Source organism: Mucilaginibacter sp. (genome assembly GCF_041660805.1).
Taxonomy (GTDB): Bacteria; Bacteroidota; Bacteroidia; order Sphingobacteriales; family Sphingobacteriaceae; genus Mucilaginibacter.
In genome coordinates this window covers 230,686-457,241 of the sequence record NZ_JBAZVP010000003.1, presented here as the reverse complement: position 1 = coordinate 457,241, position 226,556 = coordinate 230,686, and the positions used below count along the sequence as shown (strand labels likewise).

Sequence of the window (226,556 nt, the reverse complement as noted above, 5' to 3'; positions counted from 1 at the left end):
TTTTTTAATTTCTTAAACACAGCGGTATGGTATTTGTTAACTATGTAACAAACATCTACTAAAAAGTAAAAAATTATGAAAGATCAAGCAAAAATTATAGCAGCACTTTTAGTGGGTGCTGCGGCAGGTGCCGCTTTGGGCTTATTATTAGCTCCTGAAAAAGGCGAAGACCTAAGAGGCGAAATAGCTGACTATGTAAATGACTTAATTGCAACAGCTAAAGAAAAAGCCCAAACAACAGCGAACAACGCGAAGGAATACGGCAGTAATGTTGTTGATTCTGTAAAATCGAAGTTTAATACCGCTGTTACTGATGCTGATATAGCTGCTGAAAATGCAAAATCAAAAGTAAAAGGTGCCGCCAGCGACTGGAATAATACTGTTCAGAACGCGTAAGGTATTTACATGATATAAAAAATCCACCGCCCAATCAGGCGGTGGATTTTTTGGTTACTTATGACATGGGGGTTATACTTATTTAGCTACCCAGGTATTATCAGCTTTATTAGCATCAACAAAAATTCCATTCTCTAACGTAACAGATTTAAGGCTCTTACCTATTACAGCTTTAAAGGTTACGTACGTTTGTTTTTGATTAGCTTCCCAAACAGCAGGGGTTTGGTGAATGGTTTTTGTAGTACCATCAGCAAAGGTTAATACTACATCAAACGGAATGGCAAAGCCCCCAATGTTGCTCACTGTTAAGGTATAGCCGTCTTTACCTTTTACCGCTTTTGATATAGCTATATCATTATAACCGTTGGTAAAGAACCAGTTTTTAAAATACCATTCTAAATTTCTGCCGCTTACATTACTCATAGAATTGAAAAAATCCCAGGGGATAGGGTGTTTGCCGTGCCATCTATCCATATAGCCATGTAGGGCTTTCTTAAATAACTCATCGCCCAGCATATCTTTTAAAGCCAAATAGCTTAATGATGGTTTGCCGTAAGCATTGTTACCATAACCGCCTGTTTGCTCGTTTGATGGCGTAATTATCGGCAGGTCTTCGGCTGTCGATTTATCATTTATCCAACTATTTACACGAAACTGTTTGTAAAAGGCAGCAGCCGCTTCCGGGCCTTTTTCATCAATCCCTATCAGGTACTCTAAAGTAGTTGCCCAGCCCTCGTCCATAAAGGCGTATTTGCTTTCGTTTATACCCATGTAAAAAGGGAACCAGGTGTGTGCTATCTCATGATCTTGCACTAATTGTGCAAAGCCTGCATTGCCTACCTGGCTATCGTTCACCATCATTGGGTATTCCATATCAGCAAAACCCTGGAAAGCCGTCATCTTTGGGAAGGGGTAAGGTACACCAGGCCAGTTGTTACTGAACCAGCCTAAAGCATTACGCCCGTTTTGAACAGATTTTGTAAAATCTGTTCCTTTTTCAGAATAGGCTGCCTGCATGCTTGATCGCCTGCCGGTTGTTTTATCAACCACAACACTGGCGGCATCCCATAAATAATGGTCACTTATACCAACAGCCATATCACTGATGTTGGTCGCTTTCCACGTCCAGGTGTTCATAGCATTTTGGGCCGTTATTTTTTTACCTGCAAGGTCTTCTAATGTAGCAATATGCATGGTGCTATCATTAGTCATTGATTTTTGCAGTTTATCGGCATACTCTTTTTGTAAAACCTGCGTAGGGTTTTGCAGGGTGCCGGTTGCCCAAACAATGTAATTTTTAGGAACGGTTACGTTCAGGGTGTAATCATTAAAGTCGTTATAAAACTCTTTTGAATCCACAAATTCTATGCGGTCCCAGCCGTTATAATCATCATAAACAGATATGCGGGGGTAAAAATAAGCCAGGTAATAAGTGGTTGAATCTATCATGCCTTCGCGCTCGCTTTGTTTGCTTACATCAAAATGCCAGGCAATATTAATTTTTACCGAATCATGCGGCATTAAAGCGTTAGGCAAGCTTACCGCCTGGTTGGTTGATGCCATGGTAGTATTGTTCCAGGCCTTTTTTTGTCCGCCTATCAGGAAGGTGTCTATCTGGATACCCTGGGTAAGGTAATCTGCACCTGCAGCCCTGTCCCTTGCAGCACCCGGGCGGTGAATGTTCAGGATCAGCTTCATGTTCAGCCTTTTTAAGGTATCAGGGCTGTTGTTGATATAGGTGATCTGTTCTGTGCCCTTTATTGTACGGCCCGGAGGGGTAGCAGTTATAGAGATATTATAACGGCCAAAGTTTTGCCAATATTTGCTGCCGGGTTTACCATCCGGCGAACGTGTACCTTTTGTATATGCCTGCTTAATTTCGCGCGGCATATACAAACTTTGCGCCTGCAGCTGCAAAAATATGCCACTGAAAAAAGCGGTTAGTAATATAGATTTTAATGTATTCATATTGTTTTTAAGCGATTGTTAAGGTTTGCTAAAAACAAAGTTAAAAAGATAGGCTGCATTATAAGGGTTACACGTATTTTATGTAAAATATTTTCAGTGTATTGCCCCTTCAATGGTTTAACCTATTATTAAGCTGTGGCATAATTCCCCTGCACGTACGTTCAAAAACGTTTTAGTAAACGAATTGTTACATTGCTTTAAGGTTAAAGCCTTGTGTGCGTTGATTTAATTTTTTTTATTTGTTTAAGTTATTTTAGTAGGGGTATTAAATAACTAACAGAGCCTGGCTTTATGCCGGGCTTTGTTTTTTACCAACTAATTATCAGGCCACTAACTCTGGTGGCTCTATTTTTTGCAATCAGCAAAAGCAGCCCGTTATCTGTAGATCCAAACAAAACTCACCTTTAATAAATGATGTTATAGTGTATTAATAAATACCTTTGTATCCTACTTAAAAAAAATGAAATATAAATTAGGTGATTTTGTGCGGTTTGTTGATGAGAAGCTGGAAGGCTATGTAACCCGCATTATAGATGAGCAAATGATAGGGGTAACCGTTGAGGATGACTTTGAGATACCGGTACTGGCCAGCAAAGTAACCTACGTTCACGGGCATGGCGCTGCAAGCCATGACGAAGAGTATGTTGCACCAACCAATATACCCGCAGGGGAGTTTAAAAGCAAAGGTGTACATATTGCTGTAATAACCGATGCCAAGGCAAACGCGCTGGTGCATTTATACCTGGTAAACGAAACATCTTATCAGCTGTTAACTGCAATTACTACCGAGCAGCAAAAAACCTTTAAAGGTGAATTTGCAGGTATTATCGAGCCTCAGTCATCAGCAAAAGTATATTCAGCAAAGCTGTCTGACCTGCAATTGTGGCCAAAATTTATTTTCCAGGTTTTGTTCTATACCAAACAAAACCAGCCTTTACCTGAGCCTTTAAATATAACAGAGCAATTTAAGGCTAAAGATTTTGCTGGTGCTAAAAAACTGGTGCCGCTTTTAAAGCAACAAGGATGGCTAATACAGCTTGACCAGCCCGAACTGATCATAGATGCCCAAAAACTAAAAGAAAGCTTTTTTAAACCGGCAGAAGAAAAACAGGAAGTACAAAAGCCGGCAACAGAACTTGACCTGCATATTGAAAAACTACGCGACGACCACCAATTTTTAAGCAGCAGCGAGATCCTGAATATCCAGACAGATCATTTTAAGAAAGCCCTGGACAGTGCCATTGTACACCAAATGCCCGATATTACATTCATCCACGGTACGGGTAATGGCATCCTGAAACACGAACTGCATAAACTATTAAGCAAGCACCCCAAAGTACAAACCTTTATGGATGCCCGTAAAGAGAAGTTTGGTTATGGGGCTACAAAGGTGATATTGAAGTAAATTAAAGCTTACGTTAACATAATTGCCATAAAAATGAACAATTGACCCATCTGGTGTACTTTTCTTAAGGCCTATATTTAGCGCTAAAATATTACCTGTCATTTATGTTTAAGTACACATCCGGATTTAAGGGTTTAGCATTGCTATGGCTCTGCACTATTTGTTTCAATAATTCAAACGCGGCCATCAAATCATTCACTAAAACAGCAAACAGCGTTGTTTTTAAGTTGGATAAAGGTTTGATGAAAATAAACATCTGCCGGGCAGATATTATTGAGGTAAAGTATACCATTCTTAATTCCCTTAACGATAAACCATCGTTGGTGGTAGATAACAAATGGACGCAGCCAACCGCTTACCAGGTAAAAGATAATGGCACGGATATCCTTATCACTACGGCTAAATTAAAGCTTAAAGTGAACAAGGCAACCAATGCCATCACCTATATGGATGTTAACGGTAAAGTGATAACAGCCGAGGATAGCAACAATAAAAGCATGTCGGCAGCCACTATTGCAGGCATTGATACCTACAATTGCACCACCTCCTTTACTTCGCCTGCCGATGAAGCGCTGTTTGGTTTGGGCTGCCATCCTTTGGATTCCTTATCTATCAATTACAAGGGCCGTAACCAGGATATGGCTATTAAATATCTTACAGGCGCTATACCGGTAATGCTCTCAACAAAAGGTTACGGATTGATGTGGGATAATTACTCAGCCTCAAATTTTTATGGTGCCGAAGAAGGCAACACCAAATTCAAATACGTATCTGAAAGTGGCAAACAGGTAGATTATTACTTTTTTTATGGTCCCGATTTTGACCGTATTATTGATCTGTACCGTACCGCTACCGGTAAGGCCCCCATGTTTGGTAAATGGGCCTACGGGTTGTTTCAATCGCAGGACAGATATTTGAGCGAAGCCGAGATACTAACCGTTAAGGATAATTACCGCAACAACCATATCCCGGTTGATGTGCTGGTGCAGGACTGGTACTACTGGGACCCATTGCCTATTGGCTCACACATCATGAAAGCCGAGCGTTACCCGCATCCAAAGCAATTAATTGACGAGTTGCACAAAGCCAACCTGCATGCCATGATCTCTATATGGCCTGTATTTGGTAAAGGCACGCCTAATTATGACGCGCTCGAAAAAATGGGTGGCCTAACCAGCATCACCTGGGATAATGTAGTTACACACACTTTTGATACCTATTATGATGCCCATAACCCTGCAGCCCGCGAGCTGTACTGGCAGCAAGCCCGGGACAGCCTGGTAAAACGTTATGGTTGGGATGCCTGGTGGATTGACCAGTGCGAACCAGACAATGGCGCATTGCTTGACGAACGCAGGAAAGCAAATTTTTACACCGGCAAGGGGATAGATTATTTTAATACTTACTCCTTACAACATACTAAAGGTGTTTACGAAGGCTGGCGCAGGGATATTCCCGGCAAGCGTGCATTCTTCCTAGTAAGGCAGTCATTTGCGGGTGAACAGCGTAACGCCTCTACATTGTGGTCATCAGATATTGAGTGTACTTTTGCTAATTTTAAGAACCAGGTACCGCAGGGGATAAACGCCTGTGCATCGGGTATACCGTATTGGACATCAGACATTGGCGGCTATCATTACGGCTGGAAAGCGCCTGATTGGTCGAAACCAGAGTTTCGTGAGTTGTTTACACGCTGGTTCCAGTTTGGGGCTTTTAGTCCGATATTTCGCATCCACGGAAAAGGGGAGCGGGCTTTATTCTCCAAAAACTGGGATGATAAAACCAAAAGCACCCTGTTAAACTTTGATAACCTGCGTTACCGCCTGCTGCCATACATTTACTCATTAGCAGGGCGAGTAACTACCGATAACTATACCATAATGCGTTCGCTTACATTTGATTTTAGGGATGATGCCAAGGTTTACGGCATCCCTGATCAATACATGTTTGGCCCGGCGTTTTTAGTGAACCCGGTAACGGCGCAGCTTTATACCGGTGCAGGTGCAGATAGTAAAGCTAAAACCCGTAATGTGTACCTGCCTAAAGCTGCTAAGTGGTACAACTTCTGGACCGGTGAGGTAAGTAACGGCGGACAAACATTAACGGTTGATGTACCTATGGATATGATGCCGCTGTATGTAAAGGCGGGTTCTATTATACCAATGGGCCCGGTTATGGAATACGCGACAGAAAAGCCTGCCGATAAAATTGAACTGCGCATTTATCCCGGTGCTAATGGCCAGTTTAACTTTTATGAGGATGAAAACGATAATTATAATTATGAAAAGGGAGCGAAGGCTACCTTTACTTTAAGCTATAACGATAAGCTGCGCCAGCTTACCATATCTGATACAAAAGGCACTTTCCCCGGTATGTTAAAGCAGCGTACGTTTAACATTGTAATGGTGAACGGCGCGCATGGCTCAAACACTGGTGTTGCCGACAAGTTTGATAAAAGCGTTACGTATGCCGGTAAACAAATGGTTGTAAAGTTGTAACAGTAATTGGGGCTTAGGTAAGTATGTTTGAATAGGAATGGATACATTACATCTAGCTATTATAAATGCGGCCCGGATTGGAGAAGTGCCGGTATTAAAAGAATTCTGTAGCAGGTTTATTGTTTGCCATATAATTTTACGCTTTAGGGTTTAGGCTTCTGTTGATGCCTGGTAATTGATATCGTTTTCAGCCACATCAGTTAGTAATTCGTCTGCGGCTTTTTCTTCTGTAAGCGTTTTATACAACAGATTTGCTATATCATCCAGTCCTAATGTTTTTGCCAGCTGAGTTAGGCCGCCATAAGTTGCTATCTCGTAATGCTCAACTTTTTGTGATGTGAGGATGATACCTACATCTCTTGTGGCTGTTCCTTCTTCAGTACTTTCAATAATTTCTTCGCCCTCTTTGGTTAAACCTTCCATTGCATCACATTTCTTTGCCAAAGGTTCCCGGCCTAATAATGCAAATACTTTTTCCAGCCGGCTAACATGGTTGTTGGTTAGTTCCAGGTGATCAGCAATGGTACTTTTTAGTTTACCGGAGGTAGCTGCCGCAATCATTTTCGGCAGGTTTTTTACAAGGTGGTTTTCGGCCCAGTAAATATCCATGATGCTGTCTTTAAATAATTCCAACAAAGCCGGTTCAGCCGTAGGTGTGGTTTTAGTGGAAAAATTTGGGTCTGTATTGGTTTCTTTTCTCATGATATAGCAGTTAATGAATTTGTGGAACTACTATATGATGAACAGTTAAAGGGAATCCTTTGTTTAATTAATAATAAAATATTTTATTATTTAAGTAATATTTAACAACTAAAATGATAATTTTTGAACAAGTTGTTTTTCATTAAGATCTTAAAGCCTCGCCATTATCTTAAAGTTCAATGGCTCTCAAAAATTGATCAACTGTTTATCAGATAGGGATAGGGCCATAGATCCGTATCTTAAAAAAAACTAAAACATTACCTATGGTTAATAGTTGTGTATATAAGTTAATTAGTATAAACCATTATATAAATAATACCATGAAAAAGATAAGTTTAACGATGGCAATTGCTATCTGCACATTGGGATATGTCACAGCCAAAACAACACATACAACAGATAAGGCAATATTAACAAGCGAGATAATTACTGTAAACCAGGATACAGTTCCTAAGAAAAAGCGTTCAAAAGCAACTAAGCCAACAACTAAAAAGCAAAAAACTGATTCATCGGCTTACCCAACAACGCCAACAAACCCAAATGTTCCTACAGACCCTACAAATCCGAGCATACCTCGTGACACAACCAGGCCATCTGTACCAACAACCCCAACCCCAACTACACCAACAATGCCTACTGTGCCGCCAAGCCCGACACCAACAACGCCGACTACACCAACACCAACTCCGACAACTCCACCGGCGACTACACCACAGGTAACACCTAATACTTTACCTACAACACCAACAACTGCACCATCAACAACCCCGGCTGTACCTCGTACAACAGTACCAAATAAATAATAGGGGTGTTTAATTATAATTATTAAAAAAGGCTGGAATTTATAAATTCCAGCCTTTTTTGCTTGTAAACAATAATATAGTTTGTTACTATTTCTCTACGTACTCCTTTAAACTGATGCCCAGGATATGGTTCCAGCCGGCAGAGAAGCTTGAAGCGGCAAAATCAGGATGATCCTGAGGGAAGGTATCCAGGCCGGTATGTGTAATACGTACCAGCGTTTTATCCCCTTCAGGAAAAAGCTCAAAGCTCACTTCCGAGTTTCCTGGAAAATTATCATACTTCCATGTATAGCTCAGTTTCTTTTCGGGTTCAACGGTAGTTATACGGCACAGATGTAAAAACTTTTCGCCTTTGCTTCCCTGTCCATAAAACTGAAATTCAAAACCCACACGCGGCTCAAAGTTTTCCAGTTTAAAATACCATTCCTTCATTTTACTGTTATCCGTAAGGGCCTGCCATATACGGCTTACAGGCGCGTTCAGCGTACGCTCAACAATCAGCGGTTTTGTTTCCATAATTTATTTTAGTTTTTGTTCGTTTGTTTCTTTGTCTAAAAAATCTTCCAATGCATCTAGTTTACCTGTCCAAAAGGCACGGTACTGATCGGCCCATGTAGCAACCTGTTCCAGTTTTTTGAGGTTGGCTTTGCAATACCGTTCGCGCCCATGCTGCGTTATCAGCACTAAACCGCACTCTGTTAATATTTTTATGTGTTTAGATACCGCAGGCCTGCTTATATCAAAATTATCAGCAACGGCATTCAAATTTAATTGCCGGCTGGCCAGCAAATTGATTATATCCCTGCGGGTAGGGTCGGCTATGGCCTGGAAAACATCTCTTCTCATATTCTGCTACTTGAAACCGTTCGGTTACAAATATATAAGTAACCATTTGGTTACGCAAATTTTAATGAAATATTATTTGCGTAAGCAAAAAGAGGTAGGGGGCTGTTTATATATGAAAATATCCTGCGCAGTATCCGTAGGTTCGTTATAAATAATTACCTTAGTTTTTGTATTAACTAAACTATCATAACCACATGTTTTTTTTTACATTCCTGGCAGCTTTTTTATTGACCGTCCGGATACGAAGATCGCTCAAATTTTCGCCAATATATCCTAAATGGCGTGCGGCCCTAACCGCATCAGGTTGGATAATTATAGGGTTATGGTTTCTTTTCAATTACTATTTTGATAGTGAGGTTAATGAAATTTTAGGTGCATTAGTGTTAGCAGGCATAGTGTCGTACCTCAAAAAAGAACCTGATTTTAAATCATTCGAGGTATTGCTCTTTGCCCACTATCCGTTAATTATAGCAGCGTTTATAAATGGTGTAGTAAGTTTAGCATTCCCTGATTTTTTTGATAAGTGGGATAATTTTTTCCTATGCGCCCAATTAGTCGCCTTCGGATGGATCTTCGCGCGCTTTGCCACATCAAAAAAACAGCAGGAGGAGATAAAACGTGTTAATGAACGTAAATCCGAATTAGAAGTTTTAGTGGCCCAACGTACTGCCGAGATCACCAAACAAAGGAACGAGCTGCAGGACGCCCTTAAAGAATTACAGGCTACACAGGCCCAGTTAATACAGCAGGAAAAGCTGGCATCGCTTGGCGAACTTACTGCAGGCATAGCGCATGAAATTCAAAACCCGCTCAATTTTGTGAACAATTTTTCTGAAGTGAGTATGGAACTGATTGACGAAATGGAGCAGGAGCTAAATAAAGGCGATAGGGAAGAAGCCATGGCGATAGCATCAGACATTAAACAAAACCTGGAAAAGATCCGCCACCATGGGTACCGTGCAGATGGTATTGTTAAGGGCATGTTACAGCACAGCCGGGCAAGCAGCAATGTAAGAGAACCTACTAATATTAATACTATTGCCGATGAATACTTCAGGCTGGCCTATCACGGGCTGCGGGCAAAAGATAAATCGTTTAATGCCGAACTTATAGCCAACCTTGACCCTAACCTGCCTGTCATAAACATTGTATCGCAGGATGTTGGCCGTGTGCTGCTCAATATGTTCACCAATGCGTTTTATGCCGTACACGATAAAAAGAAAACTGCCGGGCCTGATTATAAACCAAAGGTTGAGGTAAGCACCCATACCATACATACCATATCAGGCAGCCCGAATGGTATCGAAATAAGAGTAAAAGATAATGGCAGCGGCATCCCTGATGCTATAAAGGATAAGATCATGCAGCCTTTTTTTACTACCAAACCGGCGGGCGAGGGTACAGGCCTGGGCCTGTCACTTAGTTATGACATTATTGTTAAGGCCCACAAGGGAAAAATTGATATAAATAGTAAAGAAGGTGAGGGTACCGAGTTTGTAATTTTCCTTCCTGCATAAAATTGAATTATCTATCTTTAAGCGGTATATGAAAATATTAGTTGTAGACGACGAAGCAGATGTTCAACCCCTTTTTTTACAGCGTTTCCGCAAGGAGATCAAGAACCACGAGGTTGAATTCAGCTTTGCCCAGTCAGGCGAAGAAGCTCTAAAATATTTAGAAGAAAAGCATTCAGAAGTGGTACTGATCCTGTCTGATATTAACATGCCGGGAATGAGCGGTATAGAGCTGCTTGACCATATCAGGCATGATTTTAACATGCCGCCGCAACCGGTGGTAATGATGATAACCGCTTATGGCGATGCGGAGAATTACCGCCAGGCAATGGATAAAGGCGCGGACGACTTTTTAACCAAGCCGCTCGATTTTAATTTATTAAAAGAGAAACTAAAAACAATTAGCGAATAATGGCCAAAATACTGGTAGTGGATGATGAGGCTGATCTGGAGATTTTGGTGAAACAGAAGTTCCGCAAAAAGATCAGGGAGAACGTATACGAGTTTATTTTTGCGCAAAACGGTGAGGAAGCTTTAGAAAGGGTTAAAGACCACCCCGATCTGGATATTATCCTGTCTGACATTAATATGCCTGTAATGGATGGGCTTACACTGCTTAGCCGCCTGCCAGAGGCTAACCCCATGCTAAAAGCGGTAGTAGTATCTGCCTATGGCGATATGCAAAACATACGCACAGCCATGAACCGCGGCGCTTTTGATTTTATATGCAAGCCGGTTGATTTTGAGGACCTGGATGTTACCATGGAGAAGACCATTACCTATGTAAAGCAAATGCAGGAAACCCTGCGTGCCATCAAGGAGAACAACATCCTGAAAATGTATGTGGACGAGAATGTGCTCAACTTTATGTCGCATAAGGAATTTGAAGGCAGCCTGATGAAGAATGAGGTATTGCAGGCAACCGTAATGTTTATTGATGTTTGCGGTTTTACTTCAATAACAGAACATGTGCCGGCCAACACGGTAGTGAACCTGCTAAATGACTTGTTTGATAAAATTGTAAAAGAAATAATTGCCCAGGGCGGCCATGTAGATAAATTTATGGGCGATGCCGTTATGGCGGTTTTTAGAGGAGAGTTTCACCTGGATAGGGCTATTGACACGGCTTTGGCAGTAAAAGCACAGTTAGCTAATGAGCCGGAGATCTCTGCCGGTGATAAAGTTTTTAAACCCGAGATTTCCGTGGGTATCAACTCTGGCGAAATGGTATCCGGTAACATAGGTTCGGCATCATTGCGCAGGTTAGATTACACCGTTATTGGCGATGCCGTAAATCTGGCGCAGCGGTTACAATCTGTTGCTACAGCCGGGCAGATCATCATTACCGCAGATGTTTACGAGCAGGCAAAAGAATCTTTTAAATGCCGCCCAAATGGCGAGTTTGCCTTAAAAAATAAAGCAAAACCGGTTAATACTTACGAAGTGATAGAGTAAGAATAAAATTTCGGATTTGAATTTTTTTAGAATTTAGAGCTTAGCGCTTAGGATTTCAAAAATTTAGAATTTAGAGCTTAGCGTTTAGGATTTCAAAATTAGTGCCTTGCACGGCGTTTTAACACACCACCCGCGGCTTCTTTTATAATACTGGTAAATATAAAGGCCTTAGGGTCAATTTCATGCACCATGTTTCTTAAACGGCGCAGTTCTAAACGGGTTACTACGGTAAAAACAATATCAACCGGGTGGCTCTCATCAAAGCTGTCTTTCAGGAAACCGCGTTCGCCTTTATAAACGGTTATGCCGCGCCCTAACTGCATAACCAGCATCTCTTTTATCTGTTGGTTATTACCAGATATAATGGTTACCCCGGTATATTCCTCTAATCCTTCAATTACAAAATTGATGGTTCGCGAGGCAGTATAATAGGTAAGTATAGAATATAAAGCGGTAGGCAGGCCAAGCTTAACAGCCGCTATTAAAAAGATAATAATATTAATACCGAGGATGATCTCGCTGATAGTAAAGCTGATGCGCTTGCCGGTGTATAAAGCCAAAACCTCAATCCCATCCAGTGCGCAGCCGCCGCGTATGGCTAACCCAATTCCTATGCCCATAAATACCCCGCCGAAGATAGATACCAGCAGCTTATCAGAAGTAATTTGCGGGTAATTGATAAAATGCAGGCACAACGCCAGCCCAATAATTGCTACAAATGTTTTAATGGCAAAGGATTTATCAACCTGAAAAGCCCCCATAATAATAAACGGGATGTTGGCAATGATAATTACATAGGCGATATTTACATGGTAAAGCTCATGTATCAGCAGGGAGATACCTGTAACCCCACCATCAAAAAACGCGTTGGGTACTAAAAAACTCTTTAAAGCAAAGCCGCAGAACAATATACCGGCAAGGATGTAAACAGTATCTAAAATAGTGATTTTTAAAGCTTTGCTGTTACTCATTTGTCGTGGGTAGATGTTTATTGAATATGTTTATCTATTAGATGCGCTAAGATATTAAATTGATGTAATAAACGGGATATGCAAGTATTAAATAAGTCCGCTACTGTTCTCCATCGCCTTGCTCTAGTCCCACACGTGTTTCTGCAGTCGCTCGGCTCCAGCCGAGTGTCAGTTATTATGCGGCGTCCCGCCGCCGTAATTAAGATGCGGCCAGAGGCCTTGTAATAGTTGTCACCCGGCTGGAGCCAAGCGACTGAATGCTTCTTATCTAAGTCAAATAATGAACCAATGCAGCTATTTGTAATATTTCCCTCTGTTTGTGAGCCCAAAGTCATATCTATAAACTTTGTTATTTATAGTATCTCTTTAGCATTAATTTTGGATGGATACCCTGCCAATAATTACCGGCAGGAAAGAAAATACTATGAGTTTAAAAAAATTATCCGATATAAAATATTCCGTATTAGACCTGGCAACAGTTACCGAAGGCAGTAACCCTGCTAATAGCTTTAAAAAAAGCATGGATGTTGCCCAACAGGCCGAAAAATTAGGTTACACCCGCTATTGGTTTGCAGAGCATCATAATATGATGAATGTGGCAAGTTCTGCAACATCGGTATTAATAGGCTACATAGCAGGCGGTACAAAAACCATCAGGGTAGGCTCGGGCGGTATTATGCTGCCCAATCACTCACCCTTAATTGTGGCCGAGCAGTTTGGTACCCTGGCATCGCTTTACCCCGGCAGGATAGATCTGGGTTTGGGCCGCGCCCCGGGTACTGATCAAACAACCGCGCTGGCCATCCGTGGCGAAAATTTTAACGCGGCGCATAACTTCCCGCGGGATATTGTTAAGCTGCAAACCTACTTTTCGGCAGATAATGCCAATGCCAAAGTGAGGGCCATTCCCGGCGAGGGGTTGGATATACCTATCTGGGTGTTAGGTTCAAGTACCGATAGTGCGAAAGTAGCCGCGGCCTTTGGTTTGCCTTATGCTTTTGCCAGCCACTTTGCACCAACATACTTTATGGAGGCCATAGAAATTTATCGTAATAACTTTAAACCGTCGGAATATCTGCAAAGCCCTTATGTATTATCATGCGTAAATGTGGTTGCTGCCGATACCGATGCCGAGGCGGACCGTTTGGCAACATCAGTAAAGCAATTTTTTATGGGCGTTGTTACCGGCAAAAGGCAATTATTGCCGCCACCTGTTAACAACATGGACAGTGTTTGGAACGTTTTTGAAGAAGAAGCCGTTATGCAAATGCTGGCTTATTCGTTTATAGGCGGCCCCGAAAAAATTAAAACCGAATTGAACGCCTTTATTGAGCAAACAGGTGTAGATGAAGTTATGGCTACCTCGCACATTTTTGAGCATTCATCAAGATTGTATTCTTACAAGATATTTGCCGAAGCATTTAAGAAAAATTAAAGCTTTTATTACACTATATATGATAGTATATCAAATATATGCCGCATAAAAAAAGCCGCTTTTGGCGGCTTTTTTTATTAAACCTGGCTGTTAGTGTTACATGTCTCAAGCTTGAAGCCTGTAGGACATGAAGGCTTATAATCATGCCAATAACACGCGCCCGTAATACTTGTGCTGGAACATCTGTAACCACCAGCTCCATTACCTGGCCCGCCTGGCCCTGGTCCAACTAATCCGCCCATTACATTTTTCATTTCGTCTCTGTTCAATTTTTTGAACTTTTCCATAATAATTAGATATAATTTGGTTAATAACAGCCGTAATTATGCCCCGGCTTTTAGGCTGACAACGAGCGTTGTATGGCGTAATATACCTTAATATTGAGTAATACTATCATTTGTAAATTCTTTTTTAACGCGGAGAAATATTTAATAAATAAGAAATATAATTAGGGCTGTTGCAAACCGTTTAGTTTAAAGCTACCCCTATTTTGAGCATTCATCAAGCTATATTCCTACAAGATATTTGCCGAAGCATTTAGAAATATTAAAGCTTTTATTATATTTATATAAATATAAGCCAGATGGAAGAGTCAGAAAAACTAAACCGGATAATTGAGGCCCGCATGAAGCTAAAGGCCCGTTTTGAAGAAAAAATGAAACTGACACCATCTGTTGCAGATGACGCTCCAAAAGGCTCGGGTATACCAAACCGGCACGGTATGCCCACTTTACCCATTGGGCAAACAGTTACCGTAAAATGGCCGGTGCTTGATCTGGGCTATCAGCCCAATATCCCGTTGGATCGCTGGAGACTTAAAATTGATGGTGCGGTTGAAAACCCGGTTAATTTAACCTGGAAAGAGTTTTTAGATCTGCCGCAAACAAAAGATTCTTCAGATTTTCATTGCGTAACCACCTGGTCAAAACTAAATATGCATTGGAAAGGCGTAAGCCTGCTTGACCTTGCTGCCCTGGTACATCCAAAAGAAAATGCGACCCATATAATGTGCTATGGTTATGACACCTACACTACCAATATTTCTTTAGAAGAAGCGCTTAAGCCCGACGTATTGTTGGTACATACTTATGACGGCCAGCCGCTCCCTGTTGAGCATGGCGGCCCGGTACGTATGATCACCCCGCAGCTATACGCCTGGAAGGGTTCCAAATGGATTAAACGGATAGAGTTTTTGACCGAAAATAAATTGGGTTTTTGGGAAGACCGGGGTTACTCTAACACCGCCTATCCCTGGCGAAATGACCGTTATAGCGATTAAAGCCATATCAATTAACATATTACAGCCCTTGATTTTAACATCAGGGGCTTTTTTATTGCTGAAACCTGCGTTGGTTAATAAAAAGATGTTAATTGTTTACAACAAAGTATACCCATAAAACGTAATTTAGTTTGTATAATGCCGATACAAGTATCTGCGGATAATAATTAACTATTAATGAGCAAAGTATTCACAATAACAGAAGGACTGGAAAACTTAGGGGCATTACGCACCGGCGGACAGGGTTCTGTATATAAAGGCAGGCGCATGGGGCCCATACTCACCGCGATAAAACTGCTGCCAACCCCAATTCATACCGAAAGCGAGGAGGACAAAAACTTCCGCAGCTTCCGTAATGAAGTAACCAAACTGCAAAAGGTTAATGAACAGCCTAATCCTAATGTGGTAAAAATATTAAGCTGGGGTATTACAGATAGCGGCTCATTCCCTTATATTGAAATGGAGTATATTGAGGGGCCTGATCTGGGCGAACTGCTGCATCCGCCGCATGATAAAGTATTTACGTTAAAAGAAGCCATCCGCGTTGCCGACCAACTGGCGGGCGCCTTAGCACATTGCCATAAGGTAGGGGTTAAGCATGGCGATATTAAAAGCAATAATGTAAAATACAACATCAATACGGGTAATTATGTATTGTTAGACTTCGGGCTGGCAATAATGACCGAAGAGCAGCGGCGTACCAGCATCCGCCATGCGGGGGCAATTGAATTTATGGCGCCAGAGCAGCACGAAGGCAAAATGTTGTTGCAAACAGATGTATATAGTTATGGGATAATTTTATATGAATTGCTTACCGGCGAAGTACCCTTCCCGTTAATAGGCGGCGGTGATGCCGGTCGTAATGCTGTAATGCTGGCTCATATTGAATCTGAGATCCCTGATCTGCTAACCGCCCGTAAAAAGGCTATCCCCAAAACATGGGATGCAGAAAGGCGCGCGCAGGAAATGCAAGTACCCCAATGGTTGCTGCGGATAATAAGTAAATGCCTGCAAAAAAAGCCCGAAGACCGTTACCCAAGTGGTAAGGAACTTGATGCGGCAATTATCAGCGGCAGTCTTTCGGCAGCAGATGGTAACAGCCAGCAAGCGGGTTTAAATGCCATTGCTTTACAAAGCGAGAACGAACGCTTGCAGAAAGAGTTATTGAAATTACGGCAGGCCCCACCTTTAAATGCAGAACCGGTTGAAGATGAATCGAAGGTAACATTGTCAAAACCGTTCTATTATTCGGTGATGACCTTGCTGGTATTATTTATGGGCTTCTCTGTTTACTCTACCTTTATAAAAAAGCAAGCTAACCCAACTTCGGTAAAGCAAGATAGCCTGCAAACAGAGGATGATACTGCAAAAAAAGCAAAACCAGTAGATTATGGCAATGCCGGGGTTGCTGATACACCTACCCGGCTTGATTTTGAAGCCTTGAGGCGGGACAGCATTAAGAATGCCCAGAAGAACGCCGAACCCAAACCTAATACAGACAGTAACGACAGTTTAGCAACAGACACAACTGTTAAACCCGATCAATAGATTTAAATTAAACTTTATAGCAGATAAAAACATCTGCAGCAATTTTATGTTCAGTAACACATATCACCTTCATACTTTCAAGTTCAATTAAATGGCATCAACCCCTAATTTTTGGCAGCGCATAGGCATACAAGACTGGTTTTTAACAAACGAGACCAGTGAAAGGGCTAAAGCGAAAGCGCTTACCCCCGATACCGTTTACAGCTATATAATCGAGAAATTTAAAGAATCAATAAAGGAGCTTTCCTTTGCCGATAGGGTGGTGTTTTATCACGAGTTCATTATCAGCTTTAATGCCGAGGACTATAAAGAATTTGTAGCCAATAAACAGGGCATCTTTGGCCTCATTGTTCATGAAACGGTAGAGCAATTTTATAAGATCCTGAAAGAACATCGTGCAGAAGGGAAAACCGTTAAGCCTTCGGGATCCAAATGGGTGTTCAGGCTGGTGTCGCATCCGGATTATGCGCGGGGCGATAAAGGCTTTATAGGAAAACTGTTGCCCGATAATAATAAAAAGGAAGAAAACCTGCGGGTAACGTTCATTCCGCGCCAAACAGGTATTGCCCAAACTTTTGATGTAGATCAGGATATATTAAAAGGTTTTACCTATTACAGCGAAGGGTATTTTGAAATTCCTTATGAGGAAGCACTTGAAACAGAAGCTCAAACTGCCGCCAAGCCGGGCCAAACCAATATTGCCCGTTTAGAAACCATCATTCCCGACCAGCAGTTTGCCGGTAAAAAGGTGGAGTATTTGATGAAAGAAGATGATCTCATCGTATCCGGAAGTGATGAAACACGCGAGGATTCAAATATTTTTACCATACCATCAGAGTGGGTTAACGCCCCGCACCTGCAAATAAAATATAACCATGCCGATGGCAAATTCTACATGGCCTCTTTCGGTGAAATAACTACCCTCAATGAGGTAACTGTGGAACGCAGCCACGTAAATTCGCCCAAGTGGGTGGAATTGCCTGTTAACTCCCGCATGTTACTTAACGGAATTATTGGCTTAAACCTGTTTAAAGCATAACATGTCACAAATCTTATCCATAGGCTTATTAGTAATTGGTGTTTGCCTTTTGGCCACCCATTTTATTGATATTAAAAACTCCGGTAAACGCAATGGCTGAAAATTATTTTGGATTAACCGATACCGGCAAAGTTCGGGATAACAATGAGGATACTTTTATTGCTCAGAATGTTATGAACAACGGCCTGATGCTGGCGGCTGTTATCGATGGGGTAGGTGGTTACAGCGGTGGTGAGGTGGCTGCGGCCATTGCCAAAGATGTAATTACCCAGCAATTAAACAATGTAGAGGGCGAATATATTCCTGCTATGATTGAGGCTTTAAAGCTTGCCAGCAGAAGTATCTTCGATAAAAAACAGCTTGATAAGGAACTGGAAGGTATGGCCTGCGTTGTTACAATAGCATTGGTTGATGTAGAGAACAACACGTTTTACTATGCCCATGTAGGCGATACCCGTTTGTATTTGCTGCGCGATGAATCGCTGGTTAAAATAACTAAAGACCATTCCTTTGTAGGCTTTTTAGAAGACTCGGGCAGGCTAACGGAAACAGCAGCCATGAACCACCCCAAGCGCAACGAGATTAATAAAGCACTTGGCTTTACTACCCTGATAGATACCGACGAAAGCTTTGTGGAGACGGGGCAATCGCCGTTTTTGCCGGGCGATATGCTTTTGCTTTGCAGTGACGGACTGACGGATCTGGTTGATAAAAGCGGTATTACAAATATCATCACTCAAAATACATCCTTACAGGAAAAGGCAACCCAGTTAATAGCTGCTGCCAATGAAAATGGCGGTAAGGATAACGTTACCGTGGTGTTGGTTCAAAACAATAAAACATCGCAAAAGCCCGCTGCTGTAAAACCTGCTGCCGTTTTAAAAAAAAACGTTAATGCCGCCGATGCGGAAATGATCCCTAACCGGAAAGATGCAGTAACCGAAACCCCACAATCAAACCCTAAACCTATGGCCGAAAAGAGAAGCAATGGTTTAACCATTTTACTTACCATTTTGTGCCTGGCATTCGCGGCATCAAGCGTGTGGCTTTATTTACAATGGCAAAAGGGGAATCAGCCGGTTACATCACCTGTTAAAACTGTTGCAGGGCAAGATGCCCCCATCCGTAATCCTGATGAGATCAAGCTGCAAAACTTGTTGAACAATCTAAAGACAGATACGCTAAACCTTTCAGATACTACCTTTAAACAAGCCATAGTTATAAGCGATACTTTGCATATTCTAAAAGATACCCTCTACATTAGGGGAAAGGGGAATATTGTTTTAAAGCGCGATAGCGCCTACCATGGCCCGGCAATGGATATTGCTGCGGAATGTAAGGTAATTGTGCTTGATAATATAAAATTTGAAGGCTTCGATACAGGGATTTCCTTGTTCAATACCGCCCTTTACTTAAGAGGCACACAGTTTACTAATTGCCGTTTAGCCATACAAAAACAATATTTTTTAGCCGATAGAAGATTTATAACTGCCGATTTCCCGGGTATAAAAATTCAAGCAGATACAGTAGCCAAAATCATTCAAAAACCTAATGGAGCCCGATAACCACCTAACCATAAGCAGATTAAAGGAGCGGTGGTTTATATTACTTATAGCCGTTCTGTTCCTGTTCTTATTCTTCAGGCTGTTCACGGTGCTGCAATTGCGCTTCGCGGATGTAGATAAACGCCTGCAGGATGGTACCATGGTAAATCTTACCAGTAGCGACCCTGCAAACAAAATTCATAATCTGCTTACTAAAGGTTATTATTTTGATGACAAGCGCGACATTGCACTTATTACCGCTACCGTTGGTAACAACATTCGCATTGGCGATAAAATTGACAACGTAGGGGAGCTTAACAAGCGCAAATATTACATAATTGCCGATGATGCCTTTGCCCAAGGCGGCGAATCTTTTAAAAGCCGGGTTACCGCTTCGCGCTCATTATTAGGTTATACCGGCGATGACTCGGTACGTTTTACGCAGGAAAGAAGGAACCCGCCAAATTTGCCATCGGTAAATGACCTGGCAATGGGCAGTTATAGTATCAGCGGGAGCATCGTTAATAAAAAAGAACCGGTACCGGGTGTGCTCATCCGCCTGGAAATGATCTTGCCGCAGGATAGTATTTATAATGACGAGCTAACCGAAGACGTAAAACTGATTACCGAAAATACTAACGATGTAAAAAAAGTTTACCTGCCTGATAGCGCGGGCAAGCGCCGTTTGCAGGAATTAACCGCTTACGCCCGCACCGATGCGCAGGGCAATTACAGCTTTAAAAACCTGCCAACAGGTAGAGCTTTTAAAGTGTTGCCATTACAGCCGGGCTACCAGTTTGGTACATCGCAGGGGGTAGCGAATTTGACTGAGGATGCAAGCTTTACCTTCAGCCAGTTGCCGCATACTATTAAGCTTTTTTCAACACGCGATTTTAATATCCTCAAAAAAGAAAAGTCATTTATTGTTCGCACCCCCGATGAATTTAATAAATGGTTCTGGATCATCGCTGCAAGTTTTGTAGGGGCATTTTTGTTTGTGCACCTTATTCTATCATGGAAGTTTAGCACCGCAGATCAGTTGATATTGCCGGTGGTAATGCTGCTCACGGGCATGTCGTTTTTAACGCTGCTAAGCTTGCAAGACCCATTGCGCGATCGCTTTTTTGCTGAGGGTACACTGGTTTATTTAGGCATAGGGCTGGCAGCTATGCTCTTAATGATGCAGTTTAAGCTGCGCCGCTTTACGCCCGATTCCTGGATCTACCGGATGCTTGTTTTTAAAAGCAGTAGTACCGCATCAAACGGATGGCCCTGGGTAGTTATGGCCGCCGGGCTATTGGCCATGACCATTGTATTTGGTACCGGGCCGGAGGGTAGCGGGGTTAAAGTAAACTTGTTCGGTTTTCAGCCAAGCGAGATCGTAAAATATCTGATCATTCTTTTCCTGGCGGGATTTTTTGCCGCTAACGAGAAACTCATCAGCGAGTACACCAGCTGGATAAAGCGCTGGTCGTTCTTTTCATTTGCATTAATAGCCATTCTGGTAACCCTGCTGCTGTTTTTAATATTGGGCGATCTGGGCCCGGCAATGGTGGTGTGTTTTACCTTTATAGCGTTGTTCTCCTTTTCGCGGGGCGATTTTATGTTTATGGCCGGCGCGGTGGTACTGTACGTTCTGGTATCATGGCTTGTCAAAAATGTGTGGCTATCGGCATTAATTACAGCCGGGATTGTTGGGTTGGTAATGATATTTAAGCGCAGGTCGCTTAGCGAATCGGCTATAATGGTATTGATCATTATGGCAGCGTTCCTAACTATTGACCAGATCCCGTACTTAGGTAAACTATTCCCTGGCCCGGTACAGCGTTTGGTAGACCGTAAGGCCATTTGGCAGGATGCCTGGAATAATGAAGTTTACGGTGGCGACCAGGTAGCCAACGGCCTTTGGGCAATGTCAAGCGGTGGCATATCCGGTCAGGGTGTAGGCGAGGGTTTCGCTAAAACCATTCCCGAAGCACATACCGATATGATACTCCCATCAATGGGCGAAGAATTTGGTTGGACGGGCATTGTTTGTATATTCCTGTTATTCCTGTTATATCTGCATCGCTCCATCATTATAGGGCGGCGAACGGGGACGCCATTTCTGTTCTATGTATGTGCCGGGATTGGGCTCTCAACCTTTGTGCAGTTCCTGCTAATTGCGGGTGGCTCCATAGGCGCATTGCCGCTATCGGGAGTGTCATTACCTTTCCAGAGTTATGGGGGCTCGTCATTAGTAGCCAACTTACTGGCATCGGGGTTTTTGCTCTCAGCATCCTTAGTGCGGGGTACGCCGGTACAAATGAATTATATATCAAAACAACAGGATAAAAATCTGGTGCCTGCATTAATTGCGGCTTGTACAGGAATTTTGCTGTTAACGGTAAGCATATCGCAATACTTGCTAAACAATAAAAAGTGGGTGGTACAGCCATCGTTAGTGGCCGATAAAGGCGGCGCCCGGATGTTTAGTTATAACCCACGTATTGCTATACTAATGAACCGCTTGCAGGCGGGTAACCTGTATGACCGCGATGGCGTATTGCTGGCCACCAGTAAGCCCGAACTGGTGCGGAAACAACGTGCTAAACTGGCCGTTGCAGGTGCACAGGGTTATAATATAGATTCTGCTGTGCACAAGCGGCTGGACAGGTATTATCCGTTTGAAGAAAAAATGTTTTTTTGGACGGGCGATGCCAATACAGGTGTTTTTAACGGCAGCAGCAACGGCTACTTTGCCGAGTATGAGCACGCGGCAGAATTGCGCGGCTTTAAACTGCCTACCACCAATTATAATGTTACCGCCAACCGTTACCGCGAAGACAGGTTCCTGGCGCGCGGTGTAAAGGAAATGACGGTAGTGAAGAAAGATTACAGCGCGCTATCGTCCCTGCTGCTGGCGGGTATAAACAGTAAGGAGGTAGAAGCGTTTAAGAACCGTAACCGGGATGTGAAGCTTACTATGGATGCAGAGTTGCAAACAAGCATTCAAAATTCCATTGCGGCAGATACCGCATTGCTGGATAACCGGGTATCGGTAGTGATAATGGAATCGGGCACAGGTGATGTGCTTGCATCGGCGGTATATCCGTTGCCGCCAATTCATGATTGGGAAAAACTTACCATGACCAATGCAGAGCAAAACCAATTGGCAGGATGGATGACCACTACCGACTTAGGTTTTACTTTAGCTACACAGCCGGGCTCAACCGCTAAACTGATCACTACCATGGCATCATTTAACAAGTTGGGTATAGCTGCTGCAAGCAAAAAATACAATGTAGCCTCATGGGAGCGTATCCGTACAAAAGGTATAGAGCCCGATGAAACAGGTGTGATAACACTGGAAAATGCCGTTGCTAAATCAAACAACGTGTACTTTATTAAACTGGCGAATGAACAGCATTTGCAGGAAGACATGGCTACGCTGTACCTCAAAACAGGCATGTTCCTGCATGGAGTAGGCGGTTACTACTACGGCAGGCAAAAAGAAAATACCGCGCAGGAAGAAAAATGGCGCGAGCTATGGCGTAAAACCGAATTTAATACCAAGCCAAGATACGATCCTAATAACATCCGCAGAACGCGCGCGAAGGGTATTTCGGGTATGGCATGGGGGCAGGGCGAACTGATAGCTACCCCGGCAGCTGTTGCAAGGCTGGCATCGGGTATAGCAAACAATGGTACTATGCCTAATAACAGATATGTGTTAAAAGTTAGTGATTCAACTGCGGTAATTAAGCCGGGTATCAAAATAGCTAACGATCCAAAGTATGCCGAATTAATACGTGGCTATATGATAAAGCAAAGCGCGGCTAAGGCTTATACGTTACACCTTGCCGTGGCGGGTAAAACGGGTACACCAGAACGTATCTGGAAAAAGCAGCAGATAAATGACGGCTGGTATGTGTTTTTCGCGCCAAAAGTGAAGGGGGCGGGCAATATGGTGGTTTGTATCCGTATCGAGTCTACAAAGGGTTCATCAGATGCGGTTAGGCTTGCCGGGCAACACGTAATACCGTATTTGCTTAAAAAAGGTTATATTAAAAGCATTGTTGCAAACAACTAAATAATGGTTTGGTTATGCAATATATCATAAGGTTTAAAGGTTCAATAATAGTTACGTAACAGCATAATGTTTAATTTATTTAAAAGCGATAAGGAAAATAAGCCGGCTGACGTAAAGGGCATTCGTTATGAATTGCTTCAGTTTGTTAAGCAGGAATTACAGAAAGCCGAAGGCGGCGAAGGTGGGAATATTAAAGGCTTAAACCTTTATATAGCCTGCCCTGCATCAGAATGCGCCGTGTATGAGGCCGCGATTTATGCGGATGAACCGGAAATTTTTAAGGACGAAGTTCAGCGGATTGCTGATGACTATGCCGTTGCTTTGCCAGAGAATTGGGTAATGGAGGTGGTTATGAACCAGGATTTTCCGCCAGAGGCTGTAAAGTCGAACAAGCTAAATGCCGGGTTCTTTATTAAAACGAGCAAGAACTTTATAAAGCAAACCGCATCTGCTTACGTGCGGGCTTTAAGTGGCGAAACAGATAAACCGGAGTATAACATTACATCCGGCGGGGATAAAATAAATATTGGCCGCGATAAAAAGGCCCAGGCTGATGACGGATTTTTCCGTACCAACCAAATCGCTTTCCCATCTGAAAGCAGCGACGGAAGCAATAAATTTGTGAGCCGCCAACATGCCCATATTGAGTGGAATAATGATGCCGGCAAGTTTATGATATTTGCTGATGAGGGCGGCGTTCCGCCACGTAATAAGATCAAAATACGAAGTGAGAAGAGTGAGGATGTTATAAAATTAAGTTCGACACATATAGGCCACCAGCTACAGGAAGGCGACCAGATCATCTTAGGCGAATCGGCCGTTTTAGAGTTTAGCTATCAACCTGCAACGAATGAGTAAAGTTTTTACGATAACAGAAGGATTAGAGAACCTGGGCGCACTACGCACCGGCGGACAAGGGTCGGTATATAAAGGCAGGCGCATGGGGCCAATACTTACCGCGGTAAAACTGCTGCCAACACCTATATATTCTGAAAGTGAAGAGGATAAGAACTTCCGTAATTTTAAGAACGAAGTAGCCAAGCTGCAAAAGGTTAACGAGATAGCTAACCCAAATGTGGTAAAGTTCCTGAGTTCGGGTATTACAGAAAGTGGGTCACTACCTTATATCGAAATGGAATACATTGAGGGGCCTGATCTGTGCGAACTGCTACAACCGCCTCACGAAAAGATATTCATGCTGCAGGAGGTGATCCGGGTGGCTTATCAGCTGTCAAATGCATTGGCGCACTGCCATCAGCTAGGCATTAAGCATGGCGATATTAAAAGCAATAACGTTAAATACAACATCAATACCGGTAATTATGTGCTGTTAGATTTCGGGATGGCAATATTGACCGAAGAACAGCGCCGTACAAGCATCCGCAATGCGGGAGCTGTAGAGTTTATGGCCCCTGAGCAGCAGGATGGCGATATGTTACAGCAAACAGATGTGTACAGCTTCGGAATAATAATGTATGAATTACTGACCGGGCAGGTGCCGTTTCCGCTTGAGGGCAATAGCGAAACCAACCGGAACCAGGTGATGATAGCGCATTTAGAAGCTCCGATACCCGACCTTTTAACTGCCCGCAAAGCCGCTATGCCCCAAAGCTGGACAGATGAAAAGCAGGCGCAGGAAATGCAGGTGCCGCAATGGCTGTTACAGGTAGTAAATAAATGCCTTGAAAAAAAGCCGGGTAACCGTTATACAAGTGCTGTAGAATTAAAAGAGGCCATAGTGAATGGCAGCCTATCATCAGACACTAAGAGCCAGCAGGGCATTTTATTGACCGAGAACGAACGCCTGCAGGCTGAACTTGACCAACAACGGGAGGCTGAAAAAGATAAAAACAAACTGTTAGCATCATTAGAATCTGTTGCCATAAGTGCAGGGGCAAAATATAATAAAGACGATGGCATTTATGAGCGCAGTAAGTCGCTTGTAGTATTATCAAAAGGTGCTTTTGCCGGTATAATTATCATAGCAATTGCGTTTATGGGCTTGTCTTTATATGCTTTTCTTACTAAAAAAGCCCCTGTTATTGACAGGAGGCCAATTTACACATCAGGCAAAGGTTATTTGCACCCGCCGTATGTTTTAGCCCCTTATGATGAAAAAGCCGCGATTGATGCCATAACCGCGGCGGAGATTAAACGGGTAGCTGCTAAAAAGAAAAAAGCTGCAGATGCTGCCGCGACACCAGCGGAAAAGCCAAAGAAAAGGAAGAAATTCCTGGGGTTATTTTAAAATTTAAAGATTTACACTATACCTTACAGATACCCGGAAGTAAGGATACTTTTGATCAACATCAGCATAGTCCTTATAATATCCGCGGAGGATAAGATATCCCGGTTCTGCCGCTATTGAAAACTTCTTATTCGGGAAAAACCTGAACTCGCTATTCACTGTGTGCAAAAAATAGTGTGATTTATTGCCGTTTATAGTTTGCAGCCATCCGCCACGGTAATCAATACTGGCAAAGATCTTTTCAGATATATTTAGGCCGCCACCGCCGTTAATACTTATACCAGAAGCGTAATTATAACTGCGGCCGAGGTATCTATATTTATCAGGTACAGCGGCCAGTAAAACCGGGCCAAGGCCAAATGTGGTATTTATGGTGAACATTTTGGTGATGTTATATTCAGATAACAGGTTGATCTTAACACTTTGCGCGCCATAAAAGAATGCCTCGTTCCTGATATAATCATAATTTGCTGACAGGACGGCCAGGTGTTGCAGCTTCTCATTAGATTTGATCTCCCAGCCGGCCAGTGAGCCGTATACGTTTACATTGTTTACCAGCGAACTGTCGTCGCTGCCAATTTCGGCAGAAATATAGATATTGCTGAATGGCGTTTCATAATCTTTATAACGGTTACCATAAAGCAACTTTACCCGGCCAAACCAACCAAATTTACCATATTTAATAAAGCTTTTATTGTTGGCATTAAAGCTGCGTGTACCCAGATCAAACTCGGCACTTATGCTTGATGAATCATGTTCGGCTTCCGTGTGATTTACCTTACCCCACTTGCCATCAATAATACGGTTTAGTCCGTTCATGGGGTTTATTAAAAAGCCTGCCACTTCGGTAAGCTGGCGTTTAAAGCCACGGGTGTGGTTATTTACCAACTTGTTTGAGAGCCGGTAACTCATTTCGCCCAGCACTATACCGCCAAAGCTGGTATTAATAAAATCGTTTGGTGAGGGCGCTTCGGTTTCGCCAAAGGTTTCCCATAAATAACTGCCGGCAAATGCCGCCGGTACAGATTGCCAAAAGTCATAGCCATTGGTACGAAAAGCGCTAAAATACAGGCTTCCCTGGTATGGGTGGCCAAATTGGTTAGTTTGAAATATATCTTTATCAAAAGCCCAGTGGGTAGGGCTAAGATTATATTTTATAGTTTCTCCTGTAATGCGTGCATAATCAACATTGGCAATAAAACGATTATAGCTCCATGGAACTACCTGTGCTATGCCTAATTGATAAGCTGCACGCCAAAATCTTTTTGGTTTTGGAGGCAGGGGCTTTAAGCTGATTTGAGGAGCTGTTTTAACAGTGCTGTCAACGAGTTTAGATACATCGCCCGCTGTTTGCGCGCGAGATGATAACGGCACATTAACTAAAATGCTGAATAGGGTGATTGCAAAGGATAGGTAAAGTAGTTTCAATAGCGTTTGGTATAAAAAGTGACAAAGTATCTTCAAATAATTAAATGCGACAGTATTAACACACTGTTAAAAAAATGAACAGTTATAAATGCGAAAAGTTTACAATTTCTTTTAATGCTAATATCAAATTGATTTAAATGGAAACAAGTATAACCGTCTGACCATCGTTAAGTTATGAACTACCAACTGCCAAAAATTCACGACAAACGGGTATTTAACCCAAAAACATGTCTAATCGGATTTAAAGGGCTATTGGTCTATAACTTTAGGGTGCTGGTCTATTGTGTTTTTTTGTTGTAAATGATTGTTGTTCATTTGTTTAAGAAAATCAAACAGAAAACAATATTTAAACAATAAAAAAATTAAAAATGAAAAAGTCAATCACACTATTAACGTTAATTTTAACATTAGGCACAGTTGCTTTCGCTAAAGCACCTGCTGCGGATTTTATTTCAATTACACCATCGCAAAAATCACTGAGCATTGGTGTTAGCGTACAAAAAGAAGATGCAGGCAAATCTGTTGTTACATTTTACAATGAAAGCACTAACACTGCAATGTTTAAAGATAAACTGGCCAGCAAAGGGACAGCAGCAAAAGCTTATTTATTAGATGAGTTGGAATATGGTAACTATACTATTGAAGTTACTACCGATGGACAGACTGTTAAAGAACGGATCTGCGTGTATGATGAAGATGGCAAGAAATCTTATTTTATTTTCCAATAATCAAACAAGCTATAAAAAAATGGCCAGGCTAATCAGCCTGGCCATTTTTTTTATTTTAACTTACCGTTCCAAACCCGTTTAATATACATTATTGTGCAAATAGCACAATTTTCTACCAACATTATACTATATCGGTTCAATAATATGTTTCATGAATACATAGTTTGTATTATTACAACAAACTTATTGAATTTTAAAAGCACTGCTTAAGAATAATATAATATGAAAAAACACCTGTTTGCTATAACTTGGAGTATGGTATTTGTAATGGTAATTACCTCATGTAAAAAAGAGGGAACAAATACCAATACATCTGTCAAAAACCTGGCAACATTAGGGCTATATCAATATTCATCGGGCACATCCAAACGTTTGTTTATCCCTATTACAAAGGTTGGTACACAAACAGTTAACTATTATACCGTTTTTGATACGGGCTCGTCTGGTTTAACTTTAGATGCTACCGGCATTATACCGGCATCTATGATCACATCTAACGGTATACAGGTAAACGGCGACTCGGTAAATGTTAACGGAATAACCATTACTTCAAAAGAATTAGTAATGAGTTTTGGCGATGCTACCAACCTTACTAAAGAGTATGGTAACCTGGCTTATGCTACCTTTACTATTGGCGATGCCAACGGAAACATCGGCACCAAGCGCATCCCTTTCTTTTTGTATTATAAAATCATGAATGAAGTTACCAATACCAAATTGCCTGCCCACTCGGCAGATGTAATGGGTGTAGGGCCGGGTACAAGTTATGCAAGCACGTTAATTGCCAGTCCCCTTAGCTATTTTGACGTGGGTGCAAACCTAACAAAGGGTTTCAGGCTGGCTACGCTTAACGCTTCCAGTTTTACTTCTGCCGGTAATTATGTTGCGGGGTTACTTTCCATTGGCCTAACACCTGTTGATAAGGCCACTTCAACGGGTTTTATAATGCATCCGCTCACGTACAGTACATCAGCCGGTTACTCGCCCAATATTCCGGCAACTATTACTTATAACGGTACCACTACTTCGGCACAGGTATTATTTGATACAGGTAACCCATCGCAAACTATTATTGAGAACACTAAAGAAACAAATGCTATAGGTAACCTGCCGCCAAACTCTACAGTAAAAGTTGTTACTAACATGGGCTTTACCTACACTTATACCACAACAAGTACATCCTATTTAACTACCATACAAAACCCCAACAATACTAATGATTACCGCACCATATTCAGTCTTGATTTTTTTATTGACAATGAGTATTTAACGGATTATACTAATCATGAAATAGGTTTAAAAAACGGTACGCCTTAACAGGAAGCGGAGCGAATTTGTTAACCAAATAATCACGAAGCGAGTTCAGTTTTAAATACAGCGTATATTAAATTATACGCTGTATGTTGACATAAAAAAAGCCCCTTTAAAAAAGAAGCTTATTTTCCATAGGTAGATGGTATATGATGATCAGGCAATAAAGCCCGGGAATTGCGGTTGATTTGCAGGATGATTACTTAAAAAACGCACATTAGCTTTCAAATTATTATATTCTACACGCAACATAGCCCTTATGGATGTTTCTATCTTTTTGATAGGCTGGTTAATATTGATATGTACTATTTTCATACTAGTATATAAACCAATATCGTGCCAAAGCAATCTTAATCGTCATATCTATGATCTTTGTTCCGTTCCGCTGAGAGCGGAACAGAGCTTTGTAGCTAATATTCTATGATTCGCCTTTTAGCATAGTCAGCGAATAAAATGTATCGCGCCAATAAATGCCGCCCTGCTTAAGTGTTAACCATGTGGCCCGCCCTATAATATATACAACAAGTGTAGCTGCAAATGGGATAGCTAATGCATGCCACCATTTACCCGGCAGGATAGGGTTGAGCATATATATAATTTGAAACAGTATTATCAAAGCAGCCATTAAACGAATTGTAAGCGTACCGAATATGAGCATTAATGGCAGCGGTAAGCTGAAAAGAACGAGCGTAAAGAGCCCGCCGAAAACGACCCTTGTAATACTGTAATTGCTGGCGGCAAAGGCATTTTTCATTAAACCGTTAATAAACTGGCTAATGTTTTTATACCATTCCAGGCAAATGTAATGTTCGCCGGACAGGGCATCTGAGCGTAAACCATGTTTTTTTACCGTGTATCCCAGTTTCAAGTCATCATCAGGCCGTAACCTGATCGATTCATGGGTGCCTATCTTTTCATAAGCAACACGATTAATTAAATTAAAGGCCCCTATACCTATAAACGCGCTTGATTTTGGGTTGCTAATATCCCAGGGCCTGAATTGCATCAACATCATTAAAGTGAAAGTGCCCAGCATACTATTTAATGCCTGCGAACGTGATACCACATGCGGTAACACACATAAGTGATCGAGCTTGTTTTTAACAGAATAATTTAATGCTTTGCTAACCGCATCCGGATGAAACTCCACATCAGCATCCGTGAATAATAGCCATTCTTCGGTGCTTGATAAATAGCCCTGGTACAAGGCGTTATTTTTGCCCAGCCATCCATCGGGCAGGGTAGTAACAGTTGTTATGGATAATTGAGGATATTGCAATGCCAAATTGTTCAAAATTTCGGCAGTGCGGTCTGTAGAGCGGTCATTTACTACAATAATGCGATAGTTTTGATAATTGATCTTACAAACACTTATCAGCGCTTTTTCCAGATCTTCTTCCTCGTTTCGTACGGCTATAATTATGGCTACTGAAGGCTCTTTATCAATTAGGGGCTGTTTGCTTAACGATTTTATCCGTCTGATATTTATCAGTAAGTAAATAATAAGCAGTACCCACCAGGTGGTCATGAATATACTGTAGCAAAAAAACGCCATAGCAGTTTAGGTTTCACCAAAGGTGAATAAAATTTATTAAATACGCTTGTTAATAACTGACTTTGCAACCATGCCTAAAAATTATAACCAATTGATAAATAGCTGATGGAGCCTTCTTTTGAATATCCTTTAGAGAACTGGATAGAAATAAGATCGGCCGGGATAAGATAAACCCCGAAACCATAACCATCATGCCATTGCGAGGATGATTCATTTGGCGACCATACCCGGCCCAGGTCATTAAAGCCCAATATACCCACAGAGCCGGGGAACAGGTAGGAGTTAAAGTCGAGCACTTTTAAGCGCAGCTCAAGGTCATTATAAGCCATTGTTTTGCCCGTAAAGCGCCAGGTATGATAACCGCGCAAGGTATGCAGCCCGCCCAGTTTTAATTGCTGGTAATAGGCGGCGTTGCCAATAGTAGTGCCTACACCGGTCCGGTTTGATATTGTGAATACAGAATCTCTCCCCGGGTTGAGGTAAAAATTAAATTCAGATACGATCTGCCCGAAGCGGTCGTCACCATTATTACCTAACTGCTGCAGGCCTTTTATAGTTGTATGCCAGTAAATCCCTTTGGTTGGCCTGTTCGGGTTATTACGTGTATCCAGATCTGTACCGGCAACCAGGCCTGCATAGTATTGGTGTGCGAAAACATTTTCCTGCGGATTGGCAGAATTATAGTCATTTAAAAACTTATGCTGATTTTTATCCAGCGCGCTGGTGTAGTATTGTGCCGCTAAACCGCCATTTACTTTAAAGGAGCCGTAGGTATGGGTCAGTTTTATATCGGCATTAATAAGATCATAACGGTTGCGGTAATACCCTATTTCTTTATTGCCTTTATCTACAAATTGGCTTTCGTTACCTATTCCAAAAAAGTTGTTTACACTGTTGGGCGCCCTTGAGGTAATGTTTATGCTAAGGTCATTATTGCCAATAGCCTTTATAAAATCGCCCTCATAGGTTATCAGGTAAGAACGGCGCTCTAAAGAATAATCTATCAGCAGTTTATGCCGGTAAGCATATGGCTCTTTTTGAAAACCATGTTTGGTATAAGAGAAGCCGCCTATTAATGAAATGCCATAGTCGTTGTTGTAATGGGCCAGGATAATGGGCTCAAACCTATCAAACCGGTAATTATCTTTAACGTAATTATTAACCGTTGTATCTTTTGATAAGCGCAACCTTGCAGCGGAGCTTTCCGGCAGGATGTTCTTTTTATCTGACCGGTCATATATATACAAGTTGCCTTTGTTTTTTACAGTAGGTGCTACAGCAAAGGTATCAACCCCGTTGCCGCCTATCATCCGCACTTTTATGGTTGATCTTCCATCGCCTGTTACCCTGAACACGTCCTTACCATCCAAACCATATAACCTGATCTCTTTGGTAACTGCCGGATCAAAACTGCGGGTATAAACCACCTGTGCTATGCTGTCTTCCTTAGTGATCTTATTTATAGTGACCTTTACCTGTCCGTTGGCTTCTTCCCTGATATCAAAGTTTTCCTTTTTATCAGACATCGGGATCTCTACTATTTGCGACAGAAACTTGTAATACTCAATTCCCTGACTGGTCATGTTATCCCTGCGGGCCTTAACAATACTAATAAGTTGCGGGGCAGATAGTTTGTAGATATCAGCAGGCAATCTTTTAAAAGCATCTTCTATTACCTCATCTGTAAGGTGGGTTTGCACATATGCAATTTGTTCCTTCCAATCGGCCTCATTTAACTGGTTTAAAAAATACCGGTCAAAGTATTGCCCGTTTAAATTCCACGCTTTAATATCCCTTATTTTAGCACTAAAAGGCTGGAATTTTGCCTTTAACCACTGGTGCGATACTATCCACGGAAAAACGCCCGAAGTTTTATAATACACCTGGTCGCGGTCACGCGGGATAGGGGTGTAGAGGGTGCTTTTTCCTTTCTTGTCTTTATTCCATCGCCACTGGTCATCGTGCCGGTCCCAATCGCCTATGATCATATCAAGCAGGCGTGCCCTTAACACCATTTTATCATCAACCCGCACATCGTTATCATCCTTAAGCTTTGCCTGTACCTTAGCGGTATTATCAGTTTTATCAGATTCAAGCGGCTCACGTGCTTCAAACAAGAAAACAGCATTTGCATAATCCTTACGGTATTTACCAAAAGCGGGGTCATCAGGGATGTAAACAATCTCGGGGTTTGAATGCAGTATATGCAAGGCCTCGGCCATTGGCGGAATGGTTAAGGCAGCGAAGGGGTTAGCGGTTGATATTTGATCCTGTAAAATGTCTTTAGCAACGGTTTTACGAAGGTTTGGAGGTAATTTTCTTTCCGGAAATTTTTGTACCGTTCGCAGCACCCATTCCTGCCCGGATGGATCACGCAGCCTCAAAGATTTGGTTTGCATACCACCGCCGGCCTGCAAAATAGTTAAACCGCCTTTTTCTTTTTGCAAATGAAATACCCTTATCTTAACAGGTACCGCCCAAAGCTTGCGGTAATTTTCGCCAAACAGTGCCCGGTGCAGTTTACCTACATGATCATACCCGGGCGCAATGGCTATAGTTATGCTATCGTTTTTAATACTTTGCGCATTCGTATAAAGGCTTGCAGACAGGAAAATAATACTAAAGAGGGTAAAAGTGTGCTTCATTAAATTGCGAGCGGTTAAGTATCGGGTTTAAAGCTGTTGCTTAAGAAGTATTATAATATTCGTATTTAATATCCGTTAAGCTACAATAAGTTACGGACAGATTGTTTTGTTTGGTCAATAATTAACCGTATTTGAGTTAATTATTTTTTCCTGTAAAAATAATTCTTTTAAGTTAATAGATTGTGTATATTTAGGTTGCATTTTTTTTAAATTGATGCATTCCTAAACCTTTACGCTACTGTTAATAAGTAAGTTTGTTTTATTTGTGTTTTACCCTGAATGAAATTTAGATTATTGATGGTGATACTGTTCTTCTCAGTATCACAAAGCCGCGCCCAAAATTGGGATACGCGTTTACTGGCCAAGATCAACCCAAATTCGGGCGTTAATAAAGGCTGGGAGTTTGTATCAAACAAGGCTATCCCTTTATCAGTAGCTACGCCATTTGCCATGTTAGCTGTAGGGATCATTGATAACAATGCGCAGTTAAAGCAAAACGCTATACACACCGGTGTTGCCCTGTTAGCTAACGGGTTATTTACAAGCGCCATTAAAAACAGCATACAGCGCCAGCGCCCGTTTCTTGCAAGGGCAGATATGATAACCCTGCAAGGCCATACAACAGGCTACTCGTTCCCGTCAGGCCATACATCAACTACTTTTTCTGTGGCTACATCGATTAGTCTTTCTTACCCTAAATGGTATGTAATTGCCCCGGCTTATACATTTGCCGCTGCTACAGCCTATTCAAGAATGTATCGTGGCGCGCATTATCCCAGTGACGTACTTGGCGGTGTAATTGTGGGTACAGGTACATCATACCTTACCTGGAAACTTCAAAAACTGTTTTACAAAAAGAATAAAAGTGACAGGGTATACCCCGACAATTAATTATCGTTGGCGCTTAATTTAAAACATCAGTATATTACATAAAGCTGTCCGCTTCGCGGTAGGCTTTAATCAGCGCCAGCTCGCCTTCTTTTCCTTTGCCTGCTACGCCGTGTTCCATACCCATTACGCCTTTGTATCCTTTATTGTAAATGTGCTTAAATATGTTTTTGTAGTTCATTTCGCCGGTGCCGGGTTCGTTACGGCCGGGGTTGTCACCTACCTGGTAGTAAGCAATCTCATCAATAACCAAATCAAGTGTAGGGATAATATTACCCTGGTTACGCTGTACATGGTACATATCATATAAGATCTTACATGATGGGCTGCCCACTGCCTTACAAATAGCATAGGCCTGGTCAGGGGTGCGCAGGAACAGGTCGGGGTTGTCACTCAATGGCTCCAATACCATAATAATACCATGCGGTTCAAGTATGGCAGTTCCCTTTTTTATAGCTTCAATAACGTTGCCAGTTTGAACGCCAATAGGCAGTTTACGCGCAAAATCACCCGGGACTACCGTTACCAGCTTACTGTTAATACGCTTGGCCACTTCAACGGCCTGTTTGCATGATGCTATGAACTTGTCTACCTGGTCGGCCTTGCCTAATGCAAGCATATTGCTATCATTACCCAGGCCCGGTTGTACAAATACACCCATAGCCATACCCAGTTTAGCCAGCGTATCACCTATTTTTTTTTGCTGATCTACGGGGCGACCAGACATGCCATTATCTTCAATAGCGCGGAAGCCCTGTTCATACGCGAATTTTATCTGCTCAACAAAATCATCACCGGCGTGGTTTTTAAACATGCCGTCATGAATCCCATAGTTCATGTTAAAGGGTTTACCCGCAACAGCCGTTACGCCTGCCGGTTCGGCACAGCCGGTAAGCGTAGATGCTTTTAAAACACCCGCTGTAAACAATGATGTGCCTGCAAGTACTGAGCTGTGAACAAAGTTTCTACGTTTCATAGGTTGGGTTTATTTTGGTGTAGCAATATAGGCTTAATGAAGGCATATTCAAAAGCAAAAGTTAAGGAATTGGCAATAGTGCAATTTACTGTTAAGGTATCATAAAAGTTATGATCAAATAAAAAGTCAGGCGGTTGTTTACCTTGTTTTTTTAGATAAAAAGAAGGAGGTGAATGTGCTGTATTTCAAAAATACTTTGAGCAATATTGGCAAAGTGATATTAAATATAAAAATTAATAATAAATTGCTATGTCATTCAGGCTGAGAAATAAGCAAGCTTATTACCAATTATTTGTTTGCATTGTTTAGCCGTTTTGTGAATTATAAACCAATTAAACCCTAAATACAATGAGTATTACTATTGAACGTAACAAACTTTTTTGGGCAAGCTGTTTAGCCTTGCTTGTAACTGCACTTTCTTTTGGCATCCGGGCGGGCATTATGAATAAGCTGGGTACCAACTTTAATTTAAGTACCCAGCAACTTGGCGTAATTACAGCTGCCGCATTCTGGGGTTTCCCCCTGGCTATAGTTGTGGGTGGCTTTATAGTTGACATTATCGGTATGAAAAAATTATTGGTAATGGCATTTGTGCTTCATCTGGCAGGGATCTTACTTACGGTTTTTGCAACCGGATACTGGACCTTGTTTATATCGACACTGTTAATTGGCATTGCCAACGGAACTGTTGAAGCAGCTTGTAACCCATTAGTAGCATCATTATTTACTGATAATAAGACCACCAAGCTAAACCATTTTCACTTGTGGTTTCCGGGCGGTATTGTTATAGGTACCCTGCTTGTTTTGCTGTTAAACTATGTTAATATAGGCTGGCAGGTGCAAGTAGCTGTAATGATAATACCTACGTTAATATATGGTTACCTGTTCTATACTTTAAAGTTCCCTGTTACTGAAAGGGTTGCTTCGGGCTATTCCACAAAAGATATGTATAAGGCCACGTTCCTGTCGCCATTGTTTATTTTTATGTTCATATGTATGTTTGGTACCGCGGTTACCGAGCTATTTACCGGCCAGTGGATAGATGTTTTATTAAAGAATGTAACCAGTAATGCCATTTTAATTTTAACACTTACAACAGGTGTTATGGTAATAGGCAGGGCATTTGCAGGCCCCATAGTGCACAGGTTTTCTCCGCAGGGCGTATTGTTAATGTCATCTGTTGTGGCTGCTATAGGCTTATACCTGTTAAGTACATTAACCGGAAACGCGGTGTTTTTTGCAGCGTTGGTTTTTGGAGTAGGGGTATGTTACTTTTGGCCAACCATGATTGGTTTTGTTGCCGAAAATATTCCAAAATCAGGGGCTTTAGGTTTAAACATGCTGGGTGGCGCAGGTATGTTTGCAGTATCTATATACAGTATTTTTATGGGTAAATATTATGATGACCTGGTTGTAAAGCATTTACCGGCAGGTTCTAATGCTACCGGCGAAGCACTTGAAACAGCCAAGAGTTTAGCCGGCCCCGAGGTGCTGAGGCTAACGCTTATTATACCAATAATATTAATTGTAGCTTTTACTTTATTAACTCTTTATATGCGGGGCCGGAAAAAAGAAGTTCCCGTAATGGCGGTTGAACCCAGTTTATAAGCCTGATTTAATTTCAGTTAAATAAATGGCTGCAGTTTGGCCGGTAGTGGTTAAACTGCAGCTATTTTTAGCATTTAATTACTGTCTTATGTACAATTATCAATATCTTAGTAAAACAGTTAACTATTCCCAGTAATTAACTGTTAACCAATTATAAGTTATGCGCCTTAAAATATGTATTTCAATTTTACTGTTATTTATTTTACAGCAAGGTTTATATGCACAAAAAAGTAGCTATCAGTTCTCTCATTTAGATATTACCAACGGTTTATCTGATAACCAGGTCAATTGTATTTTAAAGGACGACAAAGGCTTTATGTGGTTTGGCACAACATCGGGCCTTAACCGGTACGATGGTTTTAAGATAAAAGTATTTAAGCGCGATGCTAAAAATACCAATTCGCTGATAGAGAACCATGTGATGCATATTAACCAGGGCCCTGAGAAAAAGCTATGGATATTTACGCATAACAACATCAGCATATATGACCCCGCTACAGAAAAGATCTCTAATAAAGTAGCCGACGAAGCATTGCGCTACAACATTCCCACTAACCAAATAACAAAGGTAGAAAAGGATAAACAAGGAAACTTTTGGTTTACCACAAATAAGAGAGGATTGTATTGCTATAATCCCAAAACCAAATCTTCTGTTTTTTACAGCACATCGGCAAAATCGGCAGTAGTGCTTCATTCAAACCATATAATGGATATTGTTGCTACCCAGCAAAATAGCGTATGGTTAATATATAATGATGGTGTAATTGATAAGCTTGATACTAAAGCAAACAAAATTGTTCACAGATATGATGGTTTGACCAAATCAGTAAACAACAAGCCGAAGAATTATATCATGATGATGGATAATAAACAGAACTTGTGGGTATGCTCTGATGCGGCCCCAATTGGGGTTTATTGTTACAATACAACTGCTAAAACGCTGAAGCATTATAGTAAAGATACGCCCCAGGGTAAACTTAATTCAAATGTGGTAACCAGCATTGTACAGGCAGATGATAATAAGATCTGGATAGGATCTGACCACGGCGGCATTAACGTTATTGACCCTTTAACAGATAACGTTACTTATATATTAAGCAAGCCGGATGATGATAAATCATTAAGCGGCAACAGTGTTTACCTTTATAAAGATAATACGGGCATTATTTGGGCCGGTACATTTAAACAGGGAATTAACTACTACCACAGTGGTATAATGCAGTTTCCGCTTTACAGGCATTTTACTACAGATCCTAAAAGTTTGCCTTTTGAAGACATTAACTCTTTTGAGGAAGACGCGTACCAAAATTTATGGATAGGTACAAACGGCAACGGATTAGTGTATTTTAACAGGGCAGCAAACACTTATACGCAGTACAAGCATGACCCTTCAAACCCTAACAGTTTATCAAATGATATAATTGTAAGATTATATATTGACAGGCACCATAAACTATGGATAGGGACTTACTTTGGCGGCCTGGATTGTTTTGATGGTAAAACGTTTACTCACTATCGCCATAATGAAAAAGACCCGGGCAGTATCACAGATGATCGCATATATACTATAATTGAAGATGCCGCGGGCGAAATGTGGGTTGGTACCTTCTCCGGCGGATTTAATGTTTTTGATCCGAAAACTAATTCCTTCCGGCACCCAAAATATCCCATGACGTCTGAATATACCTCAGTGATATTTGAAGATAAGCAGCAAAATAAATGGATAGGAAGGGATAAGGGGGTAGATGTTATTCAAAAAGGGACAAATAAGATCAAGCATTATTCATTTGAGCCTAAAAACCTGAACAGCCTGGTGGGTAACGATGTAAATACAATTACGCAGGACAGGAGAGGGTTAATTTGGATAGGAACAAAAGACGGCTTAAGTATTTTAAACACGGCAACAAACAATTTCCTGAATATAGAAGAGGGGGTAAACTTACCGGCCAACAACGTATCAAATATTATTGAGGATAAGCAGGGCAGGATGTGGGTAAGTACAACAAACGGACTTGCAAGTATTAAACTGAGCGAGGTTGGTGGTAAGTATAAAGTTCAGATCAATAACTATAACGAATTGGATGGGCTGCAGGGCAGGGCTTTTAATTTGTATGCCGCCCTTAGGTTAAAAAGTGGCGAATTGGTTTTTGGAGGGATCCGTGGTTTTAATTTATTTGATCCGGAGGTTTTAAATACCTACAAACCAAAACCGAGCCTGGTATTTACCGATCTGCATTTATTTAATAAAACGGTTGCCGCCGGCGATACAATAAACGGCTCAGTAATACTCACAAAAGCTCTTTCCGAAACAAAGGAACTTACGCTAGAACATAATCAGAATGTTTTTGATATTGAATTTGCGGCATGCGATTATTTTAATCCCGATAAAATAAAGTTCGAATACAAACTTGAAGGCTTTGATAAAGGCTGGATAACGGTGGCAGGCAACAATCGTAAGGCAACCTATACCAACCTTGATGGCGGCGATTATGTATTTAAAGTGCGCACGCATAACGTAAACGCTACGGGTAAGGATGATACCATTTCGCTTAAAATAACGGTATTGCCACCTTTCTTTAAGTCGCCATTGGCATATGTAAGTTACTTTGTGTTATTGATAGGCGGGTTGTTTTTTATACGGCACCGTGGTATCCTGAAGTTAAAACGCCAGTTTGAAACGCAGCAGGCAGAGATAGAAGCAGAAAGGAAAATTGCACAGGAACGCGAAGAAGCTCGCCGTATGCATCAGCTTGATCTGATGAAGATCAAATTCTTCACCAATGTAAGTCACGAGTTTAGAACGCCTTTGTCATTGATCTTATCGCCAATTGATAACTTAATTAAAGCCTCAGATAAACCCAATGAACAAAACCAGCTGGCAACAATAAAAAGGAATGGAAAACGCCTGCTTAACCTGGTTAACCAGTTGCTTGATTTCCGGAAGATGGAATACAATGAGCTTAAGCTCTCCTTAAAAAAAGGAGACATTATACATTTTATTAAAGAGGTTTCCGCTTCGTTTAAAGATGTAGCCCATCAAAAGAAAATTCAGTTTCTTATTGAAAGTGAAATATCAGCATATGTTACCAATTTTGATCACGATAAAATAGAACGGATACTTTTTAACCTGCTTTCAAACGCGTTTAAGTTTACACCATCGGGCGGGCACATTAGCGTTATGCTAAGCCTGTCAGCAATAAATGATGATGTAGAAGGCCAATCTATGCTTGAGATAAAAGTAATAGATACGGGTATAGGTATCCCGAAAGAAAACCAGGAAAAGGTATTTGAGCGGTTTTTTCAGGATGATATGCCCGAGAATTTGTTAAATCAGGGCAGCGGGATAGGACTGTCTATTACCAAAGAGTTTGTTAAGATGCAGGGAGGAACTATACAGATTGAAAGTGAACCTGATTACGGCAGCTGCTTTACAATTAGCCTGCCGGTTGGGCAACAGTGCGATGAGCTGCCGGTTATTGATGCGATACAGGAGGAACCATTGGCGGTTATTTTAAAGAACCCGGAAACAGCACCGGGATCAGCCAGGAAACCTACCATATTGTTAGTTGAAGATAACGATGATCTTAGATTTTATCTAAAAGATAATTTAAAGAACAGCTTTCATATAATAGAAGCGGTAAACGGTAAAGACGGCTGGCAAAAAGCGCTTGCAATGCACCCTAAGCTAATTGTTAGCGATATAAGCATGCCCGAAATGAATGGCATAGAGTTATGTAAAAAAATAAAAGCGGACGCACGTACGGCGCAGATCCCGGTTATTTTATTAACAGCGCTATCTACAGAAGAAGACCAGTTAGCTGGTTTGGATAGCGGCGCCAATGATTATATTGTAAAACCTTTCAACTTTGAGATCCTGCTTTCAAAAATCCACAACTCATTACGAATGCAGCAAACATTTAAAAATACCTATCAAAAGCAGGTAGATATAAATGCCCAGGAAATAGATGTTGTATCTGAAGACCAAAAGTTTCTGAAAAATACACTGGCCTGCATAGAGGAAAATATTACCAATCATAATTTCTCTGTAGAAGAATTAAGCAGGCAAATGTCATTAAGCCGGGTTTCTTTGTATAAAAGATTATTAACCCTTACCGGCAAAACACCTGTTGATTGTATTCGCACCATTCGTTTAAAGCGTGCCGTACAATTATTGGAGAAAAGCCAGCTGAGTATAGCAAGTGTAGCGTATGAGGTTGGTTTTAATAATCCAACTTATTTTTCAAAAGTATTTAAAGAAGAATACGGCACGCTGCCATCAGAGTATGTGAATGAATATCGTAAAAGGGAAAAAGAACTTTTAGAAACTGTTCAATAGATTTTTACTCAATCAGTGTTATTGCACTGTTTCTTCACCCTATATATCCTAAGCTAATATTAGCTGTGCAACAGTCGAAAATCTGTACAATTCTCACCTTCAGCCACCCCGGTTTTGAAGCATTTTACTATGTTTTAATTGTATGGTACGCTCGTATGTACAAATAGCAAAATTTAAAAGTTTTTAAACAACTAAAAATTATTGCTTGTAACTGTCTGTTTATAAGTATTTTAAGCTGCGTTAACATTTGTTGTATAAACATTAACATTTGTGGTATAGTATAAAATTATACTCTCATACATTTATTGCGCTGTAATAAGCGAGTCCTGTATAGCAGGATTAACCAATAGAAACCAATTTAACTTAATATTAAAGTATGATGAGAAAACTACAATTTAAAAATGTTGTGGTATTTATGGGAATCTGTTTATCATTTCTGATGATAAGCATATCCGCCTATGCCCAAACCCGTGAAATCACAGGTAAGGTAACAGCAGCCACAGATGGTGCAACAATCCCGGGTGCCACCGTCAGATTAAAAGGTACTACTACTGGTACAGTAACTGACGTTAACGGCTCTTTCAAATTATCAGTTCCAGGTAATTCAACACTTGTTGTAAGTATTCTGGGATTTGAGCCGCAAGAACTTCAGGTAGGCGCAAGTAGTGTTTACAATGTAAGGCTTGCAGCTAATGTGAGTAAACTAAATGAAGTGGTTGTAGTAGCTACAGGTTATGGTACATCCAGAAAAAGAGATGTTACAGGCTCCATAAGTTCAGTTACTGCAGATCAGGTTTCAAAAGTTCCGGTTGTGGCTTTAGACCAGGCATTACAGGGCCGGGCATCAGGTGTACAGGTAACCAATAATGATGGTGCACCGGGCAACAGTGTTACTGTGCTCATAAGGGGCGTTGGTAGCCTTGGCAATAATGACCCTTTATATGTAGTTGATGGTTACCCAATAACCGGTGGCCTTAACAACATTAACCCTAATGATATCGCATCTATGGATATCTTAAAAGATGCATCAGCAACCGCAATTTACGGTGTGCGTGCATCAAACGGTGTTGTTATCATCACTACTAAAAAGGGCCGTAAAGATGGTGTGCAGGTATCTTTAGATGCATACACCTCCATACAATCCGAACCTAAGAAGTATAAAGTATTAAATGCCGAGCAGTGGGCTACACTTGCAAACGAAAATTCAAAAATAGAAAATGGTTTTACACCACTGCCTGAGTGGAGCAACCCATCAGCTTTACGGAATGTCGATTGGCAGGATGCGGTTTATCGCCAGGGCTTAAAGCAAAATTACAATATTGCTATCCGTGGTGGTAATGATAAGGTGCAGTCGGCGTTTTCAGCTGGTTATTATAATCAAAAGGGTATAGTACTGGGTTCATATTTTAAAAGATATAACCTGGGTATGAACATAGATTATACCGTTAACAGTTGGTTAAGATCATCATCAAGTGCTAAATATTCAAGACAGGATAACAATAACCCTTTCGGAACCGGATCTTTAGCCACTCTTACGGAATTAATACCAACCATTACAGGTAATAAACTTACAGATCAGGTAAAGGATGCTAACGGTAATTATGGGTTTTATAACCCAGTAAATACCTATACAAAAAGCTGGAATAACCCGGTTTATGGTATTGAAACACAAGATTCCAAAAACTTATCAAATTACTTCTTAGGTACAAGCTCATTAGAAGCTACCATTATAGAGGGCCTTAAAATTAAAACCAACTTAGGTATTAATTCAAGTGATTACTCCGGGTATTATTTTACCCCGTCAGATACCCGCGCCATTCAGCAATATGGTGTTGGTAACCAAAGCACTTTTAATACTTACTCTCAAAGTGCCAATAATTCTTTTGAATGGCTGTGGGAGAATACCATTTCATACAATAAATCTTTTGGAAAACACAGTATAGATTTTGTAGGTGGTGTATCTCAGCAGGAAAACACATTCAGGAATGTAGGTGGCAATGGTAACCAGTTACCAAGTGATTTTATCAGGGATTTGAGCCAGGTTAAAAATCTTGTTGCCTTTGGCGGCCAGCAAACTTATACACTTGCCTCGCAATTTGCCAGGTTGAACTACAAATTTGCCGACAAATATTTATTAACTGCTACGGTAAGGCGAGATGGTTCATCAAAGTTCTATGAAGGGCATCAATATGGTGTATTCCCATCTGGTTCAATAGCATGGCGAGCAAAAGAAGAAGACTTTTTAAAGAATGTTAACTTTCTGTCAGACCTGAAATTCAGAGGTAGCTATGGCGAAGTAGGAAACCAGTCAGGTATCCCGTTATTTCAATATTTAGGCCGCTATACATCAGGTGGCCCGGCCAGTTCTGGTACCAACGTAGGGTATCCTTTCAACAAAACTTATCAGGATGGATTAGCCTATGTGAATTTGGATAATACAAATTTGAGATGGGAAACATCAAGGCAAACAGATATAGGTATGGATATCGCCTTTTTAAATAATGATCTTACATTAACTGTTGATTATTACAGAAAAGATTCAAAAGATTTCTTGTTACCTATTCCAACGCCTACACAAACAGGCTTGGCATCATCATCTCAAAACGTGGGCAGTATCCGCAACCAGGGTTTTGAAATTGCTTTAAATTACAGGCATAGCATAAAAGATTTCAACTATGGTATAGGGGTAAACATTACAACTGTTGATAACAAACTTTTAAGCATTAACAGAAGCACCAATTTTATCTCGAATCTGGTTAATTTAACTACACCAGCCAACGGATGGCAAAACTTTAGCCGTACAAACATAGGCCAGCCTGTGGGAGAGTTTTTTGGATACCAATCTCTTGGTATCTTTCAAACCAAGGCCGAAATTGATGCCTTAAATGCTAAGTCACCTACGGGTTATTACCAGGTTGCATCTACACAGCCCGGCGACCGTAAATTCAAAGATATAAACGGTGATGGCCAGGTAACTGCAGATGACAGAACAAGCTTAGGAAGCCCGATCCCTAAATTTTATGGTGGCTTTAATTTAGATGCTTCTTATAAAGCGTTTGATTTTAACGCGTTCTTTTATGGCAGCTACGGAAACAAAATTTTCAATTACCAGGCAAGGAACCTGGAAAGTTTTCAGGCACCAGGTTTTGTTGGGATCCAGAATGTTAGTCAGGAATATTACCTGAACCGCTGGACAACCACCAACCCATCAAACCGTTACGCAAGGACTACTTACAATGATGACGTAACCGGTAATAATGTTGCATCAAGCGTGTATGTAGAAAATGGCAGTTACCTGCGTTTAAGGAACGTTACGTTAGGCTATACTTTACCTGCTGCGTTAAGTAAAAAGATATCGGTTACTAAAGTAAGATTATATGTAGCTGCGCAAAACTTGTTCACAATTACAAAGTACACCGGGCTTGATCCTGAAATTGGTCAGGCAACGGGTACCGATCCTAACAACAACAATAGTTCAGCCAGTGGCCCAACAGCATCGGGCGTAGATGTGGGTACTTACCCTACATCTAAATTTTTCACATTAGGTTTAAATGTAACTTTTTAATAACATTTAAAATAACAGACATAAATGAAGATTAATAAATACATATATATAATGTCAGTAGGACTGGCAGTATTATTTCCATTAAGCTGTAAAAAGGACTTCTTGAATCAAACCGATTCCAGGAATCCCACATCACAGGTTTTGTTTAACAAACCCGAAGACGGGATTGCCCTTGTAAACGCTATTTACGATACATACCAAAATGCCGATCTGTTAAAGAAATCGCTTTGGTACTATGCCAATTTTCAAACACATGATTTTTTTAACTGGGGAGCAGACAGGTTTTATAACACCTATGCAATTCCATCAACCTTTGGCGCAATCCAGGTTTTTTGGCAGCGCGCTTATGTGGGTATAGCCAGGGCAAATTCAGCCATCCCTATTATTGCCAAAATGAAGGCAGATGGTATTCTTGATGCAAGTTTAGCAGATCGCTTAACTGGTGAAGTTTACTATCTAAGAGGGATGACTTATTATTATCTGGCCGCCAGCTTTGGAGGCGTTCCATTAGAGTTAACAACAGGGGCAAATGCCGGTTTAACTCCAAGAAGCAGCCAGGACGAGGTATTTGCACAAGTAGAATCTGATTTAAAAACAGCAGCGGGATTGTTGCCCTGGAAAGAAAGTTTGCCAACCTCAGAGATAGGAAGGGCTACAAAAGGCGCAGCATTAGGTTATTTAGGATCTGCACAAATGTGGTTGAAAAAATATACTGAGGCTTTAGCATCTTATAACCAGCTTAACGGTAAGTATACTTTAATGCCAAAGTTTATTGATGTTCATGAATATATTAATCAAAACAATCAGGAATCACTTTTTGAAGTGCAGTTTATTGTAGCTGGTACACAAAGCTGGGGAAATGGTAATGAAGTAGCCTGGATAGGTTCTTTTGGTATGCCAGAAGAAGTAACAAATTTTGGGTACGATTATGCAAACGCCGGATTGTATACTTCTTTTCAGGATGGCGATCAGCGTAAGGCAGCTACAATTATTGGCCCCGGTGATGAAAACCCAAGTCCGGGTATTAAAGCTAACGGTGGTATCGCCGCTTATCCATTGGTTATTGCAGGCTTTGCCAGTACAGACCCGGCTGTTAAAGCAAAATATACAGGCGATGACGGCAAGATCATTAACACTTGCGGAACCAAGACACGCCCATGGGTTGGATCAGATAATTCACAACTGCGTACAGGATACTATAATGAGAAAATGTGGCGCGATCCATCAATTACCGGAAACTCAGGTAGCCAGGTAATTTTTGGGGCCCAAAACCAGGTATTGTTACGTTATTCCGAAGTATTACTGAGCAAGGCAGAGTGCCAGATCAGAACAGGTGACGTACCAGGAGGCTTGGCTACTTTGAAAATTGTTAGAGACCGCGCCTTTGGAGGTGCTGCACCTGTTATATTTATGAGCGAGGGAAAAGTTGTAACAGATCCTTTGCAGATGGTATACAGCGAATACAGGCATGAACTATCGGCTGAATATTCTACTTTTTATGATTTAAGAAGAGCTGGTGTAGCTACAGACTTTGTGAAACAAGTTTATGGAGTTACCATTCCTGCAGGCCGTGAATTATACCCTATCCCTCAGTATGAAATTGGGCTTAATCCAAACCTTACACAAAACCCCGGTTATTAATATATTGGGTTTAATGAAAAAACTTCTCTGAAAATGAGAGGCCTTTTTTAAATGCTTAGCTGTTGTTGCAGCTAAGCATTTAAGGTTAATAAGTAGTGCGGTAAATTATTAGTATTAGTATATGAAAGATGTTAATTTTAATAGTTCTATAGCGCGTGAGATATACTAATTTCAATCAATATTAATTAATGAAGAGAATTTGCTACTGCCTGGTTATTTTATTACTGTTTGGTATAGTTTCATGTAAAAAGCCAACGTTGTTTCAACAGGTTTCTTCTTCACATTCAGGTATTCATTTTAACAATGAAATTACCGAGTCAGACTCTATTAACCCTTTAGATCTGGTTAATATTTATAATGGCGGCGGCGTAGGCATTGGCGATTTTAACAACGATGGCTTACCCGATATTTATTTTACAGGCAATATGGTATCCAGCCGCTTGTATTTAAACAAAGGCGATTTTGAGTTTGATGATGTTACCGATAAGGCCGGTGTTACTGGTGCTGGGAGATGGGGCAGGGGTGTTGCTGTAGTTGATATTAACAATGATGGCCTGGCCGATATTTATGTTTGTAACACAATCAGTAAAGACTCGCTAAAAAGACAAAATATCCTGTACATCAACCAGGGTAAAGACAAGGATGGTTTGCCGCATTTTAAAGATATGGCTGTCGAGTACGGGTTGCAGGCAGGGTATCAATCAACAATGGCCAGTTTTTTTGATTATGATAATGATGGCGACCTGGATATGTACCTAACGGTTAACAGTGCCAGCGCTAGTTATAACCCCAACCTTTTTGGTCCGTCAAATTACAGCCAAAATCATAGTACAGGACAACTGTATCGTAATGACTGGGATGATAAACTGCACCATGCAGTTTTTAAAAATGTATCTGCACAAGCGGGGATAAATCTCGATGGATATGGGCATGGGGCAACAACGGTTGACTTTAATAACGACGGTTGGAAAGATATCTATGTATCAAATGATTTTGCATCAAACAATATTTTATATATCAATAACCACAACGGCACTTTTACTAACCGGGCCAAAGAATATTTTAAACATACATCCTACAACGCAATGGGGCAGGATGTTATTGACATTAATAATGACGGGCTTGCCGATGTAGTTGAGCTGGATATGAACCCCGAAGATAATTTCAGAAAGAAGATGATGCTTGGTGCCAATAGTTACCAAACGTTTCAAAACTTTGATTTTTATGGGTATCAGTATCAATATGTGCGTAATACCTTACAAATAAACCAGGGGCCAACCCTTGGGCAGCAGGGTACAATAGGCGCCCCTATTTTTAGCGAAGTAGGCTTTTTAAGTGGTATAGCACAAACCGACTGGAGCTGGACGCCCTTAGTTACCGATTTTAACAACGATGGCTACCGGGATATGATAGTAACCAACGGTTTCCCAAAAGATGTATCTGATCGTGATTTTATGACCTACAGGCAGGCCGCATATGCAGTAACTGCCAAAGATGTTGTACTTAAACAAATTCCCGAGATAAAGCTGCACAATTACGCGTTTCAAAATAACGGCGACCTTAAATTTCAGGATGTAAGTAACACATGGGGTTTAGCTTTACCAACTTTCTCTAACGGCGCGGTATATGCCGATCTGAACAACGATGGTGCAATGGATATGATCATCAACAATATAAATGATGAGGCACTTATCTACAAAAACACTTCCAGAGAAGATAAAGAAAATATTAACAATGTCCATTTTCTGCAGTTAAGCTTTACAGGTGCAAAGCAGAACATAAATGGCTTGGGTGCGCTGGTTGATATCTATTATGATCATAACAAACACCAGGTTTATGAGAATAACCCTTACCGCGGTTACCTTTCCACCGTTGAGGGTATTGCCCATTTCGGTTTGGGGAAAGTGAATAGGATTGATTCGGTTATCATAAAATGGCCTGACGGTAAAAAGCAAAAGTTGCTTAATGTAAAGGCAGATCAAAAATTAAAAATAAACATAGCTGATGCTAAAGACAATTACTTGTTAACCCAGCCTCAGGTAAATTATAAGGCGCTTTTTAAAGAAGTGACTGATTCACTGAATATCCATTATATAAGTAAGGATGCCAGTTTTATTGATTTTAATATTCAGAAACTGTTACCGCATAAACTATCTGACTACAGCCCGGCTTTAGCCGTTGGCGATGTTGATAATAACGGGTTAGATGATATGATAATTGGAGGTAACGCCTCTAACAAGGCACAGGTGTTTTTGCAACTGCCCGATGGTAAGTTTAAGCAGCGTGATCTTACAACTATAGCTACTGATCCCGCTAAAAGATTTAACGATGCAGGCTTGTTGCTGTTTGATGCAAATGGCGATGGTGCGCTGGATCTGTATGCAGCCAGCGGCGGTTATGAAGCCCCTGTAAATAGTCCCGAATACCGGGACAGGTTTTACCTAAATGACGGTAAAGGAAATTTTAAATTGGCTGATGATGCTATCCCGGCAAATTTTACAAGTAAACTATGTGTAAGGGCATGTGATTATAATAAGGACGGAAAGCTTGACCTGTTTATATCCGGAAGGGTAGAACCCTGGAGTTATCCAAAACCTGTTTCGAGTATTATTTTAAGGAACGATAGTCAAAACGGCCATGCCAAATTCACCGATGTTACTGCTGAAGTTGCCCCGGCATTAAAAAATATAGGTATGGTTTGCGATGCCTTGTTTACAGATTTTGATAACGATGGCTGGCCCGATATGATCCTTGCCGGAGAGTGGATGCCGGTAACTTTCCTCAAAAATAATAACGGGAAGTTTGTAAACATTACATCACTAACAGGCATAGCCGGTAAACTTGGCTGGTGGAACTCAATAATAGCCGGAGATTTCAGGCACACAGGCCGCATGGATTATATAGTAGGGAATGTGGGCCAAAATACGCTGTTGCAGGCCAGCGATAAGTATCCGGTTTATATAACTGCAAAAGATTTTGACAATAGCAGAACTTATAGCGCAATACCATCCTTTTTCCTTCCGGATAAAGATGGTGTTAAAAAAGAGTATCCTGTACAGGGGAGGGATGACCTGCTAAAACAGATGATCAGTTTGAAGAAGAAATTTACAAACTATAAATCTTTCGCTTCGGCAACAATGGATGATATTCTATCGCCCGAGCAGCGGAAAGGTGCGCTCAGGCTTAAAGCCAATACACTGCAGTCCTGCTTTTTAAGGAACGACGGCAACAATAAATTCACACTGATACCTTTACCTGTAGAAGCCCAGGTATCCGCTTTAAACGGAATGGAAACCGGAGACTTTGATAAGGACGGAAACCTTGATGTTGTTATAAACGGAAACGATTTTGGTACCGATGTATCTATCGGGCGTTATGACGCGCTTAATGGCTTAATGTTAAAAGGTGATGGTAAAGGATCGTTTAAAGCCCTTACCATTATGCAAAGCGGGATATACATCCCCGGAAATGGTAAGGCATTGGTAAAGCTTCGTGATAAAAAAGGTAACGTACTTTTGGCCGCGAGCCAGAACAAAGATTTTCTGAAAGTTTTTAAATTATCGGGATCATCAAATTCTATAACTGTACAACCCGCTGATGCTTATGCATTGATCAATTTAAAAAACGGAAAAACGACCAAACAGGAATTTTATTACGGATCATCTTTTCTATCTCAATCAGCAAGGTTTATTAGTATGAATGATCAAATAAAAAGCATAACAATTTTTGATAATAAAGGGAAGCAAAGAACAGTGCCATTACCCGGTTTATTAACTAATTAACTTATCTACCTTCACAAAACATATATAACTAACACATTACATCGCTGTATTCGCCCCGATACACTTAGCTAAATTTAACATGAATAAAAAACTCTACAACGCGTTTCTTATTGCTTTTTCAACTATGTGCATGTCCGGCTTAAATGCAGGCGCCCAAGTTGCAAAAAGCCAATCAAGCGTAACCCCATTAAACGACTTGTCCTCTTTTGCAGCACCACCCAAAAACTGGCAGATAGCAGCAAATGCACACGCAGATTTGGATAAGGCCAATGAGTTAACAACAATTAAGGGCGCCGGTGTGCTTGTTAACATGGTTAATGAAAAAAAACCCGGTCATGACTTGTTCTTTAACCTGCAGCATGGCGATTTGGATATAGAAATGGATTACCTGATGGCTAAGGATGCCAATTCGGGAATTTATTTACAGGGGCGATACGAGATTCAACTATTAGATAGCTGGGGAACCGTTAACCCTAAATCGAGCGATAATGGGGGCATTTATGAGCGTTGGGACGAGAGCAAGCCCGATGGACAAAAAGGTTATGAGGGCCATGCCCCAAGGCAAAATGCAAGCAGGGCACCCGGTTTATGGCAACATATCAGTATATCATTCCAGGCGCCACGCTTTGATGATAAAGGGACGAAAATTGAAAACGCGAAAATTTTGTCTGTAACGTTAAATGGTGTTTTAATACAAGAGAATGTAGAGCTTTCGGGGCCAACACGCGGCGCCTTCGATAAAAAGGAAAGTGGCTTAGGCCCGCTTCGCCTGCAGGGAGATCATGGAGCGGTGGCTTTTAAAAATATCAGCTATACCAATTTTGATAAACCACATCCTATCTTATCTAATTTAAAATACAGCGTTTATAAAGGAAATTACGCAACCGAGCCAGATTACAAGACCTTAAAGGCGGAAGCCCAGGGTACTCCCCAGGTGCTTACATCAAACGAAGTAAAAATCGAAAATGAATTTCTATTGCGTTACTCCGGTGTAATAAATATTACCGAAGCCGGCGAGTATACTTTTAAATTAAGTGTTCCGGGTGGTAAGGGTTCATTACGCATAAACGGTGCTACAGCGGTTCCGGTAATTCAAAACAGGGGATCTGGTAAAATACAGCTGCAGCCGGGCAAATTGCCTTTTGATCTTTTCTATTCAAAAAATGTTGACTGGGCCAAAAATGCGCTTGGGCTTACGGTATCAGGGCCGGGCATACGCGAGTATCTGCTTACTGATGCCAACGTAAGCTCAAATGACGCCATAGACCCAATCCTGATCAATGCAACCTCAAACACTATTCTGCGCAGCTTTACAGACCTGCCGGGAGGTTTTAGGGTAACGCATGGTGTAGGCGTAGGAAGCACCGAGCAAGTGCACTATACTTATGATTTAGATAAAGGAATGATAGTACAGGTATGGCGGGGCGGCTTTTTAGATGCTACACCAATGTGGCACGAAAGGGGCGATGGTTCTTCAAAGCCGGCGGGTTCTGTTCAATATTTGGGTAAATCGGTGCCTGCAATTGCCAAACTTGTAAATGCCGATGCTGCCTGGACAACCGATACTACCGGAACAGGCTACAAGCCTAAAGGCTATATTTTAGATGCTAATGACCGCCCTGCATTTCGCTATAACATTTATGGTTCATTGGTAAATGATGCAAGTACGGTAATGGCTAACGGGCAAGGGATCCATCGTGAAGTAACGGTTCAAAACCCGGCAGCCAATCTGTTTATGCGCCTGGCATCCGGCAATAAAATAGAAACCTTTAAAAATGGGTTATACATTATTGATGACAAATATTATATCCGGTTAGATGATAGCGGCTCTGCAAAGCCGGTGGTACGCAGCTCTGGCGGCATGCAGGAACTAATTGCGCCTATTCAAACTAAATTAACCTACTCTATCATTTTTTAAACCCGGTTATGAAAAATTTATTTAAGCAAATGATAAACAGGATATTACTGTTAACAAGTATAATAGCTACTGTATTATTAAGCAGTAACCACGTTTACGCTCAGGCAGAATCGCCTAAAGAGGATGATTTTTTTAAGATAATGAAGGTGCCCGCTCCTGAAGGTACCATATTAGAAGTTGGCGGTTTATGCACCTTGCCAAATGGCAGTTTAGCAGTAACCACCCGCCGCGGCGATATTTTTATAGTAGAGAACCCAACCAGTCAGCGGCCATTTTTTAGAAAATTTGCATCGGGCCTGCACGAGGTACTTGGGGCAGCTTATAAAGACGGCGCTTTATATGTTGTACAGCGTGGTGAACTAACCAAACTGGTAGATACCAATATGGATGGCAAAGCCGATGTTTTTGAAACTATTTATGCATGGCCATTATCCGGCAACTATCATGAATATAGCTTTGGGCCAAAACTAGCGCCCGCTGGGTCCTTTTTTGTTACCCTTAACTTAGGCTTTCCGCCGGACTGGTGGCACCCAAAAAGTTTTGTGCCATACAGGGGATGGGCTTTAAATATTGCCGAAAATGGTGTAGTTACGCCATGGGCGGCAGGTATGCGCTCACCATGTGGTATAAGCATGATTGATGGCGAACTTTGGTACAGCGATAATCAAGGCGACTGGGTAGGATCGGGCAGTATTATGCAGGTTAAAAAAGGAAGCTTTATGGGCCATCCGTCAAGCCTGGTTTGGAGCAATTTGCCTAACTCGCCTATAAAACTAACATCTGAACAATTCTTTGCTAAAAATAACCCACGTATTGAATTTGACAAGAACGGCCAGCCATTTAAGCCGCAAAATATAGTTAATGAAAAATTCAAGACCGAGTTTGAGGCTAAAAAGGAAATTCCCGAATTACAATTGCCCGCGGTATGGCTGCCACATGGTATCCTCGGTATCTCCAATTCAGAGATAGTGAAGATCCCTGAAGGTGCTTTTGGCCCGTTTGCGGGTCAGTTACTGGTATGCGACCAGGGGCAGAGTATGATAGACAGGATCTTTCTTGAAAAAGTGAACGGCGAATACCAGGGTGCGGCCTGGGCTTTCAGAAGCGGTTTCCAATCGGGTATTGTGCGTTTGGCCTGGCTCCCTGACGGGTCATTGGCAGCAGGCGAAACCAACCGTGGTTGGGGTTCTGCCGGTGAGGCCACAATGGGTTTACAGCGTTTAATATGGAACAACCATATACCTTTTGAAATGCGCGCTATACGTGCCATGCCAGATGGATTTGAAATTGAGTTTACCAAACCGGTTGATAAAAAGGTTGCGGAAGATATAGCCTCGTACTCTGTAGAAAGTTACATTTATAAATACCATGGCGTTTATGGCAGCCCGCCCGTTAATAATGAAAATTGTAAAATAACTGGTGTTAAGGTATCAGAGGATGGATTAAAAGCCAGGATTGTAGTAAATAACCTGCGCAGGTATTATATTCATACCATTACGCTAAACGGTGTGCGTGATAAGGAGAACTATTTTAACCTGGTGCATCCAATAGCATATTATACCTTAAACAATATCCCCGAAGGTAAAAAATTAGCGATGACAGAGGTCAGCACAAAAAACTCGTTTAAAGCCGCGCCGGTTACTAAAGCAGCTATTCAACCGAAGACCACAGCTAAAGCAGGTGCCCTGGCGGCAACCAAAGCACCGTCTTATGATGAGGTGAAACCCTTGTTGCAGAAAAATACCTGCTTATCTTGCCATAACCCCAATACAAAGCAAGTTGGGCCGGCCTTTAAGGATATAGCAAAAAGAAAGTACACTGTAAATCAGATCATCCAGCTTATTCATAACCCAAAGCCAGAGCATTGGCCTGATTATTCAACACCTATGCCGCCAATGCCACAGGTTTCCGCGCAGGATGCCAGAAAAATTGCATCGTGGATTAATTCATTAAATTAAACATCAACAAATACATACCGGAGATTGTACTAAAGAATTAGTGCAATCTCCGGTATGTTCATAAAAGCATATTGTTACTCAAAACTTATCATTGGTGGCTATAATTGTTGGGGACAAATAATCAGTTGTTCTATTTCCGTATTTGGTAAATAGCGGCTTCCGATAAAATTTCGTTTGCCCGTTTTAAAGCATTTTCAAAAGTGTCCCTGATATTACCTTTTCCTATTTGAAATAATAAGCGGGCTTTTTTTAATTCACCCATTACCTGTACACTGTTCACCTCGGCAAGAATGAGTTTAGTTCCTTTCTTTTTTATTTCTTTATGAACATCTTTCAATACTCTGATGCCGGTTGCATCAATAACAGGTACGTTCCCCATTCGGATGATCAATACCCGGGCGGGCTTCTCCACTACTTTCATGGCATCTTTAAATTTATAGGCTGCACCAAAAAATAAAGGGCCGTTTATCTCAAATACATCAACTCCTATGGGAATATTTTGTGGGTTAAGTTCTCTGTCAGGTAACTGATCTGCCTGAAAAATAGCTTGCTGTACAGAACTTGTTTGCATCATTTTGCGCATAAACAGAAAAGCAGCCAGGATCATTCCTATTTCAATAGCTACGGTCAAATCTACTAATACCGTTAGGCCAAAGGTGGTTATTAAAACCGCGGCATCGCTTTTTGAGCCTTTAAATACATCAATAAAGTTTTCCAGCTCACTCATGTTCCAGGCAACTACTATCAGTATTCCGGCGAGCGTTGCCATTGGGATAAGGGCTGCCCATTTGCCTGCAAAAAACATAATAATAAGCAGGGTTATAGCATGGATGATCCCTGCAATTGGGGTACGCCCGCCATTTTTAACATTAGTGGCAGTTCTTGCAATAGCTCCCGTTGCGGGGATACCCCCAAAGATGGAGGAGCAAATATTCGCGAGCCCTTGTGCAATAAGTTCAGTATTAGACCGATGGTTCCCGCCAATCATACCATCTGCTACAACTGCTGATAGTAAAGATTCAATACTGCCAAGCAATGCGATGGTAAAGGCAGGCCTGATCAATTGCTGAATGGTTGCCAGGCTAACACCAGGAATAACAGGTTGTGGCAAAGAAGAAGGGATTGCTCCAAAACGGCTGCCTATGGTTTCAACAGGAAGTTGAAAAAACCAAACAACCAATGTGGATATAACAATAGCGATCAATGATCCCGGAACTTTTTTTGTGACTTTGGGCCATAGCAAAACCACCAGTAGGGTAAAAAAGCCAATGAATACCGCATAAATATTAACAGAAGACAGATGCCGGCCATAAGCTATCCACTTGCTTATAAAATCAGCGGGGACGCTGCCCATTTTTAATCCTAAAAGATCTTTTACTTCTGATGAAAAAATGATGACAGCAATACCGGTAGTAAAACCAATAATAAGGGGATAAGGAATATATTTTATCGTATTGCCTAATTTTGCAATACCCATGATAATCAGGAGTACCCCGGCCATAAAAGTGGCAATAACTAACCCGTTAACACCAAATTGCTGAACTATGCCATAAACAACCACGATAAAAGCCCCGGTTGGCCCGCCAATCTGTACACGGCTGCCCCCTAATACAGATATGATGAAACCAGCAATAATTGCTGTAAAAATTCCTTTTTCGGGAGATACGCCCGAAGCAATAGCAAAGGCGATGGCTAATGGTAAAGCCACAATACCTACAATGCCTCCGGCTATCACATCTTTAAAAAACTGATCCCGGGAGTAGTTTTTTAAGGTGTCTGTCAACTTTGGCTTAAACAGGCTTATCATGGTGCTTATTTATTGAACCCTTTATGTAGCAGGGCGGTAATCTCACATATTATTCCTTTATCCACATTTTCAATACCCGGCTATAGGAGGAATTATTAACTAACCTGTAACTGGGAGGTACCTGTTTATCAGGGCCATGAAAGGTTACCAGCCTCGTGTCTGATGGCTTTTCATCAAGCATTTGGTAAATGAGCCTGCTGTAGTGGTCATATAGCCCAAATGAGGTTCTTATGGTATAGTCTATCCGGCTATCTGGTTCAATATTTTCGTAAAAAGGGTTGTAGAAATAAAAATGATCATAATCATCAAAACGTAGTTCGGTGAGGTTCCCGTGAATAAAAGCCACATTGGATAAATTAACTTCCTCTTTGGCTATTTCCGCAAAAGAGAATAATTCACCCCGTTGTTCTATTCCATAGAATGCCGTTTCCGGATGATAAAAACCTGCTGTAATACAGAATTTGCCTACACCGCTGCCAATGTCCAAAACCCGGGCATTAGGAACGGCCAAAAAATCACTCGCTTTTCTGGCGATATCAATGGGTGTCCAGTGCATTTGTGACAGTTCCCGGATATGTTCGGGATATAATTCATCAAAAGCAGCATCTTTACGAAAAAAGTCGGGGCTTACAGTATCATTGAGCATATTATTGGTTTTTCTACGAATTAGGAAATTTTGGAGTGAAGCATATAAAAATCTGATTATTTTCATTTTGTCATTCCTTTATCCACATTTTCAGCAAGGTATCACAAGAGGTATCCACCAGTTTATAGCTGGGTGGCACCTCGTTTTCTAAACTGTGAAAAGTAACCAGGCGGGTTCTTGATGGTTTTTCATTCAAAGCTGTATAAAGGTATTGGTTATAGTAATTATAAAGGCTTAGTGATAACTCTATAGTGCCATCTATTTGATTTACCGGGTCAATGTTCTCATAAAAGGAGTTATAAAAGTAAAAATGATCAAACTCCTTAAAATTGACCTGGGTAATATTGGCATATATAAAACTTACATTTGACAGCTGGGTATATCCTTTGGCTTCTTTTGCATAGTGGATTAATTCATGCCTTTGTTCCACACCATGAAAAAATGTCTCCGGAAAATAGTAACCTGCGGCAAGGCAAAACTTACCAATACCACTGCCTATATCGAGGACCCTGGCATTCGGCTCAGCTAAAAATTCAGCCGCTTTACGGGCAATAGACAGCGGGGTCCAGTGTTTTAACGAGATCGATTGAAAATGTTCCGGGTATAGCCAGTCAAACGTCGCATCATTACTAAACAGCGAGGCGTTCACATGATCTTTTTCTAATCTTACTACAGGCGCTCCGGTAGGTTTTTGGTTAGGGGGATGAGAAAACGGATAAATTTCCATATACCGGCAAATTTAGGCACTCCGGGAAGGCGATTTACCGTAAGAGATCAGCACAGAAGCTGATATTTATCAGTTTCTATAAAAGCGTACCTTTGTGTTATGAGTTTGTCCGGAATTTTCCCAATCGACCGGTGGAATTTTACCACGCAATCGATACTTAGTATTCTTTCTGAAGAAGATTATCAGCATTTAATAGCCAATCAAAGTGATGAGCGATATCAAAAAGGGGATATTATTTTCAGGGAAGGAGCGGTGCCTGCAGGTATTTTTTTAATCAGAAATGGCAAAGTTAAAAAATACAAGGTTGATCAGCTTGGCAAAGAACAGATCATTTATGTGGCTAATCAGGGAGAACTGATTGGTTATCACGCGGTTTTATCTGAAGAAAGATACCCCGATTCGGCAGCTGCCATTGAAGACAGCTTAATCAGTTTCATACCCAAAGAAGATTTTATGGACGTTTTACACCGCTCACCTGCTTTTACTCAAAGATTGTTAAAGGCCCTTAGCCATGAATTTACGGTGCTTGCCAACAGTATCTCTGTGATTGCTCAAAGAACGGCACCTGAAAGGCTGGCCATTGCCTTAATTGTGCTCCGGGAAAAATACAAAGACGAGAGATCAGGAGATGAGAAAATAGTTTTGAATGTTTCAAGGACTGACCTGGCTAACATAGCCGGAATTGCCCAGGAAAATGTGATCCGTTTACTAAAAGAGTTTAAAGAAGAAGGAATTTTGGAAACTGATGGCAGAAAGATATGGGTGAAAGATCTTAAGCTATTGGTTAAACGGGCAAATTACAGGTAAGTATAGATATTTCCTTATTTGGCCTATGATTAATTTGCGATCTGCAGCCTTACGCGGGGTTCAATAAATTTTTACAGTTTTATTATAACTATCTATTATATTATTATTTAGATTTGTCAACCATTTGGTTAAACCGTTTGTCAGTTTATGCCCGAAACAGTTAACGATACCGAAAAACAAATATTTGATGCTGCGATCAAGGTGTTTCAGCGCAAAGGAATGGCGGGTGCCCGGATGCAGGAAATAGCTGACGAGGCCGGCATTAACAAATCTATGCTTCATTATTACTTCCGGAGCAAGGAGAAACTTTTCAGACAGATATTTCTAATTTCATTAAAGAAGTTTATTGGCTCGGTTGTACCGTTACTTAATGAACAAAACACCTGGGAACAGAAGGTCCCTTTAATTATTGAGTATTACGCTAAGTTTCTTACTGAAAATCCAGATTTGCCGTTTTTTGTGTTAAGCGAGATCCGGAATAATGCGGAGGAATTTTTGAGTGAAGTAAAAATTGAGGATATTTTGATCAACTCGGTTTTTATGGAACAACTGAAAAATGACATGGGTAAAGAGAAGATCCGCCGTATTAATCCAGTACAGATCTTTCTTTCTATTATATCAGGAATCATATTTCCATTTATTGCAAAACCGATGGTAAAACATGTAGCTAAATTAGATGATAATTCATGGAATGAATTTATTAATGAACGAAAGGATATCGTATCAGGTATGGTTATCAATTACTTAAAACAATTCTAAAAAAATTTAATTATACATCAACCATCTGGTTGAATTTTTTGGTTGGTATTTGAAAATAGGGCAGACATAGTATCGAAAAATAAAAGCGATACGATCAGGAAAATATTAATAAGATGGAAATACTTGTAAAAACCGATAAAACGAAACATCCTTTTAAGGCAATAAAAAAATTTACAATGAAGTCAATCAAACGGTTTAATCATTTAATTGGGCTGAATGGTTATTTGCTACTATTAATATGCCCTTTCATCACTAATAGTAGTTACGGTCAGGCTGTTACCCTAAATACACTGTACCACGCATTAGAAGTGAATTACCCCCTTGCAAAAAATGATCCGATCCTTCGTTCACAAAGTTCCATTAATGACAATAAGCTGCTCAAAGGGTACCTGCCGCAACTACAGATCAACGGACAGGCATCCTATCAAAGTGAGATAACTACTATTGGTGGCCCTAATTCTATACCCGGAATACCCATTCCTAAGAAAGATCAGTATAAAATAGGCGTTGGCTTACAACAGAATATTTTTGACGGCGGAACCATTGAAGCGCAGCGTGAGGCAAATCGTTTATCGGGCTTAACAGACCTGCAGCAAAACACTGTAAACATATATCAGCTAAAAGAGCAATTAAGCAGCTTGTTTTTTCAGGTGCATCTTCTTGACGAAAATACGCGGATCAATGAATCTTCTTTACTGGAACTTCAAACCCGGTTAAAGGTCAGGCAGGGCGCATTAAGGTATGGCACAGCACAGCAGTCTGAAATTGATGCACTGCAGGCTGAAGTCATCCGTATGAAGCAACAGGTTGATGCCGCGAAATATGATCGCCGTACACTAATGCAAAACCTGAGCACACTTAGCGGCTTGCCGTTAACTGATAGTACCCGTTTGTTTATAAACGGGGAGGCAGAGCCGTTGGTTGACAGCACTACCACCCGGCCCGAATACGAATTGTTTAAAAGGCAAAAACAAGCTATAGCGGCACAATACCATATTACAAAGAGCAACACGCTGCCCAAAGTAAGCCTTTTTGGCGAAGAGAACTATGGCAGGCCGGGATACGATTTTCTGCGAAATACTTTTGGCCAGTATTGGATCATCGGCGCAAAGCTCAACTGGAGCATCAGCGGCTACTATACTTTAAAACACGAAAAAAAGATCACCGCTTTAAAGCAACAGCAAATTGATGTGCAGCGCGAAGTATTTAACATTAACCAGTCTCAACAGCTTACACAGCAACATAATTTGGTTGGCAAATTAAACGAGCAAATAGGGACAGACCAACAGGTTATTGCCCTGCGGCAAAAAGTCCTTGTAGCATCAGCAGCCAAGTTAGATAATGGTACACAAACAGTGGCCGATTACATTGCAGATCAGCAGGCCTTAAGCCAGGCAAGATATATGAAAGCATTGCACCAGGCACAACTGGCCCAGGCGCTGGAAGAAATTAACATAATTAACGGTAAAAATTCAGGCAAATGAAATACTTAAGATATCGCTCAGGAAAGAAATTGATTATCCAAAGGGCAGCGTGGTGTGGTTTAAACGCAATCCTAATCCTGTCTGCTTGTGGTAAAAAGGAAGACAAGCCAGATGCATATGGTAATTTTGAATCAGTTGAAACGGTAGTATCGGCACAGGCCGATGGCAGCCTGCTCCGCTTCAGGATACAGGAAGGGCAGGCCTTAAAAGCCGGTGAAGATGTTGGAATGGTAGATACGCTTCAAACATCGTTAAAAAAACTGCAGCTGGAATCAAACAAGCAGGGACTTGATCAAAAACTACCCAGCATAAAGCCGGAGCTGGATGTATTGCGCCAGCAAATTACTACCCAGCTGCATGAACGCGACCGCACAAAAAATTTGCTTGCTGTAGGTGCTGCAACGGGTAAGCAACTGGATGATATTAACGCGCAGATCAAGCTGCTGCAACAGCAACTACAGGCCCGCAGTGCCGAGCTTAAAACGCAAACCCGGTCTACATTGTCTGATAAAGCACCTATTAACGCGCAGATCAGCCAATTAAAAGATCAGATCAGTAAAAGCAATGTGATCAATCCGGTACCGGGTACCGTACTGGTTAAATATGCGGAACAGGGAGAAATTGTTCGTTACGGCACGCCGTTGTATAAGGTGGCGGCAATAGATACCATTATATTAAGGGCCTATGTAGCTGGTGGGGATCTGTCACGGACTAAAATTGGCCAGGAGGTAAAGGTAAGGATAGATAAGGATAAGGACGATTACCAGTACTTTAAGGGTAGGATTACGTGGATAAGTACACAGGCGGAATTCACGCCAAAGATCATCCAGACAAAAGACGAAAGGGTAAATATGGTGTATGCGGTAAAGGTGCTGGTAGCCAATAATGGTAACATTAAGATTGGCATGCCCGGCGAAGTTTTTCTGAACGCGAACGCTGTAACCAATTAATAAGTAACAATGGCTGCGATCAAAATTAATCAGATCCAAAAAACTTACGGCGATGTACAGGCGGTGCAGCCTGTGAGCTTTGATGTGGAGGAAGGTGAGCTTTTTGGACTGATTGGCCCCGATGGTGCAGGAAAAACAACCCTGATCAAAATTCTTGTTACGCTGCTTACTCCGGATAAAGGCAGCGCGTCAATACTTAACCTGGATGTGGTTAAGGATTACCTGAAGATCCGCGAGATTGTGGGGTATATGCCCGGTCGTTTTGCCCTTTATCAGGATTTGTCGATACAGGAGAATATGGAATTTTTCGCCCGGATATTTAAAGCGCGGATAGCTGATCAGATGGATCTGATTGGCGACATCTATAAACAAATAGAACCTTTTAAGAACCGGCTTGCCGGGCAGCTTTCTGGCGGGATGAAGCAAAAGCTTGCTTTATGCTGTGCATTAGTGCACCGGCCTAAAATATTGATTTTAGATGAACCTACTACCGGTGTGGATGCGGTTTCAAGAAAAGAATTTTGGGAAATGCTGCAAAAGATACAAACGCAGGGTATTAGTATACTGGTGAGCACCCCTTATATGGATGAGGCAGCCCGTTGTAACCGTGTGGCTTTGATGCAGGAAGGAAAAGTGATAGCGCTTGACAAGCCAAAGGCTATAACAGCAAACTTTAAGCACCCGATATATGCCGTAAAGGCTGATGATAATTACTTGCTGATTAATACTTTAAAACAGATATCGGGCCTGCGGTCAATTTATCCTTCGGGTGAATATGCGCATTTGGTGCTGAATGAGAGCGCGACCGGTGATCACATTAAAAAGTTTGCAGAGGCAAATGGGGCCACAAATGTAGATGTGAAAATAATTGAACCCGATATTGAAGATAGCTTTATTGAGACAATGCAGCATGGAAAATAAGGAACAATTAGCCGTTTGGGCAGAAGGCCTCACTAAAAAGTTTGGTGATTTTACAGCTACAGATAACTTGAACCTGGATGTTAAGAAGGGTGAGATATTTGGTTTCCTGGGTGCTAACGGTGCCGGGAAAACTACTGCCATCCGAATGCTGTGCGGGCTGCTTAGCCCTACTTCCGGAAAAGCTACGGTTGCAGGGTTTGATGTGTACAAACAAAGAGAAAAGATCAAGAGAAACATCGGTTATATGAGCCAGAAGTTTTCATTATATGAAGACCTGAAGGTGAAAGAAAACATAAGCCTTTATGGCGGTATCTATGGCTTATCCTTCAAAAGCATCAAAGAAAAGAGCAGGGAAATTATTGATTCCCTTAACCTGGGGTCGGTAGAAAATAAATTAGTATCAGAGATCCCGCTTGGCTGGAAACAAAAACTGGCCTTTGCCGTCGCGCAGATCCATGACCCGCAGATCATTTTCCTTGATGAACCAACAGGCGGGGTAGATCCTCTTACCCGCCGGCAATTCTGGGAAAGTATTTACCGGTCGGCCAATCGCGGGCTCACGGTTTTTATCACAACCCATTATATGGACGAAGCCGAATACTGTAACCGTGTATCCATTATGGTTGATGGGCAGGTAAAAGCCCTGAACACACCGGCGGCGTTAAAAAAAGAATACCAGGTTGGCAGCATGGATGAAGTATTTCAGCAACTGGCCAGGGGGACATCAACTAAATAAGCTATGTTAAAAGGTATCATTATTAAAGAATTCAGGCATATCCGGCGCGATCCGCGCACGTTACTGATCTTATTTGGAATGCCGCTGTTATTGCTGGTTTTGTTTGGCTATGCGCTCTCTACCGAAATTAAAGATGCCCCTATTGCTATTCTTGATCATGCACATGATGCCCACAGTTATACACTTCAAACAAAACTATTCTCCTCGGGCTATTTTAAACTGGAGAAGCGATTAGAAAACGAAAAACAGCTGGATGAAAGCTTTAAGGATGGAAAGATCAAACTCGCGGTGGTGATACCACCAAAATTTGGCGATAACCTGCAACATAACAAGAAGGTATATATTCAAATTATTATTGATGCAACAGACATTAATTTGGGCACAACGCTCAATAGTTATGTTACCAGCATTATTCAGGATTATCAACGGCAGCTAAACCCTGTACAGCAGCGCTTTATGCAGATAGACCTGAAAGTACGCATGCTTTTTAACCCCGAACTAAAATCCGTGTATGTTTTTATACCGGGCGTTTCGGCGCTTGTGCTTATCCTCATCTCGGCTATGCTTACCTCAGTTACCATCGCCCGCGAAAAAGAGCTTGGTACAATGGAAGTTATAAGCGTGTCGCCATTAAAAACGCATCATATTATTATAGGCAAAGTGATCCCTTACCTGATACTCTCGCTAATTAATGCTGTTATTATACTGGTTGTTGGTATAGTGCTTTTTAAAATGCCGCTTAATGGCAGCCCGTTGCTGCTACTGCTGGAATGTTTGTTATATGTACTGGTGGCCCTTGCGCTTGGTGTTCTTATTTCTGTAAAGGCAGATACACAGCAACAGGCATTGTTTACCTCGCTGCTGGCTTTAATGTTACCTACCATACTGCTTTCCGGCTTTATCTTTCCGGTTGAAAGTATGCCCTGGCTTTTGCAGCAAATATCAAAAGTAATACCTGCTACTTATTTTATAGAAGTTATTAAATCGATCATGATCAAAGGCGGAGGGCTGGAACTGGTTTGGAAACCCACCCTGGTACTCGCTTTTATGGCTATTGTATTGGCCCTGGTAAGCATTAAACAATTAAAAACGCGCTCTAAATAGGCATTATGAAAGTAATTTATCATTTGGTTATTAAAGAGTTCCTGCAGATCCTGCGGAGTAAATTCATGATCGGCGTTTTAACAGTAGCGCCTGTGGTGCAGCTTATTGTTTTTTCTTCTGCAGCGAATTATGATATTAAAAACCTAAATATCGCAATTATTGATCAGGATCTCAGCCCGGCGTCGAGGTTGCTTGCCAATCAGTTGCAGGGCTCTAAATTCTTTGTTTTCAGAGGTTACACCTTCTCTCAAAAGGAAGCCTTTGATGGCCTTAACCATGATAAGTTTGATGCTGTAATTGAGATACCTCATAACTTTGAGCGTAATCTGGTACGTGAGAACCATGCGGATATTCAGATACTGGTAAATGCGATCAATAATACCAAAGCGGGGCTCACCAATGCCTACCTAACTTCAATTGTGCAAACATTTAATCAGAACATCCGCACCCAATGGCGGGCAACAGATCAAAATCCGGCAAATCAGATTGAAACAATACCGGTAAACTGGTATAATCCTACGCTTGATTATCCAACCCTGATGGTTCCGGGGATACTTGCCGAACTGCTATCTCTCCTTACGATGATATTTACAGCGCTCAATATTGTTAAGGAAAAAGAAATGGGCACGCTTGAACAGATAAATGTTACCCCCGTTAGTAAGCTGCAATTCATCTCCGGCAAGCTGATCCCATTCTGGATCATAGGGCATATCATTTTCTGGACGGGGCTTAGTGTAGGGCGAATTGTTTTTCATATACCAATTGTTGGGTCATTGCTTTTAACTGAGTTCTTTATCATGATCTATCTTTTTGTTGTTTTGGGTATGGGTTTATTAATAAGCACCCTGGCCGAAACGCAGCAGCAGGCAATGTTTATCGCTTTTTTCTTCATTATGGCATTCATCCTGCTTTGCGGCCTGTTCACACCGATTGAAAATATGCCGCGATGGGCCCAAATCCTTAATTGGGCTAATCCGCTTGCTTATTTTGTAAAGATCAACCGCCTTATTCTGCTCAAGGGTGCGGGGATAGGAGTAGTGCTGCCCATTTGCGGCATTATGGCGGGTTATGCAATACTTATAAATAGCCTGGCTATCTGGCGCTATAAGAAAACCGCGTAGCAGGAGATCATACCAAATGACACTAAAATGATCCTGAAAATTTGTATATTTAAACCATATGGTATAATATTGTATTATAAAATAACCAAACGGTATATTTAAATTTGTAATACAATGAAAAAGGACAAAATAATTTATTGGACGGCTACCGGAATCCTCATCGCAATTTTCGTTTTCAGCCTGTATATGATGTATACGCCTGCATACCCGCACCTTGGCTTCCCCAATTATTTCAGGGTAGAACTTACTGTACTCAAAATCATAGGAATTGTTGTTATACTATTCCCGCAATTCCCTTTGTGGGTTAAAGAATGGGGCTATGCCGGTTTTACTATTGTACTTATCTCGGCTTGTGTCGCGCATTTTAACAGTGGCGACCCAATAATAAATGCATTGGAGCCATTGATTTGGCTTGCCATACTTTTTGTTTCATATACCTATATGCATAAGCTGAAAAGGGCCAAAGAAACCATTTTAAGTCCCCAATAATCACATCCCGCGCTATAAATCTCCCTGGCTACCAATTCAAACATTTGGTATAAAGCATTCTTACAGATGTTTATTAGATTTGCTTCCAAATGGTTTAAAAATGAATAAAACTGTAGAGCTGGTTAAATTGTGGGGCGATTTTGAAGAACAGTACCCAAACGCGTCCTTAGAAGATTTTTTCAGGCATAGATTGGCACTCCCCGCAGAGCTGGAGATACCACGTGGGGACGAAGGTGAGCTGATCCCCGACCTGAATGGCCGGCTGATGATCTTGCTCCGGCGGATAGGGAAGTTTCATATGGCTTACTCAAATAAAGCGTTAGAAGGAACTGAGTTAGATCAAATAGAAGAATTCGGAATACTGGTAACTATTTTTAACCAGGGCAACCCCATCAAATCAGAGGCTATTTATAATAATATCATTGAGCTATCAAGCGGGACCAATATGTTAATCCGGATGAAGAAAAAAGGGCTTGTTAGCGAATATGCGGATAAAGAAGATAAAAGGGTAAAAAGACTGAAAGTAACGCAAAAGGGAGAAGCAACCCTGCAGATAGCAAAAGAAAAGGTGTTAAAAGTTGCGCATATGATGGTTCATGATCTAAGCGATAATGATAAGCAGCTTTGTATCCAGTTACTTAAACCTGTTGATACACGGTTTTCGGGGATGTTTCAAAAACAAAAAAATAAACCGTTTGATGAGATCTACCGGGAGAATATGCAATGATGAATATTGTTTTTTCAGCTGATTAACCTTCACACTGCATCGTTTACCCCCGCTTCATCAAAGCTAAACTTGAGGTTTCCTTCCCGGCTGTAATTATTCTGCCTTGAATTGCGGGTGTTTTACAATTTGTGCGGCTATACTTAGCAGGTCCTGACCGGTAAAAGCACCCACTCCCTCAAAATCAAAGTGATGTTCACTGTGTACAGTAATGATACCCAGCAACCCATCCTCAGGTACATCTACCGACCGGGATTGTTCATGGTCGATCCAGTCTTCAGCCTTATCCGCAGCATATATCTTAAATGTATTCACTGCTTTCTGCGGTTCAAATTTTAGTAATCGCTGGCTTTGGCCAACAGGTATTTCAAAGGTTTTCATTTCAGGTAGTTTTTTAATTAAAGACACATTTTGCCTTGAAAAGTTTGCCAAAACAGTATTTCCACTCATGCGTTATCCAATCAAGTGCCACTCATGAAGCGTAAAACATTTTTATCATGGCTCGGCTTATTAGCCATAAATACACCAGAGCCGTTTAATACCGATCAACCTATGATACCGGAACAGTTGCTCTTTCAGGATGACGGAACGATCCCAAACAGCAAGTTCCCGTTATTGCTATATCGTAACGCTTTTACCGCCCGCGACGATGAAGGCGCTTCCTGGCTGGAACAGCATTTTGCTACCCACAACTGGACAAACTCCTGGCGCAACGGCGTTTATCCTTTTCATCATTACCATAGCACCTCCCATGAAGTTTTAGGGGTTTATAGCGGCTCGGCGCTGCTGCACCTCGGTGGTGAAAAAGGCCGTAAGGTAAAAGTGGAGGCCGGTGACATTATCGTTATTCCGGCAGGGGTAGGGCATAAAAACCTCGGCAGCGACAACCTCGGCATTGTAGGCGCTTATGAAGACGGCCGCAGCTGGGATATCAACAAAGGGCTGCCCGGCGAGCGGCCCAAGACTGATGAGAACATAGCCGCACTGCCCATACCCAAAACAGATCCGTTTACCGGGAAATCAGGCGGGTTAATAACTATCTGGAAAAGGTAACGGTTGCAAATGATCTTCAGGCTCCCAGGCAATTGATAGGGGGGCTTTTTACCGCCCAGTCACCAATTCTGTATATCCCTCAACTTACTTTTTGGCGGCCTTCCGCTAAGCTATTAGGCTACAATAATACCTCCCTCAGCAGCTATCAAGGCCATTAGTTAGTAATGGGAGAATGGAGCGCAATATGGGCATAAATATGTTTAATCGTTTAAACAGATAATTCACATTCTACGATTTAACCAAGCATTTTTTGGCTATTTTGGGTGATTAGTCAGTCAATTTTGAGAGTTTCGATACGGGAAGAGTATTCCAATTTTTAATAATAAATGCTATTACAGCTTATTTCAAATATTAACTGCAAAGATATTTTATGGATATATTTTCATTTTGTTCTTGTTTGTTTAAACGATTAAGCTTATTCTTGTAAAGAAGTAACTTACTTCACAAACCAATTACCAGTTTTTGAAGCCTTAATTACTTTATACCAGCTATAAAGTAATTAATTGATAAACCTAAAAGTCAAAACAATGAAAAAACTACTATTTACGCTTTCGGCCATCGCGCTGATGTTGAACTGTTACGGCCAGCAGCCGGGTAAATTTAACGGCCTGGATATGAACATGGGCACGCTGTCAAAACTGTCAGATGCCAAAACGCGGTCTATAAGCCCTGAAAATTTCACCGGTGGTAAGGGCAAAGGCGGCATGGCCGATCCTGTAGCAGATAAAGGCAAGCGCAACGTAGCCAACGCGGCCAACGCAGCGCGTGACCTTGGCCAGGGCTGGAAAGTGAACCCCTTTATTATTATTAACCCTGGAGAAACAATAACGATAGCAGAGATGGAAGGCCCGGGAGCCGTTCAGCATATCTGGATGACACCTACCGGTAACTGGCAGTATTCTATCCTCCGGGTTTATTGGGATGATGAAAAGGAGCCGTCTATAGAATCGCCTGTAGGCGCCTTCTTTGGAATGGGCTGGAACAGTTATGCGCCGTTAAACTCGCTGGCGGTAACGGTTAACCCTGGCAGTGCCTTTAACTGCTACTGGAAAATGCCTTTCAGAAAGAAATGTAAGATCACAATGGAAAACATTGATGAGAAAGCCATGAGCCTGTACTACCAGGTAGATTATACACTAACCGAAGTAGGAGAAGAAGAAGGTTACCTGCACGCGCAGTACCGGAGATCAAACCCGAACGTAACTTCTGTATACACAATACTTGACGGAATAAAAGGAAAAGGGCAGTATGTGGGTGTTTATATGGGCCTGGGCGCTACCAACAACGGCTGGTGGGGCGAAGGAGAGATCAAGTTCTATATGGACGGTGATTCTAAATTCCCTACTATAATAGGCACCGGAACGGAAGATTATTTCTGCGGTTCGTATGATTTTGATACCCGCAAGAAAAACGCAGCAGGAGTAGAAGAGGTGAACTATACCGAATACTCCACACCGTATGCGGGTTTGCACCAGGTGATCAGAGGGGATACGCATTACCAGGTGATGCAACGCTTCGGGATGTATCGCTGGCATATTCAGGACCCCATCCGCTTTGACAGCGATCTGAAGGTAACCATTCAGGACCTTGGCTGGCGTTCGGGCGGGCGGTACCTTGCCCAAAAGTCAGATATTATGTCGGTTGCATTCTGGTACCAGCGCGAGCCGCATGCCCGCTTCCCTAAGCTACCTGTAAAAGATGGATTGGAAATCAATTAAATAATATTTAGGCCGGTTTTGCTGCATCAGCAATGATAATTCGGCAACGCTATAGCAATTTGTAAATGTTTCCAATTTTAAAAGCAGTAAATCAAAAAAGATGAAAATTAAAAGTTTAGTGATCATTGTTATGGCTGTAATGCTCTTTGTTGCATGTAATCACAAAAAAGATAATAAAGAAAAGACGCAGAGTGAAATGGAAAAATATAATAAAGGGACTTTTGGTTACGATGCAGAATTTTTAAGTGGTAAAGGCAAAATTATCACTCTAAAAAATGAAGCGGGAAATGCACAATTAATAGTTTCGCCTAAATACCAGGGTAAGGTTTTTACTTCGACAGCGGAGGGAAATGAAGGGAAAAGTTTTGGATGGGTCAACTATAAAGCTTTTGATTCTACCGACCCTCACATGAATGGTTATGGCAGCGAAGACAGGCTTTGGCTTGGCCCCGAAGGTGGAAAATTTTCTATCTTTTTTAAGCCGGGTGCAAAAATGGAATTTGATAACTGGCATACCCCTCCGGCTTTTGATTCTGAAAGCTGGGAATTGGATTCAGCTACTAATAAAACTGTATCCATGTCAAAAGACATGTCTTTGCAGAACTATGCCGGAACGGTGTTAAAAATAAAAATAACCCGGAATGTGCAAATATTTGAAAATGCAGATATAGAAAAAGCACTAAATATAAAACTGGGCAGTAATGTAAAATCAGTAGGTTTCCAAACAGATAATACATTAATAAACGCAGGCGATATAGCCTGGACACAACAAACAGGTGCGCCTTGCCTTTGGAACCTTGATATGTTCCCGCCATCTCCTGAAACCGTTATAATAGTTCCTTATAATGAAAGTGTTTCCGGAAAAGTAGCTACAACAGATTATTTTGGACAAATACCGCCAGATAGGGTAACCTATAAAAATGGTATCCTGCTTTTTAAGGCAGATGGTAAATCCAGGGGTAAATTAGGTATCCCTCCGCATAGGGCAAAACCTGTAAATGGTAGTTATGATGCTAAAAACAATGTGCTTACCATTACCTCATTTGGTGTAGATAATAAGGGAACCTACCTTAACCAGGAATGGACACCGGATAAAGACCCCTTGACCGGCGATGCTGTAAATGCATACAATGATGGCCCGCTCCAAAATGGCAGCCAAATGGGGCCTTTCTATGAAATTGAAAGCGTTTCGCCTGCTGCTTTTTTAAAACCGAAAGAGAAGCTGAACCATAAGCATAGTGTTTTTCATTTTATTGGTAATAAGGAAGAACTTAACCTGATAGCCGAAAAAGTATTAGGCATTTCGTTGAGCCAAATAGAATCAGCATTTAATAACAAGAAAATATAAAATTGAATTTTATGAGTAATTACCCTAAAATAGGTATACGCCCTATAATTGACGGTCGTTTAGGCGGCGTACGCGAGTCGCTTGAGGAAACTACTATGAACATGGCAAAAGCTGTGTCAGAATTTTTTAAGAGCGAACTTAAGTACCCTGATGGAACGCCTGTTGAATGTGTAATAGCTGATACTTGTATTGGCGGAGTGAAGGAAGCGGCTAACTGCGCTAAGAAATTCGAATCAGAAAATGTAGGTGTTTCTCTTTCTGTAACCCCTTGCTGGTGTTACGGCACCGAAACGATGGATATGAACCCGCTAATTCCAAAAGCTATCTGGGGTTTTAATGGAACAGAGCGCCCCGGAGCTGTATACCTGGCCGCTACCCTTGCAGGGCATAATCAAAAAGGCTTGCCTGCCTTTGGTATATATGGAAAAGACGTACAAGAGATGGGCGATTCAACTATTCCTGCGGATGTGCAGGAGAAGCTGATCCGTTTTGCAAAGGCAGGTTTAGCCGTGGCCATTATGAGGGGTAAGTCTTATTTAGCTATAGGATCGGTTTCTATGGGGATTGCCGGATCTATGATTGATGCTGATTTCTTTCAAACTTATTTGGGCATGCGTAACGAATATGTTGATTCGTCTGAAGTGTTAAGAAGAATAGAGCTCAATATATTTGATAAGGAAGAATACGAAAAAGCACTTGCCTGGACAAAAGAGAATTGCCGCGAAGGCGAAGATTTTAATTTGCCCGAAAAGCAAAGGAAGCGTGATCAAAAGGATAAGGACTGGGAGTTTGTAGTTAAAATGACAATCATTATCCGGGACCTGATGATCGGGAACAAAAAATTAGAAGATATAGGTTTTGCAGAAGAAGCTCATGGCCATAACGCTATAGTATCAGGCTTTCAGGGCCAGCGCCAATGGACTGATTTTTTACCTAATGGTGATTTTGCCGAAGCAATTTTAAATTCATCATTTGACTGGAACGGCATACGTGCGCCTTTTATGGTTGCAACAGAAAATGACTCGCTAAATGGTGTTTCAATGTTGTTTAATTATCTGTTAACCAATACGGCACAAATATTTGCAGATGTAAGAACTTATTGGAGCCCGGAATCAGTAGAGGGTGTCTCTGGCTGGAAACCTGATGGAAAAGCACAAAACGGATTTATTCATTTGATCAACTCCGGTTCGGCCACGCTTGATGGTACCGGAAGGCAAACTGCTGACGGGCGGCCGGTGATGAAACCGTTTTGGGAAATATCAGATGAAGAAAAGCAAGCTTGTTTAGATGCTACAACCTGGTATCCGGCAAACACCGGATACTTCAGAGGCGGGGGATATTCGTCTAAATTTCTTACAAAGGGAGACATGCCCGTTACTATGTGCCGGTTAAACCTCATTAAAGGGATTGGCCCGGTACTGCAAATAGCAGAAGGCTGGACAATTGACATACCCGGAAACGTACACCAAATACTCGACGAGCGGACTGATAGGACCTGGCCTACAACCTGGTTTGTTCCGCGTTTAACAGGTGAGGGGGCTTTTAGAGATGTATATTCTGTAATGGCTAACTGGGGCGCAAACCATGGCGCTATAAGTTATGGCCATATAGGCGCCGATCTTATTACGCTTGCATCTATGTTACGTATCCCGGTTTGTATGCATAATGTTGACGATAAGCAATTTTTCAGGCCATCTGCCTGGAGTGCATTCGGAATGGATACTGAAGGTGCTGACTATAGGGCATGTAACGTTTACGGTTCTCTTTATAAATAGAATAGCATTAGTGATTGTGGCCGCTATTATAGAATTTAATCTAACTTTATAAACAAACTTATAACTCTTATACCCCGAATGAAGAAAAAAGTCTCTCTTAAAGATATAGCCCAGGCAGCCGGGGTATCTACAGCGCTGGTTTCTTATGTGTTAAATAATAAGGAAAAAGAAGCAAGGGTAGGAAAAGAGATAGCATCAGTTATAAGAGAAATAGCTAAGAAGCTCGACTATCAACCCAATTTGCTTGCTAAAAGTTTAAAAAGCGGCAAATCTCATACTATCGGACTTATTGTAGCGGATATTTCAAATCAATTTTTCGCGAACATTGCCCGTACCATAGAAGATGAAGCAAAAAAAAATAATTATACTGTAATTTTTGGAAGCTCTGATGAAAACCCGGAAAAATCATGGGACCTGATAAGTGTTTTAATAAACAGGCAGGTTGATGGATTTATTATAGCCCCTACAGAAAACTCGGAAAGGCAGATCGAGTACCTCAATTCGCAAAATATCCCATTTGTTTTAATAGACAGATATTTTCCGGGTATTCAATCCAGCTATGTGGCTACAGACAACTACCAGGCCTCTTATGAAGCCGTACTTCATTTAATAAAAACAGGGCATGATAAAATTGGGATGATAGCCTATAAAAACAATTTAGTCCATATTAAAGAAAGAAAACGGGGATATACACAAGCACTGGCAGATAATAATTTATTATCAGAAGTGTCTTTGATAAAAGAGGTAGATTTTAATAATATTACCGAGGATATTGAAATAAATATTAAGGAACTGCTATTTAATAAGCCCCCTGTTAACGCCATATTCTTTGCAACCAACACGCTTGCTTTACACGGGTTGAAGGTTATAAATAAACTTAATTATAAAATACCTGATGATTTGGCTGTTGTTTGTTTTGACGAAGGTGATGCATTTGATTTTTTTTATTCCCCATTAACATTTGTAGATCAGCCTATTGTAGAAGTAGGCAAAGAAGCCGTTCGTATTCTTATAGATCAGATCACTAATAAGAACATTAATCCAAGGCAGGTATCCATTAGTTCAAGATTGGTAATAAGGAAATCTTCAGGGGCTTAATTGTCAATATATAATATCATTAAATATGAATTTGAAGTTAAAAGATAAAGTAATTATTGTTACAGGTGGGGCAAGTGGAATTGGGGAAGCTGTCAGTAAAAAGCTATCGGAAGAAGGAGCTATACCCTGTATCATAGATAATAATGAAAAAAAGCTAACCATTATTGGAAAAGAATTAGAAGGACGCGGGGCAAACTTTTTTTATAGCGTAACAGAACTAACAGATGTTTCCTCCTGCAAAAAGGCTATTGACCAGATATTAGCGAAATATAAAAAAATTGATGGCTTAGTTAATAATGCCGGAGTTAATGATGGCGTAAGTTTAGAAGGGGGGAGTTATGCTGATTTTATAAATTCATTAGAAAGAAACGTAGGTCATTATTTTACACTTGCAAATCTTTCTTTACCGGCTTTAAAAGAATCAAAGGGTTCAATAGTAAATATTTGTTCCAAGACAGCACTTACAGGGCAGGGGGGAACATCCGGATATGCCGCAGCTAACGGAGAACGGCTTGCATTAACTAAAGAATGGGCTGCAGAATTGTTTCCCGCGGGTATAAGTGTAAACGCTGTGGTTGTGGCCGAATGCTGGACGCCTCAATATGCAACCTGGATTAATCAACAATTAAACCCACAGGAAAAGTTAAAAGAAATTACATCTAAAATCCCTTTTGAAAACAGGATGACCACTCCAAATGAAATTGCTGATACTGTATTATTCTTACTATCCGGGGTATCACCAATTAACGGGCAGTTTTTATATGTTGATGGAGGGTATTTACATTTAGACAGATCATTAACAGTGCTTGCCTAACGTATAAGTGCCTTGTAATTAATCTGCAAACCGTATACTAACCCGGCAAAATGCTGCGTTATCAATATACACCAATGCTATTTCTACCGCTGTTTCTACTGTTTATTCCTAAATAACGTTTATGGAAACGATCATGATACAAGAGCCGGATGCTGCCATTTTAAAACGGCTTACCGCTGCTTTAGAAATGGAAGGCTTCCGGGTTTACAGCCTAACCGATTATAAAGAAAATATCCTGGAAATGATCCGGCGGCATCGCCCAAAACTGGTTTTATTAGATCGCCGGTTCAGCAATTATTCAGGTAAACAAATTTCTCATTGGATCAAGGCGCATTTCCCGCGTTTGCCGTTGATCGCTTTCGGTTGTGATAACCCTATTGACCAGGAATACGACAGGTATGGCTTTGATGATTATGTTAAAAAGCCATTTGATTTGAACGCGTTTTATCAGGTGATCAAAAGATATTTGCCCAAACGAAGAAAAATGACGTGAGCCGGTTAGCCGGTTAATGTTTCTGTTTTTTATTTCCGCCGCTTGCTTACTGGTCGCTTTGTAGTTTAATTGTTTTTGATTTATTAACATCACTTAAATTGAAACCTATGAATGATACGTTGTTTGCACAGGAATTTGCAAAAGAATTAGAGGCCGAATCGCCGGCCAGTATTAAATGCCTGGAACGCATACCACCAGAACTGTTTAGCTGGAAACCGCATGAAAAATCTATGGAATTAGGTTATCTGGCCCTCCTCGTGGCCGAAATTCCGCTATGGGTCACCTATATCATCAGGCAATCAGAAATTGACTTTGCCACTTTCCAGCATCTGAAAGCGCAGACCACACAGGACCTGGTAGATCATTTTAAAAATAACGTGACCGAAGCTAAGGAAGCGCTGTTAAATGTGAAGGAAGGGGAACTGGCAGAAATGTTTTATCTCAAAGCCAACGGGCAGGAATTGTTCAAATCGCCTAAAAAAGAACAGGTGGAATCAACTATTAACCATCTGGTGCATCACCGCGGACAGCTAACGGTTTATATGCGGCTGAATGATATTGCGGTGCCATCTATTTACGGGCCTTCGGCGGATGATAAGAGTTTTACACCGACTAGTCATAGCTAACGGGATATTCCCATCTTGCAAAGGAGTGTAGCTATCAACAAACCAGGTTTGTAAAATATCAGTTCCTGAAGTTCTGGGTGATCATCAACCCGTAGATACCGCCATCTTCAATACCGATACCTAACCTGCCAAAGGTTGGATTGAGAATATTTGAGCGGTGCCCCGGTGAGTTCATTAAGCCTTTATGGGCGATAGCCAGCGTTTGGGCCAGCGCCAGATTTTCTCCGGCGGTTAAAAATTGGATGCCGTCTGCCCTCATTCTGCCGAACGGATTGATCCCTTCGGGCGTGTAATGAGAAAAATATCCTCTGGCAAACATATCCACGGAGTGTTTTCGTGCTACTATCGTCAGTTCAGGATCCGCTTTCAGCAATTTTAAGCCTCTTTGAACCCTTTCCCTGTTAACCAGCACCAGCATTGCTGCCTCTACATCAGGCCTTACTCTTGGGTTTTTAACGCTGAACGGCAGGTCTACAGGTTTTTCCTTACTTACCTCTACGCTGTTCGCCGGGATCACATGGCTCAATGCCTCACTAAAAACAGGCGACAACTTAGCATCCAGCCAGCTAACCTTATCCGAAAGCCGGTCTGCCAGTTTACTGCTCCTGGTTTGTTTTGATATGCTGTTATTGAATGGCATCAACAGCAATAACCCCGATAATAAAGCTGTCCAGATCAATCCGTTGATGATTCCGGGTATTATTCCAAAAACTTTGTTGATCACCAGTTTATGTGCATGACCGGGAGTTTTATATAAGATAACATTGATGATCAGATCAAAGAGTAATTTAGATATGATGACAGCCAGGATAAAGGAAAGCGGCGTTGCCCAGATGCCTGTTGCCGGAAAAAACCTTAGCATCAGCTTGCTGATAAAAGTATAGGTGTTAAACCCCATGATCAGGCTGCCTGTCCAGGATAGCAGGCCAAGAGCGGATAGTATAAACCCCTGGCTGTAATTTTCCCAGATGCATAGCAGCATAACCACGATCAAAAGCAGATCGATGTAATTCATATAAAGAGAATGCTAAAACCAAATTTACACTGTTCAATTTCAGATAACGAAAGAACATTTTTGTAAATATATCTTTTTCTCTTTTTTACAAAGTACAGTAGCGGTGCCTATATATGTTTATATGTAACCAACAACTTGCTTAATATATCATTATTGCTTATCAGTAAGCACACTTCACTTTAAGATAAGTTTTCTTACGGTAGACCTCGCGGCGTCCGTAAAATATATGGTCCTTTCATCTTTTGATAGCGCGAGTTTAAATGCCTGCACGTTAGCTTGCGAGCCTACGCCGTCCCCAGATCCGGAAAAGTCAATATTTGGCCCAACCAGAAATTGCTTTTTCCCGTTTGAAATAGCTTCTATTCTGCCGCGGTTAACAATGTAAATTGTTCGGCTGTCTTTTGTTGCAACCATGCTTGATACGCTATTTAGGTCAAGGTCACGATAAATGCGTGTAAATACACCACTTGGGGTAAGTTTAAAGATATACCGGTTTTGAACCACAAAGTATTTTACACCATTATACGCGCAATACATATTAGCAAAGGTAGAAGTTCCACGATTTTCCATTGCAAATGAATCAACCGGCGGAACATATCTGTTTGCGCCTATCACACCATTCCTTATTTCAAGATCTTCCATAAACGGCGTATACTGGCTTGAGTGTTGCACTACACGGCGCGCGCCACAAGTTTTAAGATAATTGCTGTATGGGTCAAAAGCAATACTAAGATATTTATAGTCCCAGTAGTTATCTGTTCTGGTGGCCGGAGTAATAACCTGTCCGTCGGGCTTAATTATCCAAAATGGATGTGGTGTTTTATCTAAATATTGCACTTCCTGCAATACGGTCATGGTTCCATCTTTTGCAATGAAAATTCCCTCTGGAAATTGAAGCGTTTCGCCATCGGTGTTGGGGGGAATGGTAACGGTAGATACTACATTACTTGTATTTATCTTACGAATACTATTATTGATCCTGTCGGTAACGTATAAGCTCCCGTCTTCTGCTATACTAATATCATGGGGCGAATAAAATCTGGCCTGGTTGCCAGGCCCGTCAACGTTAGCTTGTTGAAAGGCCTGGCCCGCTATAGTGATCACTGTTAACGGCTGGTAAGTAGTGGTTGCTAATGTCGTTTGGTCGGCGTTTAACTGACTGTTCATTACTGGTTGTTCAGTCTTTTTACAGGCGGCAACCGTTAGCATAGCGCATACAGTTACAAAGATGTAAAAGTGCTTTTTCATAAGAGGTAATTTTGGGTTTTCAAGCAAAATTACGAATGCATATAATCAGGCAGCTACACGTTTTTAGAACAATTGCAGCCTTGTTTGAGGGTTATGCCTGCGCCAATTCCTGATGCCAGTTTTCTAATGACCATTCGGGCCCTTGTATTGCCGGTTAAGATGTGTTAAGCTAAAATAAACTCGCCTGTTCGGTTGCCGGCCCTTGTAATTCCTGCAGGTAGGTGCGTATCATGGTAATAAGTTCAGGGCCGTACTGTGTCGCTTTATGCACCCCAACGCCTTTGATACTCCCCAATGCTTTAAGCGTCGGCGGCAATTTTTCTGCGATTGAGGCCAGCGTTTTCTCTGTGAAGATCATGTTGGGCATAACATTCTGTTTCAAGGAAGCCTGTTCGCGCCAGCTAATCATTTGCTCATATAGTTTTTCATTCGGCTTAGCATTCAATGCTTTCAGGTAAGATTGGTCATGAGCGCCTATTTTATTCTTTATCAGTTCTAAATAAGCAGTTGTAGTAAAAGGATGGAGTGCAAAATATTCCATCAGATGAATGCGGTTCATGAGCCAGATAATGAGCTGATCAGCTTTGGCGGCAGCGGTCTTTGATTGACCGATGATGCTGGGTAATTGCCTGTGCAAGTCTTCAACAGTTATGCGGAGCTTATCAAGGAAATAACCGGCCGCTTGCTGGCTACGCGCTGCTTTTAATTGCCGGGTGAATTTTTCAGCTACACTTATGATATTCTTTTCCAGATCGGGCAGGAGGGTTTCAAAGCCCTGGAGCCTGGTTTGCAGCGGCCCGAAATTGAATAACTCTCCCAGCAAGAATTGCCTGTATAGTTCTTTATCATGCTCCAGTCGTTCCCTATCTGGCTGCAATACCCTGGCCTGTTCATTAAAGCGGGTAACCGCCGGGTCGCCAATTATGTTATGCGCGGCTATCGGGTTACGCAAAACCATACCTGATAAGCTGCGGCAGCGGCTTAAGGCTACATAAGCCTGGCCATGAGCAAAGGATTCAGACACATCAATGATTGCTTTATCAAAACTTAATCCCTGGCTTTTATGTATGGTAATTGACCAGGCAAGTTTTAAAGGGATCTGTGCAAAACTGCCGGAATTGGTTTCATTAATGGCTTCACCTTCCAACTGGTATTTAATATTGGTCCACTCCAATGCTTCAACCGCGATTTCTTTATCGTCCCGGCCGCATCTTACAAAAACCGTATTTTCTGTAATGTGGCTTACGGTTCCTATCTTTCCATTGTAGTATAATTTTTCGGCCGAACTATCATTCTTAACAAACATTACCTGCGCGCCAATTTTAAGCTTTAGGCTGATATCTGTTGGATAAGCATCTTTCGGGAAATCGCCCCGAACACTGGCTGTAAATTCATAATCCTGTCCCGGCAATGCCTCCAGGTATTCGTTATTGATTTGCTGGGCTATACTATTATGGGTGGTCAGCGTGATATAGGGTTCTTCAACTGTGGGCCGGAAATCCGGCTGATACCTTGCATTTAACACCTCCAGACCGGCCGCGCTGATGGTTTGATTACGCACCTCATTCAGGATATCAACAAATGCCTGTTCTTTTTGGCGGAATACATGATCCAGCTCAATACGCACATAAGGCGCTTTTTGCATGACCTGGCTGCTGAAAAAATATGGCGTGGTATAATAAGGCCTGAGTATGCTCCATTCATCATCCCTAATAATTGGGCTTAATTGTGACAAGTCGCCGATTAACAATAGTTGGACACCGCCAAAAGGATATTGTGAGCCTTTTACATTCCGCAGAATGAGATCGATCTGATCCAACACATCCGGCCTCACCATACTTACTTCATCGATGACCAGCAGTTCCAGGTGGGCCAGCAAATTTTTTTTCTCGTCGCTGTAATGAATTTCTGGCCGGCCGGTGCCTGAAGGAATGACCGGTGCGAAAGAAAGCTGGAAAAAGGAGTGGATGGTCATGCCACCCGCATTTATTGCTGCTACACCTGTGGGTGCCACAACAGCCAGCCTTTTTTGAGAAACATGCCGCAGATTTTGCAAAAAAGTAGTTTTACCCGTACCCGCTTTGCCGGTAAGAAAAACCACAGTGTTCGTACTTTCTAAATAATCATAAGCCAGCTGCATCGCGGGGTTCATCTCTGCCATCTTATTTGCAATATTACGAGGATCATACAAAATTCCGGCTTTTGTGGAAAATCTCCTGGCTGTCAGAAATTGCGGTGGTGGTTTCGCCGCCCGAGCGAAAGGGGTGGTTTCAGTACTTAATCACAGCAGAATACCCATATTACCCGTGTTAGAGAAACAGGGACAATCGCCATGTTAGCGTCTGCTTTCTACAGTGTATACAAAACTATCTGCTTTATAGTAACCCAGGTTATATTCAATCGGGCGTTCGCCCTGGTCAAATACAAACCGCTTACGAAACAGTACCGGGCTGCCGTTTGCTATCCTTAATTTACTGGCAATAATACTATCAGCTGCATGGGCGCTTATCTCTTCTTTTGAAAGGGTAGCCACGGTAGAGTATTGCATTTCCAGCATTTCGTAAAGAGGATTTTTAAAATCCTCATCACCGGTAAGCCCAATACGGGGATGAAAATAGGAAATAAAGTAAACAAAAGGGTCGTCAGACGTGCCGCGCACCCTTTCCATCTTCAATACTTTTCTATCTTTTTTTATCTCGAAGAAATTAGCCAGGATCTCATCCGGATAAACCCAGGTAATATGCAGTTCAAAGTTTTTGATGGTAATACCCCGCAGTTTCATTTCCTGCGAAAAGCTAAGCCAGTTATTTGATTTGGAGCTTACTATTGCATGGTTAACTTTTGTGCCGGTGCGTTTTTTACGGATCAGTAAGCCTTCATACACCAATTTGTTTATTGCCTGGCGTAATGTAGTGCGTGATATGGCCAGCACTTTGGCCAATTCCACCTCATTTGGTAACAGCTTTCCGTTTTGATACTCCTCTTCGGCTATCATCTTTCTTAAAAGCTCTTCGGCTTGTATATGCAGCGGAACAGGACTTTTATGATCAATAGAATATTTCATGCAATGTAATATATACAATGATAATAAAATTTCATTCATAAGTACAACTGTACATACATATGATATTTGTAAAATAGGCTCTATGTATCAAATAGTGTGGTTTTTACACTAACAAATTTATTTTTTAATTTATTTGGCATTGTTAAATTTGTTCATATGTTTGTACATTATAATTATAAACCAATTATAAATCTTACTTCCAGAAAATCTAATAATGCCTCTTTGATGGCCTTTTTATTGGAAAATTAATATATACATACATTACTACATGAATATTGACACTAAAGATCACAAGCAAATAGAAAGTGTTGCCGCTGAAATGCGGAAAACCACACAATTTTTAATGCCGGCCAAGCTGGATGATACCTTTAATGCCAATGGCGGCTACAATGTTTATCCTGCATGTGCATTAGGTTCAGGAAAAATATTTAACGGCTTTAATTCGCTTGCCCAATACATTGTACAGCAAAAGACCGTCCTGATTGATGGGTATGACGGCTTATTTTGGAATAATATCCGGGCAGGGCTGCAGGATTATTTTACGGAAGCCGGACTGAAAGTGAACTGGATACGAACAGAAACATTTTTAAAGCCTGCTGATGAAATTGAAAAGCTGGTTGAGCCATTTTTAGGCAAATTCGAATCTGTTTGGGGCACTAAAACTACATTATCATTAAGTGACTTTTACGATGCAAGCCTTACTAAACAAACCGCTGACGACAGTGATATCAATATTATAATAGGTACCGGCGCGGTTTTATCAGGTTGGGATGTTCCGGTTATATATATCGATCTGCCGAAGAACGAATTGCAGTTTAGGATGCGTGCCGGCAGTATTACCAATTTAGGTGCTGCACAGGTGAACGAGCCCTTTCAGATGTACAAGCGTTTTTATTTTGTGGATTGGGTAATACTGAACAACCATAAGAAAGCGATCCTTGATCGTATAGCTGTTGTAGCAGACGGTCAATGGCCGGAAACTATTAACTGGATGCATAAAGCGGATCTGGCTGAGGGCCTTAATAAGATCAGTAAATCGGTTTTTCGTGTACGCCCCTGGTTTGAACCGGGTACATGGGGTGGGCAATGGATCAAAAAGCATATTAATAACATTAATAAGGATGTGGTTAATTACGCCTGGTCGTTTGAAATGATCGTTCCTGAGAATGGTTTAGTGTTTGAAAGCGATGGCAATTTGTTGGAGGTGTCATTCGATACCTTAATGTTCAGTAATAATAAAAACATATTGGGTAAACATGCCAAACGCTTTGGCGATGAGTTCCCTATCCGTTTCGATTTTCTGGATACATTCAATGGGGGCAATCTTTCTATCCAGTGCCATCCAACGGTTAAATACATACAGGAGAACTTTGGTGAGAACATAACCCAGGATGAAACCTATTACATTTTAGACTGCGAAGATAATGCCCGCGTTTACCTTGGCTTTCAGGAAAGCATAGACCCGTCCGAGTTCAAAAACGTGCTGGAGGATAGCCAGGAAACAAATGCCGAAATAGAGATAGAAAAATATGTGCAATCACACCCAGCCAAAAAACACGATCTGTTCCTTATCCCTAACGGTACTGTACACAGTGCCGGTGCGGGTAACATGGTACTGGAAATAAGCGCGACCCCTTACATTTTCACCTTTAAGCTATACGATTGGGTGCGCCTTGACCTTGACGGCAACCCCCGCCCTATAAATATAGACCACGCCTTTAATAATCTTGATTTTAACCGCAAAGGCAAACAGGTTTACCGTGAACTGATCTCAAAGCCTGCGGTAATTGAACAAACCGAAGGTTACCAGCTGATACACATGCCAACCCATGCAGAACATTTTTATGATGTGCACCGCATAGAGTTTGACAATAAAACCACAGTAGAAACCAACAACGTATGCCATGTAATGATGCTGGTTGAAGGGCAGGCTGTACTGCTGGAAACCGCCGATGGCACCAAACAAGAATTTGCCTATTCAGAAACGTTTGCAGTACCGGCAGCAGCGGGTTCATACACCTTAACCAATTTGGGTAAAGGCCGTGCAAAAGTGATTAAAGCATTTTTAAAATAATGGAAATGATAGATACAATAAATCCTATTGAAGTAAAGAAGAGCAGTACCTACCTGTACCTGGTGTGCCTGGTAGCTGCGCTTGGCGGTTTTTTATTCGGGTTTGATACAGCCGTGATCTCTGGTACGGTAAGCCTGGTGAAGAATGATTTTGGCCTGAGCGCGGTTAGCGAAGGCTGGTTTGTTAGCTGCGCCTTACTGGGCTGCATTATTGGCGTAGGCTTTTCAGGCAAGCTCAGTGATAAATATGGCCGTAAGATCGTACTGATACTTTCGGCAGTGTTGTTCCTGGCATCGGCGCTGGGCTGTATGCTTTCAAGCTCGTTTGCCGTATTAATTATTTTCCGTTTAATAGGCGGCCTGGGTATTGGCGTAGCGTCAATGGTATCGCCCTTATATATCTCCGAGTTTTCGCCATCGCGCTACCGCGGTATGATGGTATCACTTTATCAGTTGGCATTAACCATTGGAATTGTACTGGCTTATTTTTCAAACGCTTATTTGGCTAACCACGCCGGTAATAGTTATGGAAACGGAAGTATGCACACCATTTTCTCTGCCGAAGTTTGGCGGGCAATGCTGGGCCTTGGTGCTGTACCTGCCGTTATTTTTTTAGTGAGCTTGTTTTTAGTACCCGAATCGCCAAGATGGCTGCTATTAAAAGGGCGGGAACCACAAGCAGAAGCGATTCTGATAAAGATAGATGGCAGCGAAGCCGCTGCACAGGAAATTAAAGCTTTTAAGGCGCAGGATGACAAAGACGATACCTCTATTAAAGAATTATTTAAACCTGTTTACCGCAAAGCGTTATGGATAGGCTTGTTGTTACCCTTCCTATCTCAGGTATGCGGTATAAACGCGGTAATATATTATGGCCCCAGGATACTGGAACAGGCTGGCTTTACACTAAATAACGCCCTGGGCGGGCAGGTTACCATTGGTTTGGTAAACGTAGTGTTCACCTTTGTGGCCATCTTCACAATTGATAAATGGGGACGCAAGCCCCTGCTTTTTGCGGGTGTTGGCGGTGCGGTGGTATCGCTTATCATTATCGGCGCATTATTCGCGCTGGGTATTACATCGGGCCCGTGGATCCTGATTTTTATCCTTGCATTTATAGCCTGTTTCGCCTTTTCGTTCGGCCCGGTTTGTTGGGTGGTAGTTGGCGAAATATTCCCCAATGCCATAAGGGGGAAGGCTATGGCATTAGCAACACTTTCATTATGGATAGGCAACTTTTTGGTTGGCCAGTTAACACCTGTAATGCTGGAAGGGCTGGGGTCATCGTGGACATTCTGGCTGTTTGCCCTGTGCTGCTCGCCAGCTTTGTGGATCACCTGGAAACTTATTCCTGAAACTAAAGGCCGGTCACTTGAAAATATTGAAAATTACTGGAAAGAAAACTATAAAAGTAAAGCATAGAGAAGAGTGCAGCATCTGAAACAATAAACAAACCTAAAATAAAAGATAACTAATAAACCGAATGTTATGAGATTGAAATTATTACACAAATTAAAAAAACTAAAGCGGCTTTATAATAAGTCGCTGGTTGCCGGGTTGCTTGGCGCTGCTGCTCTAAATTGTAATATAGCTAATGCCACTGCCGTGGCTACAAGCCATACATACAATAAAAAGGCTGTTGAGATAGCCATTAGCGGCAGGGTTTTAGATGACACCAATCATCCCTTGCCAGGTGTAAGTGTTGGTATTACAGGTACCAATATTGGCACTGTTACCGATGTTAACGGCCGGTACTCTTTAAGAATACCAGATAACTATGCTAACAGAAAGCTTACTTTCTCATTTGTGGGTTTTGTTAAGCAAGACGTTGCAATTGCCGGTAATACAGAAATAAACGTTACGTTAAAAACGGATAGCAAATCACTTGACGAAGTAGTGGTTGTTGGTTATGGCACGCAAAAAAAGATCAATCTTACCGGTGCCGTAAGTACTATCAGTGCTAAAAACATAGAGAACAAGCCCGTATTGAATACCTTTCAGGCATTACAAGGCGAATCTCCCAACTTAATTATACAACAAAGTACTTTAGACCCCGGTAGTGATGTTACCGTGAACATAAGGGGAGTAGGTACATTGGGTGATAACACACCTTTGGTAGTTATTGATGGTATTGTTGGCGGTAACTTAAATACTTTAAACCCCAATGATATAGCCAGCGTATCCGTATTAAAAGATGCGGGTTCGGCAGCTATATACGGTTCGCGTGCTGCAAATGGTGTAATTTTAGTAACCACCAAAAGCGGTAAACTAAACTCAAAACCTACTATTAACTATAATGGCAGCTACGGTTTGCAGGATGCGCAGGTACTTGTGCATAAAGTAAATGCGTGGGATAACGCTTACTATAAAAATCAGTCGCTGGTTAACTCTGGTTTGCCGCCGGCCTACACACCAGACCAGATCCAGGCATTGAAAGACCAGGGTAATGGCACCTGGGATGTGGAGCACTTGCTAAAACAAGCGCCGCTGCAATCACATAACGTAAGCATGAGCGGTGGTAGCGAGAATAGCTCCTATTACATATCTGCCGGTTACCAAAACCAGGGCAGTAACTTAATTGGTAATGGCGGGTCGGGTGCAGATTTTGGCTATCAGAAATATAACCTTAGGTTAAACCAAACATCTGTTGTTGGCAAATTCAGGGCTAACATTATTCTTAACTATACCAAAACACGTAACAAGACCAATAGTGTTGGCGACAACAATATATTTGCAGATGCTAACCGTGTACCGCATAACTATAGCTGGCAGGATGCAGACGGTAATTATTTAACTAACCCGGTAGCTTCGCAATACAATGAGTACGGGGTACTTGAAAAAGGTGGGTTTAACCAGGCTGATAATGATGAGATCTTTGGCGCGTTTAATGGCCAGTTAAGCATCACAAAAGACCTGAAGTTAACCGGCCAGTTTGGTGGTACCGTTCAAAACAACGGCAGCTTTTACAGGAGGGTACAAGTTAACTACCTACCCGCAGGTGTATATGGTGATGACCGCGCTGTGTTAGACGGTAACAGCAAGTCTTTACTGTTAAATACACAGGTATATGCCGAATACAGTAAAAAAATATCAGACCATTCTTTTAAGGCACAATTAGGTGTATCAAGTGAAAACTATAGTCAACGGGGTTTTACACTGCAAAAAACTTTAACCGACCCTTTATTGGGTACGCCTACAACAGGTACTTTAATAGATGCTGTTAACTCTAATAATAGTATTGGTATTAATTCAAACAGTTTGCTTTCTGTTTTTGGCAGGGTAAATTACTCTTATAAAGACAAATATCTTTTGGAAGGTGTGTTTCGTAACGATGCTTCATCAAAATTTGCCAGGGGCAACAGGGCAAGTTTCTTCCCTTCGGTAAGTGCAGGCTGGATCGTATCTGAAGAATCGTTTATGCAGAATATTAAAAACACCGTAAATACGCTTAAGCTAAGGGCATCATACGGTATTGTTGGTAATCAGAACGTAAATAACTATCAGTATCAAACAACTTACTTTAATTATGCCAGTGCCTATGGGTTTGATAAAACCCCGGTTGGTGGTGCAGGTACTTTATTATCAAACCATGACCTGACCTGGGAAAGGGCAGCGAGCTTAAACATTGGTTTAGATGTAGGCTTATTTAATGACAAGTTAACCGCTACATTTGAGTACTTTAATAAAACAACCAGTAATATTTTACAGCCAAGGCAGGATATCCCGCTAATATTTGGCGCTGCATCTCCTGATTATAATGTGGCCAAAGTTAGGGCAAAAGGCTGGGAAGCTTCGTTAACCTATAATTTAAGAGGACAAAATGTTACGCAAAGCTTTAGTGTAAATATAGCCGATAACCAAAATACCTTATTGCAATTAACCGGCAATACAAAAGAACAGGTATACAACCAGGATGTATTTCAGTTAATAAGAAGGGTGGGTGAGCCGGTAACCCAATATTATGGTTATGAAACAAATGGGTTTTTCCAGAACCAGGCTGATATAGATAATTCTCCAAAAATGGCCGGTGCCAGTGTTCAGCCGGGCGATCTTAAATTTAAAGACCTGAATAACGATGGTATTATAGATGATAAAGATAAGGCCATATTAGGAAACCCTTTTCCACGCTATACTTTCGGCTTTACCTACAGGGTAGCCTACAAAGGTTTAGATCTGTCATTATTTATACAGGGTGTTGGCAAACGCGATGCATTCCTGAGAGGTGAACTAGTTGAGCCGTTCCACTATGGCTATGGCGCTACCGTTTACGATCATCAAACAGATATCTGGTCACCATCCAACCCTGATGCAAGGTATCCAATACTGGCCAATATCGGTTCTCCATCAAATACCTACAACTGGCGTACCGGTTCTGATCTTTATAAGTATAACGCTGCTTATGCCAGGTTAAAGAACGTAAATATAGGTTACACATTCCCATCCCATATCTCTAAAAAGATAGGCATGGAAAGATTAAGGCTATCCCTGATAGGCCAGAACCTGCTTACCCTAACCAAGTTGAAGTTTATTGATCCGGAAACATCTGAGTTTGGTAATAACCTAAGCCCAAGTTCAGCATCAAACAGCGCCAGGCAATACCCGCTGGCAGTTTTTTACGGAGCCGGAATTGATATAACATTCTAAACAGATCATATTTAAAACATATAAAAATGAAATTTTTAAAAAAGCTTTTGATCGTGTCTGTTGCGATAATAGCAGTATCAGGGTGTAAGAAACTTGATATTGCACCAACAGACAGATTCTCCGACCTTACCTTCTGGAAGGTTGACGCGAATGTATACAGTGCCTTATATAACAACTACGGTTTAACTTATAACAGCGCATTATATTTCAATGCAGAGGCAATATCTGATAATGCCTATTCGCCAAGTGGCGACCTTAACGTAATTGCAAGTGGTAATGCTACTTCACTTACAGCCAAGTTTCAGGGTGACTGGGGCTATTATTACTCAACCATAAAATCGTGTAATATATTCCTGAAAAACGTTGATCAGAATACTACCCTTCCTGCTGCTACAATTGCCAGGCTAAAGGCGGAGACCCGTTTTATACGTGCATTTGAGCATTTTAACTTAACAAAATGGTATGGCGATGTGCCCATTATGGATCATGATGGTACGCCGGAAGAAGCACAAGTTGTAGCGCGTTCACCAAAGGCAACGGTAGTTAAATTTGTACTTGATGAACTGGAAGCCGCTATTCCGGATCTTCCTTCAAAAGATGCGATCCCCGAATCTGAAAATGGAAGGGTTACAAAAGGCGCTGCATTAGCTTTAGAAGCCAGGGTATTGCTATATCAGGGCGACCGTATGGCAGAGGTAGTAGCTATCTGCGAAAAATTAATGAACGACCAGGGTGCTAACGGCGCTTATTCATTAGCCAGCAACTACAGCGCATTGTTTAGCGATCCGATAGTTAACAATAAAAACAACGAAAGCATATTTTCTTTGCAGTATGTGCCAACTATACGCACCTGGCAGGATTTCTGGGATTTTGCACCAAGAACAGTAGGCGGCAGGGTAAGCAGCATGGCGCCAACACAGGAACTGGTTAACGATTATATTATGCTGAATGGCAAAGGTATAAACGAATCAGGTTCGGGCTATACAGAAACCAACCCATATGCTAACCGTGACCCACGTTTAACCGCCACAGTTGTTTACGACAAATATACCTGGGTAAACGCCAACAATTCTACCAAAACTATCTACATAAAACCTGGTACTGATCCCGTTCAGCCTGGCCTTGACGAGTACAGCGCGGGTTCGCAGGCGGCATCACCAACCGGTTATTATTGGAGAAAATATTTTGACCCCAGCGCTCTGGCAAATTTCGTATCAGGCAATAACCTGCATTTGATCAGGTATGCCGAGATCCTACTGGATTATGCCGAAGCAAAACAAAGCCTTGGCCAGATGGATGCAACCGTTTGGAATAAAACCATTGGCGCATTACGTGCAAGGGCAGGCTTTACAGAAGCGGGTGCATTGACCTATCCGGGTGGTGCTGATATGACCAACATTATCAGGCGCGAAAGACGAGTTGAATTAGCAATGGAAGGTTTAAGGACTGACGATATCAGGAGATGGAAAACAGCCGAAACAGTTATGAATGGCTACGCGCATGGCGCCAAATTCTCATCAGACCCAAGCACCGATAATGGATACATAAGGACACAGTTAAGGAAGTTTAACCCTGCAAGGGATTACCTGTGGGCAATACCCGCACATGATGTTAGCCTGAATAGTAAACTTGGCCAAAACCCGGGATATACCAATTAATAACAAAAAAAATTAGAGAGATATGAAAAATCTGATCAGGCTGGGTAGTATAATGCTGCTGGCCATAATTTCAATAACATCCTGCAAAAAGGACGAAAGGCCGTTAGACCTTAACTTAACCGCTGTAGGTAATTTGGCTTCGCCGAATGATAATACAAACGTGGTGCTCGATCCTACAAGCGCATCATCGGTATTGTTTAAATGGGACGCGGCAACGGATGCGGACGGAGGTTTGGTATTGTATGAAATAGCATTTGATAAAGAAGGTGGCGACTTTAGTAAGCCGGTGTATAAAATAGTATCTGACAAGGGTGGGGTAGATACACAAATTACACTTAGCCACAAAGATCTGAACAAGATAGCCAGCATGGCAGGTATAGCGGCATCAAGCACTGGTAAGTTAAAATGGACAATTATTGCCTCAAAAGGTACGAATGCCAAAATTGCTTCGGTTTCAAGGACCATACAGTTAAACAGACCGGCCGGATTTGCCGAAAGCCCGGTTGATCTTTACCTAACCGGTTCTGCCACCGAAGGAGGCGCTGACCTGAGTAAGGCGGTTAAATTGAAAAAGAACGAAGAAGGTGTTTTTGAAATATATACTTCTTTAAAGGCCGGCGATTATATCCTTACTGATAAAAATACCAGTGGCGGCAAACAGTATTACATTGAGAACGGCATAATTAAAGAAGGTAATACACCAGTTACCGTTAGCGGTGCCCAAAAAGCATATCGTTTAAATTTCGATTTCACATCGGCTACTGCAAAATCTATCGAGATCCAATCGATAGGTTTATATATGTCTGCCTATGGTAAAGAGATAGGTACGCTAAATTACATTGGCGGCAGCACATGGGAAGCTGCGAACATTGCAGTAGAATTTTTCCAATTTGATTGGGGGCGTGATGAACGTTATAAATTTATTATTCACACCGCGGCCGGCCTTGAATATGTTGGAAGCAGCAGTGTCAATAACGATGCGCCCGCTGGCAAACCGGCTTCCTATTTTTATTTGTTGCCCGTAACTAATGATCAATGGAATAATACTTACAAATTTGACCCATCTGCCGATAAAAAACATGTTAAGGTTGATGTAATGTTAACACCGGAAGCATACACGCATAAGGTAACGGTCTTATAAACAACTGCCCATAATTTATGCACCTGCAGTTTTAAACTGCAGGTGCTTTATAAAAATATTATCATGAAAAAAGTACTATTTGGGTGGATGGCTGTTGTAATTATGCTGGCGGCATCATGCAGTAAGGACAAGAATGTAACACCAAACCCTCCGGGCGGCGGCGGTGGAACACCCCCTGATCCGCCGGAAACTACGTCATATCTTGACCTGGCAAAGCAAACGCGGAGTTTTGTTACCAGTAACTTCCTAACATCTAATTTTAGTTATCGTGCAAACACCACTACAAACGCCAATAACTGTTTTGAATGGTATAATGTAAGCCAGATCTATGCTGATGCTGCTTTGGTGGCTGCCGGTGATGCAACTGCCCTGCCGTACATGAACAAAACTTTTCAGTTTATGGAAGGCTTTTGGGATAAAGCAGATTTGCGTGGCGGTTACTTCGCATCGGTAAACCTGAATGGTACCGGTGCCGGCGGTGATAAATTTGTTGATGATAACGGCCTCACCGGCATGGTTTACCTGGAGGCTTATGATATAACCTCAGGTGCCGATAAACAAGCCTATTTAAACAAAGCCAAAGCATGTGCCGACTGGCTGATAAACAGCGGGCTTTGGGATAACACTTATGGCGGCGGCTTTTGGTGGAACACAGCAAAACCAAATAAGCCATCACAATCAAACGGTGTTGCCATGCAGCTTTTCGCGCGCCTGTACACTATAACCGGCAATACAGAATATCGCGACTGGGCAACAAAAGTTAATAACTGGTTGCGTAATAACATGCTCGATTCTACAACCGGTTTGTATATATGGATGATTGATGGCCCGGGTGCAGGAACCAAACACACCGAGAAATTTACTTATGATAATGCCATAATGATAGAAGCCGACATACTATATGGCAAGGCCATGAACGATGCCAGCTATCTTACAAAAGCACAGGCAATAGGTAATGCCATGAACACTGTTTTATGGAACCCGGCTTATAAGGGTTATATATTTAATACCGACCCAAGCCAAACACGTGTAAACCCTGCCTGGTGTGGTTGGGGAACGCAGGGTATGATAAGGTTATATGAACAGGATAAGGATGCTAAGTGGCTTGCTTTTGCGCAAAATAATATTGATGCGCTAAACAAAGCAGCACGAAATAAGGATACGCATGCTTACTATTTCTTCTCAGGTTTTGCGGGTGATAACCGTTCGCCGGAGATAGAAGGTGTTGACCAGGCCTGGATGCAAAGGATACAGGCAATGATGTCTAAATACAAATAAGAAGGTACATCGCGGTTAAGGCCGCTATTTTAAATATATCTACATGAAAAATAAGTTCAGTCCGGGTGTTGCTTTACTGGCCATATTGCTGGCATCGTGCAGTGTAAAGCGCGAAAGTGTTTCAAAATACGTCGACCCTAATATTGGCACGGCGCACAGCCGCTGGTTTTTTTATACACCCGCCGCGGTGCCTTATGGCATGGCAAAGCTGGCCCCGTCTACCAATGGGCATTACGGCAATGCATCGGGCTGGGAAGCGGTGGGTTATGATACCCGCCAAAACTCGATAGAAGGTTTTGTGCATTTTCATGAGTGGCAGGTAGGCGGTGTAAGCTATATGCCCACTACCGGCACGCTAAAAGTAAAGCCCGGTGATTTGGAAGGTACTAACACGGGTTATCGCTCAAAATTCGACCGCAAGAACCAGGTTGCCGAACCGGGTTACTATAAAGTTTTGCTGGATGATTATAACATCACGGCAGAGCTTACCGCAACCAAAAGGGTAGGCTTTCAGCGATATACTTTCCCTAAGAACGAGCTATCACACATTATACTGGATATTGGCAATAAGCAGGGCGAAAGCGGCGAAGTTACTAATGCAAGTATAAAAATGCTGGATGAGACACACTTTGAGGGGTATGTAAGCACCTATCCAAAATATGTAAAACTGTATGACCCGGAAGGTAAAGTTGATATGTTCTTTTATGGCGAGATCAGCAAGAAACCTGCAACTGTTTTTTCTTTTGCAGGTGATAGTGTAAACGAAAACAGTACAAGTGCTACCGGTAAAGGCGCTGGCCTTGTGCTAAATTATCAAACTACTGATAACGAAACGATAGAAGTTAAAACCGGCTTATCATATACTTCAATTGCTAACGCGAAGAACAATTTTACTACAGAATCTACCGGCTTATCATTTGACCAGGCCAAAGCGCAGGCACAGCAAACCTGGGAGCAGCAGTTAGGCAAAATTACTGTTGAAGGTACCGATGAGCAAAACAAAACCAAGTTTTATACCGGCCTGTTTCATGCTTTATTGGGCAGGGGTATAGCCAGCGATGTTAATGGCGCTTATCCAAAACATGGCGGCCAAACTGGCCAGCTACCCGCGCAAACAGATAAAAACCTTAAAGCCGAATTTATTAATACGGATGCTATTTGGGGCGGTTTCTGGAATATCACCCAGCTATGGTCGTTATCCTACCCGGAATGGTATGGCAGTTTTGTAAACACACAATTACAGCTTTATAAAGATAAAGGCTGGTTTGGCGATGGTATTGCCAACAGCGAATATGTATCGGGCGTGGGGACCAATTTTGTGGGCCTTGCAGTGGCAGGCGCTTATAATGTGGGTATCCGGAATTACGATGTTAACCTGGCTTACGAAGCGGTAAAAGGCAACGAATTTAATTATAAGAACCGTGCTGTTGGCTCGGGTAAAATGGATACCAAGGCATTTATTGATCATGGCTACGTGCCGTTTATAGATCAAACCGGCAGAGATTTTGTCACAGACTCTACCGGCTCTAATTTTTCGGGCTCGCATACCTTAGAGTATAGCTATAGCGCGTTCGCGGCGGCGCAAATGGCCAAAGCCATGGGTAAAACAGATGATTATGATAAGCTCATCAAATACTCGAACGGGTGGAGGGAGATCTTTAATCCGCAGAATAAACTGATGCAGCCAAAAAGGGCGAACGGCAGCTTTATTGAAAAGTTTGACCCATACCAGCCCTGGAGAGGTTTCCAGGAAGGTAACGCCGTGCAGTACACTTTTTATGTGCCGCAAAACCCGGCCGGGCTTATTGATGCTATTGGTAAAGATAATTTCAATAAAAGGTTAGACAGCATTTTTACCGTATCAGAAAAGCTGGGCTTTGGGGGTGGTAAAACCATTGACGCATTTGCCGGTATCAACTCTATTTACAACCATGGTAACCAGCCCAATCTGCATATCAGTTGGTTGTTCAATTTTTCGGGCAAGCCGTGGTTAACTCAAAAATGGACAAGGTTAATAGGCCAGGAGTTTTATGGTACGGAACCTATCCACGGTTACGGTTACGGGCAGGACGAAGACCAGGGCCAGTTGGGTTCATGGTATGTAATGAATGCTTTGGGTTTGTTTGATGTAAAAGGTTTTACAGATCTGAGGCCTATTATAGAACTAGGCAGCCCGTTGTTTGATAAGGCCACTATTGTATTAGGCAACCAAAAAACGCTGACCATCGAAACAAAAAATAATTCTAAGGATAACGTTTACATCCAATCGGCAGAATTTAACGGAACACCACTTGATAACTGCTGGCTGTACCGCGATGAGCTGATGAAAGGTGGCAAATTAATATTCACTATGGGAAACCAGCCAAACACAGCATGGGGCACAAAAACACCGCCGCCATCGGCACAATAAATCATCTGTCTAAATAAAAGAAATGAGCTTTATAAATAAAAATATATTGGGTTGGGGGTTAACAGGTATTATTATTGCCGGTAGCTTCAACACGTCATCTGCACAGCAAAACCTGGCAGCCGAATACCAGAAACGTGCCGAAAACATATACATGAATGTTTGGAAACGTTATCGGGTGCCCGCTCAGGTGGGGTTATTCTCTGAGAATTATCCGTCGGGCAAAAAGGATACGCTTAATTATTTCCAGGGGAGTGGTGTGAAAGAAAAGGAAGTGAGCTTTTTATGGCCTTTCTCAGGTATGTTTTCGGCTACCAATGTGCTGCTGAAAGTACCCGCTCTAAAAACTAAATACAAGCCTTATCAGGATAGTTTGGTAATGGGTATTGAACAATACCATGATGCCGTTCGTAAGCCCGCAGGTTACCAGGCCTACCCCGTAAAATTTGAGAAAGCCGATCGCTATTATGACGATAATGGGCTGGTAGGCATTGATTATATGGAATCATATTTCAATACTAAAAACCCGGTGTATTTACAGCGCGCAAAGAATGTTTTTAAGTTTATTTTAAGCGGATGGAATAATGATGCCGGCGGTGGTGTAACCTGGCTGGAAGGCCATAAAGACCAAAAGCCTGCATGTACCAACGGCATGGCCACGCTTACCACACTTAAAATTTACCAGGGCAGCAAGGATAAATATTATCTGGAGCAAGGCAAAAAATTCTATAAATGGATGTACAATACCCTGCGCGATTCTACCGGCGTTATTGTCAATGATGTAAAGCTTGATGGTAAACAGAACCGCACATTTTATACTTATAATACGGGGTCGTTATTGGAGGCTGCTGTGATGTTATATCAGTTTACCGGCGAAAAGCAATACCTGGATCAGGCAAAGCAATTAGCAAGGGATAGCTACAAGCATTTTAGCAACGTACCGCATGATAAGAACTTAACCCTGCAAATTGATCTGCCCTGGTTTGTTACCGTGCTTTTCCGCGGTTACGAAGCTTTATACAAAGTGGATGGTGACTATAAATATATAGCAGCTGTTGAGAAAGATCTGAACTATGCGTGGCGAACATCCCGGGATCAGTATGGCTTGGTAAGTCACAGCTGGACACCTAAACCCGATGAGTTAAAGAAACCCAAATGGCTTTTGGATGAAGCCTGTATAGCGGAGCTGTATGCCCGCCTGAGCATCCTGCAAAAGGAGAAGAAGTAAGAATTTATTTATAAATTGGTTAATATATGCGCCCACCGGTAGTGAGAGCCGGGGGCGTTTTTTAGTAACATCTGTCCCTCTCAATCGTCGGTAACTTTAATGATAGAGTTAATAATATTAGAAAATTTCAACCTTACTTTGTTAGTATACATTGAAGCTAAGGCATGTTAAAAATGAATTTGTATAACGAATAGCCTCGTAATAGAAATACATTAATATATTTTTACAGATGCTGTATCGTGCCGGTAAGGAATAGCATAAAGAAACATGAAAAACGAGATCATATGAAAAACAAGATCAAAATCATATCACATTTAGTAATAGTTATTCTGCTTACATCGCATACCTTAACAAAAGCTCAACAAATAAAATATACCAAATACGTAAATACCTTTATTGGTACAGCGCCGCTTACTGATCCAAAAATTCTTGGTTATGAATTGCCAAAAGGTTGGAGATCATGGGCCGGACTTACATTTCCGGGTAGTTCGCTGCCTAATGCTATGGTGCAATTAAGCCCTATGACAGCATATGGTTCTGGTGCCGGTTATCAATATGAAGATTCTGTTATCTTGGGTTTTACGCACACTAATAAAGGGCATTGGAACCTCTGTAATATCCCTATTCTTCCTCTTTCCAATCCGGGCAGCAAATTCGGTTCAAAATTCAGTCATCAAAAGGAAAGTTCTGCACCGGGTTTTTACCAGGTGTATCTTGATGATTACGATGTAAATGTGAGTTTAACCTCTACGTTAAGAGCGGGGTATCATCATTATGAGTATAAAAACAATGCAAACAGGCAAATATTATTTGACCTGGGCAAAGCCAACAGCAAGGTATCAACGTGGAATATAGAGCAGGTTGGTAATTCGGCTTTACAAGGTTTTCAGGGTGGTGAAAACGTTTACTTTTATGCCATACTGAACACCAAAATTAATAAGTTAGACAAAACAGATGAAGGAAAACGTACAGGTTTTGCCATAGTGCATTTGGCTGATGGCGGCACGGGGCCTGTAGAACTTAAGATAGGGCTTTCGTTTGTAAGTGTAGAAAATGCAAAGCAAAACCTTGAAAAGGAGATCGGTAACAAAACATTTGATGTTATCCGCGCGGAAGCAACCCGGAAATGGGAAAGCCTTTTATCATCTATCCAGGTAGAAGGGGGAACAGGAAAGCAAAAGCGAATGTTTTATTCCTGCCTGTACCGGTCGTTTCTTTGGCCGGCATTACGCAGTGATGTAAACGGAGAATTCAGGGATGCCAAAAAAAATGTAGCGAAAGCTGATTTTAGCTACTATACCGAACCATCGTTATGGGATACCTACCGGAATAAAGATGTGCTTTTAGGGCTGATTAGTCCGCAGGTTACACTCGATGTTATTAAATCGATGAAGGACGTAGGGGATAAAACCGGGTTTATACCTACTTTTTTTCATGGTGATCATGGCGCTTCCTCCATTGCCGGCGCTTACCTTAGAGGAATTGATAATTTCGATATAAAAGGTACTTACAAATTACTATTAAGAAATGCCAATATTGAGGGTGGGAGCCGCCCGTTTATTACCGAATATATTAAAAAGGGCTATATATCAGACCCTGATATTGAGCACCCGGAGGTAGAAACGAAGGCCAAAGCCGGTGTTTCAAAAACCCTGGAATATTCTTATGATGACTATTCAGTTGCCCAGATAGCAAAAAAATTAGGTGATACGGCCAATTACAGGATTTTAATGGCGAGATCAAAAAATTACAAAAACGTTTTTGACCCGTCAACCCGGTTTATGAGGGGCAGGTTGGAGAACGGCGATTGGATCAAAAATTTTAACCCTGAGCAGCCCTATTATGAGTATATGTACAGAGAGGCAAATGCCTGGCAAGTGTCTTTCTTCGCGCCACATGATATGCCGGGGCTAATTAGCTTATACGGAGGGCCAAAAAAGTTTGAATCAAAATTAGATTCATTATTTACTTTGCCATGGAACCCTAAGTATATCGCCAGAAATGTAGAAACCATGGTAGGCCAGTATTGCCAGGGAAACCAACCGGACCATGAAGCCCCCTTTGCCTATACGTTTATTGGAAAGCCGGAAAAATCACAGAAGATAATTGATCACATTTTAAATAACTTGTATGGTATAGGTAAAGAAGGTTTGGAACTTAGCGGAATGGATGATGCCGGCGAAATGTCGTCATGGTATGTTTTCAGCGCGTTGGGTTTGTATCCGTTTTCGGCAACAGATCCAAAGTACATAGTAACAGCACCGCTTTTTGATAAAGTAAAGTGGAGAACCAGCAATGGTAAATTACTTACTATAACCAAACCCGGAAAAGGCAGAGGGATTACAGCAATACAAGTTAATGGAAAAAAAATTAATGGATATTTTGTGTCACATGACCTGTTTAAGCAAGGCGGTGAAATTGCAATTATTACAAAATAAGGAATAACAACCGGTCGTTTTAGGTTTGGTTCTAATCTCACCTATTCCGGTTTAAATTGATCATTCGCATCTGACCAATGCTTTTGTAAGTGCTAATTAGATACACGGTAAACAGACAGGTACAGTTACCTGTCTGTTTATGTTTTAATTTGATATTTACATTTTCCTGTACGCATTGGAATAAAGTAATGAAATATATTTAGTGACATTTATATCTTTCAACTTCAATAAGATTTGTAAACCTGTTATGGTCAGCATGATGATACGCATAAAGAAACTACCGGCTTTACTGATGGTGGGCACAACACTCATTTTTGTGCTTTGTTCATTTAGTTTTATTACCCCGGGGGATAAAAAGCCTGTAAAGCCAAAGGTTAAACCCAAAATTGTGAATATTGTGAACTTCATTCGCCTGCTGGAGCCGAGAGACCCAAAGGTGACAGAGGATGTATTGTACCAAACTGTGGTAAAACAGGTGGAGATCATGAACAAGTATAAGTTGCGCGGCACTTTTTTACTGCAGTACGATGCATTAATGGATGCACGTTATCAGAAGCTGCTCAAAAGCTTACCTGCCGGTTCGTTTGAAATTGGCGCATGGTGGGAGATCCCTCAGCCTATGGTTGAAAAAGCCGGCCTGAAATGGCGGGGAAGATATCCCTGGGACTGGCATGCCAATATTGGTTTTTCAACCGGCTATACACCCGCAGAACGGGAAAAGCTGGCAGATGTATACATGCATGATTTTAAAAAGATATTTGGGTATTACCCAAAATCTGTTGGTTCATGGTTTATAGATGAGCACACCTTAAATTATCTTTATCAAAAGTATAAGATCGTAGCATCAAGCAACTGTAAAGACCAATACGGTACCGATGGGTATACACTTTGGGGCGGTTACTGGAACCAGGCCTATTATCCAAGCAAAGTAAATTCCTATATGCCGGCACAGCATCAAAGTAATCAGATACCGGTTCCTATATTCCGTATGCTGGGCAGCGATCCTGTAAGGCAGTATGATACCGGGTTCGGCACTACCTGGCAAGGCGTAATAACCCTTGAACCTGTTTATAAAGATGCAGGGGGCGATGCCGGCTGGGTTAACTGGTTCTTCAAACAGTTAGTGGAGGGCGAATCGATGGAGTTTGCCTATGCGCAGGCCGGTCAGGAAAATTCCTTTACCTGGGACGCCATGTCAAAAGGCTTTGAGATACAAATGCCCCTTATTGCAAAGTTAAGGGATGAAAAGAAACTGAAAGTAGAGACCTTGGTTGAATCGGGTACCTGGTTCCGTAAACATTATAAAACCACGCCGGCCACATCAATCACCGTTAACGAAGACCTTGGAGACAGTGACCGGAAAACAGTATGGTTCAACAGCAGGTTTTACCGGGCAAATTTGCTTTGGGAAAAAGGTACGCTCCGTTTTAGGGATATCCACCTGTTTAACGAGAAGCTGCCATCAGATTATCTGACAAAAAAAGTGGAAACCAATGTATGTGCATTTTACACATTACCGTTTGTTGACGGCTACCTTTGGAGCACCCCCAGGGATATCGCAGGATTGAGATTTAAGACAGTGGAAAACGGAAAAGAAGTATTACTGACAGGTGGCGACCCTAAGGTCACTAATCCTGCTGCGGGAAAACTGCATATTTCCTGGCCGCTTAAATCAGGGAATGGTACCCTAATTATGGATCTGGATGAAAAGAAGGTAGTTATAAAAGTAACGGGTAAAGTATCAAATAATTGGTTTCTGGATCTCAACATAACCGGAAAAGCAGATCTGCCGTTCAAAAAAATCGCCAACTCAAAGATCAGTTGTCAATTCAAGGGGCTCAATTATCAGATAAGCACACCTAACGGTAGTTTTTCCAGGCCAAACAATAGCGATATATTCCGCGTAAAGCCAGGGATGAATACTTTGACGCTCAATTTTGCCGATAGTGAGGCGAAGTAAAAGCATATCCTTATTTGTACTTTTGGTTAGCTTCTTAATTTCATAATGATATTTACACCATTTTCTTAAACCTATACATGAGATTGAAATTTTTGCTTATTTGCCCGGCCTTCTTATTGTTTTTGTTCTGTCAAAAAATAACGGCACAAACTAATGCACATGCTATAAATCTTAATTGCGAGCATTTATATAATCCACTGGGGATTGATGCGGCCAATCCAAGGCTTACCTGGATGCTGGATGACAGACAAAACGGCGCTCAACAATCTGCCTACCAACTAATTGTTGGTACAGATTCGGCAGCTGTTGCTTCAGGGCGTGGAATAACCTGGAGCACCGTAAAAATCACTTCTTCTGAAAACCTGGTAGCTTACAAGGGCAAACCGCTACAACCATTTACTAAATATTTTTGGCGCGTACAGCTTTGGGACCGCCAGGGAAAGAAGCTGGCACCATCAGCTCTTGCAAGCTTTGAAACAGGGATGATAAGCCAGCGCAACTGGAGAGGTGCATGGATAAGCGACAATAAAAGTGTTGATGCAAAGCCTGCGCCTTATTTTAGGCAAACATTTAAAATAGGCAAAAAGATAAGGTCGGCAAAGGCCTATATTGCTGTGGCCGGGTTATACGAAATGTATATCAACGGTAAAAAAATAGGTAACCACCGGCTGGATCCCATGTATACACGGTTTGACAGGCGCAACCTATACGTTACTTATGATGTTACAGCCAATTTGCAGGAGGGCAAAAATGCTATTGGCGTATTGCTTGGCAACGGTTGGTATAATCACCAGTCGTTAGCCGTCTGGAACTTTGACCGTGCGCCCTGGCGGCAAAGGCCTGCATTTTGCCTCGATATGAGGATAACCTATACTGATGGGACGACGGAAGTTGTTTCAACTGACGATACCTGGAAGACACAGACCGGCCCTATCATCTTTAACAGCATTTATACCGGCGAGCATTATGACAGCCGGTTAGAAATTCCCGGATGGAACACTGCCGATTTTGATGATAAAAGCTGGAAAGATGTAACACTCCGTGCAGCACCATCCAAACAAATTGTAAGCCAGGCCATGCAACCGATCCGTAATGTGGAGGAGATAGTTGCTAAGAGCATTGTTAAATTTGATGACAGCACCTATGTGTTAGACATGGGCCGCAATATTGCCGGCGTTACAAAAGTGAAATTAAATGGAGAAAGCGGGACAATAGTGAAGATAAAACATGGCGAGAGACTTTACAAAAATGGCCATGTGGATATGTCAAACATTGATGTTTATTACAGGCCAAAGGATAAGAATGACCCTTTTCAAACCGATATTGTAACACTGAATGGAAAAGGCCCGGTTGAGTTTATGCCCAGGTTTAATTACAAAGGCTTTCAGTATGTCGAGATCACGAGCAGCAAACCACTCACGTTAAATAAAGAAGATGTTACTGCTTATTTTATGCACAGCGACGTGTCTGCCGCAGGCAGGGTCAGTTCATCAAACCCGCTGATTGATAAATTATGGTCGGCAACCAATAACTCTTACTTGTCAAACCTTTTTGGTTACCCTACAGATTGTCCGCAACGCGAAAAAAACGGGTGGACAGGCGACGGCCATTTTGCGGTAGAGACCGGCCTGTATAATTTTGATGGCATTACCATTTATGAAAAATGGCTGGCAGATCACCGGGATGAACAGCAGCCAAACGGCGTACTGCCGGATATTATCCCTACCGGTGGTTGGGGATATGGCCGGGCCAACGGCACCGACTGGACAAGTACAATTGCTATTATCCCATGGAACCTTTATATGTTTTATGGTGATAACAGGGCCTTATCTGATAATTACAGCAATATAAAAGCCTATGTTAATTATGTATCGGGCATAAGTCCGGACGGGCTTACCACCTTTGGCCGTGGCGACTGGGTGCCTGTTAAGTCATCATCAGCATTAGAGTATACCTCATCAATTTATTTTTATGTAGATGCTAATATCCTGGCAAAGGCTGCCAAGCTTTTCGGTAATAAGCAGGACTACTCCTATTACAGCGCATTGGCAGCGAAGATAAAACAGGCCATCAACAATAAATACTTTAATAAACAAACCTGCCTTTACGGTAGTGGTGTACAAACCGAACTAAGTATGGCCTTACAGTGGGGCATAGTACCCGATCAGTACAGGGCCCGCCTGGCCGAAAACCTGGCGAAACGGGTTGCGGCAGACGGCATGCACCTGGATGTTGGTGTATTGGGTGCTAAAGCCATTTTAAATGCCTTAAGTGATAATGGCCAGGGCGAAACAGCCTACAAACTGGCTGCACAGGATACTTACCCTTCATGGGGGTGGTGGATAGTGAACGGCGCCACTACACTTTATGAGAACTGGGATATTAATGCAGCCAGGGATATATCATTAAATCACATGATGTTTGGCGAAATTGGCGGCTGGTTCTTTAAGGGGTTGGGTGGCATAAAACCCGACGAGCAGCACCCCGGTTTCAAAAATGTATTGCTACAGCCTAATTTTGTATCCGGCCTTGATTATTTTAATGCCAGCCATGATGGCCCGTACGGTAAAATTGTTTCTTCGTGGGCGAGAACAGGCAATACTATCACATATAACGTTATAATACCGGCTAATTCATCCGCTGCCATACGTTTTCCCGGTAAAGCTGCTACAAAAGTGTATTTAAACGGTACCCGGATCAATTCAATTGCTGATTATAAAATAAATGCCGGATCATACCGGTTTGAAATAAAATAACCACCAGATCCGCATATGGCATCTAAATAGGAATACTTTAAAACGGATTTGACGATATTGTACAATGAAAAATTTCCTTAAAATCATTCATATAGATGAATATTCATTAACACCTTATTACAGGCAGCTATGCAATGCTATTTTACAGGGCATTAATGACAAGCTGATTGATGATAATGATGTGTTGCCATCTATAAATGATTTAAGCATTGCGCTGGATGTTTCAAGGAATATTGTAACAAAAGCATACAACACCTTAAAACAAAGCGGTGTGGTCAGCTCTGTTCCGGGAAAGGGTTATTTTATTTCCAACACCAATATAAACCGATCTATTAAGGTGCTGTTATTGTTTAACAAGCTTAGCAGCCCAAAGAAAATGATATATGATTCCTTTGCAGAATCATTAGGGGATAGCGCATCAATTGATTTTTTTATTTATAACAGCAGTTTGAGCTTTTTAAAAAAGATATTGGCCGACAAAATAGACAGATATGATAAAATTGTAATAATTCCGCATTTTGTGGATAGTGGCGAAGAGCCTTTTCAAGTGATCAACCAGATCCCTAAAGAAAAATTGGTTTTAGTGGGAAAACTGGTAGACGGAGTAGACGGAAAATTCGCTGCGGTATATGAAGATTTTGAAAATGATATTTATAACGCCCTGGTTAATTTATTACCGCAGATCCAGCAATATGATTCCCTCACGGTAGTTTTCCCGAAGAATAGCTATTATTCAACTGACATCCTCATGGGGTTTCTGAATTTCTGCAAGAAATATAATTGTGATTACGAAATTATCCCGGACCTTAAAAATGAAGGCATATTAAAAAATAGTTTATATATCACACTAACAGAAAATGACCTGGTCGAACTCATCGGCAAATTGTTATCTAACCAGTTAGTGTTGAAAGAAGATATCGGCATTATCTCATATAATGAAACGCCTTTAAAGAAATTTATTTTAAACGGGATCACGACGGTTTCCGCAGATTTCGATTTTATGGGTAAAAAAGCTGCGGAATTCGTTTTAAGCAACGTGGCAGAGCAAATAAAGGTTCCTTTCAATACCATTGTGAGGCCTTCCATTTAGAAGTGGTAAAGTATGGCTGCCATTAGCTGGAAACAGTGAGTGACAGTTTTATCATCTGATAAATTTATTATTGTTTAACCATTTATAAACACGTTAAAAATAAATTATGCAGATCATACTTGGGGTTATATTCCACTTTGTAGGCGGCTTTGCGTCCGGCAGCTTTTACATCCCTTACAAAAAAGTAAAAGGGTGGGCATGGGAAAGCTTTTGGATTGTTGGCGGGATATTCTCCTGGCTGATCGTTCCGCCGCTGGCCGCATGGTTAACAATACCAAACTTTTCAGAGATCATTAAAGCGACAGATGGGCACATACTACTGCTTACTTACTTTTTTGGCTTGCTTTGGGGCATTGGCGGGCTCACTTATGGCTTGGGCGTAAGGTATCTGGGTGTATCATTAGGCAGTACTATTATACTGGGTTTATGCGCGGTATTTGGTTCAATCATTCCATCTGTTTATTATAACTTTTACCCACAGGAAGGTAAGGATACTTTTAGTATGCTGTTAAACAGCCACTGGGGCCAAATGGTATTATTGGGTATTGTAATATGTACTATCGGCATTATTATTTGCGGTAGGGCAGGAACAATTAAAGAGCGTGACCTTGCTAAAAACCAGCAAGCCGAAAATAACAATAAGGATTACCGTTTTGGATTGGGCATCTTTGTCGCCATTATTTCAGGTGTTTTAAGTGCCTGTTTCAATTTCGGGATAGAGGCAGGGAAAACCATGGCCGATGTTGCCAATAACACCTGGCAGTCAACCCACCCCGGGCAGGGCAATTTTCTTTTTTCAAATAATGTTACCTACATAGTGATCTTATGGGGTGGCTTAACCACTAACTTTATATGGTGCATGATATTAAATGCCCGCAATAAAACGTTTGGTGATTATACCAATAAACAAAAACCTCTATTTAAAAACTATCTTTTTTGTGCCCTTGCCGGCACTACCTGGTTCCTGCAATTCTTTTTTTACGGCATGGGCGAAAGTAAGCTGGGTAATGGTGCCAGCTCGTGGATATTGCACATGGCATTCATTATCCTGGTAGCTAACAGCTGGGGGCTTATCCTGAAAGAGTGGAAAGGCGTAAGCAAAAAAGCAATTTATACCGTTATCGCGGGTATTTTAACAATTATCGTATCAGTTCTGGTTGTCGGTTACGGCAACTCCATTAAATAAATATCAACAGCATAAATTAAATAAGATGTCTACCAGTACAACACAATTTAAACACGTAAGTTACCTTTGGGATGATGACAAAGCAGCAGCTTTAGCCGGCGACGAAGTTGCCCTGCTTATCTATCGCTCCAACCTTTTAGGTGCCGACCTTCGCCTAACCAATTACGGTGGCGGCAATACTTCATGCAAAACAAACGCTAAAGACCCGTTAACAGGCCAGGAAGTAGAAGTTATGTGGATCAAAGGTTCAGGCGGAGATATCGGAACATTGAAAAAAAGTGGCCTGGCTGCCTTATATGTTGATCGTTTGCGCAGCTTAAAAAATGTTTACAGGGGCATAGCGCACGAAGATGAAATGGTTGAGCTTTTTAACCATAGCATATTTGACCTGGCTTCAAAAGCACCTTCTATTGATACACCACTGCACGGCTTTTTACCATTTAAACATATTGACCACCTGCACCCGGATGCTGCTATTGCTATAGCAGCTGCCAAAGACGGCGAAAAAATAACCAAAGAACTATTTGGCGGTACTATTGGCTGGGTAGGCTGGCAGAGGCCGGGTTTTGACCTTGGTTTACAGTTAAAGGAATGTTTAGATAATAACCCGGAGATACGGGGTATAATGCTGGGATCACATGGGTTATTTACATGGGGAGATACCGCTTATGAAAGCTATATTAACACTCTTGAAGTAATAGAAAAGTGTGCCGAATACCTGGAGCAAAATTATGGGAAAAAAGGCCCTGTGTTTGGCGGCCAAAAACTTGAAAGCGCAACAGAAGAGAACCGCAAAAAACAAGTAGTCGCTTTAGCGCCTATCCTGCGCGGCTTTTGCTCATCTAACACTAAAATGATAGGGCACTTTACTGATGACGCCCGTGTACTGGAATACATTAATTCAAATGACCTGGAGAGGCTGGCACCCATGGGTACCAGTTGCCCGGATCACTTTTTACGCACCAAGATAAGCCCGCTTGTACTGGCCCTTGATGCTGCCGAAGACCTGTCTGACGTAAATGCGATCAAAGAAAAGCTCGCGCCCGCGTTTGAAGATTATCGTAAAATGTATGGCGAATATTATAACACCTGCAAACATGCGAATAGTCCTGCCATACGTGATGCAAACCCGGTAGTAATTTTATATCCCGGCATTGGCATGTTCACTTTTGCAAAAGATAAACAAACAGCCCGTGTGGCCGCTGAGTTTTACATCAACGCTATAAATGTAATGAAGGGCGCCGAAGCTATATCAGAGTATACTTCGTTGCCAAGGCAGGAAGCGTTTGATATAGAATATTGGCTGTTGGAAGAAGCAAAACTGCAGCGCATGCCAAAGCCCAAAGCATTATCAGGCCGCGTGGCTTTAATAACCGGCAGCGCGGGTGGTATTGGCAAGGCCATCGCTAAAAAGTTTATTGAAGAGGGCGCTGTAGTGGTGCTTAACGATATGAATGCTGAAAGGCTTAATGAAACAGCAGAGGCATTTAAATTAAAATACGGGAAAGATAGCTATGCAACGGCTTTGCTTGATGTTACCAACCAGGAACAGATAGACCAGGCATTTGCCGAAGCTGTGCTGGCTTTTGGCGGAGTGGACCTGATTGTAAATAACGCGGGCTTATCTATATCAAAAACTATTGGCGACCACCAGGAAAAAGATTGGGATATACTTTATGACGTGTTGGTAAAGGGCCAGTTCTTTGTAACGCAAGCTGCCGTGAAAATCATGAAGAAACAAGATAACGGTGGCGATATTATTAACATAGTAAGTAAAAATGCCCTGGTAAGCGGCCCTAACAACGCCGGTTACGGAAGTGCTAAGGCAGCCCAGCTCCATTTAAGCAGGCTTAATGCCGCGGAACTTGGGGCGGATAAGATCCGTGTAAACGTAGTGAACCCTGATGCGGTAATTAGCGATAGCAACATATGGGCCGGCGGATGGGCCGAAGGCCGTGCTAAAGCATATGGCATTACGGTAGCAGAACTGCCTGCTTATTATGCTAAGCGTACTTTATTAAACGAAATTATTTTACCTGATGATATTGCAAATGCCTGCTTTGCTTTTGCCGGCGGGTTGCTAAGCAAATCTACCGGAAACGTGCTGAACGTTGATGGGGGAGTTGCAATGGCGTTTGTACGTTAGTGTAAACTATAAACAAAAAATTATGGCCCGTGTAGCATTTAAAATGAAGTTACTCCCTGGCTATGAAGCCGAATATAAAAAGCGCCACCATGAAATATGGCCGGAGTTATCGGCTTTGTTAAAAGGGGCAGGCATCAGTGAATATTCTATATTTTTAGATAATGAAACCAATAACCTGTTTGGATTTTTAAAAGCGAAAGATCAAAAACTGCTGGATAATTTGCCAACGCAGGCCATTATGCAAAAATGGTGGGCCTACATGAGCGATATTATGGAAACCAACCCTGATCATTCGCCGGTAAGCATTCCGTTAAAAGAAGTTTTTTATTTACCCTGACTAATTATAAACCAATTATGCAAATAGAAAAACATCAAATAGATGAATTTAATCATCAGCATTTAGCAAAACATGAGCGCCAATTTGACTTCATAGCTGAAGGTATAGCAAATATAAATGACGTTTTACTAAAACTAAGTGTATTTAACATTGCCATACCAAGTTGGGCATTAGGCACAGGAGGCACCCGCTTTGGGCGGTTCTCGGGCGGTGGTGAGCCGCGCAGCCTGGAAGAAAAGCTGGAAGATGTTGGCGTTATTCACGCGCTAAACCGGTCGAGTAATTCTATTTCCCTGCATATCCCATGGGATATTCCTGATAATGCGCCATCAATAAAAGCATTGGCAGCACAATTAGGATTACATTTTGATGCTGTAAACTCTAATACTTTTCAGGATCAGGCAAACCAAAAGCACAGCTACAAATTTGGATCACTGCACCACGTTGATAAGGAAGTAAGGCAGCAGGCCGTTGAACATAACATCGAGGTTATTAAATACGGTGTTGAGTTGGGCTCAAAAGCTTTATCCGTATGGCTGTCAGACGGGTCAAACTTTCCCGGGCAGCTTAATTTCAGGGGGGCTTTCCAAAACACGCTTGAAAGTTTGCAGCAGATATATGGCGCATTACCTAACGACTGGAAAGTTTGGGTGGAATATAAACCGTATGAGCCTAATTTTTACTCAACAACAATTGGCGACTGGGGACAATCATACCTCTTGGCCAGTAAATTGGGCCCTAAAGCAAGCACATTGGTTGATCTGGGGCATCATTTGAATGGCACCAATATCGAGCAAATTGTTTCTATCCTGCTGATGGAAGGTAAGCTGGCAGGTTTCCACTTCAATGATTCTAAATATGGGGATGATGACCTTACTGTTGGCAGCATTAATCCTTACCAGTTATTTTTGATTTTCAATGAATTGGTTGAGGGTATGGATGCCCGAAACATGAACCATGCTACAGATATAGGCTGGATGATAGATGCTTCACATAATGTAAAAGACCCAATTGAGGACCTTTTACAATCTGTACAGGCTATTAAAATTGCTTATGCGCAGGCGTTACTGGTTGATAAGAAGGCCTTGCAGGCTGCCCAGTTAAATAATGATGTAGCCCTGGCGCAAGAAATATTACAAACGGCCTACAGGACAGATGTTCGCCCGCTGATAGCGCAAGCAAGTTTATTGGTTGGGGGAACCCTGGATCCTTTAAATGCCTACCGCAAATTGAACGTGAGAGATAACCTGATCAAAGAACGCGGATTAAAGACTGTGGCTACCGGGCTTTAAAATGATACGAATATGAGCGCCATACCAGTTATTGCAATATTTGATGTAGGTAAAACCAACAAGAAATTGTTCCTGTTTGATGAAGACTACCAGATCGTATTCGAAAAATCTGCCCGGTTCACAGAAACAGTTGACGAAGATGGTTTTCCATGTGAGAATATTGAAAGTTTGCGCTTATCAATATTTGATTCCCTTAGTGAAGTTTTTCGGATGAAGGAGTTTAAAATAAGGGCTGTTAATTTTTCGGCGTATGGCGCAAGCTTTGTATATTCTGGCGAGGATGGCAGGCCACTTACGCCGCTGTATAATTACTTAAAAGAGTATCCCGAAGAGCTTAGCGAAAAGTTTTATGAAGATTACGGTGGTAAAGAGCAATTAAGCGTAGTTACCGCTTCTCCTGTATTGGGGAGCCTTAATTCAGGTTTACAGCTTTACCGCATCAAATATCAAAAGCCCGAAGTATTCGCAAAAGTAAAATATGCCCTGCATCTACCGCAATACCTTAGCTTTTTATTATCAGGTCAACCCTTTTCAGAACTGACCAGTATTGGTTGCCATACTTTTATGTGGGACTTTGCCCGGAACAGATATCATGAGTGGGTACAACATGAAGGACTAACCGAAAAGCTACCACCAATACTTTCGCCAGGCAAGGTAGTGCCGGCTTTGTTTCCCGGTAACAACTATAAGGTTGGTATAGGCTTGCATGACAGCTCTGCCGCCCTTATACCGTACCTGGTTAACTTTACCGAGCCATTCATTCTCATCTCAACAGGCACCTGGTGCATTAGCTTAAATCCGTTTAATCATATCCCATTAACTATTGAGGACCTCAAAAATGATTGCCTCTGTTATTTACAATACCAGGGGAAACCGGTAAAGGCTTCCAGGTTATTCTCCGGTTATGAACATGAACAACAGGTTAAAAGGATAGCAGCGCACTTTAACACCAATGTTGTTAAATATCGTAATATGTCATTTGACCCGGCGATTATTGAAAGTTTACGGAAGAATCAGCCGGAAAATTTGCGGTTTGAAGAAAGAGACCTTAACCATTTCCATGACGATACCGAAGCCTATCATCAGTTGATTCTGGACCTGGTAGCGCAGCAAATTGTTTCTACGCAATTGGTGTTAAATGAAACTAACGTAAAAAGGATTTTTGTTGATGGGGGGTTTAGCAAAAATTCTGTATATATGCATCTGCTTGCAAAGGCCTTCCCTGCGATAGAGGTATTTTCCGCTTCTATGGCGCAGGCCTCAGCTGTTGGTGCGGCGCTGGTTATTCATAAAGAATGGAACAGGAAAGCAATTCCGAACGACATCATACAGCTTAAATATTATTCAGCAACCCAAAGTATTGCCATATGAAAGTTGGTTTGTTTATACCCTGTTACGTTGATCAGTTTTATCCTAATGCCGCTATAGCCACATTGCAGTTGCTGGAGAAATTAGGCGTGGATGTTAGCTATCCCAAGAACCAGACCTGTTGCGGTCAACCTATGGCAAATTCGGGTTTTGCTCACCTTACAGGTGGCTGTGATAAGTTATTTACCGAAAACTTTAAGCACTTCGATTATATAGTGGCGCCTTCGGGAAGCTGTGTGCTGCATATCAAAGAGCATTTGCACAGTGATGAATATGCGGATGAAGCGGCATCAATCCGGGAAAAAGTATATGAGCTTAGTTCCTTTTTAACCGATATACTACAAGTAGAATCATTGCCTGCAAGATTTCCGTTTAAGGTTGGCGTACACCAAAGCTGCCATGGGCAGCGTGGCCTCTATCTTTCACAGATGAGCGAATTGGTGGCCCCCGGGTTTTCGAAACCCGGAAAGCTTTTAAATATGGTAGAGGGGATAGACATTGTACCGCTTAACCGGCCAGACGAATGTTGCGGATTTGGCGGCACATTTTGCGTGGCTGAGGAAGCCGTATCTGTAAAAATGGGAAAAGATCGTGTGGAAGATCACCTCTCACATGGTGCTGAGTTCATTACCGGCGTAGACATGTCCTGCCTGATGCATATGGAAGGTTTATTGAGAAGGCAGGGCAGCAAGGTTAAGGTGATCCATATAGCAGAAATATTAAACTCATACAAATGATAACGGAGACGAAGGATCACGCCGCATTAGCTGATGATTTTAATAAGGATGAAGACCGGGTAAACTGGCATGACGAGACCCTTTGGTGGATCCGCCAGAAAAGAGACAAAGCAGTTAACCGCTTGCCCGACTGGGAGTTACTCAGAGACACGGCTTCGGCTATAAAAGATAATGTGCTTTCCAATCTTTCTGCTTACCTGCAGGAGTTTGAAATGAAAGCCCAAAACAACGGTATCATTGTTCACTGGGCCGCTGATGCGGAAGCCCACAACAAAATTGTTTTGGACTTACTGAACGCTAAAGGCATAAAGCAAATGGTTAAAAGCAAATCTATGCTAACCGAAGAATGCCATTTAAATGAATATTTGGAGGATAACAATATAGAGGTTATTGATTCTGATCTTGGCGAACGCATTGTACAGTTGGCCAAAGAACCGCCAAGCCACATTGTACTGCCTTGTATCCATAAAAAGAAGGAAGAGATAGGTGAGCTTTTTCATTTGCATTTGGGTACAGCAAAAGGAAACGCAGACCCTCAATACCTGACGGAAACAGCCAGGCAGCATTTACGGGATATTTTTATGACCCGAAGGGCTGCCTTAACAGGAGTAAACTTTGCTATAGCTGAAACCGGGGAATTTGTGGTTTGTACCAATGAAGGTAATGCGGATATGGGCGCTCATCTCGCTGATATACATATTGCCAGTATGGGAATTGAAAAGATAATTCCTGAAAGGAAACACCTGGGCGTTTTTTTACGCCTGCTTACCAGAAGCGCCACGGGGCAACCCATTACCACTTATTCCAGCCACTACAGTAAACCGCGCGATAGTAAAGAGATACACATAATAATCGTAGATAACGGGCGCAGTAAACAATTGGGCAGGGCAGATTTTAGGAACTCACTTAAATGTATACGCTGCGGTGCCTGCATGAATACTTGTCCGGTTTACCGCAGAAGCGGGGGGCACAGTTACCATAATGCTATTTCCGGCCCTATTGGTGCCATACTTGCACCTAATTTGGATATGGAAAAATTTGCTGATCTGCCATTCGCTTCAACGCTGTGCGGGTCATGTTCCAACGTATGCCCGGTTAAGATAGATATTCATCAGCAGTTGTATAAATGGCGGCAGGTAATTGTACAAAATGGACACGCGCCTGCGGCAAAAAAAGCAGCGATGAAATTAATGAGTATCACATTATCCTCGCCTTTTTTGTATCACACCGGCGGTAAAGCAGGGAGGCTGATTTTACGGTTCGCGCCGTTCGCGGTTAATAATCGTTTCAACCCATGGTTTAAACAGCGCGATATGCCTGCGCCGCCTGATCAGTCTTTTGGTGAATGGTATGCTAAAAACAGATAAAAGATGAAAGACCGCGAGCAGATAATTAATATCATAAAGGCAAATCAACCGGCATTTAGCCCTTTGCCGGCCACTCAATTTCCGGCAGAAGCCCCCGAACATTTGGTAAGCCAGTTTGCCGATACCCTTACCGGTGTTGGCGGCTTGGTATTTATCGTTGATAGTTTGGCGGATATTCATCAGCATATTAAGAACAACACTTCAGCAGATGATCGTGTGATCAGTAGGATAGGTAGTATTGCAGAGTATAGCGAAGACGTTGATGATTTCCTTTTGCCACATTCTCTGCAAAATGTAGAGTTCGCTGTTTTGAAAGCGCACTTTGGCGTTGCCGAAAACGGTGCTGTATGGCTTACAGAAGAACTAATGGGAAACCGGGTTTTACCTTTTATTTGCCAGCACCTGGTAATTGCCCTGTCTATAAAAGATATTGTTGCTAATATGCATGAGGCTTATGAAAGGATAGGAGATAGTTCTTATGGTTTTGGGACTTTCATTGCAGGGCCGTCAAAAACTGCGGATATAGAACAATCTCTTGTAATGGGCGCACACGGACCAAGAACAATGACCGTTTTTCTTACAAAAGGTTAGCCGTTAGCAGCTTAAATAAATCAGTCTCCAAAAGGAAGGGCAGTTCCATCATTTTGCCAAATAACGCTAACATAGCCTATACACGTATAGGCTATGTTGCTTCTTATCAGAGATAGGTTGCTTTACAAGCGGCGCTTTTACCGGGCGTTTTGCCTCGGTTTAATTGTTTTACTTGTAAAGTGATAACTGCCCGAACCCACTTTCTCTATTTTATAACCCTCTTTTTCCTCATTATCCGGAACAAAGATTGTCGCCGTGGTATTGGCGGGTACATCAACATCTAAATAAAAAGTATTGTCTTGTATTTTCCAGTTAGAGGTTAGTTTACCGTAAGGGGTTTCATAAGTGGTGTTGGTATAGGTTAACTTGCCACCAATGGTAGGTTTAATAATTATCTTTTTATACCCCGGCCCATCTGTCTCCGTATCAATGCCCGCTATTACCCTGTACATCCAGTCTCCTATGGCGCCATAAGCGTAATGGTTGTAAGAGTTCATGGTGGGTGTTTCAAAGGTGCCATCAGGCTTTATGCCGTCCCATCTTTCCCATATGGTAGTGGCCCCCATTTTTATAGGGTATAACCAGGAAGGGTAGCTTTCCTGCAATAGCAGCTTATAAGCAACATCTGCAAACCCAAAACGGCTTAAGGCATGGCATAAATAGGGGGTTCCTAAAAAGCCGGTGGATAGGTGATTGCCATATCTTGTGATGTTGCCGGCAAGCCTTGCCGCCGCCTGGGTACGCAGATTTTCGGGCAACATATCAAATGATAATGCAAGGGCATACGCGGTTTGCGTATCAGATGAGATCAGCCCGTTTGGTGTAACATATTCTTTTAAGTAAGCTGCTTTTATTCTTTCGAGCAAAAGGGAGTAGGTTTCTACATCGGCCTTATTACCTAATGCTGTGGCAGCGTTTATCAGTAATTGGGTTGAATAAGCATAAAAGCATTGCGCTATTAAATATTTGCTGGTTATTGCCGAAGTACCGTCAAGATCATTAATTACGCTGTAAAACAACCAGTCGCCAAAGTGCCAGCCGGTAATCCAAAGATCATTTTTTGCATGCTGCTGTATATAATTAACCCATTGCTTCATACTTGGATATTGATCTTGCAGTAATTTTTTGTCGCCATAAGCCAGGTACATGTTCCAGGGCACAACAGTAGCCACATCGCTCCATCCGCTGCTACCGCCATTTTCGGAATTGTTTTGTTTGAATACATCAGGTATAATATGCGGAATACTGCCATCACTATTTTGATCTGCAGATACATCCTTTAACCATTTAGTGAAAAAGTTATGCACGTTCATGTTAAAAGACGCTGTTCGTGAAAATACCTGCGCATCACCTGTCCAGCCCAGGCGCTCGTCACGCTGAGGGCAATCGGTAGGCACATCCAGGAAGTTTCCTTTTTGGCCCCATTGTATATTGTGCTGTAATTGGTTTAATAATGGATTTGAACAAGAAAATTCGCCGGTTGGCGGCATGGATGAATAAACGGCAACCGCTGTAAAGTCGGCCATATTTAAGTTGCCGGAGAGGCCTTCAACTTTTATATATCTGAATCCCTGCCAGGTAAACTGGGGCTCAAAATATTCGGTACCCTTGCCATTAAGAATGTAGGTGTTTTGAGCTTTTGCGCCTCTTAGGTTCTCGGTGTAAAAATTACCTTCTTTATCAAGTACTTCGGTATGAGATATTTTTATTGAATCGCCTGCCTTACCGTTAACTTTTAACTGTACCCAACCCACTAAATTCTGTCCAAAGTCTATTACTTTTTCGCCTTTGGGTGTTGTAATTACTTTTAAGGCCTTAAAGGTTTCCTGTTTTTTAACAGGTTCGTTATAAGTAGCTATCAAATTTGTCTTGTCGTAATTCTGAACTTTTACATTGGTCCATTCTGCATCATTAAAGCCCGCTTTTGACCAGTCTTTTTGTACCAGGCGGGCATCTATTGTAGCCCCATTATAAATTTCAGCATAACGCAGTTCACCGGTTGCCGATTTCCAGCTTCCGTCAGATACTATAGTTTGATGTGAGCCGTCTGTATAGGTGATTTCGAGCTGAAACAAAAGTCCAACATCTTTTCCGTAATGATTTGGGCTGGATACCAACACGCTTCGGTACCAGCCGCTGCCCAACTTAGCACCAACAGCGTTTGCACCTTTTGCCAGCATTTTTGTTACATCATAAACCTGGTATTGCAGGCGCTTATGGTAGCTTGTCCAGCCCGGGGTTAAATAGGCATCGCCAATCTTCAGGCCGTTTATTTGTGCTTCATATAATCCGTGGGCTGTTATATAAGCAAATGCGCTTTTTATACCTTTATTATTAAGGTAAAAGCCTTTGCGTAACATTGGGCTCGGTTTATTTACGGTATCGCCCGGATAACCCGGCCCTATCCAGGTAGCTTTCCAATCTGCGGTTGATAAAAAGCCCATTCGCCAAAATGCTTTTTCACTCCAGGCAGAAGCATGGCTCTGGTTATCCCATATCTTTACCTGCCAAAAATAAGCGGTACCAGACCGTAGCGCCGGCCCCTGATAGGGCACAAATATCGATTGAGCGTCAGTAATTTTACCGCTTGCCCAAACAAGTTTATTATCATCGGCCGTTCTTACTTTTATTTCGTAAGCTGTTTGCAAGACATTTTTTATGTTTCCGGCTTTTACTTGCCAGCTAAACCTTGGCAACCGACTGTCTATACTGAGCGGGTTTTGTTGATTTTCGGTTAATAACCGAGTAACTTGTAGTTGCGCGAAGCAACTTAAGGCAGATACAAAAAGCAGTAGTGTTAAATAGAGGTTCTTCATTAAGCGCTTATTTTGATGAAAGTATTATTGATCTGTTTTTTTTCTTGAATAATAAAATGCAACGTACAAACCACTCATCCGGCCCGCACATGGTTGCTGATGCAGGCTATTTTAAAAATAGCAGCATACAACAATGTATTTATCCGGTTTATGGTATATTAATTTAAATAGAGAAAAACCGATTAACTATAACCGACTGTAACTATTGAGATATTAATAATTGGTTTACTAATTGACGCGTTTATATTAACAATTGTAAACTTCTTATTTGAAATAACTGTGCTCAACTGTGCCCCGGCATTGTATGATAAAAACGTCTATGTTCCCCTTAAATGGTTTGTCGGTAATTCAATAAATAACGCCCATAGCCCTTTTACGATAATCTGTTGGTGTCATGCCGGTTTTTTCTTTAAACATTTTAGAAAAATAAAAATAACTGTCAAACCTCAGATCATAAGCAACTTGTTTTATAGGGATATCCGGGTTGTTTAAAAGCTCTTTGGCCCGTTCTACTTTTAGCTGGATATAATATTGGCCTGGTGAAAGCCCGGTATAACTCTTAAATGCTTTCCTGAACCACGAATAACCTACCTGCAGTTCTTCAGCGGCTTGTTCAGGCGAAAAATCATTTACTATATTGGAACGGAACAAGAGCCGGGCTTTGTTTATGATCATTTCTTTTTCCTCACATTCTACCGCGTTTTGTTTAAAAATAAAATGAAAGTTCCCCATAATATGGAGGGCCGCACCTGAAATAAGCGGTTGATAACCCGTATTTTCCCGTTTTGTTATCTCGATGATGTTATTAAACAGGCTGAATATCCCTTCATGGAAACCGATGTATATGCTCGGGTTATCAGGCCTCAAAAAGTTTTTCCTTACCAGGTTATCAATAATATCCCCCTTCATACCTATCCAATACTCATCCCACCCGGTTTCGCTATCTGGTTTATAGCGGTGTCTTTCTCCCGGGAAAAGTATAATGATGGTTCCTGCCTTGATCTCACATCGTTTGCAGCTATCCGATTCAAAGATCCCTTTTCCTCTTGTTATATAAATGATCTGGTATTCGTTTAATACCCGCCCAATGTCCCAGTTAAAGTAATGATGGGCCGGGTGATTTTTAAAAGGATATAAGCCTGTAGCCTCTATATGGGTACAACCTGTATTTAAAACACATAAGCCCCAGCTCTCATCCTCGCGGCTTACCGGCAGGTATTTGTAATAATTGATCATTTTAATTTATGCTACTATATGGTTAACAGGTAAAAGGCATGCCCGCTCAGATGGGTAACGATACCTGATAGTAGTGGTTTATATATTAAAAATAATAACAATTTACCCACAAACAAGGTTAATGTCAAAAAATGCAAATAAAATGTCAAAAAGTAGATTTCTTTATGAAATTTACTCGCTGCCCTTATCCGGAACCATAAGAAGGTCGAAATTCAGTTGTTTATTGTTTTCGGGTATAAACGAATCTCCCTCTAATTTACCGAACCGTAGCTTTAAAAAGTCGGTTTTGTAATTACCATAAGTAAAGCCATAGCAGCCTGCAGTGGTTGCAGAATGCAGCACAATGCAGTAAACAGCTCCTTTTTTTAAACGGATAGCCGGGTGTATAGTTTGACGTTTAACCGACCAGCCAATCGTTTCGGCCGGAATAGTTTTGGTAGCTAAAACCTTACCCTTTGGCCTGCCGGAAGTGTCTGAAAGATAAATATCAACCTGCAGGCCCGCATCCGGATAACCGGTTTTGTATGCATTTATATAAACTGTTTTGAGCATACCGCTCCGTGCGGCTGTAAACGATTGAGACCGTTGCAGTCCGTTATTAATATCGCATAAACCTTTAAAGCTGTATTTGCCGCCCGCAGATGGTAGCGTTGTAACCTTGCCGCCCGAAACTTTAAAAGGCTGGTCACAGGTCATTGGTATTATAGAACCATCCGTATTAAATGAGAGCGGGGCCCAGTAATAATTAGCAAGCGCTTCGTTTTTAGCGGCATTATTCCAAAGATCACTGCCAAAAAGATAGACAGTGCCTGAGCTGAGTTTTATTGTTGAAACAAAAGAAGGCTGGCCACCGCAAGAATTGTCGCTTATCCTTTTCCCTTCAGACCATGGCCCCAAAGGCGATTTAGCCGTTTTATAAGATGTACCGGTTCCTGAGCAATACCCACAATTAGGATCGGAATAAACCACATAGTAGATACCATTTCTTTTAAACATACCGGGCGCCTCTGTTTGCCCATTAGTAACCGATTTAACAACCTCTCCGGTACCGGTTAAATAATCATCGCTCAGCTTTTCAATTACAATGGTGCCTTTTGTACGCCAGTCGGTGTAAGCAAGATAGGCTGTTCCGTCATCATCAATAAAAATGTCATGGTCGCCGTTGTTTAAGCCGGCGGCGGGGGCATTGGTATTAACGGCCAGTTTTGGTTCTGCAACTTCTGCAAACGGGCCCACCGGTGTTTTACTGGTAAATACACGGTACCCTGATACGTTATCATAAACGTTTATCCATAATACATACAAATGGGTTTGATGATTATAAACCACATGCGGGCGAAAGCAGCCATAAGTATTGCCGTTGCACCGTGTTTGCCAAACCTTTGTTTTTGCGTCAAATAGATAGCCCTTGTCTGTCCAGTTAAGCATATCTTTTGATGAATAGACTTTAAACCCGCAAAACGGCGCGTTTTTATTACCCCACTCAAAACCGCAATCATAACTGGTGCCGTACAGGTAGTAGGTATTATTAAACAAAGCAATTTCCCCGTCGTGTGCATCAATGGCATCGCCAAGCGTATTATAACGGATCACCTGGTTTCCCTGGTGATCAAAGTTGGTGATAACAATCTCTTTAGGTTTCTGGCTTTTTTGAGCTATCGCTACATCAGGAATAAATGATGATGCAAAAGAAAAGATCAGGCATACTAATATCGCAGGCAAAAATGTCTTGCTGAATTTCATTATTTACGGGTTTAAAATGGCACGAGTCCGCCGGTCTGTAAATGGTTTTGTCCCTGCTAATTTCGGCAAGTTATCAAAATTCGTCTTTATCTCATTTGATAAATATGATGTGTTTTATGACATCCCTGTATTTATAGCATCCAATCTTAAGAATTGCACCGCAAATCCTGCTTCCCCGGTAAAATAATATATATAGTTATTTGTGCGATTTTAAATACCTGTATTACAGACAGTTAAAAATTGTCAAAATATATAAAGCAAATATCAAAACCTGTATTTCCGGCATGCGCTATTGAAATACTTTTGAAAACCAATTTTAACCAAAGCATTCTGTATCCGGTACGGTAATACTTAAACAAAAGAATAACAATCTGATAATGAAATAATTATTGTGCCTATGGTATAAGAATTTTCCTATAAATCTATTTAACCCCTTTAAAGTAACCAACACTAAACGAAAAAAATTATGAAAAAAAGACTTTTACTTTTTTTAACAAGCAGGCATGTTTTCATACTGGCGTTATCGCTTTTATGTTATCTGTCAGCTGCCGCTCAAACGGCCTCAAATATTTCGGGTTCAGTAACAGATTCTGTTACCACAGAACCTTTGGCAGGCGTATCGGTATCAGTACAAGGAACAACCAACGGCACGCAAACAGACACCCGGGGCCGTTTCAACCTGAGTGCAAATAAAGGCGCGATCTTGGTATTTAAATATATTGGTTATACCGAAAGGCGGGTAACCGTTGGGAACGATGCAAATATCGTTTTAAGAATGTCCGCATCTTCACAAGGGCTGAAAGAGGTTGTTGTGCTTGCTTATGGCTCACAGCGCAAAGCGGATATTACCGCGGCGGTATCTCAGGTTGATCTGTCAAAGTCACAGGGCATACCGGCATCAAATGTGGGTCGGCTTTTGCAGGGGCAGGCACCGGGTGTGGTGGCTAAACAAACAACCGGCCAGCCGGGCCAGGAATTGCAGGTTGAAATACGCGGAAACAGCTCATTGGGCGCAACAAGCGATCCTTTATATGTAGTGGATGGCTTTCCGGTGGGGACAAGTGTAGGTAATTCATTGAATTCTAATGATATAGAAAGCATTACTATTTTAAAGGATGCGGCATCTACATCCGTTTACGGATCAAGGGGCGCCAATGGCGTTGTGCTGATAACCACTAAGAGTGGCAAAAAAGAAGGCTATAAACTTACCGTTAGTACAAACAATGGTTTTGCAAATGTGCCCGATTCCAGGCGCATCCACGTATTAAACGGGCAGCAGTTTACACAATTTCAAAAAGATGTGTTTTCTGATAAAATAAGGTATTTTCAAAACAGGGAGCCATTAGAAAGTGAGATCCCGCTTGATTTTAGATTCCCGGAACAAACAAAGGTTTCTACAGACTGGTATAAAGAAATACTGCACCAGAACGCGCCTTTTAGCGATTATAATGTTTCGTTAACAAATGGGTCTGAGAAAGCCAGTTCTTATATTTCAATAGGGTATCTTAACCAGAACGGGTCATTGATCAATACCGGTTTTAACAGGGTTACCGCAAGGGCAAACCTGGACGGCAGACCTAATAAGTTTTTAAACTTCGGGCTGCACTTGTCTGGTGCTTACTCCTGGGCAAAAAACAGTGATGCTGTTGCCGGCGGGTTTGGCAGTAACATTGTAGACCAGGCATTGTTAATGGACCCACGGGAACCGGTATATAACGAAGACGGTTCTTTTAATAATTATATTGGTGGGCATGACAATATTTTTGGCTTTCCAAACCCGGTACAACGCCTAACACAAGAACTTCATAAACAGTATAAAAGCAACCTTACGGCTAATGCTTATATAGATATTAAACCATTTAAAGATTTTAGTTTCCGTACCAACCTTAATGGAATGGTGGACGATATGCGAAATCATGATTTTACACCGTCGGGTGTAGCTGGGTTTAACAGCGCGCCGCCACGCCAGGCAAGCGGGGGAGAATATTTTTATAATTATTTGAATTATGGGATGGATAACCTGCTTACTTATTCGCCAAAGTTTAATAACCATAAACTGGAGGTAACCGTTGGCCATATTTTCCAAAAAAACACCGTAAATACAGGAAATGCAACCGGTACTAAATACCCGGATGATCTGGTGGAATATGTTTCTGCGGCAAACCAGCGCGATGGCAGTTCAGGAATGGCAGCTTTTACTATAGAAAGCTTTCTGTCAAGGGTCAATTATTCATATAAAGATAAATACCTGTTCACAGCCGCCTTTAACCGCGAGGCCAGTTCACGTTTCGGAAGCAATAATCGCTGGGGCAGTTTCCCGTCGGCATCGGTTGGCTGGCGCGTTTCTCAGGAAAGCTTTTTTCCGAAATTCAATTGGCTGGATGATTTGAAGTTTAGAGCGAGCTATGGTATTACAGGTAATAACAACATTGGTAATTATACCTCGCAGGCAAATATCGACCTCAGCAATTATGTACTGGGCAATACGGTTGTTCCGGGTGCAACTATCGGCTCATTTCCAAATACCAATTTGGGATGGGAGCAGTCAAGGCAACTGGATATTGGTTTAGACCTCAGCATCCTGAACGGAAAAGTGAATTTTACGGGTGAGTACTATCGTAAGTTAACAACCAATATGCTCCTTAACGTTGAAGTGCCTGCTGTGGCTGGTTTTGGAAACATAATCACCAACATTGGCAAGCTGCAAAACAAAGGTGTGGAACTGGGTATCAATTACCGCGATAAATACGGGGTAGTAACTTTTAATACCGGCTTCAATATATCCTTTAACAGAAGTAAAGTATTGGCGATAGACGGCGATAGAAATTCATTGCTCACCGGTGCATTTTATGACGGATATAATATAAGCCAGGTAGGGCAGCCAATAGGTATGTTTTATGGTTTTAAGGTGCTTGGAATATACCAGAACCAGGCACAAATAGATGCTACGCCGCACAACCCCAATAATATCCCCGGCACGTACCAGTATTTAGATGGCAACGGCGACGGCGTTATCTCTTATGATACGCAGGACATGGTGGTGATAGGCAACCCTAACCCTAAATTTACCTGGGGATGGAACTGGAACGTTGGTTACAAGCGCTTTGATTTGAGCATGCTGCTGAACGGCTCATACGGCGGGCAAATTTACAGGGCGGTTGATATGAATTTAGCCAACATTGACGGGGTGTTCAATGTGCTTTCTGATGTCCAGAACCGCTGGAGATCTGAACAGAACCCCGGGGCAGGTAAATGGCCGGGCTCCAACACATATTATTTCACCCGGGAAGCCAACTCTGTTTATGTATACAGCGGAAATTATATGTGGATCAAGAATATCACATTAGGTTATACCATACCGAGGGTAAAAAACATATTCGATGCAAAGATTTTTGTGAGCGTGGATAATGCATTCCTGTTCACAAAATATCCGGGAAATAACCCCGAAGTTAATGCAGCCAGGGCCAATAATGGCAATGATGTAATTAGCCCGGGAAGAGATGGCGAGTCTTATCCGGTTCCAAGAACCATATCTATCGGTACCAGAATCAACTTTTAATTTAAAAACCCCGACACGATGAAAAAACTATATAAATTATCATTTTTATTAGGCTTTCTGGCAGTTACATCAGCCTGTAAAAAATCATTTCTTGACCTGTCTGATCCAACAAAAAAGAACGCTGATAAATTTTATCAGACCGAAGACCAGATACAGCAGGCGGTAAACGGCGCATACAGTTCAATGCAGGACCACGTAAACAGTCAATACATTTTTGCCGAAATGTCATCAGACAATACCACTATACAACTAAACCCTTCAGACAGGGGGCAGACAGACCGGGCGGAGGCATTTGAATTCTGGAACTTAACTGCAACTAATGTTAACATAGCCGATCTGTATAATCAAAGTTATAACGCGCTTTATAATATCAATTTCGCGTTATCAAGGATAGACGGTGTAACCGGTATATCTGATAAGAAAAAGGGCCAGTATAAGGGTGAACTTGAATTTATCAGGGCCTATTACTATTTTAACCTGGTGCGTTATTTTGGGCCGGTTGTGCTAATTACCGAACCGCTTGCCAGCTCATCAGATGCTTTCAATACATCACGCAGCCCCGAAGATGCCGTTTACGCGCAAATCATTAAAGATCTTAGTGATGCAGCGGCTAATCTCCCGGCAAAAAGCGAATATGCTGCCACTGATGCGGGCAGGGCATCCAAAGGCTCGGCACTAGGCTTGCTTGGCAAGGTTTACCTTACCATTAAAGATTATGCAAAAGCAGAGAGCACATTACGCCAGGTATTACCACTTGGCTATTCGCTGGTTAATAAATATGCGGATGTATTTGCCACTAATAATAAAAATAACAGTGAATCTTTGTTTGAAGTTCAATATCAGGGCGGTAATAACTTAGGGGAATGGAGCAGTTTTCTTTATTCTTTTGCTCCAAGGAATTCCGAAGGGGCTGTTACCGGTTTCCCAACCAGCCGCCCGCAAGGCTGGAACATTCCTACTAAAAACATTATCAGCGAATTTGAAGCGAATGATCAACGCAAGGCCGTTGCTTTACGGGAAGGCTATACAAACTCTGCCGGGGTATATGTTGCTATTCCTTTTGTTAATAAATATAACCATGCGCATACCATTGAGGGCAGAACAGACGATAACTGGCCGGTGCTTAGATATTCGGATGTTTTGCTCATGCTGGCAGAAGCGATAAACGAACAAAGCGGGCCGGGCAATGCTTATCAGTACATTAATCAGGTTAGGCGAAGGGCAGGGCTTGGAGACCTGGCAGGTTTAAGCCAGGAAACATTCCGTACAGCCATCAGGCACGAACGCCGTGTAGAACTGGCGTTTGAAAACGACCGCTGGTTTGATTTGAAACGCGCATTTACAAACGCGCAAATGGTATTAATTTTAAATGCGCACGGACAGGCAGAAAGGGCAGCGCCCACTGTAGACAGGGGAGGCGTTCCGTTTACCGGTAACGATTATAAGTTTGACGGGTATGAGGCATTATATCCTATGCCTGACAGGCAGTTGTTCCTGGATAAGAATCTGACACAAAACCCCGGGTATTAATATTTAAATGAATTGGTTAATTGGTTGAGAGCTTGGGAAGCTGCCGGTGAAACGCCGGCGCTTCTGCTTGCTTAACAGTGTTATTATCAGTTATAAAACAACATCCCAATGAAAAGATCATTTGCGCTTATCCTCATTTTTTTCAGCTTGATATGTCGGGCACAATCTCCGCAGTTAACGGTAGACTGGAATGATGTGGTTATGACTTCAAGATCAACGCCTACGCTGCAGGTTGTTGGCAACCCTATGCTGCGCCGCAAAGCGCCTATGCATGCTCCCTCTTTTAATGCGCTTAAGGGCTTAGGTGCCGATTTTGTACGTTATGTGCCGTGGTTTCCTTATCCCAAGCTTGCTGTAGCCGAACTTGACCCGCCAACATCTACAAAAACATCATGGGATTTTAGCCTGATAGATCCAATGACCATAGATTTTTTAGAAGCCACACGCGGCCATAGTGTCATCATGAATTTTAGCACTATACCACAATGGATGTTTAAAACCGAAAAGCCGGTTGCTTATCCCGCAGACCCAAACCTGGTGAGCTGGTCTTACGGAGGTGGTACCGAGCTGCGGGACAGCACCATGAAAGAACTAACAGATTACTACGTTAGGCTGGTAAGTTGGTATACCAAAGGTGGTTTTACAGATGAACTTGGAAAGTATCATAAGTCTGGTTATCATTATGAAATACCGTATTGGGAAGTATTAAACGAACCAGACCTGGAACATAGCATGTCTCCGCAAACTTATACCAAAATATATGACGCCATGGTTTCGGCATTAAAACAAGTTATACCTGATGCAAAATTTGTAGGGTTGGCGCTTGCCGGTGAAAAACCCGAATGGTTTGAATATTTCCTGAACCCTGACAACCATAAAGCTGGTATCCCGCTGGATATGATATCATACCATTGCTATGCCAGTGCAAACAGCGGGCAAAAATTTGATGCTTACGAATATGCTGTGTTTGATAAGGCCGAAAATTTTATAAATACTGTGAGATATGTAGAAAGCATCCGGAAACGCTTGTCGCCAAATACAAAAACAGACATTAATGAACTGGGTACATTTGTTAGCGAAGAAATGCGCAAGCAGCCCATACCCCCGGCCTATTGGAACCTTTCGGCAAGCGTTTATGCTTATTTTTTTATAGAACTTACCAAAGCGGGGATAGACATTATCGGCGAATCGCAGTTGGTGGGCTTCCCTACACAATTTCCGGATGTAAGCATGGTCAATTACATCAACAATAAACCCAATGCCCGTTTTTGGGTGCTGAAACTCATAAAAGACAATATTAAAAACGGCAGTAAACTGGTGAAAACAAATGTTGACCAAAATGCGGGGGATAATATTTTAGCACAGGGTTTTAAAGATCCGGACGGTAAGAATATATTGTTGCTTAACAAACGCAATAAAGCGATAAGGTTAATGTTACCGCCCGGGTTTAAAGGGACACAAATAACCGTAATTGATGAAACATCAGGAGACAACGAACCCAAAGCGGTTGCTATTAATACTGACTATGTTGATTTGAAACCTTTTGCTGTTGCACTAATTAAAAGCGCAAATTAAGAAGATATGGAGGCCTGATTAAAATAAAATAAATTTGAATGGGAGCTTTATCCCTAAAACAGGTTTATTACTGGTACATTGATTCAAAGCCCGTTACTTTATAATACTTATATGTTTAGATATTTACTATCCTGCCTGATTACCGTTTATAGCTTTAGTCCGGTTTTTGCGCAAACAACCACATTAAGCTCCGGGTTTCTCCGGCCGCCAAATTCTGCAAAGCCGGGCGTTTACTGGTACTTTATGGATGGCAACATGTCCGCCCGTTCCATTACTGCCGATCTGGAATCTATGAAAAAAGCAGGGATAGGGAATCTTGTATTTCTGGAAGTTAATGTGGGTATCCCGCGCGGGCCGGTTGATTTTTTAAGCGAAGAATGGCAGCAAATGTTTGCTTTCGCTGTAAAAGAAGCCAAACGCTTAGGCATTGAAATAACACTTGGAATTGGACCCGGATGGACCGGCAGCGGCGGCCCATGGGTTAAACCTGCCCAATCCATGCAACACCTGGTAAGCAGCAGCATAACGATAAGTGGTGGCAAAAAGCAAAAAATAATCTTGCCTGTACCCGCTCCAAAAAGGCCCTATTTTGGAGAAGGCGCATTTACACCCGGATTAAAAGAACAGTGGGCCGGTTTTTATGAAGATGTGGCAGTGCTGGCCTATCCCACACCTGTAGCGGGGCAGGCAAAAATAAAAGATATAGATGAAAAGGCTTTGTTTTACCGTGCCCCATATTCATCAGTAGCAGGTGTTAAGCAATATTTACCATCACCAGCCATTTATGAGCAAACGCCGCAAAATACGGCAATTAGTAAAAACCAAATAATTGACCTGACGGCAAAACTTAGTGCCGATTCCCTTAACTGGACTGCACCGGCAGGCAACTGGACAATTATGCGTTTTGGCAGGCGAAACAATGGTGCCATAACACGGCCCGCACCCGTGCCCGGCCTGGGTTTTGAGGCAGATAAGTTTGATACTATAGCACTTAATGCGCATCTGGATCATTATGTCGGTAAGCTTTTAGAAAGAACAGGTAAGCCAACGCCCGGAATTACAGGAGGCTTGAAGGCCCTTCATATTGATAGCTGGGAGATGGGCGCGCAAAACTGGACGCCGCGTTTCCGGGATGAATTTAAAAAAAGGAGAGGTTATGACCCCTTGCCATTTTACCCGGTTTATGCTGGTAATATAGTGGAAAGCAATGAGTTGAGCGAGCGGTTTTTATGGGACCTGCGGCAAACTGCCCAGGAGCTTGTGTTAGAGAACCATGCAGAACAGGTAAAAAAATATGCTCATAGCCAGGGCCTGCAATTATCTATTGAACCTTACGATATGAACCCAACCTCCGACCTCGAATTAGGGAATATTGCAGACATCCCCATGTGCGAATTCTGGAGCAAGGGCTTTGGTTTTAATTCATCATTTAGCTGTATGGAGGCAACTTCTATCGGGCACATAAATGGCAAGTCGCTGATACCTGCCGAAGCTTTTACCGCGCAGGATGAAGTTTGGAAACAATACCCCGGTTCAATGAAAAACCAGGGCGACTGGGCCTTTGCTACGGGTATTAACCGGTTTGTATACCATACTTTCCAAAATCAGTTCCTGGCAGATTCTTTAAGGCCCGGAGCAACAATGGGGCCATACGGTGTACATTGGGACCGTAACCAAACCTGGTGGCCTATGGTTGGCAGTTATCATCAGTATATTACGCGTTGCCAGTATGTTTTACAACAGGGCAGGGCAGTAGCCGATGTATTGTACCTGGTACCGGAGGGGTCACCGCATGTTTTCCGCCCGCCATCATCTGCTATGGATGGCGACCCTGTGATGCCGGATAGAAAAGGATATAATTTTGATGGCTGTTCACCCGGTCAGTTGTATAAAGCCAGTGTTAAAAATGGCATGGTTGTGTTTCCGGGTGGTGCCACTTATCGTATGCTCGTATTGCCTGCCGTAAAGACCATGACGCCCGCGTTGCTTAAAAAAATTATTTCGCTGGTGAATGACGGGGCCCTTGTGGTGGGCAGCCCACCTTTAAAATCACCTGGGTTGTCCGGTTATCCATTATGCGATACAGAGGTGGAGAATATGTCGAAGGAACTGTGGGGATCACTGAGTACGCCTGCTATGCAAACGGTTCATCAATATGGCAAAGGCAAAGTAATATGGGGAGGTGAACTGGAGGAACGAATAGATGCCCTTTACCCAGAATATGATCTTACAGCCGCTATATTAAAGTCAGTTAATTACGCCCGGGATTTTATAGGAAATGGTGATTTAAGATACACCCACAGATTAGTGGATGGTGAGGATGTTTACTTTGTATCTAACAGAACAAATAACGTTGTTGAAACAAGCCCGTTATTCAGAAGTAATACCGGCGCTCCACAACTTTGGGACCCGGTTACAGGTCAAATAAGGCAACTTGCCAATTATTCGGTTAAAGGGGATCTTACAGCGGTGCCGTTAAAATTTGAGGCTTATCAAAGCTATTTTATTGTATTTTCAAAGAGCGTTAAAACAGCCCCTATTGCAGGTAGGAACTTTTCTGAAAACAAACTGATAAAAATCCTGAGTGGCCCCTGGCAGTTAGCTTTCGACCCCAAATGGGGCGGCCCTAAAAAAATTCGGTTTACTAAACTAAAAGATTGGACATTAAGACCGGAGGATGGCATCAGGCATTATTCGGGAACGGCAACATACCGTAAACGTTTTGATCTGCCCCAAATGGCAGGCAGGAAATTTAAAAAGCTTTATCTTCACTTAGGCGAAGTTAACCAGATGGCCCGGGTAAAACTAAACGGTAAAGATATCGGTGTAGTTTGGACAGCACCCTGGCGCGTAGATATTAGTAATGTGGTATTGCAAAAGCATAACCGGCTTGAGATAGAGGTTGTTAATTTATGGGCCAACAGGCTGATAGGTGACGAGCTTTTTATGGACGATGGTGTAAAAAATGAACTTTGGCCCGATTGGTTAAGGCAGGGTACGCCAAGGCCAAGCAAAAGGTACACTTTCTCTACTTACAAATACTATACAAAGGACTCTCCCTTAATAAGATCGGGCCTGGTAGGGCCTGTTACAATACAAGCAAGCAACAATTAACCGGCCGCACCGGAAAAAACAAGAAATTAAGACAGGTAATATCACAATATAAAATGATCAACAGTAACTTAACTATCGGGATATTTGGAATAGGATTAGATGTTTATTGGGAGCAATTCGAGGGGCTTAAAATGGACCTGGAAAGCTATCTGGAAACATTATGTTTAAAATTTGCCGATATGCCGGTAAGCGTGGTTAACACCGGGATAGTAGATACCGTAAATAAAGCTTTTGAAACGGGCAAAAAATTCAGGCAGGAAGATGTAGATCTCGTATTTATATACGTAGGGACGTATGCGCTTTCATCAACCGTATTACCCGTAGTACAAAGGTTAAATGTACCCGTTGTAATACTTAACTTATCGCCGGAAGAGCGCATTGACTATAATAAATTTAACCTGATGAATGATCGTACCCTGATGACAGGTACGTGGCTCAGGTATTGCGCTGCCTGCCCTGTGCCTGAAATTGCCAATGTTTTTAAACGTACAGGGATTAAATTTCATCAGGTAACGGGTATTCTTGAGCACGATGAAGAAAGCAATAAAGAAATAATAGAATGGGTAGAGGCTGCTAATGTTGCCCATATTATGCAAAACAACAGAATGGGCTGCATGGGGAATTACTATTCGGGGATGTTAGATATCTATACTGACCTTACCCTGCAGATAAAATATTTTGGCGGTCATTTTGAGCACATTGAGGTGGAAGAGCTTACCGCTATTAAAGATAAAGTGACACAGGACGAGGCAGATGAGCGCGTGACGCAATTCAGGGAGAAATTTGATATACAGCATGATTGCCTGCCCGAAGAGTTATTGAGGGCCGCCAGAACATCAGTAGCCATGGATAAGCTAATTGCGAAGTACCAGCTTGGATCTTTTGCCTATTACCATAAAGGAACAGGCAGCCAGGGTAATGAAGATACCATGAGCTCAATAATTTTAGGAAATTCATTGCTTACTGCAAATGGTGTGCCGGTTGCCGGCGAGTTTGAGATAAAGAATGCCCAGGCGATGAAGATCATGGACAGCTTTGGTGCGGGCGGTTCTTTTACAGAGTACTATGCCATGGATTATCAGGACGATGTGGTTTTGATGGGGCATGACGGCCCCGGCCATATTGCAATTGCCGAAGGCCGTACCAAAGTAAAACCATTGCAGGTTTATCATGGCAAAGTTGGGCAGGGGCTTTCTGTTGAAATGGCTGTTAAATGCGGCCCGGTTACCTGCCTTTCTATCCTCGAAAAAGGTAACGGCGAATTAATGATGCTGGTTGCCGAAGGCGAATCAGTACAAGGGCCCATTCTCCAAATTGGTAATACCAACAGCAGGTACCGGTTCTCTGTAGGCGCCCGTAAATTTGTTAACGATTGGAATAGTTACGGGCCCGCGCATCATTGCGCGGTAGGCGTTGGGCATATTAGCAGTAAACTCGAAAAACTATCTGCAATATTAGGAATGGATATGGTAAAGGTTTGTTAGCCTGGAGCGCGAAGCCTAAGCAGGTTGCCGGGGTACCTTATTTGATGCCACCGGTTAGCCCTGATCGCAATAAGAAAGTTTATTTAAACTAAAGGTTATCACGCTCAGTCGTTATATGTCGGCTGGTAATTATAAATTAAGGTATTACATGAAAAAATCCCTGAGGCGTTCTGTTTTTCTTCTGTCTGGTATATTGTTGCTCGCTGCCTGTATAACAAAAAAACGCCTATCCGTTAAAGCTTCTTACGCTCCGCTATCAGCACTGGAAACAGGGTTTGCAACGGCTCCTGATTCCATTCAAACCAGTATTTACTGGTACTGGATATCTGATAATATATCAAAAGAAGGCGTTATCCGCGATCTTGAATCTATGAAAAAGGTTGGGATCAACAGGGCGTTTATTGGAAATATCTGGCAGGACGATGTCCCCGCAGGAAAAGTAAAGATCTTTACTGACGAGTGGTGGGATATTATGCACGCCGCACTCAAAAAGGCAACCGAACTGAATATTGAGATTGGCATATTCAACAGCCCGGGCTGGAGCCAGTCCGGAGGCCCCTGGGTTAAGCCGGGCCAATCCATGAGATATCTGACATCGTCAAAGCTTACTGTAAAAGGCCCAATGAAGCTTAATAAAAAATTAAACAAACCAGAAAGCGAGTTTCAGGATGTAAAACTAATTGCTTACCCGGTTAATGACGATTTTACAAAGGATTTACGTGATTATAAACCTTTAATTAATGCCACACCGGCAATTAATGGAATCAGCAGGATCATTGATCATAATGATACCACAGGTGTGATTTTTGAATCCGGCAGATCTTACGCGATTGATTTTAGCGTTCAAAATTCATACACCGTCCGGAGTTTGCTGATCACCCCAAACCGGAATACGATGACCTTTTCGGGAGATTTACAGGTTAAAAGAAATGGCGTTTACGTTACGGTGAAACATTTTACCGTAGATCGCAGCAATAGCGAGTTAAATGTTGGTTTTAAACCATACGGGCCGGCGGCAATCAGTATTCCTGCGGTTTCCTCAAATAGCTTTAGGATCTTATTTACCAAATTCTCAAAAAATAGCGGCATTGCCGAAGTAAAGCTATCAGCGACGCCTATGGTTGAGAATTATATTGAAAAAACATTGGCTAAAATGTGGCAGACCCCATTTCCATATTGGGATGCTTATCAATGGCCGGCACAACCCATAGTTAATAACAGTGATTTAGTGATAGACCCTTCAAAGGTTGTGGATATATCCAGCTACATGAATGCTGATGGTGAATTAAACTGGGATGTCCCGGCGGGTAATTGGGTTATTGAACGCACCGGGATGTCTCCAACCAAAGTCCGCAACGCTCCCGCTTCAGCAGAAGGTACGGGTTTGGAGGCAGATAAAATGAGCAAAGAGCATATTAAGGCCCATTTTAATGCTTATTTGGGCGAGATACTGAGGCGGATACCTGCGGAAGACAGGAAAACCTGGAAAGTAACGGTAGAAGACAGTTATGAAACCGGCGGCCAAAACTGGACGGATGGTTTTGTGCAAAAGTTTGCGGCACATTATGGGTATGACCCTACACCCTTTATTCCTGTATTGCAGGGTAGCGTTGTAGGGAGTGCCGGGATGTCAGATCGTTTTTTATGGGATTTGCGCCGTTTTGTGGCAGATAACGTAGCCTATGAATATGTTGCCGGTTTAAGAGAGATCAGCCATCAGCATGGCTTGACCACCTGGCTGGAAAATTATGGGCACTGGGGCTTTCCGGGCGAATTTCTGCAATATGGGGGGCAGTCAGATGAGATTGGTGGTGAATTTTGGAGTGAGGGAAGCCTGGGTGATATAGAGAACAGGGCGGCATCGTCAGCCGCGCATATTTATGGTAAAAGTAAAGTCTCTGCCGAATCATTTACCTGTGCCGGTGGGCCTTTTTCCCGTTACCCTGCACTGATGAAACAACGCGCCGACCGCTTTTTTACCGAAGGTATAAACAACAGTTTGCTTCATGTATACATCAGCCAGCCTTATGAAGACAAAGCGCCGGGGGTGAGTGCTTTTTTTGGTAACGAATTTAACCGGTTAAATACCTGGTTCTATGATATGGATATATTTTTAAAATATATTAAAAGGTGTAATATGATATTGCAGCAGGGTAAATACGTAGCCGATGTTGCTTATTTTATAAGTGAAGATGCACCGAAAATGACAGGTGTGCAAGACCCTAAATTGCCTGCCGGGTATTCATTTGATTATATTAACGGTGAGGTGATTAAAACCAGGCTGACAGTAAAGGCTGGGAGATTGGTTTTGCCCGATGGAATGAACTACGGCATCCTGGTACTGCCGCAGTTAAAAACAATAAGGCCCGAACTGTTGCTAAAGATCAAAGAACTGGTTATGCAGGGCGCAGTAGTTTTAGGCCCAAAACCGGTAACCTCACCAAGTTTGCAAAACTATCCGGCGGCAGACAAACAGGTAGCCATGCTTGCTGATGAACTTTGGGGCAAAATTAATGGTAAGGATATTAAAACCAACACGGTTGGGAAAGGGATGGTTATGAGTGGCATGAATATGCAGGAGGCCCTGGATCTGATAAAAATTAAACCCGACCTTAAAGTCCGGCAGAGCGATTCCATATTATTCATCCACCGGGATTTAAATGAGGGCTCTGTTTATTTCATTTCTAACCAAAAAACTAAAACAGTAAAAATTGAACCGGAGTTTCGCATTACCGGTAAAGTTCCTGAATTGTGGGACCCGGTGAGCGGGAGCAGGCGAAGTCTGAATGCTTATTCACAAATTGATGGCAAAACAATTGTTCCGCTGGAACTTGCGCCAATGGAAAGCACATTTATTATTTTCAGAAAAAAAGCCGATCCGCAAACCAGGCCGGCCCGGTCAACAAATTTCCCTGCACCATCAAAGGTTTTAACGATCAGCACCCCATGGTTGGTTCAGTTTGATAATAAATTACGCGGCCCGGTTAATCCTGTGGTATTTAAAACGCTAACGGATTGGTCTGTTAACCTCAATGACAGTATCCGTTTTTACTCGGGAGCAGCTTTGTATAATAATACCTTTCAGTGGGATAAAATAAACGGCGGTGAGCATGTCTTTTTGAATTTGGGAATGGTTAACGTAATAGCCAAGGTCAAAATTAACGGAGTGTCGTTGGGTGGAGTTTGGACGGCGCCATACAGGATTGACGTTACCGCGGCCCTTAAAAAGGGCAAAAACACGATAGAGATTAAGGTTGTAAACACATGGGTGAACCGGCTTATTGGTGACAGTGGGCTGCCGGTGGCCGAGCGTAAAACATGGGCAATTCGCAACCCTTACAACGCAAAAAGCAAACTGAAAGCATCCGGGTTGTTAGGTCCGGTAAGCCTGGAAGCTGTCAATCTTAATTAAAATAACATATGGTAAATATTCTCAATATCTGAAGTTATAATTTTAAAGGGGCCGGAAATATTTTTTGAGATCCTTCATAACCTACCGTGTGTACACAAGTTTGTCAGCATTGTTTGGCTTTGGCTAAAGCCACCTGTATTCTATATTTATCCGTCCCATAAATGGGGCGGCAATGAACCATTGAACCGGTATCTTTTAATACTAACCGACTAAAAAATGTGTACACACAGTAGCTTCATAACAGGCAAGATAAATTGAACTGTTTAATAACGTACACCACTTGTATCATAACCGTACAATGGAATAAGTGCGGCGTCTATATAAGTAGTTGATTTTTAATTTATTAAATAACAGGCATTACTGTTGAAACTTAATAAATCTGAAGTTGAAATTACCTTGATCTAATCAGTAGGGAGCCATGTGGAAAAACTACCTTAAAACATCCTATAGGACGCTGACCCGTAATAAAAACTATACATTATTAAATATTTCAGGTTTATCAATAGGCATTGCCGTTTTCCTTGTCATATTTATGATCATCAGGTTTGAAACCGGTTATGATCAGTTCCATAAAAACAAAGATCGAATTTACCGGGTACTGACGGTTTATAAAAACAATAAGTATGGTGTTAATATCACATCAGGAGTGCCGGCACCTTTACCTGCGGCGTTACAAAATGATTTTCCTGATGTTAAAGTAACCGACATCAGTGCCTACCCATCCTTTCCTGTATCAGTGTTGAAGGAAGACGGGCAGATTGCAAAGAGCCTGAAGACGGATCTTTTCTTTACTGAACCTTCTTTCTTCGATATTTTTGATTTTGGGTGGGCTGCAGGTAACGCAAAGGCTTCACTTAACGACCCTAACACAGCAGTACTTACAAAAAAAACGGCGACGCTGTTTTTTGGCGACTGGAATAAGGCAATAGGTAAGATCATTAGGGTTAATAATGATTTTACTTTAAAAGTGACAGGTGTGCTTAATGACGTACCGGAGCAAACAGATTTTCAGTTTAAGGTGATCCTGCCTATTAGTTTATTAAAACATGCAAAGTCTACGAATTGGACAACTATAACAGGTCAGCAACAATGCTACCTGCTGCTACCTCCGGGAATGAAGGTTTCCACATTTGATGAGCAGCTGAAAAGCTTCTCCCGAAAATATCGCGCGGCGGATGATAAAACAATCCAGGCACTGCAACCTTTAGCCAAGGTGCATTATGATGCCAAAAATGAATATGAAGGTGTTGGCAATTTTTCAGGAAAAATAATCAGCGGGCAAAAGGTGGGGTTGCTGTGGCTAATCGCCGCTTTTATCCTGATCATCGCCTGCGTAAATTTCATTAACCTGGCTACTGCCCAGGCAGTGAACAGGGCGAAAGAGATTGGCGTACGGAAAGTGATGGGCAGCAACAAAGCGCAATTAATAATCCAGTTTTTAACAGAAGTTTTTTTGCTTGTTTTAACAGCCGTGATAATGGCCATTGTATTAGTGCTGTTTTTAACAGAGGGTATTGGGCATATCATTAACATGCCAATAACATTGGCGGGTATTCCATTATCCACCTTATTATCATTCCTGGTGGTTTTAACAGTTACCGTCACTATACTGGCCGGTTTATATCCTGCTCTTGTTTTATCTGGGTTTAATCCCATTAAAGCTTTAAAAAACAAGGCGATGGCGGCCCGGTCCCAGGGGCTGCAACTGAGGCCGGTTTTGGTAGTCTTTCAATTCGTTATTGCACAGGTGCTAATCATTTCAACCATTATAATTATCAGGCAGATGAATTATTTTGAAAAAGGATCAATGGGTTTTGAAAAGGACGCGGTGATAAATATTGCTTTTAAGCCAGACAGTGTAAGGAACAGCCGGTTAAACTATTTGCAAAACAAGCTATTAACAGTAAAGGGTATTAAGCATGTTAGTTTTAATAATACTTCGCCTGCCGAAGAAGATAGCTGGTGGACTCCCATAGTATTTGATCATGCTATGAAACCCACAGAATTTCCGATTGTCTCCAAATATGCAGATGCCAATTATGTGAGTACTTACCATTTGCAGATCGTAGCCGGCCGTAACATCAATCCTGCGGCTGGCACAAAAGAGTTTTTAGTGAATGAAACATTGGTGAAAAAACTAGGGTTTAAACGGCCGTATGAGGTATTGAATAAAGAAATTAATATGTGGTCCGGATTTGCCAGGGGGCCGGTGGTAGGCGTGGTCAAAGATTTTCACACGGCTTCTTTTAAGGAAGGTATTGCGCCGGTATTCTTTGTTAATCAACGGTCAAATTATGCAAACGCTGGAATAGAGCTGGCCACCACGGATATGCCGGGCACCATTTTGGCTATTCAAAAAATATGGACTGAAGCTTACCCGGATGCTCCGTTTGATTACCAGTTCCTGAGTGATAAGATAGCCAATTTTTATAAACAGGAAAAACAACTTTCTGCCTTGTTCCAAATGTTTGCCGGAATAGCTATTTTCCTGGGGTGCCTGGGCTTATATGGGCTTGCGTCATTCATGGCTGCACAGCGTGTTAAAGAAATTGGCATACGAAAAGTATTAGGCGCTACTTCAGTGCACATTATATATTTGTTTTCGAGGGATTTTGTGCGGTTGGTTATAATTGCATTTTTGATTGCCAGCCCCATCGCCTGGTATTTTATGCAGCAATGGTTGCAACAATACACTTACCATATATCGGTCGGCAGTTGGATATTCCTGGCAGGTGGGTTGGGCTCAGTTATCATCGCATTAACAACAATTAGTTTCAAAGCTTTAAGTGCATCATTTGCTAATCCTGCAAAGAGTTTAAAAAGTGAATAAAGAGCGTTTAAGATATCTTTTTGCGCAATACATTAGCCATGAAATTGCGCGACCGGAGCTCATGGAACTGATGACTTATATTTCAGGACCCGCATCAAACAAGGAATTGGAGGAGCTGTTGTTAACAGAATGGAAAAGCCTGGATGGTGAAATTATTTTTAACACGCTACAAAGCAAAAAAATATTACACAAAATTATGTCCGATCCAAAGTTTCGGCAGGGTGAGTAACCAGGAAGTTTCAATATGAGCATATAATTTGTATTTAACAGTACAGATTCTAACCGGCCCCGGTACGGCCTCCCGCCATTTTTTTCAGGTTTCAGGTAATGATTTTCCCCATTATTTATACCTTTATATTACGCTGGGCAGGCGAATATTGGCGCCCGGAATGAGGTGGTTAATGTTCATATTATCCATATGGCAATAATAAATATATGAAACTATTTCCCTTAAAAAACGTATGAGTAAAAACCAGAACTAACTTAAATGAAGTTCTGGATGATTTAGGATTTATGCTAAATATTAAAGATGGTTTGATCATATTATTGCTGACCTCTCACAGTAGAAATTGCTAGGTTAAATTCCTAAAACTAACCTATATTCCGTCCGCAAATCAAGAGGAATATCATCGCTATAATATTTGTTTTGACTTAAAATATCCAGTGGATTAACTATAAAACTATTAACACAATAAATGAGGCGAATATTTCTTTTTATTTCGTGTTTATACCTGCTTTACTCCGGTTTGTCTTATTCGCAAACACGCGACCTTAAATTTAAGCGACTGACTACAAATGAAGGTCTTTCTCAAAGCCATGTGAGTGCCATTATTAAAGACAGCCGTGGCTTTATGTGGTTTGGGACCGAAGATGGCCTGAACAAATATGATGGATATAAATTTACTCAGTATAAACACGACCAAAATAATAAAGCAAGCATTATTGATAATTATGTGCAGGCTATTATGGAAGATGGTTCTGGTAATTTGTGGATTGGAACTGACAGTGGTTTGGACAGATTTGACCGGGCAACAAATACATTTATCCATTACCCCAATAACCATTTAACCTACGCCGTCAGATCTGTTTTTATGGATAGTAAAAACCGCATCTGGCTGGGCACCAGTAAGGGCTTGTATTTATTTAATGCAGCAAATGGTTCATATAAGAAATTTACCCACGCAGATAAAAACACAAACAGTTTAGTTAACGATTTTATATACCAGGTTATTGAAGATAATAATGGCTGGCTATGGATAGGAACCGATGATGGCCTGTATCATTTTAATCCCCAAAATGGTAAGTTTATCCGTTATGCACATGATCCGGCAAACAATAGCAGTATTGGCGCAAGCTGGGTAAAGGCTGTATATAAAGATAGTAAAGGCAATATCTGGGCAGGTACGCATGGCGGCGGACTGGCGTTATACGACAGCAAAAAAAATTCATTCATAAATTTCAAAAACAACCCGAATAACAGTAACAGCATCGCACATAATGATATCCTTTCTATACTGGATAGCGGTGACGGGAAACTGTGGATAGGCACCGAAAATGGTGGAATAAGTGTACTCGACTATCCGGCCAACAAGTTTGTTAGTTACAAATTTGATGCAAATGACCCTTACAGCCTTGGCAGTAATTCTGTTTATTGCTTATATAAGGATAATACAGGCAATACCTGGATAGGTACATATTCGGGCGGCGTTAATTTTTTACCCCGGTTTGGTGATAAGTTTAGTTCCTATAGTCAAAACCCCAATAATCCCAATAGTTTAAGCAATAATAATGTCCTGGCCATCTCCGGCGACTACACAGACGAAAATATTTGGATTGGTACCGACGGGGGAGGCCTCAACTTATTTAACAGGAAGAAAAAAACCTTTGTTCATTACCTGCATGATAACAACAACAGCAATACCATAAGTAATAATTATGTAATGGCTGTAGTGCCAATAAATAAGAACCTTATTGGGATTGGCTATCATAACGGTGGGTTTGATCTGTTTGATAAAGAAAAAGGTGTTTTTAAGCATCACATGCCCCAGCCAAATAATCCACGCAGCCTTTCCCTTTCGGATATTAACAATATGTATAAAGACCATGACGGTAATATATGGTTAGGGACCTGGAAAGGCGGCCTTAATTTTTATAATGTAAAAACCGGTCTTTTTACACGATACAGGAACAACCCTCTGGACAATAACAGCATAAGCAGTGATATTGTTACTACCGTATTTCAGGATAAACAAAGCAATATGTGGATAGGTACTGATAATGGCCTTGATGTGTTAAACGTTAAAAGTGGCCGTTTCACGCATTACCGGCATGATGAAAAGAACAAACACAGCCTGTCAAACAACACGATAGAATCAGTTACCCAAACAGAAAATGGCGATATATGGATAGGTACAAATGGGGGAGGATTAAACTATTTTAACAAACGCAGCCAAACATTCACCATATACACCGAAAAGGAAGGTTTACCCAATAATGTGATCCTCACGATTTTGAAAGATCGTAAAGGTAATTTCTGGTTGAGCACCAACAAAGGAATTTCAAGGTTTAACCCGCAAACTAAAATCGTTAGGAACTATAGCATTTCTGATGGGTTGCAGGGCGATGAATTTAAAGGCCACTCGCGTTTTCAAACTGCTGATGGGCAAATGTTTTTTGGCGGCGTAAACGGGTTCAGTACTTTTTATCCGGATAGTTTAAAAGACAATGATTTTATTCCTCCTGTTTACATAACAGGGTTTCAGGTTTTTAACAAACCGGTTACCACCGGCGGGAAAAATGCCCTGCTTCAAAAAGATATCAGCGAAACGAGCGCTATAAACCTTTCCTACAAACACTCCGTATTTACGTTTGAATTTGCAGCCCTGAATTATACCATTCCCGAAAAAAACCAATATGCCTATAAGCTGGAAGGTTTTGATGAAGACTGGAGTTATGTTGGCAATAAACGAACAGCCACCTATACCAATCTCGACCCGGGTGAATATACATTCAGGGTTAAGGCATCTAATAACGATGACCAATGGAACAGCAAAGGTACATCTGTCACCATTTACATTAAACCTCCTTTTTGGCTTACCTGGTGGTTTAAATTGATTGTGATTTTAGTTTTCATTTTTAGCGGCCCTACATTTTACCTCATCCGTACCCGCTCAATATTGAAACAGAAAGCCGAGCTTGAGCGCCAGGTTAAAGAACGCACGGAGCAACTTGCACGGGCTATAGAGGTTGAAAAAAAGTCGGCCCTTGAAGCTGAAGAGGCCAACCGGGCTAAAAGTATATTCCTGGCTACCATGAGCCATGAAATTCGAACGCCCATGAATGGAGTGATCGGGATGGCCTCCCTGCTTGCCGAAACTTCGTTAGACGAAGAACAGCGGAACTTTGCCGAATCTATACAAACCTGCGGGGAAGATTTGCTAACGGTAATCAATGATATTTTAGATTTCTCTAAAATAGAATCGGGTAATATGGAGCTGGAGGAAAAGGATTTTAGCTTGCGTACCTGTATTGAAGAGGTGTTTGATGTGTTTGCCTTAAAGGCTGCCAACCTAAAACTCGATCTGGTTTACCAAATAGACTATGATGTTCCGGCACAAATTATTGGCGATAGTTTAAGGCTTCGCCAGGTTTTGATCAATTTAATAAGTAACGCCATCAAGTTTACCCAAAAAGGCGAGATCTATGTTGCGGTGCACCTGGCCAATGTTTTTGATGACAACGGTATTGAGTTAAGTTTTGAGATAAAAGATACAGGTATCGGCATTTCTGCCGATAAGCTGCACAGGTTGTTTAAAGCGTTTTCGCAGGTCGATTCATCAACAACCCGGCAATATGGCGGCACCGGCCTTGGCTTGGTTATAAGCGAACAACTGGTAAAATTAATGGGTGGCAAAATTAGTGTAGTAAGCGAAATGGGCAAGGGGAGCACATTCCATTTCTCCATCTTATCACAAAAAAGCCTGCAGCCAGACCAAACACATGTAAACCTAAACATGAATGGTTTCGAAAACAGTAAAATTTTGGTTGTTGATGATAATGATACCAATTGCAGGATCTTAAAAGGCCAGCTGGAACAATGGAAACTAAGCCCGGTGATAGTCAATTCTGGCAAGCAGGCACTTGAAATATTGGAGCAGGATACTGATTTTAAGCTGGTTATTACCGATATGCAAATGCCGTTTATGGATGGCGTGCAACTGGCAACATTAATACAAGCTAAATACCCCGACTTATCCATAATGCTTTTGAGCTCGATAAGTTATATTTTCCATAAAGATAATCCCGGCCTTTTTTGTTCTATATTAACCAAACCTGCCAGGCAACATAGCTTATATAAGAACATTATTAGAGAGCTTGGTAAGAACGTAAACTCAACCATTAATGAACAGGCCCAGGTTGATATTCCAAAACATAAACTGCCTGATAGTTTTTCTGAAAAGTACCCATTGAATATTTTGGTTGCTGAGGATAACCAAATGAACCAAAAAGTGATCATGAAGGTTTTGAGTAAATTAGGATACGAGGCGGATTTGGCAGCAGACGGACTGGAAGCCCTGGACTTAGTTAACAAAAAAACATTCGATATTATTTTAATGGATGTACAAATGCCCAAAATGGATGGCCTGGAAGCCACACAAATAATTAAAAAACGTTTCCCCACACGGCCTTTTATTATAGCCATGACAGCTAATGCCCTTCAAACCGACTTGCAAATTTGTATAGATGCAGGTATGGACGACTATATAAGCAAGCCGTTTAAATTGGATGACCTGGTGGCCAAGCTGGAAAAATGGGCAGTGCAGAGCTAATACAAGTTTGAGATAATGCATGATTGCTGCATTAGTGAACCAAATTGGCTTCATGGCTTTGCAGGGCTAAAAACCCCGGTAAATGATTGATGCCAGATCAATTTATCCAATATTTCTACAGAATAGAATACTAAATAGCATGAAACTCAAAGCTCATGCTAAGTCTTAAAAAAATTATTATCCCCCTTTTTATCGCGTTTGTATCGTTAAATGCATCTGCTCAAAGTAAAAGCGGTTTACGCATTTTAAAAAAACACGCTATTAAAAGCAGCGGCGGCTGGGATTATGTTACAGTTGATGCTGCCGAAAAGAAACTTTATGTATCTCATGGTACCCAGGTAAATATTCTAAGCACTGCCACCGGCGATTCTATCGGAGTTATTCCGAATACTAATGGTGTGCACGGCATAGCTTTGGTTAAGCCGCTTGGTAAAGGTTATACCAGCAATGGCCGGGATAATAGCTGCACTGTTTTCAACCTGAAAACAAATGCCGGGATTGGTAAAATAGCTGTTGGTACAAATCCTGATGCTATATTTTATGATGAGTTTTCTAAAAAGGTATATGTTTTTAACGGGCGGAGTAATGATGCAACAGTTATTGACCCTGCTACTGATAAAGTTGTTGCTACAATCCCGCTTGGTGGTAAACCCGAAACCGGTGTATCTGACGGCAAGGGGAAGATCTTTGTAAACTCTGAAACTACTAATGAAGTTGTTGTGATTGATGCCAACACATATAAGGTTATTAAACGTTATAAGATCAATGAAGGTGATGAACCATCCGGCCTGGCCATTGACAGGGTTACTAATCGTTTGTTTATTGGTTGCGGTGGCAATGCCACAATGGTTATAATGGATGCCGCTAATGGTAAAAACCTGGCGAAATTTAAAATTGGCGATTGCGATGGTGTAGCTTTTGACCCGGCCCTGAAAATGGCGTACAGCTCAAACGGAGATGGTAATATGTCGGTTATAAGAGAAGTGAATGCCAATAAATTTGAGTTTGTTGAAAATATCGTTACCGAAAAAAGCGCACGTACCATTGGTATTGATTTGAACACGCATCACCTGTTTTTACCTGCCGCGCAAATGGAGGCCACGGCACCAACAGCAGAAAATGCACATCCGCGGCCGCACATGATAGCGGGGACGTTTCATGTGATAGAAATAGGAAAATAACCTCTTAATAGCTGTATATTGAAAAAAGCCATTTATATTATACTTTGTCTCATTTGTTTTAAGGTGCAGGCACAGGTTTCAGACACAACCAAAAAGATAAATGTTGTTGATACGCTCAAAAAGGATCTTTTTACTGCCCCTGATACCGTTAAACATTTGCGCAGTAAAGCATGGTCATTAGTGCCCCCTTCGGCGCTGATTCTTTACGGGGCAAGCAATTTCTTTTTTCACCCGGTAAGAAGGCTTGATGTCAGTATTTATAATGATATTAATGAGGATGCTCCAAATTTTAGGCATCACCCCGAAAATTATTTTCAATACACACCGGTCGCCCTGGTTTATGGACTTAACCTGGTTGGCATTCATGGTAAAAACACCTTTATTGACCGCACTTTAATTTTTGCCATGGCCGAAGGGATGATGAGCTTAACTACGTTTGGATTAAAGAAAGCTACACACAGGTTGCGGCCGGATGGTTCCAATTACTATTCCTTCCCATCAGGCCATACCGCTAATGCTTTTCTCGGAGCGGAATTTATGGCGCAGGAATTAGGCGATAAATCCATTGGTTACAGCGCGGTTGGTTACGGGTTTGCTACTGCTACCGGCATTTTACGCATTTACAACCGCGATCACTGGTTTAGTGATGTAGTTGCCGGCGCCGGATTTGGTATTTTATCAACCAAGGCGGCATACCTGCTTTACCCATATATACGCAACAGACTCTTTAAAGCAGGCCGCGAAAAAGAGAATAACAAAGATGTTCCTGCTGAGTTAAAAAAGGAACAAAAAAGCAGTTCCATTCTATTACCTACTTATCAGGATGGGGTATTAGGCTTGCATTTTGCCATGCAATTTTAAAGCAGCCATATCTTTGGCAGAATTACTTTTTCGCAAAAACGTGGTTACGGTAAAGGATCCTCAGCATACTTGGCAAAACGATCAGTAATAAAGGCAGTGCCGCTAAAAAACCACCAATAACCGCAATGGCTAATGGCTGATGCAACTGCGCGCCCGCACCAATTCCTAAAGCTAAAGGCATCAGGGCAATAATAGCGCCCAGGGCTGTCATCAGTTTTGGACGGAGCCTTGTTGATATGGAATACACAATGGCATCATCTATAGTGCTTCCCCGTGCGTTTTCCCTAAACTGCCAGAATGTGAATATGGCATTCTCGCCAATAATACCTACTATCATGATAAGGCCTGTATAGCTACCCACATTAAGCGGCGTATTAGTCAGAAACAACGACAGCAGGCTGCCACCAATGCCTAAAACGGCTATGATCAATATCAGCAAGGCTATCCTGAATTGTTTAAACAGAAACAATATCACTCCAAAAACCAACAGACTTGCCGTTACCAATATCATTAAAAGTTCTTTAAATGATTGTTGCTGCTCGGCATAAGCGCCGCCATATTCTACATGATAGCCGGGAGGGAGGTTTAATTTTTCGGCAATGCCTTTTTGTATGGCGGGTATCACACTACCCAGGTCGCTGTTCTCTAAACGTGCACTAATAACGCCCATAGCCTGCAGGTTCTCGCGTTCCACCTCGGCATCGCCAGCGCGCAGGTTTACATTGGCCAGTTGGGTAATGGGTATCAGCCTGCCATCGGGTAAAAATAGGCTCAGGCGTTTTATACCGGCCACATCCTGCAAACGGTTGCCGGGATAAACCATACGGATAGGGGATTGCTGCTCCCGCTCAAATAAGTTGCCAATTACGTTGCCCTCCAAAGCCGACTGTACCTGTAACTGCAAAGCCGCGGGTGTAATGTTGTACTGGGCAAGCCTGGTATAATCGGGCACAATATCTACCGATGGGCCGGCAATAACAATACCGTCAAAAACATCGGCGGTGCCTTTTACATGGGTTACAATATCTGCCACCTGTTTGGATAGTTGCTGAAGTTTGGTCTGATCATCACCAAAAACTTTTATCTCAATAGGCTGGGTGGATGTCATCAGGTCGCCCAGCATATCGCCAATAACCTGTCCAAAATCTACCCTCAGGGCGGGTTGCGTTGCTTCTATATGCGTACGCAGGTCGCTTATAACTTCTTCTGATGTTTTGGTATGGCCTTTCTTTAATTGTATCAGGTAATCGCCCGTATTAGGTTCAGTTATAAAGAAACCCATTTGCGTACCTGTACGGCGCGAGTAAGCGGCTACGTCAGGTTCTTTGATGATAACTTTTTCTATCTCGCGCAGCATACGGTCGGTTTCTTCCAGAGAGGTCCCCGGAGGGGAAGTGTAATCCAATACAATACTGCCTTCGTCCATATCCGGCAGAAAACCTGTTTCTAACCGGGAAGGGATAATTACAATAACTGCCACAAGTGCCAATATTAAAATAATGCTCATAAAAGGCCGCAGGATAAAGAAAGACACCCAACGTTGTCTTTTAACGCTATGCGCTTCTTCCTTTGCTTTAAGGCTGTTTACCTGGGTGTTTTTGGTGAGTAACAGGTAAATAACCGGCAAGCCTATCCATGTTACAAAAAAAGAACACACCAGGGTAATGATCATGGTATTGGTCATTACTTTAAAGTAGGCGCCTGCAACCCCTGTCATCAACAAAAAAGGAATAAATATCACAATAGTACTGATGGATGAACCTACCATTGCCGGGAAAAGGTAATTAATGGCTTTTTGCAAAAGGGTTACGGTAGGCTCTTCCGGATGTTCCTCATGGGTGCGATGGATCTGCTCGACCACCACAATAGCATCATCAATTATTAACCCGATGGCTGCAGCTATGGCGCCCAGCGTCATGATGTTTAAGGTATAACCCACCGCATATAAAATGATGAGTGTAAGCCCCAGCGTAACCGGGATGGTTATCAAAATAGTGGCGCTTGCTTTTAAAGACCGAAGGAAGAAAATGGCCACAATAATAGCCAGTGCCAAACCAATCCATAAACTATCGCTTACGCTTTTTACAGATTCGTTTACAAAATCTGCCTGAACATAATAGGGCTTAATGCTTACGCCTTTGGGCAATACTTTTTGCAATTGGGCCACTTTAACGGTCATGGCGGCCGAAAGATCAACCAGGTTGGAGTTGGGCTGTTTAATAACCGCTATTAACACACCCTCGTGCCCGTTGGCGTTTATTTTGGTGTACTCAATACCCGGGTTTATCTGTATTTCGGCCACATCCTTTAGCTGTATTACCCTTTTGCGGTTATTGCTTACCACCAGGTTCTGCAATTGCTCGCTGGTATTCACACTGGCATCGGTCACGGTTAGGTACAGCATCTTAAAATCCGACAGGTAACCGTTCGATTTGATGAACGCTGTTTGAGCAAGCGTATTGGTTATCATATCGGGCGTTAAGCCCAGCGTGCTCATTTTTTGACGATTTAGCACCAACCAGTACTCTTTTGTTTTACCACCAATAACCCGGATCTCCGATACGCCATCAACCTGCGAAAGAAAAGGTTTTACGGTGTAGGTAGCCAGTTGCTTCAATTCAATAGGCGAGAGGTTATGGCTCTCCAGTGTGTAACCGCTTACCGGCAAAATAGAGGGGTTCATCTTCTCTACTGTAATATTAACCTCGGGTGGCAGTTGGTTTTTTATCTGCGCTATGCGCGATTCTATCCTTTGCTGACTTAAGTCAATATCTGCATCCCAGTTCATATAGGCAGATATCTCACAACTACCACGGCTGGTGGTACTGCGCACATAATGAAGGTAGGGCACTTGTTTAACCGCGTTCTCCAACGGCTTGGTAACCGTAACCATCATCTTATTTACCGGCTGAAGGCCGGCATCGGCAATGATCTTTATTTTGGGGAAAGTAATTTCGGGGAAAAGAGAAGTTTGCAACCTTGAATAAGCGAAACCACCACCCAACAGTATGATGAAAAGCACAAGGCTAATGGGCTTTTTATGGGTGATGAAAAAGTTATTCAGGCTGTTCATGGTTTTACAATTTTAACCTTCGCGGTATCTGCCAAACCATAGTTTCCGGTAACCGCCACACGATCAGCTGGGTTAAACCGGGGTGATAGTATCTCTATTTTACCGCCGGATTCTATCCCTTTTTTTATCGGTGTTTTTACAGCCGTGGTATCGTTTATTAATTTCATTACCCAAAACACATCCTGCGTTTCATTAGATAGTATTGCCGATCTTGGCAGCGATGGAGTGCTGTTTTTAGCCGTTTTAATAATAAGCGCTTTGGCTACTAAATTTTCAGGTATTGGATGTGTATTATTTACCTTAATAACAATGCCCTGTGTTTGCGATAAGGTATCAACCGATGGCATTAGCGATGCGATGTGCCCGTTCAGTTTTTCACCATCGGGTAGGGTGAGTGTCATGTTTTGGTTATTGGCAATTACGCTTCGCAGCTCATAGGGCAGTTGTAATACAAATGCAAAGCTTTCACGATCGCTGATGATAGCCAGTTGTTCGCTATCCTGCACATAATCGCCAACCTGGTGCAGCAGTTGGGTTACAAAGCCACTGCGGGATGCACGGATCTTGTTAATACCCGAGAACTTGAAAGTGGTATCCAGCACGTTTATGGTATTGCCAATACTTTGGGCCTCCTTGGTTTTGATGGTGAACATCAACTGGCCTTTTTCTACATAATGCCCGGGCTGCACATTAACTTTTTGTATGTAACCGATAGCATTAGCGCTCACATAATTCTTTTGAAGAAACGAGGATGTGGCGTTCAGTTCAATTGAATCTGCAAGGGCGCTGTTGCCAATAGTAGTAACCGTTACTGGTGTTTGCGATGCTGTGGTGGTTTCATCAGCAGCAGGCGCACCGCCATTGCAGGAGTAAAGTGTTGCTATGGCCAAACAGGCAAATAATATATTTAATGGTTTGTAATATCGTTTCATATTATCTGCTCCAGTAGTTAAGTTGATTGATGAGTTGTAACCTGCTAATAGTATTTTGGGTAAGCAGATTTTTTATAGTGAGGTAATTGTTAACGGCAAGTATCAGGTCGGCAATTTTAAGGTCGCCGGTTTGCAGCAGTTTGGTATCTACCTTTATCAGGCTTTCCGAATATTTGAACTGGTCATTTATCTCGGCTATCAATTTATCGTACTCACTTATTTGCTGGTTAAGCTGGTTTATCTGCTGGGTATATTGGTTGTTAAAAAAAGCTTTGTAATTACGCTGTGTTTCCTGTTCAAGCGAGAGCTTTTTGTATAGCAACTTACGCTGCCCGCCATCATACAAAGGCATGCTTACGGTAAAGCCCACACTTGTGCCAAAATTTCTATAGTACTGAGCTGTAAGATCGGAGTTGTAACCACCATCAGCAAAAACGCTAAGCTTTGGGCGATAGCTGTAATCTATCAATTTACGGCTGTTGGTTAGCCTTAAACTATCTAACTGATATTGTTTAAAAAAGATGCTGTTGCTGCGATCATGTGCAATGGGCCTTTGCAACCCGGGTTTTGTAATTTCAAAAACCGTGGTATCGGCTACGCCGGATAAATAATTAAGCGTAGCAAAATCTGTTTTATATTGCAAACGGGTTTGCGATAGTTGAAGTTGTGCCTGCTTAAGCGTAACTAAAAAGGTTAAGTAATCGCTTTGGCGGTAAACATTGCTCCGGGTAAGCCTCTTCAACAGATCTTCTTCTTTGCTGAGCAGGTCAACAATTTCCTGGTTAAACTTTTGCTGCTGCAGGCTGCCATAGGCGGTAATATACTGGCCTATGATGGTACGGTGCAAGTCCTGTTCTGATAGTTTAATGCTGTTCTGAAGCGAATCGCGCTGCAAACCCAGGCCTGCAAACTGCGTGTTCAGGTAATCTTTACCAATAAAGGCCTTGCTCACGGTTACCAGGCCATTTAACGATTGCCCGTTGGTAATAGCCGATGAATAACCGTATCCCCTTATAACCGGCGCATACAAACCCGCGCTGCTGGCAGTAACCTGTGGCTTAAAGCCCGCCTTTATTCGCACGCTATCTAACTGAGCTAATAATATCTGGTTGTTGAGATCTTTAAGCAGCGGACTATTTTTTACAGCCTGCTGCAGGTAATCATCCAGCGTTTTACTTTGACCCAGGCAGGTAGTTGTGAATAACAGAAGTAAAAGCAGATTGATATAATATTTCATCGGGGATGAGACTTAATCTATTAGTTGAGATTTTCTTTCTTGTAAATCTCTTATCTAATTCTGTAAACATTTTGGGGAATAAGAATATTACCACCCGACGAATGGCGGGGGAGTTGATAATTAGTCTTGGTCATAACTGCAAAACCATTAATGTTGCCATTAAAATAGCTCTTGTTTTGATGGATTTCACGCTTAGTAGTTGTACGCTGAAATATGCACCAAAACTGGGTTAGTTTTTGAAAAAAATTAGTGGAAATTAGTGAAATTTAGAGGTAATTAAAATATTACAGAAAAGGTATGAAGGTCATTATTATGCTCATAACTAAACGTATATCCGTGATTATCACATATTTGCTTGCATAAGGTTAAGCCTAAACCAATCCCCTCAGAACCGTCAGATTTATGGAACCTTTTAAGCACCTGGCCAAAATCAAAACTACCTTTACCGGTATTGCTGATAGTCAGTTTTTCCGCGTTTATTTTTAATGTAAGTTTCCCGTTTGGGTAATTATGCCTGATAGCGTTACTGATCAGGTTATTTAGTAAAACCTCTATTAACGATTTACTTGTTTGTAGTTTTTTATCCTGCAAATCTGTAATCAGCTTAATATTAAGCTGATGGATCATTTCTTCATGCTGATACAGGGATTCTTCTACTATCTCTTTTAAATTAATTTCCTGGTCATCCTGGATTAAGCCATTTTCTATCTTGGCAAGCAACAGCATTGATTTGTTTAGCCGGGTTAACCGGGTTACAGTGCCATAGATATCATTCAGCAGTTTACTTTGCTTGTCGGTAAATTCATCGGTCTGCACCAATGTATCCAGTTTAGAATTGATAACGGAAATAGGCGTCATTAACTCATGCGAGGCATTTTCGGTAAAAGTTTTCAAGTTTAGGTAATCGTTTTTCACCCTGTCGGCCATGGTGATAACCGCTTTGTCGAGCTCTTTAAACTCATCTATTGTTGATGGAGTGGGGCTGATAACAGTATGATTCGCCAAACTAAACTCTTTTAATTGAGACAGTATTTTATAAAAAGGTTTCCAGATACTTTTTAGTATTACCCTATTCAGTATAATTAATATTATAAGCAGGGTAACGATAACCCCAATAGTTATCAGGAAGATGATCTGGATCAGGTCTTCTGTCTCCACTTTGGATTGCGTTACCAATATCCTGTAGTTTTGCCCCGATACCTTTACAGAACTGATGAGCGCACGGCCGGCCTCCATTTTTTTTTCATCGGTATTACGGTAAACCGTATCTAAAAACCGGCGTTTTATCTTTTCGTCACCAAGCGGCGAAAAAACTATCTGTTGGTGGTTTGATTCATAAACATCCGGTAAACGATGGTTTTGCTTTACATAACTAAAAACCTCATTTTCCTCCAGTATCAGGTCTTTATCTATCTGGCCGGTTAAAATATGGCTGATGGTATAATAGTAAATGATGCCCGTAACCAGCATAATGAGTACGGTAACCGCTATGTTAACACGATTATATTTAGTTAGCAGTTTCATACTTCGGTAAACTTATAACCCATGCCATAGGCAGCCTGTATATAATCATTGCCGCCGGCTTCAACCAGTTTTTTGCGAATATTTTTAATGTGAGAGTAGATAAAATCAAAGTTATCAGCTATATCGATGCTATCGCCCCAAAGATGCTCTGCGATTGCACTTTTAGAAACTACTTTTCCCTTATTAGCAATAAAGTATAGTAATAGCGCATATTCCTTGCGGGTAAATTTAATTACAGTATCATTTACCTTAACAGTTTTAGCTGCCAGATCAATATCTATCTCGTTAAACTTAAGGTTGGTGTTGCCGTTAAAAGACCTTCGCCTTACAATAGCTGTAACCCGCGACTTAAGTTCAGATAAATGGAAAGGTTTTGTGAGATAATCATCGGCACCCAAATCAAGGCCGGTAAGCCGGTCATCAAGCGAGTTTTTGGCAGATATAATGAGCACACCATCGTTGTGGCCGCTATCTTTCAGATGTTTTACAATATCCAGCCCGTTACCTTTTGGTAGGGTCAGGTCAAGTATAACGCAATCGTATCGGTATATGCTAACTTTTGCCAGGGCAGATGAAAAATCGCTCGCTGTTTCGCAGATACTGTCGCCGCCTGTGAAGTAGGCTTCTATGCTGTCCCTCAGCCCGCTCTCGTCTTCTACAATTAGTATTTTCACAATATAAAAATAGGATATAAAATTGGAGAAAACCTGTACTCAAAAAATAACTAAAGAGTGAATAAATGATAACCCAGAACCGCAGCCTAAAGATATTCCTGCCACTCAGAAGGTTGAAATTATACGTTATTTTCTCATATTATTTGTGAGATCCGGGCGAGTTCAGGAGCCATGGCTGTACTGTTCCAGCTTATACCAGGGCTTCGCCGGCCGGTTGGCGGGGAAACCAAATTGGGCGCGGTAAGCTTTCCGTTCTGCCGTAAAGTTCCACCAGCGTTTGCTGTCATCCCGGTGCGCAACATAATCTACCAGCAAACGGTAAGAATCCTCCACGCAGGGATCAGCCCAGGCGCCACAATGCTGTTCGTAAGCACCAAACAGTTCCAGAGCCGTTTTTCCTTTCAGTTGCTTCAGCGAATAATACCCCTGGGCGATGAGTTCTTTGGCGAACCCGATGCCGAGCGAGGGAATGCTTTGAAACTCGGCAAGTGCCTGCAATTCCCTTGTCCGCTCCGGAGAGGCGTTCAGTAGCTCCGCGATCTCGTCCGGCGCATAATCCTGCAGCATTTTCAAACTGATCTTTTTCGTTTTGAGCGCCTGCTTTTCGGTTGGGGTCAACTCATAATGAATGGTCTTTTTCATAACGTTTCAACATAATTGATAATAAATTTTGCCACTTGTTCCTGTTCCGCGATGCTCAGTATGTCTCCGTCATAGATCCAGTAGCCCCGGGCATCGAACAGTATCCGGCCCAAAAAATGAGGCTGTTCATCATAAGCGGTGTATAGGCTATAGCTTATTACCGGCTGGCCGTTATCCATCTCGGGCACAATGAGTACCACCTCGTCCGGGCCGTTTTTGCGTTTTAACCAAGCCTTCGCTTCCGTCAGTAAATGGGTAGGATGGGTTGTCATTTTAACTGCAATATTTTCCTCAAAAATACTAATATTTTTAGTTTTTATAGTATTTAAGAAAAAAATCAGAATCCATTCGGATAAGTAATTCACCAATTTATTAGTTAACAGGCTGTGAAGCGATTTTCCAAAGGATGGAAGATTGATGCTAAAGAAACTATTCTAGTTTTTTTATTTTTTTAGCACAGTAAAACTTACTTTAATAGTATTCCCAACATCATCAACCAGTGTTAGGATGTGCATACCAGGTGGCGGATCCAAAGCCATTTGATGAAAATCTTTGGTGGTCCCCATAAATTGATCGTCAAGATGCCAAAATACTTTTGTACCTGGCTGGCGATGCGCGGCATTGCAAATAATACGCCCGCGGATACCATCGGCCTCTAAAGGGATATAAACTTTGGCGCCATCTTTAGGATAAATTAATTCCAGTGGTTGGGCCTTGTTCGCCTCGGCGCAGTCGTTTCTAAATGGTGGCAGGGTATGATACTGATAGTTTTTCGCCTTGTAATAATATTCCATTGATGGCGGGAGCACAAACCAACTTTGGTTGATGATCTGGTCGGGCGCCACACAATCACTATTTACCTGGTATTGCTTATTTTTATCAAGGTGCACCAATTGATGATATGGGCATACAGGCGATTTCAAGCCACTTTGCGGTACATACATATCATCCGGATTGTCACAATATTCACCTGCCCTAAAACCACTTTGATGGCAAACTTTTATCTTTACCATTTCACCAACGGGCTTCTCAAACCAATTGCGGGTTACCGGTAGCAGGCGGAAGATCTCGAACATGGCAGGCGCTGCGGTATTGATACCCGTTAGGTTTGGCCTGCCCTCGCCCGATGTGTTGCCTACCCAAACACCAACCACGTATTTAGGCGTTATACCTATTGCCCATCCATCTCTAAAGCCAAAGCTCGTACCTGTTTTCCAGGCCACACGCTGGGTTGATCCAAATTGCTGCCACAGCATCTCCTCGCCGGGGCGCATTACTTCTTCCATAGCCTCCAGCGTATAATAGATAGACCCTGCGTCAAGCAAACCGGTCTTTTCCAGTTCCGGCTTTTGGTAAACGGCCGGCGTATAAACGGGTGCATGATAGTCTGCCGGGTCATATTTACCATTATACTTTTTGTAATGGTTCAATACCCTTGCCATATTGGCGTAATTGCCGGTAAGTTCCCATAGCGAGTTTTCGCCACCACCCAGTATTAGCGAAAGGCCATAGAAGTCGGCAGGTTGTTTTAGGGTAGTGATACCCATCTTTTTTAAAAAATCATAAAAGCGTTCGTACTTAAATTTTTGCAGTAGCTTAACAGCAGGTACATTTAATGACCGTGCCAGTGCTTTTGAGGCAGGCACTGCTCCATCATAACCAAGGTCGAAATTCTCAGGGTGATAACCGGCTATTTGGGTGGGGACGTCGGGCACTAAACTTTGCGGCAATATTATACCATCATGCAACATTGCAGCGTACATTAATGGTTTTAATGTACTGCCGGGACTGCGCGGCGCATTTATTACATCCACACTGCTTTCCATTAGCGGATCATTGCTATGGTAAATGTTACCTGCATAAGCCAAAGCCGAGCCGGTCTCTACATCAAGTACAATGGCCGCAATATTATTGATATGGTTCGCCTTCAAAACCATATGGTGCCGCTGAATGATATCTGTTACCTGCTGCTGCAGGTTGGCGTTAATAGTAGTAGCAATACGTGTATTGGTTAGCGGATCGTTTTTATGATCACCAATAAACCTGGCCAGTAAGTGCGGTGCATATTGTGGCAAGGGCACCGGTTTATCCGGCATGGGTTCTATTTTAGATAGCGTTGCTGTGCTTTTATCGATGACGCCGATACTATACAGCTTATCTAAAAGCAGGTTGCGTTTTTTTAGTAAAAGCAACCTGTTTTTGCCGGGATGCACCAGCGAGGGCGAATTTGGCAGAACCGCCAATGCTGCCATTTCTCCCCATGAAAGTTTATCGGGGCTACGGCCAAAGTATCGCCATGATGCGGCATCCAGCCCAACTACATTACTACCAAATGGCGCGTTACTGGCATAGAGGGCCAGTACTTCGTTTTTGCTGCGGGTGAACTCGAGCCTTAGCGCCATCACCATTTCCAGCATTTTATTCCAAAAATTACGGTGATGATGCGTGGCCAAACGCACTACCTGCATACTGATAGTACTGCCGCCGCTGGTTATATGTCCCGATCTCAAATTCTGCCGGATAGCCCTGGCAAAAGCAAATATGTCCACACCCGGATGGTGCTCAAAACGCTTATCTTCAAAAGCGATAATGCATTGTTTAAATTTATCGGGCACATTAGCGTTGTAAGGAAAGCGCCATTGCCCGTCCGAAGCGATGGAAGCGCCCAGCAGTACACCGTTGCTATCATCTATCACATAGGATGTTGGGCTGTTAAATAAACGGCCCGGCAGGCAAAACCAAAACAGCAGCAGTAGTACCATTATCGCTAACAGTATTGCCGCTTTTGTTTTGGTCATCCAACGTTTAAATGGGATGATGATGCCGTTTTTGGCGGCTTTATTATCATTACTTAACCACTTCAACCCAATTCCCTTTTTCTAATGCGTTGATAGACGAATTATACATTGCCTCGCAATACGTTGCCGGCAAATAATACCTGCCGGTATAAGCCGCTGTAAGCATTACATAATAGGTGGCTGTCTGACGTTCCTCCAGCCTGAAATAGGTATTAACCCTGTCATCCCTGATGTCCTGATAATCTGATAGGGAAGATTTATAAACCTCATCGTTATTTAGCATCCGGGTGTTCAGGATCTCCCATCCTGATGGAAAGATCTGGGTCAGCGCCATATTATCATAACGCCCTCTTTGGCCCGGATTTCTGACGGTTACTTTAGCTATAAAATCAGTCCCTTGTTTAAGCGAGGCTACGTTTACCGGTTTACCGCCAAGTGTCATGTAGTTTACTTCCATCTCTAGCACGTCGGGGTTATTTGCAGTAACCGTTTCCTGGCCCGGTGTTGGCTGGCCTTGTTGAATTAATCTTAGATACAAAACATTTTTACCGCTATTTTTAACCATTGCCTGCCCGCCGTTTCCGTTCAATGGCAATTGCCATAATGCCGAGCCCGACTTTACCGTTCCGGTTGCCTTGCCGGCCTGGTAATTAAACAGCAGTTTATCCGGCGTCCGGTTTTGCCCGCTGTATTGGGCAATGGCCAGTAAGGAATAGGCCGTTGTTTGTGTACTGTACCAGGAATCCAGCGAAAGATCTGCCGCAACCGATTGTACTAATACGGCCGCTTTTTGCCTTTGGCCTAATAGCGTTAACGTCTCCAATATCATAGCTTCATCACGCAGATCAGAGCCATATGTTCCAAACATCTGGTTATAAGGTTTCACAGTTGTGCCTAGGCCTCTGATCATTTGCAAAGCTACCTCCGGCTGGCCTGCCAGTTTGTAGGCCGCGGCTAGGCGCCATTTGCCCTGTTCGCTTAAAAATTTGTACTCTTTTAGCCTGTTCATCGCGCCCAATTCAGGAACGTGTGCCATTGCAAGCAAGTAAAGGCGGTAGGCTTGGGTCAAATCAGCTTCATAGTAGGTGTAAGCGTCGGGTGCCCAGTTCAATGCTTTTTGCTTTTGATATTTCTTCCAGCCATCTATAAAACCAACGGGTAGGGTATATCCTTTGGCTTGTGCTGCCAGCATAAAGTGACCGGCATAATTGGTGCCCCACTCATCGGCATCACCTTCACCCGGCCAGTAGCTTAAACCGCCGTTTACCAATTGAAAACCATTTAACCGCCCAATGGTACGTTTGATGTTTTCCTGCACCTCGGCCCTTCTTGCGGCACTCAAATCCATCAACTGGTCCAAATAAAGCTGTGGGAAACCTGATGAAGTGGTTTGCTCAATACAACCATGAGGATATTGAATAAGATAATTTAATCGTTTAGCCAAATTCAATGCCGGTATAGCCGAAACCTCCAGCGTAGCTTTGTTGCTGCCCTGCATGCCTATCGCGGCATAATTGCTGTTCCAGCTTTGGCCCGGAAGCAGTTGTTTTTCGATAACACGGGTTATCGGCGGATTGGGATTGCGGATGTTCAGTTCTACATCTTCTACTGATGTCTCATTACCACTTTTGGCAATTATACGCACCTTACCTATACCCACCATATTTTTTACATCCATTTCAAAGGTCACCAACTGGTCGCCCGGCTTACTGAAAGTGATGTTGCGCAGGTTACCTTGCGGACTGCTAAACGTGGTCGATTGTACCTGGATGCTCACATTTTTAATATTGTTTTCCATTGCAAAAACGGTAACCGGCAGCTGGAATTTCTCTGAAGGGCCAAGCACACGCGGCAGTGTTGCCAATATCATCAATGGCTTTTTAACGGCTACGGCTTTTTCAGCAAAGCCGTAGCTGCCATCATGCCCGGCAATCACCATCGCCCTAACCGAGCCGATATATTGCGGCAATGTGAATTTTTGCGTTTGCGATTCGCCTTTGCCCAAATGAAAAGGGCCTAAGAATTTCACAACCGGTTTAAAGCGGTTTACCGATATATTACGATTAGTGCCCAACGAGCCATCACCACCAATACTCAGGATGCGTTCCAATCCGCCGCCGAAAGCGCCTATTACATAGTCGAACAAGTCCCATGTCTTCACACCTAACGCTTCTCTCGCATAAAATGATTCATGCGGATCAGGGGTTTTAAAGTTGGTAAGGTCAAGGATACCTTCATCTACAATGGCAATGGTGTAAGTCATTTCCTTACCTGATGCTTCTGAAATTGTTATCGATGTTGGTGTCTGTGGCCTTATCTTATCCGGCATGGCTATTACCGGTTTTAATACCGTTGCCGGGTTGTCTACCTTGATCGGGATGGCGCCATACATCCGGATCGGCAGGTCATTCACTGTTTGTGAATGTTGTTGCAGTAGTGTTACGTTCACAAAAACGTTTGGCGCCATTGTCTCATCCACCTTAAATTTATACTGCGTTTGGCCTTTACGGGTATCCGCCCAAACTGCTTTTACCATCTTGCTGCCATTCTCAAAACTGATCAGCGCCCGGCCATCGCTTCCGGTCGGGATGGTGAGGGTTGCTTCTTCGCCTACCTTATAGCTCTTTTTATCAGATGTAAAAGAAAGCATGGCAGCCTCTGTTGGATTATCCTGCTGTAAACGTTCGGCCCAGTTTGGCCAGTCTACATAAATAATTTTACCCGTTGAGTGCCCCGTACGCTGATCTTTTACTTTGATCAGGTACCGTCCCCAATCGTTTTGGTTTATATGCAACGTCCATTTACCACGACCGTTTGTCAACCTAACGGATTGCGTTGTTATCAGCTTGTTATATTGATTTTGGGTGAAGTTGCTCATTTCGTCGCCGGTTTGGTCCCACCACCAGCGCCATTGAATTTTGTACAGTTCCACATCTACATTACGGATGCCTGCAAAAAGGTTACCCTTTACATCCACATCGGCAATATCTATCTGGTGGTCTGTGCCTGTGGTTAACATGTCATTTAATGAACTACCCTTTGGCGTTTTTATTCCTACATACCCGCTGTACACGTTATATGGCTTGCTTACCTGCTGAATGCTAAAGTTACCACCCGGCTCAAATACCTTTACCAAAAAGTTAGCTTTTAGCTGGCCGGGAGCTTGTTTTTCTACATTGATATCTGCATCTATTGGCGTGGTGCCGTTGGCATCTAAAGTACCATCAAAAACCGTTTGGCTTTGCGTGTTGAACGGTAGGGTTGGGTCATCAAATTCGTAACCTTCAAAGTTTTTAAAACTGGTTGTTTGTGCCGATAAAAACGCGTCAACTTTAGCCTTTAAATTCTGGGCGATACCACCGAAAAGCCACTTTGCTGTTAATAAGCCCTTGCTGCCGCTACCCTTTGTAAGCTCTGTTTGATTGCCAAAGTTCAAGTCGAGTTTTAAACGGTTGGGCATAATGGTTTCTACCTTCAGGCTTTTTTCAAATAAAGCCCCGCCTACTTTTACCTTCGCGCTCCAGTTACCGGTTGGTGATGATGTTGTGGTAGCTACATGGAAACTGTAAAAGCCATCAACCGATTTAGTTTTAACCAGCTTTTTGTAAAGCTGCCCCTGTGGGTTATAGAACTCGAACTCCACGGGGTGGTCTGGCGGTAAGGTTTTTAGCTTGTCTTCTAAAATGAAGGAAACAAATATGGAATCCCCGGGGCGCCAAACGCCACGCTCGCCATAAATAAAGCCTTTCAACCCGTGCTGAATTTGCTCGCCGCTTACATCAAAGCGGGATAAAGGCAAAGCGTTGCCGTCGTCCAGTTTTAAATAACCACGCTCGCTGCCTTTTTTGGCAACCAACAAATACGGTTTGCGTTTCAGCATAAAAGTGACAAAGCCATCCCCGCCTGATGTGCCTTTGTATATTACTTGTTTCTGATAATCCAGCAGCTCAATATCCACTCCCGGCATGGGTTGGGCGGTTAGGATGTTGGTAACGGCTACCATCATGCTGTTGTCATTTCCGCGCTTGGTTATCAGCCCTATGTTTGATGCGATAATATTGCGTGTTGCCCAGCGGTCTTTAGTATAATAGGATGCGCTGCAAGGATCCTCGCGCTCATTCCAACGGTAACCGGCCGGGTAATAGCTGCCATAACGGCTCCAGAAATCATCGTCCTCATCAATACCGCCGCCATAACTACCGCCTTCTTCGCTGTAATCGCTTTCGCCTTCATCTTCTTCGGTAGCATCCTCAACTACAGATTTAATTTTACCAGCCTTGCAGTTATATATAGAGTATGACTGCCTGAACCCGATAACCACCCGATAGATAGCACCCGGCTCGGTGCGTAACAGGTGGTCAATATCCAGCATAAAGCGGTTCTTTTTATTCAGATTAAGGCTTTTGTCATTATCTAACCGAATGGTGGTTTGCACAACCGGCTTACCTACCTGCCTTAGCTGCTGCTCCCCGTCGAAATTATTATTCTGAAAGTATTGTGGTATATTATTCTCGTAGATCTTGATAATGCTCACATCTACCGCGTTTAAGTTAACGGCCTCAAAAGGCATCATCAGCTTGCCGGAACTTGGTAATATTACACCCTTGCCCGGTATGGTAACGGATGGTAGCCTGTTCTCGAAAAATACATTAGCGTTGTAATTAGTGGCCAGCTTTTTACGGGTGATATCTTCTATGCCAGCAATGGCAAAGGCACTATAATTGCCTTGCATGTGGTCGGGTGCATACAGTTTAACCATGCTGCCCTCAATGGTGTAGGCCAGGTTGGCTACATTACTCAACCCCAGCAACCCGTTCAACTCCTGCCCTACACGGATAGGGTTACTAAACTGGTACAACACATACTGGTCCTGCTCCTGTATGGCTTTTATGCTCAGTAGTTTAAATACGCCAATGGCCGGTACCTGAAATTCCTGGTGGCCTTTTTTGCTTACATCCAAGGCTTCGCCATCCCAATGCATAATAAGCAGGTTGGTTTTATTTGCGGCACGTGGCATATTGTTCACCACGAAATTGTGTGTTTTGGTTGAGGGGTGATGTTGCCAGGTAATGGCAACGGTAGGGGCGTATTCGGCGCTGATCAGTTTTTCAACCTTGGCAGCATCTTCGTTATCGGCAGTTTGAATGGTGCCGGTCAGTTTCATTTTATCAAGCGATGTCGCGGTAGCGCTTTGCAGGCCAAGAAACGTTATGCTGAAATCGGGCTTGATGGTTTTAAATTCGAACTCGAAATGTTCCAGTTCGCCGGGTACTTTGGTAATGGCGCCCAGATCGAAATCTACTTCGTAATTTTTATCCGGATCAAGTTTGCCTTCGGGCTTAAATTCAATGGTTTGCGCATCTACCCAGTGGGCCTTGCCCTTTACCGATGGCGAAAAATTGAACACGTTGTCATCCAGTTCCTCGTTTTGCGCATGCGTAGTTTGCACCTGGTTGGCCAGCTTAATACGGATGGTGCTTTCCTTAGAGATAACCCCGGCTGTGTATGATTCAATATACTTACTAAAAGCCTGGTTATCGGCTTCTTTATTTTTGTGTTTGTAAAACCATAATAGAGTAACGGCTAAGGTTACGATAACGGCAGCACCGGCAATAATAACATTGCGGCGCGAAAACCAGGTATTAGCAGCTTGCATATTTATTGGTTAGGTTATAACCAAATATAGTTTAAAGCAAACGCAAATTGGTGACAGGATAACATTAATTTGAGATGGCTGCTGCTGCTTCAGGTTATATTTTTTTGTTTACCGCTTGCCTTTTAATATTAATAGCTGACCGCCATTATTGATGATTTGCGCTTACATCACTATTTGTTAACAAAAAGATAATATAGCTGCCTGTAGCACACTTATTTATGCTTTCGTAACAAGTATATTAAATCACACAAACAATGAAAAATAAATTCTACCTGCTATTATTCGGACTGCTGACCGGCATGACACTATTTTTATCTTGTACTAAAAAGGGCGATGTACAGAAAGAGGTAAAAATCGATGATAAAAATTTAACCTCCTGCCGGTCTGGTGCAGGCTGTGAGTACCTGTTTACAGAACAAGCGGACTTAAAAGTTGACAACAGTTTTAAGACAGGTACATATCGTTTATTTTGGTTTAAAGAACAATCTCCCGGTATCTCAACTTCCGTGTATATAAAGGCGCCAATGCAGGGAAACAGCTTTGAACTGACTAAAGCAGACCTGTTGGCCAATAGGGTACAATTCAGCCAGTTGTGTCCGGCTTGTTACCTGATTTCTTTTAAACCGGTAGACGGTTATGTAAAAGGGGTAAACACTACGCCAGAAAAGCCGGCAGACCAGGCACGATGGCTGCTTGAGGGTAAAGTGATATTACAGGGGACAGCGGATCCATCGATTAAGGACACCGTTTTTGTCAAGCAATACTTCAGCCCTAATTTTATCTTTAATTAATTGGTCTTTTAATAGGAGGTGCCTAATCGATAATAATGGTGATCTTAAACCACCAGTTAGCTTGGGATAGTAATACTGCAATACAGGCCGATGGAAACATCGGCCTGTATTGCTTTTACAACTGCTGATGTATTGTTTTCCTCAAAAGAATTACAACGTGTTTTTATTAATAAAAAAGTATAAATTTTTTATCAGCTTTACCAAATATTTACCAGGCTGAGCTCCATGAAAGCAGAAAAGAATATGATATTAAGGCGCAGAGAGGGTTTTCAAGGCCAAAAGCTCATCGTGTTACCTAAAAAGATAATTACGAATTTCTTAAGCATCGACCCGCTGACCCGGCAAATATATATTACCGATATTGGATATTATCCCAAAGCGCAGTTTCATTATGCCGAAAGACCGGCAGGTATTAATCAGCATATTATTATTTATTGTACCGAAGGTAATGGTTGGGTAGAGATCAATAAAAAAAAGATCATTGTATCGCCTTCACAGTTTATTGCCATACCCGCCAATACCCCGCATAAATATGGAGCAGATGAAAATCGCCCGTGGACGATTTATTGGGTGCATTTCAAGGGCGAAGCAGCGGCTTTCTTCATCGATCTGATCCTTCAAAATTCACAGAACTATAAGCCTTATCTTTCCTATAACAATGATAGGATTAAATTATTTGAGGACATTTATACAAACCTTGAAAAAGGGTATGGTACTGATATTCTGCGGTATGTAAACATGACGTTCACTCATTTCTTGTCGTCACTGATCTATGACGACATGTTCAATAACATAGAGAAGAATGAGCCGGATATTGTTGAGCGCACGGTAAGCTTTATGCAGGAAAACATCACAAGAATGTTAAAGCTGGAAGACTTAGCAGTTTTTGCAAACTTATCTGCCTCTCATTTCTCTTATATATTTAAGTCAAAGACCGGGCATGCACCTATTGAGTATTTCAACCAATTGAAGATCCAGCAAGCTTGTCAATATATTGCATTTACCAATATGTCAGTAAAAAACATTGCAATAACCCTGGGCATAGAAGATCAGTATTATTTTTCGAGGATGTTTACCAAGCTGATGGGGAGTTCCCCAAGCGAGTATAAAAAGAAATTGAAACCGCCAACCGGCGCCTGACCGGTAGACCTATATACTTAATCTTCTAATTCTTTATCCTGCTTTCCCAAAGCAGGTAAATGTATTCCATTAAAGCAGGAATAAATATATTTCAACCCGTCGGTTTAATATAATTGCCGACGCCGTAAGATAGTCCATCATTTCCATAAAAATAGCTATTCTTTTTGAGTGGGGCATAGCTGACATTTACATCAACTAATTATAAATTATCAAACAGCCAGGCCTTTAATTCAAAAGCCGGTTTTTCTTTTCATTAAATAAGAAAGATAAGGTTCGATGCATAATTCCGTGCTGTTTGATCTGGTTAACCATGTCAGTTTTAACTATTGAAACTGAAAAAGTATTAAAGCTATTGTTTTCTAATTTATTAACATGAAAAAATTTGCCCCGGTATAAGCTGATCAGATAGCTGTTCAGTTTACGGGTAATGATGCCATTACCAAACCAATTAATATACTTAAATATAATATGATGAGAATTTTACAGACTTTTAAGTTTAAGCAATTGCAAATTATCATGCTGATAGGCATCATGGTAATTTATGCAGTGCAGGTCCGTGCCCAAAATGGAGGCCGGGTAATTTCAGGAACTGTCACCGATGAAAAAGGTGCACCTATGCCCGGTGTATCTGTGGTTGTCAAAGGATCAACGGTAGGTGTCCCTACCGGCGTAAACGGATCTTATAGCATACGTGTTAACGATGGCGCGCAGACCCTGGTTTTTTCTTTCATTGGTTACCTTAAAACGGAAGCAAATATTGCCGGGCGATCTAAAATTGATATCCAATTAGCACCTGATAGCCGTTCTACCAACCTTAATGAAGTTGTGGTAGTGGGTTACGGAACTCAGAAAAAGGCCACGTTAACGGGTTCAGTTGCAACCGTTAAGGGAGAAGAACTGGCCAGAAGCCCGCAACCCAACCTTTCAAATTCCCTTGCCGGCAGGGTTCCGGGATTGGTGGCATCCAATACTTCAGGCGAGCCTGGTTATGATGGTTCCTCATTATTAGTACGGGGAAGAGGCACAAACGGAAATAACAGCCCCCTGATTGTTATTGATGGTGTTGCCAACCGTTTAGGCGGCCTTGAACGCCTTGATCCTAACGATGTGGAAAGCTTTTCTGTATTGAAGGATGCCTCAGCTGCCATTTATGGAGCACAGGCTGCCAATGGTGTTATACTCATTACTACTAAAAAAGGAAAGACAGGAGCTCCTACCTTAAGTTACTCCTACAACCAGGGTTTTATGCAGCCATCTAATTTGCCAAAACTTGCCGATGCGCCCACGTTTGCAACTTTACAAAATGAGATAGCTTATTACAGAAACCCTACAGGTGGATTAAATCAGGTTTACACCACTGATGATATAACCAAGTTTGGCAACGGATCAGACCCATTAAATTACCCAAATACCAATTGGGAAAAGGAAGTTTTAAAATCAGTTGCTTTACAAGATAAACAGTCCTTATCTATAAGGGGTGGAACTGATGCAATTAACTATTATGTTTCATTAGGTAACCAATATCAGGACGGTTTGTATAAGAACGGAGCAACCAAATACAAACAAAACAATGTGCTTTCAAATATTGGGATAAAAGTAAATGAACGTTTGAAATTGGGTGTGGAACTGGCCTACCGTCAGGAAAACCGCATCTCACCAGCCGGAAACTCTGCGGCCACCTTGTTTGGGTTGGTCTATAACCAATATCCTATTATTCCGGCGTTTTATCCCAACGGCTTACCTTCGCCGGGTGATGCCGGTGGCCAAAACCCCGCACTAATGGTAAACGGGGACGTAATTGGTACATCAAAAAGTGTTACTAGTGTATTTAATGGTACGTTAAATGGCACATATCAGCTTCCAATACCAGGTTTAAGTCTTGACGGGTTCTTAGCGGTAGATCAATCGGTCAATAATTCCAAAAGTTTTCAAAAGCCTTATCTTACTTATTTATATGATAAGAACTCCACTACTTATACGCCGGTGCACGGGGGGCAATCAACACCTCAACTAAGCCAAAGCACCGAGACAATTAGTTTGATAACTACAAATCTTAAATTGAACTACAAGCATTCGTTTGGCCCGCATACTCTTTCTGCATTTGTGGCAGCTGAACAAAGCCAAACAAATGATCAGAATTTTAATGCGTACCGCATCAATTTCCTTTCTACAGATTTGCCTGAGCTAAGTCAGGGTGGTTCTGCACCTACCGATCAGGGAAATGGTGGTGGCAGCTATCGTACAGCCCGCCAAAACTATTTTGGCCGTCTTAATTATGATTACAAGGAGAAATACTTACTTGAAGTTTCATTAAGGGATGATGGTTCAACCATTTTTGCGCCTGGTCATCGTTTTGGTTTGTTCCCGGGTGTATCTGCGGGATGGCGTATGTCGGAAGAATCATGGATGAAAAACTCCAAATTATTCACCGACCTGAAATTGAGAGCGTCATATGGAAAATTGGGTAATGACAGGGTTGGCGCAAATCAATATCTTGATAATTTCGGCTTCTCAACCGGTGTATTCGCTACCGGAAACCAGATAAATGCTACCGGGATAACCTATTATTTATTGGCCAACCCTAATATTACATGGGAAGTTTCTAAAAAGTATAATGTGGGTTTAGACGCAACATTATTCAAGGATCTTTCTGTAACGCTGAATGTATTTAAAGAAGAGCGCTCTAATATCCTCGCCAAAAGAAGTGCCAGCATACCAGGTGTTACCGGGGTCAGCAATGACCAGATCCCAGACGAGAATATAGGAAAAGTTAATAACAGCGGCTTTGAAGCTGAAATAAATTACAATAAACAGATTAACGATTTCCGGTTTAATGTAGGTGGTAATATTACTTATGCTAAAAACAAAGTGGTTTACCTTGATGAAGCTCCAAATACTTTGCCTTACCAGAAATTCACCGGGCTGCCTATGGCCTCAGATCTTTATTATCAGGCAATGGGTATTTTTAAAACCCAGGCTGAAATTGATGCTTATCCACATTTATCAGGAACAATTCCCGGTGATTTGAAATATCAGGATTATAATAACGATGGCAAAATAGATGCGTCTGACAGGGTTAGATCAAATAAATCAAATGTTCCTGAAATTGTTTACGGCATAACAGCCGGGGCATCCTACAAAAACTTTGATATGAGTATCTTATTTGCTGGGCAGAAAAATGTAGTGCAATATTTACTGCCGGATGCCGGAACCATTGCTAACTTCCCAAGTTCATGGGCTGATAACCGTTGGTCGCCAACCAATACAGACGGAACTTATCCGAGGGCTAATGATCGTTCAGGTACTTATTATTCTAATCAAAGAAGCACCTTTTGGTTAAGGAATACATCATTCTTAAGGCTGAAAAATGTTCAGCTTGGGTATAATTTCTCCCAGAACCTGGCATCAAAGCTAAAGGTACATGCTATAAGATTGTATGTAAGCGGATATAACCTGTTAACATTTACCTCACTTAAGGATTACGATCCGGAAGGCCAGAATGAAACAGGATATTTCTATCCTCAACAAAAGATTTACAACATAGGTGCTAACGTAACATTCTAATAAAAATGAAAAATATAAATAAATCAGTTTTATTTTTAAGTGCAATAGGCATCTTATTAATAAACGCCTGTAAAAAGGATTATCTTGATACAACCCCAACAAATCTCGTTTCTAACCAGGCCATATTTGCAGATTCGGTATTAACTGAGGCCTATGTAATTGGCCGGTATACCGGTGTACAATTAACCAGTGAAAACTCGGGGCCAAGTTTCCAGCGCGGTTTTGATGCGCCGTGGTTAAGCTCAGTTACTGATGAATCTATCCATACCCAGGATAACGGATCCTTTATTATTCAACAGGGTAATATAACGCCGGATAATGCAAGCTTTATGAGTAATTTCTGGTTCAGGAGTTACCGCAGTATCCGCGAGATCAATTATGCTTTCGCCAATATAGATAACGTGCCGATGAGCACAGCTACAAAAAACAGGTTAAAGGCCGAGCTTCATTTTATTCGTGCCTATCGTTATCATGATTTGATACGTGCTTATGGGGATGTGCCATTAGTTGGTGATAAAGTATGGGGCCTTACTGACAGGGATTTTACTCCTCTTTACACCAGAAGCCCAAAACAAGATTGTATTGCCTATGCTGTAAGTGAGCTTGAACTGGCAATTGCAGGCTTGAAAAATGTTAGCCTGGCTGATGGGCGTGCCAGTGTTGGTGCTGCTATGGGGCTTAAGTCAAGATTACTACTGTATGCCGCGAGTCCGCTTTATACCAACGGAGCAAATGATGCCGCCAAATGGGCCGCAGCAGCAACTGCTGCGAAGGCTGTAATGAATTTGGGCACTTATACGTTATTCCCTAATTACAGGAACGAATTTTTAACCAATGCAACCAGCGAAGATGTTTATGAAAGGGTGTATTCAACCTCTGTACAACACTCACAGCTTGAACTACTTAACGGCCCTAATGGTTATAATGGTTGGGGTGGTAATACTCCGCTTCAAAATTTTGTAGATGCATTTCAAATGAGCAACGGTAAGGCTATAACCGAGCCGGGATCAGGGTACAATCCGCAGGACCCATATACCAACCGCGATCCGCGCTTAGCACAAACTGTGTTATACAACGGCCACCCATACAGAGGGCGCCCGGTTGAAACTTTCTCACCTGGTGGTAAGGATAGCAAGGATGGGATAGCCAACTGGAACACCACACTTACGGGTTATTATATACTTAAGTATATGAATGAGAATTTAAATCCGGACGATCCGTTGAATCTTTATAAAGATCAGAGCCAGACACAACCATTCAAATATATCCGTTATGCCGAAATTCTGTTAAATTATGCAGAGGCACAGAATGAAGCTGTCGGCCCGGATAATAGCGTTTACACCGCATTGAACCTTATCCGCACAAGGGCGGGTATGCCGGGTATAACACCTGGCTTATCACAGTCGGCTATGCGTACTGCCATTCAAAACGAAAGACAGGTTGAGCTGAGCTTTGAAGATCATAGGTTCTTTGATGTACGCAGATGGAAAATTGCTAACGTGACGGAGAATGTACCTGCCTATGGCGTTCGCCCGGTTAAGAATGGGGATGGAACAATTACTTATACCAAATTTGTTGCCCTTACAGACAGAAAGTTTGCCGACAAGAACTACTGGATGCCTATACCTCAAAGCGAGATACTGGCCTCAGGCGGTTTGTTGAAGCAAAACCCTGGTTATTAAAATCGTGAATATTAATTAAAATAAAAAAGCAATTCGCCTTACATTTATGTGAGGCGAATTGCTTTTTTATATATAGCTGATAATATGTCATTTATAACCCATTCTTCACGGTACTTGTGGATCCTGCTTGCTCTCGTTGCTATGTCAGGTTGCCATTCAAATTCCCCTGAACAAAGTGACCAGAATTCACAGAAAACCCTTTTTACCTTACTTGATTCCGCTAAAACTCGTATCCAGTTTAGCAACCAGCTTACCGAGACTGCCGAGAAAAACATTCTGCTTTATCAATATTATTATAATGGCGCAGGTGTAGCTATTGGTGATGTAAACGGAGACGGCTTGCAGGATATTTATTTTTCGGGCAATATGACTGATGATAAACTTTACCTTAACAAGGGGCATATGCAGTTTGACGATATTACAACTATTGCTGGAGTTGCTGGCCGGGTGGAGGGATGGAAAACCGGTGTTACAATGGTGGACATCAACGGTGACAACAAAATGGATATATATGTATGCTACTCGGGCAGTAACCCGATAGAAATGCGTAAGAATCAGTTGTTCATCAATCAGGGTAATAGTAACGGTGTTCCTCATTTTAGCGAGGAAGCAGAGAAATATGGACTGGCTGATGGATCATTCAGCACCAAAGCGTATTTTTTTGATTACGACAGAGATGGCGACCTTGATATGCTATTGCTTGACCATAATCCACGGCAGTTTACCAATCTTGATGATGCAACTGTTCCGGCGATAGAGAAGATCCCTGACCCCATGAGTGGGACTAAACTATACAGGAATGACAATGGCCACTTTAATGATATTACGCTTAAATCAGGGATTAATAATTCGGGGCTGTCCTATGGCCTTGGTGCCGGAATTGCAGATATTAATGGCGATGGCTGGCCGGATATTTATATTTCTAATGATTATGCCGTGCCTGACAGGTTATATATCAACAACAAAAACGGGACTTTTACAGATCAGTTACCTGCACAGATTGGTCATACCTCTCTTTTTTCGATGGGAAATGATGTAGCTGATATTAATAATGACGCACATCCTGACATCTACACCTTAGATATGCTGCCTGAAAGTAATCTGAGGCAAAAGAACTTGTTTACTCCAGATAATTATGAACTGTTTCAGCAGAACCTGCGCGTAGGCTTTTATTACCAGTACATGCGCAATATGCTTCAAATGAATAATGGGAACAACACCTTCTCTGAAACAGGGCAGCTTGCTGGCATCTCCAATACTGATTGGAGCTGGTCGCCGTTGTTGGCAGATTATGATAATGACGGCTGGAAAGATCTTTTTGTAAGTAACGGACTATTACGCGACTTAACCAATAATGACTTTGTTAAATACAGGAATGATTTCCTGAGTTCTGTTGGTCAGGATGTACGCGACGAACAAATTGTTGACATCCTCAAACACATGCCTTCAACCGATGTGAAAAGTTATTTCTTCAAAAATAATGGGAATTCAACTTTTATAGACAAAAGCGCGGACTGGGGCATCAACCAGCCTGCTAACAGCAATGGCGCAGCCTATGCCGATCTGGACAATGATGGCGACCTTGATTTGGTGGTTAATAATATCAACAAAAAGGCATTTATTTATGATAACAAGGCCAATAAGCAGCTTAAAAACCATTATCTGCAGATCAGGCTGGAAGGTTCCGGGCAAAATACACAGGGTGTTGGCGCTAAAGTATTTTTATATAAACAGGGTAAGAGACAATACCTGGAGCAGATGCCTGATAGAGGATACCAGTCGGGAGTAACGCCGGTACTTCATTTTGGCTTAGGAGAGAATAGCCAGATTGATTCGGTTAGGGTTGTTTGGCCGCGGGGTGCAACCCAGGTAATTAGCAATGTTAAAGCAGATCAATTGCTGCAATTGAAAGAAACAGATGCAATAAAAATTTATCATATCCCGGCACTGCCAAAGCCTATTTTTACCTCAATCGTTCCCCCGGTAAAATATAACCAGGAAAAAAATCAATTGAATGACTTTAAGCGTCAGCCTTTAATGGTTAACCCTATGTCTTTTGCAAGCCCCCTTATGGTTAAGGGTGATGTAAACGCTGACGGCCTTGATGATATATTCATAGGCGGCGCATACGGCCGGGCGGCGCAATTATACATACAGCAAAAAGGTGGGGGCTTTCTGCTGAAAAAGGTAGCTTCATTTGAAGCGGATAGTAAATACACCGATGCCGGGGCTGTATTTATTGATGCAAATGGGGATGGACACCCGGATCTGTATGTTGGCTCTGGCGGCTATGATAATTTGGCACCCAACGACCCTTTGTTACAGGACAGGTTATATCTTAATAATGGCAAAGGTGATTTTGTAAGAGCGAATGATGCGCTTCCACCTGTGCTGAGCAGTAAAGGTTGTGTAGTTGCGGCAGATATAAATGGCGACGGCCGCTCTGATCTTTTTATTGGTGGGCGAGTGGTACCCGGCAGGTATCCAGAAACCCCTGAAAGTTATTTGCTGATCAACGATGGTAAGGGGCATTTTGTTAATCAAACAAAGCAGCTTGCGCCTCAGTTGCAACATATTGGGATGGTTACCGATGCCGCATGGACCGATCTCAATAAGGATGGCCACCCGGATCTGGTTTTGGTTGGCGAGTGGATGCCTGTGACCATATGCATAAATGTTAACGGGAAACTGGTTAACCAGACCAGGACATACCTTGCAGGGCAATACAGCGGCTGGTGGAACAAATTATGCGTTACCGACTTGAACCATGATGGGCACCCCGACTTAATTATTGGCAATGTAGGGCTGAATACCCAATATAAAGGCACTGATAAGGAGCCTGCCGAAATGTATTATAAAGATTTTGATGATAATGGTGCTGTTGATCCCATACTGTGTTTTTATATTCAGCACAAGAGCTATCCTTATATGACACGTGATGAATTGCTTGACCAGTTGAGCATCATGCGCGGGCGTTTCCAGGATTATCAGTCATTTGCCAATGCGGGCATCAATGAATTGTTTACCTCGGACGAAATGCGCGGTGCTGGTCATTTGCAGGCAAATGATTTCAAAACTACCTGCTTTTTAAGTGATGCCAGTGGTAAGCTTAAAGAAAAGCCATTGCCTGTAGAAGTTCAGAATTCGCCAATATTTACCATCAATGCCTTAGATTATGACCATGACGGGAATACAGATCTGCTGCTTTGCGGAAATATCAACAAAGCACGATTACGTTTTGGAAAGTATGATGCTAACTATGGGATGTTACTAAAGGGCGATGGAAAGGGCAATTTTAATTATATCCCACAGCAGCAGTCCGGATTTAAAATTAAGGGTGATGTAAGGAGCGTTTTAGAAATTAATCACCAAGTGCTGATAGGTGTTAATCAGTCCCAACTCATGTCTTATCAATTGAATGCGAAATGAAAAAAGGATTTAGATTGCCAATTACCCTGGCGCTTCTGGTAATATTTACGGGCAGTTGCCATAAAGCTGATCAGCCCAAACTTGCTGCTTCGGATATTAATAAAGTGATCACGCAAATGTCGGCCATCATGATACATGATGTGACCAATCCGCCTTTGGCAGCCCGGTTTTTTGCCTATACCTGTTTGGCAGGATATGAAGTTATATCTGAAAATAATGCTTCTGTACCATCCATGCACGGAAAGTTAAATGAATACCCCGCTATTTCAAAACCTGCGCAATTAGTTGGCTATGATGTTTCTCTCGCGGCAATTCTCTGTATGATGGAAACATCGGGCAAGCTTCAGCCATCGGGTTTTTTGATGGTAAAATACGAGGAGAAGTTTATTGATTCCTGCAGGAGAATAGGATTTAGCAGCAGTGTGATAGATAGTTCCGTTCAGTATGCCCGGCTGTTGAGCAAAAAGGTGCTGGCCTATGCTAAAGCTGATAAGTATAACCGGATCAGTAATTTTACTCGTTATACCCCGCCGGTAAAGCCGGGTAGCTGGGTGCCAACACCTCCGGCTTACATGGCACCCGTAGAACCCTACTTTAATACAATACGACCGTTTACACTTGATTCGGCCTCGCAGTTCCTGCCTGTGGAACCTGCTCAATTCTCAGCCGATAAAAATTCGTTGTTCTATCAATATGCCTGGCAGGTTTACAAGGAAGGAGGAGCCGAATTAACCCCCGAGCACCGTGCCATAGCAGGTTTTTGGGACTGTAACCCCTTTGCTGTAGAGAACAATGGCCACATGCTCATCGGCTTAAAAAAGATATCACCCGGGGCGCATTGGATGGGTATAACCGGTATTGCCTGCAATCAGGCTAAAAAAAGCTTTTCAGAGGCAATGAAGATACATACTGCCGTAGCCATAGGGCTGACGGATGGTTTTATTTGCTGCTGGGATGATAAATACCGGACTAACAGGATTCGTCCTGAAACCGCCATAAGAAAGTACATTGATCCTAACTGGAGGCCTTTGCTCCAAACGCCGCCTTTCCCGGAGTATATCAGTGGTCATTCAGTGATATCGTCTGCCTCGGCGGTAATACTAACTCACTATTTTGGCGACAAATTTCATTACACCGATAATGTAGAGATGAAATTTGGCATCAGGCCAAGAAGTTACACCTCATTTACCGAGGCATCCAATGAAGCCGCAATGTCGCGTTTTTGGGGTGGGATACATTTTAAGGATGCTATTGAAAAGGGAATTATACAGGGCAGTAGTGTAGGGAGCCTGGTGCTGGAAAAACTAAAATAACAGTATGCATTATTGGAATTGGTTATTTTGTATATTCAGTAAAATAGTCCATTATTACCATAACATTAGCTATTTTTTAATCTGTTCATTTCAGGCAACTTTACTAACGCCAATTAGAAACTTGCTGACGGCTGAAAGGCCCATGCATCAATTAATTAAATGTGTTTTGCCAATCATTAAATGAGAATGGAAATAAAATTACGTTCGTGGGTTTTTATGGGATTGATACTGGCAGGTAATTTTTGTCTGGCTCAGTCGGTTCAAAAGTTAAAAGACCGCATAGTTCTCGCAAATAATAGCATGTCTATATCGGTCAGTAAACAAACCGGCCTTATTAACTATAAGTTTACGAACGGAATGCGCATTGATAATGCTACTGCCTACGTCAATGATATTCATGCCGGTACGTTTTCAAGTAGTGACTATTCGGTTCACAAAATTTCCACTGCTCCTTTCCACGATAAATTAGGCACCGGCTTACGGGTAACAATAGTCCACAGTGATGACCGCCATGCTATTAGCCTGGTACAACATCTTACGTTATATAAATCATCGCCGTATATTATAATCAATGCCGAAGCTTCTGCCAGGGATAAATCGAATATGGAAAGCAGGAATATTTGTCCTCTCGCTGTTTTACCGGCCAATGGCGGCAAACTTACCATACCAGGCAATGATCCGCGCATATTAGATGAGCCTTTTGATAATGATAACTGGGTGGGTGTAGTACAAAGGAGTTGGGCGAAACCGGGGGCACCCAAAGTATCAGGAATCAGTTATGATTTTGTATCTGTTTATGACCGCTTCACGTTTTTCGGGTTGGTCATTGGAAGCATCAGTCACGATTTTTGGAAAACGGGCATAGCTTACAGAGCCGCCGACAAAAAAGGCCAGATTGATTCACTAAAGATTTTTGGTGGAGCTTCAACGCCGGATCATAAAGAATTACCCGCAGCCTATGGTGGTTACGACGGTACGCATGATCTGGTGGAGCACGGAACCATGCTTGGTCAAACAATCAATTCGCCGGATGTTTATTTAGCAGCTTCTTCTGATATCAGGAAATCCTTAACCGAATATGGGGAGGTAAATGCGAAAGTAAACGGGCGCTTATCGTGGGCGGGCGCCGCACCTGTTTATTGGAATAGCTTTGGCGTGGAGGGTGTATTAGGCTCTTCAGGTATTATGATGCCTCCGGGCGTAAAACAGGTGTCGGACTTTTTGCATACCTTGAAAAATTTGAGCAGTCACTCAAAACCTGTGCTAAGTATCGATTCTTATGACCAGAATATATATTCGACCGAAGTTTTGAAATCCCTTGGGGAATATGCAGGGAAGAACAATCAGCAAATGGGCTTTTATTTCATCCCGTTTGCCTTGTGGACCTGGAAGGATGCCTATGAAGGGAAAAAGCTGCAAGGCACCGATTATTTGATCAGCGATGTTTTACTTAGAGATAATAATCATCAGCCAATTTTATATAAGGATGGAAAATTTTGCTCTTATGCAATGGATCCAACCCATCCGGCCATCAGGCAGTACATTATTTACCAGTTAAAAAAAGCAAAGACTATCAACGCGAAATTTTTAAAGATAGATTTTTTAACAGCCGGAACTCTTGAAACGTCCGTTCGTTATGATCATTCTGTGAGAACGGGGATGCAGGCGTATAGCAAGGGAATGAAAGAACTAAAATTCCTTATCGACTCTATAATGGGCAAAGATATTTTTATTACAGAGGCTATTTCACCATTGTTTCCAAGTCAATATGCCCATACCCGCTTTAATTCTACCGATGTTTATTCTCACTTGCGTGATGATGAAAAGGGCTTTCCGCATTATGGCTCAACAGAGGCTTCACTGGCAACAGGGTCACATATGGGCTGGGTTCAGGGTACAATATATCCATTCAACAATATGGATGTTACTATTATGAAGAGTTTTCAACAGTACCCAAACCTTAGCGAGACGGAAATAAAAGTCCGCATTTACTCATTAATGGTGATGGGCAGTATATTGGGGGATGGTTCGGATTTTAGAAACCAGTTAGCTGCCGAGAGGGCGAGAAAATTTCTTGATAATAAACAGATCTCAGATTTTTTTAGTCAACCAAAGGCTTTCATTCCCTTACGATTTGCTGATGGCGATTCTCTTGACCAACAACTGTCTTTCTACCTGCCGGGTAAAACGCTCTATGTAGCTTTATTCAACTTTGATATGAAAAAGGACTTCCTTCAGAACATCAGCTTGACTACACTTCATTTGGATAAAAATAAAGCGTATTTGGTAAAAGATTTTTTAACCGGCAAAATATTAAGTGAAATTAAGAAAGGCCAGTCTGAATTTAAATTAAATAGCGGTCCGGCAGATGCGCTGATGGTCACAATAACCCCCGAAAATTAAATATGAGCATTAATATCAGTACTAAAAATTGGGGAATCTTTGGGGATAAGGAGGTCTGTTTGTTTAAGCTTGAAAACTCAAGCGGAGCTTACGTGGAGCTAACCAATTATGGTGCAGGTATTGTGTCGATAGTTGTGCCGGATAAAAACGGGAAATTAGAACATGTCGTACTTGGCTTTAATGAGTTAGCGGGTTATCTGGATGACAAATGCTACCTGGGGTCATCTATTGGCCGGTTTGCCAACAGGATAGGTAATGCAGGGTTTGCGTTAAACGGTCAACAATATAATTTGGAGGCCAATGATATGGGAAACAGCAACCATTCCGGCACAAGTGGTTGCCACACAAAAGTTTTTGATTTTATAACTCAAGGAGATACAATAGTGTTCAGCCTGGATCTTCCGGATGGTGAAGGGGGCTTCCCGGGCAATCTGAAATTAAATATATCCTATCAATGGACAGAAGAAAATCAACTCAAAATAAATTACCGGGCAATATGCGATAAAGATACCATCGCTAATTTTACCAATCATGCCTACTTCAATTTATCGGGCGAACGGGAGAATATTCTTGATCATACGCTTTCATTAAATGCGGGACAACTGCTCGAAACCAATGAGCAATATATCCCGACAGGCAAAATAATAGATTCCCGGAACTGGTTGTTTACCAATAACAAAATAGCTGATAAGCTTCGCGAAGCAGAAATTTCCGGCTTTAATCAATATTATATATTAAATAATACAGATGTAGCAACGCCAGCTGCAGTTTTAGATCATAAGAAATCAGGCAGGCGGCTTAGCGTATACACAACCTATCCGGGCTTAATGTTCTATACAGGTGATCATCTCACAAGCACCTATCCGGGCAAAACTTCAAAATACTATCAGTGCTTTGATGGGCTTTGTCTGGAATGCCAGTTATATCCGGATGCGCCAAATCATTCATCATTCCCAACGGCGGTATTAAAGCGCGGTATGCATTATGATGAGCAAATTATTTATCAATTTTCAACTTTAACAGATGCAGAGCAAAACATATAATAACCGCTATATTATTGGCATATCGTTTATTTCGGCACTTGGGGGGTATCTTTTTGGTTTCGATTTCGCTGTGATATCCGGAGCGCTGCCTTTTTTGCGTACGCAATTTGCACTGGATCCGGTTTGGGAAGGTTTTTTGACAGGATCCCTGGCTTTAGGCTGCATTGTAGGGTGCTTGTTTTCGGGCAAACTTGCCGATAAGTATGGGCGAAAGCCTGGTTTGATGATAGCCGCGGTCATTTTCGCTGTTTCGTCTGTCGGGATAGCCTTATCACAGGGCCTCACTTATTTTGTTATCATGCGCTTTGCAGCAGGCATTGGCGTAGGTATGGCATCAATGCTTTGCCCCATGTACATCGCGGAAATATCGCCTGCAGAAGTTAGAGGAAGGAATGTAGCTATAAATCAGCTAACCGTGGTTATCGGCATTTTGATAACCAACCTTGTCAATTATTTTCTGGCTGATACAGGCGCGGATGCCTGGCGCTGGATGTTTGGATTAGGTGCTGTACCGTCCGCGCTGTTTTTAGTAGGAGTAAACTGGCTTCCAGAAAGCCCCAGATGGCTTATCAAAGCCGGCAAGGAAGAAGAAGCTAAAAAGGTTTTAAACAAAATAGGATCGGCGGCTTTTGTATCTCAAACTGTAACGGCCATAAATAAGTCTTTAACAGGTGGCACGGCTGCGGGTTTCAAAGAGATTTTTGCTAAAAGTGTGCGGCCGGCAGTGGTTGTAGGTATAACATTGGCCGTTTTTCAGCAATTGTGCGGAATTAACGTGGTATTCAATTACACATCTACGATATTTGAATCGGTCGGCGCAAATTTAAACCGGCAGCTGTTTGAAACTGTTTCGATAGGGATTGTCAATTTATTGTTTACCCTGCTGGCTATGTGGCAGGTAGACAAGCTTGGCCGTAAACCGTTGATGTTGATAGGCTCATTGGGTTTATCAATTGTTTATATTGTATTGGCCTTTCTGCTGCAGCAACACCTGTCTGCGGGTTTGGTCTCTATTTTTGTATTGCTGGCTATTGGTATATATGCCTGTTCACTTGCACCGGTTACCTGGGTGCTCATTTCCGAGATATTTCCAAATAATATCAGGGGCGCGGCTTCTTCAGTGGCTATAGTATCGTTATGGAGCGCCTATTTTATCCTGGTATTTACTTTCCCCATACTGGCTAAAAAGCTGGGTACCTACGGACCGTTTTATCTGTACTCGGCTATTTGCTTTTTAGGATTTCTGTTTGTGAAAAGTAAAGTGAAGGAAACCAAAGGGCAAACACTGGAAGAACTTGAAGATAATTTAATAAGACACTAATTGAATAAAATGAACGAGTTAACTGTATCGGTTTGGCAGGAAACGGTAACGATTCCAACGTATGGAGTAGGTAAGCCTGATAAAAACCCAATGTTTTTTGAAAAAAGGGTTTATCAGGGAAGCAGTGGCGTAGTATATCCTAACCCGGTAATTGAAAAAATTGAGGATGAAAAAACGGATAAGGATTATACAGGCCTGTTTCTTGAAAATAAATACCTGAAGATAATGATACTGCCAGAACTTGGCGGCCGTATACAAATGGCTTTTGACAAAATAAAACAGAGGCATTTTATTTACTATAACCAGGTAATTAAGCCGGCTTTGGTGGGTTTAACCGGTCCGTGGATATCAGGTGGTATAGAGTTTAACTGGCCCCAGCACCACAGACCAAGTACGTTTGAACCTATTGATTTTGACCTGAGCGAAAATAGCGACGGCAGTAAAACGGTTTGGGTTAACGAGGTGGAGAAAATGTTTCATACTAAGGGTATGGTTGGCTTTACTTTGTACCCAGACAAGGCATATATCGAGATAAAAGCTAAATTGTATAACAGGTCAAGGTTACCGCAAACTTTTTTATGGTGGGCAAACCCGGCAGTTAAAGTGAATGACTATTACCAGTCAGTTTTTCCGCCTGATGTAAATGCTGTTTTTGATCATGGCAAGCGTGATGTGTCCGATTTTCCAATAGCCACAGGCACTTATTATAAAGTCGATTATTCGCCGGGGACTGATATTTCCATGTATAAAAATATTCCGGTACCAACATCCTATATGGCTATCAATTCCGATTATGATTTTGTTGGCGGATATGAACACGATTCAAAAGGAGGGTTATTACATGTGGCCGATCATCATGTTTCGCCCGGAAAGAAGCAATGGACCTGGGGACATAGCGATTTCGGGCAGGCATGGGACCGCAACCTTACTGACGAAGATGGGCCTTATATTGAATTAATGACCGGCGTTTTTACAGATAATCAGCCAGATTTTAGCTGGTTGATGCCAAATGAAGAAAAATCTTTCACTCAGTATTTTTTACCGTACCAGGAGCTTGGGGTGGTTAAAAATGCGAGCAAGGATATTCTATTGGCTGCTGATACGGCAGGCAATACTCTGAATGTAAAAGTGTATGCAACATCCGTACAGGATAGTTTAAACTTGATAATATCTCACCAGGGAGAAGTGATATTTAACGAACTTATTTCTTTATCACCAGAAAAGGTATTCTCCAAAGAAATTATCGGGGAAAAAGCATTTGTTGAAAACGAAATCGTTATAAGGATTCTATCTGATCAGGGAATTGAAATGCTCCGCTATGAGCCTTCCAAAAATAAGAAGAATGCCATACCTCAACCTGCAAGTCCCGCGTTGCCGCCTGCTCAAATCAAAACAACCGAGCAGCTATTTTTAACCGGGCAGCATCTGGAGCAATACAGGCACGCTACATATGATCCTATTGATTATTATACTGAGGCACTAAGGCGGGAACCGTCCGATATTCGTAACAATAACGCCCTTGGTAAATTATACCTGCGTAAAGGAAAATTCGACAAAAGTGAAAGCTATTTCAGAACGGCAATTGAAACAAGCATTGGCCGCAATCCTAACCCTTATGATAGCGAGCCTTACTACAATCTGGGGCTGTGTCTTTGCTTCCTTGGCAGGCATGATGAAGCTTACGAGGCATATTTCAAGGCCACATGGAGCAGTGCCTGGAAGGACAGTAGTTACCTTGCTTTATCGCAAATAGATATGATGAGGCAAAATTACAGCCTTGCACTAACGCATGTAGATGAAGCGCTGAATAATAATAGAAATAGCAGCAAAGCATATGTTATTAAAGCAGCGGCCTATCGGAAACTGAAGCAGTTTGATGTTGCATTGCAGATTTGTGAGGTAGCATTGAGTGTCGACCGCTTTAATTTTGGCGCCATAAATGAAAAGATAATAGTGCTGACGGAACTCGGCCAGAAGGAGGAAGCCAGCAATCCGGAATCTGTTCTATTAACTCTTTCAAGAGGGGACGAACGTAATTTTATAGAATATTCACTGGATTATGCAGCAGCCGGCTTGTTTAAAGAGGCAGCACAGTTATTGCAATTAGCCATCAAAGAGGAGGGAAACAACCCGATGGTGTTTTACAGTTTAGGGTATTTCTACTTTATGGCTGGTGAACAGCAAAAAGCAGAGGAATGGTATAATAAAGCAGAAAAAGCCGACCCTTATATTTGCTTTCCTAACAGGCTGGAAGAGATCGCGATTTTAGAAACCGCTTCAAACATTAACCCACAAGATGCCCGGGCACCATATTACTTAGGTAATCTTTATTATGATAAAAGGCAATATGCCGATGCTATCCGCTATTGGGAGCAATCAGTAAAGCTTGATAAATCTTTTCCAACCGTATTGAGAAATCTGGGGATCGCCTATTTTAATAAAGAGAATGATGCCGAGAAGGCCTTAAACTATTTTGAAAGGGCGTTTTCGCTGGATTCCACAGATGCCCGCGTTTTAATGGAGCTTGATCAGCTTTATAAGCGACTGAACAGGGAACCCCATCTGCGGCTTAAATTTCTGGAAAGCCATTTGCCTGTTACTCTGCAAAGAGATGATCTTTACCTTGAGCGCATAAGCTTGCTGAATTTTGCCGGCGAGTATGATACCGCATTACGACTGATACAGGAGAGGCAGTTTCATCCCTGGGAAGGTGGCGAAGGAAAAGTATCCGGTCAATATACTTTAAGCCTGATACAGATTGCCCGTAAATGCATCCAAAAAAATGAGCTTGAAAAGGCGATAGAATATTTAACCATGGCTCAAACCTATCCCTTCAATCTTGGGGAAGGCAAGCTTTATGGAGCACAGGAAAATGACATCTTTTACTGGCTTGGATGCGCCCATCAGGAATTAGGTATGTCTGCCGCTGCGAATGAGTATTTCACTAAAGCCACAATCGGCCTTGATGAACCTTCAGCCGCAATTTTTTATAATGACCAACAGCCCGATAAAATTTTTTACCAGGGATTAGCACACAAAAAGCTCGGCAACCACGAAAGGGCCCTGCAGATATTCAGCAAGCTTGTGGATTATGGCAAAACACATGCTGAGGATGATGTAAAGCTCGATTATTTCGCAGTTTCATTGCCAAACCTGTTAATATTTGAAGATGATCTTAATTTGCGAAACCGCATTCACACTGCTTTTATACAGGGGCTTGGTCACCTCGGGCTTGATGAACTGGATAAGGCCAGTGAACTTTTTAGTAAGGTTTTAGAACTCGACGCCAGCCACACAAGCGGCAAGGTACACCTGGAGATAACAAGGGAATTTCGGGGCGAGATTAATTAGTTTTTTATAAATATCCTGATATGAATTTTTTGAAAAAAGGAACAGTGGTTTGGCTATTGCTTACTGCATTGGGTAAAATATCCATTGCACAGGTAGTTATCCCGGTTATTACCTCACACAATGCTATGCTGCTACAAGCAGATAAGGGAGGGGATTTAAAAACCATCTATTTTGGTAAAAAGCTGGCTGATCAGGCTGAGTATAAAAAGATAACCGAAGTTTATAAGACGTCGGCAGATTATACCGGCGTGTTGAATTCTGCCTACACTTCTTCCGGTTCGAGGAATTTGGCAGAACCCGCCATTTCAGTTACCCATGCCGATGGGAACAAGTCGCTTGATTTAAAATATATCAGTCATAAGATTGAAAATATCGGCAATGATGTTTCACTTGTGAGTATTTTACTTAAAGACCCGGCCTACCCGGTTGAAGTAACCTTATATTACAAATTATACTATAAAGAGGATGTAATTGAGCAGTGGAGCGTGATCAGGCATCATGAAAAAGGCAATATCGTATTAGATAAATATGCGTCGGCAAATTTATACCTGAAAGCCGGCAGCTATTGGTTAAGGCAGTATCATGGCGATTGGGCAAAGGAAATGCAGCCGGAAGAAACTGAATTGACCCACGGGATAAAAACGCTGGATTCTAAATTAGGCACGCGGGCAAATTTATTTGAACCATCCATGTTTATGGTATCACTTAACAAGCCCGCTACTGAGGATGAGGGTAGTGTTTTGTATGGTTCATTGGAGTGGAGCGGTAATTTTAAAATAGACCTGGAGGTAGACCCGCAGGATAATTTGAGGATTATTGCAGGTATAAATAATTATGCATCGCCATATGCACTTAAACCTGGTGAGGACTTTACAACACCGGCATTTTTATATACATTTTCTGATAAAGGCAAAGGTGACGTCAGTAGAAAATTGCATACCTGGGCGCGAAACTATAAAATACCAGACGGAAAAGGCTCACGATATACATTACTGAATAACTGGGAGTCGACGTATTTTGATTTTGATGAAAGTAAACTCAGTGGCCTTTTAAAGGATACCAAAAAGCTTGGCGTAGATCTCTTTTTACTGGACGATGGCTGGTTTGGCAATAAATATCCACGGAATGGTGACAATGCCGGTTTAGGCGATTGGCAGGAAAACAAGAAAAAACTACCTAATGGCCTTGTTTCTTTAGTAAAGGAAGCGCAAAAGGAAGGCGTTAAATTCGGTATATGGGTAGAACCTGAAATGGTAAACCCTAAAAGTGATCTTTATCTTAAGCATCCCGACTGGGTAATTAAACAACCCAAAAGACCGGAATACTATTTCAGAAACCAGCTTGTTCTTGACTTGGCAAATCCTGCGGTGCAGAATTTTGTCTATGGAATTATCGATTCATTATTTATAAAAAATCCGGGCCTTGCTTATATTAAATGGGATTGTAATGCTGTTATTTATAATGCCCACTCCAATTATCTGGGTAAAAATCAGTCGCAGTTTTATGTAGATTATGTAAAAGGATTATACAAGGTTCTTGATAGGATCCGGATAAAATACCCTACAGTACCAATGATGCTTTGTTCTGGTGGTGGAGGTCGTGTTGACTATGGTGCGCTGAAGTATTTTACCGAGTATTGGCCAAGCGATAATACCGACCCGCTGGAACGCATTTTTATGCAATGGGAATATTCTTATTTCTACCCTGCAATAGCAAGCGCGAACCATGTAACTGACTGGGGCAAGCAACCCCTTAAGTTCAGGGTAGATGCAGCAATGATGGGCAGGCTTGGATTTGATATCGTGATAAATAAGTTAAGTGCCAGTGACCTTTTATTTTGTCAGAACGCAGTTAAGACCTATAATTTGGTAAAGCCAATTATCTGGCAGGGCGACCAGTACAGGCTTGCAGACCCCGGTAAAAATAATGTTGCATCCATAATGTATGTTGATTCGGCAAAAGCATCTGCCGTTGTTTTTAATTACCTTGTTAATTATAGATACGGGGTAGAAAGCAAACCAATACTTTTTAAAGGCCTTGATCCTAAAAAGCATTACCGGGTTACAGAGGTAGGCCTTTATCCGGGTACTAAATCAGCATTGGCAGGTCAGCTTATTTATTCAGGAGATTTTTTGATGACTATTGGATTTGATCCATCAGTTAATTCAAATAGGACCAGTGTTGTGCTTGAGTTAAACGAATTAGCCGGCGGGTAGCTCTGGATATCGGCCGTGAGTGAATAGTAAATGGTATACTTGGTGTCCTTCGGGATTGCTACGTGATTCCCTTACCGAATCTCGTTGGCCTGTTGTATCTTAGAATTATGTTAAAAATCTGCCTGTTATTTATATTATTCATTTTTGCACCTTTTTTGCTGGCTGCACAATCGGCAAACCATACACAGCAGGGGCAATGGAGAGGTTATAAGCAGGTTTTTATTGACGTAGGGAAACACAAGGGATACTATGTTCAGCCTCAAAAACCATTGCCGGGCAACCCCTGGGTATGGCGTGCATCATTTCCTGAATGGCATACTGAGATAGACAGCATCTTATTAAAAAGGGGATTTTTTATAGCCTATATTAATGTTGATGATCAGTATGGCAGCCCCTATGCCATGGGTATTTGGGATGCATTTTATGCGCGGCTGGTTAATTCGCTCCATTTAGCAGCACGGCCTGCTCTGGAAGCCGTCAGCCGCGGGACCCTGTATGCTATGACCTGGGCAAAACGGAACCCGGATAAGGTTAGCTGCATTTATAATGAAACGCCGGTTTATGATTTTAAAAGCTGGCCGGGGGGAAAGGGCAAAGGGCCGGGTGATTCTACCGCCTGGAGACAACTCAAAGCGGTATACCATTTTACAGAGGAGCAAGCCATCGCCTATAACGACAATCCGGTTGATCACCTGGAGGGGCTCGCATCCTTTAAGGTGCCTGTACTTAATGTGATCGGAATTCATGACCAACTGGCTCCGCGTGAAGAAAATACCGACCTTTTTGTGCAGCGTTATACAAATCTCGGTGGCCCAACCCTGGTTTATCCTGTAACTGAAGGTCCGCAGGAATTACAAGGACATCATTTTCCGATCAAGCATTCCGGCACTTATGCCGACTTTATTTTCACCAGTTCTTATCCGGTAAAAAGTGTGCTCTCTTATAACCGGTACTTCACTTTACGAAATAGCCTTAATCATTTTTACGAGGCGGCTATCGGCGCAAAAAAAGCCAATGTGGCTTTTATGGGTGGTTCTATCACATATAATCCCGGATGGCGTGAAAAGGTTTGTGCCTATTTACGGGAGCGCTTTCCGGAAACACAATTTCGCTTTATTGCAGCGGGTATACCCTCGCTGGGTAGCTTGCCGCACGCATTCCGTCTAAAAAAAGACGTGCTGGATTCCGGGAAAGTTGACTTACTGGTTCTGGAGGCAGCTGTAAACGACAGAGTTAACCGAACGGATAGCCTCACTCAGGTCAGAAGCCTTGAAGGAATCATCAGGCATACCCGTCACAGTAATCCTCTGACCGATATTTTGTTGCTTGAATTTGCAGACCCATATAAAAACAACGATTATAATAAAGGTGTTACACCTGTTGAAATCATCAATCACGAACTGGTTGCCGCTCACTACGGTTTACCTTCCATCAACCTGTCCAGGGAAGTATATGACAAACTGAAGAACCGCGAATTTAGTTGGGAAGATGATTTCAAAGACCTTCATCCGTCCGCATTTGGCCAGGAACTATACTTCCAAACGATTAAGTCACTTTTAGAGACGAGCTTTGAGGAGTGGGTTTCGTTGGGTACATCACGTACAAAGGCATCGGCACCATGGCGGATAATGAATGCTTCGAGCTTTAATAACGGGAATTATTACAGCATTAAAAATGCCAGGTATGATTCCGGCTGGCAGATGAATGAAAACTGGGTGCCGAATGATCAGGCAGGTACACGGGATGGGTTCGTAAATATTCCGGTATTGGGTGCTGTTACACCTGGAGCTTCTCTTAAGTTACCCTTTCACGGAACAGCTATTGGAGTGGTGGTTCTTTCAGGGCCGGATGCAGGAATAATCAGTTACAGTATTGATAACAAGCCTTTTACAACCGTCGATTTATATACGGAATGGAGCGGTGGTCTTCATTTGCCCTGGTTTGTATTGCTTGACGGTAATCTGGAAAGAGGAAAGCACGTACTGACTCTGAAGGTGAATGAGGCCAAAAACATAAATAGCCGGGGCACAAGCTGCCGAATTGTAAACTTTTTTAAGAATGACTGAATCACTTTAAAATTAAATAATCGCTCATGCAAAAAACAAAATGCTACCTCATATTAGTGGCCTTAGCGAGTTACTTCCCATCAGGCTTCAGTCAAAACAAGCCTTTGAGGCTTTGGTACAACAGGCCGGCAGCACAATGGGAAGAAACCCTGCCACTGGGTAACGGCAGGCTGGGATTAATGCCAACCAGTGGAATTACGGAAGATAAAGTAGTGCTGAACGATATCACGCTCTGGTCGGGCGCACCGCAGGATGCAAATAATTATGAAGCATATAAATACCTCCCCGAAATAAGAAAGTTACTTTCCGAAGGGAAAAATGATGAGGCGCAAGCCCTGGTCGATAAAAACTTCATATGCAAAGGTGCGGGCTCAGCCAGTGTGCCCTTTGGTTGTTATCAGGTACTGGGCAATTTAAATCTGAACTTTAGTTATCCGGGTCAGGGTGATCATCCCAAGGCTGAAGGTTACCAAAGGGCGCTATCGTTAAATGACGCCTTGGCAACTTGTTCATTTAAAGTGAATGGCGTTACTTACAAGCGAGAATATATGACAAGTTTTGGTAACGATGTCAGCATCATCCGGCTTTCGTCGGACAAACCCGGACAGCTTAATCTGATCATTGGCCTAACACGGCCTGAACGGTCTGTCACAAAAGTTAAAGGTGATGTACTGGAAATGTCAGGCCAGTTAGCAAGCGGCACAAAGGCCGGTGGTATGAAATACCTGGCAATGGTCAAGACTCAGTTAAAAGGCGGGCAGTTAATTAAAACCGATAGTACGCTAATCATTAAAAATGCGACAGAGGCCATAATTTATGTATCGGCTGGTACTAATTTCAAAGATCCGCTTTACCCGCAGAAAGTAAGTAAAAACTTATCCAGTGCACTCAGTACCACGTATGATAAGGAAAAATCTACGCATCTGGCCAATTATCACCGGCTGTTTAACCGGGTAAGCCTGTCAATCGGTGATGGCAAGGCAAGTAATCAAACTACTGATGAACGACTGAGCGCGTATCATCTTCATCCGGATGCCGACACCGGACTACCTGTCCTGTTCTATCAGTTTGGTCGGTATTTAACAATCAGCAGCACCCGTAAGGGTCTATTACCACCAAATCTTCAAGGATTGTGGGCTAATCAGATACAAACGCCATGGAATGGTGATTATCACCTGGATGTAAACGTACAGATGAACCACTGGCCAGTGGAAGTATCAAATCTTTCTGAACTAAATTTGCCTTTGGCCGAATTGGTGAAAGGTATGGTACCCAACGGGGAACGAACCGCAAAGGCCTACTATAATGCAAATGGCTGGGTGGCTCACGTGATCACTAACATCTGGGGCTTTACGGAGCCCGGTGAAAGTGCATCCTGGGGTGTTACCAAGTCAGGGTCTGGCTGGCTTTGCAATAACCTTTGGGAGCACTATGCCTTTACAAATGATAAGCAATACCTAAAGGATATTTACCCGGTACTAAAAGGTAGCGCCCAGTTTTACAGCAGTATGCTAATTAAAGATGCTAAAACAGGCTGGCTGTTAACTTCACCCTCATCATCGCCTGAAAACAGCTTTTACTTGCCCAACGGAAAAACAGCAAGTATTTGCGAAGGCCCCACCATTGATAACCAGATCATCCGTGAGCTGTTCAACCATGTCATTGCTGCATCAAAAATATTAGGTAGGGACAGGCAGTTCAGTGATCTGCTGACAGCACGCTTGAAACAGTTGCCGCCTGCCGGCAGGATTGCCAAAGATGGCCGGCTCATGGAATGGCTTGAAGATTATAAAGAAACGGAGGTCAACCACCGTCATGTCTCGCATTTATACGGCTTATACCCAGCCTCTTTAATTACACCGGAGGGCACTCCAGAACTTGCTGAGGCTTGTAAAAAAACGCTTGAGGCTCGGGGTGATGATGGTCCAAGCTGGTCAATCGCTTACAAACAATTATGGTGGGCCCGCTTACATGACGGAAACCGCGCCTATAAGCTTTTTGCAGAAATCATAAAGCCTACGCTGAAGACGAACATTAATTATGGTGCCGGTGGGGGTGTATATCCTAATCTCCTTTCTGCCGGGCCGCCTTTTCAGATAGACGGCAACTTTGGTGCAGCAGCCGGTATTGCAGAGATGCTGTTGCAAAGTCACGCAGGTTTCATTGATTTTATGCCCGCCATGCCCGATGCCTGGAAATCGTCAGGTAAAGTCAAGGGATTGAAAGCCCGGGGAAATTTTATCGTGGATTTTACTTGGTTAGATGGAAAAGTTACCAGCTATCAGATCCGGTCACCTGTGGTGCAGGTAGTTAAGATTAAAGTAAACGGAAAAATTAAACAAGCTAAATCACTCCCTTTAATATAGTTGTATAAAAGTTAAATAAGTTAGCTGTGCTGATTATTAGCACCCGAAAATGCCGGGCTGGGTTGAGGTTACAAAAAGAGAAAATTGTCACGAAAAAAGCCCGTAAACTATTGATTACAGGCTTTTGGTAGCTTCCGTCTTATTTCCTGGGAGATCATTTGTGGCAATAATCAAAGTTTCCTTGCCGGGCGTTCACTTCACTACCGTGACGAGCGGCTTTCCTTTTTTGACGAAATATGTGGCAAGCTCGGCAGCGTTGCCACTACCAACGTTCTTCGCCGAATGGATCATTTGAGCCGGGATAAACAAAACGTCACCGGCTTTGAGCGTTACAGACGCCCTTCCCTCAACCCGATATTCCAGCAAGCCCTCGAGCACATAGATGATCTCTTCGCCCGGATGCCAGTGCTTGGAGGAGACCGATCCCGGGTCTATGTCAATGCGCGCCTGGATTACCTCGCGTCCGGAGACGCTGAGATCATGCCGCTGGAGATCTGTGCGCTTAACTCCAGCCTGCTGCGACTGAGCGGAGCCAGAGATGGTAAGTGCTGCCAGTACAACAGTAGCAAAAGTTCTGGTGAGGAAGTGTTTTTTTTGTTTCATTTTCATTTTTTTTAATATTCAAAATTCATTCTTAAACATAGTTAATCACTATATATCCCTGTTATTTACAGCAGCAATAATAATTGGGTTACCGACTACGATGCGGAGAATTTTGGCCCCCTGTCCGCCGCCTTCTTTCCGCTCTGTTTTAAGTTTGTAACTGTGGTGCCAGCATATTCAGCGCCTTGGGCAAGCGGCTTGCCAGGTTGTACAACGCGTTCGTGAACATGTGCAGCGGGAGTGCGGTCAATAAGCAGGCTAAGTAATTCAGGCCGGTTGTAGTGGCCGTGTGAATCCATCATGTACTTGCGCTTATCAATTAGTGTAAAGTCGAGGTCAGCAATGACGACGCCTTCACCCGAGCGGATCGGTTCGCCCATGAGGCTCCCATCGGGTGCTACTATCGCAGTAAAACAGCCACCGGAGATCGGGCCGATATTGCCAGCGGTATCATTAGCTATTTGCGCCTGCTGATCGGCATCCAACCAGGCCGTTGCGCAGACCACGAAGCAAGCAGACTCCAGTGCATGTTGCCGGATGTTGACTTCTGTCTGCTGCGTGAACAGCTCACCAAAGATAGAACCCGGATACATCGCAGAGTGAATCTGTTCGCCATCGGCCATCATTGCATACCGCGCAAGTGGGTTGTAATGTTCCCAACACGCAAGCTGACCAATACGGCCTACTTTACTATCAATCGCTCTAAGACCCGAGCCATCACCCTGGCCCCAGATCATGCGCTCATGATAGGTGGGGGATATTTTTCGGCGGCGCTGGATCAAGGTACCGTCTGCATCAAAGAGCAATTGGGTATTGTACAAAGTTCCGCCGTCACGTTCGTTGACGCCAATAGACACAACCATTCCTGCATCTTTGCAAGCGTTGCCGATGGCGTCTGTGGCAGCAGACGGCACTGTTACCGCCTGATCAAGCAACCTGAGGTTCTCACCTCCGGTGATAATCTGGTAGGGTGTCTGGATGAACGAAAAGTATGGGTAGTACGGCACTACGGTTTCAGGGAATGTTGCGAACTGAACGCCTTGTTTGCCCAATTCACGAATCTTGTTGACAACTTTCTCCACAGTACCCTCACGGCTGTATAGCACCGGGCTGATCTGTACGGCAGCAGCTTTAATGATCTTACCAGCTGAGATATTTTTTGTCTTTTCCATAATTTAAAAATTAGTGTTGGGAATGTTAACTGTAATTTTCCTTTGTCTCAATCAACACAGCGTTTTAAACGCTGCACGTATGATCGAATTCTATTTGTTTATTTTTGGTATTACATATCCTGTCCTGGTATTTCATTCTCTTTATACTTTTAATTTCACAACAAAACTCGGTAGCATTTTTCAGATGACTATGTGACCCACATCACATTTGAAAGGCGCAATATTTATGTGATGTAATCACTTTTCACGCATGTTAAAGCCTGTTAAGTGTTTCCATTGTTATAGAAAGAAAACGAACGGTCATTTTGTAATGAAACTAAAAAGGGCGCGATGTTAGGATCGCGCCCCGGTTTAAAATCTGTTGATACTCTTTATCGAAATCAGCGAAGAGACTTGAAAGATGCACGGACCTCTTCAGTGAAGATCTTAGGCTGTTCCCAGGCCGCAAAATGCCCACCCTTTTCTAGCTTATTATAATAAATCAGATTAGGATATGCCTTTTCTGCCCAACTCCGTGGAGTTGGATACAGCTCGTCAGGAAACGCGCTCACGGCAACAGGGATGGAAACCCCTTTAACACTGAAAAAAGCGAGCTTATTCTCCCAATAGAGACGGCCCGAGGAAACTCCCGTGTTCGTCAACCAGGTGAGCGTGATGTTGTCGAGGACGTCGTCTTGCGAAAGGCCTTCAGTTTGTCCGGCAAAGGCACGCGCGATGAGTTCATAGCTACGTGCGTCGTGGTCCAGTAAATAGGCTGCGAGGCCAACGGGTGAATCCGCAATCCCGTAAAGCGTCTGCGGGCGCAAGCCCATCTGATAGGCATACCCGATGCCTTTTGCATATACGAATTTCAGCCGCTCATACGCGGTGCTCTCGTCGTCTGAAAGACCGGATGGTACCGGGGCGCCGGACTGGGCAGCCTTGTCAATGTCAGGTGAGAACACGCCGGGCATGTTTGTGTGAATAGCGATTAATTCCCGGGGGGCCTGTACAGCCATTAAATCTGTGATGAGCGCACCCCAATCGCCGCCTTGTGCCACAAATTTCGAATATCCAAGGCGCTTCATCAGCACAATCCAGGCACTCGCAATGTGGACAGGGTCCCAACCTGTGGTGGTTGGCTTGCCCGAAAATCCGTAGCCCGGTATCGACGGAATCACCAGATGGAATGCATCCGATGCGCTCCCGCCATGCGCCGTAGGATCGGTGAGTGGATCGACAATCTTCAGCTGCTCGACGACCGAGCCAGGCCATCCGTGTGTGACGATCATTGGCAATGCGTTTTCGTGTTTCGAACGAACGTGAATGAAATGAATGTCAAGTCCATCAATGGTTGTAATGTAATTTGGGTAAGAGTTGATTTTCTTCTCTACCTTACGCCAATCGTAATTATTCGCCCAATATTTCGCGAGGGCCTGAATAGTGGCGAGTTGCACGCCCTGAGATTGATCGTCGACCGTTTCTTTTTCGGGCCACCTTGTCGCTAAAATGCGGCGATTTAATTCATCAAGGTCAGCTTGCGGAAAGTTAACCCGAAAAGGGCGGATCAATTCGTCTGCTTCTACTTCCTCTTTAGTTGCTGTGATAGTTTCCATTGTTTAAATTTTAAAATTGTTTCTTACATGTATTCTCTATGCCAACCGTATTCATTAGAAGCAGTGCCCGATGACGCCGCCGTTTGCACATTGCTAAATTTTATTTGCATCACCAAAGGCGCATATCAGCATCGTAATAGCAAGGACATTTCTACTCTTTTCATTGATTTGACATTTTAAGTTTGCCAAACCATTACCATGCCATAGGTAAATAGCTAGTTGTTAGATAGTTGTACTAGTAAAAAAATAACTAAACCTTTGTATATCACAAATCATCTAAATCGGCCACGATATGTCGTGATGGGAAAAAAATGATTGAAACTTATTTAACTTTTAAAAAATAATTTATACTTTTATTTAAGGATTGATAGTTCCTTATCAAATCAGTCGGATCTTTATCTAGACAATATTTTTTTCTGTTATTGACGTATTGAAAGCTAAATATTAGCATATAATTTCAGCTAAATTTACTGTAGAGAATGGGCAATTGGTACTGTTTGGTTGTTGGTATTATTATACTCCTAAAAGTTTAAGTTGCACACATATCGATATTTATTTTCCTGGTGTTGTTTTATATCCCCTTATACCAGCAGGTAATTCCCATTTACAATGCCGGTCAGTATGTAAAATCGTTACGTGTAGATGGCTATGAAAGCTTTTTGAAATCACCTGAAACAAAGGAGGTGTATGTATGGATACCAGGATACTCAACCGAAAACCAATTGGCCATTTAGGCCCCTCAGCAGTTTCCTCGTCTGGAAGTGAATTTAAAGATATTATTGGGGGTGGTGAAAGTATGCGTGACGTGTTGGACAACGTTAAAGTAGTAGGTGCATCAGATATATCTGTCCTGATATTAGGGGAAAGTGGGACAGGAAAAGAACTGATAGCGCAATGTATTCATCGCATCTCACCTCGAAATAAAAAGCCGTTTGTGGCAGTAAACTGTGCTGCGCTGCCGGCAAACCTGATCGAATCAGAGCTATTTGGTCATGAAAAAGGTGCTTTTACAGGTGCAACTGATAAAAGAACAGGAAAGTTTGAGCAGGGGAATGAAGGAACTGTTTTTTTGGACGAGATTGGAGAACTACCCGTGGAATTGCAGGTTAAATTGTTGAGGGTATTACAAGAAAAAGAGGTGGAACCCATAGGAGGCCGGAAAAGAAAGGTAAATGTTCGTATTATAGCTGCTACCAGCCGCAATTTGGAAGAGGAAGTTTCAATGCACAGGTTCAGGTTGGACCTTTTTTATCGCCTGAATGTTTTCCCTATCAAACTCCCTCCATTGCGGGAACGCAAAGAAGACATAGTAGCCCTGGCTAACCATTTTGTTACTATTTATGCCCGTAAAGAGAATAAAGCGATAACAGGGGTGGCTGATCATGTAATACAGTTAATGCTCAATTACCATTGGCCCGGTAATATAAGGGAGCTCGAAAACTTAATGGCAAGAAGCGTTTTACTTACTAATGGCCCCATTATTAATTCATTAAAATTACCCGGTCAAAGTCAAGTTGTCTCTACAGTTCGACAGGGACGTATCAAATCCATGATCGAAAACGAACGGGATCATATCTTGTCTGCACTTGAAAGATGTAACTGGAAAATATATGGCCAGGACGGTGCGGCTGATCTTTTGGAACTTAATCCATCAACACTAAATTCGAAAATGAAAAAATTGGGTATAGAAAAAAAATATTCCAAGAATGGAAGTAACTAATTTTCTTAAAATATACTGCAAAGAAAGCCGGATAAAAAGTGAAGGGCGGGCAAGCCGATAAAAATAGAATACCGTTGCCTGCTTTTATAGGTGAAGTTCACAGACATCATTTCGCACTTATTCTTGTCATTTACTCATTTGTACCTTACCTTTAACCCATTAAAAAGTAAAGTTATATGGATACTGAAAAAGCCATTCTGGCTGGTGGTTGCTTTTGGGGAGTAGAAGAACTTATCAGACATTATCCAGGTGTTATTTCAACGATAGTGGGGTACACAGGTGGAGATGTACGCAATGCAACTTACCAGAATCATGGAACACACGCTGAAGCCATAGAAATCATATTTAATAAAGAACAGTTATCCTATCGTGAACTACTTGAGTATTTCTTCCAAATTCATGATCCTACAACACGAAATAGGCAGGGAAACGACATCGGTACCTCTTATCGTTCCGCCATTTTTTTTGTGGATGAAACACAACAGGAAACCGCCAAAGCTTTAATTGCAGACATGGAAGCCTCTGGTAAGTGGCCTGGGAAGATAATAACGGAAGTTGTCCCGGCAACTGATTTTTGGAACGCCGAAGAGGAGCATCAGGATTATTTAGAAAAACACCCCTATGGATATACCTGCCACTTTGAAAGACCCGAATGGAAACTGGGGTAATAAAAATCCTGGAACCTCATTTAATCATAGGTGGGAGAAACACAACTTTTAAAATACCGATTCAATCGGCTTTACATCGCCAGCTGCGAACGACTGCCGATAAAGCACTTCATATTTCCTTGCCTCTTTTAGCTTTTTTTGCGCTTTAAGACTGATGTACATGCCTAGCTGTGACCAGCCATTGCCGGGATTGTAAACCAAATCATCCCGATAAACCATTTCTGCATCCCTAGCCCTGTTTATTTTTAACAGGCAGGCACCTAAGTATTGCCTGGCAGGTATGAACCATTCCTGCGGTTCGCGGTAGATCAATTGATCTTCGGCACTTACAGCATTTTTAAAAGCATTGATAGCCTCGGCAGTTTTTCCTTCAGCAAATAATATTTCGCCGGAGAGTATGCCGGCTGCAATTTCACCACTTTGTTTCGGTTTATTATAAGGCATACGACGGATAGCTAACAGGCTGTCGGCAAGATTTACTTGCAGATCACTTAAACATTGCCGGGCAGCGCTAAGATCACGTTTACGTACATGCGCAACGCCTTTAGCAAAGTCGTCCATGATCCTGGCGTATTTCCATTGGAAATCCGGACGGGGTTCTTGTAAAATTTCTTGCCATTTACCTAAGCGTACCAGTGCGATCTCGGGTAACATGTAGACAAACTGGGCATAGGGGTCGTTCTTAAAATTCGGGTTCAGCGCTTTCATCCTTTCCTTTGCCCGTTGGTAAAGCGGCCGGCCCTTTATATACATCCCCGCATTCATGGCACAATAGGATTGCACGGCGAAAAAATGAATCGGATTATTTTTACTCAGGCGAAGGCCGGAAGCAGCAGAATCCATTTTTTGATAGACAGTATTTGCCTGTTCATTAACAAGTACACTTTTGGCAAAAAGCCCGTTGCGCTGGTAAGAATGAGTGGGCATATGCACCATGTGCGCCACGGCAGGCATCAGATCTTTCAGTACATCGGCATAAGGTAAAGCTGCTGCCGGATTGCGGGAGGCCTCAGTTAGGTGGATATAATAATGCAGTGCGGCGGGTTGCCGGGGTTCTTTTTTCAGGATGCTTTCACATAACGAAACCAGTTCGGGCGTCCATGATTTGGGCGTCCCATCGTTATTCCAGAAGTCCCATTTGTGACATAGCATCATAGCGTCTATGTACAATGCCTTTATGTCGTTATCAAGCGGGTATTTCTTCGTCAGCGTTCTCATGGCTGTTGCATAATTTTCATCCAAATGTGCACGGTCAGCATTGGTGGTATCTGAAGAGTAGCGCTGCATTATGGCATTTGCCAATTCGCTTTCCTTTGCGCTGGCTCCGGTGTTAGCGCGTTGTAAAGACATCTTCGCAATTATGACAGCACCCGGCATCTTATAATTATAATTATTATAGTAGGGCCCTAAAGCAAGCGTTTGTCCCCACCAGGCCATTGTACAACCAGGGTCAAAACGAGCGGCTTCTTTAAAAGAAGCCAGTGCCTCGGTGAAATGATAACCGTAGTAAAAAGAAAGCCCCTGGTCAAAGTAAATTTGCGCGCTGTCAGAACGGGTATTGATACTATAATGGTGATGTCCGGTACCGGCGATTATCGAGATGAATTTTCCGTCTTTATTCGGCGTAATATCAGATGGTAAAGCAGCTCCGCAACTACTCACCTCAGAGGGGTAAGCCTGGTATTTGGGCCTGACTAGCGTTGCGCCTGCAAAGAGGAAGAGTATACCCCATAATAAGATTGGAGAAACTGTTTTCATCATGATCTAATTTACAATATTCATTGTATAAATAAAATCCAAGATCCTTTTTTATTACCCATTCCAAAATCCGGGCTATTAATCGGTAAGTTTGGCCATGCCTCAAATGATCCAAACGGTTTAATATTCTTAACAGGTGAGTTTCATTTATATTACCAGCACAACCCGCTGGAAAATAAATGGGGACATGCAACCAGTAAGGACCTGGTCAACTGGAAACATCTTCCGGTAGCAATAAATATTATAGCTGAAAACAAGAAAGAAAGTTCCAAGCTATTTCTCTAAATATTAAGAATCTTCTGCTATAAGTTTTTGATAGGGGCAGGGAGGTTTATTGCTTTTTTAGCGAGTTTTAACGAGATCACCGATAATAATAATGTGATAGCATAAGGTAGAAAGGTCTGCTTCCTGTATCAGTATTACTACCTCGTTTAAGTAACCGGCCACTATTTGTGAATCGTGAGTAAATGCGTCTATTTATAGAAAAACTCATGAGTATGATGCAATGAATTAAAAAACCGTATGTCTTTTGATTTCAGAATGCCAGTTATTGATTACATTTTAATATTATTACAATTAATTAACCCAAACCAAACTTACAGTTAACAAGCGATGTTAAAGCAAGAGCGACAAAATTTCATAATGAAGCAGATAAACCTGCATAACAAGGTGTTATCTTCAGACCTGTGTGTTAAGCTAAATGTATCTGAAGATACAATAAGGCGCGATTTGCATGATTTGGCAAGTAATTCAAAAATAAAAAAGGTTTATGGAGGGGCTATGTCAAAATCATTTTCACATAGTACAGGTGTAAAAGAAACGTATGCTCAGGATGCAAAAAGGCAAATTGCTAAAAAAGCCTTAACCCTTATAAATGACGGAATGATAGTGCTTTTAGGTGGTGGTACAACCATTATCGAAATGGCCCGGCTTGTTCCCAAGAATTTGAAGTGTACATTTTTTACAGTAAGCCCGGTAGTTGCTATGGAACTGATAGAATATACCGAGTGTGAAGTTATTCTGCTTGGAGGAAGTTTGCTGCATGACGCTTATATAGTTACCGGTTCTATGGTAATCAATCAGCTTACTGATATAAAAGTTGACCTGTGTTTTTTAGGCACTAACGCAATTTCTTTAGAAAATGGTATCACAGATTCAGTTTGGGAGGTAGTGCAGGTTAAAAAAGCCATGATCAAATCGGCCAATAAAACCGCCATTGTTTGTATTGCCGAAAAGCTTGATTCTGTGGAGAAGATGAAAGTTAGTAATTTGAATGCCATTGATTATCTAATTACAGATATTACCCCCTCCGACGAAATGTTATCACCCTATGTTGATATACTGAATGTCCTCTGATTCGTACCAGATATCAGATAGGTGTTGAGTTAACTCGTAACAGGAATATTACAAATAATTTTTTAGCAAAGATTATAGCAGGCATTTGATGTTTTGCCGCAGTTTTCATGCGGTTTTATGCAGTTTTATGCGTTATTTAATTTGATAACGCATAAAGTAGTATTTTTAATTCGGTTATTAATTATATTTGGACACGGACATTCAAGAAATATGCGTGTTTGTGCGTTATTGTGTGTTGGAACATTGTTGTTGCCTTATTTCAAATAATATGCGATTATTCCCGATACTCTTCGTTTTCATGCTGAACGCAGGAGTTTTATTTGCACAAACAGATTCAATAACTTTCAAAAGAGTAGAGTGGGAAACAAAGCGCATGGCTCCTGGGATACATTTAAAACAGGCATGGTTCAGGAGTAAATCATTATTTAAATCCAATCAGTTTATATCCGTTCTGGAAATTAAACCAAGGCGCAAAAATAAAATCAGTATAGCATACGAAGCTAAGGTTAAAAGGATAACCAGCGATTTTGGCGGCCAAAACCAAGCACTTGCAGCTATCAACGGAACTTTCTTTGATGTGAAGAATGGTGGTTCTGTTGATTTTATAAGGGCCAACGGTCAGGTAATCAATGAAAACCGGCTGGAAAAAAATAATACCCGGGCAAGGCATCAGCAAGCAGCATTAGTGATAAAAGATGGCGTATTGCATATAGATGAATGGAATGGCAGTTCTGATTGGGAGCAAAAGCTTGATGGTCAGGATGTAATGTTAACCGGGCCATTACTATGGCATGATGATAAGCATGCCAAGCTTGACTCAAATAGTTTTAATATAACCCGACACCCCCGGTCGGCGATTGCCATAACGGACAATAACCGTGTATTGATGATAACTGTTGATGGCCGGGATGCAAATTCTGCAGGGATGAGTTTGTTTGAACTCCGCAAAATCCTGCACTGGCTGCATTGCCGGGATGGGGTAAACCTGGATGGGGGAGGATCAACAACTTTATGGGTGAAAAACCGGGGAGTAGTAAATTATCCATCTGATAATGGTAAGTGGGATCATAAAGGGCAGCGCAAAGTAGCAAACGTAGTATTGGTTAAAAGAAACTAAGTCATACTTTATCATATGAAAATAGCAATACCTGCCTTATTGATGTTGATACTTACCGGATGGGGAAAGGTTCAATGTCAGCCCCACTATGCACCTAATTTATCTCCGAAAGCTAAAAAGACATTAGTTACCGGGGCAGATCAAACTGAAAAATATCTGCCTTATTTAAACGGGAAAAGAATTGGCATGGTGGTTAACCCTTCATCACAAATTGCCGGTAAAGCCAGTGTTGACAGCCTTAAATCTTTAGGCGTAAATATTGTAAAGATATTTGGGCCGGAGCATGGTTTTAGGGGTGATGCCAGCAACGGCGCACACGTTGATGATAGTGTTGATCCCAAAACCGGTATACAGGTGGTATCCTTATATGGTAAAACCGGCAAACCAGGTGCAAAAGATCTTTCTGATATCGATTTGATGATATATGATCTTCAGGATGTAGGGGCAAGGTATTATACTTATCTGGCAACATTGCACCGTGTTATGGAAGCTTGCGCAGAAAATGATAAAGAGTTATTGATCCTTGACAGGCCAAATCCAAACGGTTATATGGTTGATGGTCCGGTGCTTGATATGAAATTAAAGTCGGGCATAGGTTTCCATCCCGTACCTATTGCTCACGGCATGACGGTAGGTGAATATGCCCGTATGATCAATGGCGAAGGCTGGCTGGCCGGAGGCATAAAATGCCGGCTAAAAATTATTCCGATTGCCAATTATAAGCACAGTATGCTTTATACACTGCCAGTACACCCTTCTCCAAATTTAAATACCCAGCAATCTATTTTATTATATCCTTCACTGTGCCTGTTTGAAGGTACCATTATAAGCCAGGGCCGCGGAACTTATTTTCCTTTCTGTGTACTTGGCAACCCTGATTTGAAGGGCAAATATGAGTTTTCTTTTACGCCAACAGGTATTAAAGGAATGAGCGAAACACCCTTATTTGAAAATGTGGCTTGTTATGGCCTCGATCTTAGAAATTACGATACCAAAAAATTAATCAAAAGCAAACGCATCAATCTTAGCTGGCTTATTGAAATGTATAAAGCCTACCCTTATAAAGAACGTTTTTTTGATTTTAAACAGAGCAAGCAGATCGGGAATTTCGACAAGCTGGCCGGAATAACGGAGCTGAAAGAGCAAATTATTGCCGGCAAAACCGAAAAGGAAATAAGGAAGAGTTGGGAGCCTAAACTTACGCAGTTTAAAAAGATGCGCCGGCAATACCTGCTATATCCCTGATCTCATATCAGCAAACTAATAAACTATTCATATCTCATCACAAAGAGGTTCAAACAGAACACTAATCAACAATTCATGGAAAAAAAGCTACTTAAACTGCTTCTGGCCCTGTTGTTTTTGTCGGTACAGGCTATGGCCCAGCAAAAAACAATTACCGGAAAAGTAACTTCTGCAGATGACGGAAATGCACTGCCCGGAGTTTCAATTAAAATTAAAGGAACCCCCAATGGGGTTACTACGGATCTTAATGGTTCGTATTCAATTAAAGCCAGCAATGGCCAGGTGTTGGTATTTAGCTTTTTAAGCTTTGCCACACAGGAAGTAACTATAAAAAATCTCACCACTATTGATGTTAAGCTCGGTGCAGACACCAAATCATTAAACGAAGTGGTTGTGGTTGGTTACGGAACGCAGAAGCGTGCAAATTTAACAGGTGCGGTTTCTACAGTTGATACCAAAGTTTTACAGTCACGCCCTATTACGGATGTGGCCCGTGGCCTGCAGGGTGTTGTACCCGGTTTAACCATCACTACCGCTACCGGCGATTTGGGCACCGATCCTAAAATAAGGCTGCGTGGGTTGGTAGGTTCAATAAATACAGGAGCGGCCGGGGCTGCACCTTTAATACTTGTAGACAACGTAGAGATACCAAGCCTGCAATTAATTAACCCCGATGATATAGAATCCATATCGGTGTTGAAAGATGCCGCTTCAGCTTCTATATACGGTACCAGGGCGGCTTTCGGTGTAATATTAATTACAACTAAAACAGGTAAGCGGAATGGGACTAACCGGATAACTTATTCTAACAATTTTGCCTGGTCGTCCCCAACAAATCAAATAGAATTGGCATCCGCAGCAGATAACTCACAGGCGTCATTACTGGCCCTGCAGCGCTTTAACCCAAATACAGCCAGCTATAGCATTATTGGTTACTCTGTTGATGCTGCATCTATACAAAAAATGCGCGATTGGGAAACACAGTACGGTGGTCAAAAATTAAGTCCTGAAATGGTACAGGGCCGCGATTTTGACATCATTGGCGGCAAATTATTCTTTTACCGGTCATGGGATGCCGGTAAATTGTATTTAAAAGACTGGACCCCTCAACAAACGCACAATGTTGGTATAAGTGGCGGCAGTGAAAAAATAAACTACAATTTAGGATTGGGTTATCTGAGCCAAACAGGCGTATTAAAGGTAAATCCCGATGAATTTGACCGGTACAATTTCTCATTAGGTGTAGGGGCAAGCCCAACAAAATGGCTTGATGCACGCGCTAAGGTCATATTCTCTAATACACAAACATCTACTCCTTTCATATTTTCAGGTTCGCAATATGGGCCATATTATTATTTATACCGTTGGCCGGCTAATTATCCTTATGGTACTTATAACGGATTGCCATTCCGGAGCGCAGTAACCGAAGTTCAGCAGGCAAAAATGGATAAGGATAAAAATAATCTGTCAAGAATATCAGTAGGGGGTACCATTAAAATAATTCCGGGTCTTACAGTTGATGCAGATTATACTTATTCGGGTACAAATGAGCACCTTCATCAAACAGGCGGCAACACATCTGCTTATGATTTCTGGTCGTTTAATGGTACGGCACTTAACTATACCCCTTATCAAAGCGCCTCTTACAATAAGGCGAGGTATTACTCTTACTGGAATACAGTTAATACCGGTAAATTATTTGCAACCTATAATAAAACTATTGGTGATCATTCTTTTAAAGCTATTGTAGGTACTGATTTAGAGCTTAACGAATACACCAGTCAATCATCTGAAAGAAGGAGTTTACTTGATCCTAATTTTGGCGAAGTTAACCTGGCTACAGGTGATCAGTTTGCAAGCTCTGCTGATGGACACTACTCAACATTAGGATATTTTGGACGTATTAACTATGCGTATAAGGATAAATACCTTTTAGAAATAAACGGTCGTGTTGATGGTTCATCGCGTTTCCCTGTTAATAATTTATATGGTTTCTTTCCATCGGCATCTGCAGGTTATGTGCTTACTAAAGAGTCATATATGGACTGGAGTAAGAGTTTCCTTTCATTCTTGAAAATAAGGGGGTCTTACGGCTCGGTGGGTAACCAGGCGGTGGGTAATAACAGGTTCCTTTCATTATTGTCAGCTCAAAATTCAGGATGGTTACTTCCAACCGGAAATGCTGTTTCCCTGACTACGCCAACTCCGCTTTCTCCGGTGCTTACCTGGGAAACCATTAAGACAGCTGATCTTGGTTTGGACGCACGCTTTTTAAATGATGAGCTTGGGTTAACATTTGATGTGTATAGCAGGACCACCAGCAATATGATCAGCCCCGGAGTAACGCTGCCAAATTCATTTGGCGCTTCTTCGCCGGTTCGTAACTATGGCGAATTACAGGGTAAAGGCTGGGAACTGGCAATAGATTATAATCATACTTTTAGTGGTGGTTTTCATTTTAGTGCCACTGCAACCTTGTCTGACGCGCAGGAAACTATTACCAAATTTGCCAATACCACCAAGGCCCTGCCCGCACCAATAGCAGCATTAAATTCAAATTATTATGAAGGCATGAAGCTGGGTGAGATATGGGGTTATGTTACTGACCGCCTATTTACTGAAAGTGATTTTTCCGGTAAAAACGCTGCCGGACATTATGTTTATGCGCAAGGCGTTCCGTCACAAAGCCAACTGGAAAGCGGTTCGTTCTATTTCGGCCCGGGCGATGTTAAGTATAAGGACCTGAATGGCGACGGAACAGTTTACTCTGGTAGTAACACTGTTGATGACCATGGCGATAAAAAAGTTATCGGTAACTCAACCCCACGCTACCAATATGGCTTAAGGTTAGGAGGCGACTGGAAAGGTTTTGACCTTAATGTATACTTTCAGGGTGTAGGTAAACGTGAGTTATGGGCAAGTGGTCCTGTTGTATTTCCAGGATTTAGAGGAGCTGAGGGTTGGTATGCTAACCAGATGAATTATTGGACAGAAGCAAACCCAGGTGCCTTTTATCCAAGGCCAACAGATTATGGTGCAACTATTGACAGGTGGGATTTTCAACCGCAAACCCGGTATTTGCTAAATATGGCTTATCTGCGTTTAAAGAATTTAAATTTCGGTTACTCATTATCTAAAAGCGTTACCAGGAGATTAGGCATTGAAAAGCTACGGGTGTTTTTCAGCGGTGAGAATATCTTGACTTTTGACCATTTAGGAAACATCCCGATTGACCCGGAAACTGATTTTTCACAAACCCAGATTGATAATGACCGCGCCGGTTTCGGACGTGTTTATCCGTACCGAAAAACATATTCCTTAGGATTACAGGTTACGTTTTAACTATTTAAAGAAGAAATTATGAAAACGCTAAAATATTTAATGCTCGGTTTGGTCCTTATTTCTTGGGGCTGTAAAAAGGCCGATGATTTTTTGACCAAACAACCCCTTGATCAATTTACTGATGATACTTACTGGACCAGCGAGGGTAATGTAAGAACTTTTGCCTATGGGTTTTATCCAACCTATTTTCCGGGTTATGCCTCTGGTTTTGACCTGAGTTGGGGCGGATATTTTTCTGGTGAAAGCCTGAACGACGATTTTGCGCCAACTACGCCAACTACATTTGTTAAGAATGTGCCCGCAAGCGGCGGTGGTTGGTCATTTACAAATATCCGTAAAGCGAATTTGTATATTGACCGTATTAAAATTGTACCCATGTCTGATGAAGCTAAAAAGCATTGGACAGGAGTAGTCCGTTTTTTCCGTGCATTAGAATATGCAAATAAGGTTAAGGCTTTCGGCGATTTTCCATGGTATGGCAAAGTTTTAAAGGAAACAGACAGTCAGGAACTTTACCGCCCCCGTGATCCGCGCGCCATGGTAATGGATAGTGTGCTTGCTGATTTTAACTATGCGGTTGCAAACGTTAGGGCTTCTGATGCTGCCACCGGGCCACAAGGCCTTGTAGTAAACAAATATGTTGTGCTGGCATTTATGTCAAGGGTGTTCCTTTTTGAGGGCAACTGGGAAAAATATCAGGCCAATAATGTTGCAAAAGCTACGGAGTACCTGGCAGCCGCGAAAATGGCAGCCAATGAGGTGATCACGAAAGGTGGTTATTCCGTTGCGCCTGATTATCGAAAATTATTCAATTCGCTTGACCTTTCAACCAATCCCGAAATAATTCTGTACAGAAAATATCAAACAGGTTTGCTTACACACAGTTTACAAAGTTATGTAAATAAGGAACCGCAAACAGGTGCTTCAAAAAATGCTGTTGAATCATATTTATGCAAAGACGGCTTGCCTATAGGCTTGTCGCCATTATATCATGGGGATAAAATTATCAGCAATGTAATGACAGACAGGGATCCCCGTATTAATGCAACCTTTGTCCCGGCAATCAGGCTAAACGGTGTCGTGTCAAATTATTCATCTTCGGGCTATGCGGTGCTGAAGTTTTTTAATGAAGATATAAAAGACCTTACTAATGGCAATAGTAGTTTAAACGACACACAGGCGCCTGTAATTCGTTATGGTGAAGTGTTGATAAACTATGCGGAAGCATGTGCTGAACTGGGAACATTAACACAGAGCGACCTCGATATCTCTGTTAATAAGCTCAGGAAGCGTACCGGTATTAATATGCCTAACTTACAGGTAATAGGTGGCCAGCCTGCTGTAAACGGTGCTGTATATGACGATCCGAAGCGCGATCCTTCAGTGCCATCATTATTATGGGAAATACGCCGTGAACGCCGTACCGAACTTATGATGGAGGGATTTAGAAATGACGACCTTAAAAAATGGAAAAAGTATCAATACCTGGATACGCAGGGCAACCCTGATATTAACTTGGGTGCCTGGATAAACCGAAGCGATTATCCAAAAACCTTATCAGTTGCAACGCAAAATAATGCAGCGGCGGGATATATAGTGCCGGCTACGAAGGCCGAAACACAGCGAATATTTAGTGATCCCAAGGTTTATTTGAGTCCTTTACCGTTAGATCAAATAAAACTTTACAAAGATCAGGGTGTGGATCTGAAGCAAAACCCCGGATGGTAATAAAGAAACGTTAACATTAAAAACCCTTCCTGATATTTAGGAAGGGTTTTGTATAATACAGCAATTACTTTAAATTATACTAAAGCTGAAATTATGAAGCATAAAAGGCTAAGCACACTTTTATTATTGTTTTTACTCACTGTAGGGGTTGCCCGGGCACAAACTTTCAAATTTGCGTTTATTTCTGATACCCATGTAAACATTGGCAACCCTACTGCAGCAGAAGATCTTCGCAGAACAGTGAAGGATATTAATAATAACCCCGAGTTAAAGTTTGTAGTAATTACTGGTGATATAACAGAATTTGGGGCCGATGATGAGTTAAAACTGGCCAAACAAATTCTGGACAGCTTAAATAAAAAGTGGTATATCATTCCCGGTAATCATGATTCTAATTGGTCAGAGAGCGGGAGTAATACATTCCGGAAAGTTTTTGGATCAGAAACCTTTGCTTTTAACTATGGCGGGTATCTTTTTGCAGGCACCAGTTCAGGGCCTAATATGCGTATGGGGCCTGGCCAGGTGCCCAGGGAAAATATTGTGTGGCTTGACTCTGTGCTGAACCACACCCGGCCCGAAACTCCTGTGGTTTACCTGAACCATTATCCTCAGGATTCGTCACAGAACAACTGGTATACCGTAATTAATAAACTGAAAACAAAAAACATCCAGATGATATTGTGCGGTCATGGGCATAATAATCATGTGCTTAATTTTGAGGGCATCCCGAGTATAATGGGGCGTTCAAATCTGAGAGCGAAAGATAGTATTGGCGGTTATAACATAGTAACTATTCAAAACGGTAAGGCCACATTTGAAGAACGTAAACCAATTGTTGAAACGTTGAGGAAATGGGCAGAGACAGATCTTTTTGATCATCATTTTAACAAGGATACTGCGCATTACTACCGCCCTTCATATGCAGTTAATAAGGGGGGCGGCGTAAAAGTTTTGTGGACTTACCAGGATCAGAGCGATATTGGGGCGGGGATGGCCATAGCGAATAACAAAATTATACTTACAGATACCAAAGGACTGATATATGCCCTGGACAAGAAAACCGGGAAACGTGTATGGTCATATGCCACCGGCGGTAAAATATATTCTACCCCATGCGTATCCGGTAATTACGTTGTGGCCGGTTCGTCAGATAAATATATCTATTGCATTTCGGCGGTTACAGGTAAGCTCATCTGGAAAAGCGCTGCACAGAAAGCGGTTATTGCATCACCGGTAATTGAAAACAATGTAGTTTATATTGGTGCGTCTGACGGGCATTTTCGCGCATTAAATTTAGCTACCGGCAAATTAGTTTGGGATTTTGATCAGGTAAAGGGCTTTGTAGTAACAAGACCTTTGATATACCAGGGTAAAATATATTTCGGCTGTTGGGCCAATGATTTTTACGCACTGGATATCGCCACCGGTAAACTGGTATGGAAGTGGAGCAATGGCTCATCCAACCGTATGTTTTCGCCTGCCGCCTGTTATCCTGTAGCTGCCAATAATCGCGTATTTATTGTCGCTCCAGATCAGTACATGACTTCTTTGGATGCAGCAACAGGCAAAGTGATATGGCGCGAAAAAATGCGCGGTACAAGGGTTAGGGAATCTATGGGCTTATCCACAGATAGTGCTTTAGTGTATGTAAAAATTATGGATGGCCGGTTATTAGGTATCTCAACACAGGCCGATAGTATGCAAATTTCCTGGAAATCGTCCCTGCAGTTGCCTTATGAACTTTGTCCTTCGGCAATAATTGAGCACCGTGGCGTAGTGTACGTTCCAACTCATTCGGGCATAGCGTACGCAATTGACCGTAAAAGTGGTGACGTAATCTGGAAGTACAAAGTATCAAACTGTTTAATGAATTCCATATTGCCTACTGACCGTGCGGTTTATATAAGCACGATGGATGGTAAGGTAAGCAGTTTGCAAAGCATAGAAACCAGGTAAATAAATCGGGCTACGTTTCACTAACAAGGTAGCCCGATTTATTTATATTGATTATTTTGAAAAAATAAATGTTGTAGGCTAGCAATATAATGCCTGTTACAGGTTCTTATCAAATACTAAGGATCTTTTACCGCCAGAGCCTTTGCCGCTAAAAAGACACCGGCATACATCTACCTTTTCTCTTACGTTTCTCCTTCCATGCAGCAGTGGATGCGGTATGGCGCAGCACACGCATCAGAAATAGGCTATGTTTTTGATAACCTTATCAGCAGAAATGGAGCCGCCATAGCACCTAAAGATAAAGAGGTTGCTAAAATCATGAATACTTATTGGACAAATTTTGCTAAAACTGGCAACCCCAATGGTGGTGGCTTGCCAAACTGGCCCGTTTACGATCCTAAAAAGAATGAGCTTATTGAATTTCAAGCCGACGGTTCAGCGGTGGGTAAACCGGACCCTAAAAAGGCAAGAATGGACTTGATCGAAAAGGCCGTCACGTCCGGGAACCTGCACTAATCAGTAATAATGGTATAAATTCCCGTAATATATATCCTATTTCCCCGGATTATGGGTACGACCTTTGTACTACCTGGGGGAAATAAATTATGCAAAAAATAAAATTAAATAACGGCGTTGAAATGCCAATCTTAGGATTTGGCGTTTTCCAGGTAAAAGACCTGGATGAGTGTGAAAGAAGTGTATTTGATGCCATTGAAACCGGGTACCGTTTAATCGATACGGCGCAGTCCTATATGAATGAGGAAGCGGTAGGCAAAGCGATCAAGCGTAGCGGTGTAGCAAGGGAAGACTTGTTTATCACCACTAAGCTGTGGATTCAAACAGATGGTTATGAAGGAGCTAAAAAGGCTTTTGAAACTTCGTTAAAAAAACTTCAACTGGATTACCTGGACCTTTACCTAATTCATCAGCCATACGGTGACGTATACGGCGAATGGCGCGCTATGGAAGAACTTTATAAAGAAGGAAAAGTACGGGCAATTGGGGTAAGTAATTTCCAACCCGACAGGCTGATTGATCTCATCATTCATAACGAGATCGTTCCTGCTGTAAATCAGATTGAAACTCACCCTTTCCATCAGCAAAACGACACGCAGAATTTCCTTAAGGAGAATAATGTGCAGATTGAATCATGGGGGCCATTTGCGGAAGGCAAGAATGACATTTTTAAAAATGAATTACTGCAATCTATAGGCGATAAATACAGTAAATCTATTGCACAGGTTGTTCTGCGCTGGTTAACGCAAAGAGGCGTGATCGCCATTCCTAAATCAGTTCGCAAAGAGCGTATGGCGGAAAATTTCAACAGCCTTGATTTTGAACTGAGTACAGATGAGATGGAAGCCATCAAAACTTTAGACACGAATACCAGCAGCTTTTTTGATCACCGCGATCCTAAAATGGTAAAATGGCTCGGTGAGCGAAAATTAAATAATTAAACATCAAAAATATGAAAATCAAACGCATAGGATCCCAAGCTTCAGGAAATGGGCCTGCCGAATATTTTACAGGCACTGTTCGCATTGACCCATTGAACGAACCGCCTGCACCTGCACGTGTAGCAATGGCGCTGGTTACATTTGAACCGGGTGCCCGTACTGCGTGGCATACACATCCGTTCGGTCAAACGCTCATTGTTACCACCGGAGCAGGCTGGGTTCAGCGGGAGGGTGGTGTTAAAGAAAATATCTTCCCGGGCGATGTGGTTTATTTTGAACCGAATGAAAAGCACTGGCATGGCGCAACTGCCACTACCGCCATGAGCCATATTGCTGTTCAGGAAAAAGAGAATGGCTCTCCCGTAGATTGGATGGAGCAGGTTATTGATGAGGATTACAATAATTAAGTAGACGATGGAAAAGAGAATATTAGGCAAAAGCGGGCTGGAAGTATCCGCACTTGGTTTAGGTTGTATGGGACTGAGTTTTGGTTACGGCCCGGCAACAGAAAAACAGGATGCTATTAAGCTCATTAGGGCGGCGTTTGAGCGCGGTGTCACCTTTTTTGATACTGCGGAAGCATACGGGCCATTTATCAACGAAGCGTTATTAGGCGAAGCCCTGGAGCCGTTTCGTGACCAGGTGGTCATTGCCACAAAATTCGGTTTCAAAGACGGCAAGCCGCCTCTTGGCGCAGACAGCCGGCCGGAACGGATTCGTGAAGTTGCAGACGCTGCATTGAAACGTCTAAGAACAGATCGTATTGACCTGTTCTATCAGCACCGTGTAGATCCTAACGTCCCGATTGAAGATGTCGCCGGAACTGTTAAAGACCTGATCAGCGAAGGAAAAGTCAAACACTTCGGCCTTTCGGAAGCCGGCGCTGGCTCGATACGCAAAGCACATGGCGTACAGCCAGTTGCAGCCTTGCAAAGTGAATACTCATTATGGTGGAGAGAGCCCGAACAGGAAATATTGCCTGTTCTGGAAGAACTGGGTATTGGCTTCGTGCCGTTTAGTCCGCTGGGCAAAGGTTTTTTAACCGGCGCTATCAACGAGAATACCACATTTGATAAAAGCGATTTCAGAAATACTGTTCCCCGTTTCTCCGAAGAAAACAGGAAAGCGAATCAGGCATTAGTTGATGTGATCGAACAAATTGCGGCTGATAAAAACGCCACACCTGCGCAGATAGCTTTAGCGTGGCTGCTTTCACAAAAGCCATGGATCGTTCCGATACCGGGTACGACCAAACTACACCGCCTGGAAGAAAACGCAGGGGCTGCCGATATTCAGCTATCTGCGCAAGATCTGAATGAGATCAGTGATGGCTTGTCCCAAATCGAAATTCAAGGTCACCGATATTCGGAACAGGCACAGAAAATGGTTAACCGTTAAATCAAATAATTATGAAAAAAATCCTGCTTGTTATCGTTGTTTTATCTGCCGTGCTTACGATCCGGGCTGCTGCACAAAACACGCCAATATTTCCAAAGGGTGAAATTGCTACTATAAACAATCATACCGGAACGGTTTGGCTTACTGAATTAAATAAGCCGGACAGCTTGATTGATGTCGCTGTGGCAAATGCAACTTTTGCACCTGGCGCAAAACTCGATTGGCACATCCATCCGGCAGGGCAAATCCTGATGATCACAGAAGGCACGGGTTATTATCAGGAAAAAGGCAAGCCTATCCGGATAGTTCATAAAGGAGATATCATAAAATGCGTTCCGGGCATTGCACACTGGCACGGCGCGTCATCGAAAAGCTCCTTCACCTATCTGGCGGTAAGTACAAATAGCGCAAAGAACAAAACAGTATGGCTGCAAAGAGTGACTGATGCGGAATATAACAGCGCTAAATAATTCTTAACAAAACGTATTAACTCTTAAAATCAATTTTTAAAAAACTGTTCGAAGATCGTACCCGGCTTCATTTGATTTTAGTCGATAAGTGGTTTGCAACTAGTCCGGTAGATAATAAAGCGGCGTTCATCTATAAGTTTACAGGAACCGTCTATTGGTCAATTTGGAATAGAATAAAATACCCACATTACACTGTCTCATGGACAGATTGGTTGATCACCATTGGTAAGTGCCTTTGCCTGAGAAACAAAGCGCATTTTCTAATAGAAACAGATTGCTGAATGAGTATAAATTGCCAATTAAGACTAACGTGCAAATAGGTTAGACGACGATAGCTGTAAGTGAACAATTCAAAAGAGGTATTCAATAGTTTTTAAATAAATGGGTATGTAAGACTTTAATTAGCACCGTAGTATCGATAAATAAAGGCATTGCTGTGAAATTTTGACCATAACACTAAAATAAAAGTCATGAAAAAATTAATGTTTGCTATTCTACTATTCGTTGCAACACTCAGCTGTGCATCTGCGCAAAACATTCCTTCCTATTCAGCAAATGGAGTTGCTATATCGGTTAGAAATACCGGTAATAACCTGATCAGTGAACTATTTAAGGAAGACAGCATTTTTAACTTTAATATCGCTGTTGCGTCCTTTGGGCCAGGAAAAAGATTAGACTGGCATTCGCACCCGGGTTGTCAAATTCTTATTATCACCGAGGGCATAGGTTATTACCAGGAAAGAGGAAAAGCAAGGCAAATTGTTAACAAGGGAGAGATCATTAAATGTCTCCCGGGCGTGGAACACTGGCACGGCGCATCCTCTGAAAGCATGGTTACTTATATGGCAACTTACTCAACACTAAAAGGAACTACCAAGTGGCTCGAAAAAGTAAGTGATGATCAATTCAACGGCAAAAATTAATCCATAAACCAATAAACCATAAAATAATGAAAACGATTTTCACAGCATTAATCCTGCTTTTGACAGGTGTGCAGTTATCAAATGCCCAGGCAAAATTGCCAAATTCAGCCACCACGGCCACCAAAGAAGAACAGGAGATCCTGGATCTGTCCAAAACAAAATGGACCTGGATGTCTGACAAAAACGTAGAGTCATTAAATGGACTGTTTGCCGAAAACTGTGTTTTTGTTCACATGGGAGGAAGCTGGGGAAAGACCCAGGAACTGAATACCATTAAAGGCGGCATGATCTGGTATAAGAAAGCTGAGGTTTATGGGGCGTCGGTAAACATTTTCGGTAATACCGCCATTCTGTTAAATGATATTGACCTGCTTGCAGTAGTCGGTGGCAACGAGGTTACCCATGCTTTTATGGTAACCGAGGTATATATCAAAGAAAATGGGAAATGGAAGATGGGCTCCTTAACCTTTTCGACATTGCTTAGACCGGTTAAAATGAAAAGCAATAGCACTCAACCGGCACAGCCGCAACATTAATATCAATTTATAAGATATGAACCGTCGTGATATTTTGCGCCTGCCACAATTTGTTTTGGGTTTCTCAAACATTGAAGCGCCAGTTAAATAATAAAATTAAGGCTATGAATAAAGTACAGCTCCTTTGTATAATGGCAACTATTGCTTTTTGTACCATAGCAGGTTGTTCAAAGGCTCAAAAGCCTTCTGGTAACTCAACAGATGGGCCAGCTGACACTGTTGCCAACGGTAAAAAAAGGGTATTGATTGTGTATTTGTCGCGGACGAATAATACTAAAGCTGTTGCTCAAATCATACAAAAACAGGCAGGCGGAGATTTAGTGGCTTTAGAACTTGTCAATCCTTATTCCCAGAATTACCAGGCCATTGTTGCTCAGGTAGCCCGTGAGAATGAAACAGGGTTTTTACCACCGCTTAAAACGAAGATAGACAGTATTGGCAAATATGATATCGTATTTGTTGGCTTTCCAACCTGGGGCATGCAGTTACCGCCGCCGATGAAAAGCTTTTTGAAGCAATATGATCTGAGCGGAAAAACTGTCATACCTTTCAATACCAATGCCGGTTACGGCATCGGCAGCACTTTCCAAACGGTAAAAGAACTTTGCCCAAATAGTACGGTGTTGGATGGTTTTACCATCAAGGGCGGAATAGAGAGAGACGGTATCCTCTTTGTGATGGAAGGTGCTAAAGAAAGACAGGCACAGACAGAAATTCAAACATGGTTAAAAAAATTAAAAATCATTAAGTAATGAGCAGTACTTCAAAATTGATCGTTTCTGTATGCCTGGCATTGGCTGTAAACCTGGGGTCAACTGCTCGAGGTCAGCAGCAAAACACAAGTGAACCAGCTTTAACTTCCAGGCAAGAAGCCATTGTTCCTATTTCAGCATATGCCGCTAAAGGAGATCAGGTTAATTTAAAAGTTGCTTTAGCCAAAGGCCTGGAAGCAGGCCTTACCGTAAATGAAATTAAAGAAATTTTGGTGCAGTTATACGCTTATGCGGGTTTCCCGAGAAGTTTGAACGCGATCAGCACCTTCCAAACTGTTGTTAATGATAGAAAACAAATAGGAAAAATCAATATCGAGGGTAAAAAGCCCGCGAAAATAAACTTCAATGGTAATAAGTATCAGTTTGGTAAAGAAGTCCAGGCTAAGCTTACAGGGAGATCGGCCAATTCCACACAAGCTTTTGTTCCGGTAATCGATACGTTTTTAAAGGAACACCTTTTCGCTGACATTTTTGGAAGAAACAACCTGGACTATCAAAGCCGCGAGATAGCAACTATCTCCATATTAGCAACTATTGGCAATGCGGACGCTCAGTTGGGCAGTCATTTAAGTGTAGGACGGAACACCGGCCTGACTGAAGGTCAGTTGCGAGGAATCGCCGCGCAATTGTCGACAGCGATTAGCCCCGATGCAGGTAATTCAGCAACACGGTTCATAGACGCCATGTATGGTGCTAAGGGCAACGTCCTTACGTCCGCTTCAGCGCAGGTTAAAGTTTCGGAGCCGACGTTCTCAAAAGGAAACAAGGTTTCCAATGGTAATTTCACCGGTGATGTTTGGGTAAGTATGCTAACGAGTGTGGATACGGCGAACAGTACCTCTGTTGGCAATGTGACCTTCGCACCGAAAGCGCGGTCAAACTGGCACCTGCATCCTTCAGGACAAATATTGTTAATTACAGACGGTGTGGGTTATTACCAGGAAAAAGGCCAGCCTATCCGTTTGATCCGCAAGGGTGATGTCATCAAATGCGCCGCTAATGTAGCTCATTGGCATGGCGCATCGCGGGATAGTTCTATGTCACACATCGCTTTGGGGCCAAATAATGGCAAAGGTGTAGTGGTGTGGATGGAAAGAGTGACGGATGAAGAGTATGCTAAATTTAATTGATAAAAGATTTTAAGTTGACCACTGGCAAATGATAAAAATAAACCCGATATGTCACGGCGCAAATTATGGTTGGCCGGTCATTACTTACGGTATTGACTACAGTGGACAGCCAATTGGTAATGCAATCCAGCAGCAAAGCGGCTTGGAGCAGCCAGTATATTATTGGGACCCGGTGGTTTCGCCAAGCGGCATGACATTTTACCGGGGTAATCGCATTCCCGAATGGGAAAACAATTTGTTCGTCGCCGCGCTAAGCGGCATGCATATCATCAGGCTGGTTATTGAGAACAACCGGATTACCGGCGAAGAACGATTGTTGGCATCTGAAGGACAACGTTTTCGGGATATTACCCAGGGACCCGACAACGCATTATACGCGATAACTTATGGCGGTAGGTTATATCGAATCGACCGGCAATAAGATGATTTTTTATGATTTAAAATTAATTTATTTTTTGTACCTTTTGATTTATAAACCATTATATCTAAGATAATTATATAAACTATTATAAATTTATGCAAACCTCTATACAGAGGGGGCGTGTGTAAATTCTATGGCCAATATTAAAGACAGAAACACCATTAGTAAACCAATAATCAAATGGAAAAGACCAACACTAATTTTAACAGGCGTGCCTTTTTAAAAGCTTCTGCACTTGTAGGAGGCGGCCTGATGATCCAATTTAGCGCCCTTGCAAAACTTGGGCTTGTCGAAAGGGGCGTTGATGCCGGTGCTGCTGCTGAATGGAATGAGTTAACCGGTTATATCAAAATAACTGCCGATAATATCATTAAGATCATTTGCCCTAACCCGGAGTTCGGACAAAATGTAATGACTTCACTACCCATGATGGTAGCCGAAGAACTGGACGTGAACTGGAAAAAAGTAGTGGTTGAAATGGGCCCGCACGATAATACAAAATTAGGACCTCAGTTTACCGGCGGCAGTAACTCTATGAGGATGTATTGGAAGCCCCTTCGCGAAGCCGGAGCAGCAGCCCGTAATATGCTAATGCAGGCCGCAGCCCAAACCTGGAGTGTACCTATAGTAGAGGAAGTGACAACTAAGGCTGGAGTGCTTTACCATGTAAAAAGCGGTAAAACAGGCAAGTATGGCGACTTTGCATCGAAAGCGGCAGGCATTCCCGTGCCAAAAGGCGTTAAGTTAAAAGATGTCAAAAACTTCAATGTTGTCAGGCATTCACAAAAAAATGTAGAGGGGGCGAAAATCGTAAGCGGCAAGCCTTTGTTTGGGTTGGATTATAAACACGAAGGTATGCTGATTGCCATGATCCAGCATCCGCCTGCTTTTGGTATGGCACTTAAATCATTTGATGGGTCAGAAGCCTTGAAAATGCCCGGCATCAAAAATGTTTTCAGTATCAAATTATACGAAGACGGATTTGAACAGGGTGGATTTGACACACGTACATTCAATGACTTGCTGGTAGTGGTTGGCAAAACCACCTGGGAAGTGATGAATGCCCGTAAAAAGCTCATTGTGGAATGGATGCCTGCCGGCGATATCAAAGACACTATGGGAGGCAGAGGAGGAAAAAGGGAGGTTGTCGTTCCCGGGGAGCTTGAAAATACCACCACACAGCTTGAAAAGATGCGTGAGTATGCGAGTAAGCCGGCGCAACAATTAAGGAAAGACGGCGACCCTGAAACTGCGTTTAAGAATGCGGCGCAAATCATTGAACGCACTTATAACGCACCTTTCCTGGCACATAACTGCATGGAGCCGATGAATTTCTTTGCCCATGTCACAGATGAAAAAGCTTTAGTAGTAGGGCCTTTACAAGCGCCCGGCTGGACAGAGCCGACGCTTTCAAAAGTTTTAAAACTTCCTCCCGATAAGATCGAAATTCAAATGACCCGTATGGGTGGCGGATTTGGTCGTAGGGCCTATGGACATTATCTGTTAGAAGCAGCCCTGATCTCTAAAAAAGCAAAGGCACCTGTCAAACTCATCTACAGCCGCGAAGACGATACGACCTATGGTATTTATCGCCCTATGTACACGGCTACCTACCGGGCGGCTTTGGATGCTAATAAAAACCTGATCGCCTTTCACGTTAAAGGCGGCGGCATTCCTGAACACGCCATTCATGCAAACAGATTTCCGGCCGGTGCGGTCGATAATTACCTTGCGGAAGGCTGGCAGATCCCATCCAATATTACAATCGGTGCGTTTAGGGCCCCGAGGTCTAACTTTAATGCGGCCGCTGAACAATCTTTCCTGGATGAATTAGCTGAAGCAATGGGCAAAGACCCGATAGACTTTAGGTTGGAGCTGTTAAAAAGAGCAAAAGAAAACCCTGTAGGTAAAAACAATGAATATGATGCCGACAGGTACGCCGGCGTGTTGAAATTAGTTAAAGAAAAATCGGGTTGGAATGGCCCGGAGCAGAAAAAATATAGCCGTGGCGTTGCCGCTTATTTCTGCCATAATTCTTATGCGGCCCATGTAGTGGATATGACTACCAAAGAAGGGCAACCTTATGTTGAAAGAGTATTTAGCGCTATCGATTGCGGAATAGTTATAAACCCGGATGCAGCAACGAATATGGTACAGGGTGCGGTTGTTGACGGAATTGGAAATTCCTTATATGGCGGATTGACACATAAAAACGGTGTCGTGGAAGAAAATAATTTCCATAAGTACAGGATCATCCGTATGAACGAAGCACCTAAAAAAGTAGAGGTCCATTTTGTGCAGAATGATATCGATCCTACCGGATTAGGTGAGCCGCCATTTCCCCCTGTATTTGGCGCGGTGGCTAACGCGCTGTATAAGGCATCCGGCCGGCGTTTCTATCAGCAGCCCTATTCTTCACCGCAGCCTGAGATACCTGCCGTTTAATTCATTGATTTTTTTTCAACCATAATATTTTAATTATGATCACACTAAACATTAATAAGAAAACCTACAAAGTTGATGCAAACCCTGATACGCCGCTGCTGTGGGTACTAAGGGATATCATTGGTCTTGTGGGGACAAAGTATGGCTGCGGAGTGGCACAATGCGGTGCATGTGTAGTACATTTGAACGGTGAAGCTGTTCGCTCCTGCGTTACAAAAGTAAGCCGTGCCGAAGGAAAAAAAGTAGTAACTATAGAAGGCCTGTCTGCAACTAACGCCCACCCGTTACAAAAGGCTTGGCTGGAGTTAGATGTGTCTCAATGCGGTTACTGCCAGGCCGGGCAGATCATGTCGGCTGCTGTGCTGCTCAAGGAAAATAAAAAACCTACAGACCAGGATATTGATAACGCCATGGCGGGCAACATTTGCCGCTGCGGTACTTATCTGCGCATACGTGAAGCCATTCATTTAGCGTCAGAACTGCAAGGGAAGGAGACCTCAGGGAAATGAAAAAGAGATCCCTTGCTGTAATAGGCACTTTGCTGATCATGGTTGCCATAATGGCTTTTAGCCTGGATACTTCAAAAACAATCGCCCCCTTAGTTGTAGTTAAAAAAGATAGTTTAGCTTCTGTAACGGCTTTCAAACAAGTGTATACTGTACTAATGAGCGCCCGTTGTATGAATTGCCATCCTTCCGGAGATGTGCCACTTCAAGGAGACGATAGCCATTTGCATACTATGTTTCCCAAGAGAGGTGTAGAGGGTAAAGGTTTATATGCGATGAAATGTTCCAACTGCCATCAGCCGACAAATGTAGCGGGGTTGAATAAACCTCCAGGGAATCCTAATTGGCATCTGCCTCCTGCAAATATGAAAATGGTTTTCCAGGGAAGGACTTCAAATCAGTTGGCCAAACAGTTAGTGAACCCTAAGACAAACGGACATAAAACATTGCAGCAGTTAATAGAACATGCGGACGATGGATTAGTCAAGGCAGGATGGAACCCCGGTGAGGGGCGAACACTTCCACCGATGAGCCATGCAGCGTTTAAGAAAGCATGGATCACTTGGATCAAAAACGGAGCTTATGCTCCCGAATCCAAATAAAAAAGAGGAAGCTAAAACTTTCTCTTCTGAATGTTGGTTTTTGCACTCAGTGTCATTAGCCTAATACTGCGTCCAATGCAACGAAAAAAAGCCTGTAAATTATTGATTTACAGGCTTTTTTTCTTTTAGTGGTAAATGAGATCTATCAAGTTTCGTATAAATCAATTTTCATATTACATCCCGGCAGAAACTTCTTCATTGAAATTTATATTCACGCTGTTGGCATCCGCGTGGTGTTATTATCCTTATACGTTTGACAACAGTATCGATACTCATCTTTATAAACGCTAAGGGAGGCAAAGGACAGCGTTGCGGTGCTGGCAGGGTGATATTACTGCCTTTTGCGCTATCGTGACGAAGATCACGCTTTAAAGTGCCGGCCGTCAGTGCATATTAACTTACTTCAATTTAATTTTACAATAGCTCTTTAAACCATCCCAGTTTGGTGCTGACGAGCGTGCATTAAGATATAAATTATGAAAAAGTTAAGTGCCGCGTTTGACGGATTGAAATTTTCTGAAGGGACGATGAAGTATGCAATCAGGATGGCAGCTGACAACAATGCCCTGTTAACCGGTGTTTTTCTGGAAAGCTTTCTGTATCATAGCTTTCACCTTTTTGATATGGTTGGCAGCCAGGGCGTATCCAAAGTAAAATTGAGGCACTTGCTGGAAAAGGACAGGGAGACACGCCGGAATGCTGCCGCCCGGTTCCGGGAGCAGTGCCAGCAAATTGAGGTGGAATGTGCAATTCACCATGACAAGGTTTTTGCGCTTGATGATCTGGTCAAAGAAAGCATTTACAGCGATCTTTTGCTCATTGGTGCCCATGAGACCGTCAATAACGCTAAAGAAGCTCCCCCGACAGCATTTATTTGCGACCTCCTTGCCGAAGCGCAATGCCCGGTAATGGTAGTTCCGCAGAAGTACACCGATATTCAGAAAGTGATTCTCCTCTACGATGGTAGCCCTTCTTCTGTATATGCGGTAAAAATGTTCAACTATCTTCTGCCTTTTCTCCGCGAACTGGAAACAGAGGTTATTTATGTATCACAAGATGAGACCCAGCAGGAGCTGCCGGAAAAACAGTTGATAAGGGAATTTATCCGTTGCCACTATCCGAAAGCGCAGTATAAGATTCTTTTTGGAAATCCTGAAACGGAAATTATTTCGTATCTGAAAAAAGCTGAATTGAATACTTTAGTCGTCCTGGGTGCTTACCAGCGGGGCGTAGTTTCCAGATGGTTCAAAAGCAGTATGGCGGATAAACTAATGCAGGAAGAACTCTCCATTCCATTATTCATTGCCCATTACCGATAACGAGATAAAGGCATGAACAATGCAAAGTTTATAACAATTCTGGTGTTGCTGACGGTATCAGGATATGGCACTTCAAAAATTACGAGCGTATGGAAAGCATCTATAGTGAACCAGCTGGCTTCTGATAAAATATCAGATCCCGGAAGGCAAGGCCCGTGCCAGCGCAAAAAAATGTAAAATTCTCCTCAACCCGAAAATACCGTTCATCCCTGATTATGGAAAAATTGCTTAAAAAAATTACCGGCAAATACAATGTTGCCGTTCCGCGCTATACCAGCTACCCGACCATGCCGTATTGGGACAATCAGACCTTTAACGAAGGTGTATGGAAAGATTCCGTTAGAATGTCTTTCGACGAAAGCAACCAGGCTTCCGGTATCAGTTTGTATATTCACCTGCCTTTTTGTGAAAATTTGTGCACCTATTGCGGCTGCAATACGAGGATCACCAAGAACCACAGCGTAGAGGAACCCTATATTGCTGCTGTGTTACAAGAATGGCGTGCTTACCGTAACCTGTTTGGCGAAATACCCGTTATACGGGAGATCCACCTGGGCGGCGGCACCCCCACGTTCTTCAGCGCAAACAACCTGCACCGGTTAATTGATGGCCTGCTTGAGGGCGTGCATATTCATGAAAAAGCGGAATTTAGCTTTGAAGCGCACCCGGCCAATACCACCAGAGATCATTTACAGACTTTGTTTGACCTCGGTTTCCGGCGGTTGAGCCTGGGCATCCAGGACTTTGACCCCAGGGTGCAGTTCATTATCAACCGGCAGCAAAGCTTTGAACAGGTGCTGGAGGTAACGCTCCAGGCCCGTCAGATTGGCTACACATCGGTTAACTACGATCTGATTTACGGGCTTCCGCTCCAAAGCCTCGAGGGGTTGGTCAATACCATGAACATTGTCGGTGGCCTGAATCCCGACCGGATCGCTTTTTACAGCTATGCGCATGTGCCCTGGATCAAACCCGGACAGCGCCGTTTTACTGAGGCTGACCTACCCGCCCCCGAATTAAAGGCCAAGCTGCACAAGATTGGCAGGAGCCTGCTAACCAGCTACGGCTATATGGAGATCGGTATGGACCATTTTGCCCTGCCCGGGGATGAATTGCTTGAAGCAGCACAGTCAGGAGAACTTCACCGGAACTTTATGGGTTACACCCAGGAGCACACCCAGCTCCTGATCGGCCTCGGCGTTTCTTCCATCGGCGATTCCTGGTATGGTTTTGCACAAAATGTAAAAACGGTGGAAGAATACCTGGCACTGACCAATGCCGGTGGATTTGCCCTGATGAAGGGCCACTTGCTGAGCGAAGCGGACCTGGTGCTGCGCAGGCATATCCTGGACATTATGTGTAAAGGTCAAACGCAATGGAACCGCTACCCGGAAGCAGTGGAGGAGGAGGGGGTGGCCAGGCTACAGGCGCTGGCAGAAGATGGGCTGGTCGAGCTCAGCCGGTCCGGACTTAAGGTCACACCGCTTGGTAAGTATTTTCTCCGCAATATCTGCATGTGTCTGGATGCCCGTTTGTGGGCCGCGCAGCCTACTACGCAATTATTCAGCATGGCCGTTTAAACGGCAAAGGCAATGGCTACAGCAGTTGTGCACGCTGTAACCACTGCCTTTAATATTGGGGTAAGTAACTGGGAATCATTATGGCTTTCAACCAGCTGCAGGTGTTCCCTGCCTGCGGCAATAAATTTCCCCCTGCATTCTATAGCAATCTCATGAAGCGTTTCAGGGTTGAGCGATCTCCAGTACGACCCGTCCATCGATCAGGCCTTTTTTCATATCGTCGAAAATCTGGTTGATTTCCTCCAGCTTTGCGGAATGGACGATAGCCTTTACTTTTCCTTCTACGGCAAAAGCAATGGCTTCCTGCATATCTTTACGCGTGCCGACGATAGATCCCCGTACTGTGTACCTGTTCAGAACCGTCTCAAATATTGATAAGTCAAAATTTCCTTTGGGTAACCCGTTCAGGGCGATCGTACCCTTACGGCGAAGGGCGGAAATGCCCTGCTGGAAAGCGATAGGTGACACGGCCGTTACCAATACACCATGCATACCCCCGGTCTCCTTTTGCAAAAGGCGCCCGGGTCTGTTTGGCTGGCATTCACGACCAGGTCTGCACCAAGCCTGGTGGCCAGGGCCAGTTTATCATCTGCAATATCGATCGCGGCCACATGCATCCCCATTGCCTTCGCATACTGGACAGCCAGGTGGCCCAGGCCGCCGACTCCGGAGATGGCGACCCATTCGCCGGGCTTCGTTTCGGTTTCTTTTAAACCTTTATACACGGTCACTCCGGCACAAATGATCGGCGCCATTTCGGTAAAATTGATCCCTTCGGGGAAACGTGCTACGTACCTGGGATCGGCCAGTACATATTCTGCAAATCCGCCGTCAACACTATAGCCGCCATTTTGCTGCGTCCCGCAAAGAGTTTCCCAGCCGGTAATGCAAAATTCACAGCAGCCACAGGCACTGTGCAGCCACGGAACACCTACGATATCGCCTTCTTTAAGGTCCTTCACATCGCTGCCCAAAGCAGCTACAAAGCCAATGGCTTCATGGCCAGGAATAAGGGGTAGCCGGGGTTTTACCGGCCAGTCGCCATTGCAGGCATGCAGGTCGGTATGGCAAACGCCGCAGGCGATCACCTTTACGAGAATCTGGTTAGCAAGGGGCATTTTTACTGCCACTTTTTCAATTTGTAACGGTGCGCCGAATTCACGGATCACTGCCGCTTTCATTTTTTTGGGTATCATGCCGATCGTATTAAAAATGCGTTAACTGAAAAGGGTACAGGTGAGCAGCATCAGCAGGTGAATAAGGATACTGGATGCGAAAAGCCATAGCAGCGTTTTAATTCCTGCGCCCCCCATGCCCGCAATGATATTGGCAAAGAAAAGGGTCAGTGTAACCGCCAGCACGGCCACCGGGGCATTGTAATAATAGATAAGTACGGCGGGTTCCGGCAGAAAGAATACGCCCTGCACGACCAGAGACACCATAAACCAAACCGTTTTGCTTTTAGACTGGTTTTCCATGAAAGCGGTCCATTTATTGGTCAGGCTGTTTGAACCGGATCTTGCTGCCGCTTTGTCGTTCCATCCGGCAGATGCTGTTATTGTTGACATAATTGTGTTGTTTAATGATGATACAAATATGGCCGGATCCGGCTTAGCCAGGTATGATGAAGAGCATTGGTATAGGTGACATCAGTCATTTATATTCCTATTTAAATATAAACCTAACCCCAGGGGAACTTTAAGAAATATTAATCTCCGCTTATCAACAAATGCTATTGATTATGGCAAACCTAATGCGCCTGAAAATTACAGTATTGAACTTTCCACCAATAAAATTATCGACACCGATATTACGTTTGGGGAACTGATCGAAAACAGCTTTTCGGGAATTGCGTTTTTTAATAAAGAACTTCAAACGATATACCGAACTCTATCTGCAGAACGTATAAGCGACTGGCATTACCGATAAAAGCCGAAAAGCCGATTATGAATTACCCGACCTGCAACGGGGCTAATGGCAAATGGCGACACCATTTTTTTGTTTCGCCGGGCTCAGGTATGGAATATCCAGGCTCAGGCCGCGAAGCAGGAACCAGCAGCCCAGGGCAATCATCAGGTAGGGCATCCCTTTGTTGATCTGCCGGCGAAAAACCGGCCCGATATAACCGGAACCTATCGTGGCGATTAGCATAAGCGGAAATGTGCCTGCGCCAAACCAGAACATATATTGGGCCGAAGCGACAGGGGAGGAAGTGTTGACCGCCCCGACAAGGGCAAGGTAAACAAAGCCGCAGGGCAGGAATCCATTCAGCACGCCAACAACCAGGTGCCCCGCCCGGTGGTTCAGCGCATAGTGAATCGTTTTGTGAACGGGTCCTAACAATAACGGCATGAACCGGCTTTGGCTGAATTTTATTTTGAATATTCTTGAAAAGCCCGCTACAATGATCAGCAGCCCGCTGATGATACTGACACTTTGCTGCAGGCCGGCCAGCCAGAGCTGTTTGCCCAGCAAGCCGATCAGGAACCCCAGGAGCGTATAGCTGATGACCCTGCCGGCATTGTAGATCAATTTGTCAGCAATCACCATCCACCACCGGCTATGGAAGGACGGGATAGCGAACGCCAGCGGGCCGCACATGCCGATACAATGAACGCTTCCAAATAAGCCGATATAAAAAGCGATCTGATTGGCCGACATCACAGTGCTACCTCCTTTTCATACAAATAATTCTTGCTCCCGCTTTCCCATTCCAGCAGGATACGCCAGCGTCCCCTGGCCAGGGAACCCACCGGCAACAGAGCGGTTTTCTCTGCGCCGGTCTGGATATTAAAGGTCTTGTCCATCGCTGCACTCGAGGGGCGGATGAATTTGGCGGTACCTTTCGCCGGTCCCGTGAAAGCAATTGTTACTTCCGCGCCAGTGACCCGGATCTGTGGTTGTGCCTGGTCTGCCAGCACCTGCCGTTCTTTGGCGTAGTCCTGGTTAAAACTCAGGCCTTTTTCGTAATACTGATGATCGTACTCATCTTTTGGCATCCGGAACATATAGATACACATGCTTAAAATAAACAGCATGAAAATGATCATTCCGGCAATAATTCCTTTTCCCCAGTTCATAATTTTAATCGTTTACAGGACCTACAAAAGAGGTGCTGATAGTTTGTTTAAGTTGATGCCCGGTATAAAGCTGCAAGCGTACATCTGTCTTGGCGGTATGTATATGTGATGCCGGTATCATGATAAAGAACATGACTTTTACCATTCCTCCCTTAGCCACCTTACCCGGTGCCTGAATGTATTTGATCTTTATGGCCGGATCGTCCGGCCGGATCAGGATATCCCTGTTTTCATTGGTTTTATTGATGATCTCGGCATTGTAGATATTGCTGATGTAACCCCCGGGCTGTTCCTGATAAAGCATTCCCGCGCCCCTCATGACGGTCATTTCCATATCGCTACGGCTAAAAATAAAATAGCACAGCACACCGATCATTATCGTAATGACCGCCGCATAGCTTTTCATCCGCAGAGTGAAGGAGGGTTTCTCTTTCACGCGGATCATATTTTCGGAATAATAGCCGATGAGGTTTTTGGGTTTATGGATCTTTTCCATTACCTCATCGCAAACATCTATACAGGCGGTACAGTTCACGCATTCTATTTGTGTACCGTTGCGGATATCAATTCCCGTCGGGCAAACCGAAACGCACAGGCCGCAGTCCACGCAGTCACCTTTCAGATCGAAGGGATCGGCAGTTTTCTGCAGTTTCCCTCGAGGTTCACCCCGCACGTCATTATAAGCAACAACCAGCGTATGCTCATCGATCAGTACACTTTGTAACCGGCCGTAGGGGCAGATCACGGTACAAACCAGTTCCCTGACCTGGCTGTAAACCAAATAGAACACGGCAGTGAATAGCCAGATACTGGCAAAGCCTATCCAATGCAGGGCGATCGGTTCGGTGATGATCTTCAGCAGGTTTTCGCTGCCGATCAAATAAGCAAGGAAGGTATTGGCAATTAAAAAAGAGACCAGGATAAAAAGCACATGCTTGCCGGCTTTCTTAACGACCTTAGCATTTGTCCAGGGGCCGGCATCCAGTTTTTTGCGCTTGTTGGCATCACCTTCGATCCATTCCTCGATCTTCCGGAAAACCATTTCCATGAAAACCGTTTGGGGGCAGATCCAGCCGCAGAACATACGGCCAAAAGCGATCGTGAACAAGACCACACAAACCAGGAATACCAGCGAGGCCAGCATAAAGAGGAAAATATCCTGGGGCCAGAAAACCTGGCCCAGGATCACAAAGTGCCGCTCCATAAAATTGAGCAGCAAAAGCGGCTCCCCGCCAATGCGGATAAACGGACCCGCAAAAAAGAAAGCCAGGTAAACGTAACTGATGGCCGAACGCCATTTATAATAAATGCCTTTACGCAGGAGCGGATACATCCATTTTCGTTCACCCGTTTCCCTTGCCGTCAGTAGTCCACTCATGATACGTTTATTTTGAGGCCAGTTTATTGTCCGTTTGCACTTCTTTATCACCCTGCGGCGCTTTAGGGTTTGCAGGCTTGCTGCCTTTCAATGATTCGACGTAATTGGACACATCTGAGATCTGCTTGGGCGATAATTGTTTTTCCCAGGTCGGCATTCCTTTAGCCGCTATTCCATACTTGATCGTTTTAAACAGATCGTTGATCTTGTGGCCATGCAGCCAGTATTCGTCTGTTAGATTAGGCCCTACACTACCTTCGCCATTGGCACCATGGCAGGCCGTACAATTTTGAGTGAAAATAGCTTTGCCGGAAGTTAGCGTTGCAGCATCGCTAACCAGCTTCACCGTTGTTTCATCCACACGGTTGGCGGCTTTGCTTAAGTATATCTTTTTAGCAATATCGGCTTGTGCCAGTTCGGTTTTGTATTCGTCATACTGCAATTGCCCAACGCCGAAAACATGGTATATGAGCATATAGCAAAGGCCAAAGGCAATGGTGCCATAAAAATGCCACATAAACCAGGCAGGTGTCGGGTTATCCAGTTCCTGGATGCCGTCATAGTCATGTTCGATCAGGATGCTTTTTTCTTCAGACATAGGTTTAAGAGAAAGCAGTTTAATCCATACATCTTCTTTCTTTGTCTTTTTTTCTTTTTTGACCGGCTCCATGGCTGCTGTGATCTCCGCATGGGTATAACCCTGCAGACGCAGAATTACACGCGCCATCGTTTTAAAGGCCCTTAACAGCACTAAGAACACGACAACGAACAGCAGCAGCATCGATATAATAGCACCGTAGCCGATATAATTTTTCATTTCTCCGCTGATCATACTGTCGCTTTGCGCGCTTGCGGTTTGGATAAACGTAATTAAAGCCGGAATAATTAATAGCTTGTTCATGATCAGGAAAGATTTGATGATTGGATTTCGTCTCCGTCACGCAGCGGTAAACCACTCATGTGCTCTATATGGGTCTTGCGCAGGCGAACCAGCATAATGGTCACTACGATGAAAAAGACAAGGAATATCCCCAGTGAAAAAAGCAGGTAACCCTGATGGCCTGATATATTTTCGGTGAATTGTTTAAACATGGTCGTAATTATTTTTGGGCGGTTTTGTTAGCTTTAATATCCATTCCCAGTCGCTGTATATAAGCGATAATGGCAATGATCTCTTTATCCTTTTTAACTTTGATGTGATCGGCATGCAGGTTATCAGCTATCTCTTCTGCCTGTTTATCCAGATCGTTATTGGCTGTCTTATCGTAACCTTCCGGGTAAGGAACCCCCAGTGTGCGCATCCCCCTGATCTTGGCCGCGGTAGATGAGGTGTCCAGCTTTTGGGTAAGCAGCCAGCCATATTCAGGCATGATACTTCCCGGCGACATCAGACGCGGGTCCATCAGGTGATTATAGTGCCAGGCATTGCCATATTTTCCGCCTTCACGGGCCAGGTCCGGCCCGGTACGTTTTGAGCCCCAAAGGAACGGGTGATCATAAACAAACTCACCTGCCTTACTGTATTCTCCGTAACGTTCGGTTTCCGAACGGAAAGGCCTTACCGTTTGCGTGTGACAGTTGGAACAGCCTTCACGGATATAGACATCTCTGCCCTGAAGCTCCAGCGGGGTATAGGGTTTTACGCTCGCGATGGTTGGTATGTTTGATGAAATGGTTAATGTAGGCATCAATTCAATAAAACTGCCTATAAGGATCACCAATAAGGCCAGGATCATGAGTTGTACCGGTTTACGCTCCAGCGTTCTGTGCCATGAGGCCTCTTTCACAACAATATGTGCCGGTTCCAGTGGCATGGCCTGAGCGCTTTCGTTGGCTACCAGGCTCCCCTGTTTCATGGTACGGAACAGGTTATAGGCCATCACAATTACCCCTAACAGGTAAATGGCACCACCTACGGAGCGCATCACGTGCATAGGTAGGATTTGTAGAGTGGTTTCCAGAAAGTTCGGATATTTGAGCATGCCGTCGGCGTTAAACTCCTTCAGCATCAGGCTTTGGGTAAAGCCGGCCCAGTACATTGGTACCGCATAGAAAATGATACCCAGCGTACCAGCCCAGAAATGGAAGGCAGCCAGTTTTTTAGAGAATAATTCGGTCTTATAAATACGCGGGATCAGCCAGTACAGAATAGCAAAAGTTAGAAAACCGTTCCAGCCTAAAGCGCCAACGTGCACGTGGGCAACTATCCAGTCGCTGAAGTGGGCAATACCGTTCACTTGTTTAAGCGATAGCAGGGGGCCTTCAAATGTGGCCATACCGTAAGCCGTTAAGCCTACCACCATAAACTTCAGAACAACGTCGTCACGCACCTTATCCCAGGCGCCACGCAACGTTAACAGGCCGTTGATCATACCGCCCCAGCTGGGTGCGATCAGCATGATCGAGAAGGCTACGCCCAATGACTGTGCCCAGTCCGGTAAAGTAGTATATAACAAGTGATGAGGGCCTGCCCAGATATAGATAAAAATGAGCGCCCAAAAGTGCAGGATACTTAATTTATAGGAATAGATGGGGCGGTTAGCCATTTTAGGCAGGAAGTAATACATCATACCCAGGTAAGGCGTAGTCAGGAAGAATGCAACCGCGTTATGCCCGTACCACCATTGTACGAGGGCATCCTGAACGCCTGCGTAAACCATATAGCTTTTAAAACCCGATACCGGTAATTCTACAGAATTAACGATATGCAGTACCGCGATGGTCACAAACGTGGCAATGTAAAACCAGATAGCTACATACAAATGTCGTTCGCGGCGCTTAAAAATGGTACCGAACATGTTCCAGCCAAATACTACCCAAATAATAGTAATGGCAATGTCTATTGGCCACTCCAGCTCCGCATATTCATGAGAAGTGGTTAAGCCCAGGGGCAAGGTGATCACCGCTGAAAAAATAATGAGCTGCCAGCCCCAAAAATGAATATTGCTTAGCAAATCGCTAAACATCCGGGCCTTCAGCAAACGTTGAAGCGAATAATAAACGCCCATAAAAATGGCATTGCCCACGAAGGCGAAAATGACCGCATTGGTATGCAGCGGACGGATACGGCCAAACGTGGTGAACTGGTTGTGCATATTAGCACCCGGATGGTATAATTGTATAGCTGCGATTAAGCCTACGGTCATACCAATAATGCCCCAGATCACGGTGGCTATACCGAAGTTGCGGACGATCTTGTTGTCATAGTAAAAATTTTCAGGCTGCATAAAAATGTGTTGCTATTTATGGGTGTAAAACTATCCCGGCCGCGCGGGTTACAGAATGATGACAAACGGCTATAAATGTGATTGAGATCATTTTTTATCCTCCTTTTGGTTTTCGTCGTCCAGCAGGATGCGCATGCCCGGCGTATACAGGTCGTCGTTTTGCCCGCTGTGCTGCGCCCAGAGGAATGCGGCCAGGAAGATCAGCGCCATAAGCACACTGCAGCCGATCAGGAAATAGATGATGCTCATATTAATTTTCTCCTTTTCGCGAAAAAATGGGTGGCCAGGGTGGTGAATGAAATGATGGTGACGGTGCTCAACGGCATCAGGATCGCTGCCACCAATGGCGACAGGCGCCCCGTAATTGCGTAGCTGAGTCCAATCAGGTTATAGGTTAAGGAGATCAGGAACGAAAGATGGATAATCGTTACCGTATCTTTGGAAAAGCGCAGGAAGGCCGGAAGCTTATGAAAAGCACGCCCGTCCAGGATCGCGTCGCTGCCGGGCGAGAAATTATTCACGTTGTCGGTAACCGCTACGCCCAGGTCGCTCTGTTTCAATGCCCCCGAGTCGTTCAGGCCATCGCCGAGCATCATTACTTTAAGTCCCTGTTGCTGCAACGCTTCGATCCGGTCAAGTTTTTGCTGAGGTGACTGCCCGAAGAACAGGTGCCCGTTATCCGGGAAATACCGGAGCAATTCTGAGCGCTCATGGTCCTGGTCGCCTGATAACAGGTATAGCGAATAGGCCGGGGCCAGCTCAGCGACCTGTTTCAAACCCTGGCGGTATTCATGATAAAATCCGAAATAGCCAAGATACGCCCCGTCTATCATTAAGTGGACACGGGTCATCAACTTCAATTCTGTAAAATAACCGAAGATCAATTCGCCGCTACCGATACACAGCTGGTGGCCGTTGACCCAGGCGGTGATTCCCTTTCCCGCGATCTCCCTGTAATCGGAAACCTTCAGCTTTTCCAGGTCGCCAAAATATTGGCAGATCATCCGGCTTAGGGGATGTATCGAATTGGCGCAGACGCTGAAGATCAGTTGTCGCTGTTCGGCGGTTAATTCCCCGCCCAGATCGATCCGTTTACTGCTGCCCGTAGTAATGGTGCCCGTTTTATCCATCACCAGCGCATCAATACGGGCCATTTGCTCTACAACCGTGGTGTTTTTTAGATAAAACAGGTTATGGTCGAAAATACTCAACGCCGCAGACATGGTGAACGGCGTGCTTAATGCGAGTGCACAAGGGCAGGCTACGATCAGTACAGCCGTGAACGCGTCAATCCCACGCCGGAGATCAAAGGGTAGCCAGGCCAGCAGTGCTCCCACAGCGATCGTGATGAGGACAATGGTGAAATATTTACTG

The 226,556-nt window shown here is 42.5% G+C and carries 157 protein-coding genes and 1 pseudogene (1 of these 158 running past the window's edge); 112 read left to right on the top strand and 46 right to left on the bottom strand.

Features of this window, described 5'->3' with window-relative positions; genetic code table 11:
- Nucleotides 1–75: 75 nt before the first annotated feature.
- Nucleotides 76–396 carry a YtxH domain-containing protein gene (locus WC743_RS07180; protein WP_373011202.1) on the top strand — a complete coding sequence of 107 codons (321 nt, stop codon included), beginning with the start codon at nucleotides 76–78 and terminating at the stop codon, nucleotides 394–396.
- A 78-nt stretch (nucleotides 397–474) separates the two neighbouring features.
- Here WC743_RS07180 and WC743_RS07175 read toward each other — a convergent pair whose 3' ends face one another.
- Nucleotides 475–2,364 (bottom strand): M1 family metallopeptidase, encoded by a 1,890-nt coding sequence (locus tag WC743_RS07175; RefSeq protein ID WP_373011201.1) that lies wholly within the window; start codon nucleotides 2,362–2,364, stop codon nucleotides 475–477.
- Nucleotides 2,365–2,824: 460 nt separating this feature from the next.
- Between WC743_RS07175 and WC743_RS07170 the strand changes: the two genes are divergently transcribed.
- Together WC743_RS07170 and WC743_RS07165 are read left to right on the top strand one after the other, a co-directional pair.
- Nucleotides 2,825–3,769, top strand: a complete 945-nt coding sequence (locus WC743_RS07170) for a DUF2027 domain-containing protein (RefSeq protein ID WP_373011200.1) — start codon at nucleotides 2,825–2,827, stop codon at nucleotides 3,767–3,769.
- Nucleotides 3,770–3,873: 104 nt separating this feature from the next.
- On the top strand, nucleotides 3,874–6,267 hold the full coding sequence (locus WC743_RS07165) for a TIM-barrel domain-containing protein (RefSeq protein ID WP_373011199.1): 2,394 nt from the start codon (nucleotides 3,874–3,876) through the stop codon (nucleotides 6,265–6,267).
- A gap of 150 nt (nucleotides 6,268–6,417) precedes the next feature.
- Here WC743_RS07165 and WC743_RS07160 read toward each other — a convergent pair whose 3' ends face one another.
- Nucleotides 6,418–6,969 carry a ferritin-like domain-containing protein gene (locus WC743_RS07160; protein ID WP_373011198.1) on the bottom strand — a complete coding sequence of 184 codons (552 nt, stop codon included), beginning with the start codon at nucleotides 6,967–6,969 and terminating at the stop codon, nucleotides 6,418–6,420.
- 320 nt (nucleotides 6,970–7,289) lie between these two features.
- On the opposite strand from WC743_RS07160, the gene WC743_RS07155 reads away from it, so the two are divergent.
- Entirely contained in the window at nucleotides 7,290–7,772 is a 483-nt protein-coding gene (locus WC743_RS07155; RefSeq protein WP_373011196.1) for a hypothetical protein, read from the top strand.
- A gap of 87 nt (nucleotides 7,773–7,859) precedes the next feature.
- Here the strand turns inward: WC743_RS07155 and WC743_RS07150 are convergent, their stop codons facing one another.
- Together WC743_RS07150 and WC743_RS07145 are read right to left on the bottom strand one after the other, a co-directional pair.
- Entirely contained in the window at nucleotides 7,860–8,288 is a 429-nt protein-coding gene (locus WC743_RS07150) for an SRPBCC domain-containing protein (RefSeq protein WP_373011194.1), read from the bottom strand.
- Between the two features lie 3 nt (nucleotides 8,289–8,291).
- On the bottom strand, nucleotides 8,292–8,618 hold the full coding sequence (locus WC743_RS07145) for an ArsR/SmtB family transcription factor (RefSeq protein WP_373011193.1): 327 nt from the start codon (nucleotides 8,616–8,618) through the stop codon (nucleotides 8,292–8,294).
- 194 nt (nucleotides 8,619–8,812) lie between these two features.
- On the opposite strand from WC743_RS07145, the gene WC743_RS07140 reads away from it, so the two are divergent.
- Genes WC743_RS07140 through WC743_RS07130 form a run of 3 tightly spaced genes read left to right on the top strand, consistent with a single transcriptional unit; the run spans nucleotide 8,813 to nucleotide 11,587 of the window.
- A complete protein-coding gene (locus tag WC743_RS07140; RefSeq protein WP_373011192.1) occupies nucleotides 8,813–10,135 on the top strand; it encodes a sensor histidine kinase in 1,323 nt (440 codons plus the stop codon).
- Between the two features lie 28 nt (nucleotides 10,136–10,163).
- On the top strand, nucleotides 10,164–10,544 hold the full coding sequence (locus tag WC743_RS07135) for a response regulator (RefSeq protein WP_373011191.1): 381 nt from the start codon (nucleotides 10,164–10,166) through the stop codon (nucleotides 10,542–10,544).
- On the top strand, nucleotides 10,544–11,587 hold the full coding sequence (locus WC743_RS07130) for an adenylate/guanylate cyclase domain-containing protein (RefSeq protein WP_373011190.1): 1,044 nt from the start codon (nucleotides 10,544–10,546) through the stop codon (nucleotides 11,585–11,587). The genes WC743_RS07135 and WC743_RS07130 overlap by 1 nt, the downstream gene beginning before the upstream one ends.
- Nucleotides 11,588–11,685: 98 nt before the next feature.
- Here WC743_RS07130 and WC743_RS07125 read toward each other — a convergent pair whose 3' ends face one another.
- The gene (locus tag WC743_RS07125) at nucleotides 11,686–12,558 is read right to left on the bottom strand and encodes a YitT family protein (RefSeq protein ID WP_373011189.1); all 873 of its coding nucleotides are present in this window, start codon (nucleotides 12,556–12,558) and stop codon (nucleotides 11,686–11,688) included.
- 424 nt (nucleotides 12,559–12,982) lie between these two features.
- Here WC743_RS07125 and WC743_RS07120 point away from each other — a divergent pair, with 424 nt between their 5' ends.
- The 8 genes from WC743_RS07120 to WC743_RS07085 all read left to right on the top strand — a co-directional run bounded on the left by WC743_RS07120 (nucleotide 12,983) and on the right by WC743_RS07085 (nucleotide 25,723).
- Nucleotides 12,983–13,993, top strand: coding sequence for an LLM class flavin-dependent oxidoreductase (locus tag WC743_RS07120; RefSeq protein WP_373011188.1), 1,011 nt, complete (start codon nucleotides 12,983–12,985; stop codon nucleotides 13,991–13,993).
- Nucleotides 13,994–14,576: 583 nt separating this feature from the next.
- Nucleotides 14,577–15,272: a sulfite oxidase-like oxidoreductase gene (locus WC743_RS07115; protein WP_373011186.1), complete on the top strand. Its 696-nt coding sequence runs from the start codon at nucleotides 14,577–14,579 to the stop codon at nucleotides 15,270–15,272.
- 177 nt (nucleotides 15,273–15,449) lie between these two features.
- Nucleotides 15,450–16,820, top strand: a complete 1,371-nt coding sequence (locus WC743_RS07110; protein ID WP_373011185.1) for a serine/threonine protein kinase — start codon at nucleotides 15,450–15,452, stop codon at nucleotides 16,818–16,820.
- A gap of 91 nt (nucleotides 16,821–16,911) precedes the next feature.
- Nucleotides 16,912–17,859 carry a hypothetical protein gene (locus WC743_RS07105; protein ID WP_373011184.1) on the top strand — a complete coding sequence of 316 codons (948 nt, stop codon included), beginning with the start codon at nucleotides 16,912–16,914 and terminating at the stop codon, nucleotides 17,857–17,859.
- A gap of 92 nt (nucleotides 17,860–17,951) precedes the next feature.
- Nucleotides 17,952–19,424 carry a protein phosphatase 2C domain-containing protein gene (locus tag WC743_RS07100; protein WP_373011183.1) on the top strand — a complete coding sequence of 491 codons (1,473 nt, stop codon included), beginning with the start codon at nucleotides 17,952–17,954 and terminating at the stop codon, nucleotides 19,422–19,424.
- Complete coding sequence (locus tag WC743_RS07095; protein ID WP_373011182.1) at nucleotides 19,411–23,475, top strand: FtsW/RodA/SpoVE family cell cycle protein; 4,065 nt, start codon at nucleotides 19,411–19,413, stop codon at nucleotides 23,473–23,475. Before WC743_RS07100 ends, WC743_RS07095 begins: the two co-directional genes overlap by 14 nt.
- Nucleotides 23,476–23,541: 66 nt before the next feature.
- On the top strand, nucleotides 23,542–24,333 hold the full coding sequence (locus tag WC743_RS07090; protein WP_373011181.1) for an FHA domain-containing protein: 792 nt from the start codon (nucleotides 23,542–23,544) through the stop codon (nucleotides 24,331–24,333).
- On the top strand, nucleotides 24,326–25,723 hold the full coding sequence (locus WC743_RS07085) for a serine/threonine protein kinase (RefSeq protein WP_373011180.1): 1,398 nt from the start codon (nucleotides 24,326–24,328) through the stop codon (nucleotides 25,721–25,723). The genes WC743_RS07090 and WC743_RS07085 overlap by 8 nt, the downstream gene beginning before the upstream one ends.
- Nucleotides 25,724–25,726: 3 nt before the next feature.
- Here WC743_RS07085 and WC743_RS07080 read toward each other — a convergent pair whose 3' ends face one another.
- The gene (locus WC743_RS07080; protein ID WP_373011179.1) at nucleotides 25,727–27,151 is read right to left on the bottom strand and encodes a DUF3943 domain-containing protein; all 1,425 of its coding nucleotides are present in this window, start codon (nucleotides 27,149–27,151) and stop codon (nucleotides 25,727–25,729) included.
- A gap of 368 nt (nucleotides 27,152–27,519) precedes the next feature.
- On the opposite strand from WC743_RS07080, the gene WC743_RS07075 reads away from it, so the two are divergent.
- Together WC743_RS07075 and WC743_RS07070 are read left to right on the top strand one after the other, a co-directional pair.
- A complete protein-coding gene (locus WC743_RS07075; RefSeq protein WP_373011178.1) occupies nucleotides 27,520–27,879 on the top strand; it encodes a hypothetical protein in 360 nt (119 codons plus the stop codon).
- 222 nt (nucleotides 27,880–28,101) lie between these two features.
- On the top strand, nucleotides 28,102–29,196 hold the full coding sequence (locus WC743_RS07070; RefSeq protein WP_373011177.1) for a hypothetical protein: 1,095 nt from the start codon (nucleotides 28,102–28,104) through the stop codon (nucleotides 29,194–29,196).
- A gap of 150 nt (nucleotides 29,197–29,346) precedes the next feature.
- Here WC743_RS07070 and WC743_RS07065 read toward each other — a convergent pair whose 3' ends face one another.
- From WC743_RS07065 to WC743_RS07055, 3 genes are all read right to left on the bottom strand, one after another.
- On the bottom strand, nucleotides 29,347–29,505 hold the full coding sequence (locus WC743_RS07065; protein ID WP_373011176.1) for a hypothetical protein: 159 nt from the start codon (nucleotides 29,503–29,505) through the stop codon (nucleotides 29,347–29,349).
- Nucleotides 29,506–29,608: 103 nt separating this feature from the next.
- Nucleotides 29,609–30,745 (bottom strand): glycosyltransferase family 2 protein, encoded by a 1,137-nt coding sequence (locus WC743_RS07060; protein WP_373011175.1) that lies wholly within the window; start codon nucleotides 30,743–30,745, stop codon nucleotides 29,609–29,611.
- 74 nt (nucleotides 30,746–30,819) lie between these two features.
- A complete protein-coding gene (locus WC743_RS07055; RefSeq protein WP_373011174.1) occupies nucleotides 30,820–33,390 on the bottom strand; it encodes a hypothetical protein in 2,571 nt (856 codons plus the stop codon).
- Between the two features lie 279 nt (nucleotides 33,391–33,669).
- Here WC743_RS07055 and WC743_RS07050 point away from each other — a divergent pair, with 279 nt between their 5' ends.
- Nucleotides 33,670–34,281 carry a phosphatase PAP2 family protein gene (locus tag WC743_RS07050; RefSeq protein ID WP_373011173.1) on the top strand — a complete coding sequence of 204 codons (612 nt, stop codon included), beginning with the start codon at nucleotides 33,670–33,672 and terminating at the stop codon, nucleotides 34,279–34,281.
- A gap of 34 nt (nucleotides 34,282–34,315) precedes the next feature.
- On the opposite strand, the gene WC743_RS07045 is transcribed toward WC743_RS07050, so the two are convergent.
- Nucleotides 34,316–35,254: a hydroxypyruvate isomerase family protein gene (locus WC743_RS07045; protein ID WP_373011172.1), complete on the bottom strand. Its 939-nt coding sequence runs from the start codon at nucleotides 35,252–35,254 to the stop codon at nucleotides 34,316–34,318.
- Nucleotides 35,255–35,602: 348 nt separating this feature from the next.
- On the opposite strand from WC743_RS07045, the gene WC743_RS07040 reads away from it, so the two are divergent.
- The 7 genes from WC743_RS07040 (at nucleotide 35,603) to WC743_RS07010 (ending at nucleotide 54,062) form a co-directional block, all read left to right on the top strand.
- Nucleotides 35,603–36,862 (top strand): sugar MFS transporter, encoded by a 1,260-nt coding sequence (locus tag WC743_RS07040; RefSeq protein ID WP_373011171.1) that lies wholly within the window; start codon nucleotides 35,603–35,605, stop codon nucleotides 36,860–36,862.
- A 160-nt stretch (nucleotides 36,863–37,022) separates the two neighbouring features.
- A complete protein-coding gene (locus WC743_RS07035) occupies nucleotides 37,023–41,198 on the top strand; it encodes a two-component regulator propeller domain-containing protein (protein WP_373011170.1) in 4,176 nt (1,391 codons plus the stop codon).
- A 376-nt stretch (nucleotides 41,199–41,574) separates the two neighbouring features.
- Nucleotides 41,575–44,763, top strand: coding sequence for a SusC/RagA family TonB-linked outer membrane protein (locus WC743_RS07030; protein WP_373011169.1), 3,189 nt, complete (start codon nucleotides 41,575–41,577; stop codon nucleotides 44,761–44,763).
- A gap of 51 nt (nucleotides 44,764–44,814) precedes the next feature.
- Nucleotides 44,815–46,404, top strand: a complete 1,590-nt coding sequence (locus tag WC743_RS07025) for a RagB/SusD family nutrient uptake outer membrane protein (RefSeq protein ID WP_373011168.1) — start codon at nucleotides 44,815–44,817, stop codon at nucleotides 46,402–46,404.
- Nucleotides 46,405–46,592: 188 nt separating this feature from the next.
- Complete coding sequence (locus tag WC743_RS07020; RefSeq protein ID WP_373011167.1) at nucleotides 46,593–50,186, top strand: VCBS repeat-containing protein; 3,594 nt, start codon at nucleotides 46,593–46,595, stop codon at nucleotides 50,184–50,186.
- 79 nt (nucleotides 50,187–50,265) lie between these two features.
- Complete coding sequence (locus WC743_RS07015; RefSeq protein ID WP_373011166.1) at nucleotides 50,266–52,104, top strand: family 16 glycoside hydrolase; 1,839 nt, start codon at nucleotides 50,266–50,268, stop codon at nucleotides 52,102–52,104.
- Between the two features lie 8 nt (nucleotides 52,105–52,112).
- Nucleotides 52,113–54,062: a c-type cytochrome gene (locus WC743_RS07010; protein WP_373011165.1), complete on the top strand. Its 1,950-nt coding sequence runs from the start codon at nucleotides 52,113–52,115 to the stop codon at nucleotides 54,060–54,062.
- Between the two features lie 130 nt (nucleotides 54,063–54,192).
- Here the strand turns inward: WC743_RS07010 and WC743_RS07005 are convergent, their stop codons facing one another.
- The 3 genes from WC743_RS07005 to WC743_RS06995 all read right to left on the bottom strand — a co-directional run bounded on the left by WC743_RS07005 (nucleotide 54,193) and on the right by WC743_RS06995 (nucleotide 57,242).
- Nucleotides 54,193–55,869 (bottom strand): SulP family inorganic anion transporter, encoded by a 1,677-nt coding sequence (locus tag WC743_RS07005; protein WP_373011163.1) that lies wholly within the window; start codon nucleotides 55,867–55,869, stop codon nucleotides 54,193–54,195.
- Nucleotides 55,870–55,918: 49 nt separating this feature from the next.
- A complete protein-coding gene (locus tag WC743_RS07000) occupies nucleotides 55,919–56,515 on the bottom strand; it encodes a methyltransferase domain-containing protein (RefSeq protein ID WP_373011162.1) in 597 nt (198 codons plus the stop codon).
- A 70-nt stretch (nucleotides 56,516–56,585) separates the two neighbouring features.
- Entirely contained in the window at nucleotides 56,586–57,242 is a 657-nt protein-coding gene (locus tag WC743_RS06995) for a methyltransferase domain-containing protein (protein ID WP_373011161.1), read from the bottom strand.
- A gap of 99 nt (nucleotides 57,243–57,341) precedes the next feature.
- Between WC743_RS06995 and WC743_RS06990 the strand changes: the two genes are divergently transcribed.
- From WC743_RS06990 to WC743_RS06945, 10 genes are all read left to right on the top strand, one after another.
- Nucleotides 57,342–58,049 carry a Crp/Fnr family transcriptional regulator gene (locus tag WC743_RS06990; RefSeq protein ID WP_373011160.1) on the top strand — a complete coding sequence of 236 codons (708 nt, stop codon included), beginning with the start codon at nucleotides 57,342–57,344 and terminating at the stop codon, nucleotides 58,047–58,049.
- A gap of 147 nt (nucleotides 58,050–58,196) precedes the next feature.
- Nucleotides 58,197–58,808: a TetR/AcrR family transcriptional regulator gene (locus tag WC743_RS06985; RefSeq protein ID WP_373011159.1), complete on the top strand. Its 612-nt coding sequence runs from the start codon at nucleotides 58,197–58,199 to the stop codon at nucleotides 58,806–58,808.
- Between the two features lie 176 nt (nucleotides 58,809–58,984).
- A complete protein-coding gene (locus WC743_RS06980; protein WP_373011158.1) occupies nucleotides 58,985–60,292 on the top strand; it encodes a TolC family protein in 1,308 nt (435 codons plus the stop codon).
- Nucleotides 60,289–61,242, top strand: a complete 954-nt coding sequence (locus WC743_RS06975) for an HlyD family secretion protein (RefSeq protein ID WP_373011157.1) — start codon at nucleotides 60,289–60,291, stop codon at nucleotides 61,240–61,242. Before WC743_RS06980 ends, WC743_RS06975 begins: the two co-directional genes overlap by 4 nt.
- A gap of 9 nt (nucleotides 61,243–61,251) precedes the next feature.
- The gene (locus WC743_RS06970; RefSeq protein ID WP_373011156.1) at nucleotides 61,252–62,163 is read left to right on the top strand and encodes an ABC transporter ATP-binding protein; all 912 of its coding nucleotides are present in this window, start codon (nucleotides 61,252–61,254) and stop codon (nucleotides 62,161–62,163) included.
- Nucleotides 62,153–62,899, top strand: a complete 747-nt coding sequence (locus WC743_RS06965) for an ABC transporter ATP-binding protein (RefSeq protein ID WP_373011155.1) — start codon at nucleotides 62,153–62,155, stop codon at nucleotides 62,897–62,899. The genes WC743_RS06970 and WC743_RS06965 overlap by 11 nt, the downstream gene beginning before the upstream one ends.
- A gap of 3 nt (nucleotides 62,900–62,902) precedes the next feature.
- The gene (locus WC743_RS06960; protein ID WP_373011154.1) at nucleotides 62,903–64,003 is read left to right on the top strand and encodes an ABC transporter permease; all 1,101 of its coding nucleotides are present in this window, start codon (nucleotides 62,903–62,905) and stop codon (nucleotides 64,001–64,003) included.
- A gap of 5 nt (nucleotides 64,004–64,008) precedes the next feature.
- On the top strand, nucleotides 64,009–65,124 hold the full coding sequence (locus WC743_RS06955; RefSeq protein ID WP_373011153.1) for an ABC transporter permease: 1,116 nt from the start codon (nucleotides 64,009–64,011) through the stop codon (nucleotides 65,122–65,124).
- A 114-nt stretch (nucleotides 65,125–65,238) separates the two neighbouring features.
- Nucleotides 65,239–65,613, top strand: a complete 375-nt coding sequence (locus WC743_RS06950) for a DoxX family protein (RefSeq protein ID WP_373011152.1) — start codon at nucleotides 65,239–65,241, stop codon at nucleotides 65,611–65,613.
- A gap of 100 nt (nucleotides 65,614–65,713) precedes the next feature.
- Nucleotides 65,714–66,340: a MarR family winged helix-turn-helix transcriptional regulator gene (locus tag WC743_RS06945; protein ID WP_373011151.1), complete on the top strand. Its 627-nt coding sequence runs from the start codon at nucleotides 65,714–65,716 to the stop codon at nucleotides 66,338–66,340.
- Between the two features lie 93 nt (nucleotides 66,341–66,433).
- Here the strand turns inward: WC743_RS06945 and WC743_RS06940 are convergent, their stop codons facing one another.
- Complete coding sequence (locus WC743_RS06940) at nucleotides 66,434–66,718, bottom strand: hypothetical protein (RefSeq protein ID WP_373011150.1); 285 nt, start codon at nucleotides 66,716–66,718, stop codon at nucleotides 66,434–66,436.
- Nucleotides 66,719–66,811: 93 nt separating this feature from the next.
- On the opposite strand from WC743_RS06940, the gene WC743_RS06935 reads away from it, so the two are divergent.
- The 8 genes from WC743_RS06935 to WC743_RS06900 all read left to right on the top strand — a co-directional run bounded on the left by WC743_RS06935 (nucleotide 66,812) and on the right by WC743_RS06900 (nucleotide 75,262).
- Nucleotides 66,812–67,390 carry a cupin domain-containing protein gene (locus WC743_RS06935; RefSeq protein ID WP_373011149.1) on the top strand — a complete coding sequence of 193 codons (579 nt, stop codon included), beginning with the start codon at nucleotides 66,812–66,814 and terminating at the stop codon, nucleotides 67,388–67,390.
- Between the two features lie 527 nt (nucleotides 67,391–67,917).
- On the top strand, nucleotides 67,918–69,108 hold the full coding sequence (locus tag WC743_RS06930) for a glycoside hydrolase family 172 protein (RefSeq protein ID WP_373011148.1): 1,191 nt from the start codon (nucleotides 67,918–67,920) through the stop codon (nucleotides 69,106–69,108).
- 100 nt (nucleotides 69,109–69,208) lie between these two features.
- Complete coding sequence (locus tag WC743_RS06925) at nucleotides 69,209–70,456, top strand: DUF6786 family protein (protein WP_373011146.1); 1,248 nt, start codon at nucleotides 69,209–69,211, stop codon at nucleotides 70,454–70,456.
- An 11-nt stretch (nucleotides 70,457–70,467) separates the two neighbouring features.
- Complete coding sequence (locus WC743_RS06920) at nucleotides 70,468–72,231, top strand: L-fucose isomerase (protein ID WP_373011145.1); 1,764 nt, start codon at nucleotides 70,468–70,470, stop codon at nucleotides 72,229–72,231.
- 78 nt (nucleotides 72,232–72,309) lie between these two features.
- The gene (locus WC743_RS06915) at nucleotides 72,310–73,329 is read left to right on the top strand and encodes a LacI family DNA-binding transcriptional regulator (RefSeq protein ID WP_373011144.1); all 1,020 of its coding nucleotides are present in this window, start codon (nucleotides 72,310–72,312) and stop codon (nucleotides 73,327–73,329) included.
- A 25-nt stretch (nucleotides 73,330–73,354) separates the two neighbouring features.
- The gene (locus tag WC743_RS06910) at nucleotides 73,355–74,143 is read left to right on the top strand and encodes an SDR family oxidoreductase (RefSeq protein WP_373011143.1); all 789 of its coding nucleotides are present in this window, start codon (nucleotides 73,355–73,357) and stop codon (nucleotides 74,141–74,143) included.
- Nucleotides 74,144–74,264: 121 nt separating this feature from the next.
- The gene (locus WC743_RS06905) at nucleotides 74,265–74,636 is read left to right on the top strand and encodes a response regulator (protein ID WP_373011142.1); all 372 of its coding nucleotides are present in this window, start codon (nucleotides 74,265–74,267) and stop codon (nucleotides 74,634–74,636) included.
- 107 nt (nucleotides 74,637–74,743) lie between these two features.
- On the top strand, nucleotides 74,744–75,262 hold the full coding sequence (locus WC743_RS06900) for a DinB family protein (protein ID WP_373011140.1): 519 nt from the start codon (nucleotides 74,744–74,746) through the stop codon (nucleotides 75,260–75,262).
- A gap of 58 nt (nucleotides 75,263–75,320) precedes the next feature.
- Here the strand turns inward: WC743_RS06900 and WC743_RS06895 are convergent, their stop codons facing one another.
- The 4 genes from WC743_RS06895 to WC743_RS06880 all read right to left on the bottom strand — a co-directional run bounded on the left by WC743_RS06895 (nucleotide 75,321) and on the right by WC743_RS06880 (nucleotide 80,589).
- On the bottom strand, nucleotides 75,321–76,277 hold the full coding sequence (locus tag WC743_RS06895; RefSeq protein ID WP_373011139.1) for a CvpA family protein: 957 nt from the start codon (nucleotides 76,275–76,277) through the stop codon (nucleotides 75,321–75,323).
- Between the two features lie 174 nt (nucleotides 76,278–76,451).
- Entirely contained in the window at nucleotides 76,452–77,525 is a 1,074-nt protein-coding gene (locus WC743_RS06890) for a hypothetical protein (RefSeq protein ID WP_373011138.1), read from the bottom strand.
- Between the two features lie 169 nt (nucleotides 77,526–77,694).
- The gene (locus WC743_RS06885) at nucleotides 77,695–79,686 is read right to left on the bottom strand and encodes an HRDC domain-containing protein (RefSeq protein WP_373011137.1); all 1,992 of its coding nucleotides are present in this window, start codon (nucleotides 79,684–79,686) and stop codon (nucleotides 77,695–77,697) included.
- A gap of 174 nt (nucleotides 79,687–79,860) precedes the next feature.
- Nucleotides 79,861–80,589: a GntR family transcriptional regulator gene (locus WC743_RS06880; RefSeq protein WP_373011135.1), complete on the bottom strand. Its 729-nt coding sequence runs from the start codon at nucleotides 80,587–80,589 to the stop codon at nucleotides 79,861–79,863.
- Between the two features lie 268 nt (nucleotides 80,590–80,857).
- On the opposite strand from WC743_RS06880, the gene WC743_RS06875 reads away from it, so the two are divergent.
- From WC743_RS06875 to WC743_RS06780, 20 genes are all read left to right on the top strand, one after another.
- A complete protein-coding gene (locus WC743_RS06875) occupies nucleotides 80,858–82,663 on the top strand; it encodes a class I mannose-6-phosphate isomerase (protein WP_373011134.1) in 1,806 nt (601 codons plus the stop codon).
- A gap of 5 nt (nucleotides 82,664–82,668) precedes the next feature.
- The gene (locus WC743_RS06870) at nucleotides 82,669–84,084 is read left to right on the top strand and encodes a sugar porter family MFS transporter (protein ID WP_373011133.1); all 1,416 of its coding nucleotides are present in this window, start codon (nucleotides 82,669–82,671) and stop codon (nucleotides 84,082–84,084) included.
- A gap of 66 nt (nucleotides 84,085–84,150) precedes the next feature.
- Complete coding sequence (locus WC743_RS06865) at nucleotides 84,151–87,306, top strand: SusC/RagA family TonB-linked outer membrane protein (RefSeq protein ID WP_373011132.1); 3,156 nt, start codon at nucleotides 84,151–84,153, stop codon at nucleotides 87,304–87,306.
- A 26-nt stretch (nucleotides 87,307–87,332) separates the two neighbouring features.
- Nucleotides 87,333–88,964: a RagB/SusD family nutrient uptake outer membrane protein gene (locus WC743_RS06860; RefSeq protein WP_373011131.1), complete on the top strand. Its 1,632-nt coding sequence runs from the start codon at nucleotides 87,333–87,335 to the stop codon at nucleotides 88,962–88,964.
- A gap of 22 nt (nucleotides 88,965–88,986) precedes the next feature.
- The gene (locus tag WC743_RS06855) at nucleotides 88,987–90,105 is read left to right on the top strand and encodes a SusE domain-containing protein (protein ID WP_373011130.1); all 1,119 of its coding nucleotides are present in this window, start codon (nucleotides 88,987–88,989) and stop codon (nucleotides 90,103–90,105) included.
- Between the two features lie 63 nt (nucleotides 90,106–90,168).
- On the top strand, nucleotides 90,169–91,383 hold the full coding sequence (locus WC743_RS06850) for a glycoside hydrolase family 76 protein (protein WP_373011129.1): 1,215 nt from the start codon (nucleotides 90,169–90,171) through the stop codon (nucleotides 91,381–91,383).
- Between the two features lie 43 nt (nucleotides 91,384–91,426).
- Complete coding sequence (locus WC743_RS06845; protein WP_373011128.1) at nucleotides 91,427–93,793, top strand: GH92 family glycosyl hydrolase; 2,367 nt, start codon at nucleotides 91,427–91,429, stop codon at nucleotides 93,791–93,793.
- A 22-nt stretch (nucleotides 93,794–93,815) separates the two neighbouring features.
- Entirely contained in the window at nucleotides 93,816–95,018 is a 1,203-nt protein-coding gene (locus WC743_RS06840; RefSeq protein ID WP_373011127.1) for a glycoside hydrolase family 76 protein, read from the top strand.
- Nucleotides 95,019–95,302: 284 nt separating this feature from the next.
- Complete coding sequence (locus WC743_RS06835) at nucleotides 95,303–97,456, top strand: GH92 family glycosyl hydrolase (protein ID WP_373011126.1); 2,154 nt, start codon at nucleotides 95,303–95,305, stop codon at nucleotides 97,454–97,456.
- Between the two features lie 256 nt (nucleotides 97,457–97,712).
- The gene (locus WC743_RS06830) at nucleotides 97,713–99,416 is read left to right on the top strand and encodes a hypothetical protein (RefSeq protein ID WP_373011125.1); all 1,704 of its coding nucleotides are present in this window, start codon (nucleotides 97,713–97,715) and stop codon (nucleotides 99,414–99,416) included.
- A gap of 77 nt (nucleotides 99,417–99,493) precedes the next feature.
- Complete coding sequence (locus WC743_RS06825; protein WP_373011124.1) at nucleotides 99,494–102,172, top strand: family 78 glycoside hydrolase catalytic domain; 2,679 nt, start codon at nucleotides 99,494–99,496, stop codon at nucleotides 102,170–102,172.
- Between the two features lie 64 nt (nucleotides 102,173–102,236).
- Nucleotides 102,237–103,262, top strand: coding sequence for a GntR family transcriptional regulator (locus WC743_RS06820; protein ID WP_373011123.1), 1,026 nt, complete (start codon nucleotides 102,237–102,239; stop codon nucleotides 103,260–103,262).
- 106 nt (nucleotides 103,263–103,368) lie between these two features.
- Complete coding sequence (gene rhaT / locus WC743_RS06815; RefSeq protein WP_373011122.1) at nucleotides 103,369–104,448, top strand: L-rhamnose/proton symporter RhaT; 1,080 nt, start codon at nucleotides 103,369–103,371, stop codon at nucleotides 104,446–104,448.
- 25 nt (nucleotides 104,449–104,473) lie between these two features.
- The gene (locus tag WC743_RS06810; protein ID WP_373011121.1) at nucleotides 104,474–106,594 is read left to right on the top strand and encodes a bifunctional aldolase/short-chain dehydrogenase; all 2,121 of its coding nucleotides are present in this window, start codon (nucleotides 104,474–104,476) and stop codon (nucleotides 106,592–106,594) included.
- Between the two features lie 22 nt (nucleotides 106,595–106,616).
- Complete coding sequence (rhaM, locus tag WC743_RS06805; protein ID WP_373011120.1) at nucleotides 106,617–106,931, top strand: L-rhamnose mutarotase; 315 nt, start codon at nucleotides 106,617–106,619, stop codon at nucleotides 106,929–106,931.
- A 17-nt stretch (nucleotides 106,932–106,948) separates the two neighbouring features.
- Complete coding sequence (locus tag WC743_RS06800; protein ID WP_373011119.1) at nucleotides 106,949–108,223, top strand: sugar isomerase; 1,275 nt, start codon at nucleotides 106,949–106,951, stop codon at nucleotides 108,221–108,223.
- Between the two features lie 12 nt (nucleotides 108,224–108,235).
- Complete coding sequence (locus WC743_RS06795; RefSeq protein WP_373011118.1) at nucleotides 108,236–109,594, top strand: FGGY-family carbohydrate kinase; 1,359 nt, start codon at nucleotides 108,236–108,238, stop codon at nucleotides 109,592–109,594.
- On the top strand, nucleotides 109,591–110,328 hold the full coding sequence (locus tag WC743_RS06790; RefSeq protein WP_373011117.1) for a (Fe-S)-binding protein: 738 nt from the start codon (nucleotides 109,591–109,593) through the stop codon (nucleotides 110,326–110,328). Before WC743_RS06795 ends, WC743_RS06790 begins: the two co-directional genes overlap by 4 nt.
- Nucleotides 110,325–111,695: a lactate utilization protein B gene (locus tag WC743_RS06785; protein WP_373011116.1), complete on the top strand. Its 1,371-nt coding sequence runs from the start codon at nucleotides 110,325–110,327 to the stop codon at nucleotides 111,693–111,695. The genes WC743_RS06790 and WC743_RS06785 overlap by 4 nt, the downstream gene beginning before the upstream one ends.
- A 3-nt stretch (nucleotides 111,696–111,698) precedes the next feature.
- Nucleotides 111,699–112,286 carry a lactate utilization protein C gene (locus WC743_RS06780; RefSeq protein WP_373011115.1) on the top strand — a complete coding sequence of 196 codons (588 nt, stop codon included), beginning with the start codon at nucleotides 111,699–111,701 and terminating at the stop codon, nucleotides 112,284–112,286.
- 137 nt (nucleotides 112,287–112,423) lie between these two features.
- Here the strand turns inward: WC743_RS06780 and WC743_RS06775 are convergent, their stop codons facing one another.
- The 3 genes from WC743_RS06775 to WC743_RS06765 form a co-directional block, all read right to left on the bottom strand.
- Nucleotides 112,424–115,102: a family 78 glycoside hydrolase catalytic domain gene (locus WC743_RS06775; RefSeq protein ID WP_373011114.1), complete on the bottom strand. Its 2,679-nt coding sequence runs from the start codon at nucleotides 115,100–115,102 to the stop codon at nucleotides 112,424–112,426.
- Between the two features lie 348 nt (nucleotides 115,103–115,450).
- Nucleotides 115,451–116,338, bottom strand: coding sequence for an AraC family transcriptional regulator (locus WC743_RS06770; RefSeq protein ID WP_373011113.1), 888 nt, complete (start codon nucleotides 116,336–116,338; stop codon nucleotides 115,451–115,453).
- 171 nt (nucleotides 116,339–116,509) lie between these two features.
- Nucleotides 116,510–118,081: a family 43 glycosylhydrolase gene (locus WC743_RS06765; protein WP_373011112.1), complete on the bottom strand. Its 1,572-nt coding sequence runs from the start codon at nucleotides 118,079–118,081 to the stop codon at nucleotides 116,510–116,512.
- Nucleotides 118,082–118,547: 466 nt separating this feature from the next.
- Between WC743_RS06765 and WC743_RS06760 the strand changes: the two genes are divergently transcribed.
- From WC743_RS06760 to WC743_RS06710, 11 genes are all read left to right on the top strand, one after another.
- The gene (locus WC743_RS06760) at nucleotides 118,548–121,640 is read left to right on the top strand and encodes a SusC/RagA family TonB-linked outer membrane protein (protein WP_373011111.1); all 3,093 of its coding nucleotides are present in this window, start codon (nucleotides 118,548–118,550) and stop codon (nucleotides 121,638–121,640) included.
- A gap of 18 nt (nucleotides 121,641–121,658) precedes the next feature.
- Nucleotides 121,659–123,170 carry a RagB/SusD family nutrient uptake outer membrane protein gene (locus WC743_RS06755; protein WP_373011110.1) on the top strand — a complete coding sequence of 504 codons (1,512 nt, stop codon included), beginning with the start codon at nucleotides 121,659–121,661 and terminating at the stop codon, nucleotides 123,168–123,170.
- A 108-nt stretch (nucleotides 123,171–123,278) separates the two neighbouring features.
- On the top strand, nucleotides 123,279–124,745 hold the full coding sequence (locus WC743_RS06750) for a glycosyl hydrolase family 39 (protein ID WP_373011109.1): 1,467 nt from the start codon (nucleotides 123,279–123,281) through the stop codon (nucleotides 124,743–124,745).
- A gap of 111 nt (nucleotides 124,746–124,856) precedes the next feature.
- Nucleotides 124,857–127,859, top strand: coding sequence for a glycosyl hydrolase (locus tag WC743_RS06745; RefSeq protein ID WP_373011108.1), 3,003 nt, complete (start codon nucleotides 124,857–124,859; stop codon nucleotides 127,857–127,859).
- A gap of 53 nt (nucleotides 127,860–127,912) precedes the next feature.
- On the top strand, nucleotides 127,913–129,343 hold the full coding sequence (locus WC743_RS06740; protein ID WP_373011107.1) for an arabinose isomerase: 1,431 nt from the start codon (nucleotides 127,913–127,915) through the stop codon (nucleotides 129,341–129,343).
- A gap of 148 nt (nucleotides 129,344–129,491) precedes the next feature.
- On the top strand, nucleotides 129,492–132,755 hold the full coding sequence (locus WC743_RS06735) for a glycosyl hydrolase (RefSeq protein WP_373011106.1): 3,264 nt from the start codon (nucleotides 129,492–129,494) through the stop codon (nucleotides 132,753–132,755).
- 418 nt (nucleotides 132,756–133,173) lie between these two features.
- Nucleotides 133,174–135,585, top strand: coding sequence for an ABC transporter permease (locus WC743_RS06730; RefSeq protein ID WP_373011105.1), 2,412 nt, complete (start codon nucleotides 133,174–133,176; stop codon nucleotides 135,583–135,585).
- Nucleotides 135,578–135,814 carry a hypothetical protein gene (locus WC743_RS06725; RefSeq protein WP_373011104.1) on the top strand — a complete coding sequence of 79 codons (237 nt, stop codon included), beginning with the start codon at nucleotides 135,578–135,580 and terminating at the stop codon, nucleotides 135,812–135,814. The genes WC743_RS06730 and WC743_RS06725 overlap by 8 nt, the downstream gene beginning before the upstream one ends.
- 466 nt (nucleotides 135,815–136,280) lie before the next feature.
- Nucleotides 136,281–140,414, top strand: coding sequence for a two-component regulator propeller domain-containing protein (locus WC743_RS06720; RefSeq protein WP_373011103.1), 4,134 nt, complete (start codon nucleotides 136,281–136,283; stop codon nucleotides 140,412–140,414).
- Nucleotides 140,415–140,569: 155 nt separating this feature from the next.
- Complete coding sequence (locus WC743_RS06715) at nucleotides 140,570–141,595, top strand: hypothetical protein (protein WP_373011102.1); 1,026 nt, start codon at nucleotides 140,570–140,572, stop codon at nucleotides 141,593–141,595.
- A gap of 18 nt (nucleotides 141,596–141,613) precedes the next feature.
- On the top strand, nucleotides 141,614–142,456 hold the full coding sequence (locus WC743_RS06710; protein ID WP_373011101.1) for a phosphatase PAP2 family protein: 843 nt from the start codon (nucleotides 141,614–141,616) through the stop codon (nucleotides 142,454–142,456).
- Between the two features lie 22 nt (nucleotides 142,457–142,478).
- On the opposite strand, the gene WC743_RS06705 is transcribed toward WC743_RS06710, so the two are convergent.
- The 9 genes from WC743_RS06705 to WC743_RS06665 all read right to left on the bottom strand — a co-directional run bounded on the left by WC743_RS06705 (nucleotide 142,479) and on the right by WC743_RS06665 (nucleotide 158,992).
- Nucleotides 142,479–145,529 carry an efflux RND transporter permease subunit gene (locus tag WC743_RS06705; protein ID WP_373011100.1) on the bottom strand — a complete coding sequence of 1,017 codons (3,051 nt, stop codon included), beginning with the start codon at nucleotides 145,527–145,529 and terminating at the stop codon, nucleotides 142,479–142,481.
- Complete coding sequence (locus WC743_RS06700; RefSeq protein ID WP_373011098.1) at nucleotides 145,526–146,461, bottom strand: efflux RND transporter periplasmic adaptor subunit; 936 nt, start codon at nucleotides 146,459–146,461, stop codon at nucleotides 145,526–145,528. The genes WC743_RS06705 and WC743_RS06700 overlap by 4 nt, the downstream gene beginning before the upstream one ends.
- Before the next feature lies 1 nt (nucleotide 146,462).
- Nucleotides 146,463–147,698, bottom strand: a complete 1,236-nt coding sequence (locus WC743_RS06695) for a TolC family protein (RefSeq protein ID WP_373011097.1) — start codon at nucleotides 147,696–147,698, stop codon at nucleotides 146,463–146,465.
- A 276-nt stretch (nucleotides 147,699–147,974) separates the two neighbouring features.
- Nucleotides 147,975–149,222: a sensor histidine kinase gene (locus WC743_RS06690; RefSeq protein ID WP_373011096.1), complete on the bottom strand. Its 1,248-nt coding sequence runs from the start codon at nucleotides 149,220–149,222 to the stop codon at nucleotides 147,975–147,977.
- On the bottom strand, nucleotides 149,219–149,896 hold the full coding sequence (locus tag WC743_RS06685; RefSeq protein ID WP_373011095.1) for a response regulator transcription factor: 678 nt from the start codon (nucleotides 149,894–149,896) through the stop codon (nucleotides 149,219–149,221). The genes WC743_RS06690 and WC743_RS06685 overlap by 4 nt, the downstream gene beginning before the upstream one ends.
- Nucleotides 149,897–150,058: 162 nt before the next feature.
- The gene (locus WC743_RS06680; protein WP_373011094.1) at nucleotides 150,059–150,538 is read right to left on the bottom strand and encodes a helix-hairpin-helix domain-containing protein; all 480 of its coding nucleotides are present in this window, start codon (nucleotides 150,536–150,538) and stop codon (nucleotides 150,059–150,061) included.
- Nucleotides 150,535–150,810: a hypothetical protein gene (locus WC743_RS06675; protein WP_373011093.1), complete on the bottom strand. Its 276-nt coding sequence runs from the start codon at nucleotides 150,808–150,810 to the stop codon at nucleotides 150,535–150,537. The genes WC743_RS06680 and WC743_RS06675 overlap by 4 nt, the downstream gene beginning before the upstream one ends.
- 171 nt (nucleotides 150,811–150,981) lie before the next feature.
- Entirely contained in the window at nucleotides 150,982–153,402 is a 2,421-nt protein-coding gene (gene pbpC / locus WC743_RS06670) for a penicillin-binding protein 1C (RefSeq protein ID WP_373011092.1), read from the bottom strand.
- On the bottom strand, nucleotides 153,386–158,992 hold the full coding sequence (locus WC743_RS06665) for an alpha-2-macroglobulin (RefSeq protein ID WP_373011091.1): 5,607 nt from the start codon (nucleotides 158,990–158,992) through the stop codon (nucleotides 153,386–153,388). The genes pbpC and WC743_RS06665 overlap by 17 nt, the downstream gene beginning before the upstream one ends.
- A 254-nt stretch (nucleotides 158,993–159,246) precedes the next feature.
- On the opposite strand from WC743_RS06665, the gene WC743_RS06660 reads away from it, so the two are divergent.
- The 13 genes from WC743_RS06660 to WC743_RS06600 all read left to right on the top strand — a co-directional run bounded on the left by WC743_RS06660 (nucleotide 159,247) and on the right by WC743_RS06600 (nucleotide 185,677).
- The gene (locus WC743_RS06660; RefSeq protein ID WP_373011090.1) at nucleotides 159,247–159,783 is read left to right on the top strand and encodes a hypothetical protein; all 537 of its coding nucleotides are present in this window, start codon (nucleotides 159,247–159,249) and stop codon (nucleotides 159,781–159,783) included.
- Nucleotides 159,784–160,008: 225 nt separating this feature from the next.
- A complete protein-coding gene (locus tag WC743_RS06655) occupies nucleotides 160,009–160,923 on the top strand; it encodes an AraC family transcriptional regulator (RefSeq protein WP_373011089.1) in 915 nt (304 codons plus the stop codon).
- A gap of 468 nt (nucleotides 160,924–161,391) precedes the next feature.
- Complete coding sequence (locus WC743_RS06650; RefSeq protein ID WP_373011088.1) at nucleotides 161,392–164,487, top strand: SusC/RagA family TonB-linked outer membrane protein; 3,096 nt, start codon at nucleotides 161,392–161,394, stop codon at nucleotides 164,485–164,487.
- Nucleotides 164,488–164,492: 5 nt separating this feature from the next.
- A complete protein-coding gene (locus WC743_RS06645) occupies nucleotides 164,493–166,169 on the top strand; it encodes a RagB/SusD family nutrient uptake outer membrane protein (RefSeq protein ID WP_373011087.1) in 1,677 nt (558 codons plus the stop codon).
- Between the two features lie 84 nt (nucleotides 166,170–166,253).
- On the top strand, nucleotides 166,254–169,598 hold the full coding sequence (locus tag WC743_RS06640) for a VCBS repeat-containing protein (protein ID WP_373011086.1): 3,345 nt from the start codon (nucleotides 166,254–166,256) through the stop codon (nucleotides 169,596–169,598).
- Nucleotides 169,595–170,911, top strand: coding sequence for a vanadium-dependent haloperoxidase (locus WC743_RS06635; protein ID WP_373011085.1), 1,317 nt, complete (start codon nucleotides 169,595–169,597; stop codon nucleotides 170,909–170,911). Before WC743_RS06640 ends, WC743_RS06635 begins: the two co-directional genes overlap by 4 nt.
- A 186-nt stretch (nucleotides 170,912–171,097) precedes the next feature.
- Entirely contained in the window at nucleotides 171,098–173,314 is a 2,217-nt protein-coding gene (locus WC743_RS06630) for a hypothetical protein (protein WP_373011084.1), read from the top strand.
- A gap of 2 nt (nucleotides 173,315–173,316) precedes the next feature.
- Complete coding sequence (locus WC743_RS06625; protein WP_373011083.1) at nucleotides 173,317–174,357, top strand: aldose epimerase family protein; 1,041 nt, start codon at nucleotides 173,317–173,319, stop codon at nucleotides 174,355–174,357.
- Nucleotides 174,338–175,678 (top strand): sugar porter family MFS transporter, encoded by a 1,341-nt coding sequence (locus WC743_RS06620; RefSeq protein ID WP_373011082.1) that lies wholly within the window; start codon nucleotides 174,338–174,340, stop codon nucleotides 175,676–175,678. Before WC743_RS06625 ends, WC743_RS06620 begins: the two co-directional genes overlap by 20 nt.
- Nucleotides 175,679–175,687: 9 nt before the next feature.
- Nucleotides 175,688–179,029 (top strand): DUF5107 domain-containing protein, encoded by a 3,342-nt coding sequence (locus tag WC743_RS06615; RefSeq protein WP_373011081.1) that lies wholly within the window; start codon nucleotides 175,688–175,690, stop codon nucleotides 179,027–179,029.
- Between the two features lie 20 nt (nucleotides 179,030–179,049).
- Nucleotides 179,050–181,245, top strand: a complete 2,196-nt coding sequence (locus WC743_RS06610) for an alpha-galactosidase (protein ID WP_373011080.1) — start codon at nucleotides 179,050–179,052, stop codon at nucleotides 181,243–181,245.
- Nucleotides 181,246–181,352: 107 nt separating this feature from the next.
- Nucleotides 181,353–183,311, top strand: a complete 1,959-nt coding sequence (locus tag WC743_RS06605; protein ID WP_373011079.1) for an SGNH/GDSL hydrolase family protein — start codon at nucleotides 181,353–181,355, stop codon at nucleotides 183,309–183,311.
- 26 nt (nucleotides 183,312–183,337) lie between these two features.
- Nucleotides 183,338–185,677 (top strand): glycoside hydrolase N-terminal domain-containing protein, encoded by a 2,340-nt coding sequence (locus WC743_RS06600; RefSeq protein ID WP_373011078.1) that lies wholly within the window; start codon nucleotides 183,338–183,340, stop codon nucleotides 185,675–185,677.
- Between the two features lie 192 nt (nucleotides 185,678–185,869).
- On the opposite strand, the gene WC743_RS06595 is transcribed toward WC743_RS06600, so the two are convergent.
- The 3 genes from WC743_RS06595 to WC743_RS06585 form a co-directional block, all read right to left on the bottom strand.
- Complete coding sequence (locus tag WC743_RS06595) at nucleotides 185,870–186,280, bottom strand: cupin domain-containing protein (protein ID WP_373011077.1); 411 nt, start codon at nucleotides 186,278–186,280, stop codon at nucleotides 185,870–185,872.
- A gap of 95 nt (nucleotides 186,281–186,375) precedes the next feature.
- Nucleotides 186,376–187,452, bottom strand: coding sequence for a nitrilase-related carbon-nitrogen hydrolase (locus WC743_RS06590; RefSeq protein WP_373011076.1), 1,077 nt, complete (start codon nucleotides 187,450–187,452; stop codon nucleotides 186,376–186,378).
- A 380-nt stretch (nucleotides 187,453–187,832) separates the two neighbouring features.
- Nucleotides 187,833–189,047 (bottom strand): epoxide hydrolase family protein, encoded by a 1,215-nt coding sequence (locus WC743_RS06585; protein ID WP_373011075.1) that lies wholly within the window; start codon nucleotides 189,045–189,047, stop codon nucleotides 187,833–187,835.
- A gap of 691 nt (nucleotides 189,048–189,738) precedes the next feature.
- On the opposite strand from WC743_RS06585, the gene WC743_RS06580 reads away from it, so the two are divergent.
- On the top strand, nucleotides 189,739–190,767 hold the full coding sequence (locus WC743_RS06580; protein ID WP_373011074.1) for a sigma-54 interaction domain-containing protein: 1,029 nt from the start codon (nucleotides 189,739–189,741) through the stop codon (nucleotides 190,765–190,767).
- A gap of 176 nt (nucleotides 190,768–190,943) precedes the next feature.
- The gene (gene msrA, locus WC743_RS06575) at nucleotides 190,944–191,435 is read left to right on the top strand and encodes a peptide-methionine (S)-S-oxide reductase MsrA (RefSeq protein ID WP_373011073.1); all 492 of its coding nucleotides are present in this window, start codon (nucleotides 190,944–190,946) and stop codon (nucleotides 191,433–191,435) included.
- A gap of 48 nt (nucleotides 191,436–191,483) precedes the next feature.
- On the opposite strand, the gene WC743_RS06570 is transcribed toward msrA, so the two are convergent.
- Entirely contained in the window at nucleotides 191,484–193,196 is a 1,713-nt protein-coding gene (locus WC743_RS06570) for a tetratricopeptide repeat protein (protein WP_373011072.1), read from the bottom strand.
- 6 nt (nucleotides 193,197–193,202) lie between these two features.
- On the opposite strand from WC743_RS06570, the gene WC743_RS06565 reads away from it, so the two are divergent.
- The 23 genes and pseudogenes from WC743_RS06565 (at nucleotide 193,203) to hemN (ending at nucleotide 217,497) form a co-directional block, all read left to right on the top strand.
- Nucleotides 193,203–193,478: a hypothetical protein gene (locus WC743_RS06565; RefSeq protein WP_373011207.1), complete on the top strand. Its 276-nt coding sequence runs from the start codon at nucleotides 193,203–193,205 to the stop codon at nucleotides 193,476–193,478.
- Between the two features lie 327 nt (nucleotides 193,479–193,805).
- Nucleotides 193,806–194,549, top strand: a complete 744-nt coding sequence (locus WC743_RS06560; protein WP_373011070.1) for a DeoR/GlpR family DNA-binding transcription regulator — start codon at nucleotides 193,806–193,808, stop codon at nucleotides 194,547–194,549.
- A 268-nt stretch (nucleotides 194,550–194,817) separates the two neighbouring features.
- On the top strand, nucleotides 194,818–195,666 hold the full coding sequence (locus WC743_RS06555; RefSeq protein ID WP_373011069.1) for a phosphodiester glycosidase family protein: 849 nt from the start codon (nucleotides 194,818–194,820) through the stop codon (nucleotides 195,664–195,666).
- Nucleotides 195,667–195,681: 15 nt separating this feature from the next.
- Nucleotides 195,682–196,911: an exo-beta-N-acetylmuramidase NamZ domain-containing protein gene (locus tag WC743_RS06550; protein WP_373011068.1), complete on the top strand. Its 1,230-nt coding sequence runs from the start codon at nucleotides 195,682–195,684 to the stop codon at nucleotides 196,909–196,911.
- Between the two features lie 75 nt (nucleotides 196,912–196,986).
- Nucleotides 196,987–200,253 (top strand): SusC/RagA family TonB-linked outer membrane protein, encoded by a 3,267-nt coding sequence (locus tag WC743_RS06545; RefSeq protein WP_373011067.1) that lies wholly within the window; start codon nucleotides 196,987–196,989, stop codon nucleotides 200,251–200,253.
- An 18-nt stretch (nucleotides 200,254–200,271) separates the two neighbouring features.
- Nucleotides 200,272–201,981, top strand: a complete 1,710-nt coding sequence (locus WC743_RS06540) for a RagB/SusD family nutrient uptake outer membrane protein (protein WP_373011066.1) — start codon at nucleotides 200,272–200,274, stop codon at nucleotides 201,979–201,981.
- A gap of 93 nt (nucleotides 201,982–202,074) precedes the next feature.
- Nucleotides 202,075–203,937, top strand: a complete 1,863-nt coding sequence (locus tag WC743_RS06535) for a PQQ-binding-like beta-propeller repeat protein (protein WP_373011065.1) — start codon at nucleotides 202,075–202,077, stop codon at nucleotides 203,935–203,937.
- Nucleotides 203,938–204,078: 141 nt separating this feature from the next.
- Nucleotides 204,079–204,453, top strand: a pseudogene (locus tag WC743_RS06530) (carboxylesterase family protein); the annotation flags it as partial.
- A gap of 89 nt (nucleotides 204,454–204,542) precedes the next feature.
- Nucleotides 204,543–205,394 carry an aldo/keto reductase gene (locus tag WC743_RS06525; RefSeq protein WP_373011064.1) on the top strand — a complete coding sequence of 284 codons (852 nt, stop codon included), beginning with the start codon at nucleotides 204,543–204,545 and terminating at the stop codon, nucleotides 205,392–205,394.
- A gap of 11 nt (nucleotides 205,395–205,405) precedes the next feature.
- Nucleotides 205,406–205,801, top strand: coding sequence for a cupin domain-containing protein (locus tag WC743_RS06520; RefSeq protein WP_373011063.1), 396 nt, complete (start codon nucleotides 205,406–205,408; stop codon nucleotides 205,799–205,801).
- Nucleotides 205,802–205,808: 7 nt separating this feature from the next.
- Complete coding sequence (locus WC743_RS06515; RefSeq protein ID WP_373011062.1) at nucleotides 205,809–206,792, top strand: aldo/keto reductase; 984 nt, start codon at nucleotides 205,809–205,811, stop codon at nucleotides 206,790–206,792.
- 11 nt (nucleotides 206,793–206,803) lie between these two features.
- Nucleotides 206,804–207,262 carry a cupin domain-containing protein gene (locus WC743_RS06510; RefSeq protein ID WP_373011061.1) on the top strand — a complete coding sequence of 153 codons (459 nt, stop codon included), beginning with the start codon at nucleotides 206,804–206,806 and terminating at the stop codon, nucleotides 207,260–207,262.
- 470 nt (nucleotides 207,263–207,732) lie between these two features.
- Nucleotides 207,733–208,185, top strand: coding sequence for a cupin domain-containing protein (locus WC743_RS06505; protein WP_373011060.1), 453 nt, complete (start codon nucleotides 207,733–207,735; stop codon nucleotides 208,183–208,185).
- Nucleotides 208,186–208,211: 26 nt separating this feature from the next.
- On the top strand, nucleotides 208,212–208,721 hold the full coding sequence (locus WC743_RS06500; RefSeq protein WP_373011059.1) for a nuclear transport factor 2 family protein: 510 nt from the start codon (nucleotides 208,212–208,214) through the stop codon (nucleotides 208,719–208,721).
- Between the two features lie 104 nt (nucleotides 208,722–208,825).
- A complete protein-coding gene (locus WC743_RS06495) occupies nucleotides 208,826–209,473 on the top strand; it encodes a flavodoxin (RefSeq protein ID WP_373011058.1) in 648 nt (215 codons plus the stop codon).
- Nucleotides 209,473–210,624 carry a carboxymuconolactone decarboxylase family protein gene (locus WC743_RS06490; protein ID WP_373011056.1) on the top strand — a complete coding sequence of 384 codons (1,152 nt, stop codon included), beginning with the start codon at nucleotides 209,473–209,475 and terminating at the stop codon, nucleotides 210,622–210,624. The genes WC743_RS06495 and WC743_RS06490 overlap by 1 nt, the downstream gene beginning before the upstream one ends.
- Nucleotides 210,625–210,652: 28 nt before the next feature.
- On the top strand, nucleotides 210,653–211,045 hold the full coding sequence (locus WC743_RS06485) for a PQQ-dependent sugar dehydrogenase (RefSeq protein ID WP_373011055.1): 393 nt from the start codon (nucleotides 210,653–210,655) through the stop codon (nucleotides 211,043–211,045).
- Between the two features lie 180 nt (nucleotides 211,046–211,225).
- Nucleotides 211,226–213,490 carry a molybdopterin cofactor-binding domain-containing protein gene (locus tag WC743_RS06480; RefSeq protein ID WP_373011053.1) on the top strand — a complete coding sequence of 755 codons (2,265 nt, stop codon included), beginning with the start codon at nucleotides 211,226–211,228 and terminating at the stop codon, nucleotides 213,488–213,490.
- Between the two features lie 35 nt (nucleotides 213,491–213,525).
- Nucleotides 213,526–213,999, top strand: coding sequence for a (2Fe-2S)-binding protein (locus tag WC743_RS06475; protein WP_373011052.1), 474 nt, complete (start codon nucleotides 213,526–213,528; stop codon nucleotides 213,997–213,999).
- The gene (locus WC743_RS06470; protein ID WP_373011051.1) at nucleotides 213,996–214,598 is read left to right on the top strand and encodes a hypothetical protein; all 603 of its coding nucleotides are present in this window, start codon (nucleotides 213,996–213,998) and stop codon (nucleotides 214,596–214,598) included. Before WC743_RS06475 ends, WC743_RS06470 begins: the two co-directional genes overlap by 4 nt.
- 476 nt (nucleotides 214,599–215,074) lie before the next feature.
- Nucleotides 215,075–215,917, top strand: coding sequence for a universal stress protein (locus WC743_RS06465; RefSeq protein WP_373011050.1), 843 nt, complete (start codon nucleotides 215,075–215,077; stop codon nucleotides 215,915–215,917).
- A gap of 12 nt (nucleotides 215,918–215,929) precedes the next feature.
- Complete coding sequence (locus WC743_RS06460; protein ID WP_373011049.1) at nucleotides 215,930–216,094, top strand: hypothetical protein; 165 nt, start codon at nucleotides 215,930–215,932, stop codon at nucleotides 216,092–216,094.
- A 38-nt stretch (nucleotides 216,095–216,132) separates the two neighbouring features.
- Nucleotides 216,133–217,497 carry an oxygen-independent coproporphyrinogen III oxidase gene (gene hemN, locus WC743_RS06455; RefSeq protein ID WP_373011048.1) on the top strand — a complete coding sequence of 455 codons (1,365 nt, stop codon included), beginning with the start codon at nucleotides 216,133–216,135 and terminating at the stop codon, nucleotides 217,495–217,497.
- Here hemN and WC743_RS06450 read toward each other — a convergent pair.
- The 12 genes from WC743_RS06450 to WC743_RS06395 all read right to left on the bottom strand — a co-directional run.
- Nucleotides 217,494–217,694: a hypothetical protein gene (locus tag WC743_RS06450; protein ID WP_373011047.1), complete on the bottom strand. Its 201-nt coding sequence runs from the start codon at nucleotides 217,692–217,694 to the stop codon at nucleotides 217,494–217,496. The two genes, hemN and WC743_RS06450, sit on opposite strands and share 4 nt — an antisense overlap.
- A complete protein-coding gene (locus WC743_RS06445; protein ID WP_373011046.1) occupies nucleotides 217,660–217,965 on the bottom strand; it encodes a zinc-binding dehydrogenase in 306 nt (101 codons plus the stop codon). The genes WC743_RS06450 and WC743_RS06445 overlap by 35 nt, the downstream gene beginning before the upstream one ends.
- 5 nt (nucleotides 217,966–217,970) lie before the next feature.
- Nucleotides 217,971–218,693: a zinc-dependent alcohol dehydrogenase gene (locus WC743_RS06440; protein ID WP_373011045.1), complete on the bottom strand. Its 723-nt coding sequence runs from the start codon at nucleotides 218,691–218,693 to the stop codon at nucleotides 217,971–217,973.
- A gap of 21 nt (nucleotides 218,694–218,714) precedes the next feature.
- Complete coding sequence (locus WC743_RS06435) at nucleotides 218,715–219,065, bottom strand: hypothetical protein (RefSeq protein ID WP_373011044.1); 351 nt, start codon at nucleotides 219,063–219,065, stop codon at nucleotides 218,715–218,717.
- Between the two features lie 403 nt (nucleotides 219,066–219,468).
- Entirely contained in the window at nucleotides 219,469–220,158 is a 690-nt protein-coding gene (locus WC743_RS06430; protein ID WP_373011043.1) for a sulfite exporter TauE/SafE family protein, read from the bottom strand.
- A complete protein-coding gene (locus WC743_RS06425) occupies nucleotides 220,158–220,577 on the bottom strand; it encodes a FixH family protein (protein ID WP_373011042.1) in 420 nt (139 codons plus the stop codon). The genes WC743_RS06430 and WC743_RS06425 overlap by 1 nt, the downstream gene beginning before the upstream one ends.
- A gap of 4 nt (nucleotides 220,578–220,581) precedes the next feature.
- Entirely contained in the window at nucleotides 220,582–221,955 is a 1,374-nt protein-coding gene (gene ccoG / locus WC743_RS06420; RefSeq protein WP_373011041.1) for a cytochrome c oxidase accessory protein CcoG, read from the bottom strand.
- A gap of 7 nt (nucleotides 221,956–221,962) precedes the next feature.
- Entirely contained in the window at nucleotides 221,963–222,856 is an 894-nt protein-coding gene (locus tag WC743_RS06415; RefSeq protein ID WP_373011039.1) for a cbb3-type cytochrome c oxidase N-terminal domain-containing protein, read from the bottom strand.
- 2 nt (nucleotides 222,857–222,858) lie between these two features.
- Nucleotides 222,859–223,047 (bottom strand): hypothetical protein, encoded by a 189-nt coding sequence (locus WC743_RS06410; RefSeq protein WP_373011038.1) that lies wholly within the window; start codon nucleotides 223,045–223,047, stop codon nucleotides 222,859–222,861.
- Between the two features lie 8 nt (nucleotides 223,048–223,055).
- Nucleotides 223,056–225,182, bottom strand: coding sequence for a cytochrome-c oxidase, cbb3-type subunit I (gene ccoN, locus WC743_RS06405; protein ID WP_373011037.1), 2,127 nt, complete (start codon nucleotides 225,180–225,182; stop codon nucleotides 223,056–223,058).
- An 87-nt stretch (nucleotides 225,183–225,269) separates the two neighbouring features.
- Nucleotides 225,270–225,431 carry a cbb3-type cytochrome oxidase assembly protein CcoS gene (ccoS, locus tag WC743_RS06400; protein WP_373011035.1) on the bottom strand — a complete coding sequence of 54 codons (162 nt, stop codon included), beginning with the start codon at nucleotides 225,429–225,431 and terminating at the stop codon, nucleotides 225,270–225,272.
- Nucleotides 225,428–226,556: the end of a heavy metal translocating P-type ATPase metal-binding domain-containing protein gene (locus tag WC743_RS06395; RefSeq protein WP_373011034.1), read on the bottom strand. Its footprint extends 1,262 nt past the window's final position; only the last 1,129 of its 2,391 coding nucleotides appear in the window; the start codon falls outside the window, past its right edge; it ends in the stop codon at nucleotides 225,428–225,430. The genes ccoS and WC743_RS06395 overlap by 4 nt, the downstream gene beginning before the upstream one ends.

Excerpts from the sequence above, each read along its gene's own strand:
- WC743_RS07180 (WP_373011202.1), top strand. The coding sequence starts at position 76 with ATGAAAGATCAAGCAAAAATTATAGCAGCACTTTTAGTGGGTGCTGCG.
- WC743_RS07175 (WP_373011201.1), bottom strand. The coding sequence starts at position 2,364 with ATGAATACATTAAAATCTATATTACTAACCGCTTTTTTCAGTGGCATA.
- WC743_RS07170 (WP_373011200.1), top strand. The coding sequence starts at position 2,825 with ATGAAATATAAATTAGGTGATTTTGTGCGGTTTGTTGATGAGAAGCTG.
- WC743_RS07165 (WP_373011199.1), top strand. The coding sequence starts at position 3,874 with ATGTTTAAGTACACATCCGGATTTAAGGGTTTAGCATTGCTATGGCTC.
- WC743_RS07160 (WP_373011198.1), bottom strand. The coding sequence starts at position 6,969 with ATGAGAAAAGAAACCAATACAGACCCAAATTTTTCCACTAAAACCACA.
- WC743_RS07155 (WP_373011196.1), top strand. The coding sequence starts at position 7,290 with ATGAAAAAGATAAGTTTAACGATGGCAATTGCTATCTGCACATTGGGA.
- WC743_RS07150 (WP_373011194.1), bottom strand. The coding sequence starts at position 8,288 with ATGGAAACAAAACCGCTGATTGTTGAGCGTACGCTGAACGCGCCTGTA.
- WC743_RS07145 (WP_373011193.1), bottom strand. The coding sequence starts at position 8,618 with ATGAGAAGAGATGTTTTCCAGGCCATAGCCGACCCTACCCGCAGGGAT.
- WC743_RS07140 (WP_373011192.1), top strand. The coding sequence starts at position 8,813 with ATGTTTTTTTTTACATTCCTGGCAGCTTTTTTATTGACCGTCCGGATA.
- WC743_RS07135 (WP_373011191.1), top strand. The coding sequence starts at position 10,164 with ATGAAAATATTAGTTGTAGACGACGAAGCAGATGTTCAACCCCTTTTT.
- WC743_RS07130 (WP_373011190.1), top strand. The coding sequence starts at position 10,544 with ATGGCCAAAATACTGGTAGTGGATGATGAGGCTGATCTGGAGATTTTG.
- WC743_RS07125 (WP_373011189.1), bottom strand. The coding sequence starts at position 12,558 with ATGAGTAACAGCAAAGCTTTAAAAATCACTATTTTAGATACTGTTTAC.
- WC743_RS07120 (WP_373011188.1), top strand. The coding sequence starts at position 12,983 with ATGAGTTTAAAAAAATTATCCGATATAAAATATTCCGTATTAGACCTG.
- WC743_RS07115 (WP_373011186.1), top strand. The coding sequence starts at position 14,577 with ATGGAAGAGTCAGAAAAACTAAACCGGATAATTGAGGCCCGCATGAAG.
- WC743_RS07110 (WP_373011185.1), top strand. The coding sequence starts at position 15,450 with ATGAGCAAAGTATTCACAATAACAGAAGGACTGGAAAACTTAGGGGCA.
- WC743_RS07105 (WP_373011184.1), top strand. The coding sequence starts at position 16,912 with ATGGCATCAACCCCTAATTTTTGGCAGCGCATAGGCATACAAGACTGG.
- WC743_RS07100 (WP_373011183.1), top strand. The coding sequence starts at position 17,952 with ATGGCTGAAAATTATTTTGGATTAACCGATACCGGCAAAGTTCGGGAT.
- WC743_RS07095 (WP_373011182.1), top strand. The coding sequence starts at position 19,411 with ATGGAGCCCGATAACCACCTAACCATAAGCAGATTAAAGGAGCGGTGG.
- WC743_RS07090 (WP_373011181.1), top strand. The coding sequence starts at position 23,542 with ATGTTTAATTTATTTAAAAGCGATAAGGAAAATAAGCCGGCTGACGTA.
- WC743_RS07085 (WP_373011180.1), top strand. The coding sequence starts at position 24,326 with ATGAGTAAAGTTTTTACGATAACAGAAGGATTAGAGAACCTGGGCGCA.
- WC743_RS07075 (WP_373011178.1), top strand. The coding sequence starts at position 27,520 with ATGAAAAAGTCAATCACACTATTAACGTTAATTTTAACATTAGGCACA.
- WC743_RS07070 (WP_373011177.1), top strand. The coding sequence starts at position 28,102 with ATGAAAAAACACCTGTTTGCTATAACTTGGAGTATGGTATTTGTAATG.
- WC743_RS07065 (WP_373011176.1), bottom strand. The coding sequence starts at position 29,505 with ATGAAAATAGTACATATCAATATTAACCAGCCTATCAAAAAGATAGAA.
- WC743_RS07060 (WP_373011175.1), bottom strand. The coding sequence starts at position 30,745 with ATGGCGTTTTTTTGCTACAGTATATTCATGACCACCTGGTGGGTACTG.
- WC743_RS07055 (WP_373011174.1), bottom strand. The coding sequence starts at position 33,390 with ATGAAGCACACTTTTACCCTCTTTAGTATTATTTTCCTGTCTGCAAGC.
- WC743_RS07050 (WP_373011173.1), top strand. The coding sequence starts at position 33,670 with ATGAAATTTAGATTATTGATGGTGATACTGTTCTTCTCAGTATCACAA.
- WC743_RS07045 (WP_373011172.1), bottom strand. The coding sequence starts at position 35,254 with ATGAAACGTAGAAACTTTGTTCACAGCTCAGTACTTGCAGGCACATCA.
- WC743_RS07040 (WP_373011171.1), top strand. The coding sequence starts at position 35,603 with ATGAGTATTACTATTGAACGTAACAAACTTTTTTGGGCAAGCTGTTTA.
- WC743_RS07035 (WP_373011170.1), top strand. The coding sequence starts at position 37,023 with ATGCGCCTTAAAATATGTATTTCAATTTTACTGTTATTTATTTTACAG.
- WC743_RS07030 (WP_373011169.1), top strand. The coding sequence starts at position 41,575 with ATGATGAGAAAACTACAATTTAAAAATGTTGTGGTATTTATGGGAATC.
- WC743_RS07025 (WP_373011168.1), top strand. The coding sequence starts at position 44,815 with ATGTCAGTAGGACTGGCAGTATTATTTCCATTAAGCTGTAAAAAGGAC.
- WC743_RS07020 (WP_373011167.1), top strand. The coding sequence starts at position 46,593 with ATGAAGAGAATTTGCTACTGCCTGGTTATTTTATTACTGTTTGGTATA.
- WC743_RS07015 (WP_373011166.1), top strand. The coding sequence starts at position 50,266 with ATGAATAAAAAACTCTACAACGCGTTTCTTATTGCTTTTTCAACTATG.
- WC743_RS07010 (WP_373011165.1), top strand. The coding sequence starts at position 52,113 with ATGAAAAATTTATTTAAGCAAATGATAAACAGGATATTACTGTTAACA.
- WC743_RS07005 (WP_373011163.1), bottom strand. The coding sequence starts at position 55,869 with ATGATAAGCCTGTTTAAGCCAAAGTTGACAGACACCTTAAAAAACTAC.
- WC743_RS07000 (WP_373011162.1), bottom strand. The coding sequence starts at position 56,515 with ATGCTCAATGATACTGTAAGCCCCGACTTTTTTCGTAAAGATGCTGCT.
- WC743_RS06995 (WP_373011161.1), bottom strand. The coding sequence starts at position 57,242 with ATGGAAATTTATCCGTTTTCTCATCCCCCTAACCAAAAACCTACCGGA.
- WC743_RS06990 (WP_373011160.1), top strand. The coding sequence starts at position 57,342 with ATGAGTTTGTCCGGAATTTTCCCAATCGACCGGTGGAATTTTACCACG.
- WC743_RS06985 (WP_373011159.1), top strand. The coding sequence starts at position 58,197 with ATGCCCGAAACAGTTAACGATACCGAAAAACAAATATTTGATGCTGCG.
- WC743_RS06980 (WP_373011158.1), top strand. The coding sequence starts at position 58,985 with ATGAAGTCAATCAAACGGTTTAATCATTTAATTGGGCTGAATGGTTAT.
- WC743_RS06975 (WP_373011157.1), top strand. The coding sequence starts at position 60,289 with ATGAAATACTTAAGATATCGCTCAGGAAAGAAATTGATTATCCAAAGG.
- WC743_RS06970 (WP_373011156.1), top strand. The coding sequence starts at position 61,252 with ATGGCTGCGATCAAAATTAATCAGATCCAAAAAACTTACGGCGATGTA.
- WC743_RS06965 (WP_373011155.1), top strand. The coding sequence starts at position 62,153 with ATGGAAAATAAGGAACAATTAGCCGTTTGGGCAGAAGGCCTCACTAAA.
- WC743_RS06960 (WP_373011154.1), top strand. The coding sequence starts at position 62,903 with ATGTTAAAAGGTATCATTATTAAAGAATTCAGGCATATCCGGCGCGAT.
- WC743_RS06955 (WP_373011153.1), top strand. The coding sequence starts at position 64,009 with ATGAAAGTAATTTATCATTTGGTTATTAAAGAGTTCCTGCAGATCCTG.
- WC743_RS06950 (WP_373011152.1), top strand. The coding sequence starts at position 65,239 with ATGAAAAAGGACAAAATAATTTATTGGACGGCTACCGGAATCCTCATC.
- WC743_RS06945 (WP_373011151.1), top strand. The coding sequence starts at position 65,714 with ATGAATAAAACTGTAGAGCTGGTTAAATTGTGGGGCGATTTTGAAGAA.
- WC743_RS06940 (WP_373011150.1), bottom strand. The coding sequence starts at position 66,718 with ATGAAAACCTTTGAAATACCTGTTGGCCAAAGCCAGCGATTACTAAAA.
- WC743_RS06935 (WP_373011149.1), top strand. The coding sequence starts at position 66,812 with ATGAAGCGTAAAACATTTTTATCATGGCTCGGCTTATTAGCCATAAAT.
- WC743_RS06930 (WP_373011148.1), top strand. The coding sequence starts at position 67,918 with ATGAAAAAACTACTATTTACGCTTTCGGCCATCGCGCTGATGTTGAAC.
- WC743_RS06925 (WP_373011146.1), top strand. The coding sequence starts at position 69,209 with ATGAAAATTAAAAGTTTAGTGATCATTGTTATGGCTGTAATGCTCTTT.
- WC743_RS06920 (WP_373011145.1), top strand. The coding sequence starts at position 70,468 with ATGAGTAATTACCCTAAAATAGGTATACGCCCTATAATTGACGGTCGT.
- WC743_RS06915 (WP_373011144.1), top strand. The coding sequence starts at position 72,310 with ATGAAGAAAAAAGTCTCTCTTAAAGATATAGCCCAGGCAGCCGGGGTA.
- WC743_RS06910 (WP_373011143.1), top strand. The coding sequence starts at position 73,355 with ATGAATTTGAAGTTAAAAGATAAAGTAATTATTGTTACAGGTGGGGCA.
- WC743_RS06905 (WP_373011142.1), top strand. The coding sequence starts at position 74,265 with ATGGAAACGATCATGATACAAGAGCCGGATGCTGCCATTTTAAAACGG.
- WC743_RS06900 (WP_373011140.1), top strand. The coding sequence starts at position 74,744 with ATGAATGATACGTTGTTTGCACAGGAATTTGCAAAAGAATTAGAGGCC.
- WC743_RS06895 (WP_373011139.1), bottom strand. The coding sequence starts at position 76,277 with ATGAATTACATCGATCTGCTTTTGATCGTGGTTATGCTGCTATGCATC.
- WC743_RS06890 (WP_373011138.1), bottom strand. The coding sequence starts at position 77,525 with ATGAAAAAGCACTTTTACATCTTTGTAACTGTATGCGCTATGCTAACG.
- WC743_RS06885 (WP_373011137.1), bottom strand. The coding sequence starts at position 79,686 with ATGGCAGAGATGAACCCCGCGATGCAGCTGGCTTATGATTATTTAGAA.
- WC743_RS06880 (WP_373011135.1), bottom strand. The coding sequence starts at position 80,589 with ATGAAATATTCTATTGATCATAAAAGTCCTGTTCCGCTGCATATACAA.
- WC743_RS06875 (WP_373011134.1), top strand. The coding sequence starts at position 80,858 with ATGAATATTGACACTAAAGATCACAAGCAAATAGAAAGTGTTGCCGCT.
- WC743_RS06870 (WP_373011133.1), top strand. The coding sequence starts at position 82,669 with ATGATAGATACAATAAATCCTATTGAAGTAAAGAAGAGCAGTACCTAC.
- WC743_RS06865 (WP_373011132.1), top strand. The coding sequence starts at position 84,151 with ATGAGATTGAAATTATTACACAAATTAAAAAAACTAAAGCGGCTTTAT.
- WC743_RS06860 (WP_373011131.1), top strand. The coding sequence starts at position 87,333 with ATGAAATTTTTAAAAAAGCTTTTGATCGTGTCTGTTGCGATAATAGCA.
- WC743_RS06855 (WP_373011130.1), top strand. The coding sequence starts at position 88,987 with ATGAAAAATCTGATCAGGCTGGGTAGTATAATGCTGCTGGCCATAATT.
- WC743_RS06850 (WP_373011129.1), top strand. The coding sequence starts at position 90,169 with ATGAAAAAAGTACTATTTGGGTGGATGGCTGTTGTAATTATGCTGGCG.
- WC743_RS06845 (WP_373011128.1), top strand. The coding sequence starts at position 91,427 with ATGAAAAATAAGTTCAGTCCGGGTGTTGCTTTACTGGCCATATTGCTG.
- WC743_RS06840 (WP_373011127.1), top strand. The coding sequence starts at position 93,816 with ATGAGCTTTATAAATAAAAATATATTGGGTTGGGGGTTAACAGGTATT.
- WC743_RS06835 (WP_373011126.1), top strand. The coding sequence starts at position 95,303 with ATGAAAAACAAGATCAAAATCATATCACATTTAGTAATAGTTATTCTG.
- WC743_RS06830 (WP_373011125.1), top strand. The coding sequence starts at position 97,713 with ATGATGATACGCATAAAGAAACTACCGGCTTTACTGATGGTGGGCACA.
- WC743_RS06825 (WP_373011124.1), top strand. The coding sequence starts at position 99,494 with ATGAGATTGAAATTTTTGCTTATTTGCCCGGCCTTCTTATTGTTTTTG.
- WC743_RS06820 (WP_373011123.1), top strand. The coding sequence starts at position 102,237 with ATGAAAAATTTCCTTAAAATCATTCATATAGATGAATATTCATTAACA.
- rhaT (WP_373011122.1), top strand. The coding sequence starts at position 103,369 with ATGCAGATCATACTTGGGGTTATATTCCACTTTGTAGGCGGCTTTGCG.
- WC743_RS06810 (WP_373011121.1), top strand. The coding sequence starts at position 104,474 with ATGTCTACCAGTACAACACAATTTAAACACGTAAGTTACCTTTGGGAT.
- rhaM (WP_373011120.1), top strand. The coding sequence starts at position 106,617 with ATGGCCCGTGTAGCATTTAAAATGAAGTTACTCCCTGGCTATGAAGCC.
- WC743_RS06800 (WP_373011119.1), top strand. The coding sequence starts at position 106,949 with ATGCAAATAGAAAAACATCAAATAGATGAATTTAATCATCAGCATTTA.
- WC743_RS06795 (WP_373011118.1), top strand. The coding sequence starts at position 108,236 with ATGAGCGCCATACCAGTTATTGCAATATTTGATGTAGGTAAAACCAAC.
- WC743_RS06790 (WP_373011117.1), top strand. The coding sequence starts at position 109,591 with ATGAAAGTTGGTTTGTTTATACCCTGTTACGTTGATCAGTTTTATCCT.
- WC743_RS06785 (WP_373011116.1), top strand. The coding sequence starts at position 110,325 with ATGATAACGGAGACGAAGGATCACGCCGCATTAGCTGATGATTTTAAT.
- WC743_RS06780 (WP_373011115.1), top strand. The coding sequence starts at position 111,699 with ATGAAAGACCGCGAGCAGATAATTAATATCATAAAGGCAAATCAACCG.
- WC743_RS06775 (WP_373011114.1), bottom strand. The coding sequence starts at position 115,102 with ATGAAGAACCTCTATTTAACACTACTGCTTTTTGTATCTGCCTTAAGT.
- WC743_RS06770 (WP_373011113.1), bottom strand. The coding sequence starts at position 116,338 with ATGATCAATTATTACAAATACCTGCCGGTAAGCCGCGAGGATGAGAGC.
- WC743_RS06765 (WP_373011112.1), bottom strand. The coding sequence starts at position 118,081 with ATGAAATTCAGCAAGACATTTTTGCCTGCGATATTAGTATGCCTGATC.
- WC743_RS06760 (WP_373011111.1), top strand. The coding sequence starts at position 118,548 with ATGAAAAAAAGACTTTTACTTTTTTTAACAAGCAGGCATGTTTTCATA.
- WC743_RS06755 (WP_373011110.1), top strand. The coding sequence starts at position 121,659 with ATGAAAAAACTATATAAATTATCATTTTTATTAGGCTTTCTGGCAGTT.
- WC743_RS06750 (WP_373011109.1), top strand. The coding sequence starts at position 123,279 with ATGAAAAGATCATTTGCGCTTATCCTCATTTTTTTCAGCTTGATATGT.
- WC743_RS06745 (WP_373011108.1), top strand. The coding sequence starts at position 124,857 with ATGTTTAGATATTTACTATCCTGCCTGATTACCGTTTATAGCTTTAGT.
- WC743_RS06740 (WP_373011107.1), top strand. The coding sequence starts at position 127,913 with ATGATCAACAGTAACTTAACTATCGGGATATTTGGAATAGGATTAGAT.
- WC743_RS06735 (WP_373011106.1), top strand. The coding sequence starts at position 129,492 with ATGAAAAAATCCCTGAGGCGTTCTGTTTTTCTTCTGTCTGGTATATTG.
- WC743_RS06730 (WP_373011105.1), top strand. The coding sequence starts at position 133,174 with ATGTGGAAAAACTACCTTAAAACATCCTATAGGACGCTGACCCGTAAT.
- WC743_RS06720 (WP_373011103.1), top strand. The coding sequence starts at position 136,281 with ATGAGGCGAATATTTCTTTTTATTTCGTGTTTATACCTGCTTTACTCC.
- WC743_RS06715 (WP_373011102.1), top strand. The coding sequence starts at position 140,570 with ATGCTAAGTCTTAAAAAAATTATTATCCCCCTTTTTATCGCGTTTGTA.
- WC743_RS06705 (WP_373011100.1), bottom strand. The coding sequence starts at position 145,529 with ATGAACAGCCTGAATAACTTTTTCATCACCCATAAAAAGCCCATTAGC.
- WC743_RS06700 (WP_373011098.1), bottom strand. The coding sequence starts at position 146,461 with ATGAAACGATATTACAAACCATTAAATATATTATTTGCCTGTTTGGCC.
- WC743_RS06695 (WP_373011097.1), bottom strand. The coding sequence starts at position 147,698 with ATGAAATATTATATCAATCTGCTTTTACTTCTGTTATTCACAACTACC.
- WC743_RS06690 (WP_373011096.1), bottom strand. The coding sequence starts at position 149,222 with ATGAAACTGCTAACTAAATATAATCGTGTTAACATAGCGGTTACCGTA.
- WC743_RS06680 (WP_373011094.1), bottom strand. The coding sequence starts at position 150,538 with ATGAAAAAGACCATTCATTATGAGTTGACCCCAACCGAAAAGCAGGCG.
- WC743_RS06675 (WP_373011093.1), bottom strand. The coding sequence starts at position 150,810 with ATGACAACCCATCCTACCCATTTACTGACGGAAGCGAAGGCTTGGTTA.
- WC743_RS06665 (WP_373011091.1), bottom strand. The coding sequence starts at position 158,992 with ATGCAAGCTGCTAATACCTGGTTTTCGCGCCGCAATGTTATTATTGCC.
- WC743_RS06660 (WP_373011090.1), top strand. The coding sequence starts at position 159,247 with ATGAAAAATAAATTCTACCTGCTATTATTCGGACTGCTGACCGGCATG.
- WC743_RS06655 (WP_373011089.1), top strand. The coding sequence starts at position 160,009 with ATGAAAGCAGAAAAGAATATGATATTAAGGCGCAGAGAGGGTTTTCAA.
- WC743_RS06650 (WP_373011088.1), top strand. The coding sequence starts at position 161,392 with ATGATGAGAATTTTACAGACTTTTAAGTTTAAGCAATTGCAAATTATC.
- WC743_RS06645 (WP_373011087.1), top strand. The coding sequence starts at position 164,493 with ATGAAAAATATAAATAAATCAGTTTTATTTTTAAGTGCAATAGGCATC.
- WC743_RS06640 (WP_373011086.1), top strand. The coding sequence starts at position 166,254 with ATGTCATTTATAACCCATTCTTCACGGTACTTGTGGATCCTGCTTGCT.
- WC743_RS06635 (WP_373011085.1), top strand. The coding sequence starts at position 169,595 with ATGAAAAAAGGATTTAGATTGCCAATTACCCTGGCGCTTCTGGTAATA.
- WC743_RS06630 (WP_373011084.1), top strand. The coding sequence starts at position 171,098 with ATGGAAATAAAATTACGTTCGTGGGTTTTTATGGGATTGATACTGGCA.
- WC743_RS06625 (WP_373011083.1), top strand. The coding sequence starts at position 173,317 with ATGAGCATTAATATCAGTACTAAAAATTGGGGAATCTTTGGGGATAAG.
- WC743_RS06620 (WP_373011082.1), top strand. The coding sequence starts at position 174,338 with ATGCAGAGCAAAACATATAATAACCGCTATATTATTGGCATATCGTTT.
- WC743_RS06615 (WP_373011081.1), top strand. The coding sequence starts at position 175,688 with ATGAACGAGTTAACTGTATCGGTTTGGCAGGAAACGGTAACGATTCCA.
- WC743_RS06610 (WP_373011080.1), top strand. The coding sequence starts at position 179,050 with ATGAATTTTTTGAAAAAAGGAACAGTGGTTTGGCTATTGCTTACTGCA.
- WC743_RS06605 (WP_373011079.1), top strand. The coding sequence starts at position 181,353 with ATGTTAAAAATCTGCCTGTTATTTATATTATTCATTTTTGCACCTTTT.
- WC743_RS06600 (WP_373011078.1), top strand. The coding sequence starts at position 183,338 with ATGCAAAAAACAAAATGCTACCTCATATTAGTGGCCTTAGCGAGTTAC.
- WC743_RS06595 (WP_373011077.1), bottom strand. The coding sequence starts at position 186,280 with ATGAAACAAAAAAAACACTTCCTCACCAGAACTTTTGCTACTGTTGTA.
- WC743_RS06590 (WP_373011076.1), bottom strand. The coding sequence starts at position 187,452 with ATGGAAAAGACAAAAAATATCTCAGCTGGTAAGATCATTAAAGCTGCT.
- WC743_RS06585 (WP_373011075.1), bottom strand. The coding sequence starts at position 189,047 with ATGGAAACTATCACAGCAACTAAAGAGGAAGTAGAAGCAGACGAATTG.
- WC743_RS06580 (WP_373011074.1), top strand. The coding sequence starts at position 189,739 with ATGGATACCAGGATACTCAACCGAAAACCAATTGGCCATTTAGGCCCC.
- msrA (WP_373011073.1), top strand. The coding sequence starts at position 190,944 with ATGGATACTGAAAAAGCCATTCTGGCTGGTGGTTGCTTTTGGGGAGTA.
- WC743_RS06570 (WP_373011072.1), bottom strand. The coding sequence starts at position 193,196 with ATGATGAAAACAGTTTCTCCAATCTTATTATGGGGTATACTCTTCCTC.
- WC743_RS06560 (WP_373011070.1), top strand. The coding sequence starts at position 193,806 with ATGTTAAAGCAAGAGCGACAAAATTTCATAATGAAGCAGATAAACCTG.
- WC743_RS06555 (WP_373011069.1), top strand. The coding sequence starts at position 194,818 with ATGCGATTATTCCCGATACTCTTCGTTTTCATGCTGAACGCAGGAGTT.
- WC743_RS06550 (WP_373011068.1), top strand. The coding sequence starts at position 195,682 with ATGAAAATAGCAATACCTGCCTTATTGATGTTGATACTTACCGGATGG.
- WC743_RS06545 (WP_373011067.1), top strand. The coding sequence starts at position 196,987 with ATGGAAAAAAAGCTACTTAAACTGCTTCTGGCCCTGTTGTTTTTGTCG.
- WC743_RS06540 (WP_373011066.1), top strand. The coding sequence starts at position 200,272 with ATGAAAACGCTAAAATATTTAATGCTCGGTTTGGTCCTTATTTCTTGG.
- WC743_RS06535 (WP_373011065.1), top strand. The coding sequence starts at position 202,075 with ATGAAGCATAAAAGGCTAAGCACACTTTTATTATTGTTTTTACTCACT.
- WC743_RS06525 (WP_373011064.1), top strand. The coding sequence starts at position 204,543 with ATGCAAAAAATAAAATTAAATAACGGCGTTGAAATGCCAATCTTAGGA.
- WC743_RS06520 (WP_373011063.1), top strand. The coding sequence starts at position 205,406 with ATGAAAATCAAACGCATAGGATCCCAAGCTTCAGGAAATGGGCCTGCC.
- WC743_RS06515 (WP_373011062.1), top strand. The coding sequence starts at position 205,809 with ATGGAAAAGAGAATATTAGGCAAAAGCGGGCTGGAAGTATCCGCACTT.
- WC743_RS06510 (WP_373011061.1), top strand. The coding sequence starts at position 206,804 with ATGAAAAAAATCCTGCTTGTTATCGTTGTTTTATCTGCCGTGCTTACG.
- WC743_RS06505 (WP_373011060.1), top strand. The coding sequence starts at position 207,733 with ATGAAAAAATTAATGTTTGCTATTCTACTATTCGTTGCAACACTCAGC.
- WC743_RS06500 (WP_373011059.1), top strand. The coding sequence starts at position 208,212 with ATGAAAACGATTTTCACAGCATTAATCCTGCTTTTGACAGGTGTGCAG.
- WC743_RS06495 (WP_373011058.1), top strand. The coding sequence starts at position 208,826 with ATGAATAAAGTACAGCTCCTTTGTATAATGGCAACTATTGCTTTTTGT.
- WC743_RS06490 (WP_373011056.1), top strand. The coding sequence starts at position 209,473 with ATGAGCAGTACTTCAAAATTGATCGTTTCTGTATGCCTGGCATTGGCT.
- WC743_RS06485 (WP_373011055.1), top strand. The coding sequence starts at position 210,653 with ATGATAAAAATAAACCCGATATGTCACGGCGCAAATTATGGTTGGCCG.
- WC743_RS06480 (WP_373011053.1), top strand. The coding sequence starts at position 211,226 with ATGGAAAAGACCAACACTAATTTTAACAGGCGTGCCTTTTTAAAAGCT.
- WC743_RS06475 (WP_373011052.1), top strand. The coding sequence starts at position 213,526 with ATGATCACACTAAACATTAATAAGAAAACCTACAAAGTTGATGCAAAC.
- WC743_RS06470 (WP_373011051.1), top strand. The coding sequence starts at position 213,996 with ATGAAAAAGAGATCCCTTGCTGTAATAGGCACTTTGCTGATCATGGTT.
- WC743_RS06465 (WP_373011050.1), top strand. The coding sequence starts at position 215,075 with ATGAAAAAGTTAAGTGCCGCGTTTGACGGATTGAAATTTTCTGAAGGG.
- WC743_RS06460 (WP_373011049.1), top strand. The coding sequence starts at position 215,930 with ATGAACAATGCAAAGTTTATAACAATTCTGGTGTTGCTGACGGTATCA.
- hemN (WP_373011048.1), top strand. The coding sequence starts at position 216,133 with ATGGAAAAATTGCTTAAAAAAATTACCGGCAAATACAATGTTGCCGTT.
- WC743_RS06450 (WP_373011047.1), bottom strand. The coding sequence starts at position 217,694 with ATGGACGGGTCGTACTGGAGATCGCTCAACCCTGAAACGCTTCATGAG.
- WC743_RS06440 (WP_373011045.1), bottom strand. The coding sequence starts at position 218,693 with ATGATACCCAAAAAAATGAAAGCGGCAGTGATCCGTGAATTCGGCGCA.
- WC743_RS06435 (WP_373011044.1), bottom strand. The coding sequence starts at position 219,065 with ATGTCAACAATAACAGCATCTGCCGGATGGAACGACAAAGCGGCAGCA.
- WC743_RS06430 (WP_373011043.1), bottom strand. The coding sequence starts at position 220,158 with ATGTCGGCCAATCAGATCGCTTTTTATATCGGCTTATTTGGAAGCGTT.
- WC743_RS06425 (WP_373011042.1), bottom strand. The coding sequence starts at position 220,577 with ATGAACTGGGGAAAAGGAATTATTGCCGGAATGATCATTTTCATGCTG.
- ccoG (WP_373011041.1), bottom strand. The coding sequence starts at position 221,955 with ATGAGTGGACTACTGACGGCAAGGGAAACGGGTGAACGAAAATGGATG.
- WC743_RS06415 (WP_373011039.1), bottom strand. The coding sequence starts at position 222,856 with ATGAACAAGCTATTAATTATTCCGGCTTTAATTACGTTTATCCAAACC.
- WC743_RS06410 (WP_373011038.1), bottom strand. The coding sequence starts at position 223,047 with ATGTTTAAACAATTCACCGAAAATATATCAGGCCATCAGGGTTACCTG.
- ccoN (WP_373011037.1), bottom strand. The coding sequence starts at position 225,182 with ATGCAGCCTGAAAATTTTTACTATGACAACAAGATCGTCCGCAACTTC.
- ccoS (WP_373011035.1), bottom strand. The coding sequence starts at position 225,431 with ATGAGCATCATCTATTTCCTGATCGGCTGCAGTGTGCTTATGGCGCTG.